The 188,692-nt window shown below is 39.5% G+C and carries 147 protein-coding genes and 5 tRNA genes (1 of these 152 cut by a window edge); 71 read left to right on the forward strand and 81 right to left on the reverse strand.

Features of this window, described 5'->3' with window-relative positions; translation table 11 throughout:
• Positions 1-99, reverse strand: partial view of a DNA-processing protein DprA gene (dprA, locus tag B3P16_RS15430; RefSeq protein ID WP_286767335.1) — the 5' portion only. The gene continues 1,020 nt to the left of window position 1, outside the view; 99 of the gene's 1,119 nt are visible here — the first part of the coding sequence; its start codon is at positions 97-99; its stop codon lies beyond the left edge, outside the window.
• A 261-nt stretch (positions 100-360) separates the two neighbouring features.
• Between dprA and B3P16_RS15435 the strand changes: the two genes are divergently transcribed.
• Both B3P16_RS15435 and B3P16_RS15440 read left to right on the forward strand, forming a co-directional pair.
• Positions 361-594, forward strand: a complete 234-nt coding sequence (locus tag B3P16_RS15435; RefSeq protein ID WP_070560687.1) for a hypothetical protein — start codon at positions 361-363, stop codon at positions 592-594.
• Between the two features lie 74 nt (positions 595-668).
• On the forward strand, positions 669-1,259 hold the full coding sequence (locus tag B3P16_RS15440) for a hypothetical protein (RefSeq protein ID WP_286770793.1): 591 nt from the start codon (positions 669-671) through the stop codon (positions 1,257-1,259).
• On the opposite strand, the gene rsmG is transcribed toward B3P16_RS15440, so the two are convergent.
• Entirely contained in the window at positions 1,260-1,895 is a 636-nt protein-coding gene (gene rsmG, locus B3P16_RS15445; RefSeq protein ID WP_070560683.1) for a 16S rRNA (guanine(527)-N(7))-methyltransferase RsmG, read from the reverse strand.
• A 22-nt stretch (positions 1,896-1,917) separates the two neighbouring features.
• Positions 1,918-3,060 carry a glycosyltransferase gene (locus tag B3P16_RS15450; RefSeq protein ID WP_286843472.1) on the reverse strand — a complete coding sequence of 381 codons (1,143 nt, stop codon included), beginning with the start codon at positions 3,058-3,060 and terminating at the stop codon, positions 1,918-1,920.
• 275 nt (positions 3,061-3,335) lie between these two features.
• On the opposite strand from B3P16_RS15450, the gene tgt reads away from it, so the two are divergent.
• From tgt to B3P16_RS15465, 3 genes are all read left to right on the forward strand, one after another.
• Positions 3,336-4,466 (forward strand): tRNA guanosine(34) transglycosylase Tgt, encoded by a 1,131-nt coding sequence (tgt, locus tag B3P16_RS15455; protein ID WP_070560679.1) that lies wholly within the window; start codon positions 3,336-3,338, stop codon positions 4,464-4,466.
• A 27-nt stretch (positions 4,467-4,493) separates the two neighbouring features.
• Entirely contained in the window at positions 4,494-5,570 is a 1,077-nt protein-coding gene (locus B3P16_RS15460; RefSeq protein ID WP_046674188.1) for an LptF/LptG family permease, read from the forward strand.
• 96 nt (positions 5,571-5,666) lie between these two features.
• Positions 5,667-6,578: a DMT family transporter gene (locus B3P16_RS15465; RefSeq protein ID WP_286843473.1), complete on the forward strand. Its 912-nt coding sequence runs from the start codon at positions 5,667-5,669 to the stop codon at positions 6,576-6,578.
• 139 nt (positions 6,579-6,717) lie between these two features.
• Here B3P16_RS15465 and B3P16_RS15470 read toward each other — a convergent pair whose 3' ends face one another.
• Positions 6,718-9,756, reverse strand: coding sequence for a VIT domain-containing protein (locus tag B3P16_RS15470; protein WP_286843474.1), 3,039 nt, complete (start codon positions 9,754-9,756; stop codon positions 6,718-6,720).
• 347 nt (positions 9,757-10,103) lie between these two features.
• Here B3P16_RS15470 and B3P16_RS15475 point away from each other — a divergent pair, with 347 nt between their 5' ends.
• A complete protein-coding gene (locus B3P16_RS15475; protein ID WP_286843475.1) occupies positions 10,104-11,393 on the forward strand; it encodes an esterase-like activity of phytase family protein in 1,290 nt (429 codons plus the stop codon).
• 148 nt (positions 11,394-11,541) lie between these two features.
• Here B3P16_RS15475 and B3P16_RS15480 read toward each other — a convergent pair whose 3' ends face one another.
• Positions 11,542-13,002, reverse strand: coding sequence for a glutamate synthase subunit beta (locus B3P16_RS15480; RefSeq protein ID WP_070560674.1), 1,461 nt, complete (start codon positions 13,000-13,002; stop codon positions 11,542-11,544).
• 17 nt (positions 13,003-13,019) lie between these two features.
• The gene (gltB, locus tag B3P16_RS15485) at positions 13,020-17,534 is read right to left on the reverse strand and encodes a glutamate synthase large subunit (protein WP_286843476.1); all 4,515 of its coding nucleotides are present in this window, start codon (positions 17,532-17,534) and stop codon (positions 13,020-13,022) included.
• 303 nt (positions 17,535-17,837) lie between these two features.
• Between gltB and B3P16_RS15490 the strand changes: the two genes are divergently transcribed.
• The 7 genes from B3P16_RS15490 to B3P16_RS15520 all read left to right on the forward strand — a co-directional run bounded on the left by B3P16_RS15490 (position 17,838) and on the right by B3P16_RS15520 (position 25,864).
• The gene (locus B3P16_RS15490; RefSeq protein WP_286767342.1) at positions 17,838-18,935 is read left to right on the forward strand and encodes a mandelate racemase/muconate lactonizing enzyme family protein; all 1,098 of its coding nucleotides are present in this window, start codon (positions 17,838-17,840) and stop codon (positions 18,933-18,935) included.
• Between the two features lie 250 nt (positions 18,936-19,185).
• On the forward strand, positions 19,186-19,557 hold the full coding sequence (locus tag B3P16_RS15495; RefSeq protein ID WP_070560671.1) for a BlaI/MecI/CopY family transcriptional regulator: 372 nt from the start codon (positions 19,186-19,188) through the stop codon (positions 19,555-19,557).
• Complete coding sequence (locus B3P16_RS15500; RefSeq protein WP_286843478.1) at positions 19,550-21,025, forward strand: N-acetylmuramoyl-L-alanine amidase; 1,476 nt, start codon at positions 19,550-19,552, stop codon at positions 21,023-21,025. The genes B3P16_RS15495 and B3P16_RS15500 overlap by 8 nt, the downstream gene beginning before the upstream one ends.
• 51 nt (positions 21,026-21,076) lie before the next feature.
• Entirely contained in the window at positions 21,077-23,269 is a 2,193-nt protein-coding gene (locus B3P16_RS15505; protein ID WP_286843479.1) for an outer membrane beta-barrel family protein, read from the forward strand.
• A 140-nt stretch (positions 23,270-23,409) separates the two neighbouring features.
• Positions 23,410-24,390 carry a deoxyhypusine synthase family protein gene (locus B3P16_RS15510; protein WP_046674101.1) on the forward strand — a complete coding sequence of 327 codons (981 nt, stop codon included), beginning with the start codon at positions 23,410-23,412 and terminating at the stop codon, positions 24,388-24,390.
• A 91-nt stretch (positions 24,391-24,481) separates the two neighbouring features.
• Positions 24,482-25,141, forward strand: coding sequence for a hypothetical protein (locus B3P16_RS15515; RefSeq protein ID WP_286843481.1), 660 nt, complete (start codon positions 24,482-24,484; stop codon positions 25,139-25,141).
• A gap of 147 nt (positions 25,142-25,288) precedes the next feature.
• Positions 25,289-25,864, forward strand: a complete 576-nt coding sequence (locus tag B3P16_RS15520) for a non-canonical purine NTP diphosphatase (protein WP_112374049.1) — start codon at positions 25,289-25,291, stop codon at positions 25,862-25,864.
• Between the two features lie 158 nt (positions 25,865-26,022).
• Here B3P16_RS15520 and B3P16_RS15525 read toward each other — a convergent pair whose 3' ends face one another.
• Positions 26,023-28,596, reverse strand: a complete 2,574-nt coding sequence (locus B3P16_RS15525) for an OstA-like protein (protein ID WP_286843483.1) — start codon at positions 28,594-28,596, stop codon at positions 26,023-26,025.
• Between the two features lie 54 nt (positions 28,597-28,650).
• Here B3P16_RS15525 and tilS point away from each other — a divergent pair, with 54 nt between their 5' ends.
• The 5 genes from tilS to B3P16_RS15550 all read left to right on the forward strand — a co-directional run bounded on the left by tilS (position 28,651) and on the right by B3P16_RS15550 (position 32,535).
• The gene (gene tilS, locus B3P16_RS15530) at positions 28,651-29,982 is read left to right on the forward strand and encodes a tRNA lysidine(34) synthetase TilS (RefSeq protein ID WP_112373792.1); all 1,332 of its coding nucleotides are present in this window, start codon (positions 28,651-28,653) and stop codon (positions 29,980-29,982) included.
• Between the two features lie 192 nt (positions 29,983-30,174).
• The gene (locus tag B3P16_RS15535) at positions 30,175-30,669 is read left to right on the forward strand and encodes a hypothetical protein (protein WP_070560665.1); all 495 of its coding nucleotides are present in this window, start codon (positions 30,175-30,177) and stop codon (positions 30,667-30,669) included.
• Positions 30,670-30,758: 89 nt separating this feature from the next.
• The gene (locus B3P16_RS15540) at positions 30,759-31,079 is read left to right on the forward strand and encodes a DUF4834 family protein (RefSeq protein WP_070560663.1); all 321 of its coding nucleotides are present in this window, start codon (positions 30,759-30,761) and stop codon (positions 31,077-31,079) included.
• Between the two features lie 33 nt (positions 31,080-31,112).
• Positions 31,113-32,216 carry a DNA replication/repair protein RecF gene (gene recF / locus B3P16_RS15545; protein ID WP_070560661.1) on the forward strand — a complete coding sequence of 368 codons (1,104 nt, stop codon included), beginning with the start codon at positions 31,113-31,115 and terminating at the stop codon, positions 32,214-32,216.
• Complete coding sequence (locus B3P16_RS15550; protein WP_070560660.1) at positions 32,209-32,535, forward strand: DUF721 domain-containing protein; 327 nt, start codon at positions 32,209-32,211, stop codon at positions 32,533-32,535. The genes recF and B3P16_RS15550 overlap by 8 nt, the downstream gene beginning before the upstream one ends.
• 678 nt (positions 32,536-33,213) lie before the next feature.
• Here the strand turns inward: B3P16_RS15550 and B3P16_RS15555 are convergent.
• From B3P16_RS15555 to sucC, 3 genes are all read right to left on the reverse strand, one after another.
• Positions 33,214-33,834 (reverse strand): L-threonylcarbamoyladenylate synthase, encoded by a 621-nt coding sequence (locus tag B3P16_RS15555; protein ID WP_070560659.1) that lies wholly within the window; start codon positions 33,832-33,834, stop codon positions 33,214-33,216.
• Between the two features lie 148 nt (positions 33,835-33,982).
• Positions 33,983-35,428 carry an asparagine--tRNA ligase gene (gene asnS, locus B3P16_RS15560; protein WP_070560657.1) on the reverse strand — a complete coding sequence of 482 codons (1,446 nt, stop codon included), beginning with the start codon at positions 35,426-35,428 and terminating at the stop codon, positions 33,983-33,985.
• Positions 35,429-35,752: 324 nt separating this feature from the next.
• A complete protein-coding gene (sucC, locus tag B3P16_RS15565; RefSeq protein ID WP_046674091.1) occupies positions 35,753-36,946 on the reverse strand; it encodes an ADP-forming succinate--CoA ligase subunit beta in 1,194 nt (397 codons plus the stop codon).
• 172 nt (positions 36,947-37,118) lie between these two features.
• Between sucC and B3P16_RS15570 the strand changes: the two genes are divergently transcribed.
• The 4 genes from B3P16_RS15570 (at position 37,119) to B3P16_RS15585 (ending at position 40,017) form a co-directional block, all read left to right on the forward strand.
• Positions 37,119-37,769, forward strand: a complete 651-nt coding sequence (locus tag B3P16_RS15570; protein ID WP_172462322.1) for an ABC transporter ATP-binding protein — start codon at positions 37,119-37,121, stop codon at positions 37,767-37,769.
• Between the two features lie 28 nt (positions 37,770-37,797).
• Entirely contained in the window at positions 37,798-38,277 is a 480-nt protein-coding gene (locus B3P16_RS15575) for a hypothetical protein (protein ID WP_070560653.1), read from the forward strand.
• Positions 38,278-38,354: 77 nt separating this feature from the next.
• A complete protein-coding gene (locus tag B3P16_RS15580) occupies positions 38,355-38,885 on the forward strand; it encodes a hypothetical protein (protein WP_070560652.1) in 531 nt (176 codons plus the stop codon).
• A 127-nt stretch (positions 38,886-39,012) separates the two neighbouring features.
• Positions 39,013-40,017, forward strand: coding sequence for a LacI family DNA-binding transcriptional regulator (locus tag B3P16_RS15585; protein WP_070560710.1), 1,005 nt, complete (start codon positions 39,013-39,015; stop codon positions 40,015-40,017).
• A gap of 81 nt (positions 40,018-40,098) precedes the next feature.
• On the opposite strand, the gene lpdA (B3P16_RS15590) is transcribed toward B3P16_RS15585, so the two are convergent.
• The gene (gene lpdA / locus B3P16_RS15590; protein WP_070560650.1) at positions 40,099-41,487 is read right to left on the reverse strand and encodes a dihydrolipoyl dehydrogenase; all 1,389 of its coding nucleotides are present in this window, start codon (positions 41,485-41,487) and stop codon (positions 40,099-40,101) included.
• Positions 41,488-41,732: 245 nt separating this feature from the next.
• On the opposite strand from lpdA (B3P16_RS15590), the gene B3P16_RS15595 reads away from it, so the two are divergent.
• Positions 41,733-42,032, forward strand: a complete 300-nt coding sequence (locus B3P16_RS15595; protein WP_046674086.1) for a DUF3817 domain-containing protein — start codon at positions 41,733-41,735, stop codon at positions 42,030-42,032.
• Between the two features lie 19 nt (positions 42,033-42,051).
• Positions 42,052-42,180 (forward strand): hypothetical protein, encoded by a 129-nt coding sequence (locus B3P16_RS15600; RefSeq protein ID WP_286752332.1) that lies wholly within the window; start codon positions 42,052-42,054, stop codon positions 42,178-42,180.
• Positions 42,181-42,200: 20 nt separating this feature from the next.
• On the opposite strand, the gene B3P16_RS15605 is transcribed toward B3P16_RS15600, so the two are convergent.
• The 7 genes from B3P16_RS15605 to B3P16_RS15635 form a co-directional block, all read right to left on the reverse strand.
• Positions 42,201-42,605, reverse strand: a complete 405-nt coding sequence (locus B3P16_RS15605; RefSeq protein ID WP_046674085.1) for an acyl-CoA thioesterase — start codon at positions 42,603-42,605, stop codon at positions 42,201-42,203.
• Between the two features lie 66 nt (positions 42,606-42,671).
• Entirely contained in the window at positions 42,672-44,078 is a 1,407-nt protein-coding gene (gene lpdA, locus B3P16_RS15610) for a dihydrolipoyl dehydrogenase (protein WP_286843485.1), read from the reverse strand.
• A gap of 215 nt (positions 44,079-44,293) precedes the next feature.
• Positions 44,294-44,827 (reverse strand): plastocyanin/azurin family copper-binding protein, encoded by a 534-nt coding sequence (locus B3P16_RS15615; protein ID WP_070562060.1) that lies wholly within the window; start codon positions 44,825-44,827, stop codon positions 44,294-44,296.
• Positions 44,828-45,003: 176 nt separating this feature from the next.
• Complete coding sequence (locus B3P16_RS15620; RefSeq protein WP_070562062.1) at positions 45,004-46,605, reverse strand: response regulator; 1,602 nt, start codon at positions 46,603-46,605, stop codon at positions 45,004-45,006.
• Positions 46,606-46,627: 22 nt separating this feature from the next.
• Positions 46,628-47,188 (reverse strand): chemotaxis protein CheB, encoded by a 561-nt coding sequence (locus B3P16_RS15625; RefSeq protein ID WP_070562064.1) that lies wholly within the window; start codon positions 47,186-47,188, stop codon positions 46,628-46,630.
• A gap of 6 nt (positions 47,189-47,194) precedes the next feature.
• Positions 47,195-48,034, reverse strand: a complete 840-nt coding sequence (locus B3P16_RS15630; protein ID WP_236560115.1) for a CheR family methyltransferase — start codon at positions 48,032-48,034, stop codon at positions 47,195-47,197.
• Entirely contained in the window at positions 48,022-51,447 is a 3,426-nt protein-coding gene (locus B3P16_RS15635; RefSeq protein WP_286843487.1) for a hybrid sensor histidine kinase/response regulator, read from the reverse strand. The genes B3P16_RS15630 and B3P16_RS15635 overlap by 13 nt, the downstream gene beginning before the upstream one ends.
• A gap of 933 nt (positions 51,448-52,380) precedes the next feature.
• Between B3P16_RS15635 and B3P16_RS15640 the strand changes: the two genes are divergently transcribed.
• Complete coding sequence (locus tag B3P16_RS15640) at positions 52,381-52,899, forward strand: KdsC family phosphatase (RefSeq protein ID WP_070562067.1); 519 nt, start codon at positions 52,381-52,383, stop codon at positions 52,897-52,899.
• Positions 52,900-52,901: 2 nt separating this feature from the next.
• Entirely contained in the window at positions 52,902-53,480 is a 579-nt protein-coding gene (locus tag B3P16_RS15645; RefSeq protein WP_286843489.1) for a Maf family protein, read from the forward strand.
• 55 nt (positions 53,481-53,535) lie between these two features.
• Here B3P16_RS15645 and B3P16_RS15650 read toward each other — a convergent pair whose 3' ends face one another.
• The 16 genes from B3P16_RS15650 to B3P16_RS15725 form a co-directional block, all read right to left on the reverse strand.
• Entirely contained in the window at positions 53,536-56,121 is a 2,586-nt protein-coding gene (locus B3P16_RS15650; protein ID WP_286843491.1) for a TonB-dependent receptor domain-containing protein, read from the reverse strand.
• Positions 56,122-56,388: 267 nt separating this feature from the next.
• Positions 56,389-56,988 (reverse strand): HYC_CC_PP family protein, encoded by a 600-nt coding sequence (locus B3P16_RS15655; protein ID WP_286767351.1) that lies wholly within the window; start codon positions 56,986-56,988, stop codon positions 56,389-56,391.
• A gap of 170 nt (positions 56,989-57,158) precedes the next feature.
• Positions 57,159-59,624: a phosphocholine-specific phospholipase C gene (locus B3P16_RS15660; protein WP_286843492.1), complete on the reverse strand. Its 2,466-nt coding sequence runs from the start codon at positions 59,622-59,624 to the stop codon at positions 57,159-57,161.
• A 184-nt stretch (positions 59,625-59,808) separates the two neighbouring features.
• Entirely contained in the window at positions 59,809-60,570 is a 762-nt protein-coding gene (gene trpA / locus B3P16_RS15665) for a tryptophan synthase subunit alpha (RefSeq protein WP_286843493.1), read from the reverse strand.
• 3 nt (positions 60,571-60,573) lie between these two features.
• Positions 60,574-61,758, reverse strand: coding sequence for a tryptophan synthase subunit beta (gene trpB, locus B3P16_RS15670; protein WP_070562076.1), 1,185 nt, complete (start codon positions 61,756-61,758; stop codon positions 60,574-60,576).
• The gene (locus B3P16_RS15675; RefSeq protein WP_112373782.1) at positions 61,755-62,381 is read right to left on the reverse strand and encodes a phosphoribosylanthranilate isomerase; all 627 of its coding nucleotides are present in this window, start codon (positions 62,379-62,381) and stop codon (positions 61,755-61,757) included. Before B3P16_RS15675 ends, trpB begins: the two co-directional genes overlap by 4 nt.
• 1 nt (position 62,382) lies before the next feature.
• Positions 62,383-63,372: an anthranilate phosphoribosyltransferase gene (gene trpD / locus B3P16_RS15680; protein WP_115047270.1), complete on the reverse strand. Its 990-nt coding sequence runs from the start codon at positions 63,370-63,372 to the stop codon at positions 62,383-62,385.
• A gap of 361 nt (positions 63,373-63,733) precedes the next feature.
• Positions 63,734-64,201, reverse strand: a complete 468-nt coding sequence (locus B3P16_RS15685) for a hypothetical protein (RefSeq protein WP_147282001.1) — start codon at positions 64,199-64,201, stop codon at positions 63,734-63,736.
• A 151-nt stretch (positions 64,202-64,352) separates the two neighbouring features.
• Positions 64,353-64,574, reverse strand: a complete 222-nt coding sequence (locus B3P16_RS15690) for a DUF2795 domain-containing protein (RefSeq protein ID WP_028072584.1) — start codon at positions 64,572-64,574, stop codon at positions 64,353-64,355.
• 122 nt (positions 64,575-64,696) lie between these two features.
• Positions 64,697-65,455 carry an ABC transporter ATP-binding protein gene (locus B3P16_RS15695; protein ID WP_112373780.1) on the reverse strand — a complete coding sequence of 253 codons (759 nt, stop codon included), beginning with the start codon at positions 65,453-65,455 and terminating at the stop codon, positions 64,697-64,699.
• The gene (locus B3P16_RS15700) at positions 65,437-66,228 is read right to left on the reverse strand and encodes a lysophospholipid acyltransferase family protein (RefSeq protein WP_286843495.1); all 792 of its coding nucleotides are present in this window, start codon (positions 66,226-66,228) and stop codon (positions 65,437-65,439) included. The genes B3P16_RS15695 and B3P16_RS15700 overlap by 19 nt, the downstream gene beginning before the upstream one ends.
• Before the next feature lie 66 nt (positions 66,229-66,294).
• Positions 66,295-67,209, reverse strand: coding sequence for a substrate-binding domain-containing protein (locus B3P16_RS15705; protein ID WP_070562273.1), 915 nt, complete (start codon positions 67,207-67,209; stop codon positions 66,295-66,297).
• A 4-nt stretch (positions 67,210-67,213) separates the two neighbouring features.
• Positions 67,214-67,684, reverse strand: a complete 471-nt coding sequence (locus tag B3P16_RS15710) for a DsrE family protein (RefSeq protein WP_070562276.1) — start codon at positions 67,682-67,684, stop codon at positions 67,214-67,216.
• 31 nt (positions 67,685-67,715) lie between these two features.
• Positions 67,716-68,696: a c-type cytochrome gene (locus B3P16_RS15715; RefSeq protein WP_070562279.1), complete on the reverse strand. Its 981-nt coding sequence runs from the start codon at positions 68,694-68,696 to the stop codon at positions 67,716-67,718.
• Between the two features lie 80 nt (positions 68,697-68,776).
• Positions 68,777-69,679: a LysR family transcriptional regulator gene (locus B3P16_RS15720; RefSeq protein ID WP_286843496.1), complete on the reverse strand. Its 903-nt coding sequence runs from the start codon at positions 69,677-69,679 to the stop codon at positions 68,777-68,779.
• A gap of 61 nt (positions 69,680-69,740) precedes the next feature.
• Complete coding sequence (locus B3P16_RS15725; RefSeq protein ID WP_286843498.1) at positions 69,741-71,111, reverse strand: dipeptidase; 1,371 nt, start codon at positions 71,109-71,111, stop codon at positions 69,741-69,743.
• Between the two features lie 107 nt (positions 71,112-71,218).
• Between B3P16_RS15725 and B3P16_RS15730 the strand changes: the two genes are divergently transcribed.
• The 7 genes from B3P16_RS15730 (at position 71,219) to B3P16_RS15760 (ending at position 79,921) form a co-directional block, all read left to right on the forward strand.
• Positions 71,219-71,533, forward strand: coding sequence for a hypothetical protein (locus B3P16_RS15730; RefSeq protein WP_139144912.1), 315 nt, complete (start codon positions 71,219-71,221; stop codon positions 71,531-71,533).
• Between the two features lie 7 nt (positions 71,534-71,540).
• Positions 71,541-72,092, forward strand: a complete 552-nt coding sequence (locus B3P16_RS15735; RefSeq protein ID WP_070562291.1) for an RNA polymerase sigma factor — start codon at positions 71,541-71,543, stop codon at positions 72,090-72,092.
• On the forward strand, positions 72,085-72,438 hold the full coding sequence (locus B3P16_RS15740; protein ID WP_115047277.1) for a hypothetical protein: 354 nt from the start codon (positions 72,085-72,087) through the stop codon (positions 72,436-72,438). The genes B3P16_RS15735 and B3P16_RS15740 overlap by 8 nt, the downstream gene beginning before the upstream one ends.
• Positions 72,439-72,626: 188 nt before the next feature.
• Positions 72,627-75,350 (forward strand): outer membrane beta-barrel protein, encoded by a 2,724-nt coding sequence (locus B3P16_RS15745; protein WP_201639732.1) that lies wholly within the window; start codon positions 72,627-72,629, stop codon positions 75,348-75,350.
• A gap of 18 nt (positions 75,351-75,368) precedes the next feature.
• A complete protein-coding gene (locus tag B3P16_RS15750) occupies positions 75,369-76,157 on the forward strand; it encodes a GLPGLI family protein (RefSeq protein ID WP_070562299.1) in 789 nt (262 codons plus the stop codon).
• A 253-nt stretch (positions 76,158-76,410) separates the two neighbouring features.
• On the forward strand, positions 76,411-79,128 hold the full coding sequence (locus B3P16_RS15755) for an outer membrane beta-barrel protein (RefSeq protein WP_201639731.1): 2,718 nt from the start codon (positions 76,411-76,413) through the stop codon (positions 79,126-79,128).
• Between the two features lies 1 nt (position 79,129).
• Positions 79,130-79,921, forward strand: a complete 792-nt coding sequence (locus tag B3P16_RS15760; RefSeq protein ID WP_286802805.1) for a GLPGLI family protein — start codon at positions 79,130-79,132, stop codon at positions 79,919-79,921.
• Positions 79,922-79,982: 61 nt separating this feature from the next.
• On the opposite strand, the gene B3P16_RS15765 is transcribed toward B3P16_RS15760, so the two are convergent.
• Both B3P16_RS15765 and B3P16_RS15770 read right to left on the reverse strand, forming a co-directional pair.
• Positions 79,983-80,162: a histone H1 gene (locus B3P16_RS15765; protein ID WP_070562307.1), complete on the reverse strand. Its 180-nt coding sequence runs from the start codon at positions 80,160-80,162 to the stop codon at positions 79,983-79,985.
• 118 nt (positions 80,163-80,280) lie between these two features.
• Positions 80,281-82,419 carry a S46 family peptidase gene (locus B3P16_RS15770; protein ID WP_286843501.1) on the reverse strand — a complete coding sequence of 713 codons (2,139 nt, stop codon included), beginning with the start codon at positions 82,417-82,419 and terminating at the stop codon, positions 80,281-80,283.
• Positions 82,420-82,595: 176 nt separating this feature from the next.
• Between B3P16_RS15770 and B3P16_RS15775 the strand changes: the two genes are divergently transcribed.
• The 3 genes from B3P16_RS15775 to B3P16_RS15785 all read left to right on the forward strand — a co-directional run bounded on the left by B3P16_RS15775 (position 82,596) and on the right by B3P16_RS15785 (position 85,109).
• Positions 82,596-83,966: a DEAD/DEAH box helicase gene (locus B3P16_RS15775; RefSeq protein ID WP_070562365.1), complete on the forward strand. Its 1,371-nt coding sequence runs from the start codon at positions 82,596-82,598 to the stop codon at positions 83,964-83,966.
• Positions 83,967-84,323: 357 nt separating this feature from the next.
• Positions 84,324-84,674, forward strand: coding sequence for a gliding motility protein GldC (gene gldC, locus B3P16_RS15780; RefSeq protein ID WP_046674054.1), 351 nt, complete (start codon positions 84,324-84,326; stop codon positions 84,672-84,674).
• A 27-nt stretch (positions 84,675-84,701) separates the two neighbouring features.
• Complete coding sequence (locus B3P16_RS15785; RefSeq protein ID WP_112373768.1) at positions 84,702-85,109, forward strand: EVE domain-containing protein; 408 nt, start codon at positions 84,702-84,704, stop codon at positions 85,107-85,109.
• Between the two features lie 110 nt (positions 85,110-85,219).
• Here B3P16_RS15785 and B3P16_RS15790 read toward each other — a convergent pair whose 3' ends face one another.
• The 7 genes from B3P16_RS15790 to B3P16_RS15820 all read right to left on the reverse strand — a co-directional run bounded on the left by B3P16_RS15790 (position 85,220) and on the right by B3P16_RS15820 (position 92,966).
• On the reverse strand, positions 85,220-85,747 hold the full coding sequence (locus B3P16_RS15790) for an acyl-CoA thioesterase (protein ID WP_046674180.1): 528 nt from the start codon (positions 85,745-85,747) through the stop codon (positions 85,220-85,222).
• A 14-nt stretch (positions 85,748-85,761) separates the two neighbouring features.
• On the reverse strand, positions 85,762-86,676 hold the full coding sequence (locus tag B3P16_RS15795) for an SDR family oxidoreductase (protein ID WP_286843503.1): 915 nt from the start codon (positions 86,674-86,676) through the stop codon (positions 85,762-85,764).
• 182 nt (positions 86,677-86,858) lie between these two features.
• Positions 86,859-87,803 (reverse strand): M20/M25/M40 family metallo-hydrolase, encoded by a 945-nt coding sequence (locus B3P16_RS15800; RefSeq protein WP_286770817.1) that lies wholly within the window; start codon positions 87,801-87,803, stop codon positions 86,859-86,861.
• A gap of 88 nt (positions 87,804-87,891) precedes the next feature.
• Positions 87,892-88,542 carry a lipoprotein signal peptidase gene (locus B3P16_RS15805; RefSeq protein WP_070562322.1) on the reverse strand — a complete coding sequence of 217 codons (651 nt, stop codon included), beginning with the start codon at positions 88,540-88,542 and terminating at the stop codon, positions 87,892-87,894.
• Between the two features lie 55 nt (positions 88,543-88,597).
• A complete protein-coding gene (locus B3P16_RS15810) occupies positions 88,598-88,984 on the reverse strand; it encodes a TraR/DksA family transcriptional regulator (protein WP_046674049.1) in 387 nt (128 codons plus the stop codon).
• A gap of 3 nt (positions 88,985-88,987) precedes the next feature.
• Positions 88,988-92,401 carry an isoleucine--tRNA ligase gene (gene ileS, locus B3P16_RS15815; RefSeq protein WP_286843505.1) on the reverse strand — a complete coding sequence of 1,138 codons (3,414 nt, stop codon included), beginning with the start codon at positions 92,399-92,401 and terminating at the stop codon, positions 88,988-88,990.
• Between the two features lie 214 nt (positions 92,402-92,615).
• A complete protein-coding gene (locus tag B3P16_RS15820; RefSeq protein WP_046674047.1) occupies positions 92,616-92,966 on the reverse strand; it encodes a HesB/IscA family protein in 351 nt (116 codons plus the stop codon).
• A 285-nt stretch (positions 92,967-93,251) separates the two neighbouring features.
• Between B3P16_RS15820 and glyA the strand changes: the two genes are divergently transcribed.
• From glyA to purE, 9 genes are all read left to right on the forward strand, one after another.
• Positions 93,252-94,523 (forward strand): serine hydroxymethyltransferase, encoded by a 1,272-nt coding sequence (gene glyA, locus B3P16_RS15825; protein WP_046674046.1) that lies wholly within the window; start codon positions 93,252-93,254, stop codon positions 94,521-94,523.
• A gap of 543 nt (positions 94,524-95,066) precedes the next feature.
• On the forward strand, positions 95,067-95,663 hold the full coding sequence (locus B3P16_RS15830; protein ID WP_046674045.1) for an RNA polymerase sigma factor: 597 nt from the start codon (positions 95,067-95,069) through the stop codon (positions 95,661-95,663).
• Between the two features lie 461 nt (positions 95,664-96,124).
• On the forward strand, positions 96,125-96,820 hold the full coding sequence (locus tag B3P16_RS15835; RefSeq protein WP_070562330.1) for a zinc metallopeptidase: 696 nt from the start codon (positions 96,125-96,127) through the stop codon (positions 96,818-96,820).
• A gap of 133 nt (positions 96,821-96,953) precedes the next feature.
• The gene (gene ffh / locus B3P16_RS15840; RefSeq protein ID WP_046674043.1) at positions 96,954-98,294 is read left to right on the forward strand and encodes a signal recognition particle protein; all 1,341 of its coding nucleotides are present in this window, start codon (positions 96,954-96,956) and stop codon (positions 98,292-98,294) included.
• Between the two features lie 67 nt (positions 98,295-98,361).
• Positions 98,362-98,535, forward strand: coding sequence for a hypothetical protein (locus B3P16_RS15845; RefSeq protein ID WP_286843506.1), 174 nt, complete (start codon positions 98,362-98,364; stop codon positions 98,533-98,535).
• Positions 98,536-98,628: 93 nt separating this feature from the next.
• Positions 98,629-99,219 (forward strand): NADH-quinone oxidoreductase subunit A, encoded by a 591-nt coding sequence (locus B3P16_RS15850; protein ID WP_286843508.1) that lies wholly within the window; start codon positions 98,629-98,631, stop codon positions 99,217-99,219.
• A gap of 2 nt (positions 99,220-99,221) precedes the next feature.
• Complete coding sequence (locus B3P16_RS15855; RefSeq protein ID WP_046674041.1) at positions 99,222-99,725, forward strand: NADH-quinone oxidoreductase subunit B; 504 nt, start codon at positions 99,222-99,224, stop codon at positions 99,723-99,725.
• Positions 99,726-99,756: 31 nt separating this feature from the next.
• Positions 99,757-100,899 (forward strand): 5-(carboxyamino)imidazole ribonucleotide synthase, encoded by a 1,143-nt coding sequence (locus B3P16_RS15860; RefSeq protein ID WP_046674040.1) that lies wholly within the window; start codon positions 99,757-99,759, stop codon positions 100,897-100,899.
• A gap of 8 nt (positions 100,900-100,907) precedes the next feature.
• A complete protein-coding gene (gene purE, locus B3P16_RS15865; protein WP_286843510.1) occupies positions 100,908-101,417 on the forward strand; it encodes a 5-(carboxyamino)imidazole ribonucleotide mutase in 510 nt (169 codons plus the stop codon).
• Between the two features lie 35 nt (positions 101,418-101,452).
• Here the strand turns inward: purE and B3P16_RS15870 are convergent, their stop codons facing one another.
• The 4 genes from B3P16_RS15870 to bshA form a co-directional block, all read right to left on the reverse strand.
• Complete coding sequence (locus tag B3P16_RS15870; protein ID WP_286843511.1) at positions 101,453-102,436, reverse strand: sugar phosphate isomerase/epimerase family protein; 984 nt, start codon at positions 102,434-102,436, stop codon at positions 101,453-101,455.
• 229 nt (positions 102,437-102,665) lie between these two features.
• Positions 102,666-103,229: a ribosome recycling factor gene (gene frr / locus B3P16_RS15875; protein ID WP_046672285.1), complete on the reverse strand. Its 564-nt coding sequence runs from the start codon at positions 103,227-103,229 to the stop codon at positions 102,666-102,668.
• Between the two features lie 28 nt (positions 103,230-103,257).
• Entirely contained in the window at positions 103,258-103,962 is a 705-nt protein-coding gene (gene pyrH, locus B3P16_RS15880; RefSeq protein WP_046672284.1) for a UMP kinase, read from the reverse strand.
• Between the two features lie 73 nt (positions 103,963-104,035).
• Complete coding sequence (gene bshA / locus B3P16_RS15885; RefSeq protein WP_046672291.1) at positions 104,036-105,178, reverse strand: N-acetyl-alpha-D-glucosaminyl L-malate synthase BshA; 1,143 nt, start codon at positions 105,176-105,178, stop codon at positions 104,036-104,038.
• A 362-nt stretch (positions 105,179-105,540) separates the two neighbouring features.
• On the opposite strand from bshA, the gene B3P16_RS15890 reads away from it, so the two are divergent.
• The 5 genes from B3P16_RS15890 (at position 105,541) to B3P16_RS15910 (ending at position 109,852) form a co-directional block, all read left to right on the forward strand.
• Positions 105,541-106,260 (forward strand): DUF1003 domain-containing protein, encoded by a 720-nt coding sequence (locus tag B3P16_RS15890; protein WP_070566208.1) that lies wholly within the window; start codon positions 105,541-105,543, stop codon positions 106,258-106,260.
• A complete protein-coding gene (gene arfB, locus B3P16_RS15895) occupies positions 106,257-106,661 on the forward strand; it encodes an alternative ribosome rescue aminoacyl-tRNA hydrolase ArfB (RefSeq protein ID WP_070566211.1) in 405 nt (134 codons plus the stop codon). The genes B3P16_RS15890 and arfB overlap by 4 nt, the downstream gene beginning before the upstream one ends.
• A gap of 150 nt (positions 106,662-106,811) precedes the next feature.
• Positions 106,812-107,180 (forward strand): BlaI/MecI/CopY family transcriptional regulator, encoded by a 369-nt coding sequence (locus B3P16_RS15900; protein WP_046672281.1) that lies wholly within the window; start codon positions 106,812-106,814, stop codon positions 107,178-107,180.
• A 31-nt stretch (positions 107,181-107,211) separates the two neighbouring features.
• Complete coding sequence (locus B3P16_RS15905) at positions 107,212-108,945, forward strand: energy transducer TonB (RefSeq protein ID WP_286802797.1); 1,734 nt, start codon at positions 107,212-107,214, stop codon at positions 108,943-108,945.
• Positions 108,946-108,961: 16 nt separating this feature from the next.
• A complete protein-coding gene (locus B3P16_RS15910; RefSeq protein WP_112373758.1) occupies positions 108,962-109,852 on the forward strand; it encodes a hypothetical protein in 891 nt (296 codons plus the stop codon).
• A 23-nt stretch (positions 109,853-109,875) separates the two neighbouring features.
• Here B3P16_RS15910 and B3P16_RS15915 read toward each other — a convergent pair whose 3' ends face one another.
• The 12 genes from B3P16_RS15915 to B3P16_RS15970 form a co-directional block, all read right to left on the reverse strand.
• Complete coding sequence (locus tag B3P16_RS15915) at positions 109,876-110,166, reverse strand: chaperone modulator CbpM (RefSeq protein ID WP_046672278.1); 291 nt, start codon at positions 110,164-110,166, stop codon at positions 109,876-109,878.
• A 4-nt stretch (positions 110,167-110,170) separates the two neighbouring features.
• The gene (locus B3P16_RS15920) at positions 110,171-111,103 is read right to left on the reverse strand and encodes a J domain-containing protein (protein ID WP_286843512.1); all 933 of its coding nucleotides are present in this window, start codon (positions 111,101-111,103) and stop codon (positions 110,171-110,173) included.
• Positions 111,104-111,257: 154 nt separating this feature from the next.
• The gene (locus B3P16_RS15925) at positions 111,258-112,832 is read right to left on the reverse strand and encodes a M28 family peptidase (RefSeq protein ID WP_286843513.1); all 1,575 of its coding nucleotides are present in this window, start codon (positions 112,830-112,832) and stop codon (positions 111,258-111,260) included.
• Between the two features lie 179 nt (positions 112,833-113,011).
• Positions 113,012-113,458, reverse strand: coding sequence for a ribose 5-phosphate isomerase B (rpiB, locus tag B3P16_RS15930; RefSeq protein WP_046672275.1), 447 nt, complete (start codon positions 113,456-113,458; stop codon positions 113,012-113,014).
• A 12-nt stretch (positions 113,459-113,470) separates the two neighbouring features.
• Positions 113,471-114,331 carry a twin-arginine translocase subunit TatC gene (gene tatC, locus B3P16_RS15935; protein ID WP_070566223.1) on the reverse strand — a complete coding sequence of 287 codons (861 nt, stop codon included), beginning with the start codon at positions 114,329-114,331 and terminating at the stop codon, positions 113,471-113,473.
• A 76-nt stretch (positions 114,332-114,407) separates the two neighbouring features.
• Positions 114,408-115,763, reverse strand: coding sequence for an acetyl-CoA carboxylase biotin carboxylase subunit (gene accC, locus B3P16_RS15940; protein WP_046672273.1), 1,356 nt, complete (start codon positions 115,761-115,763; stop codon positions 114,408-114,410).
• A gap of 73 nt (positions 115,764-115,836) precedes the next feature.
• Entirely contained in the window at positions 115,837-116,316 is a 480-nt protein-coding gene (accB, locus tag B3P16_RS15945) for an acetyl-CoA carboxylase biotin carboxyl carrier protein (RefSeq protein ID WP_112373755.1), read from the reverse strand.
• Between the two features lie 74 nt (positions 116,317-116,390).
• Positions 116,391-117,380: a beta-ketoacyl-ACP synthase III gene (locus B3P16_RS15950; protein WP_046672271.1), complete on the reverse strand. Its 990-nt coding sequence runs from the start codon at positions 117,378-117,380 to the stop codon at positions 116,391-116,393.
• 7 nt (positions 117,381-117,387) lie between these two features.
• Entirely contained in the window at positions 117,388-118,326 is a 939-nt protein-coding gene (plsX, locus tag B3P16_RS15955) for a phosphate acyltransferase PlsX (protein WP_046672270.1), read from the reverse strand.
• A 106-nt stretch (positions 118,327-118,432) separates the two neighbouring features.
• Entirely contained in the window at positions 118,433-118,624 is a 192-nt protein-coding gene (rpmF, locus tag B3P16_RS15960) for a 50S ribosomal protein L32 (protein ID WP_046672269.1), read from the reverse strand.
• A 14-nt stretch (positions 118,625-118,638) separates the two neighbouring features.
• Positions 118,639-119,175, reverse strand: a complete 537-nt coding sequence (locus B3P16_RS15965) for a YceD family protein (RefSeq protein ID WP_046672268.1) — start codon at positions 119,173-119,175, stop codon at positions 118,639-118,641.
• Positions 119,176-119,277: 102 nt separating this feature from the next.
• Entirely contained in the window at positions 119,278-119,928 is a 651-nt protein-coding gene (locus tag B3P16_RS15970) for an epoxyqueuosine reductase QueH (RefSeq protein ID WP_070566227.1), read from the reverse strand.
• Between the two features lie 178 nt (positions 119,929-120,106).
• Here B3P16_RS15970 and B3P16_RS15975 point away from each other — a divergent pair, with 178 nt between their 5' ends.
• On the forward strand, positions 120,107-121,267 hold the full coding sequence (locus tag B3P16_RS15975) for a hypothetical protein (protein WP_070566229.1): 1,161 nt from the start codon (positions 120,107-120,109) through the stop codon (positions 121,265-121,267).
• 8 nt (positions 121,268-121,275) lie between these two features.
• Here the strand turns inward: B3P16_RS15975 and B3P16_RS15980 are convergent, their stop codons facing one another.
• The 6 genes from B3P16_RS15980 to B3P16_RS16005 form a co-directional block, all read right to left on the reverse strand.
• Positions 121,276-122,127 carry a transglutaminase-like domain-containing protein gene (locus B3P16_RS15980; RefSeq protein ID WP_312194325.1) on the reverse strand — a complete coding sequence of 284 codons (852 nt, stop codon included), beginning with the start codon at positions 122,125-122,127 and terminating at the stop codon, positions 121,276-121,278.
• 97 nt (positions 122,128-122,224) lie between these two features.
• Entirely contained in the window at positions 122,225-122,884 is a 660-nt protein-coding gene (locus B3P16_RS15985; protein ID WP_159332739.1) for an ABC transporter ATP-binding protein, read from the reverse strand.
• Positions 122,885-122,987: 103 nt separating this feature from the next.
• A complete protein-coding gene (locus B3P16_RS15990; RefSeq protein ID WP_286843515.1) occupies positions 122,988-125,390 on the reverse strand; it encodes an ABC transporter permease in 2,403 nt (800 codons plus the stop codon).
• A gap of 255 nt (positions 125,391-125,645) precedes the next feature.
• The gene (locus tag B3P16_RS15995; protein WP_286843516.1) at positions 125,646-128,093 is read right to left on the reverse strand and encodes an ABC transporter permease; all 2,448 of its coding nucleotides are present in this window, start codon (positions 128,091-128,093) and stop codon (positions 125,646-125,648) included.
• Between the two features lie 27 nt (positions 128,094-128,120).
• Complete coding sequence (locus B3P16_RS16000; RefSeq protein ID WP_286843518.1) at positions 128,121-130,562, reverse strand: ABC transporter permease; 2,442 nt, start codon at positions 130,560-130,562, stop codon at positions 128,121-128,123.
• A gap of 204 nt (positions 130,563-130,766) precedes the next feature.
• A complete protein-coding gene (locus B3P16_RS16005; protein WP_286843520.1) occupies positions 130,767-130,991 on the reverse strand; it encodes a helix-turn-helix domain-containing protein in 225 nt (74 codons plus the stop codon).
• A gap of 127 nt (positions 130,992-131,118) precedes the next feature.
• On the opposite strand from B3P16_RS16005, the gene B3P16_RS16010 reads away from it, so the two are divergent.
• A complete protein-coding gene (locus B3P16_RS16010; protein ID WP_159332743.1) occupies positions 131,119-131,787 on the forward strand; it encodes a hypothetical protein in 669 nt (222 codons plus the stop codon).
• A 72-nt stretch (positions 131,788-131,859) separates the two neighbouring features.
• On the opposite strand, the gene B3P16_RS16015 is transcribed toward B3P16_RS16010, so the two are convergent.
• From B3P16_RS16015 to B3P16_RS16085, 15 genes are all read right to left on the reverse strand, one after another.
• Entirely contained in the window at positions 131,860-134,265 is a 2,406-nt protein-coding gene (locus B3P16_RS16015) for an ABC transporter permease (protein WP_286752360.1), read from the reverse strand.
• Positions 134,266-134,455: 190 nt separating this feature from the next.
• A complete protein-coding gene (locus B3P16_RS16020; protein WP_286843523.1) occupies positions 134,456-136,861 on the reverse strand; it encodes an ABC transporter permease in 2,406 nt (801 codons plus the stop codon).
• Positions 136,862-136,894: 33 nt separating this feature from the next.
• The gene (locus tag B3P16_RS16025) at positions 136,895-139,285 is read right to left on the reverse strand and encodes an ABC transporter permease (protein ID WP_286843525.1); all 2,391 of its coding nucleotides are present in this window, start codon (positions 139,283-139,285) and stop codon (positions 136,895-136,897) included.
• A gap of 51 nt (positions 139,286-139,336) precedes the next feature.
• Complete coding sequence (locus B3P16_RS16030; RefSeq protein ID WP_115047337.1) at positions 139,337-141,730, reverse strand: ABC transporter permease; 2,394 nt, start codon at positions 141,728-141,730, stop codon at positions 139,337-139,339.
• Between the two features lie 100 nt (positions 141,731-141,830).
• Positions 141,831-144,221, reverse strand: a complete 2,391-nt coding sequence (locus B3P16_RS16035; protein WP_286843527.1) for an ABC transporter permease — start codon at positions 144,219-144,221, stop codon at positions 141,831-141,833.
• 215 nt (positions 144,222-144,436) lie between these two features.
• The gene (locus B3P16_RS16040; RefSeq protein ID WP_286843529.1) at positions 144,437-146,800 is read right to left on the reverse strand and encodes an FtsX-like permease family protein; all 2,364 of its coding nucleotides are present in this window, start codon (positions 146,798-146,800) and stop codon (positions 144,437-144,439) included.
• 33 nt (positions 146,801-146,833) lie between these two features.
• Positions 146,834-149,215, reverse strand: a complete 2,382-nt coding sequence (locus B3P16_RS16045; RefSeq protein WP_286843530.1) for an ABC transporter permease — start codon at positions 149,213-149,215, stop codon at positions 146,834-146,836.
• 69 nt (positions 149,216-149,284) lie between these two features.
• Positions 149,285-151,693 (reverse strand): ABC transporter permease, encoded by a 2,409-nt coding sequence (locus tag B3P16_RS16050; RefSeq protein ID WP_286709818.1) that lies wholly within the window; start codon positions 151,691-151,693, stop codon positions 149,285-149,287.
• 45 nt (positions 151,694-151,738) lie between these two features.
• On the reverse strand, positions 151,739-154,210 hold the full coding sequence (locus B3P16_RS16055; RefSeq protein WP_115047347.1) for an ABC transporter permease: 2,472 nt from the start codon (positions 154,208-154,210) through the stop codon (positions 151,739-151,741).
• 34 nt (positions 154,211-154,244) lie between these two features.
• Positions 154,245-156,665: an ABC transporter permease gene (locus B3P16_RS16060; protein ID WP_286843531.1), complete on the reverse strand. Its 2,421-nt coding sequence runs from the start codon at positions 156,663-156,665 to the stop codon at positions 154,245-154,247.
• A gap of 60 nt (positions 156,666-156,725) precedes the next feature.
• Positions 156,726-159,101 (reverse strand): ABC transporter permease, encoded by a 2,376-nt coding sequence (locus B3P16_RS16065; protein ID WP_070566264.1) that lies wholly within the window; start codon positions 159,099-159,101, stop codon positions 156,726-156,728.
• 48 nt (positions 159,102-159,149) lie between these two features.
• The gene (locus B3P16_RS16070) at positions 159,150-161,555 is read right to left on the reverse strand and encodes an ABC transporter permease (RefSeq protein WP_083295955.1); all 2,406 of its coding nucleotides are present in this window, start codon (positions 161,553-161,555) and stop codon (positions 159,150-159,152) included.
• Between the two features lie 44 nt (positions 161,556-161,599).
• Entirely contained in the window at positions 161,600-162,277 is a 678-nt protein-coding gene (locus B3P16_RS16075) for an ABC transporter ATP-binding protein (protein ID WP_046672289.1), read from the reverse strand.
• A gap of 95 nt (positions 162,278-162,372) precedes the next feature.
• Positions 162,373-164,739 carry an ABC transporter permease gene (locus tag B3P16_RS16080; RefSeq protein WP_286843532.1) on the reverse strand — a complete coding sequence of 789 codons (2,367 nt, stop codon included), beginning with the start codon at positions 164,737-164,739 and terminating at the stop codon, positions 162,373-162,375.
• 63 nt (positions 164,740-164,802) lie between these two features.
• Positions 164,803-166,056 (reverse strand): efflux RND transporter periplasmic adaptor subunit, encoded by a 1,254-nt coding sequence (locus tag B3P16_RS16085; protein WP_112373733.1) that lies wholly within the window; start codon positions 166,054-166,056, stop codon positions 164,803-164,805.
• Positions 166,057-166,647: 591 nt separating this feature from the next.
• On the opposite strand from B3P16_RS16085, the gene B3P16_RS16090 reads away from it, so the two are divergent.
• The 4 genes from B3P16_RS16090 (at position 166,648) to B3P16_RS16105 (ending at position 171,376) form a co-directional block, all read left to right on the forward strand.
• Positions 166,648-168,030, forward strand: coding sequence for a TolC family protein (locus B3P16_RS16090; protein ID WP_112373732.1), 1,383 nt, complete (start codon positions 166,648-166,650; stop codon positions 168,028-168,030).
• A gap of 32 nt (positions 168,031-168,062) precedes the next feature.
• Positions 168,063-169,424 carry a sigma-54-dependent transcriptional regulator gene (locus tag B3P16_RS16095; RefSeq protein ID WP_286770541.1) on the forward strand — a complete coding sequence of 454 codons (1,362 nt, stop codon included), beginning with the start codon at positions 168,063-168,065 and terminating at the stop codon, positions 169,422-169,424.
• Between the two features lie 3 nt (positions 169,425-169,427).
• Positions 169,428-170,747, forward strand: coding sequence for a sensor histidine kinase (locus tag B3P16_RS16100; RefSeq protein ID WP_286752374.1), 1,320 nt, complete (start codon positions 169,428-169,430; stop codon positions 170,745-170,747).
• A gap of 110 nt (positions 170,748-170,857) precedes the next feature.
• Positions 170,858-171,376 (forward strand): hypothetical protein, encoded by a 519-nt coding sequence (locus B3P16_RS16105; RefSeq protein ID WP_286752375.1) that lies wholly within the window; start codon positions 170,858-170,860, stop codon positions 171,374-171,376.
• 178 nt (positions 171,377-171,554) lie between these two features.
• Here B3P16_RS16105 and B3P16_RS16110 read toward each other — a convergent pair whose 3' ends face one another.
• Positions 171,555-172,718, reverse strand: a complete 1,164-nt coding sequence (locus tag B3P16_RS16110; RefSeq protein ID WP_286767379.1) for a BamA/TamA family outer membrane protein — start codon at positions 172,716-172,718, stop codon at positions 171,555-171,557.
• Positions 172,719-173,044: 326 nt separating this feature from the next.
• Here B3P16_RS16110 and B3P16_RS16115 point away from each other — a divergent pair.
• The 15 genes from B3P16_RS16115 (at position 173,045) to rpoC (ending at position 188,202) form a co-directional block, all read left to right on the forward strand.
• Positions 173,045-173,117, forward strand: a tRNA-Thr gene (locus B3P16_RS16115).
• 26 nt (positions 173,118-173,143) lie between these two features.
• Positions 173,144-173,224: transfer RNA gene (locus B3P16_RS16120), tRNA-Tyr, on the forward strand.
• A gap of 50 nt (positions 173,225-173,274) precedes the next feature.
• Positions 173,275-173,347 (forward strand) — tRNA-Gly (locus B3P16_RS16125).
• A 95-nt stretch (positions 173,348-173,442) separates the two neighbouring features.
• Positions 173,443-173,514: transfer RNA gene (locus B3P16_RS16130), tRNA-Thr, on the forward strand.
• Positions 173,515-173,586: 72 nt separating this feature from the next.
• The gene (gene tuf / locus B3P16_RS16135; protein WP_075991174.1) at positions 173,587-174,771 is read left to right on the forward strand and encodes an elongation factor Tu; all 1,185 of its coding nucleotides are present in this window, start codon (positions 173,587-173,589) and stop codon (positions 174,769-174,771) included.
• A 163-nt stretch (positions 174,772-174,934) separates the two neighbouring features.
• Positions 174,935-175,005: transfer RNA gene (locus B3P16_RS16140), tRNA-Trp, on the forward strand.
• A 23-nt stretch (positions 175,006-175,028) separates the two neighbouring features.
• Positions 175,029-175,223: a preprotein translocase subunit SecE gene (secE, locus tag B3P16_RS16145; RefSeq protein WP_028072657.1), complete on the forward strand. Its 195-nt coding sequence runs from the start codon at positions 175,029-175,031 to the stop codon at positions 175,221-175,223.
• A 20-nt stretch (positions 175,224-175,243) separates the two neighbouring features.
• Positions 175,244-175,789 carry a transcription termination/antitermination protein NusG gene (gene nusG, locus B3P16_RS16150; RefSeq protein WP_046672242.1) on the forward strand — a complete coding sequence of 182 codons (546 nt, stop codon included), beginning with the start codon at positions 175,244-175,246 and terminating at the stop codon, positions 175,787-175,789.
• 70 nt (positions 175,790-175,859) lie between these two features.
• Positions 175,860-177,467, forward strand: a complete 1,608-nt coding sequence (locus B3P16_RS16155) for a S41 family peptidase (RefSeq protein ID WP_286843533.1) — start codon at positions 175,860-175,862, stop codon at positions 177,465-177,467.
• A gap of 266 nt (positions 177,468-177,733) precedes the next feature.
• The gene (gene rplK / locus B3P16_RS16160; RefSeq protein ID WP_028072660.1) at positions 177,734-178,177 is read left to right on the forward strand and encodes a 50S ribosomal protein L11; all 444 of its coding nucleotides are present in this window, start codon (positions 177,734-177,736) and stop codon (positions 178,175-178,177) included.
• Between the two features lie 22 nt (positions 178,178-178,199).
• Positions 178,200-178,898 carry a 50S ribosomal protein L1 gene (gene rplA, locus B3P16_RS16165; RefSeq protein WP_046672240.1) on the forward strand — a complete coding sequence of 233 codons (699 nt, stop codon included), beginning with the start codon at positions 178,200-178,202 and terminating at the stop codon, positions 178,896-178,898.
• A 2-nt stretch (positions 178,899-178,900) separates the two neighbouring features.
• Entirely contained in the window at positions 178,901-179,419 is a 519-nt protein-coding gene (rplJ, locus tag B3P16_RS16170) for a 50S ribosomal protein L10 (protein ID WP_046672239.1), read from the forward strand.
• Positions 179,420-179,497: 78 nt separating this feature from the next.
• Entirely contained in the window at positions 179,498-179,875 is a 378-nt protein-coding gene (rplL, locus tag B3P16_RS16175; RefSeq protein WP_002992785.1) for a 50S ribosomal protein L7/L12, read from the forward strand.
• Between the two features lie 168 nt (positions 179,876-180,043).
• Positions 180,044-183,853, forward strand: coding sequence for a DNA-directed RNA polymerase subunit beta (rpoB, locus tag B3P16_RS16180; RefSeq protein WP_046672286.1), 3,810 nt, complete (start codon positions 180,044-180,046; stop codon positions 183,851-183,853).
• Between the two features lie 71 nt (positions 183,854-183,924).
• Positions 183,925-188,202: a DNA-directed RNA polymerase subunit beta' gene (rpoC, locus tag B3P16_RS16185; RefSeq protein WP_112373726.1), complete on the forward strand. Its 4,278-nt coding sequence runs from the start codon at positions 183,925-183,927 to the stop codon at positions 188,200-188,202.
• The last annotated feature ends 490 nt before the right edge of the window (positions 188,203-188,692 follow it).

The raw sequence follows: 188,692 nt of genomic DNA on the forward strand, positions 1-188,692 counted from the left end.
TAAGTCTGCCAACTCGTGACCTTGGTCAATGATGTTGCGCGCTGTTCTAGGGCCAATGCCCTTGATTTTCGTCAAAGCTATGGGATAAATTAGTTTCATAATTGGGTTTATCTAAATATAGGAAAAATATAAGTAGCTGTCGTACTTTTTGTTAGAATCGCTTAGGCATATGGTGTTTTTAATGCAATAACGAAGTTCCTAATCGAAGGCAATCGCGTGCCTACTATAAAATCTCTGGATTGCTATGGCATGATTGCGCTTTTCCTAAGCTTATTTGAAATCTCAAGGAATGAAATATTGGTCGATTATGGAAAGAAGATGAGGAATTGGTACCTTTGAGCGATTAATGATATTTTAACTATGGAAATGAAAGAACCTTTTGATATTGAATTGGGGGATATAGTTTATTCTGTTTTCCCTGAGGAAGAAGATACGTATGTTATTTTTAAAGATGGTGTAGAATACGTAAAAATTATTAAAGACAATGATACAAACTGGCTGAAACTGAACCCAGAAACGGAGCTTCCTATGTTCGGTATGGATGAAGAGATCAATCTGATTGGCCTAGAAATTAAAAAAGAATTAGGTCTTTAGTTCTCTAAGTTAAAGATAGTTAAATACTTTTAATTTTATTTATAGTTGGTTATTTTAGTTTGTCAATTATAAATATGGTTCGTATTGGGTTTCTATCTTTATTATTTTTCTGTGTCTATTTCTCATTGAATAGGCAGGGGCTTTTTGCCTATCCAACGGAATTTTATCATCAGGATACCATTGCGAAAAAAGGCAGTCAAAAAGATACTTTACGTTTGGATACTGTTTCGATCAAGCGTAAATCAGCAGCGGATAAATGGGAAGAAAAAAAGGAGGAGTATAAGTCGATCTTTTTCTGGGGTGATACGAAAAATATGGTGACCTTGCCTCACCAGGGAGGAATTGCGGTCAATCTGAACAAGCTTTACAATAAATTCAGTCGAAAGGGACGAAATTCGCGGAAGCTTCAACGTCAGTTTGAAAAAGAATACCAACAGGATCTGATTCGCGAGGAATGGTATCCGCTGACTCAGGAATACAGTAAGTTGTCGGGAGATTCTCTGCGCAAATTTAGAATATACTATGAGCCTTCCTTAAAGTGGCTTCGTGAGAATGATCGGTATGAGAAGATTGCTTATATCCATCTGTGTTTAACGAACTACCTGGATTCTGTAGACATTATCCATAGGCGACTTCAATTTCCTATGGGTAATGCCAAACTTTAACTACATAGGTACGTATACCAGGTATTTTGTATCAAAGAAATCTTCTTTAAAGTAACCGGAAAGCGGGTGTAATTCTGCTTTGAGCTTAGATTCTTTGATCTCTTCGGTGAGATCTCCGCCTTTCAAGTAAAGAATTCCATTAGGAATACCGTTTTTATCTTTTTTTGCGAATTTATTCTGTATCCAAGGCGTAAATTCTCCAAGTCTTGTCACAGCTCGTGATATCACAAAATCGTACTTGTCGTCGAGTTGTTCTGCGCGGATATGATCTGCTTCAACATTTTGGAGACCCAGTCCAGCAGCAACTTCGCGTACGACCTTTATTTTTTTGCCGATAGAATCGACCAAATGGAATTTGACTTCAGGAAACATAATGGCCATTGGGATACCTGGAAAGCCCCCGCCGGTTCCCACGTCCAAAATTTGTGTTCCTGGCGTGAGCTCTTGAACAAATTTAGCGATACCTAGCGAGTGTAACACATGGTGCAGGTAGAGGCTATCTATGTCCTTACGTGAAATGACATTGATTTGGCTATTCCAAAATGTATAGAGGTCGGCAAGTTTTGCAAACTGTTCTTTTTGAATATCCGTTAATTTTGGAAAATACTTATAGATGATATCAACTGTTGGATTCAAAGCTTAATGTTTTAAAAGTGAATTATTTCCAGCTTATTTTTTTCTTTTTTCTGCTGAACATGCCATTGATGCAAATATAGAAATAGTAGATGAAGTCTACCAAAGGTAGCCACCAAATGAGTTCCTTTACTTCTAGTTTTTTATAGATGTTGGCAAATATTATCCATTGTGCAATCAGCCTTAGGAGGTAGGCTGTAACAGGAACATACCAGTACATTGGAAAGGCAATTGCTGTTGCGATAAGGGCGACATAAAAAAGGACGGCTGATACCAGCTGCGTGCCCAGCATGCGCTGATGTCGCTTTTTGTAAATGGTAGAGGCTCCTGAGTGTCTTGCTTTTTGCTTGTAATAGCTCCTCCAGGTCGCTTTGGGTTCCGAATAGACAATGGATTCGGCTGCCAGTGCAATGTTAACGTTGGTCGGATTTGCATTTTGGTTGACAAAAAGATCATCATCGCCAGACTTAATATGCATATGGGCTGCAAAACCTTTGTTACGAAAGAAAAGGTCTTTTTTGTAAGCCATATTGCGTCCTACTCCCATATAGGCATCTCCCTTTAGTGCATAGGCAAAGTAACTCATGGCCGTATGGCTGGTTTCAAATCGAATCAATAGATTTAGCAAGCTTTTTTGCTTAAAATAAGGAGAATAGCCAAGTACAATTTCTGTTTCTGGTCTGAAGGCTGCTGCAATTTCTTTGAGCCATTGATCGGATTGTGGTGCACAATCTGCGTCAGTAAACACCAGTATCTGGTGCTTTGACGCTTTGATACCCATACTAACGGCAAACTTTTTACCATGTTTCAAGCGAATATGCTCTTTGATATCCACAATCTTTAAATGGGGGTATTTTGCTTCGAACTCATGCAATATCCAGGGCGTATTGTCAGTCGAAAAGTCATTGACCACAATGACTTCAAAATTGGGATAGTCTTGATTCAGTACACTCGGGAGGAATTCCCGAATATTATCCTGTTCATTGTGTGCACAAATAATAACGGACAGCGGTGGGAATTCAGTTCCTTCTTGTACAGTTTCAATTTGATAACCACTCAATTTGCTATATACAAATAAGATGTAGTACAATTGTATCAAGAGGAAAAGACCCAATACTCCGAAAGCAATATATGGAAGATTGGCCAAAAATACGTGAAGGTCAAGCATAGCTCACAAAGATAAGTGCTTTCCGCAACTTTTTTATAGGGGAAAAATGATAATTTATTTTTGAAACATCCTGTTTGCAAATCTTTTTATAGTATTTTTGCAACGTATTCTAGGGATGAATCCGAGCTTGGGTGAAAATTAGAAAAGCTATAACGACTTTTTAAGTTACAACTGACTGAAAATGAGTTTTTAATTTTTTACACCAAATGCCGATATCGCCATGTCCATGGCAAATCATCCTTTAAAATAGAAATTGTCTCAGAGGAAAAATATTAATGAAATTTACGCTACAAGCACAAGATAAATTGTCAAAAGCACGTGCAGGTGTTGTCGAAACTGCACACGGTCCCATTCAAACACCTATTTTTATGCCTGTTGGTACGGCAGGTACAGTGAAAGCAATTCATCAACATGAATTGAAGAACGATATTGAAGCGCAGATTATTCTGGGTAATACGTACCACCTCTATTTACGTCCCGGATTGAATGTGTTGAATAAGGCGGGCGGGCTGCATAAATTTAATGGTTGGGATCGACCTATTTTAACGGATTCCGGTGGTTATCAGGTGTATTCGTTGACCGAAGTACGTAAAATCAAAGAAGAAGGGGTTACCTTTCGTTCCCATATTGATGGATCAAAACATCTATTTACACCAGAGAATGTCATGGATACACAACGTATTATCGGTGCGGATATCATTATGGCATTTGACGAGTGTACGCCTTATCCATGTGATTATGGGTATGCACGTCGTTCTTTGGATATGACCCATCGTTGGCTGAAACGCTGTGTGGATCGTTTTGATAGTACAGATCCGCTTTATGGATATGACCAGACTTTGTTTCCAATCGTTCAAGGATCTGTTTACAAAGATTTAAGGATAAAATCTGCGGAGACTATCGCTTCGTTTAACCGCGAAGGAAATGCGATTGGTGGATTGTCGGTAGGCGAACCGGCGGAAGAAATGTATGCGATGACCGAAGTTGTCTGTGATATCTTACCACATGACAAGCCACGTTATCTCATGGGGGTAGGTACACCGGTAAATATCCTTGAAAATATTGCTTTAGGGGTGGATATGTTCGATTGCGTTATGCCAACCCGTAATGCTAGAAATGGTATGCTTTTCACACAGAATGGTATTATCAATATCAAAAATGAAAAGTGGAAAGATGATTTTTCACCAATAGAAGCGGAGAGTGATCTGCAGGCAGATCAATTTTATTCGAAAGCTTATCTAAGACATTTGATTAAATCGCAGGAAATTCTTGGAGCACAAATTGCTTCTTTACATAATTTACATTTTTACCTTTGGTTGGTGAATCAGGCTAGGGAGCGAATCATTGATGGAACTTTCTACGATTGGAAAAACAAAATGGTGAAAATATTGGATCAACGTTTGTAAAACTAAATAGCTCAAGTTAAAAAAATGCTGTCGTTAATCGATCGTTACATCATCAAAAAGTATCTAAGTACTTTTTTATTCACTATGGCAATATTTACTGTTGTCATGGTGGTTTTTGACGTGTCCGAACGATTGGATGATTTTTTAAAATATCATGCTCCCCTCGATAAGATTATTTTTGAGTATTATGCAGGGTTTATTCCCTTTTACCTAAATTTTCTTTGTCCGCTGATCAACTTTATTGCGGTTATTTTCTTTACCTCAAAGATGGCAGACCAAACCGAAATTGTCCCGATTCTCAGTGCCGGATATAGCTTTAACCGTTTGCTTCGTCCCTACATGATCGCTGCAACCCTAATCTTTGCCATTTCTTTGGTATTTAACATCTTTATTATTCCGAAGACCAATAAGATGAAGGTTGATTTTGAAAATATCTATGTAAAGCCACCTAAGGATAACTCGAGGGTTTCTACCCATATGCAACTGGACAAAAACAGCTATGTTTATATAGACAACTTTGATAATTCTACCAAAACAGGCTACGGATTTGTACTTGAAATTTTCAAAGGGGATACCCTTAAGGAGAAAATGATGGCTGATCGTATTACGTGGGACTCGGTGGCGACAAAATGGAAGATCGAAGGGTATACCAATCGTATTATCAATGGACTACATGAACGCATGGACAAAGGAGCTGTTAAAGACACAACCTTGGATATGAAACCTTCTGATTTTGAAGTACGTGATAATATGTTTACCGCTATGGATACACGCGAATTAAATATTCGTATCCATAAGGAGGAGATCAGGGGAACCGGAGTCATGAACGATTTATTACTGGAGAAATACAAGCGTTACGTATATCCATTTTCAGCTTTTGTATTGACCTTGATGGGTGTGGCACTGTCCTCCAAGAAAGTGCGTGGGGGGATAGGATTGAGTCTTGGTATTGGTATCGCGCTAAGTTTTACGTATATCGTATTTATACAGTTTGCGACTATGTTTTCTTTGAAAGGGGGACTGCCACCGTTGATAGCCGTATTAATTCCGAATGTTACCTTCTTTTTGGTAGCACTATACCTGGCGATAAAAGCGCCAAAGTAATTTTTTGTTAGTTTTCAATAACTTCAGTGAGCCTGCCTTATAAAGGGAAATAATAGGTATTGCTCATCATTTCTATACAAATGTATTCTAGAGAATATGACTAAAATTCAATTAAATCGGAATATTCTAATTCTGCATTTAACAATACTTATTTGGGGATTTACCGGAATTTTGGGTAGCTTGATTTCCGTATCTGCCCTTCATTTAGTGTGGTATCGTGTTGCAATAGCGTCTATCGCGCTGTTGATCTATTTCTTGGTAACTAAACAATCGATTGTAGTTTCGCGGAAACAATTTCTCCAGTTTTTTATGGTGGGGGCCGTTGTTGGGCTGCATTGGGTATTATTTTTTTATTCAATTAAAGTATCCACCGTATCGGTGACATTGGTTACGCTGTCCGCTGTGACCTTATTTACAGCAATATTGGAGCCTATTGTGAATAAAAAGCGTATTGCGCTGTTGGATATTGTTGTTGGTTTGGTCATTATCATCGGTATTTATACGATCTTTTCTTTTGAAACACATTATCTTGTTGGTCTATTGGCAGGGCTTGGCTGTGCGTTTTGCGCGAGTATATTTTCTATCGCCAATGCGCGCATGGTTAAAAAATCGAGCCCGACCTTGATTACGTTCTATGAGATGATGGGGGCATGCTTCTGGATCAGCATATTGATGTTGTTTACAGGAGATTTCAATGCTGAAATGAAATTGGGACAGCAAGATTTAATTTATCTGCTGTTGTTAGGTGTGGTTTGTACGGCGGTGGCCTATGTTATGGGGGTTGCTGTCATGAAGGAATTATCTGCTTTTACTGTTGCGCTGACAACAAATCTGGAACCTGTTTATGGTATTCTGTTGGCGATGTTGATATTTGGACAAAAGGAGACCATGAGCGGTGGGTTTTATCTTGGCGCTTGTATCGTTTTGGGAGCAGTATTCACTTACCCTTATGTCAAAACGAAATTAGAGAATAGACAAAAAGATCTTGTTATTCGTAAATTGCATTAATTGAAATCGGGGCTATCCAATCTTTTTGGATAGCCCCGATTTCATGTGGTTATATACCTTTCCCCTAAAGCATCATTTCATAGATGCAATTTTTAAAGGGTTTGATTTGTCTTTTTGGACACCTTCTGTCTCTGCTCATCTACTGGAATGAAAATTCGCCAATCCCAATATTGCGCTCTTTATTGCGGTCAAGATAGATCGTAACGATTTTTCGTTCTTGCTTGCCACTGCTATAGTAGGTGTAAATTTCGGCCATTACCGCTGCAGGTCCTGCTAAAGTAAGGGAATCATCGTTATAGAAGTCAACTTCAATTTTGTATTTTCCTTTTAAAGCTTTTTTTAATAAAAATTGCTCAGGGCCATAACCACCAGTAAAGTCATTGCTGAGTCGGCCCCCAATGGCTGTGGCTGGATTACTATAGAAGCATTTTTCTTGATTTGGATCAGTTACCCAAAGGTCGATATCTGTGTTTCGTGAATTCCAATTGATGACAACACGCATGTCGACGGGTAGGTCAGCAATCAATTTTTTGTTCACGGCAACTTTGGAGCTTGCAGCTTTGTTTACTTTAATGAGATTATTGATTTCCATGACCAATGTTTCTTCAATACCATCATCGCGATCGGCTGCTTCTGGGGAGTAGCTCTGGGTCAAAATCCCATATAATTGTTCTAGCGCCTCCTTAAACATACCTTTGTCTTGTAAAACGAGGGCATAATCGCGGTGGCTTTGTGGATCCATGGGACGCCATTTTAATACCTTTGCAGTAATGAACAGTGCATTGTCGTAATCTCCCCATTCCCGTAACTTATAGGAAATGGTTTTGTAGAGATCTGCATTTTCAATTTGTAAGTCTGCAAGTGCGCTTAAGATGAGTAAGGCTTTGTTGTGATCTCCTCTTTTGAAAAAGAAGTTTGCGACATCGAAATAAAAAGTTGGCGTTCCCATATACTGATTCCGAAGTTGGAGATAGCTTTTGTAAGGATCTTTGGATTGATTAAGGTCCTGTAAATAGGCTTGGTCTTCTTTAATTTCAGGGATGCTTATTTTTCCATGTATGCTGTTGATGCTGCTTGTCGTTTGTATGCCAGCTAGGCGTTCTTCTAAGGATTGAACAACAGCGAAATCCTGAAGAACATCATCAGATGCCGCCATCGCCAATTCACTGGTAACAGCTTTGGCGGTATTTGAATTGCCTTCGGCGACCACTCTTTTTTCACTAGCGGCAGCTGATGACCTGAGTTCTTCGGCTCGTGCTGTCGCGGCAGGGCTAGCTGAAGGACGCGACGGTATAGGTGTAGCAGGAACAACTCCGGTAGCCGTCTCTTCGGCAACAGCAAGGTCAGGGATGGAAATCAATCTTTTACGCGTTGGGTATTTCTTTTTTTGCTGAAAATCGGTATTCCACCAGGACTGAAGCTGTTTGGTAATGTCTTGAGCCTGATCCAACAAGTCTGCTACACGTTCTTCCTTTTCTATATGTTCTTCTTTGATGAGCCGATTGAATTCGGAAAGCAATTCGGCGGGCGGAGTTATTGCATAACGTACGTAATCTTCTGTGGTTTCCAGTACAATCAGGCTGGTATTTCGGGTAACAATACCGAACTGTTTGCCAAGCGTTTCAATTTCTTCACGATTGTCTTCGTATTGAAGATCCAACGCTTCAATTTTCTTTTGTGCCCAGATCTGCTGTAGGTCAATTTCACCATGGTCAGGCTGTAGCGCTATACTAATCTCTTGCGGTGCTTGTTGCCCATCTCCTACAAGTACGGTGATCTGCTTTAATCCCGGGCGTTTCCCTACGCCTGCGAGAGAAAAATTGGCTTGTACTGGCGTGCCTTTTTGAGGATAAACTTCCTCAAAATCATTTTTTTCTTTTATCCCCAGGTAAATAAGGTCTATCGTATTTAGCTTGTGGTACGCTTCAGTTGTTGAGGTATTGGCTAAATTGATCATCTTTCCAAGATGTTTCTGGGAAATTTGTTTTAGGACACCGTAGTCCGATCCATTGGACGAAGTAATGCAATAAACTGGATTGTCAAGGTTGATTTTACTTTGACCAAATGTAGAAAGGCCATCGCTAAACAGCAGGTAATTGTTGGCCTGTATTACACCGGTTTTTATTTGACTATAGTCTGTGCCGCCATCGTAGTCAATTCCTTTGATGTAGTTTTTGAGATCATTCCAATTACCTTGTCGTACCTGAAACGTATGACCTTTTACAAAGCGGATATCCAATAAGCCGAGATCGACAGTCATATTGGGGTTTTCTTTAAAAAAGAGATCTAATAGGGCGAGTTCCTTTTCTATATCTCTATTTTTACTGCTGAGCGAGCGGTCCCATATAATTCCAATACTGTGCCCCCATTTTTTTTGAGTAGATTTTGTCGCGTTTGCCGTTACATTGGCAAGAAAGTAGAAGCTTTTATCCCCATTTTCCTGAAATAGGCCAGATGCTTCCTTGTTGCCTGTCGGCAGTTGAAGAACTAAATTTCGCTGGGATTTAAACTGTTGTTTATGTAAAGAAGCTGTGTAATTGCTGTTATACTGTGAGAAAGCCAAAGAACCGTCTGGTTTCTCGGTGAAATCTGGCTTATCGGTATTTTGAAAGACATGAATATCCAATGCGAAGTTTTCAATGGGGGAACTATAGTTTAAGGGTAGATGGTAGTACCGAGCCTGATCCGATGTTGTGGTCAGATTTTCTGAATAGCTAATCTGAACGGTACGCTTCCCATTCGCTGGTAAAGGGTAAATTCGAGTTCGGAAATTATTTCCTTCGACTTTTTCCAATAAACCCGGATCAATGCGGCGTGTTTCTATACTTTCAAATACTTCGGTTCCTTTATTCTTATCGACTGGAACTGCTTGTCGTAATTTGCCGTTGATATCTAAGGCGTAGCCGCTCACGGAGACACCTTCAGGCATAGGGAATGTCAGTTCGCCCTCGAGATCGCGGTCGGTCTTGTTATCAAAGACCATTGTCATCGTCGTTTTGGCTATATTTCCGAATATGACGACAGCTATTTTTAGGTCTGCCAATATCACCTTGTTTTGCTGGCCATCGCCATCTTTAATTTTTAAGCTTGGTATTTCGCGTGTAGTTCTGATCTGAGATTTCGTATCCACATTGGAAAATACCAAAATTATGCAAAGGGCAACTATGATCTTTTTCATCTTTCTATTTTTAGTAGGTGAGGGCAGAGAATATACTGTTAATTCGCTGCACAATTAGCTATTTATTCTTGTAGTGATGCCGGGAAATTCAAAATTCCATAATCGAGGATAATTAATTTTTATACCGTGTTTTTTACGGTTGATGCAGTTTATTTAAACTTATGTTAATCATTGGCTAATATTTGGCTTTTATGTTTGCAATACCGTTGGGTTGCCCACTGCGCATGGATTGTGTAGACAAAACCTGCTGTGTTATAGCCTAAGCAAGACGATAAGGATGAAATTTAACTAGTTGAACGTGTCCGGAATATGGATAACAGTAAGCATTATTTGAAAAATTTAGACAGATGAAAAAAATATACAGTGTATTGACGTTGGCCCTATTATGTGCTTCATGTAGTAAAGATGACGTATCGCAGATTACTGATCCGATTGAACTGACCTATCCCGAAAAGGCCATAGCAACAGATCCCAAAGTATTGATTGATGTTAATGGAGTAAAAGTGTATAATGGGGGTTATGGATCATCGATGGCTCAAGATCCTACTGATAAATCTATATTTTATCTTTTAACGGATAGGGGACCAAATATTGATGGGACGGAAAATGATAGTAAAGTATTTGCTTCGCCAACATTTACACCGCAGATCGGTAAATTCAGATTAAAAGACAATACGCTAACATTGGAATCTGTTATCGAATTGAAAAATAAAGATGGTGTGAAATTGAATGGTCTACCAAATCCAGAAGGGAAAGGTGGTTCTGGGGAAAAAGCATTGGGGGTTGATGGTAATGATCTAGGGAAAAGTGAGGATGGAATCGATTCAGAGGGACTAGCGAGAGCGGCGGATGGTTCTTGGTGGGTCAGTGACGAATACGGACCACATATCGTTCATTTTGACGCTTCGGGAAAGGAAATAGAGCGGATCAATCCGTGGTCTACGGGTAAAAAGTTGCCTTTGGTATTTGCCAAACGTCGTCCTAATCGTGGAATGGAAGGATTGACACTTACACCAGATGGTAAAACACTGGTCGGAATTATGCAATTTCCACTTTATAATCCATCTAAAGATGCGATTAAAAATTCATTGGCAATCCGTATTGTTACGCTGGATATTGCGAGCGGCGTCACGAAACAATATGTCTATATGATGGAGCGTACCGATTTGCAGGCAGTAAGTGAAATCGCTGCCGTGAGCAATTCAACATTTATTGTATTGGAACGTGACGGGGAATACGCGACAGAAAAAACTCGTTCTACTGTATTTAAGAAGATTTATAAAATAGATCTTTCTGGCGCAACAGATATCTCAGATGCGAATAATACGGCAACGGGGAAATTATTTGATGGTAAAACTGTGGAGGAACTCAAAGACGCGGCTACATTGACAAAATATAATATTAAACCAGTCAATAAGACATTGGTCGCCGATTTAATGACGGATATCAAGGAATTGTATCCGCATGATAAAGCTGAGGGCCTGGCTGTCATTAATCAATCTCTGATCGCGGTATGTAATGATGATGATTTTGGGGTAACGGGAAAAGGTTTTTATGCGACGAAAATATTACCTTATATAAAGACCGTGGACAAAAACAGTATTTATTTTGTTAAACTTAAGGATCCATTGAAATAGTGGCTAACTATTAATTATAAAAAGGTCCGTTGAATTCTCAACGGACCTTTTTATGTTTTGTGCTGTCCAAGCTTTTATCCTTGTTACGAAGTCTAAACGTAGCTTAGCATATCACTGGTATGATCTCTCTATTGAGAACTTCCTTCTTTTAAGCATTTATTGTTGCCAGGAAGTCCTTGCTTTCAAGCTCTGAATACCCCATTAAGTATTCGTCTACTTTTCGAGCACATTCGCGTCCTTCAGAGATGGCCCAAACAACAAGCGACTGGCCTTTACGGCAATCTCCAGCAGTGAAGATATTATCAATTGTCGTTTGGTAGTCTTTATCATTTGCAAGGATATTTCCTTTTTCATCGACACGTACACCCAATTGTTCTAGGAGCGTATGTTCAGTGTGTTGATAACCAATAGCCAATAAGACGAGGTCTGCTGGTATTTCACGGATCTCGGATTCTCCTAAGCGGGTTCTTTTTCCAAATTCATCAACTTCGTATTGAACCTCTTTGATTTTTATAGCTTTGATATGGCCATCTTCATCTTTAACAAATTCTTGCGTTTCTGTAGCCCAAAGTCTTTCACAGCCTTCTTCCTGAGAAGAGGAGGTTCCGAATGTGAGCTTGTCCATTGGCCAAGGATTGTTCTTTAGACGTTGTTTAGAAGGTGTAGGTTTGCGGGCAATCTGTGTGATACTTTTTGCACGATGACGATTGGATGTACCAATACAGTCTGATCCGGTATCACCATCACCGATGACAACAACATGCTTGTCTGTTGCCAGGATGCGGTCTTGTTCGATAGCAATTCCACTTACTTCTTTATTTTGCTGGGTCAGAAAGTCCATAGCAAAATGTATGCCTTTAGCTTCATGCCCTGGTAATTGCATGTGCCATGGAACGGTAGAGCCTGTTGCCAATATAACAGCATCATAAGCTTTTAATTCATAAAAGCTGATGTCTTTGCCAACTTCTGTATTCACCTTGAATTCTATTCCCGATTCTTTCAGGAGATTGACACGGCGATCGATCACCGATTTTTCTAATTTAAAATCCGGAATACCGTAGCGGAGTAATCCTCCAACCTGATCATCACGTTCGAAAACAACAACATCGTGTCCTGCTTTATTGAGCTGAGCAGCAGCCGCTAGTCCGGCTGGACCGGAGCCCACGACGGCGACGCGTTTGCCTGTTTTTAAATAACTTTTATGTGCTTTGACATAACCCTTTTTAAAAGCAATCTCGATAATATGTTTTTCGATCTCCTCGATAGTGATCGGAGTACTATGTATACCAAGTACACAGGCTGATTCGCATGGTGCCGGACATATTCTACCTGTAAATTCAGGGAAGTTATTGGTGGAGGACAAAATCTGATAGGCCTCTTCCCATTTTCCATCGTATACGGCATCGTTAAATTCAGGGATGACATTGCCCAGTGGACAGCCTGAATGACAAAATGGAATACCGCAGTCCATGCAGCGCGCGGCCTGCTTATTGAGCTCGTTCTCAGAATACCCTTTATTGAATTCTTTATAGTGCTGTACGCGACCTTCAACAGCTTCTTTTGTTGGAAGCACGCGCTCAAATTCTTTAAAACCTGTAATTTTTCCCATGATCTGTGCTTCCTATATTATGCTTCAACTAATTTTTGACGAATGACATTTTTGTATTCTCTCGGGAATACCTTAATGAATTTATTTTTTTCTCTTGACCAATTTTGTAGTATAAAATCTGCTCTACGGCTATTGGTGAGCAAGATATGACGTTTCAGTAAGGCGATAATTGCGGTTTCGTCTTCACTTTCCAATGGATCCAGATCGACCATTTCCTGATTACAGTTTTCGCGGAAATCTTCATTAATGTCGTAGATCCACGCAATACCACCGCTCATTCCGGCAGCAAAGTTACGACCTGTAGCACCCAAGATCAGCGCACGCCCCCCTGTCATGTACTCACAGCCATGGTCACCAACACCTTCAACTACAGCTGTTGCACCAGAGTTACGTACGGCGAAGCGTTCACCGGCCTGTCCGTTGACGAATAGATGCCCAGATGTTGCTCCAAATAGTGCAACGTTGCCAATAATGATATTATCTTCCGGTATTAGAGCACTTTCTGCAACTGGATAGATGGCTAACTGAGCTCCTGATAGTCCTTTTCCAACATAGTCATTGGCTTCACCTTGTAATTCAAATGAAAGACCTTTCGTTGAAAATGCACCAAAACTCTGTCCGGCAGAACCTTCAAATTTGAAATTGATGGTATTGTCTGGAAGACCTTCTGAACCATAAAGTTTTGAAATTTCATTGGACAGCATGGTTCCGATGGTACGGTCTGTGTTTTTTACTTTAAATGTGCCAAATACAGGCGTTTTGCTTTCTAAAGCCAACTTGGATTGTTTTAATAAGCCCCAATCCAAAATCATGGCCATACCGTGATCCTGCTCTTCGGTATTGTATAACGATTGTCCAGGCTCGTTGCGTTCCACATGTAGAATGTCTGTGAAATCAATTTTCTTAGCTTTCCAATGGTCTATATTTTCCCGTTTCTTTAAGAACTGAGCCCGCCCGACCATCTCGTTGATGGTGCGGAAGCCAAGATAAGCCATCGTTTCACGGACTTCCTCTGCTAGGAAGGTAAATAAGTTGACAATATCTTCTGGTTTTCCAGAGAATAATTTACGCAGTTCTGGATCTTGCGTTGCAACACCCACAGGGCATGTATTCAAGTGGCATTTACGCATCATGATACAGCCACCGGCAACCAATGCTGCTGTAGATACGCCCCATTCCTCAGCGCCCAATAGTGTGGCGATGATGATGTCACGACCTGTTTTTACCTGACCGTCCGCCTGCAACACAACGCGACTGCGCAATTTGTTTTTAACAAGTGTCTGATGCGCTTCTGCAAGCCCTAATTCCCAAGGCAATCCAGCGTGTTTGATTGAACTGATCGGGGATGCACCTGTACCACCATCAAAACCTGCGATAAGAATCACGTCGGCATGGGCCTTCGCCACTCCGGCAGCAATGGTACCAACACCCGCTTTAGAGACCAACTTTACGTTGATTCTTGCTTGACGGTTAGCATTCTTTAGGTCAAAGATCAGCTGCGCTAAATCTTCGATGGAGTAAATATCGTGATGGGGTGGTGGTGAAATTAGACCGACACCCGGTGTAGAGTGTCTGGTTTTTGCAATCCAGGCATCCACTTTGGGGCCGGGTAATTGACCTCCTTCTCCCGGTTTGGCACCTTGCGCCATTTTGATTTGTAGTTCGTCTGCTTGTGTCAGATAGTTGGAAGTAACACCAAAACGAGCCGAGGCAACCTGTTTTATTGCCGAGCGCATAGAATCTCCATTTGGAAGCGGTTGATAACGCAATTCATCTTCGCCGCCTTCACCGGTGTTCGATTTTGCGCCGATGCGGTTCATGGCGATGGCAAGGGTGCTATGCGCTTCGTGGGAAATTGATCCAAAAGACATCGCACCGGTTGCGAAACGTTTTAGAATTTCACTAGCAGGTTCTACTTGCTCCAATGGAATAGAATTGCGATGTTTTGCAAAGTCCAACAATCCGCGAAGGGTAAACATGTGTTCTTTTTGCTCATTGATTTTCTGCGCGTATTTTTTATAGGTCGCATAATCGCCAGTGCGACAGGCTTGTTGCAATAGGTGAATCGTGTCTGGATTCCAAAGGTGGCCTTCACCACGACGCTTCCATTGATAAATACCGCCTTCTGGCAATAGATTTTGTGGAGTACGGCTTTTTTCAAATCCGCGCCAATGTTTTGAAAGAGCTTCTTTAGCCAGATCATCCAAAGTCATACCGCCGATACGTGAGACAGCTCCGCAAAAGAATTTATCGACAACGGACTTGTCAATACCAAGTACCTCAAAGATCTGTGCACCGTGGTAGGATTGCAATGTGGAGATCCCCATTTTGGAGAAAATTTTCAACAAACCATTGTTAACGGCTTTGACGTAATTTTTGGATAGTTCAGGCCAAGTCAGTTCGGTATCCAAGGTGTTTTGTTCCTTCATGGTACGGATACTTGCCAAGGCCATATAAGGATTGATCGCAGTGGCACCGAATGCCAATAGGCAGGCAAAATGGTGTACTTCCCAAGCATCACCGGCTTCGACCACTAGGCCTACAGCACCACGATTACCTGTTTTGATCAAGTGGTGATGGACTGCCGAAACAGCAAGTAATGAAGGTATAGCTGCATGTTTGGAGTCAATCGCACGATCCGAAAGAATGAGTACTTCAAAACCATCACGTACAGCATCATCCGCATAGCGGCACAAGCGTTCCAGACCGGCTTCCAATGATCCAGGTTTACCATCTGAGCGGAAGTAAGACTGGATGGTTTTTGCTTGGAACAATCCTGTATCGATCGAACGCAATTTCTCCAGTTCTTTGGAGGTCAGGATCGGATGCGGTAAGGTTACACAGTGACAGAATTTCTTGTCTTCGATTAGGATATTGCCTGCGTTACCGATAAATGTTGCTAAACTCATGACCAAGCGTTCGCGAATCGGATCGATCGGTGGGTTGGTTACTTGGGCAAAAAATTGCTTAAAATAACTTGAAATATGCTGTGGTTGATCGGAAAGAATGGCTAGCGGAACATCGGACCCCATGGAGCCTGTTGGTTCGTATCCTGTCAATGCCATTGGGGTCAGGATGGTTTCTAGATCCTCGCGGGAGAAACCAAATGTCTTTTGATATTTGAAAACAGAATCTTTGGAAAGATAGGTGTAGGTTACACGAGGTTCTTCCAGTTCTTCTAGCTTAATTTTATAGTTGTCCAACCAATCACTATAAGGCTGTTGGTTGATCAATTGATCTTTTACTTCGTTATCGGTGAGGATACGGCCTTGTTCCATGTCGACAAGGAAAATCTTGCCTGCTTGTTGACGGCCTTTTTTGATGATGGTAGACTCCTCGATCGGAAGTGCCCCTGCTTCAGAAGCAACAACGACGCGGTCGTCTGAGGTTACGGCATAACGTAGCGGGCGTAAGCCGTTGCGGTCTAATGTAGCACCAATATGCTTGCCATCGGTGAAGCAGAGTGCTGCAGGACCATCCCAAGGCTCCATCAAGGTTGCGTGATATTCGTAGAAAGCACGTTTTAAAGGATCCATTTGCGTATTGCCATCCCAGGCCTCAGGGACCAACATCAACATCACATGGGTGAGACTACGTCCGCTATGTAAAAGAAGTTCGGCTACATTGTCAAGGCAGGCAGAATCTGACTGACCGCGGTCAACAATAGGAAGTAAGATTTCCATCTCTTCTTCCGTAAAATACGGCGATGATAAAGCGCGCATACCTGCGTAAAACCAATTCAGGTTACCTGTCAATGTATTGATCTCGCCATTGTGTGCCAGCATACGGAATGGCTGAGCGAGGGACCATGAAGGAAAAGTATTGGTGGAAAAGCGCGAGTGAACTAAGCCAAAAGCAGATACCACACGAGGATCGCGTAAATCAAGATAATAAGTTCCGACCTGGTATGTTGTTAATTGACCTTTGTAAATAATTGTTTTGCAAGAAAGCGATGCAAAGTAAAGGGGGAGAGGGTATTCTTGTTGTTGTTTAACTTTTTGAATGATCAGGCGACGTAGTACAAAAAGTTTGCGTTCAAATTCTTCAGTGTTTGAAACGCCGTCCGGTCTGCTAACAAAAAATTGGACTATTTCAGGTTCTGCACTGAGCGCTGTTGGTCCAATACCTTCACGATTGACTGGTACTGGACGGTAGCCAAGGAATTTCATACCCCTTTCTGCTGCCGCTTCCTCAATCAAATCCCGACATATTTTGTTCATGTCTTCTTCTTTTGGAAGAAAGACCATACCTGTGCCATAATAACCTGGCTCTTCCAATTGTATACCCAAGTTGATACATTCTTCCCATAAAAATTCATGGGGAAGCTGGATCATGATACCCGCTCCATCACCGCTTTCTGGGTCACAGCCACAAGCACCACGGTGCTCCATATTCTCCAACATGGTTAATGCATCTTTTACTTGTGCGTGTGATTTATTCCCTTTGATATGGGCGACAAAGCCTACCCCACAGGCGTCATGCTCAAAATTAGGGTCGTAGAGGCCCTCCGTTTTCGGTCTTTGTTGAATCATCTTTCCTTTTCAAATATTATACATTGCTAATATAGGAATAAAAAACGGAAATATTATAAATATTATAATGAAAATGTATTTAGTTTGATTTTATCATTTCTTTTGATATGTTTTATTGCCGATATTGTATTTGATATTCGCCGCAATCAATTCAGTTTGATGCATCGCTGAATAATGCAACATTTGGCAATATTTTTTGTGGGATATGGAAAAATCATCCCAAGATTGCAAGAATATATATAAATTAGGCAAAGTATTGCATATCCTTTATGCTGTATCGACATGGCTTAACTAAAGAGTGAGATGAAAATAACTGAAATTGAAATTTATCGACTAAGCATTCCTATGGAACCTTTTGTTATCGCAACAGGGACGATGGATTATGCGCAAAATACTTTTATACGTATATATACAGATGCTAATATATATGGTGTGGGCGAATGTTCTGCCTTTCCGATGATCGTAGGAGAAACACAAGATACTTGTTTAGTTCTGGCACGGGATTTTGCAAAGATTTGGAAGGGGCGCGATCCTTTGGCTATAGAAGAGCGTTTGGCAGAATTGGACCTATATATCGCCGGTAACAAGACGATCAAATCAGCTTTTGATATGGCCTTGCATGATCTGGCGGCCAAACATGCTGGTCTGCCACTTTATCAATTTCTAAAGGGAGCGAAGCGAGAGATTACGACAGATATCACCTTGGGAATTGCGTCTCCAGAAGAGATGGCGTTGAAAGCAAAACGTTTACAGAGCGAAGGTGCGGTCATGTTGAAAGTTAAGTTGGGAAAGGATCCAAAAACAGATATTGCGCGTATACGTGAAATACGTAAGGCTGTTGGATTCGAAATGCCTATTCGTGTTGATGCAAACCAAGGCTGGTCTTATGAGGAGGCATTAGAAGCATTACAGGGGTTGGAACCTTATAAGATACAATTTTGCGAGCAACCGATGCGTACATGGGACGACGAATATTTACCGCAATTGCGTGCAGAAACAATTGTTCCCGTGATGGCGGATGAATCCGTTTATTCTCACCATGACGCAGAGCGTCTCTGCAAAGCGGATGCTTGCGATTATATCAATATTAAATTTTCGAAATCAGGAGGCATACAGGAAGCCTTAAAAATTAATCATATTGCCGCGGAATACGGTATTACTTGTATGATCGGAGGGATGTTGGAATCTCGCTTGGCTTTAGCAGCTAAAGTACATTTCGCTTATGCTGCACCGAATGTCAAGTTTTTTGATCTGGACACCTGTATGGTTGGCCATCTGAAGGACCCTGTTATAGGTGGGATTCAATATGATGGATACAAAATACATATCTCAGACCAAATTGGAATCGGAGCAGATATGGAACAGACATTTTTAGATCAATGCGAGAAATGGATCATTTAAATTGAAAAAATATGAATAGTATGAACTGGGGAATAGGGACACAAGAGATTATTGTCCTGATTATTATCATTATCTTTTTGATAGCGGCCTATTTGTTTTTCTCTAAGTTGTTGAAAAAGTAGGTTTTAATTGCCTTTTTTTGATTGAATTCCTTCTGTGAACTTGTTTTTCAGTTTTGTAACTTATTTTTAAGTTGTAAAACTGAAAAATAAGTTATAGCTTTATATTAGTATAAACAACGCATCAAATTATGGAAGAATTAACAAAAAAAGAAGAGGAAGTCATGCAGGTGATCTGGAAACTCAACGAGGTCTTTGTCAAAGATATTATTGAGTATCTGGATCCAAGCAGTTCAATTCCTTATAATACAATCTCCTCGATTGTAAGAATATTGGAAAAGAAAGGGTATGTAGGTTATAAGGCCTTCGGAAAAACTTACCAATATTATCCTTTGATTTCAAAGATGCAATACCGGAAATTATCATTCTCGAGAGTGCTCGATCATTATTTTGATGATTCGGTAGAGAATTTACTCTCTTTTATGGTAAAAGAAAAGAAGCTTTCGGCGGAGGATATTCAGAAAATAGAACAACTCATCAAAAAACAAGAAGATCATGAATAGCTTACTTTATTATTTATTTGAAGTTAACTGCAGTCTGGTAATCGGGGCAGTTCTTTATTTTCTGGTATTCAGACAGCTTTCATTTTTTCAATGGAACCGTTATTTTATCCTGGGTTTATGTTTGTTGAGTCTGCTTCTGCCATTTGGAACTGTACGTTTGGGCGAATTATTTCTTCCGTCGGCAAGTCCGGCTCTCGCTTTTGGACAATCCAATACACTAACTCATTCCATCGGAACTGCGAGTGGTCTCGTGTCAGAAGTAGAAATGGCCGATTCTTTCTGGCACTCCTTTTCGATCGGATATGGCATTGCTTATGGTTATCTGCTTGTATCTTTTGTATTGTTGTGCCGCTTTGCGTTTCGCTATATCCGCTTATACCGTCGAATTGGACAGTTAAGTCAGTATAAATTTGACGGATTTACAATGGTTGCTCCTTTTGGACATTATGCGAATTGTTCAGTGCAGCATGTCATTGTTATGGAAGAGGATCAGCTCGATACGCCAGAAGGTAAATTGATTTTTGAGCATGAGCGTCAGCATATTGTTTTTAACCATTGCCGGGATAAATGGTTGATAGAAATTTTTCGTTGCCTTTATTGGCTAAATCCATTTGTTTATTGGTTGCGTAGACAGCTGTATTTGCTGCATGAATATCAGGTTGATGAGGTGTTGGCCAATCGATATGGTAACAGCGGCTATGCCCGTTTTCTACTGACTCAAACACAGCAGCCATGTCCCACTGGGTTGCAGAGTAGTTTATTTAAGAATAGACATGAGTTGGTGGAGCGGGTACAGGTTATGATGTCAAAACCTTCCTCCAAAAAGGCAAGATGGCAGTACGTATTGACCATTCCATTACTAGGTCTTTCACTGTTATTTTACTCTTTTATTAATCCACCGAAGAACACTTGGTTTTCTACTTCTTTAAAAGAAGGAAGTAATCGGTCTAAAACGATCATTCTTGACCCCGGACATGGAGGAAAAGACACGGGTGGTATTTCATCTTTCGGATTGGAAGAAAAATCATTGACCTGGGAAACCTGTTTGCTTTTGAAACAGGAGCTGGAGCGCAAGGGGCACAAAGTCGTATTGTCAAGAGCGGCTGATGAATATAAATTACTCAGAGACCGATCGAACGTTGAAGGGGATTTATTGTTATCAATCCATTTCGACAATGTAAAGGGCAAACAATCTCTTCCTATACGAATATTATATCAGTCGGGGGTTAGTCATACGATGCTAGAAGAGCTTAACCGCAAATTTGCGTTTAGTTTGGGCCAAATGTTGCAACAGAATGGACTGGCTGCGGGTACTCCAGCGATAAATACAAAGCTTGCAATTTTACGCGGTGCTAAAATACCGGCGCTTCTCCTTGAGCTGGAGAACATCAATGCCATTGATAAAAACGTAAAACCTGAATTTATCCATAAACTAGCACAGGCTATAGACCAAAGCTTTGAAGACTAAGCGTTAATTTTCGTAGATATCATGAAGTTTAGGATACTTATAGGGTTATCCATGGCATTGCCATGTCTGTTATCGGCGCAAATAGTCCCCAAAACTAAACAGCAATTAATCGACAGCACGATGCTGCGAAATACTGGATCCGATTCAAGGAGGATAGATACAGTGCTTGTTGAGGGATCAGGGCCTCTCGAACAGCAACTTTTGGATCGGGTCCGTATTCGAACGGACAGCAATCCCGTTTTATTGAATGGAAATACGTTGGCTGTTTTAAATGCCATTCCGAGTATCCAGGTAGACGAATTAGGCAATTTTTCTTTACAGGGAAAAACGGGCGTGTTGATTACCGTCAACGGCAAGCAGACCTATCTCAACGGAACCTCTTTGATCGCCTATTTAAAATCTATCCCGGCAAGCTCTTTAGAGAGCATTGATCTCATGACCATTCCACCAGCAAAATGGAGTGCGGAAGGGGCCGGTGGAGTAATTGATATTCGTATCAAAAAGGATGTCCTGAAAGGTCTAACAGGAAATGTTTTTTTAGGAGCATCAAAAGGAAGGCTTTGGAAATGTAATAATGGCGTGGGGCTGCAGTATGGAATGAAGAAATGGACCTTAAACTCCAGTTTTTCCGTTGCACGCTCTTCGAATTATTTTGATGTTGACCGTAGGCGTGAACTTGCGTATCGTGAAAATGTTCATTATGTGATCGGACAGCTGAATAAAGAGACGAATAGCACGCAGGAATTTAATGGGCGTTTGGGCATGAATTATCGGATCAACAAGTTGTCTTCGGTTGAAATGAACTGGAATTATCTTCATCATAATTATGAGGAGCTAGGCGTCTATCAAAATGATTTTTCAGCCGATGGAACATGGAAAAAATCTACTTCTTCAACCAGTAATCTGAGAAAGCCCCTGCATCGAAATAGTATAAATATTCACTATGATTTTGCTGGTGAAAATAAAGATAAAGCACTGCAGTTTGATTTTGATTATTTGCGATATAGTAGTATTAGGAAACAGGATTTGAAGACAACGACGAGCACTTTTTTTTCTGAACAGCAAGGGCAGCGGCAATTTTTGCGCTCGAATAACCCCTTCTCTGTTGATCTCTTTGGCTTCAGAGGTGACTTTCAACGTACGCTAGGCGGTTCATTCGCGATGGAGGCAGGCTTTCAGACGACTCAGTCTCAACGTCAATCGTATGGACATTATCAAAAAGGGGGGAAAGAGTATGCACTGGCTAACGATGATAGCCTAGAAAATACGGTTAAACAAACCGAATATCTGGAAGCGATTTATACTGATTTTCAGCTAAAACTTGCACAATGGGAAATTAAATTGGGCGTACGCGCTGAATACACACAGTTTCAGACGAAAATTGACTATATAGATCGAGATGTGAATGGAAGGAAACAAATGTTCAATCTGTTCCCAACTTTTTTTGGTATTTATCGAATCAATAAAAATAAAGACCAAGCAGTACAGCTAGCTTATGGACGAAGAATATCGCGGCCAAATTATCAAGATCTAAACCCCTCAATTTTCTTTTTCGATCCAAGCACAAGCTATCAGGGTAATGCGCAGCTTTCCGCTCAATTGTCAGATAATATGGATCTTAAATATGTTCATGGTCAACAATGGAATATTGGGCTTTCTTTGGTCAATCATCGAAATTACATCTCCATGGTCCATCAGCTTAGTGCCCAAAATTATACGCAAACCTATCAGAATATTGCCGGTGTTAAGAGTGCTGCCATCTCGATGAATATGGGAACGGCCGTTGTTAAAAATATGACAATCTATGGTTTTGGTCAGATTCAGTATATACATTATAAAAACATACCCACCGAGCTGAATGACCTTCTGATCAATCGGGGGCTTTGGTCCTTTCAGAGTAATTTAATGATGCAGTTAAATTTACCTTATCAGATGACGGTAAATTGGACAAACTCATACCGGACTAATGTGCTTTATGCACAAACGGTTATAAAACCTTTATATGAAATGCATCTGGCGGTCAATAAACAGTTTTCGAACTCGCTAAGTCTTGCGCTTACAGCACGGGATCTGTTCCATAGCCGAGTTTTGAAAAGAGAGATTTTAGGGCAGGGATTCAGCATATATTCTAAAACGGTGGTCGATTCAAGAATTATTGGAATAAATTTTAACTATACATTTGGCCTTTATAAAAAGCAAAACATCAAACAGACGTCGATTGAAGGAGAAGTGTCACGTTTATAAGCACAACTTAGGAATACCATTCCTTTTACATTTGTTAAAAAAATGTGGTCTATACGTGTTTTAAATCTCTATTGGGACGAAAATAGATTATATTCAGTACCTTTGCGGTACTTATTATTTTATAAAAGTTAGAAAATATCATGAGTACTCAAAAAGGACCTATTTCTCAATTTATTGAGCATAATTACCGTCACTTTAACGCAGCTGCATTAGTAGACGCTGCAAAAGGTTACGAGGAGCATCTGTTGGATGGTGGAAAAATGTTGATCTCTTTGGGAGGTGCAATGTCTACTGCCGAATTGGGTGTTTCTTTAGCAGAAATGATCCGTCAAGATAAAGTACACTTTATTTCTTGTACTGGTGCCAATTTGGAAGAGGACGTGATGAACCTTGTCGCACACTCACACTACAAAAGAATTCCGAATTATAGAGATTTGACAGCTGAGCAAGAAAGAGAGCTATTGGATAATCACTATAATCGTGTTACAGATACTTGTATTCCAGAAGAGGAAGCTTTTCGTCGTCTGCAAAAACATCTCGAGGATGTTTGGCATGCTGCTGAAGCTAAAGGTGAGCGTTACTTACCACATGAGTTTCTTTATCAGGTTGTTAACTCAGGTGTGTTGGAACAATATTATGAGATCGACCCAAAAGATTCTTGGATTGTTGCAGCAGCTGAGAAAAATTTACCGATCGTATGTCCGGGATGGGAAGATTCAACGACAGGTAATATCTTCGCTTCCAATGTGATAAAAGGTAAATTGAAAGCAAGTACAGTAAAATCGGGTATCGAATACATGATTTACTTGACAGAGTGGTACCGTAACAACTCCGCAGGTAAAGGTGTTGGATTTTTCCAAATCGCAGGCGGTATTTCTGGTGACTTCCCAATCTGTGTAGTTCCGATGATGTATCAGGATCTTGAATGGGAAGAAGTACCTTTCTGGGCTTATTTCTGTCAGATTTCGGATTCAACTACTTCGTATGGTTCTTACTCTGGTGCTGTTCCAAACGAGAAAATCACTTGGGGCAAATTAGATATTGATACACCTAAATTTATCGTAGAATCTGACGCGACGATCGTTGCGCCATTAATTTTCTCGTATATCTTAGGTCACTAATCTTTTTGACATACAGAAAGGAGCGATTCTTCGCTCCTTTTTCTTTTCTCTTTTTCTTCTTTATCTTTACGGTTTAATATTTCTTTTCCCGATGAGCAATCTTACAACAGATAATCCCGTTGCACTTCAGGCCTTAATGGATGAAACCATCTTTGGAAATGGTTTTAATTTTCAAGCCGATCTGTCTGTACATCCTTTACAGGAGGAGAACAGTACTCATGTGCAATATGCTGACCCCTCATCCTCGACAACGAAGGATACCTCGTATGTGGCAGTGGGGGTAGGTGCGGAGCAGGCCGCTATGGCTATTAAGTCCGGCAGGGTTGGCGATACTGTTGACAATCTGGAGGTATTGGGAGGTGAATTTATTTATCAAGGAAATAAGGATCAGGGCATACTATTTATATTGCGCTACGAGCAATATCCCTACTTTTCTCCCGCAGCATTGGACGCTTTTGAAAAAACAATTGGTGCCTTGAAATTGACTAAAGAGACCGTTGCGGTACTCAATTTGGCAAATCCCCATAATCCGAATGATTTTAAGCGCATTATGCAGTTTTTTCAACCGACTAAGATTATATTGTTGGGTGTGGAACCCGAGTCTTTGAAACTTCCATTTATTGAACATAATTCCTACATGAAAGGCCGTATTGCAACGGTTTTTAATACGTTCAGTTTTGAAGAGATGTTTGTCGATGTGAATAAAAAGAAGCTGTTCTGGAACGAATTTAAGACCTTTATTGTTTCCTGATTTTATCAGATACTTGTTCTGAATAAAAATTGGGGTTTAATGCTTATTTTTGGGGGCGTGAATTCATGGAAAGATAGTAACATACTAGAACGTGAGGAGCACTGTCAACAAAGAGAAAGAACAAACAAAAAGCTAAATTTGAAGAAGATGCTAGAACTTGTATTTGCAACCAATAATGCCCATAAATTGGAGGAAGTCCAAGCGATCGTGGGAAGTGCTTTTATCATTAAGAGTTTAAATGATATTGACTGTAGCGATGATATTCCAGAGACAGGAGAGACCTTTGAGGAAAATGCCAAGCAGAAAACAGATTATTTGGTTAATAAATATGGACTTTACTGTTTTGGAGATGACTCAGGTTTGGAAATTGATGCATTGAATGGCGAACCGGGAGTTTATTCAGCACGTTATTCGGGATCAAGGGATATGGAAAAGAATATTGATCTTGTCCTACAAAAATTAGGCGATAACACCAATCGTACAGCGAGATTCAAAACAGTTATTTCATTATATTTGAATGAGCAGCAGCACTTTTTTGAAGGAAGTATCGAGGGGAAAATTATTGAAGAACGTAGAGGTATTGATGGCTTTGGTTATGATCCCATTTTTATTCCGAATGGCTATGATAGGACGTTTGCCGAAATGACAGCGGCAGAAAAAAATAGCATTAGCCATCGAGCGATTGCTGTTGGTAAACTTGCTACATATTTAAAAACGAAATAGGTTAATAACTACCTCATTTGAGTTATAAATAGAAATTTTCATTTCTCTGAGCTAAGGAATGAGTGCGTCTGATACGATCAGGAGATAGCCTTAAATTAAAAAAGCAGCGCAAAACAATTTGTTTTGCGCTGCTTTTTTGTGCGACTCAGTATTGACGGTTATTTAGCTTTTACTTTTGTTTGAATACTATCTTGAGCAGGTATTATCGCCGATTTATTGGTTGTTGAGTCAGACTTCGCAGCTGCTTTGTCGGTTGCGGTCTTTACATTTGTTTTTGTAGCGCTAACTTTATCCGTTGTTTCAGATGGCTTAGCTGTTTTGGTTACAGCGTTTGTTTTATTGTTTGCAGCACCCACCTCTTTTTCTTCCTCGAGCGTTTCGGTAGCACCAGCTTTCTTAGCGGCACCTTTTTGAGGGGTCGTTGTTTTATCGCCTTTTTTAATAGACTTCATTGTCCCGGATTCTTCACCTTCTGGTGCAGTCGGAACCGTAAATGACGCTTTTGAAAGATCCCTTTTTCGATTTAATAAATCATCTTTTGATTTAGGTCGATCTTCGGGACGCCAGGTGAAATTCGGAAGAAATTCTTTGTCGGCCGTGACTTCAGCAATGGGATAGACTTTGCCATCCACTTTCCGGATAGATACATATTCCTTCAACTTATTATCTTCCATCAAGATCTTGAAACGACTGCTTCGATCATGTACAAGCTCAGTGGTTACATTGGTCTTTTCATCAATATTGTAAAAGATATTTTCTGCATTGCCATCAACAAACAAACGTTCCATACGGTTATTGGTGAAAAAGCTGGTAATCTTACGGCCCTTAATCTGATTGAACTTTAATGAGTCGCTTGTTGCGTTCACCATGAAAGCATTACCGACGAGTAAGGAATTGTCCAATTTCTGATTCTTTACCTGTAAAAATATGGTATCTCCGGAGATTTGTGAGTTTTCGGCCCACATCATTGGTTTTCCCATCAGCCTGAACATCGAATCTTGCATACCATAATACATAGAATCTGCTACAGCCTGCAAGTCTGATTTAAATAATCGTGCATTATAGTAGGCTTTTATAATCCGTGTTTTAGCAGTATCCTGTGCGAGAGAATCTCTTCTATTCTCTTGGGCATTTTTTAAAGCTGCTCCCATCAATTTATCGGATTCACCGCCTTTGGGGATGATCGCTTTTTTACGCAAAACACTATCAGCCTTGAGGTTTTTTTCAATTTCTATCTTGTTTTGATCGCCGACAATAACTGGTGTTTTCTTTGGTGCAATCGGTTTTTTATTTATAAGTGTATCTTGTACTTTTTTAATGCTCTTTTCAAGAACCGGTTTGTCACTGTCTTTTTTAGACAAACTGTCTATTCCCTTGTGAAGGTTAACTCTTGTGTTATCTGATGTACCAGTAGAATCAACTGTTGTTGAGCTGGAATCCTGGTCACCATAATCGACTTCATTGTCATCTTCAATAGCCCCACCTTCACGATTCAATTTAAAATCTTTTGCAATATAATCTCGGCGAAATATCATCTGTGAGAAGAGGGTGTCGGCTGTCATAAAAACAGAATCGACTTGTGAATCAGCCTTAAGGGTTTTACTATTATCGCTTTTGATATTTTTACCTGGATGTTCCTTTTCTTCTAGAACAACTTGCGATGTGGCTTTATTTGATTTGAGTTCATCTTTGTTTTGTTCTTTTTCAATCTTCTTCAATTCCTTGGCTTCATTTTTTCGCTCTTTCTCCGATTTTTGTTGGACAGGAGACAAAGAAGATACAGAATCTTTTTGTGTTGAATCTTTTTTGACCACCGAAATGATCAGGGGTTTGTCTGTCATTGTAATGGATTCGTTCCTCCCGTTGTACAAACCAAATCCACCATAGGCGTAAAATTTGTCTAAGGTATCAACAAAGACCACATTTTTTACGGCTTTACCGATTCCCGCTTGTCTATCGTAGAATAGGCTGTCTCCTTTAAGAAACTTTGTCCCTTCTGTGTAGAGGTTGTTTTTTGAGAAATAAGCCTGGCCCGTTGCCATATGGTATCGGCCTTTTTCAGTATACAGGTTTTCCCCTTTATTTCCCTTGATATTCGTGGGACCATAGAAATCAGTAATGCGTGTATTACCATTATATTTCATGGAGTCTGTGTAGACTTTTACATTGGTCGATCGAACCACAACTTTTTGATTGAAATAAGATTCCCCTGTATTTTCGAAATAAGTAGCTCGCTGGCTTGTAATTGTATCGCTTCCTGATAGAATACGCCCGCCGCTGTAATAATTGCCGATTTTACTTCGCATATTGTAGACAAGATGATCGGTCGTTAATACCGATCCACTAGTGCTGACCATTCGAACAGCGCCTGTAAGCGTAGCGAGCTGCATTGCTGCTTCATAATGTAATTTATTGGAAAATATCTGTGTACCGTCGGGTTGAGTAATGATTACGTTTCCAAAGGCTTCAAAAAATTGTCGGCCAATGTTGTCTTTATGTAAATAGCCACTATCTGATGATAGCGTTGAACCTACATGTTCATAGACTGGACGGTAAAACAAAATATTGCCGTCTTTCCCAGTAATAATATGGGATGACGAAAGAAGCTTTAGTTCATCCTGTTTCTGTGCTTGGACCGACAAGCCAGTTAAAATAAATACAATAAGTGTATAAATGTATTGTTTCACAAGGGCAAAAATATGGATTTTAATTGCTACTTCACTGGATTTCACAAATTTTAAGAGTTGAATTTATCATTCGGACAAAATATACCGTAACTTTGTTCTATGAATGTGCTGGAAAGACTAATGGGCTATATTGAAAAGGAGCATTTGTTGATGCCTCATGATAAAATATTGCTTACGGTGAGTGGGGGAAAGGACTCGATGTTAATGGCACATTTATTTGCAAAAGCAGGGTATACTATTGCGATTGCACATTGCAATTTTCAATTAAGGGGAACAGAATCTGATGAGGATGAAGCTTTAGTTCGGAAATTTGCAACGGAAAATAATGTTCCAATATACGTGAAGCACTTTGATACAAAAGCTTACGCAAAGGACCATCAGATTTCGATTCAAATGGCGGCCCGGGAACTTCGCTATACTTGGTTTGAGAAATTGCGACATGAACTGCAGTTCGATCGAATTGCAGTAGCCCAGCATCTGAACGATCATATCGAAACGGTACTCCTGAACCTTTCACGTGGAACGGGTCTCCAAGGACTCCAGGGTATTTTCCCTATCCGGGAACGCATCATTCGGCCACTACTTTTTCTGAAAGCAAGCGAGATTGAACATTTTGTTGATATGTATGGGATTGCTTATCGAGACGATCAATCCAACTTTTCAACAAAATATGCGCGTAATAAAATAAGAATTGATATCATCCCACATTTTAAAAAACTTCAGCCAGATTTTGAGATAGTCTTCGAGCAGAATATCAATCATTTTAAGGAATCTTATCAGCTGTTGCAGCAATTTGTGGAGCCTATCCGGAGAAAGCTGTTTTATCCTATAGATGAGGGCTGGGGAGTTCGGAAAGAAGACCTGGAACCCTATATGGATAATTTGCCTTTACTCTATGAGTTATTTTCGGCTTTTAATTTCTCAAAGGCGGTACTAAGTGATCTTCAACAGGCTTGGACGAGAGAGTCTGGGCGTATTTTTCAATCCGATGCCTACCATATGCTCTTGGATAGAAATGAGCTTTTTATTCGTGAAAAGGAATTTATTTCTCCCGACGAGGCTTTAATCACCTCCGAAACTTCAACTGTGGAGTGGAAACACTATTGTTTTCATGCCAATGTTTCTGCGGATCTAGCTATCGTCAAAGCGAGTGAGGTTGCAAAGCTGGATTATGATGTATTAGTTTTCCCGCTCACGATTCGATCATGGAAAGTCGGCGACAGCTTTTATCCTTTAGGTATGGAAGGGCGGAAGAAGTTGAGCGATTTTTTTATCAATAAGAAGATCAGCTTATTTGAAAAAGAAAATATTCCGATCGTAGTGAATGGAAATGGAGATATCCTATGGGTAGCCAATTATCGCATGGACAATCGTTATAAAATTACCGCCAATACAAAAAAAGTCCTTACTTTAGTTTGCAAAACTGATTAGCAGCAAAAATTGCTGATGTTAATCAGCGCCAAGGGTCTCTGTTTTGAGAATTAATGCCATATGGTTGATAGTCCAAACAATGGGCCCTGCAGGTGACAAAATCTATAGAAATAAAAACGAAGTTATTGAGAAGCTCTGCTATTAGAAAACAATGGTGTGAAGTCTCCAAATTAATAGCTAAATCTTAAGTAAATGAAAGAAGGTGTACTTTATTCGGAAAATCAATATTTAGGTCGTGACCGTGTTTGGATAAGCGTGCGTCTAGTGCTCGTACTTTTTTGTTTCACAGCATTTTATTTGAATTTAGACCATTTGATATCGAGTCAATTGTTCTTTATCGTAGGAGTAGGTATTATCATCACGTCCATTGTCATGATGTATATGGTATTATTCCGTACGGAAGTATTTCAAGACCATATACTGATTAGTGGACTATGGTCTACTCGTGTCGTCAAAATCGATCTTGCCTCTATTACAAAAATAGAAAAGGCGCCTTATAGCACATTCTTTTTCAATAATCCGGTTTATAACCTGCATACAAAAGGAAAGATTAAATTCTTTGCTGGTGGCAAAAATGCTGTTTTTTTAACAGATAAAGATGGTCTTACTTACGTATTGGGAACACAGCGCCAGGAAGAGCTCTATCGAATAATTATGGAAACAAAAGGGCGATTAGGAAAGTCTTAAAATTTGTTAATAAATTCTTATCTGACATTTTAAAGACAACAGTTTATCGAGTTATTGGTTAAATTTGAGAAAATAGCAACGAATTAACTATGGCATTTTTAAAATTTATACTTATTGCATTCGCTGTTTACTTTGTAGTAAGATTCTTATTTAGATTATTTTTACCATTTGCAATGCGTAAGGCAGCTGAAAAGTTGATGAAAAAAGCGCAGCAGCAGGGTGGAGCATACGGTAGCCAAGGATCAGGCGGTACATTTTATTATGAATTTAATGGTCAAGGACAACAGGAAAGTAAAAGGTCTCAGCCCGAAGGGAAGGTACATGTCGATTACATTCCACCGAAGGATGGCCCTGAACGTAAAGGGACTGAAACAGCTGGTGAGTTTGTGGATTTTGAGGAAATAAAATAATTTTTAGCAACCCAAATAGCGTATCTTTGTGCTATGTGGCTGAAGCAACTTTCTGTTCTGAATTTCAAGAATTACTCGGAATCATCTTTGGAATTTCTTCCCGAGGTAAATGCGTTTACAGGGAATAATGGTGTTGGTAAAACCAATCTTTTGGATGCGATTCACTATTTATCACTCTGTAAAAGTTATTTCAATCCAATTGATTCGCAGCATATCAAATCAGGTAATGACTGGTTTATGGTACAGGGTGAGTTTGATAAAGAATCAATTAGTGACTTCATTTCTTGTAGCCTTAAGAAAAATCAGAAAAAGCAGTTTAAAAAAAATAAAAAGGATTATCCCCGACTCGCTGACCATATCGGCTTATTTCCTTTGGTCATGATATCTCCCAATGATAGCATCATCGTAACAGATGGGAGTGAAGAGCGCAGAAAGTTTGTCGATAATGTGATTTCCCAGACAGATAATAAATATTTAGATACCCTAATTATTTATAATAAGTTTTTAGCCCAACGTAATAGTCTCCTTAAACAAGCGCGTCAAACCAGTGTATTGGATCTAGGCCTAATCGAAATTCTCAATTTTCAACTTGAAGAAGTAGGAAATATTATTTTCCAGAAAAGAAGGTCTTTTATGGAGGAATTTCAGCCAGAGTTTGATCGACACTATCAGTTCCTTACCGAGGATGCAGAGTCTGTTCACTTACACTATGAATCGCCTTTAATGGCTGATTCTTTTCTAAATATTTTGGAGAAGAATTTGGAACGTGACCGTATTCTGGAACGCACAACTCAGGGAATACATAAAGATGATCTGATCTTTACCATTCACGGCGGAATGCCCTTAAAAAAGTTTGGCTCCCAGGGCCAACAAAAATCTTTTCTAATTGCACTGAAGCTTGCGCAATATTCTTATCTACAACAGAAAAAAGGTTTTAAGCCTTTACTTCTTTTGGATGACATCTTTGATAAACTTGATGATCGCCGTACACATAAATTGATGCAGATGGTTTCAGAAGATGATTTTGGACAGATTTTCCTGACGGATACAGATTCCATGAGAATTCAGCGAATCTTTGACGAAATCAGCCGCCCTGTTCGTATCTTTGATATTGAAGGAGGACAAGTCAATGTATAAGAAGCAAACTAAAAAAAGCCTAGAATTCATTCGGTCAAGCGACGATATGACGATTAAAGAGGGGGTTGAGCGTCTTTTGGAGGCTTATAAGCTACGAAGGAAATTTGATGAAACTTCGATCGCATCTGTTTGGCCTCAATTAATTGGTAAGGCTATTGCTAATCGCACACAGCAGCTATATGTTCGTGATAAAAAACTGTTCGTACGGGTAGAGTCTGCTGTTATTAAGAATGAATTGGCGCTTATGCGAAGACAAATTCTAGGAAGAGTAAATGAATATGTAGGTCACGTCATTATTGAAGAAGTCGTGATTTTATAAAACCTCCTTTCATGTTAGAGCAACTCTTTTAATATTTTTTTCCTATATCTGAGGCTAGTGCCTTAAAACTTTTCTCAAACTTCGAGCGTATTGAATTAAAACGAGTATTCTCATTGACGCGACAGCAGAAGAGGAATGGAGCCCAACTATCAAACAGTTTGAAAAGCAACCGGTCGGAAATGCACAGGTTAGATTTGTCCAAGGTGAATTGTGTTGGATTGTTTTTTCCTGGAAAACTACTTATAGAAACAAAGCGCAGAATTGACCTTTTCAACATAGCGATAAAAAGACGGATAGCATATAGTTCTTAACTTTCCACAGGGATCTGTTAGTATAGCTTTTTTATAAACACGCTATTTAACAAATTTGTCGATGACCGCTAACTTATACACATTTTTATGTGTATAACCCCCTACTTATACACATTTTGGTGTTTTTTTGACTCCTGTTAATTTGTGTTATTAACAATTTCATGTTGATAAGTGGTTACTTGTGCACATTTTATGTTGATACGTATAGGTCATTAAGCTACTTATTAACATTCTATATGTTAATAAGTAGTTTGTTTTGTTAATAAGTATGTTAACGGGAGTAGTTTATGCACAAATTACCAACAATGACGCTGGGGAAAATTTTGCAAATAGGTCAGTATGTAGAATTTCTATTGAAAGTTGGTTTTTATAGGAATTGCTCCAAGTCACCTTTTCCTTCACGAATTACTTCAAAAGTTCCTTCTGTAAGATCAACCACGGTAGATGCGACATTATCGCCATAACCGCCATCTATAACAGCATCAACTAGATCTTCGTATTTTTCGTGAATTAATTCTGGATCGGTAGAATATTCAATAATTTCATCTTCATCGTGAATGGAGGCTGTCACAATAGGGTTGCCTAATTGTCTGACAATTTCACGAACAATATTATTGTCTGGAACACGGATACCCACGGTCTTCTTTTTGGAACTTAGGAGCTTAGGGACTTTAGTTGTTGCGTTAAAAATAAAAGTAAAGGGTCCTGGCAATGCTTTTTTCAATACACGGAATACGGAGGTATCGAAGGATTTTGTGTACTGCGAAATATCTGTTAAATCATAGCAGATAAATGATAGGTTCGCCTTTTCTGGTTTTAGCCCCCTAATTTCACATAAGCGTTCTATGGCTTTTTGTTGCGTGATATCACAGCCAATACCGTATACGGTATCGGTAGGGTAGATAATTACACCACCACGGCGAAGAATATCAACCGCCTGTTCTATTGCCCTGGGATTGGGGTTATCGTTATATATCTTAATGAGCATTTTTATTTTTGTTAAGCACCTGAATTAGGTCTAATCTCAGGCCCTATTGTAGGATGTCAATAGGGCAATGGTTATTATCTGCATTCAGATACACTATATATAAAAGAACAACAGCCAAAATATTTTGTTTTGGCTGTTGTTCTTTAGATTAAAATTCTGCGTTTTTCGGTGTGCGCGGAAATGGTATTACATCGCGGATATTTGTCATTCCGGTTGTGAATAATACCAAGCGCTCAAAGCCTACACCAAATCCTGAATGTGGGACTGAACCAAAGCGTCGTGTATCCAAGAACCACTCCATTTCTTCTGCAGGAATACCAACTTCAGCCATGCGATCGAGTAAGCGATCAAGATTTTCTTCACGTTGCGAACCACCGACCATTTCACCAATACCTGGAAAAAGAATGTCCATGGCACGGACTGTGTTTCTTCCTTGTGCATCCGGCTCATTTTGCTTCATATAAAAGGACTTGATTTCGCGTGGATAGTCTGTTAAGATAACAGGTTTTTTGAAGTGTTTTTCCACCAAATAACGTTCGTGTTCCGATTGTAAATCAGCTCCCCAGTCATCAATTAAATATTTGAATTGTTTCTTCTGGTTTGGTTTGCTACGCTTTAATATTTCAACGGCATCTGTATAGGTTACGCGTTCAAAATCGTTTGTTAAAACAAAGTTCAATTTCTCTACCAGGTTTAATTCTGACCGTTCCGCAGCTGGTTTCGATTTCTCTTCTTCCAATAAGCGATTTGTTAAGAACTCAATTTCTTCTGGACAAGTTTCCAAAGCGTATTTGATGACATATTTCAGCAAAGCTTCGGCCAGATCCATATTGTCTTCCAATTCATAGAAAGCCATTTCTGGTTCGATCATCCAAAATTCGGCTAAGTGACGTGTTGTATTTGAGTTTTCCGCTCTAAATGTAGGGCCGAACGTATAGATGTTTCCAAAGGCCATAGCGCCAAGCTCCCCTTCTAATTGGCCTGATACAGTAAGGTTCGTCGATTTCCCAAAGAAGTCTTCTTTGAAATCGATATCTCCATTTTCTTTACGTGGCGGGTTTTTTAAATCCAAGGTTGTAACCTGGAACATTTCTCCAGCACCTTCCGCATCCGAACCTGTGATGATTGGTGTATGCATGTAGACAAAGTCATTTTCCTGAAAAAACTTGTGTACTGCAAATGCTAAAGCATTACGCACTTTGAATACCGCATTGAATGTTCCGGTACGGAAACGCAAATGCGCAATTTCACGTAAAAATTCTAAGCTATGCTTTTTGGGCTGTAATGGATATTTTTCGGGATCAGAGTCGCCAATAATACTAACTTCTGTCGCTTTAACCTCAACTTTTTGCCCTTTACCCAGTGATTCTACCAATTGACCTTTTACGCGAACTGCTGCTCCAGTGGTGATCCGTTTTAAGATATCTTCAGGTGTATTTTCAAAATCGACTACTGCTTGAATATTATTGATTGACGAACCGTCATTGATTGCTATAAACTGATTGTTACGGAAAGTTCTTACCCAACCTTTAACAACGACCTCTTTGCCAAATTCTGTGGCATTCAATAGTTCCTTTATTCTTGTGTGTTCCATCTTAATTTTTGGAGATTGACTTGTAAAAGATGCTTTGTTAGAAAAGCAATACAAAAATAAGCTATTCTGTTGGTTTATTGGTTATAAATGTTGATTTAATTCACTTGAAGATGGTTCGTTAATGTGCAAAGGAAAAATATTTTTTGAAATAAAGATGGGTGAAAACGCAAAGCAGGGGAAACGACACATAGCTCACTTTGCTATGAAATATCGGATCGGTAGGAAGTGCTTTTTTTTTCGTTGTGGCGTACAGAAATAGCCGATAGAAACAAAAAAGCGCGGATTATAACTAATCCGCGCTTTTTGTTATGATGATTAAAGGAACTAACCTTTTAATACTTTTGTTACCAATTCAGCAGCTTCTTTCAATAAGATTGCGGAATAAACTTGTAAACCGGACTCATCAATTAATTTTTTAGCCTCTTCAGCATTCGTACCTTGAAGGCGAACGATGATTGGAACAGGGATGTTACCGATTTCGCTGTAAGCATCAATTACACCTTGAGCAACACGGTCACAACGAACAATACCACCGAAGATATTAATTAAGATCGCTTTTACGTTAGGGTCCTTTAAGATGATATTGAAACCAGCCTTTACAGTTTCAGCGTTAGCAGTACCACCTACGTCCAAGAAATTTGCAGGTTCACCACCAGCTAATTTGATGATGTCCATTGTAGCCATTGCTAAACCAGCACCATTTACCATACAACCTACGTTACCATCTAATTTAACGTAGTTAAGGTTTGATTCACCAGCTTCAACTTCCGTCGGATCTTCTTCAGTTACGTCACGCATAGCAGCGTAATCTGGGTGACGGTACAAAGCGTTCTCATCAAGATTTACCTTCGCATCAACTGCTAAGATCTTGTCGTCTGAAGTTTTTAATACCGGATTGATCTCAAACATAGAAGAGTCTGTAGAATCGTATGCTTTGTAAAGAGCAGCAACAAATTTTACCATTTCTTTGTGTGCAGCACCAGAAAGACCAAGATTGAAAGCAATTTTACGTGCTTGGAATCCTTGTAAGCCTACTTTTGGATCGATTTCTTCTTTGAAAATCAAGTGTGGTGTTTTTTCTGCAACTTCTTCGATATCCATACCACCTTCTGTAGAGTACATAACGATGTTACGTCCTTTAGCACGGTCTAATAATACAGACATGTAGAATTCTTTTGTTTCGCTCTCGCCTGGATAATAAACGTCTTGAGCTACCAAAACTTTGTTTACTTTTTTACCTTCAGGTCCAGTTTGAGGCGTTACTAATTGCATGCCAATGATGTCAGTTGCTCTTTGTTTGACTTCATCTAAGTTCTTAGCCAACTTGACACCACCACCTTTACCACGGCCACCAGCGTGAATTTGAGCTTTAACAACAACCCAATCAGAATTGTAGTCTTCTTTCATTTTTTTGGCCGCTTCCACAGCTTGCTCTGGAGTATCTGCTACGATACCTTCCTGTACGCGCACACCAAAGCTCTTTAGTATTTGCTTTCCTTGATATTCGTGAATGTTCATTTGCAAAAATATTTGGCGTAAAAATATAATTTTTTGGGGGATAAGACAAGGGATAAGTTGCTCTTTTATCTATTTTTTGACATTTAGACAAAATAAAATGGCTGGAATAGAGAAATAACAGCTTATTTATTCAAACTCGTGGTATCGTAAATTTATTTATCTTTGTCCTATGATGTTACATGCCAAAGGAATTCACAAAGCTTATGGATCATTACCAATTTTGAAAGGTGTTGATATCGCTGTTGAAAAAGGGGAAATCGTCAGTATTGTTGGTGCCTCAGGAGCTGGAAAAAGTACACTGTTGCATATTATTGGTACCTTGGATAAGCCTGATCAGGGGACAGTTTTCATCAATGGTGTTGATGTTCAAAAATTGAATGCTAAAAAGCTCAGTGCTTTCCGTAATGAACATATTGGTTTTGTTTTTCAATTTCACCATTTGCTGCCTGAATTTACGGCCTTGGAAAACGTATGTATTCCAGCTTTTATTCAGGGAAAAGGGAGATCCGAGGCGGAAGCTAAAGCAAGAGAATTGCTGGAATTATTGGGGGTTTCTCATCGTATTGACCACAAGCCCGCTGAAATGTCTGGCGGCGAACAACAACGCGTTTCTGTGGCGCGCGCTTTGATCAATGATCCTTCCATTATTTTGGCCGATGAACCTTCGGGTAATCTTGACTCAGAGAACGCGGCAGCTTTACATCAATTGTTTTTTGATCTTAGACATAAATTTCAACAGACATTTATTATCGTTACTCATAATGAGGAGCTTGCCCGAATTTCGGATCGAACGATTCATATGCGCGATGGGTTAGTCGTGTAACAGTAATCGGGATTATAATTATATTTTAATGAAGAAAATACTCATAACTTTCGGGACCAGACCTTTGGCGATGCGTATCGCTAAAAGACTTGGGACTGATTTCGAAATATTATATGCAAGTTCAGAAGATATTCCCGAATTGCTTTTAGCCTCAGGGAAATATGCTAAAATTCCAAAAGGTCTTCTTCCTACTTTTGCGCATGAGATACTCAAATTAAGTTTAGACCAAGAGGTTGATTATGTATTGCCTCTGGGTGGTTTTGAGCTGGAGCCATTGTCCACTGCCAAGGTATTATTTGAGGAATATCAGATCTCCGTTCTTGTCCCCGATAAACAACAGCTTGAAACTATTCCTGTTATGGAAAATCCACCTGCTGAATTGCCTTATAAACTCCTTTCGAAGGGGAACAATTTATTGGATTCGACGAGATTTGACAGGCCATTGGATGGATTGTTTGTCACTTCGGATTCAGGCGAGGACTTAGCGCTAATTTGTGTGTCCAAATAGAATCTTATTGTTGTGGCCAGTGTCATTAAGGTTTTAACGATGTCGACACAACCCTTAATTTTAAGCTTTTACTTATCATGATGTTTCCAGAAGATAAAAAGGTATATGTTTTTGAATTGGATGATGTTGTTTTTCCTAAAAAGGATTACTTACTTCAAGTATATTATCTTTTTGCTAGTTTTATAGAATTTACAGAGACTGTTCCTGCGCAAGCAGATTTGGTTCAATTTATGAAAAATCACCTTGAGCATCAAGGTGAGTATTTATTGTTCGAACATGCGCAGCAAACTTTTGGATTTGATCCAAAATATAAAGAGAATTTTGAGCGGCTTCATGTCAATGCAATTTTGCCGCTACGGTTACATTTGTTTGATCATATTAATACGCTGTTTAAGCAATTAAAAGCGGCAGATAAACATGTATGTATTTTGACGAAAGGAAATCCGCTAGAACAACTCAATAAAGTTAAATTTGTGGATTGGGGTGAATATGGGGATGATATAAAAGTTTATTTTAAAGATGAACTTGTTTTTAGGGAAATTGATCCATTGGAGTTCCTCGCCAAGGAGTTTACCGTTGAAACGGCTGCAATTCAATTTGTAGACTAAGTTTACAGTCAGTATCTTTGTTGAATCTACCAACAATAATTGCCATTAAAGTCGTTGTCGATATTGTTGAGAAAAAATTATGATTAGGGATATAAAAGCCCTATTTTTATATAAAGCCCTTGGATTTATGAATAAAGTGAACAAGCCTGCCACGATTAAAGAAATTGCCAAGAAGCTCAAAATCAGTCCTTCGACAGTTTCTAGAGCATTGAATGATCACCCAAGTATTGGACTGGTAACAACAATGCGGGTTAAAAAAATGGCCGAAGAATTGAATTATGAACCCAATCAGACGGCTATATTCTTCAAGCAGCGTAAAACTTTTACGATTGCTGTAATCTTACCGAGTTTGTCTGAACCGTTTTTTTCTTTCGCTATTAGTGAAATTGAAAATGTCGCATCAGAACACCGATATACAGTTCTGATGGGGCAATCCTTGGATGATCCTGATCGGGAAGAGCAAATTTTAAAAACATTTAAAAACCATCGTGTTGATGGGATTTTAATGTCTATAGGTAAAAAGACGACCAATTTGGAATTTATTGAGAAATTGGAATCGTCCGGTATCCCGATTGTTTTCTTTGACTGTGTGCCTAGTTTACCCAATATCAATAAAGTACAAAGTGATCTTTCTACGGGTATGAACGAAGCTGTGGACGCCTTCGTAGCCCGTGGACACAAAGTTATCGCGCTTGTAAATGGGCCGAAAACACTGCCCGCTAGTGAAGACAGAAAAGTAGCTTACCTATCGGCAATGAAAAGGAATGGGATGGATATTCTGGAGAAGAATATCATCGAAACGGATTTGAGTACGGAAGGAAACGAGAAAGCGATGGATCATATATTCGCGATGTCTGAGCGGCCTTCAGCCATTATATCTTTTAATGACTTTGTTACACTTGATTTGATGAAAGCAGCCAGACAAAAGGGGCTTGTCTTAAATCAAGATATTTTCTTTATTAGTTATGCCAACTATCCGTTATGGCAATATATGGAAAATCCGCCAATGGGACGCATAGAGCAATTTCCAGGCATGCAAGCGCGTAAAGCCGCTGAAATCTTATTTGAACGCATTGACAATACCGAAATTGTCGATCAACAGATCGTCTTTAAGTCACGATTGGTTATGTAATCGCTATTATCCATTCGGCAATAAAACTAAAAAGGGGAAAATCATTAGATTTTCCCCTTTTTAGTTCTATTTTTTTTAATACTACAAGTGGATCACTTCGCCGTAAGCATCAGCACAAGCTTCCATAATCGCTTCACTCATTGTTGGGTGAGGATGGATCGTTTTAATCATTTCATGACCTGTTGTTTCCAATTTGCGGGCAACAACAACTTCTGCAATCATCTCGGTCACATTGGCTCCGATAAGGTGTGCGCCTAGAAACTCACCATATTTAGCGTCAAAGATAACTTTAACAAAGCCATCTTTCGCACCAGCAGCTGAAGCTTTTCCTGAAGCTGAGAATGGGAATTTACCAACTTTAATTTCATAGCCGGCTTCTTTTGCCGCTTTTTCGGTATAACCTACAGAAGCAATTTCTGGGGAGCAATAGGTACAGCCTGGGATATTATTGTAGTCAATAGGTTCAACATGTAGCCCTTTGATTTTTTCAACACATGTGATCCCTTCTGCTGAGGCAACGTGAGCCAGGGCTTGGCCTTTAACGATGTCACCGATAGCATATACACCTTCGATGTTTGTTTTGTAGAAATCATCTACAACAACACGGCCGCGATCAGTTTTTACACCAACCTCTTCCAAGCCGATATTTTCGATATTTGGAGCGATGCCAACAGCCGATAATACAATCTCTGCTTCGATAACTTCAATACCTTTTTCTGTTTTGATTGAAACTTTGCTCAACTCACCTGTTGTGTCAACGGATTGAACTTCAGATTTCGTTAAGATGGTGATACCTTGTTTCTTTAAGCTTTTCTCTAATTGTTTTGAAATTTCTTCATCTTCAACAGGAACGATTCTATCCATAAACTCTACGATCGTTACCTTTGTTCCGATTGCATTATAGAAATAAGCGAATTCAACACCGATTGCACCGGAGCCAACAACAACTAAAGACTTTGGTTGCTTAGGAAGTGTCATTGCCTGACGGTAACCGATGATTTTTTTACCATCTTGCGGTAAATTAGGCAATTCACGTGAACGTGCACCAGTCGCTAGGATGGTATGTTTTGCCGAATATTCTTTAGTAGAACCGTCTGCTCCTTTTACATCGATTTTACCACCTTTTTTAATTTTTGCAGTTCCATTGATGACGTCGATTTTATTCTTTTTCATCAAGAACTGAATACCTTTACTCATTCCTTCAGCAACCCCGCGACTTCTTTTGACAATAGCGTCAAAATCAGCCTCACCACCTTGAACATTGATGCCGTAATCAGCGGCATGGTTTAAATATTCAAATACCTGAGCACTTTTCAATAATGCTTTTGTAGGGATACAGCCCCAGTTTAGACAGATTCCGCCTAATGATTCGCGTTCAATAATCGCTGTTTTGAACCCTAACTGAGCGGCTCTAATGGCAGCAACATACCCGCCTGGACCACTACCGATTACAATGATGTCGTAATTCATATAAATAAATATTCTGTAGTTGAGTGTTATAGCTTCAAATGACAAAATATGTGAAGCATATATTCATTCAAAAGTACGCATTTTTTCTGATGAATATGAACTATTTATTGTAAAATTGGCGGTTTCTGATAAAACACTGTCGCTGTTTCTAGCTGAATGTCACATCCTGGTCAAAGGGGGAAAAATAATAGTTAAAGCGTTTTTAGTGTCTTATTTTTGAAGTTCACAATACACAGTTTATCATTATGTTAAGAATATTCAGACAGATCGCCTTGTGGGAAGCTATCTCCACCATTTGCTTGTTTTTTATTGCTATGCCCTTGAAGTATTTTGCGGGAATCCCCGAAGCTGTCAAAATAGCCGGTTCCATTCATGGCTTCTTTGTTGTTATTTTTGTGGTTATGCTGATTATGTCAACAGTAGAATACAAGTGGCCTATATTAAAAGCGGTAAAATATTTCTTAGCATCCTTGATCCCTATTTTTGGCTTTTGGGTGGAATTGGACCTTAAAAAAGAAATCGAAGGAAAAAGACAGAAGTCATAGTGTTTGTATAAAAATTCAAATGCATGATTTTTATAAAGGTTCAGGAAGAGGTAAGAGAAGGAATTGGATTGCGAATAGACCAGAGGAATCGCCTGTATTCAATGGACGAATACTTGTGTCCCTCTCCTTTGCGGGAGATATCAATTAATAAGAACAGGAGAGAGATGTTTAATCCTCTCTACCTGTCTTCTCAATACCCATATACGCATAGGTAATGCTATCCCTTCCGTGGGGAGCAGGATTACCTTCTTCATCCAGGTTTACAAAGACCAATTTATCGATTGATAGAATTGTTTTTCTGGATATTTTATTGCGGACCTCGCAGCGCATCGTTAACGATGTTGTTCCAAAATTGATCGCTTCAATACCCAGTTCAAGTATATCGCCTTGTTTGGCTGAGCTTACAAAGTTAATTTCTGAAATAAATTTCGTAACCACTTTGGGGTTTCCTAATTGAACGATAGCATAAATGACCGCTTCTTCATCAATCCATCGCAGGAGTGTTCCGCCAAATAATGTTCCATTGGGATTTAGGTCTTCGGGTTTGACCCACTTTCTTGTATAAAAATTCATCGTGTTTAGGTAGTTAAGAGAAAGGGGAAAAGTTTCCTTTTCCCCTTACGTTTCGATATTTATCGCCTAAGCGTGTATTGCTCTATTTGCTGTAGCTGCTAGCGCCGCCTCTTTGATTGCTTCCGTGTAGGTTGGGTGTGCGTGGCAAATACGTGCGATATCTTCTGCAGATGCACGGTATTCCATAGCTACGGTTGCCTCACCAATCATATCTGCTGCACGAGGACCGATCATATGTACACCTAATACTTCGTCAGTTGTCGCGTCTGCCAGTACTTTTACAAAACCGTCGGTGTCACCCGATGCTTTTGCACGACCAGAAGCTTTGAAAGAGAATGATCCAGCTTTGTATTTTACACCAGCCTCTTTAAGTTGTTCTTCCGTCTTGCCAACAGAAGCAACTTCAGGCCAAGTATAAACAACTCCTGGAATCAAATTATAATCAATATGTGGTTTTTGACCTGCGATATATTCTGCAACATATACACCTTCGTCCTCAGCTTTGTGTGCCAACATTGCTCCAGTGATCACATCACCAATTGCAAATACACCTTGCACTGCTGTTTCCAGATGGGCATTAACGGGGATTTTCTTACCTCTTTCTTCTACTGTGATGCCGATATTTTCTAGTCCTAAACCTTCAGAATACGCGGTACGACCAACGGCTACGATACAGTAGTCGCCTTCTAAAGTTACTTCTTGTCCTTTTGGATCTTCAGCAGTTACTTTTACAACTTTACCTTTCGCGGAAGCTCCAGTCACTTTATGACCTAAATAGAACTCCATGCCCAATGATTTTTTCAAAACACGTTGTAGTTCTTTTCCTAAGCCACCATCCATTGTACCGATGATAGATTTTGCAAATTCAACAACAGATACTTTTGAACCCAAACGCGCATAAACAGAACCGAGTTCCAAACCGATAACACCACCACCAATGACAATAAGGTGTTTTGGTATTTCTTTTAGGTTAAGTGCTTCGGTTGAGGTAATGATTCTTTTTTTATCAACAGGTAAGGAAGGCAATGAAGTCGGTTTCGATCCCGTTGCGATAATTACATTTTTAGCAGTGATCTGCTCTGTAGAACCATCTGCTTTCGTTATTTTGATGGTGTTTTTGTCCACAAATGAACCGACACCCTGAAAACTGTCAATTTTATTCTTCTTAAATAAGAAGGTGATACCGGCAGTATTTTGGGCAATGACATCGTCTTTACGAGCAATCATCTTTGCCATGTCTACTTTCAGATCTTTCAAACTGATGCCAAATGCATCAAAATTGTGCGCAGCATTGTGGTAATGCTCCGAAGAATCTAAAAGCGCTTTTGAAGGAATACATCCAACGTTAAGACAAGTACCACCAAATGTGCTATATTTTTCAATAACAGCTGTTTTTAATCCTAATTGGGCACAACGGATAGCTCCTACATATCCGCCTGGACCACTTCCGATTACAATTACGTCGTATTGCATTGATTACGTTTTATTTTTTTGTAGCACAAATTTAATGATTATTAATGGGATAGGAAATCAAAACTTACGATTTGTGATCAAAGACCCTTACTTTACATTTTTTTGATAAAAGAATGGAAATTATGCACCTTGGGGAGGAACGGGGCGGTGCTTATAAAGGGGATAAATCTAAAAAAGGATATTCAAAATATGAATATCCTTTTTTTACTTATTTGTTATTCTGCAACAATTTTTCCTTGCATGACACCATAGTGACCAGGGAAGCTACAAATAAACGTATAAACTCCTTTTTCAAGTGTAAATGTGATTTTATCAGTTTCTCCAGGTCCCAATAATTTGGTGTGGGAAACAATTGAAGATAAAGCTGATTTTGGAATATATTCGTCTGCAGCAGCTGCAGCAGCCTCAGCACCAAAAGTTGGAAGATCAACACCTGGTTTTAGGATAACGACGTTATGTCCCATGGACTCTTTCGGCATAGTACCTGCATTTTTGAAAGATAATTCTACTGGCTCACCCGCTTTTACACGGAAAAGATCCTTATTATATTTCATTTGATCGTTACCTTCTAAAGATAAGCTGTTGGAAATAGCTACGTTTTCAATACCAGGCACTGTTTCTGTTGCTTGGCTTTCGGTTGAAGTTGTCGCTTCTGTACCAGTTGATTTTTCAGACTTGTCACTGTTTCCACCACAAGATGCAATTGATAAAGCAACTGCAACTGCTGGTATCATAAAAAGTTTTTTCATTTGAATGATTGTTTGTTTATCTTTTATTTATTGTAGGCATTTCCGCAGCCTTTAGCGGTTTAGTGATGAAGTTATGACGAACTTGATTCCTTTCTGGATGTGCGTTCTTGAGAAATAACATCAAAACATATTGTTTATGTTCTAAAATTAATGATTTCATTGATAAATTGAAACTATCATTTCAATTTTGACAATAAAGTATCAATTGTTTTATATAATTTGATAGGATCGAATGGCTTTCCGACAACTTCATTGGCTCCAGCATCGAGCGCTTCCTGTTGTTCGGCTTGAAGCACAGAGGCTGAAATGGAAATAATCGGCATGTTTGCGATTATCGGATTCGTGTTTCGACGTATTTCCTTGATCGCTTCAAAACCACTCATGAGTGGCATATGGGCGTCCATAAACACCAGATCAATTTTTTTCTTATTGATTTCTTCTAATGCAATGAGGCCATTGGTCGCCAAAGTGATCTCGCAATTCCAGCTCTTCAGGATATTTGCCAGCATAAAACTGTTTAATTCATTGTCTTCAGCAATGAGAATCATCGGAAAGTTGAACTTGGGTAATTCCGTATAGAGTACCTGCGTTTCTTTCTCTACCGGTTTGTCTTTGATTTTGTCAAAGGTACATTCAAAAGAAAATATACTTCCTTTACCGTATTCACTTGAAGCAAAAACCCGACCGTTGAGCAGCGCAGCAATACGTTTTACAATTGCAAGACCTAGTCCTGTACCGCCAAACTTTTTGGTGATACTATCCTCTCCCTGTTCAAACGCAATAAATATTTTCTCCAGGGCATCTTCTACAATGCCGATCCCTGTGTCTATCACCTGAAACCCTAAACAAATGCTATGGTTATCTTCTGCTAGGAGTTGAATCTTTAATACAACAGAACCTTCCGAGGTGAATTTAAAACTATTGGAGATAAAGTTGGTCAGTATTTGTTTTAATCGAAGTGGATCGGTTAGAAAATAACTTGTGATCCGATCGTCCACATCAATTGAAAAATCCAGGCCTTTGTAGACCGCTTTATCAATGAAGAGATTGTTTAGATCATCCGTAATATCATGTACAGAGGTAGATTCCATATTAAGTTTCATCATACCCGAGTCAACTTTAGATAGGTCGAGTATGTCGTTGATAATAGTCAACAGATTTTGAGAGGCAGAATCCAATTTATTGATCCAATTTTCTTGCTCTAGCGTGAGCTGCGAGTTTTTTAGCATCTGTGTAATGCCCATAATACCGTTAATCGGGGTACGGATCTCATGGCTCATATTGGCCAAAAAGGTTTCCTTGGATTTTCGAGCAAGATCGGCCTCTTCTTTAGCTTTGAGAATCGCCTGTTTTGATTCTTCTAAGGCTATGTTTTTCTCTTTAATTTCTTGCTGTATCAGTAATTGCTGGACAAAAGATTTTACTTTCGCGATGGTTGCTTCCGGGTTAAGCGGTTTATATAAATAATCCACAGCTCCACTATTTAGTCCCTGAATAAGGTATTTGTCTTCTTTTGAGATTGCTGTTACCATAATAGGGATAATATGGTTTGTTTTCGGATTCTTCTTTAGGAAGGAAACAAATTCAAAACCATTGATCTCGGGCATCTGTACGTCAACAAGTGCTAAATCAATATCCTCTTTCCAACAGATTTTTAAAGCTTCGTTGGGATCTGTGCTCGTCACTATATTTATATTTTCGATATCCTCCAGTAATGCTGTTAGACTGATAATATTTTCAATTTTATCATCGACAATCAATATATTTACCTTCTTCATTTTAGCAAATCTAAATACAATTTTAAGTCAACTGTTTGACGTAGTCCTTTATTTCTTGAATGCTCAAAATGCGTTCCTGCGCATCGAGTTGAATAGCTGCTTCGGGCATGATGGGAACTTCAGCAGTCACAGGGTCTTGTACAAATGTCTTCCCGCCGTATCGTTTTATCATTAATAATCCTTGTGCACCATCCTGATTCGCCCCAGAGAATAAAATAGCTGTACAATTTTCTTTATATATTTCGGCTACGGATTCAAAAGTCACATCAATTGATGGTCTGGAATATTGAACAGGTTCTGAGATATCCAAAGAAAAGCTATAGTCTGGTTCAACTAAAAGATGATAGCCCGCAGGGGCAAAATAGATCGTTCCATTTTCTATCGCTTCCTTATCATCTGCAGTTTTTATTTTTTGAACAAGTGCTTTAGATAGCGTGTCCTCAATACTAGAAGCATACTTAGGGTTTCTGTGTACGATGACAATAACGGGTATGCGAATTGGCCGTTCCAATGACTTTAAAATATTTAGAATCACACTAAACCCACCTGCAGACCCCGCTAATAAAAGAATTTTTCTTTCCATTACCTACTACCCAATTTTTTGGTAAATATTCTGTTTTTTGTTTACGATCTTAAATTTAGCAGCATCTTTATAGTTGATTAAAGATTCTTTTGCTCCCAAACATAAGAAGCCCAGATGGCAAAGTGAATGATAGAATAAATCCAGGACTTTATTTTGCAATTCAGTATCAAAATAGATCAATACATTACGGCAGGTAATCAGTTGAAATTCATTAAAAACGCCATCGGATACCAAACTATGTATGGAGAAAAGGACATTTTTTTTAAGACTATTATTAATGGTAGCGGCGTTGTACATCGCTGTATAATAATCTGACAATGAGTTTTTCGGTTCCGTCTTAATAAAATTTTCCGAGTATTCCTTAACTTTCGTAAGCGAATAAATACCGCGTTTTGCCTTTTCTAACACTTTGCCATTGATATCGGTGCCATAGATAAACGCCCGTTGGTAAAGATTTGCTTCTTCTAATAAGATGGCTAGCGAATAGACTTCTTCGCCAGTCGAACAACCTGCACTCCAGAGTTTGATATGTGGATAAGTTGCGAGATAGGGAAATACATCCGTTTTTACAGCTTTATAAAAATCGGGATCCCTAAACATTTCAGTCACATTGACTGTAATTTCCTGTAGGAAATAGGTGCTGAATCCGGGCTGATTGATCAAATTGGACTTTAGCTCCTGTAGATTGAGCTTGTTAAGTTCCATTATTCTAGTCACACGTCTTTTTAAAGAAGCTCTTGTATAGCCGGACACATCATATCCGTGGAGATTTTTGACTATATCAATAACTTCTTCTAACTCTTCAAAATTGATCATTGCTACTATTTTATCAGTTAACTCAGCCATACGCGCATTAGGGATATTAATTTGTCAACATCAACCGGTTTACTAATATAATCGTTTGCACCAACAGCAATTGTTTTTTCCCGATCACCTTTCATGGCTTTCGCTGTCACAGCAATAATTGGAAGGTTTGCAAATTTCTTGTTTGCCCTTATTTTTTCAATAGCTTCATAACCATCCATCACGGGCATCATGATATCCATTAAGACAAGGTCAATCTGTTCATTTCGTTCAAGAATATCTAATGCCTCCTGACCATTATTGGCAATTTCAATGTTCATATCATAGCTTTCAAACGCCGTGCTAAGAGCAAATATATTTCGCATATCGTCATCTGCTAGTAGTACTGTTTTGGAAGCTAAATTGTTTTCAGCAATGACAGAAGCTCCGGCGTGATTGAACATATTGTATTCGCTCTTATTGCTGCGGATTTTATTTAAGAATAAATTAACTTCATCGATCAGGCGATTATTTGATTTCGCTGACTTAAGGACCATCGCTTGGCTGTGATGCAAAATTTCGGAAGTCTGCTCTGTGGTGAGTTCCATTGCCGTATTGATGATAATAGGTAAATCCCTAAATTGATCGTTCGATTTGATTTCATTCAGGAGTTCAATGCCCGATTTGTCAGGAAGGTTTAGGTCCATAATGATGCAGTCAAACAATTTCTCTTGATCTAATAAATCGAGAGCCTGTCTCGCATTGAAGGCCTGAAATATCTGAATGTGCTGTTCTTCCAAAGATTGTTTGATAAAATCGCTTTGGATTTCCTGATCTTCCACAAGCAGAATTTTTTTCAGTGGATGACTAGTCGATGCTTTTATTTTTAAGAATGTTTCAGCCAAAGATTCTTCTGACACAGGTTTAGCCATAAACCCGATGGCCCCGGCAGAAATAGGTTCGTCATGTAAAAATGTTCCTGCCGACATCATGTGTACAGGAATCTCCTTGGTGCTGTCGATTTTTTTGAGGTTACGAAGAACTTCCCAGCCGTCCATTTTAGGCAACATAATATCTAGGATAATCGCGGCAGGGCGTAAATTCTGTGCTTTTTGTAGCCCATCCTGCCCATCATAGCTGATGTATACATCGTAGCCGTTTTGTTCGGCGTAGTCTTTTAGAATATCTGCAAAAATGAAATCGTCTTCAATAATCAGCAGTTTATTATGTTTTCCATCGTTGTCGATTGACTTTGTTTTTTCGACTATAGGATTTTCCTTCGGAATTTGTGTTGGCGGATTACTTTCTTTTTCGATAGATGGTACTTTCGGAACCTGAATTTCTTGTTCTAGCGGGATACTGAAGGTGAAGATACTACCTTCACCAACCTTACTGGATAAGATTATTTTCCCTTTTAATAAGCTAGCAATTTCGCGGCATATCGATAAGCCTAAACCTGTGCCACCATATTTACGGCTCGTTGAGCCATCTTCCTGTTTAAAAGCATCAAAGATAAGCTCTTGTTTTTCAGGGGCGATCCCGATCCCGTTATCTTTGACCGTAAAAAGAAGATTTTCTGCTTCAGCTATTATTCCTAAAGAAACTTCGCCTTTTTCACTTGTAAACTTGAACGCATTCGATAATAAATTCTTGAGGACTTGTTGTATACGATGTTCATCACCAATGAATTCCTGCGGTGCATTTACATTGACATCGAGTAAGAAGTGAATATCTTTCGACGCTGCGGTATCGCTGAAAAAATCTTTAATATAATTGACAAGGTCGTACGTGTTGATACGTTCTTTTTGGACTTCAACCTTCCCCGATTCAATTTTTGCCAGATCCAACAATTCGTTAATTAAATGTAGGAGATCTGAGCCGGCACTATGAATAACAGAAGCATACTTTATTTGGTCTTCACTGAGGTTTTTCTTTTTGTTATCCTGAAGTAATTTGGCAAGAATGAGAATACTATTGAGTGGTGTCCGCAATTCATGGCTCATATTGGCCATAAATTCAGATTTATATTTGCTCGACAGCTCTACTTCCTCTATTTTTTGAGCTATGGCCTGACGGGCTTTTTCCAGATCTTCATTTTGTGCAAAGAGCAATTTGGCCTTCTCGTCCAGCTCATTATTGGTTTGGATAAGCTCTTCCTGCTGTACTCTAAGCTCTTCCTCAGAAGCCTCCAACAAATGTGTCTTATGGATTAACTCCTCATTGGTTGTTCTCAATTCCTCCTGTTGAGTCTCTAATTCCTCTGTTTGTTGTTGAAGTTCCTCATAAAGATCAGCAAGCTTTCCATGCGTTTGGGCTACTTTTATGATAACGGCAATGTTATCTTTTGCTTTATCCAAGAAGTTAAATCGCAGTTGCTCGTCCTTCGCATTAATAATTGGGCAACAAATTTCCATGATACCGACACACTGGTTTTCATAAGAGAAGGGTACAATATAAATCTCAGTTTCTAAGCGGTCGGATAATGAGGTTTCTAAGATAAGATGCTTGTGGTCGACGTCCTTTATTTTAACGACTTCATGATTGTTTGCGACTTCGCCCAAAATACCATCGTTTTCCTTAAACGTTCGTTTGATAAACTGTGTGGAGGAAATGCCAATTTTGTGGCAAAGCTGATACTCCTGATAGTTATCATCGAAAATATAAATAGTCCCACCTAAAGCTTTTGTCGTGGAAGCAATAGCATGTAGGCTTATTTCGGCAATTTTCTTGTCTGTATAGTCACCGCGTAATTGTTCGTCGATGCCATTAATAGCATTCAAAATCCAGTTATCACTGTTGGTCTGGTCTTGCAATAGTTGGAGGCGGTTGTTGGATTCTTGCTGACTTTTCACTGTAGACCTCAGAAATCTAGAGATCGAGGAAATTTTGGCGAGAATATAGAAAAATCCACTTAAGCCAATGGCGATGAAAAGGTAAGTAATGTACTGGGCGAGTTGTAGTTCATTTCTAGATCTTTCTAAGAGTCTTGCCCTTTGATCCAATAAGTCTCTCGACATGAGATCGATCTGATTTAATATCGAGGCTTTTCGCTCGTGAATATTATGGGATATGGATTGTGTTTCCTTCGTGTTATCAATATCCTGCTCAAAGTCGTAAAATGCAACAATATCCTTTCGGATGTTTTCAGTGCTGTTTGGCTGAACATGATAGAAATCATCTTTTAGACTTAAAGATCGTAACAGTTCATCCATTTTTTTTAATTCCATTTTATAAGGAATAAATAGTGAAGCGTCTTTCTTATTCACGTAATCAAGTTTGATGTCATTTACCTCGTCTACACTTGATTTGATTTCATTAATGATATTGAATCTATTTTCGGCGACACGAACAATACTTCGCTCGTTATTTAAGTTATGATGCAGCGATATGAAAAAATATAGGGCTGAAAGGAAGATAAGCGAAAAAGAAATGATCACTCCAATGGTAATTTGCTTTCTATAATTTTTTCGATCCATGTGAGAATGAGTTTATCGTTTTACTTTTCTGTAGGTATTGTGTTTCGATGGTACCTGGGGAAAAAGATATATGTAAAATAACAAAAAAACTTGCTATTCCTAAAATAATCAAAAGTCAGCATAGAAACAAACCTGTACAGCCGTCAAGGATCCCACCAATCTATTTGCGCACAACATCGACTTTTTGTTGCATAAGCGTAACTTAGACCATTTTTTTGTCTTTTCATTCTTAGTCGCAGCAAATTGGGGGCAAGTAGTGATCAGGTTTGATATTCTAATAGTATTTGTTCAGTCCTCGTTCAGTGATTGTTCAGTGCTTGTTCAGTGCTTGTTCAGTGATTACTCAGTATGAACTGAATATTGAGTGACTGATCACTGTTTAATAATAGATGGAAAACTGTAGTAAGCTTTAAGGTGATATGAAGATCTGTCAGACCGATTGTTATTTCGATTGATAATAAGATATTATGGTAATCATCAAATAGTAGAATCTATGAAATAGAAGAAGAAAAAATACTTATAAAAACAAAACCCTGATGATGGGCACCAGGGTTCGTTACTAACCAATTATAAACCTAAATTATGAAAAGACTCTTTAAGGGCTTCTAAACTAAATTAGTTGCCGTGTTGTGCCGTGAAAACTAAAAATGATTGTTTTTTTAATCTTATGCAAGCTTCAAGTCAATAACTCTTCTGATTGCTTGCTGTTAGTGTTTCATAGCGAGATAACCTTTAATTATCTTCTACAAAGATACGGTAAATATACCGTAGCATCCAAATATTTTTAAGAATAAGTTGCTAATACAACTATGTTGTGACACACAAATGATATTTTGGCTTATCTGAATAATTATCTGACAGTGTTGTCAATTAGATCAGTATAGCTTCGCGAATTATTACTAGAAATGCCTTACTTTTACAAAAAATATATTTATGGTATTGACTGAATTTAAATCGATAAAAGCATTTGTATTGGATGTAGATGGTGTGCTGACTGATGGTACTGTGCAAGTTAATGAAGAAGGGCATCAGTTACGTACATTTCATATAAAAGATGGCTATGCCATGCAGTTGGCGATCAAGAAAGGTTATCCGATTTTTATTATCACAGGTGGAGGTTCGAAGGGCGTCGAGCAGCGGATGAAAGGTTTGGGGATCAAAGAAGTCTATTCAAAAGTTACGGACAAGCTTTCTAAAATGAAAGAACTTGCTTGTGATTACAAGCTTGAATTAAATCAATTGATGTACATCGGCGACGATATCCCTGATCTTAGCTGCATGAAGTCCGTTGGGATAGCTGTTTCTCCGGCAGATGCAGTAGAAGAGATCAAGAAAATTTCACATTATGTGTCTGGTTTTTGTGGCGGAAAGGGAGTTGTACGTGAATTGATCGAAAAGGTAATGAAAGTACAAGGCAACTGGTATGAGGATGAAACGGTAAAAAGCATATAGGGATGTTGAAAAATCTAAAAAATAGAACAATTATATTAGGGTCTCAGTCTCCACGAAGAAAGCAGCTGTTAGCAGGGCTTGGACTGACATTTGAAGTCGACGTACGGGAAACGGCAGAATATGTGGATCCGAATTTGTCTGCAGCTGAGGTCGTTCGTCAAATTGCTATTTGTAAAGCGGAAGCATTTGGGGATAAAAAAGATTGTTTGGTTATCTGTGCCGATACTATTGTGGTATCGGATAAGGGCGAAATCTTAGGTAAGCCCAAAGATGAACAGGAAGCCAGAGAAACGCTAACAAACTTGTCTGGTCAGAAACATGTGGTGCTGACTGCTGTAGCGATCTCACGGGAGGGTAAGATGAGCACTTTTGTCGAGACGACAACTGTTTATTTTTACGAACTAGAGCTGGATGAAATCGATCATTATGTTACTCAATTTTCGCCACTAGATAAAGCAGGTTCTTATGGAATACAGGAATGGATCGGCTTAATCGCCATAAAAAAGATAGAAGGGGAATACAATAATGTGGTCGGATTACCCACGGCAAAGCTTTATCAAGAATTGAAAAAGTTAATGTAAAAAAAGCGGCTTTTGCCGCTTTTTTATTACTCTTTGATTTTTTTTAGCTTACCTGTTATTTGATGAAATAACGAACGCCGGTGTAGAACATGCGTCCTGTTAAAGGACCCCAAAGCATTGACGTATCAAAATAGTTTCCAAAGGGTTGATCCGCGGCAAGGATTGGCATATTTTGGAAATAATTAGACAGATTTTCTCCGCCCACATACACGGTGAAGTTTTTCTCTTTCCCAAAAGTTTTGCTAATCTGCGCATTCATTGTCGCATAAGCCTTTGATGCTGTAGGCATTTGATATTCAACGGGGTTCTCTGCTGTTGATGGAATGCGTTTTTGTCCAACGACATTCAATGTATAATCTACACTCCAGCCAGAATGGTGATTATATGCCAGGTTGACAAAACCACGGTGTTTGGCCAATAGCGGTTTGGTCTTTCTGCCACTTTCAAAATCAGTTTGAACATCAAGTAAGCGATAGGCCAACCTCGTTTCAAAATGTGGTGCTGGCATCAAGCGAAACTCTGTTTGCAAACTATTGGAGAAAGATTTTCCATTCAAATTATAAAAATTGATCTCTCGGGGATTTTCGTAATCGACCACGACCTGATTAGAGAAGCTGTTATGGAAAAATTCAACTGATGCCGAAGCCTCACGTCCGAAGATCCGCATACTTTGGTCTATCGCTATTCCGCTATTCCAGGAGACTTCAGGTTGTAGGCCATAAGCCTTATCGTATATATTAGGCGATTGGATAACCAATTTTCTGCTACTAGCCAATACTGCCGTGTTCTCCGCAAATATATTTGCAGTACGTTGACCTCTTCCTGAGCTAGCTCGAACTGTTGTTCCCGAAAGCGGGGCATAACGTAAATGGATGCGTGGTGTTGTAAACCATCCATACAGGGAGTTGTAGTCTTGGCGAAGACCAATAATGGCATCAAATTTTTCTGATGGACTATAGGTATATTCTGCAAATGCTCCCGAAACCACTTCTTTCCTTTTGAAGTTTTGATCTTTTAAATACCACTCATTGTAATTGTCATAATTAATGGAGGCACCAACGCGATACTTGTGGGCGACTGTCCCGATAATATCTTGAAATAAGAGATTAGCATATCCATTTTGTTGCTCCGAATCGTAGTTATTGAGCCCAAAATAGCTTTTTTGATTGTAGTTTGATCCTGCAAGCTGGAGACCTATGCTGCGGTGCTTATTTTCGGGGAACACATAACCAATTTTAGCAAAACCTTCTACGCGTTCGATATCAAATCCCAAACCATAGCGATTTGTCGTACCCTTATCTGTCTTTTTGTTAAAATCAATCTGTCCGCCTGTACGGTCGTCATTGAGATATTTAACCCCAAATTGTACCATAAGCCCTTTTCCATTTTCATAAAACCAGCGGTTGACACCAGAGAATAGATTGCCAACGGGTATATCTCTAAATCCGTTGTGACTAAAGTTCATGGATTTATTGTACATGAAATTGTCATGCAGGAGCACTGCAGTGGACCAATGCTGACCAATTTTTTGTGAAAGATTTAAGTTGACATCTGTACGTCCCATGTTGTTCGCATAGGCATTAAAAAACAATCTTTCTGAATTTTGAGGTTTCTTCAATTCGACATTGATCTGTCCGGCCATGTTTTCGAAACCGTTGGCTACGGAACCGATACCTTTCGCAATTTGAATTGATTCAATCCATGTCCCTGCAATAGAATTTAAACCTAAAGGAGAAGCGAGCCCACGTGGCCCAGGTAAATTTTCAACGGTTAATTGGGTATAAATACCGCTAAGGCCTAGCATTTGAATCTGTTTACTGCCTGTTACTGCATCAGCACTGACGACATCGACGGAGGCGTTGGTTTCAAAGCTTTCGCTTAAATCACAGCAAGCGGCTTTGAATAACTCTTTTCCGGTAAGAACTTCTAGTCGTGCAGGTGTCATACGGTCAATATAATTTGAGCGTCGTGTTCCTTTAACCTCGACTTCCATCAACACATTACCCTTCGCTGTAATCATAATGACTTCATGAAGATCTTTGATGGTGATGGTGTCAGATTTCATCCCAACATAACTTACAACCAATTTGTTGAACCCTTCTTTGTGGTCCAATTTAAAAACACCATTTTCGTTTGTCCTTGTGTTTTTGGTTGGAAGGTTGGCCCAGTGTAAATTGGCGCCAATGATGGGTTTAAGATCCCCCTTTTCATTTTCTTCAACAACAACACCGGTAACGGTATGTGGATGATCATGGTTATCGGTTGTCACCGCTTTCTTTTCGGGTACTTTGCCATTTTCCAGTCGCGGATACATACAGCATTCATGGAGTTTAGCATAGGATTCATCAGTGGCCACCAGGTTGTCAACATCATGACCAACCTGAGCAATATTTTTCTTGATTGCCTCCAACTGAACTTTTTGGGGGTTATATTTGATTTGCAATAGGTTGTCTCCTGCATTCCAAATGGCCGTTTCTACGCCATGCATTTTTGCGGCCGTTTCAATACGTTTTTTACACATAGCGCAATTTCCAGCCACTGTAAGTGTGCGGGTACTGTCGGTCTGTGCCTGTACAAATGCCAGAAAAAATAAGGATAGGATGGTCGTTGTATATATTTTTTTGAAAATTTGATTCATCATTTTAATTAAGAGTATTCGCTTCAACTAGCATTTAATTTTTATCTTCATGATATCGCGCAACCACATGCAAGGGGTACGGATTTATTTTTTTCAGTTCTACAATTTTTTTTGCTGAATGATTTAAAATCCACTGTTTTTTGTTCCGTGATAAGCTACGAAAAGATGAATGTTGGGAATAACAGTCTGCTATTCTCGCGAGATATAAAAACTGTAGTGGACTTCGATCAATTCAAGAAAATGAACTGCGTTCAGTGAAAAGAGGTGATATTAAATTCTAAAATTTTGATTGAGAATAAAAACAGGAGAGCTCTGTCTATTGTAACTCGCAAAATCGGCATACTTTAGTTTAGAAAAATCGTCTTCCTCCCCAGCGAAATGATAATAATTAAGTATCCAATGAAGCGTAATTATTGCAGGAGAAAAATGGTTGAAATCAAGATTTTGTGTTACTCTGCTGAATTTATCGACCTTTTGTGCTTCGATCTTAACATCTTTACAGCTTCCTGTTTCATGACAGTGTTTCTGCTGTTTTTTTGCAGACTTGGCACACAGAGGGCAGGCCATATTATGGCTTTCCGATAACGATACACTTTGTGTTTCCCCTTGGCAAAAATGAAGATGCACTGAGGCACCACTTGCTGCGAGCAAATAGAAAAATAGGCCGATTAATAGTGCAATTTTCTTCATAGAAGCAAAAATAAAGAAAATATGTAATTTTTTTTTGTAATATTTTGGATAAATGTTATAACTTGTAGTAACAAATGAAAAACTAAAATTTACCAAAGTTATGAATTTATTATTTATCAATCCGGTCAGCTCGTATTTGCTAGCTATCTTTTTGATTGTTGGGGCAATTCTATTGTACAAGGGATTTTACCATCTGGCTCGTCGTATACAGGAATAGTACAGTATGTTCGGTGTTTTTTAGGAGCACTTTACAGGGAAACAGCCTATGTAGTTTAGTCCCTTAAATTTGACTACTCAAGGAAGATTTTATAAGAATGGGAACATTTTCTAGATGCTCCCATTCGTGTTGTTTATCGGCTTAATAAAGGGTCACTTTTTCCGGCATTTCCAATCTCTACACGACCTGCATATCGTTCTTCGAAGTTTAGAAAACCACTGCAAGTAAGGCGGAAGTCGTACCAAAAGTTTTGTTTAGCCAATTCAAAATGTATCGTGATGAATTGTCCACCTTTAAGTTGCAAACTTCTTTTTTCCTTTCCATAGCTGAGATCCTCAAAAATAAGTTGCTCGGTTGTTTTTCCATTGTTTGTACAGGAGAAAGACAAACGGCCAGTAAATGCTGCTTCATTTTTACTTTTTTCATACGTACAGCGGATCTTTACATGTGGATTATCCGCGTCGCCTTTAAATTCCCGATAAAATCCGTTTGGACCATGGATTTCGAGGTGGTACATTCTTTTGTCGAAGGCATCTAGCGGCCAATGGTCTGTTACATGATCTCCTGGAGCAACCGCATAATTTCTGGAGGTTCCAACTTCTCCTTTGTAGCTAGCAGCATGGTAAACTGTAAATGGTGCGCCTGCGGCCTGTTTGCCAAAAATTTTATCTGAAGCCTCAAATGTGACCAGGTAATCCCCTTTGGATTGGTATTCGCCATGCACATAAAGTTCATAAGGAAGGATACATGAATCCCGAAGCCCTTTTTCTTGTTTTGGGAAATAGGGTGAACTGCCGGGGTCTTGCTCTATTTGTTTGATCTCCATTGCGCTAAGCGCTTTGAACCCCATGGGAAGACCTTTGAACTTGGCTTGGTGAATCTCTTGGATAAAAGGTTCCCGCTCCAGCACAATAGGTTTGTTCATGGTTTCGCCATGATAGGGTCTAAATGCCGAAGTTAAGTCTCCACATACAGTACGCCGCCAAGTGCTGATGTTGGTTTCTTTTATATTTTTATTGATTTTGTGATTAATAAACTTCTCCAGGAATTGTAAACTGGAGGTATGGTCAAACACTTGTGAATTGACCCAACCGCCTCTGGTCCACGGAGAAGCAATAATCATCGGTACACGATAGCCAAGACCGATATTGCTTTCTCTTCCGCTTTCAGGATAATATTGCTCATCGCGGCGTACAAATTCCAATGCAGGGTTTATTCCCTCGGATACTTTTCCACTTTCTGTATCATCAGGGTTTGGTGCTGTAAAGGGTGCAAAGTGATCGAAATACCCATCATTCTCATCATAAGTAAGTATAAAAATTGTCTTTTTCCAAACTTCTGGATTTTGGGTGAGAATGTCCATAATTTCGCTGACATACCATGCGCCGAACCAAGGAGAATCGGGGTGGTCAGAAAAAAGCTGGGGCGGAGCTAACCAAGATACGGTTGGAAGTTTACCCTCCTCAACATCTTTTCGGAATTGATACAGGACATCTCCTTTAGGGATCTGTAACTCGCGCTGTTGCCCCCCTTCTTGATAATGCATTGTTTCCAATTCCATATAATCTTGCTGCGCACTGTTGTTAACAAAGGCACGGCGATGAATATCTTTTGTCCGCTCGTCGAGCTTTTCAAAGTTATCGGCTGTATATCGCTGTAATTCTTCTTGAATATGCTTGAGATTTTTCTTTAAATCTTCGAGTGCTTCGGCAGCTGGTGTTTCGCTAATTTTGCGCTCGAGATCTTCTTTTTTTAGAGTCAGGAGCTGACGATAGCGGGGATGATATTTGACTTGATATTGTGGGAAGTACTCCATCGGATTACAACCAAAATTGGCGAGCCAGCTGTTTGCCTCTCCACTATAACCAGCACTGCTTGAAGAAATTTCATTTTGATAGATTTTCCAGTCTACGCCTAATTCCGAAAGGCGTTCGGGAAAAGTGGTCCATGTTGCTTTCCCGCTAAACTCGGAGTCTCCATTCCAAACTAAGGCTTTTCCTGTCAGATTTTCCCGGATATTGGCCGTCCAGAAATAAAGCCGGTTTGGATTCGTGCCGGTGATGCTCGAACAAAAGTGTTGGTCACAGATTGTGAAAGAGTCTGCCAGAGAGTAGTAAAAAGGAATGTCTTCACGGGTATAATGTCCCATAGTCAACGGTAGATCGGCAAATTCTTTAAATCCAGAATGTTTTACATCCAACCATCTGTTCATTTTACCCTTATTCCTTGCGTCGGTTTGATCGGTCCAGTTGTGCGGAAGACAGCCCATCCAGGTAACTTTTGAATCTTTGATATCCAATCGGAAGGGGGCAAATGTTTCTCCGGATTTTTGCGTCTGAAACCATACTTTATTTCGATTGGGTTGACGGATAGCTCTTGGGTCATTGAAGCCTCTTACACCACGTAGTGTTCCAAAGGCATGATCAAATGAACGGTTTTCCTGCATTAATAAAACGACGTGCTCGGCATCATAAAAGGTGCTGCCCAATGCTGGATTAATAGCCATCGCCTTCGCAATAGCGGATGGAATAACATGGGAGAGAGAGGCTCCCCCGGCAAGCATAGCCGCTTTCTTTAAAAAATCTCTTCGTGTATCCATGGTTATATCAGTATAGATTTGACGGGCCGCCTATTGCTTGGTTAATTAAGGCAGCAAAGATATTCTCTTTGAAAAAATACATTTTCAAAAACCGTCTTAAAAATAAGAGTTCGATCCAAGAAAAAAGACTTTAGATCGAACTCTTATTAAAAAAATAATGCTTTGCTAATTTTTAGCCTGTAGGTTAAGCTTTGATAGACGAGATAAATGCTGGGATTTGGTCGAGATAATCCGGTTCCTTTAACCGTTTTACAAATGCAGTACCTATAATGGCACCCGCCGTATGCTTGCTTGCTTTTTGAAAGGTCGGTTTATCGGAGATACCGAAGCCAACGATCAATGGATTTTTTAATTGGAGATCATGTATCCGCTTAAAGTAAGCTGCTGTATGGTCTCCAACATCAAGTGTTTTACCCGTCGTTGCATTGGAAGAAAGTAAATAAATAAAGCTCCTAGAAAGGCTGTCTATTTTTCTGACGCGTTCTTCAGAAGTCTGCGGTGTTACGATGAATATATTGGCGATCCCATTTTTCTCGAACGTCTCTTTGTAAAGTTCTTCGTATTCATCCATTGGTAGGTCGGGTATAATGACACCATTAACGCCTACATTTTTACATGCTTCACAGAATCTTTCCACACCAAATTGAAGTACAGGATTAAAGTAGCCCATCAAAAATACGGGGATACTGACATGCTTACGCAGGTCATTCAACTGATTAAATAACTTTTCTACAGTCATACCATTTGCCAAGGCAATTTCAGAACTGTGCTGAATGACAGGTCCATCTGCCACTGGATCGGAATAAGGGAAACCGATTTCCAGAAAGTCCGCGCCGGCATCTTCCAATTTCTTTGCAATATGGATTGTGCTGTCCAATGTTGGATACCCAGCTGTAAAATATATCGATAAAAGGGGGGTACCTTCTTTTTTCTCAATTGTATTCATGCCTTAAAAATCAAAGTATTTCATATAATTATCTAGATCCTTGTCACCACGTCCAGAAAGACAGACAACGACAGTCTCATCGCCTTTAAAAGGTATTTTTTCCAGATAAGCCAGCGCATGAGAACTCTCAATAGCCGGTATGATACCTTCTAATCGCGTAAGCTCAAGACCTGCACGCATCGCTTCGTCGTCAGTTACGCTGACATAGTTACCTCTACCGGATTTGAATAACCAAGCGTGTTGGGGGCCAATACCGGGATAATCGAGTCCCGCCGATATGGAGTAAGGTTCGATGACCTGGCCATCCGCTGTTTGCATAAGTATAGATCGGCTTCCATGTAAAACTCCCTCTTTTCCTAATGCTGTTGTAGCAGCGGATTCGCCTGAATCAACACCGTGGCCAGCGGCCTCTACGGCATACAATTGAACCGATTCTTCATCGAGGTAATGATAGAACATACCTGCCGCATTGGAGCCTCCACCGACACAGGCCAATACAATATCTGGATTTTCTCTTCCTGTTTTTGTCAAGAGCTGTTTTTTCGTTTCGGCAGAAATAATAGACTGAAAGCGAGCAACCATATCGGGATAAGGATGTGGTCCCACAACAGACCCAATGATATAATGGGTGTCGACAGGATTGTTGATCCAATCTCGCAAAGCTTCATTGGTAGCATCCTTTAGCGTTTTGGACCCTGATGTTGCCGGAATAACTTCGGCACCCATCATTTTCATCCGTGCTACATTTGGAGCCTGACGTTGAATATCAACTTCTCCCATGTACACTGCACATTGTATACCTTTGAGTGCACAGACGGTCGCTGTGGCTACGCCATGCTGTCCTGCGCCTGTCTCCGCAATGATGCGCTTTTTGCCCAGGCGTTCCGCTAATAGAATTTGGCCAATGGTATTGTTGATTTTATGCGCTCCGGTATGGTTAAGATCCTCCCGTTTTAAGTAAATCGTAGTTCCATATTTTTCAGATAGACGCTTGGCATGATATAATGGAGAAGGACGTCCGACATAATCGCTGAGCAGTTGGTTAAATTCCTCCTGAAAGCTCTCTTCTTCGATAATTTTGAGATATTCTTCACGTAGCTCTTTCACATTTGGATAGAGCATCTCAGGGATATAGGCTCCTCCAAAGGGACCATAATATCCTTTTTCATTGACTTGATATATACTCATTTTTTAATTGTATTTATACTGTGGCTTAATAGCGCAATATCTTTTAAGCCGGGTTCTACTTCAAATTTTGAATTTAAATCCAGGGCATATAGTCGTGGATCATTTCTTTCTAGCGCTGTTTTGATATTTTCGGGATCTAAACCACCGCTGAGAAAATAGGGGGTAGTAAGTTTGTATTGGTCCAATAGGGACCAGTCAAATTGTACTCCTGTACCACCATAGGAACTACTTTTGGTATCAAATAAAAAGTAGTCCACAACTTTAGCGTAAGGATCAAGCTGTATCCAGTCAAAGTTTTGATCAACTCCGAAGGCTTTCAAGATGATAACCCCTGATTTTTCTTTCAATTCAAGACAGAATTCGACAGATTCATCGCCATGCAATTGAATTACATTTAGTTGGAATTCAGTTATTTTATCTAGAATTGCTGAGAGGCTAGCATTGACGAAAACGCCGACTTTGCTTAGGCCGTCAAGCTCCTTAATGTATGCGGAGGAGCTTTGACCAACATAACGTTTGGATTGATCATAAAATATAAATCCCATATAATCGATGCCCAAGGAAGCTACAGCGGTTATATTGTCGGGATATTTCATACCACAAACTTTTACTTTGACCGCCATTTTATTTTTTGATTAGTTTTTGGAAACTTCGTAAAGCTTTACCTCCCATCAATGAACCTTCTGCTTCATAAAAACAGTCGCCAAAAGATTTTTCGGGGTTAAAGGTCTTGATCGCAAATGCGGCATTGGTCAAAACAACATTGTTCTGCACATCTGTACCCTGATTGTTCAATATCGATAAGAATGTGTGGGCGGTATCCGCTATCGTTTCACCTCCTGTCAGCTCCTGGGCTGAGACTGGGGTGAAACCAAGCTCTTCCATGTTGTAGTAATTTTCCCCTTGGTTGTTGATTAACTTAAAATCACCGGTCATGGATATCTCGTCATAACCGTCCAAAGCATGAATAATGGAATATTGTTTGTTGGTGTTTTGGTATAAATAACCATACAGTCTTGCCAATTCTAAACTAAATACACCAACAGACTGAAATCTAGGATTGGAAGGATTTGTCAATGGCCCTAGCATGTTAAAGAAAGTCTTAACACCCAATGCACGACGTATCGGGGCAACAGTTTTCATTGCAGGGTGAAACAATGGTGCATGGAGAAAACAGATGTTGGCTTCATCAAGCTGGCGTTGTAGTTCAGCCTTATCGTTGCTGAATTGATAGCCTAAATATTCCATGACATTGGAAGAACCACAGCTCGAAGATACCCCGATATTACCGTGTTTTGCGACATGGTAACCAGCCCCAGCTGTGATAAAAGATGCTATTGTCGAGATATTAAAGGTATTTTTACCATCCCCACCTGTACCGCAAAGGTCAATTAAATCATAACCATCAAAATCCAGTTTGAGACATAAATCATACATCGCATCCCTAAACCCTCCAAGCTCTTCAACGCGAATGCTGCGCATACCATAAGCGGTCATAAATGCCGCAATTTGGTGGCTGTCATATTTGCCCATGGCAATGTTGGTTAGAATCTCGTAGGCCTCTTGCCGAGAAAATGTCTTGTATTCAAATAAATGCGCTAAAATTTCTTTCATGGTAATTTAAATAAAAAAAGGGCTTACCTTATTTAGGCAAGCCCATCATATCTTGACGTATTAATCAAATAATGCAATAGGAATTTGCCACAACGTTATTCGTTGTGCCACCACCAAGCTTTATTTGAGACAGTTGTTATCATTGTTGTTTTTATTAATACAAATATGGTTGATAGAATTATAAAATGCAAGTGTTTTTATTGAAAAATTTTTAAGAAAGCATCATTGGCTTAATATTGCTCACAAATATGCTGTAAAATAAAACCTGATAAGCGCGCATTTATGTAAGCCTGAGCGTGATATTTAAGGGTTATAAGAGCAAGGATCTGATAAAATGGGGGCGATGAAAACAAGATGAAAATTAATAGAATACAAAATGGGCCTTATTGTTACCTTTAGAGACTAATGTAAAAGAAGCTATTTTTCTATCACGAATAACGGCAGCAAATACAAAACGCTTGAGGTATTTGACAAAGTAGACTTGTTGTGGATCAATACCTTCGAGATCGATATCACTTGTTTCTTTTCTTCCCGCTTGAGCAAAGCTAAGATATTCCAGTTGGTTGATATTCTTGCTCTGTACATTTATCCTGATTTCATCGATGCTTGCCAATAAGTATTCTTGCAGGTCTTCGTTTAGTTTTTTTGATGTGATTAGATCTTGACTTAGTATAATATCAGTAGCTAGACTAGGATCATGTAAACGTTGGACAAACCTTTTTAAAACAACAATATATTCATTGGATGTTTGTTGTTCCTGAGCAAATGAGCTTTGGCTGACCATACAGCTAATCAATAGGAACAACAATAGCTTTAATTTTATCTTCATATCTGTAAGACTTAGCTTCATCTAAATGGATTAAAACTAGGGAATAAAAAAACTCGGGAGCTAATCGGTATACACCATACTGAGGTGTCTCCGAAAAGAGGGGGATGTTTTCAATAAAAAACGCCTTTATTAAAAAGGCGTTTTTTATTTTTTAGTATTCATCTTCATTGAAGAAGAAATCGTCTTTTGTTGGATAGTCGGGCCAAATTTCTTCGATATTTTCATATGGCTCACCATCGTCCTCAAGAGATTGTAAGTTTTCAATCACCTCAACAGGTGCACCCGAACGAATAGCGTAATCGATTAATTCATCTTTTGTTGCTGGCCATGGTGCATCTTCTAGATGCGAAGCTAATTCTAATGTCCAATACATATAAAAACAATTTAAGTTCTCTATTTTCGCAAAACTATGATTTAATTTAACTTAAGCAAGTAAATCACGTGTTATTTTTGTGGTTTTAATGTAAGTAGTTGATTTTTAACGTTATAATATTTTTAGATATTCTCAAAATCACTTCCCTTTTCGTTTAACGCATTAAGTCTTGGGGACACGGATTTAATATCAGGATTTGGATAATCATTTTCGATCAAGCCATCTCGCATGCGTACAATACGGTGTGCATGTAATGCGATATCCTCTTCATGAGTCACTAGGATAATGGTATTGCCCTTGGAGTGAATTTCTTCCAGTAGACCCATAATTTCAATAGACGTTTTGGTATCAAGGTTTCCTGTTGGCTCATCGGCAAGTATAATGGATGGATCGTTGATCAACGCTCTTGCAACAGCCACACGTTGTCGTTGTCCTCCTGAGAGCTCGTTCGGCCTATGATCCATACGATGTCCTAAGCCGACACTTTCCAATGCTGCAGTAGCTTTTTCCTCACGTTTAACTTTATTATAGCCCGCATAAATTAGGGGAAGTGCAACATTTTCAAGTGCTGTATTCTTTGGTAATAGGTTAAACGTTTGAAAGACAAAACCAATTTCTTTGTTTCTTACTTCGGCGAGTTCATCGTCAGTCATGTCACTCACATTAATCCCGTTGAGGATATATTCTCCCCGGCTAGGGGTATCCAAGCAACCGAGAATGTTCATTAACGTGGACTTGCCTGATCCTGAAGGCCCCATTAAGGCAACAAATTCTCCTTTATTGATGTTGAGTGTAACGGAGCTTAAGGCATGAATTGTTTCTGCACCAATTTGGTACTCTCTGGCAATATCCTTGATTTCGATTAAGATCTTTCCTGACATATTTTTTGGAGGTTCTCTAGGTTATGAAAATACGATTTATTCTTCATAATCCAATAGGAATGCATTTTGTCATATACAACTTTTTCTAGTTCCGATGCATTATCATCGTTAAAATCTTTAGTCTCTATCGGCTTGAATACATGTATTTTAACTATTCCCGGCCGAGATCCTCTTTTCGAGCCGTCATCGAAAAAGATATCCCAGGCATTTTCAATAATAATTGGTACTGTGGGAACGTCATTCTGAATAGCAATTCGAAAGGCTCCGGATTTAAATGCGTGAATCTGTGGGGGGAAACTATCGTCGATTTTTCCTTCTGGGAAGATAACCACACTTCTTCCGCTTCGGACGAGTTCATTGGCACGATGAAAAGCCTTGAAAGAAGATACTTTACTTCTTCTTGTGACCGGGATATCTATTGTTTTGAAAAAAATGCGTGTAACCGGGTTTTTAAGCAGGGAAGCTTTTCCAATAAATGAAAAAGGAGCTGGGCACAAGTAGGTAAGGGCTGTTATATCCAAGACCGAAGTATGATTGGGACACAATACCATGGAACGGTTCCAATCTATTTTTGATTCATAGCTCACCTTAAAAAATACACCAGCTAAGGCCGAACCACCAACTGATACCCAGCGTCGCATACGGGCAATCCGAGCATAATTTTTTTCGGGACGTCGTGCTAAAAAATAGATGTAAGGGAAAAACAGAAGAAAAACAAGTAGAACGCTGATAAAATACCAATACCGATGGAGTTTTTTGAGCAATAGGATCATACAAGTCAACTAATTTTGACCTAAAGTAAAAAAAGAAAATGGATAATTAATTATCCATTTTCTTTTTTAGTCTACTGTAAAACCATACTTCTTGTAAATACGCTTGGCTGTTGGCGAGTCCATGAATTTTAAAAAGTCATCTGCAGCCTGCGTATGCGGTGCGTTTTTCAATTTTGCAGCAACGTAAGTTGCGGTTGTATTTTGCGCATCAGGAATGGTAATCCCTTCGACAGGATGGCCAATTAGTTTTTGATAAACGACTTCAGAAGCCCAAACTGGAGCCGCATCAGCCTGTCCATACAATACACGCATGGGGCTTTCGCGATGGTGGATCTTAGTCAGATAAGTGCTGCCGTCGTTGACCTTATCTTCCATGATTTTTTTGACGAGTTGTTCGCCCCCGGCTTTTCTATAGGATGCTTTGATCTGCTCCCCAATTCCTTCCCATTGGGGATTAGGCATGCTGATACGAACTTTGTCATTCCCCAGATCATTCAATGTGCTGATATTAGCGGGATTTCCTTTTGGAACCATCAAACAGATATTGTTATAGCAATACACCTGCGTATGGCTAAAATAATCTGCCATTTCGTTGATCGCCCGTTTACTCGCCGTGTAAATATCGGGTTTATGCGTAATGCGTAGATTGCCTATCGTAATTGAACCGACTTTAATCTGCTTGGCTAAAATGCCTGGTGGCAGTGTTTCAACAAAAATACGTTCGTATTGTGGGTATTCTTGTTTGAATGATGCGAGTAGATCATCGACGACCATAAATTGATTGCCAGCGAAAAAAACGGTAAGCTGCGGATTCTCGATATCACCATATAAATCTGGAATATTGTCTATCCCAGGTACCGTAAAATTTAGCGCCGATTCTGGTGGAGTATTCCAGGGCGGATCAAAACGATGTTCTTGTGCCTTAATTTCCTGGACACCCAATAATGCTATTGTTAGACCAAGCAGTAGAAAATTTCTCATTATACTATGGTTTAACGATAACCCAACCTTCATTTGCGCGTAAGATTAATTCACCATTTCCGCTAGGAACATAACCTATAAAATCAAATAGCTCTTCTTTGGCAATATGTTTCTCTTCCAACGTATTCAGGCATTGCGCTACGATAACGCCTTTCTCGACGAGATCTTTCAAGGGTTTCTCGTATTGGCTGTTCTTTTTTAGGTAGGCTTCGGTACCGCCAGAAAATGCAACCAGTTCAATTTGTAAACGTCCTTTTAATCGCGGGTCCTTCAAGACATTGTTAATATTGCGAATTGCTTTTTCAATTGTTTTTGGATCATTGCTGTCCAGTTGATAGATAGCTTTATACGCTTTTTTCTTCGCAACGGCACCGCTGTATTGATGGTTATCGAGCAACAATTTATTGTCCTGTGCTTTCGCTTGAATAGTCATTATCGCTAATAAAATACAAGCGATTGTAAATTGTTTTTTCATATTTATTATTGATTTAAAGGGATATGTATGTTTAAAAATTAAAAGGTCCGAGTTTATGTTGTTCTATACTAATGTTATCGGCATAAGGTGGATAGGGGCTATCTTTGGGCTTTTTGCTTAGATTAGGATAGTCCAATTGCTTATCTGTTTTTTGAGGTCTATCGAAAGAATTGATATACGCCGCCACATCATAGGCTTCGTCGTCTTTCAACTGAGGTGCATCATAAGTTGCGCCTAAAGGCATATTCGCTTTGATAAAACGGGCCGCGGTAAGCAATCGTGCCATCCCCGCGCCATCATTGTAGCTGTCTTTACCCCATAAGGGTGGATATTGATATCCTTTGCCAGCTGTTTGAGGCAGCCCCTGCCCATCTCGTCCATGACAACTGGCACATTTGTTCTCAAAGACCACTTGACCATGTTTCAGGTCCGCCGCACGGTTGGGAATATCCATTTTTATAAATCCTTGGCCTGCCAACCGACCTTTATTAACTGTATTCACGCTGATGTTCTTGATATAGGTGACAATAGCCCTCATTTCCTTGCTGTTTTCGGGAATAGCTCGACCATTCATACTCCGCTCAAAACAACCATTGATGCGCTCTTCAAGTGATTCAATCTTATTTTCTCGTCCAATATAGGTTGGAAAGACATTGGTGAGCCCGACGTAAGGAGCAGCAAAAGCCTTTGTGCCGCCATTAAGATGGCAGCTGCTACAGGCCAGCTTGTTTCCAATCTTGACTTCACCATCATAAAAATAATCGTATGTGTTTTTAATTAGCTTTTCACCATAACTGGCCATTTCACCTTCGGGGCTATCTTTGAAGGAGATTTCCTTAAATTGGGAAACGTGTGTAATAAGGGAGTCGTTGTGTATATCAATAGCATCTGCTCGGTTTTTCCGATTCTCATGTTTGAGTGGAAACACACATAAAGTTGTACAAGTAATGACCAATGCGACGATGATCCAGCTGAGTGCCTTTAAGTAATTTGTAAGTTTTTTATAATCCATTCCGCTAATTCATTTGTACAAATCTATGCGGCTCCAACCTGGAATTAAAACGAAGTTTGTTTATGAGACATAACATTTGGTTATAACTTGAAGTTTTGCCGTAGACAGAATTGCAGAAACTGGTTGGGCGTACCGGCAAGTCCTCCATATAAATGGGTAAAATAGAAGTAACGTTCTATTGTCAATTGTGGAATATCGACAATGGTCAATAAATTATTTAACACTTCTTTTTGCACCGTATGAATTGACAAAAAAGCAAAGCTGTTGCGACGGGCAAGGTAGCCTTTGATACTCTCTGTTGAAGGTAAGATCATTTCTATCTGTACTTCGGATAGATTGATGCGGTTATCTTTTAGTGCGTTCTCAATAATTGTTCGTGTACCCGAGCCCTGCTCGCGTAGTACCAAAGGTAAGCGTGTGATATCGGATAATACTGGATTTTTTAATTGATCTAATAGTGGGTTTTGGCTATTTGTGACAAGAACCAGTTCATCCTTCATAAAAGGAATGTATTTCAGGGCCCGGTTGTCGGTAGACCCCTCCGTGATACCTAAATCCAATGTTTTATCAATAAGCTGTTCCTCAATACTGCGGCTATTGGATTGAAAAGACTGAATACGGTTGTTGGGGTATTGGGATAGAAAATCAGCAAGTAGAGCGGGTAAAACATATTGGGAGATGGTTGTGCTGGCTCCCAACACCAGATTTCCTTTTCGTCCTTCTTGCAATTCCTGTATTTCTTGGCCCGCCTGATTGTATAGATTGATAATCTGTTGGGCATATTTATAAAGAATTTGACCTGAATCGGTTAAATTAAGATTGTTACCCTTTCTTTCGAAGAGTGGTACGCCAAGTTTCTTTTCTAGTTCTTGGATGTTTTTGCTTACTGCTGGTTGCGAGATAAAAAGGGCAGCGGCCGTTTTGGTGAAGTTAAGGTGCTGAGCAGAAGTGTAAAATACAATTAAGCGGAAGTCAAAATCCATAAAACGATAAAGGGTTATTTCTAAAATTTAAAAATAACCCTTTATCTAATGAAAAACTAAATTATTTGCTTAGTTCCGCGTAATATTTATGAAATAAAGGTATTGTTGAAATTCCCATTAGGTAATTCTCAATACCATATTTTTCATTTGGCGAGTGCAGGTTGTCACTATCCAAACCGAAGCCTAGAAGTACTGTTTTTAAACCCAATACTTCCTCAAAAAGAGCAACGATTGGAATAGATCCGCCACCCCGAGTTGGGATCGGTTGAACACCAAATGTTTCATGTAGCGCTCTCTCTGCAGCTTTGTAAGCAATGCTGTCGGTCGGTGTCACGACAGGCTCACCACCATGATGGGGCTTTACTTCAACTTTCACATAATCTGGTGCAATAGATTCAAAATGTTTTTTGAAAAGCTCCGTAATACGGTGAGAGTTTTGGTTTGGTACAAGACGCATGGAGATTTTCGCATTCGCTTTTGATGGAAGTACTGTTTTGGCGCCTTCACCGATATAACCACCCCAGATACCATTTACCTCCAAGGTTGGTCGAATACCGGTGCGTTCTAATGTTGTGAAACCTTTTTCTCCCCAGATATCTTGGATACCCAGGTCTGTTTTGTATTCTTCAATGTCAAAAGGTGCTTCATTTAATGCTTTGCGTTCTTCGGCAGTCAATTCGACAACATCATCATAAAATCCAGGGATAGCGATATGATTGTTTTCGTCATGTAATGATGCAATCAGTTTTGCTAATATCGTCGCCGGATTGGCTACTGCTCCACCATATACGCCGGAGTGTAAATCTCTATTAGGCCCCGTAACTTCAACTTCAACATAAGAAAGGCCGCGTAAGCCAGTTTCTAAAGAAGGTTGCTCCATGCTGATCATCGAGGTATCAGAAATAACGATAACATCTGCTTTCAGTCTCTCTGTATTTTCTTTAACAAACGTGCCCAAATTGACTGAGCCTACTTCCTCTTCACCCTCAATCATAAATTTGATGTTACATGCTAAAGCATCATTTTTAATCATGTATTCGAAGGCTTTTACATGCATATAAAACTGACCTTTATCATCGGCAGAACCACGTGCATAAATTTTGCCATCACGGACCGTCGGTTCGAAAGGAGGGGTATCCCACAGCTCGTAAGGATCAGCAGGTTGTACATCGTAGTGACCATATGTCAACACTGTAGGAAGTGCCGGATCGATAATTTTTTCTCCATAAACGATTGGATTACCAGCGGTAGGACAGACTTCTACATTGTCGGCTCCGGCTTCACGCAATTTCTGAGCAACAAAGTCAGCAGTCTTTTCCACATCTCCTTTAAATTTAGGATCGGCACTTACTGATGGTAAACGCAATAAATCAAACAACTCATCTAAAAAACGTTGCTTGTTTGCTTCTACATATTCTTTAATGTTTTGCATATTGTTTGTGTTTGAAACAAATTTACACAAATCGAGACATTTAACTCAATTTGTTGTAACCTTTTCGGGAATAGCCGTGACTAATGTAAAAACTAATTCAAATAATTATGGAAAAGCAATCAGTAGCAGCCGTTTTGGGCGTCGGATTATTTACGTGTATTACCTTGTGTGTTTATTTTATTATGCGTTATCGAAGTGCCACAGTACACCTACCTAGCGAAAGTAGGAAAAAGGAGTCTTTGGATTGGCAAAAACCCGGAATTTTGGTCCTTGGTATCGGAGTAGGCCTGTTCATTGTCGGGATTTTGGATAACTATATCAATACAGACTTGCCAGATTCACTTGCCGTAGCAATTTTGATTATTTCTGCAGGAGTTGCGATGATAATTGCTAACCGATTGGATAAAAAACGCGATATTTAACCCGCCAATGGATGAAATCTATATTCGAAAAGTTCTGTCAGGTGATGTGGAGTCTTATCGTTATTTTATAAAAACGTATAAGGATATGGCATTTTCTGTCGCTCTTTCTATTGTGAAGGAAGAGCATTTGGCAGAAGATGCCGTTCAGGATGCATTTATAAAATGCTATCAATCGCTGTCTTCCTTTAAAGGGAAATCTAAATTTAGTACCTGGTTTTACCGGATTGTGGTGCATGTGGCTTTTAATGCCGTTCGACATAAGAAACTGGACCTGGTCAATTTTGATCTTTCCCACCATGACACATCGCATGAGGATTCTGTATTGGATGAAATAATCGCGCATGAAAGAAAAGAAATGATCAACGATGCACTCACTATCCTGCCCGCCCGGGAGTCTGTTGCATTACGTTTATTTTATTTAGAAGAACAGTCTATGGATGAAATTCAGGAAATTATGGGCTGGACATTGGCAAATACAAAAGTGATCTTACACCGGGCCCGTAAAAATATGCAGATCATCTTGAGTCAGTTAATTAAAAAAGCAGAGTATTATGGATAAGCAGCAGGAAAAATTCAGAAGGGTTATGCAAATGAGCAAAATAGAAATGCCATTCGACGATTTTGAACAACGGATCATGGGCAGCATCTTAGCGCTTGAGAAAGATAAAGAAAAAGCCCTGTCAAATAAAAAGTATGCGATTACATTTTTTCTCCTTGGGACTGTTTGCGGAATCCTGTTAAATAATTATCTGATGGCCAAAATTGAAGTTGCAGATATAACCCCGGATCTTAAAAATTATAGTGCGATAGCTTGTCAAATATCTTTTGCCCTATTGATATGCTTCTTTTGTCTGCAGTTGTGGCGGTTGATCAATATGCAACAGAAAAAACATTATCAAGTCTAGCAAAAAATCTTTTTTTGAGTAAAGGTATAGGACCTGAGTTTTTGTACAAAGGACTTCCTATTTCGTTCAAATAGTGGGGGCGTGGGCCAAAATTAGTTTTTTTAGAAATAAAATTAAATTTACTGTAACAAAACATTGGTTTTATCTACTAATGTTATATTGATATTAATTTACTATCCAACAATTTTATGAAAAGAGTTTTACAAATGCTCTTATTTTTCATTTTTGCTATTCCTGGTCTGGCTTTGGGTCAATCCAAGATTGCTGGAAAAATAAGTGATGTAAAGGACCAACTAAAGTTATCAGACGCAACAGTTATGCTATTGACTGCTAAAGATTCTATATTAACAGGCTTTACCCGGTCTGATGAAAATGGTCTATTTTCCTTAGCCAAGCCCGATACAGGATCTTATGTGCTTATTGTGAGTTACCCCAAGTATGGTGATTTTTATACGGAGATCCAATCCGGTGTGGATTATTCCAAATTGGCTATTGGTCTAACAAACACAGCTACATTATTACAAGAAGTCATCGTTACGGGCCGTATCCCAATCACCATTAAAGGTGATACCACTGAATATGACGCCGGCAGTTTTAAAGTTGAGAAGAATGCCAAAGTTGAAGACCTGTTGAAAGCTTTGCCCGGCATCACGGTTGATGCATCTGGAAAGATTACTGCACAAGGTAAAACAGTCAAAAAAGTATTGGTAGACGGCGAGGAATTTTTTGGCGATGATCCGACGCTGGTAACGCGCAACATCCGATCGGATATGGTGGATAAAGTTCAGGTTTACGAGAAAAAATCCGAGCAGGCAGAGCGAACAGGAGTGGATGATGGTCAGCGTGAGCAAACTATCAATGTAAAGCTAAAAGAAGGCTCTAAAAATGGCATGTTCGGAAAAGCGCTTCTTGGTGGTGGAACCGACGACTACTATATGGGGCAATTGATGTTGAACAAGTTTAAGGGTTCGCAAAAAATATCAGTTTATGGGCTTTTCGGTAATAATGGTACCACGAGCATGAACTGGCAGGATGCCCAAAAGTATGGTGGTGATTCAGGTGTATCCTATGGTGATGACGGATCGATGAGCTGGTCTAATTTTACGGATCCTTTTTCTGGACAAGGAGTTATTGGTGTACCTAAAGCCATAAATTCGGGCGTTAACTTCTCGGATAAATTTGATAAAGATAAACATACAGTCAACATTAACTATAAATACGGAAGATTGAGGAGTGATGGAAATGATGAGACGATTACAACAGGTTTGATCAATAACAAATCGGTGAAGAATATAGATTCCGAAAATGACCAGCATCGTGCGAATCTGAAATATGACCTGAAATTAGATTCGTTAAATCTCCTAACCATACGAGGTGGAGCATCAAGAAAGAATCTTTGGTCAGATAACAAACGTGAAGCTTATCAGTTTGGCCAAAACGCAGACACAACCATTGCCGAGAATACAAGGGAATTGGTGAAAAATAATATCAACGAGTTCAACTTGAGTACCTATTTTACCCATAAATTCAAGAAAAAGGGACGTTCTTTTACATTTGATGGTCAATGGAAAAGAAATGAAATGAAAGGTACTGGGCATTTAAATTCTGACCTGAGAAATTATAGCTTAAAAACAGATTCAACTACAGATCAAAGTAAGGTACGTAACAATACAAGTGATGTGCTAAGCGCTTCAATTTCCTATACCGAACCTTTGTCCAAAATTTGGAACCTTGTTGTGGGAACTGGAATTGAGCAAAGTAATAGTAGTTCCATCGTGGAGTCTTTCAATAAGGATGGAGAGGGAAATTACACGCAATTGGATCGTCGTTTCAGTAATAACTATGATTTTGATAGAAGCAGCAATAGGTACAAATTGGCTATAGTCCATACAACTGAAAAATTTAAGTTCACGGTGGCTAATAATTTCAATAATGACAAATTGAAACAGTTCAATAACTATACAAGCGAGGGGATTACAAGAAGTTACTTTACTTACAATCCAAATGTAAGTGCAGGCTATTCCTTTACAAAAACTAAGGGGTTATGGATGAATTATACCGGTAAAAATCAATTGCCTTCTTTGAGCCAGATCCAACCGATATTAGACAACTCAGACCAGATTAATCGCTATTTGGGAAATGAAAACCTAAAACCTTCTTTTAGAAATTCATTGAATCTGAATTATAATTCGTTCCGTGTGTTGACCGGGAATTACGTGTATGTCGGCGGTAATATTTCTACCGAAAAGAATCCGATTACGCAGAATATCGATACACTAAAAGGAATCAATACATATACTTGGAATAATGTTGATGGTAAGACAAATACTTCGCTGAACGTATGGTCTGGAGTTTATTTCAAGTTGAGCAAAAAACTTGGCTTGTCCAACTCGCCACAGTTTTATGTGAATATGAGTGACAACTATAACATGTTCAATCACCAATTGAATAAAGTAAATACGACGAACTTTAATTTTACGTATAATTTTAAAAGAGATACCAAGACAGGTTTAAATTTTGACCTGAACTTTAGTCCACAATATCGTTTGATGAAATCAAGTTTGGAACGCAATACCAATAGCAATGGTTTCGTATTCGCTTCCAACGGAAGTGTGGAGTATTTCTTCAACAAAACATTTAAGGTTTACACGAATTATACCTACTCCTATGAGGCAGCGACCAAAGCTTTTGATGAGAAGTTTGAGCAGTTTTTGTTGCATCCGGGTGTAAGCAAGAAATTCTTGAAAAATGAATCGTTGGTGTTGGATTTTATGATCAATGATGTTCTTAACCAAAACAAGGGCTTTAGTCGTTCGGCATCGACTTCTGTCTTTACGCAACGTCGATATGATACGATACGCAGATATTATATGCTTAAACTATCATGGGATTTTACAAAAATGTTTTTATAAAATATTAAGCGAAATACAATGTTAAAATATATCTTTTTTCTCTTCTTCTGTTGTTCAGCCTTTGGTCTTAAAGCACAGTATACGTTGTTTGGTCGATCGGGAACTATTTCCTACGATAAGACGATGTATATGAAGAATATCGTAAGTAAAAAATTCATCGCTAAAGCCGATGATAACTCAAAACAATTTTTTGAGCGTATAATACCGAGATTACCAGAAAGTGCCGTGTTAAAGAAGTCTATGAAATTTAATACCACGGAGACTTTGTTTGAGTCGGTAAAAGACGAGAGCCTGGATGCGGAGATTAAGCAGTATATTATGATGCTTGCGCTAGACTTTGATGCATCCACACTTTCAAATATGTCCAACCGATCTTTTTTGAGATACAATGATATTGTAGGTGAAAAAATTATTGTTCAGGATTCCATGAAGCGTATCAAATGGAAAATCACCGATGAATACCGTGAGATCGCTGGGTACAATTGCAGGAGAGCCAATGGTATTACACCGGATTCCATTTATGTCATTGGATATTACTGCAATGAAATTCCGATCAGTGGTGGCCCAGAGTCCATCAATGGTCTCCCCGGAATGATTTTAGGCTTGGTTGTACCTAGTCAGCACGTTTCCTATTTTGCAACAAAAGTTGAACTCAGCAACACCGTAGTGATGGACAAAAAGAAATTCGAGAATACCAAAGTCAAACGAATGACAAGAAAGGCCATGACAGATCAGATTACAAGTGTGCTGTCTCAACACATGAATAAAGAAACTGTTCAATTTATTATGGAACTTGGCAATTTATAAAGATCACAGCATGCTGTTTATACAATATGTTGCATATTTCTAACTGTTTAGATAAAAAAGCTCTTCAAAAGAAGAGCTTTTTTTATGGTTTTTAGTTTGTATTGCATTGTTAGTCAATTGTTTGTTTTATTTTTTAATACCTTTTTATTGCTTGTATTTTTTTTGGGATAAACTGAAATTAACTGAAACAAAATATTAGTTTTGTGCACGAATTTTATTATTTATATAATTATATACTATCCAAAACCATATTATGAAAAGAGTGGGGCAACTACTTTTACTTCTTTTATTCTGTTTCTGCGGAATAGTTCATGCTCAATCGCGAATTGAAGGAAAAATCAGTGATGTAAAGGATCAGCTTAAGCTGCATAATGCAACAATTATGTTGTTAACTGCCAAAGATTCTATTTTGACCAATTTTACCCGTTCAGATGAACAAGGTAAGTTCTCTCTTGAGCGACCAGATACGGGACAATATTTTATCATTGTAACCTATCCGAAGTATGGTGAATATTACGCGGAGATCTTGCCAGGGCAGCATTACAATAACCTATCTATTGGAATGACCAGCAGCGCAACCTTGCTGGAGGAAGTCATTGTAATGGGACGGGTGCCCATTAGTATCAAGGGGGACACAACGGAATATGATGCTGGAAGTTTTAAAGTGGAAAAGAACGCCAAAGTTGAAGATTTGTTGAAAGTCTTACCTGGGATTACCGTCGATGCCTCTGGAAAAATTACTGCCCAAGGAAAAACAGTGAAGAAAATGCTTGTTGACGGGGAAGAGTTCTTTGGTGACGATCCCATTTTAGTAAGCCGGAATATTCGTTCTGATATGGTTGATAAAATTCAGGTTTATGAAAAGAAGTCTGATAAGGCTGAGAAAACAGGAATTGATGACGGTGAACGTACACAGACAATCAACGTGAAACTAAAAGAGGAAGCTAGACGCGGAATATTCGGAAAAGTTGATGTCGGTGGAGGTAGCGATAAATTCTACGCTGGACAGGGCTTTTTGAACTATTTTAATCAATCGTTTAAAGCTTCGGCTTATTTGATTGCAAGCAATACCGGGAAGACCGGTCTCAGCTATGATGAAGTGAATAGTATGGGGGGAGATTACGATGGCGGTGATAATTTTAATGGCGAAGGTATTCCCAAATCCTTGAATACAGGATTTTTATATTCGGATAAAACCGCTAACAAAAAACATGCTTGGCGGATCGACTATAAGCATATCCGATCTGATGTTGATCTGGATCGCAGTGTGTTTACGCGCAATGCGGCACGCGACACGATATTGACTAGCAATAGCAGCACATTGGCGTCAAATGAGAACAGAAAGCATAATATTGGTTTGAAATATGAATTTAAGGTCGATTCCATGTCGGATTTAACGGTCTGGGCAGGTGCAAACAAAAGACATGATAATAGTTCTTCAGAGACACAATCAACTACTGTAAATCAATTTGATCAAAAGATCAACAATAACATGCGGAAGTTTACGAACGATTCTAAGTCAGAACAGTATAATGCCTCAGCACTCTATGTAAGACGTTTTAAAAAGAAAGGCCGTTCGTTATCATTCAACTATTTTACATCAGGTAATAAACAGGATGGTGAGCAAGATTTGTTTTCTAAACTCAAATTTTACAAAGAAGGGAATGCTGAAAGAGATTCGACTCTCGACCAGAAGAAATTTGTGAAAAACAGCTCTTTTTCCACGGGCGGTGAATTCGCTTATTCCGAACCGATTTCAAAAAAGATGATCCTTTCTTTTGAATATGGATTGAATCTCAACAGAAATAACAACGCAGTTAGATCTTTCGATAAAAATCAGCATACCGGTACTTTTGATAGGCTAGATAGTTTGTATAGCAATGATTTCTTATATAAAACGATAAAAAACACCTATAATTTCGCAATTAATTATAAACCCCTGGAAAAGCTAGTGATCAATGTCTCGAATAAGTTCGAAAACAGTAATCTGTCACAGTTAAACCGGATGGAAAATTCGAGACTCTCACGATCTTTTTTTGTCTATAATCCGGTGGCTAATGTTAATTATGAAATACAAAAAAATAAATCGATCAATCTGGAATATCAGGGTACCAATGGTTTGCCTTCTTTGAATCAGATCCAGCCACTCCGGTCGAATTTGGACCCTTTGAATGAATATCTAGGTAATGAAAATTTGAAACCCTCCTACACCAATAATTTGAATCTAAGCTTTAGAACGTATTCCGTGTTGGAAGATAAGTTTATAGGTATATTTTTGAGTGCATCACGTACCAACAATGCTTTGGTGCAAAATACAACGATTGATTCATTGGGCAAGACGACATTTGTCTGGGGAAATTTGAATCATAACAGCAATAATCAAATTAGCATCAGGCCAATGTATTACGGCAAATTATGGAAAAAAATTCAATTGAGACATGGTGGCGGTCCATCGGTATCTTTCAGCAACAATTATAACTATGTCAATACTGTTTTGGCGAATGCCAAAGTGCAGCGTTATGCGATCAATTATAGTCTACAGCGATCGACCACCAAAGGCTTGGACTTTGGTATTGAATTGTCTCCAGGATATCTTATACAAGACAATTCCATCGGTGCAATGGAAGATAGTAAGGGATTTACGTTTTCATCTGAAGGAAACCTAAAGTATTTTCTTCCGGCTAAATTTATTGTGCGGGCAGATTTTAGCTATACGTATCAGGCACCCACGGCGGTGTACAGTAAAAAATTTGAACGATTTGTGCTGAGCCCTGCATTGTCAAAAAAATTCCGAAAAGATGAAAAGCTCGAATTGACCTTTATGGTTAATGACCTCTTCAAACAGAATGTGGGTTTTGACAGAAGTCAAAATGGAACACTACTGACCGAACGCCGATACAATACAATCAGTAGATATTATATGGTTAAGCTCACTTGGGAAATAAATAAAATGCTCGTAAAATCGAAATAAAATGAAAGATATCAAAAATTTACTCGTCCTATTGCTGTTCTTTTTCTGGGGAGCTACAGCTGTTGGACAATATGCTTATTTTCCTACACAAGGAACAATTACGTATGACAAGACTGTGTTTCTTAAAAACCTCCTCAAACGCTATGCAACTTATGCAAAAGACGAGGATACACGAAACTCCATCAAAGAAATGATGGGGCAGATTCCCGAAAATCAGGTGTTGAAAAAGAAACTGACCTTCTCCAATGATGAGGTGCTCTATGAGCATATTGCTGAAGAGTATTTGGACGTTGTTAGTGGCTTGATGCGCTCTGGAATTTTTGAGTCGGGGATAAGTGGCTATCAGAATCTGAAAAGTAAAGCCTTTAATTCTGTCTTTGAGTTAGGTGGGGAAAGGGTTGTCGTGGCGGATTCGACATTGAAGATCAAGTGGAAAATTACGAATGAGTACCGTGAAATTGCAGGTTATCCCTGCCGCAGGGCCAATGGACTTGTATTGGATTCCATCTATGCCGTTGCTTTTTATACGGATCAAATCCCTGTTTCAGGAGGTCCTTCGGCCTTTAATGGATTACCGGGGATGATCCTTGGTTTGGCCGTTCCAGAACTACATTACAATATGTTTGCGACAAAGGTGGAATTGGGCGCTGTAAATCCTTCATCGGCAACATTGTTGAAAAAGAAAGATAAACCCTTGACCAGGCAGCAGGTTTATGATAAACTGAAGTCCTCTTTCGGTGATTACCTGGGTATTAAGATTTATAATTTGGTGATGGCCTGTACATTTCTGTAAAAGCCAACAAAAAAGGCCTTTCATTTGAAAGGCCCTTTTTATGTCTAACTTCGAAAAAAAACTATTTTCCGTCGTTTTTCTTAGCAGTAACTTCGTTACGAAGTTCTTGTGCTAAGGTTTTGATTTCTTGTAATCCTTTACGTACACGTGTACCAGCTGCAGAATTACCATTGTTGAAGAACTTGTCTGCATCAGCTTCGATAGAAGCTACTAACTCTTTTAATTTTACGTAGTTTTCCATTTTTTTATAATTATAATTTTAGTTTTTATGGTTTTTCCTAAACACTCCTTAAATATACAAAAACGAATCAAATAGAAAATAAATTTCGTTTTTTTTTATCGAAAAAGCTTAAAAAAAACTATTCAACAATCTTAAGTTCGTCAATAATGTTAGTTGCACCTGCAAATTTATCGATGATAAATAATACATAACGGATATCAACTGAAATTGTACGTTGTAGCTTATGGTCGAAGATCACATCGCCAGCCATTGCTTCAATGTTACCATCAAAAGCTAGGCCAATTAATTCACCGTTGCCATTTATCACTGGTGAACCTGAGTTTCCGCCTGTTATGTCATTGTCACTTAGGAAGTTTACTGGTAAATGTCCTTTTTTGTCTGCATAGCGGCCATAGTCCTTATTATTGTACAGATCCATCAAACGCTGTGGCAAATCAAACTCCTCGTCGCCCTTTTTGTATTTTGCAATAGTACCTTTTAACGTCGTGTAAAAGTTCTTGTCAGCATCGTTACGCGGGTCTTGTGGTAAGCCTTTGATCGAGCCGTAAGTTAAACGTAAAGTACTGTTCGCATCCGGATAGAATTTACCTTTTGGATTAGAAGCCAATACACCAGCAACATATTTGCGATAAGCACCATCAAATTTGTCGTCTTGTGCTTTCCAGCTAGGATCTACTTGACGGTATCTGTTAAGTAGGGCCGAAGAAAGTTTATACAATGGATCATTGGCTAAGATTTCAGCGTTAGGGGTAGCCAGATAATTGTTCAAACGTTCCGCTGAAGCGAAGATGCTGTTCTTCACAGATTCTTTGACATACCCCGTAAAATCGCCATTGTTTTTAGCCGCCAATTCTGCAATATATGGTGCAATATTTCCTGCTTTTTTAGCGTAAAGATTCAATTCGTCAATCAATACCTGCTCTTCAAGCGGCATATACATTTTTTCATAACCTGCATCGATGGCCGACTTTAAACGAGGAAGAATAGCATTTCTTCTTGCTTCATCTCCAGCAGCATAAACTTCTAAACCGGATCCGATTGTATACGGTAACGCTGCCATTGCGCTAGAACGCAGCATGCCCATTAAATAATTGTCATGTCTAGCTTTCTCGTTTGTCGAAGCATAAAATTCGTTGATTGTTTTGATGACATCACCGTACTCTGCTTTGTTAGCAGCTTTATTTGCCCATTTGTCAAATTTAGCTTCGTCTTTTGCTTTCGCTTCCGCCGTTTTATGTAATGTCAAAGCGTCAATCATTCCTTGACGGTTTTTCCAGTAATTCGCTACTTGAGAGTATTTCGAAGCGTAGTTCAATTTGACTGCCTGGTCTTGGTCCATGAATTTTTTCATGGCATCCATACCTGTTTTAGAAGCTTCTACCCAAGCTGGATAAGCGAATTTAACATTTTGGTTGATGCCACCAGAAGGCATCCAACGATTGGTGCGACCTGGATATCCTAAGATCATTGCAAAATCTCCTTCTTGAACACCTTTTAAGCTGACAGGTAGGAAATGTTTCGGTTTCAAAGGAACATTATCTTGTGTATACTCTGCGGGATTACCATTTTTATCAGCATATACGCGGAAAATCGAGAAATCTCCGGTATGACGGGGCCATTCCCAGTTATCGGTATCACCACCAAATTTACCGATGCTATTTGGAGGCGTGCCCACCAACCGAACGTCATTGTAATCTTGGTATACAAAATAATAGTACTCATTGCCTTGGTAGAACGATTTTACTTCAACCACATACTTGCCATTTTCGCTATTTTCCTTTTGGATTTTAGCAGTCTCAGCAGCGATGATCTTTTTACGTTCATCTTCAGACATGTTGTTGTTGACCAAACCTAAGATTCGTTTTGAAACATCATCCATACGCACAAAAAAGCGAACCGATAGAGACTTAGGTTTTAACTCTTCATTTTTGGATTTGGCCCAGAAACCATTTGTTAAATGATCATTTTCGGGTGTAGAAAGTTCCGCAATAGCACCATATCCACAGTGATGGTTGGTGAATACCAATCCTTGATCAGAAACGATCTCAGCGGTGCAGCCACCATTGAATTGTACGATTGCATCCTTTAAGCTAGAGTGGTTAATGCTGTAGATTTCTTCGGCACTTAAGCGAAGTCCTTTTTTCTGCATATCTGACTCATTCAGACGCTTTAGATACATTAAAAACCACATTCCCTCATCGGCAAATGCAGCAAAGCTTGTTGTGATGAACAACAAACACATCCATAATTTTTTCATATCAACCTGATAAAAAGTTTGTTTATACAGTACAAAAATGCTTTAATTCTCTTAAAAACCAAAATATTAGACTTTATAATATGCTTTTTGCCAATTTTTATGTCAATTGAAAGTAAATGTGTACCGTATTGGTTGTCAAGGAAAGTCAAATGGACTCTTTTCCTTATCTTTGCAAGATGCAGCAATCATTTGAAAATTTTAAATTCAATAAACAGATCTTAAATGCGATAGCGGAGGCGGGGTATCAACAACCGACAGAGATCCAGGAAAAGGCAATTACGCCAATATTGGCCGGTCAGGATGTGATGGGTATCGCTCAGACTGGAACTGGAAAAACGGCGGCGTTCGTTTTGCCCATGCTGATGAAGCTTAAGTATGCTCAGGGAAATGATGCGCGTGCGTTGATTTTGACACCAACGAGGGAATTGGCCATGCAAATCGAAGAAAATATTAAACTGTTTTCTACTTATCTTGATTTGCGTTCAGTGGTACTTTATGGTGGATTAGGGCCAAAAACTCAAATAGAAGCACTCGAAAAAGGAGTGGATATTATCGTTGCAACTCCGGGTCGATTTTTGGACCTGTACCTGGAAGGACATATTGGCGTTAAGTCACTTAAATTTTTGGTCTTAGATGAGGCCGATAAGATGATGGATATGGGCTTTATCAGTAAGATCCATCGCGTGCTTGAAATTGTGCCACGCAAACGGCAGAACTTACTGTTCTCAGCAACAATGAGTGAGCTTGTCCGCAAAATTGCAGGCGATTTCTTAGCATTTCCGACGGTTATTGAAGTGTCCGAACAAGCTACACCAGCGAAGACGGTAAGCCAGGCGCTCTATATCGTTCCCAACCAAAAGACAAAATTGAATTTACTTCAACATCTCCTAAAAGATGATGAAGCGTTTAGCCGATTGATTGTTTTCTGTAAAACAAAGCAGGTAGCAGATAATGTTTTCCACTTTTTGGAACGCAAATATGGTAAAGATGAGGTTCGTGTTATTCATGCCAATAAAGGCCAGAACACGCGCATCAATTCTATTAATGCATTTAAGGAAGGAAATATCCGGATTTTGGTCGCAACGGATGTGGCGGCGCGAGGACTTGATGTTTCTAATGTAAGCCATGTGATCAACTTTGAAGTACCTATTGTTATTGAAGATTACGTACATCGTATTGGACGTACCGGGCGAGCGTTCAATGAGGGGGACGCCATCACGTTCTGTAATGAGGCCGAGAAATATTATGTTCGCAAAATCGAAAAATTGATCAAGCAAAGTATCCCTGTGCACGCACTCCCAGAGGATGTCTTTATCGAGAAAACACCTTTTCATGAAAAACAGGATATTGCGCGCGAGATTGATAATCAAAAGCGAAAAGATGATCCTGATTTCCAAGGTGCTTTTCACGAGAAAAAATACGTTATCAAACAGAAAGAAGTGCGCGAGGCACAACGAGCTTCGGGATTTAAACCAAGAGCAAAAAGTAAAAGTAAATCTGCAGGTGGAAAATCGGGGGGAGCAAATCGTAATTTTAAAAAACGTTAATTTATTGTGCGCTTTACACCACTAAATATCGCTAGTGCATGCCTTGTTGCCTGGTTTGTTATGGAAAACCCCAATGATGAAAAGGCCTTATTTACATGGGGTGCATTTATCCTATTGTTGTTGATATTGACCGTCATTGATATTGTATTTAGGGTCTTTGTAAAGCCAAATAAAAAAATGTGGTTATTACAATTGGCATTTTTGATAGTCGTTTGTGTCACCAGTTTAATTGTTAAAGTTACCTTTGGGTAAAAGGTAAAATTTAAAAATAAAGACGAGTTAGGTTGTAAATCGATGACAAATATAGTCTCTGTTTCAAAAAACATAGCTCAATAAAAATAGCTCAATAATATTAAAATGAAAAAAGCTGAAATAAAATTACAGGTAGCGTTAGATGAAAACAACGTGCCTGAAAATATCATGTGGTCGTCTACAGATGGAAATAATGCGGAGGAATTACCTGCAAAAGCCATGTTTTTAGCCCTATGGGATTCACATTATAAAAATTCAATGCGTATCGATCTTTGGACTAAAGATATGCCTTACGATGAGATGAAACGTTTTTTCTACGAAACACTTCAAACATTGGGCGACTCCTTTATCCGTTCTTCAGGCGGTGATCCAATGGCAGAAAAGGTTATTGGCGACTTGCGTGATTACTGTGCGCATTTTGCAGATAAAATGGAAGTTTTAATGCCACAACAATAGTTTTAAACGCTTAACAGAAATTTGACCATGCAATACTTCTTAGTAAAATCTGAACCATTTAAATATAGCTGGGAACAATTTAATAAAGATGGCCGTACATTTTGGGATGGTGTTCGTAATTACCAAGCTAGGAATAATATCAAAGCTATGAAAGAAGGTGATTTGGTCCTGTTCTACCATAGCAATGAAGGAAAAGAAGTTGTCGGCGTGGCCAAAGTCGTCAAGGAATTTTATCAGGATCCGACAACAGATGACGAGCGTTGGGTCGTTGTGGATCTGGCACCTGTAGAGACGCTGAAGAAATCCGTTACGTTGGAAACCATTAAGGCTGATGCGCAGTTGCAGGATATCGCTTTGGTCAGACAGGGGCGTCTGTCTGTGATGCCTTTGAAGCCGGAGGAGTTTGATCGGATTTTAGCGCTCGGCAACGAGTAAACTACCGCAAATAAATAAACCCAGTGTATGGGGATATAACAAAAAAGGGAAAACAAGCTGTTTTCCCTTTTTTATTATTTGCACGGTATGTAAGCCATAAAAATTAGGTATTAATTCTTTTGGCTAAAAAGACTGACCAGCGCTTTTAATTTTTTTGCATTTTCAGGCTTTAATTTCCCCGCGAGAATAAGACGCAGCTCTCTTCGTTGTAATGCATCTTCGTAAGCTTTGTGTTCTATGTCTGTTTCAGGAATTAGTACCGGCACAGCTTTGGGGTTGTTATCCGCATCAACAGCAACAAAGGTATAATAAGCTTCGTTGGTTTTTACACGGGTGCCTTCCGGTAAATTAGATGCGAAAATTTCCATGCGTACTTCCAAAGAACTATTAAACGCACGTGTTACTTGAGCTTGTATCGTGACGACCTCACCCAGTTTAATGGAGCGCTTAAAAGATACATTATCAACAGATACTGTGACGACGACATTGCTACAGTGTTTTTGAGCAGCAATAGCCGAACAGATATCCATCCAATACAATAAACGGCCACCCATCAAATTTCCAAATGTATTGGTATCGTTGGGTAATACCAATTCGTTCATCTCTGTGTATGACTCTCGCGCAAATTTCTCTATCATATCATTATTTGTCATTATCGTCCAAACGTTTTGAATTGATGATCTATGATTGCCAAAGCATCCGTAAATGACGTCGGCACATAACCCAATTCAGCGTTAGATCTAGTCAGGTCAAAGCCTGTCTGCCGTGGCCTGTTTTCTGCCTGTCCAATGCTGGCAGCGCTGATCTCCGAAATCAATCCTTTGTCTAGTTGCCAGAAGTCTGCAATTTTGTAGACAGCCTCATTGATCGACATAAGCTCTGCTCCTGAAATATGAAATATTCCCTGTGCTTCTCGGTCAATAGCGAGTTGGCAAGCATAAGCTAAATCATCCACAAAGGTAGGCATTCTCCATTGGTCATTGACTACTTTTATAGGTTCATTTTGTGACAACTTACTTTTGGCCCATAATACGAGATTCGAACGATTGGGGTCAGCATTGATCCCATAGACTAATATTGTGCGAAGGATAGCATAATGACAGCCCGATTGTGCAAGCACTTGTTCGGAAGCATATTTACTTTTCCCATATTCACTTTGTGGATTGGGAAGATCTGTTTCATTATAAGGGGCATTTTTTTTGCCATCAAATACAAAGTCCGTAGATAAGTGGACCAATTGGGTCTGATGTGTAGTACAATAGGAGGCAATATAGGCCACAAGATCGACGTTAAGCGATTGACATGCGGCTTGATCTGCTTCACAAGCTTCCACACTTGTCATGGCTGCTGTATGTACAATTGCATCAAAAGTTTGTGCAGCTAAAAAATCTGTCAGTTTTTCCCGATCCGATAGGTCTACTTGATAGAAAGTATAATTCACTTGATTCGGGTTGCGATTTGGACCCTTCGAAATGGCAACAACATCATATTGGTCATTTTTTGCAAGTAAATCAACGACTTTTTGGCCGAGGAATCCATTGGATCCTGTCACTAGTATTTTTTTCATCAACAATAATTAAATGATATCCAAGCACCCGTTTATAAAGACTCGTTTGCAGGGACTTAAGTGCGCTGTTTAGTTTATTCGTGTATGTCTACAAACTCGTTGACTAATCTCTGTTATAGCATCTGAGCATATAAAAAGCTAGATTATCACTTGCTGTTAAAGACAAATCCGCTTTTTTTGTTTTAGTTGGTCCATATAAAGTCCATTTTACTGGATTGTTTCATGATATTTTCAACCACTGTTTTTTCTAGATCTAAAATGGATTTTAAAGCATTGTAATCAATTTTATCGGCATCATCGGTCGGCATATGGTAGTCTGGGTGTCCACCAGTATGGAAAAACAACACCGGTATATTCTTTTTGTAGAATGAAGTTTGGTCAGATCCGCCATTACCATCCTTACTAAGATTAAATTTTATAGGGGCCTGAACATCTTTGAATATAGCCGGCCATTGACTACTTGTTCCATAGCCGATTACAGCAAGGCCATTGCTGGGATTATAACGGCCAATCATATCCATATTCAGCATGGCTGTGATTTTCTCCAATGGGAGCGTAGGGTGTTCCGTAAAATATTTGGAACCTATTAATCCCAATTCTTCTGCCCCGAAAGCGATAAATAATAGGTTGTAAGGTTCTTTTTCCTTGTTGCTGCTAAAGTAACGTGCGAGCTCCAATAAACCAGCGGTACCAGAGGCATTATCGTCGGCTCCGTTATGGATTTTGCCTACTCCTAAAGAATCCTTTGAGCTTCCTTGACGACCTGTTCCCAGGTGATCGTAATGTGCGCCTATAACAACTGTTAAGTCGGCACCATTGTCAAGAAATCCAATGATATTATCTGCATTGCGAATGCTGTCTGCAACTTTTACTTTCCAGACTTTGGCTTTGAAGGATTGGCGGTAGCCTTTTTCACCTTTAGGCTCAAGTTTGTATTTTTTGAATTCCTTTTCAATATAATCTGCAGCTTTAAAGACTTCCTTACTGCCCGTTCCTCGTCCTTGCATTTTGTCGTCAGCGAGGTAATAAATATGTTTCTTTAAGTTGGAAACTTCGATCTGCTGCGCCTGTGCTATTTGGATTCCTAGTAGGCAGCAAAGTGTCAGAAGTAGACTAATGTTTTTCATGCGAATAGTAGAGTTTAGAAGTTGTATTGGGTTATATGTAAAAAAAATAAAAGCCTTGCGATTAACAAGGCTTTTAAGGAATATTTCGTTAATCTTCAACGATTTCGCTGTGTATGCTGGATTTTTCTTCTTTTTCGGTTTTGAAATACCGTTTTTGAAATAACAGGATTAAAACCACCCCAACAGAAATCGCCGAGTCTGCAATGTTGAATACAGGTCGGAAAAAGAGAAACTCTTCACCACCCCAAAAGGGCACCCAAGAAGGGAAGTTACCTTGAATCAATGGGAAATAAAGCATATCGACTACTTTCCCGTGTAGGAAGGAAGAATAACCACCACCTGCTGGAAACAAACTCGCTTTATCATACCAGGTGCTTTCACTAAAGATGACACCGTAAAAAGCAGAATCGATGATATTTCCAAGTGCACCGGCAAGAATTAAGGCAACATTTAAGATGAAACCCCGGTTGTACTTATTTTTGATCATGTAATGCAGGCCGTATCCAATACCCGCTACGGCTAAAATACGAAATACCGTCAAAAATAATTTTCCATAATCACCGCCAAATTCCATCCCATAGGCCATTCCATTGTTTTCAATAAAATGAATCTGGAAAAATTTGCCCAATACATGGTGGCTTTGTCCGATTGTCATGGATAACTTAACCCAGATCTTCGACAATTGGTCTATTAAAAGTATCGCGACAATAAGCGCGATCGGTTTCGTATAACCCTTCATTGTGTTATAAAAATGGTCTTTGCCTAAACAAAGACCATATATTTAATGCCTAAAATTAATATTGTTTGTTTTTCGCTTCGATGCTCAACGTTGTATGTGGAACAGCTTTCAAACGTTCTTTTTGAATCAGTTTCCCTGTTTCTCTACAGATACCATACGTTTTGTTCTCGATGCGCACTAACGCCGCTTCTAGGTTGTCGATAAATTTCTTTTGACGAGCAGCCAATTGATTTGTTTGCTCTTTTTCCAAAGTAGCTGAACCGTCTTCCAATGTCTTGTACGTTCCAGCAGTATCGTCGGTACCATTTGCATTACTGTTATTTAGCGTTGCGGTCAACGAGGAAAGCTCTTCTTTTGCTATTCTAAGCTTGTCCAAGATAATATCTTTGAATTCTTGTAATTCTGAATCGCTATAGCGTGTTTTCTCGTTGTTGTTTGCCATAATTTAATTTTTTTGGATTAATGCCTTAAGTTCTTTGCCATCGATCTCGATGGTCTCTCCTTCAGTTAGTGAATCTTCAAATACCAATGAATCGGCCAGAATTTCGGTGCAAATATACGATAAATTTTCGTTGGCAGCATTGACCACTTCTGAAGCAGCTGTTAACTTTACGTTAATTCTATCAGTTACTTCTAATCCTTTATCCTTCCTTAGATTTTGTAGGCGGTTGATCAATTCTCTTGACAAACCTTCTTTTTTCAATTCTTCGGTGATATGTACATCTAATGCTACGGTCAATTTACCTAGGTTCGCTACCTGCCATCCCTCGACGTCTTCTGCTATAATTTCTACATCGCTCAATAGAATCGTATATGGCGTGCCTGCTAGGGCCAATTCGCCTGTTGATTCCAATGAACTTATTTGATCTATAGTCAACGATTGGATAGACGAAGAAACTAACTTCATATCCTTACCAACTTTCGCGCCAAGAGCTTTAAAATTTGGTTTTATTTTTTTCTTAATGATACCGGTGGTGTCCGTAATAAACTCGATATCTTTGATATTCGTCTCCGAAAGTATCAGATCTTTTACTTTTTCTACCTTTTCCTGGAAGGCACTATCAAGTACCGGAACCAAAATTTTGTTTAATGGTTGACGTACGTTGATGGAGGTTTTCTTACGCAAGGAAAGTGTCAAAGACGAGATGTCCTGCGCTAACGCCATACGTTCTTCCAGATCTTTGTCGACTAGACTTTCATTGTAAACCGGGAAATTCGCCAAGTGAACAGATTCAACTTGTTCCTTATTCGTTGCTGCATTCAAATCCAGGAATAACCTGTCCGAGAAGAAAGGTGATATTGGCGACATCAATTTCGCAATCGTATCAAGACATGTATAAAGTGTCTGATAGGCCGAAATTTTGTCTTCTGTATAATCTCCTTTCCAGAAGCGACGACGGCAAAGACGGACATACCAGTTGCTGAGATGTTCATCAACAAAGTTTTGAATAGCACGCGCTGCTTTTGTAGGCTCGTAATCCGCCAAGTATTCGTCTACTTCCTTGGTCAACGAATTTAACAAGGAGATAATCCAACGATCAATTTCAGGACGTTTCTCCAACGCAATATCGGATTCTGCATAGGAGAACTTATCGATATTGGCATACAATGCAAAAAAAGCGTAGGTATTATATAAAGTACCAAAGAATTTACGACGGACTTCATCCAACCCTTCCATATTGAATTTAAGGTTGTCCCATGGAGCGGCATTGCTGATCATGTACCAGCGTGTTGCATCGGCACTGTATTGATCGATCGTCGAGAATGGATCCACACCGTTGCCCAGGCGTTTGGACATCTTATTTCCATTTTTATCCAATACCAGGCCATTGGAAACGACGTTTTTGAAGGAAACCGATTTGTACATCATCGTAGAAATCGCATGTAAGGTGAAAAACCAGCCCCGTGTTTGATCAACCCCTTCAGCAATAAAGTCTGCCGGGTATGCATGATCGAATCCAGCTTTAAAAGGAAATTGTTCCCCTTTGGCTAATTTTTCGTGATCCAGTCCCCATTGTGCATAGGGCATGGCACCCGAATCAAACCAAACGTCGATCAAGTCAGGTTCGCGGAATAACTTTTGTCCGGCATCGGAAACCAAGACGATATCGTCTACATAGGGACGGTGAAGGTCCAATTGTTCGGTATCGAATTTATCCAAGTAAGCTTTATTTTTCGCTTTTTCATCCTCAGACAGAATGTCGGAGGTCAAAGAAGCTTCCAATAAAGACTTTAATTCAGGTAAGGAACCGATACAAACCTCTTCATTTTCGTCTTCTGAGCGCCAGATAGGAAGTGGAGTTCCCCAATAACGTGAACGCGAAAGGTTCCAGTCTACCAGGTTTTCCAACCAGTTTCCAAAGCGTCCAGTACCGGTTGCTTCAGGTTTCCAGTTGATGGTTTTATTTAAGGCAACCAAATCTTCTTTCACTGCTGTGGTGCGGATAAACCAGCTGTCTAGCGGATAGTAAAGAACAGGTTTGTCTGTACGCCAACAATGTGGATAGGTGTGCTCATATTTTTTGACATCAAAAGCTTTGTTGTCCTCTTTTAGTTTGATAGAGATCAACACGTCTGTGGGTTTGAAATCTTCTTTTGAACGTTCCTCTGCACTGTAATATTCCTCTTTGACAAATCTTCTGGCAAAATCGGTGATTTCACTTACAAAACGTCCCGTACGGTCCACAGTAGGAACCTCTTTTCCGTTTTCATCTTTTACCAAGATGCCCGGTACGCCATGTTCTTTTGCGACACGAAAGTCATCCGCACCATACGTAGGGGCTGCATGGACGATACCCGTACCATCCTCGGTCGTAACAAAGTCGCCTGGAATAACGCGGAAAGCATTTTCTTGTAAATCCTCGCTGGTGATATAAGGCAACAATTGCTCATAACGCAAGCCAACAAGCTCTTCGCCCACAAATTCTGCTGCAAGCTCCCAAGGAATTACTTTGTCGCCCAATTTATAGTCTTGGAAGGATACATTTTCGCCTTCTGCTTTAAAATGTTTGCTGATCAGATCTTTCGCTAATACGACGGATACAGGCGCACCGGTATATTTATTGAACGTTCGGATCTTCACATAATTTATTTTCTTGCCTACAACCAGAGCTGTGTTGGATGGTAAAGTCCATGGTGTGGTGGTCCAGGCAATGAATGCAACATCCTCCGCATCGTCGTCAACTAATTTTTCTATAGCTGGATGAAGCTGACTTTTGATCAGTCTAAATTCTGCAACGATAGTGGTATCTTTCACATCTTTATAGGTGCCGGGCTGGTTAAGTTCATGTGAACTCAATCCCGTACCTGCTGCCGGAGAGTAAGGCTGTATCGTATAACCCTTGTACAAAAGACCTTTTTTGTAAAGTTCTTTCAATAAATACCATAAGGTTTCGATGTATTCATTCTTGTAAGTAATATAAGGATGTTCAAGGTCAACCCAATACCCCATTTTGGTGGTTAGGTCATTCCATACATCGGTATATTTCATTACCTCCTTGCGACAAGCGTCATTATATTGTTCTACGGTAATCTTTTTGCCGATATCCTCTTTTGTGATTCCAAGAGCTTTTTCGACAGCAAGTTCAATGGGCAGGCCATGGGTATCCCAGCCGCCTTTTCTTTTCACTTGGTAACCTTTCAAAGTCTTGTAACGACAGAAAATATCCTTAATCGTACGTGCCATCACGTGGTGAATCCCCGGCATGCCATTTGCAGAAGGCGGACCTTCAAAAAATGTATAGGTCTTGCTTTCAGGACGATTATTGATACTTTTTTCGAATATTTTTTCCTGTTCCCAACGGGTCAAAATCTCTTTACCTATCTCGGGTAAATTTAACTGCTTATATTCTTTGTACATCAGACTGTTGTATGCTTCTTTTATAAAGGTCGCTAATTTAGTGATTTATGATGGAAAATGAAAGAGGGCTTTGTTGTACTAATCTCATTAAATCGAGGTCGAACTTTTTGAAATCTCTCCTCGATCAACCGACAAAAAATGAGTGTGGTGTCTACTACGACAAAGGGACTACCTATGGCAGTCCCTTTCTTATTTCATTCGTACTGAAATTCAGTTATGCTGAAAAACTGCTTCCACATCCGCAGGTACTTGTTGCATTAGGGTTATTAAATGTGAAGCCCCTTGCATCGAGTCCTGATTTGAAGTCGATTTCCATTCCGGCAAGATATAGGCCATGTGCTTTGTTCATAAAGATGCGGATTCCTTGAATTTCGTATTCGTTATCGCCGTCCTTTTTCTGGTCAAAGCCCAAGATATAACTCATACCGGAGCAACCGCCGCCTTCAACACCGACACGTAAACCAAAATCATCAGAGATTTCTTGTTGATCCTTTAATTTATTTAGTTCCTTGATTGCCCCTTCTGTTAAAGAAACAGGAGCAACTGCTGTATGTTCTGTACTCATTGTAATAGTGTTTTAGCCAATCCAATACAAAAATACATTTTTTTAACGGCAAATTGCTTGACCTGGATTTTTTGACATTTTCGAAACATTCAATTCTTTGTCCGCTTATTTTGTCCGATAGTACCATAAAATGATCCCGACCTAATTAGGTAATTCGCATTAATAAGGCTGTTTTTCTAAGAACATTTAATAAAATATGGCTTTTTGTCGATATTCTTTATGGAATATGCTATCTTTGAGGCATTAAAATAAACTACAAAATTTACTTTACAACATTTAAAAACAATGGAAAGAGATCAAGCCATTTTTAATTTAATAGCTGATGAGCTTAAACGCCAAGAAGAAGGTATTGAATTAATTGCTTCAGAGAACTTTGTTTCAAAACAAGTGATGGAAGCTGCTGGTTCAGTGTTGACAAATAAATATGCAGAAGGCCTCCCAGGAAAACGTTACTATGGAGGTTGTGAAGTTGTGGATGAGATCGAAACCATCGCAATTGACCGTGCAAAACAATTATTTGGCGCAGAATGGGTAAATGTTCAGCCTCACTCTGGTGCTCAAGCAAATGCGGCTGTTTTTTTGGCGACAATCAAACCTGGCGACAAAATTTTAGGTCTTGATTTATCTCACGGTGGTCACTTGACACACGGTTCGCCAGCGAACTTATCGGGTAAGATCTATCAACCATTATTTTATGGTGTAAAAGAAGACACTGGTTTAATTGACTATGAGCAATTGGAAGAAACAGCGCTTCGTGAAAAACCAAAGATGATTATCTGTGGTGCTTCTGCTTATTCTCGTGATTGGGATTACGCACGCATCCGTAAAGTTGCAGACGAAATTGGTGCTATCGTGATGGCAGATATTTCTCACCCTGCAGGTTTAATCGCGCGTGGTTTATTGAATGATCCACTTCCACATTGCCATATTGTTACAACAACGACGCACAAAACGCTTCGTGGCCCTCGTGGTGGTATGATCATGGTCGGTAAAGATTTTGAAAATCCATGGGGTATCAAAACACCTAAAGGTGAAATCCGTACAATCACACAATTATTGGATTTAGCTGTATTCCCAGGTACACAAGGTGGTCCTTTAGAACATACAATCGCTGCTAAAGCAATCGCTTATGGTGAGGCTTTATCCGATGAGTATATGGAATATATCGTTCAGGTAAAGAAAAATGCAGCTGCATTGGCGCAATTCTTTGTAGAAAGAGATTATAAGATCATCTCTGGTGGTACAGACAATCACTTGATGTTGGTGGATCTACGCAATAAAGATATTTCTGGTAAAGAAGCCGAAGCTGTATTGGGTAAAGCGGGTATCACAACAAACAAAAATATGGTTCCTTTCGATACACGTTCTCCTTTTGTGACTTCAGGTGTACGTTTTGGTACTGCTGCAATCACTACACGTGGTATTAAAGAGAATGAAATTATTCAAATCGGTGAATTGATCGATGAGGCATTGAAAAATGCGTCTAATGATGCGCAACTGGATTTGATCCATGGTAAAGTAAAAGCAATGATGGCTGAGTTCCCATTGTATAAATAAGACTTTTTCCATAGGAATAGAAAAAGCGGAATTACCGATGCGGTGGTTCCGCTTTTTTTATTCCTCCTCTTTTTTCTACTGCCATTTTAGAAAGAATAGTTCCGTTATAGTCTCGTATCAACTTAACTTTTTAGACGATATTAACAACAATCTTATACGGACTTTAAACGGATTTTATAGGTATTCATCCGAATGAGGTCCCTATAAGGTCCCTATTAGCTCCCTATAAAGTCCGTATGAAGTAATAACTTTAAAACTTGTTATTTTGGAGCTGTTCGAGGTTGTTATTCCATCTTGTCTGAAGGGGTGTACTGTGGTCGAAGAACCTTTATTTTGGAATTATGAGGTAGATAACTTATTTTTAAATGTTAAAAAATCTTAAAATAAATTGTAATAATTTGATTACTCATTTATTTTACGGTAATTTGGTTTTAGATTAATTGATTGTTTTACAATAAGAAAGGATAGTTTATACGGCAAACATTTACATTTTAACACAGAACTGATAATTTATTTGCGAACTGCTAAAAAAGTAAGTGACGTATGAGACTTTTAAAAAGTAAAAGCGATCAAGAGTTGATCCAAATGTATGTCGGTGGCCAAGAGTCCGGTCTAGAGGCATTGTTGAATCGATATAAATCGAAAATATATACTTCCATATATATGAAAGTAAAAGATGAATATCTTGCTGAAGATATTTTCCAGGAGACTTTCATAAAAATCATCAACACCTTAAAATCCGGTAAATATAATGAAGAAGGTAAATTTTTACCTTGGGCTATACGTATAGCGCACAATATGATCGTTGACTTTTTTAGAAAAGCAAAACGTGCTCCGAATATTGTGAATGCCGACGGGTTTGATATTTTTGAGGTGCTCGAATTTAGTGATGAAAGCGCAGAGTCAAAAATGCTCAAACAGCAGGTTGATGTTGACCTTAAAAAAATGATCCAAAAGCTTCCGGACGATCAAAAAGAAGTGCTTATTATGCGTCACTTTTGTGATATGAGTTTTAAAGATATTGCGGAGATAACCGAAGTAAGTATCAATACTGCTTTAGGGAGGATGCGCTACGCATTGAGCAATTTACGTAAAATGATTGAAGGTACTGATCTTACCCTGCAAATGGGCTATTTATAATAAAGGGGGCATTTTTTAATGCCCCTTTTTATTTGCATTCCTAATTGGAGCCATAGGAAGTCTCGACGCTTTTGTAGTTTCTCGTCTTTTGTCTTAGTTTCTCATCTTTGTCTTAATAGTATAGCAAGGCTACAATCCGTTGAGCATCGTGTTTTCAAAAGCCATTTGCTTCAATAATAAGCTCCCTGATCGAACTTGAAATAAAACGCATCTCCAATACTCACCGATGAGACTACATCTTGGATTCTTGTTAAATAGCGCAGGTGTTTCACTGTACGAAGCTGAAAATGGAGTTATCTGCCCAAATGATCTGGCAATTATGTCATGTGGAGATCAGAAGAACCTGTTCTTTTTGTCAGGTCAAAGACTTTTTTTATCTTAGAAATTCATGCATATGCCTTTTTTCGACGATTGGAATAAGGTTTGATAGTCATATAATAAAATAAAACGATTGAATAGCTATGTACTTGATTTTATTTATTGGAATAATGGTGGTAAGCCTGATTGTCCAAACAAGATTCAAAAACAAATTTAAGAAATACGCCGAAATGCCTTTGAGCAATGGGATGTCTGGAGCTGAGATTGCGCAAAAAATGTTAAATGATAACGGTATATATGATGTAAAGGTAGTGTCTATTCCAGATCGCTTGGGAGATCACTATAATCCGTCAGATAAAACCGTAAATTTAAGTCCTGAAGTTTACAGTGGCCGCAGTGTTGCAGCTGCAGCAGTAGCGGCGCACGAATGTGGTCATGCTGTACAGCACGCCAAAGCCTATAAATGGTTGGGATTCCGTTCGGCAATGGTTCCGATGGTAAATGTGGCCTCTAAAATGACATCATGGGTATTGATGCTGGGTGTTATGCTATTTGCTTTTTCCAAAGGGGGTAACCCCTGGCTTTTAGCTGTTGGAGTGGGGGCTTTGGCTATTACGACCCTGTTTTCTTTTATCACCTTGCCCGTAGAGTTTGATGCGTCGAACCGCGCACTGGAATGGTTAAACCATGCTGGTGTAACCTATAATGGCGAAGAACATGACGGTGCGAAAGATGCTTTGAAATGGGCAGCGATGACTTATGTCGTAGCGGCGTTAAGTGCGTTGGTAACACTTTTGTATTATGCGTCTATTTTATTCGGTGGCCGTAGAAGTGATTAAATACGGATATTGTAACTTTATCCTACAAAAATGCGATTATTTTTCATAGTCGCATTTTTTATGGGGTGTTAATGAGGTTACTATAGACAATTTTTTTAACTTTGCTGTTTATATAGAATAAGATTCAGATTTTATGTTTTCAAATCTTCAAGATAAGTTAGATAGGGCCTTTAAAGTATTAAAAGGACAGGGTAGTATTACCGAGATCAACGTTGCAGAAACGATGAAAGAAATTCGCAAAGCGTTGTTGGATGCCGATGTGAATTATAAAACTGCCAAAACTTTTACCGACGATGTTAAACAAAAAGCTTTAGGCGAAAATGTACTGACAAGTATTTCCCCAGGCCAATTGTTGACGAAGATCATGAACGATGAGTTGACAGCTTTGATGGGCGGATCTGTTACGGAGCTTGAGACTGGAAAAAATCCAACAGTCATTCTAATTGCGGGTTTGAATGGTGCTGGTAAAACAACTTTCTCCGGTAAGTTGGCCTTGTACCTTAAAGATAAAAAGAATAAAAAACCATTGTTGGTGGCTGGTGACGTTTACCGCCCTGCAGCGATCGATCAATTGGAAGTGCTTGCCGAACAAGTGGGCGTACCAGTGTATGTGAATCGTGAATCTAACGATCCTATTGCGATTGCCAAAGCCGGTGTGGAAGAAGCAAAACGCAATGGAAATAATGTCGTAATCATCGATACAGCCGGTCGTTTGGCCATCGATGAGCCTTTAATGGTGGAGATTACAGCAGTTAAAGAGGCGACAAAGCCAGACGAAATCCTATTTGTTGTGGATTCAATGACTGGTCAGGATGCCGTGAATACAGCTAAGACGTTCAACGACCGTCTGGACTTTACAGGTGTAGTATTGACTAAGTTGGATGGTGATACACGCGGTGGTGCAGCTTTATCGATTAAATCTGTCGTTAATAAGCCTATCAAGTTTATTGGTACAGGTGAAAAGATGGATGCATTGGATGTATTCCACCCTGATCGTATGGCCTCTCGTATTTTGGGTATGGGTGACGTGGTATCCTTAGTGGAACGTGCACAGCAACAGTTTGACGAGAAGCAAGCCGCAGAGCTCCAAAAGAAAATCCGTAAGAATAAATTCGATTTCAACGATTTTAAATCCCAGATTCAACAAATCAAGAAAATGGGTAATATGAAAGACCTCATGGGAATGATCCCTGGCGTTGGGAAAGCAATGAAAGATATTGAAGTCGATGACAATGCTTTCAAACCCATTGAAGCGATTATCGATTCCATGACACCTTTTGAACGCGAAAACCCAGATGTCATTGATCAAAAACGTCGTTTACGTATTGCGAAGGGATCAGGTACTGATATTAATGAAGTGAATAAGTTATTGAAACAATTTGGTGATATGCGTAAAGTCATGAAGCAGATGTCTAATCCGGCGATGGCGGCTAAATTGATGCGTAATATGCCCAAAATGCCAGGAAAAATGTAATTTTTGGAGAATAGTTACATCATAAGAAGGGCATCGTTTTATACGATGCCCTCTTTTTTTTCTGAAAATGTCTGATCTTATTGGCCAGAAAGAACCTTCAGTCCGCTTTCATTGCTGTTGGTGTCTGCAAAGTCATGAAGGTTTTGAACATGGCATTGCTCTTTCGATTAAGTTTCGGTTGCTGCTAAGTGCTGCACCAGATGAATTGGGGACTGCTTGCAGACCGGATACGGGGCATTAGTGCCTTAAAATTCGAACTGTTTTTAAAGAAATAATTCGTAATTTCAAGTTCCTCACCCGAGTAAACGAAATATTTGTTAAATTTGTAATTATTATGGATGACCCCGCGCAATTATCGGAATACGGCAAAATCCTTATCATTCTGCTGATAGGGGCGCTGTTAGTCTGTGCGACCATTTTTCTAGCACGTTTAATCTCTCCGAAAAAGAATAATCCCATCAAATCTGGTACTTACGAATGTGGAGAGGATCCCATTGGTTCTTCTTGGGTTCAGTTTAATCCACGGTTCTATGTTATTGCCCTTGTATTTTTACTTTTTGATGTAGAGCTTATTTTTATTTTTCCATGGGCTACTGTATTTGGACAGTCCGAATATATTGCGGCAGATGGAAGATGGGGGTGGTTTACCATGATTGAAATGGCTATGTTCATTGGCATTTTAATTTTAGGATTGGTTTTTGTCTGGAAAAAGGGCGATTTGGAATGGGTTAAACCGAATGTGTCCTTACCTAAAGTTCCTGTGGCTATCCCGGATAGTGCCTATGCAAGCCTGAATAGTAGGACGTATCAGGTGCGTGATTATACACAGATCGTAGAGGATGCTGTCGCGCACAAAACGACGACAAATGAACAGGTGTCGACGCCGAAACCAGCCTTTAAACCTCGATTTAAAAAACCTGAGTAAGCATGAGTTTAGATAGTCAATTGCAGAATAATGGTGTTATTGTTGCCAAATTAGATGATTTGCTGAATTGGGCAAGGTTATCTTCGATGTGGCCCATGAGCTTTGGTATTGCTTGCTGTGCCATTGAAATGATGGGGGCAATGGCTTCAACGTATGATTTAGACCGGATGGGCGTATTCCCAAGGCCTTCTCCACGGCAATCCGACGTGATCATTATTGCTGGAACGGTTACTTTTAAGATGGCCGATCGTATCAAGAAACTATATGAACAGATGCCCGATCCTAAATATGTTATCTCGATGGGCTCTTGCTCCAACTGTGGCGGTCCATATTGGCAGCATGGTTATCATGTGGTCAAAGGGGTAGATCGAGTGATCCCTGTGGATGTTTATGTCCAGGGCTGTCCGCCACGTCCCGAGGCATTAATTGGTGCTTTTATTGAGTTGCAAAAAAAGATAGACAAAGAAAGCTTGTTGGGTGAGCAATTGTTCAGCGGAAAAGCTTAAAAGATAAATTTTATAAGATTTTAAATCAATTATGGCAAAAGATTTTTATGGTGAATTGCAATTGGGTATTCTTGGCGGTGGTCAACTGGGAAGAATGCTCATCCAGGAAGCCATTAATTACAATGTAAATGTTCATGTATTGGACCCGGATAAGAATGCTCCTTGTCGCAAGTTGTGCAATAAATTTGAATGTGGTTCATTGGGCGATTTTGAAACGGTCTATAATTTCGGTAAGGATTTGGACATGATCACGATCGAGATTGAGAAGGTGAATGTAGATGCTTTAGAGAAGCTGGAAGGAGAGGGCGTTATCGTGTACCCACAATCACGTATCATTCGTCTGATTCAAGATAAAGGTCTACAAAAGCAATTTTTTAAACAAAACGATATCCCCACTTCGGCCTTTCAATTGATATCCAATAAAGATAATTTAGTGAATGCCTCGCTAAATTTACCCTATATCCAAAAATTACGTAAGGACGGATATGATGGAAAAGGGGTAAAGAAGATTGTTAGCCAGCAGGATCTGCAAGATGCCTTCGAAGAACCCAGCTTAATTGAAGAATGGGTAGATTTTGAAAAAGAAATTGCGGTCATTGTTGCCCGGAATGATAAAGGTGAGGTGTCTACATTTCCAATGGTAGAGATGGAATTTAATCCTCAGGCTAACTTGGTGGAATTTTTGATTGCGCCGTCTTTGTATGGTGTAGAGATCCAACAACGCGCAGAGGCTATCGCAAAAAAGATTGCCGACGATTTGCAGATTGTGGGTATATTGGCTGTAGAGATGTTCCTAACGAAAAATGGCGATATTCTGGTCAACGAATTGGCTCCGCGCCCGCATAATAGTGGTCACCAGACCATAGAGGGTAATTATGTGTCGCAATTTGGACAGCATTTAAGGGCTATATTCAACCTACCGTTAGGGGATACCAGATGTAGAACGAATGCCGTTATGATTAACCTGTTAGGTGAACCTGGCTATGAAGGATTGGCCAAATACGAGGGGGTGGAAGAAGTGCTGGCAATGGAAGGTGTATATATTCATTTGTATGGAAAGAAATATACGAAGCCATTCCGCAAGATGGGCCATGTTTGTATTATCAATGATGACCGGGAGAAAGCGATCTCCAATGCAAGAAAAGTACAAGAAATATTAAAAGTTAAAGCTTAAACAATACTATGTCAGTCAATAATAAGGCCCAGGTAGGCATTATCATGGGAAGCAAATCGGACCTTCCTGTTATGCAGGATGCGATAGATGTGCTCAAAACCCTTGGGGTGGAATTTGAGGTAACGATCGTCTCAGCACATCGTACACCACAACGTATGTTTGATTATGCCAAAAATGCAGCATTTCGTGGTTTGAAAGTTATTATTGCTGGAGCGGGTGGTGCGGCGCATTTGCCTGGAATGGTCGCTTCTATTACACATTTACCTGTAATAGGCGTACCTGTAAAATCATCAAATTCCATTGATGGATGGGACTCAGTACTTTCTATCCTGCAGATGCCCAATGGTATTCCTGTAGCAACTGTCGCTTTAAATGCGGCGAAGAATGCAGGTATATTGGCTGCTCAGATTCTGGGTACATATGATGAAACAATCAGCAAGAATATCATCGAATTTAAAGAAGAGTTGGCGAGAAAAGTAATCGAGACTGCAGTAGAGGTGGAAGATACCGAATTCTAAGTTGACAATCTTACAAAATAAAAAAGGNNCCTTTTTTATTTTGTAAGATTTGCCTGAACATAATCGTAGCTTTTTTTGAGACTTTCCATCTTATTTGGCATATAGATGTTGTCTTGCTCAACAAAAGCATATTTAAGTCCGGCTTTGTTCTTTTCTTTGACGATTTCAGGAAAGTTGATGCTTCCGGTCCCCACTTCAGTATACTTGATGTCATTGAAGATTTGCTCAATCGGCAATTTTCCATCTTTGGGCCATTCAATGGGATTGGATTTTGTTTTATCCATATCTTTGACATGCCATAGTTTAAAACGGTTGGGGAATTTTTCAAACAAGGCTATCGGGTTTTTACCCGCTTTTTCTGCCCAGAAAAGGTCTAATTCAAAATCGACCAAATCAGGTTCAGTGAATGCTAACATCACCTCTTCACCGGTCGTATTATTGCCCAGATCCCTAAATTCCCAGAAATGGTTGTGGTAGGCAACTTTTAGACCCAATTTTTTAGCCTGTTCACCAGCTTTATTCAATTGCTCGGCCGCATAGAGATAATCATCTTTTTTCAATGCATTCAGATCAAACATCGGTGTTACAGGAGCAATTACATATTCTTGGCCAAGTTCTTTTGCCGCATCAAAATAAGCCGCAAGATCTTCTTTGTCGGTATGCGCTTTACTGAGGTATTTGGACATATCGTAATGGCCTGAATGTGTTTTTAGACCGTTATCATCCAATATTTTCTTCAACTCTTTGTAAGGCAATTTCCAGAACTGCTTGGCTGTGGCGTCTATCCCATAGAGCTCAACATGTTTATACCCAATTTTGGCAATTTGTTCCAAAGATCCTTTCGGATCTTTATCCATTAAATCGCGAATGGAATACAGCTGTACACCTATATTCTGTAATGGATTGTTGCTGATTGCACCGGCTTTATTTTGACAAGATATAAAGTTGGGCACCAGATAAGCTGCCGAAAGACCTATTCCAGCTTGCTTTAAAAATTGACGACGAGAATTGTTCATCATATAATTGATTACTTGTTAGTGTACAATGTACAATTATTTGTTCAGAAATCAATGGTACAACAGGGAATATTTTTGAAGTGTATGCTGAATCTTAACCCATAAAATTTTTGGATGGTCAATGTCTTGTAGGTTGGGAAGAGTTCTTTTTAGGGGAGGAGTGCGGAGTTCTTCATACCAATAAAAAAGGTCTGAATATTTTTCAGACCTTTTTTATATTCAAGTAGGAAACTTAAACAGTCATGATATCTTTTTCTTTCAGTTCAGCCAATTTATCAACTTTTACAATGAATGCATCCGTTAACTTTTGAACTTCTCCTTCAGCAGTTTTGATTTCATCTTCTGAAGCGCCATCATTTTTTAATTTTTTAATGGACTCGTTTATATCTTTACGGATATTACGAATACCAATACGGCCTCTTTCAGTTTCCTCTTTTACTTTCTTCACCAAATCACGTCTTCTTTCTTCTGTCAAAGGAGGAATATTCAGACGAATAACGATACCGTCATTCTGTGGGTTGATTCCTAGGTTAGCGTCAGTGATAGCTTTTTCAATTGCGTTGATGAGCGATTTTTCCCAAGGTTGGATAACAATAGTCCGTGCATCAGTTGTATTGATGTTGGCCACTTGTGAAAGTGGAGTGGCGCTACCATAATAGTCTACTGAAATTCCATCTAACATCGATGGAGAAGCTTTACCCGCACGAATTTTAGTTAATTCGGATTCGGTGTGAGCAACTGCTTTGGACATCTTGTCTTTACAATCGTCCAATTCAATTGAAATTAGTTCGTTCATATAAGATTACGTTTTTTACAGATTTAAATTATTTAACCACAGTTCCGACATGTTCACCATTAGCAAGTTTCAATAAGTTGCCTGGTTTGTTCATATCAAATACGATGATCGGTAATTTGTTTTCTTGACAAAGGGTAAAGGCTGTCATATCCATAACATTTAATCCTTTCTCATAAACCTCTGTGAATGATATTTCTTCAAATTTTGTTGCAGTAGGATCTTTTTCAGGATCTGCGGTGTAAATACCATCCACACGGGTTCCTTTCAATACGGCATCCGCATTGATTTCGATTGCACGCAAAGATGCAGCGGTATCCGTTGTGAAATAAGGGTTTCCTGTACCAGCTCCGAAAATAACAATACGGCCTTTTTCCAAATGGCGTACAGCTCTTCTGCGAATAAATGGTTCGCAGATTTGCTCCATTTTGATCGCAGTAAGCAAACGTGTCTTTTTCCCAACTTTCTCAAGCGCATCTTGAAGTGCCATGCTGTTGATGACTGTGGCAAGCATGCCCATATAGTCTGCTTGAACACGGTCCATGCCTGATTTTTCGGCGCTTAGACCACGATATATATTACCGCCACCGATAACAATTGCAATTTCTAAACCTTGATCGTGAAGTTCTTTGATATCATTAGCGTATTGTGATACACGGTTAATATCGATACCGTAGCTTTGGTCACCCATTAAGGATTCACCGCTAAGTTTTAATAAGATACGTTTGTATTTCATAATTGTTTTTTTGGAAATTTTCCAAAGGTCAAAGATAAAATATTTTTTTTATCCCTTAAGCCTAAAATAATATTTATTGTGCTTTTATTGTTTGATTAATGACTTCTCCGTAATACTGTTCATATAAAGGCATAATATTGGACAATTGGAATTTTTTCGCATGATTTAATGCCGCTTCCTTAAATTTTTCTAAGCGCTCTCCATCTTCCAAGATATAAATCGCATTCTTTGCCATATCTTCAACATCACCAACAGCACTGAGAAATCCAGTGACGCCGTTTTCATTCAGCTCAGGTAACCCTCCAGTATTGGAAGAGATAACTGGAACTTGACAAGCCATGGCTTCTAAGGCCGCAAGACCGAAACTTTCCGAACTTGAAGGCATCAGAAATAGATCTGATACAGACAATATTTCTTCCACTGCATCCTGTTTCCCCAAGAAACGGACGTCCTTGCATACATCAAGTTCTCTGGATAGCTCTTCTGCATTTCGACGCTCAGGGCCGTCACCTACCATCAATAATTTGGAAGGGATAACATCATGTACTTTCTTAAAAATACGGATGACATCTTCTGTATTTTTGACTTTTCTAAAGTTGGACGTATGGACCAATATACGCTCATTGCCGGGGGCAATGGCTTTTTTGAAATGTGACCGATCTTTATTGCTAAATCTGTCGAGGTCAATAAAGTTGGGAATCACTTTGATATCGCGCGTAATATCAAAATATTGAAGCGTCTGATCTTTCAGATTCTGTGATACAGCGGTTACGCCATCGGACTGATTGATGGAGAATGTTACGACCGGACTAAAACTCTTGTCTTTGCCAACCAATGTAATATCCGTCCCGTGTAAAGTCGTCACGACAGGAATATTAATGCCGTAGGTAGTGAGTAAGATCTGTTTGGCCATAAATGCCGCTGATGCATGTGGAATGGCATAGTGGACGTGGATCAAATCCAACTTTTCGAAGCGAACAACATCAACCAGTTTGCTGGCTAACGCAGATTCATAGGGTAGAAAATCAAAAAGAGGATACTGCGAAACAGCTACCTCATGATAGTATAGGTTTTCAGAAAAGAAATCCAGACGTGCAGGTTGTCGATAGGTTATAAAATGAATCTCATGTCCATTTGCGGCCAAGGCCTTTCCTAGTTCGGTTGCAACTACACCACTTCCACCAAAGGTGGGATAACAAACAATTCCTATTTTCATCTGCGTAATTATGTCTGAGCGCATATTTTAACGGCATCCCCGTTATAAACGCTGTTTATTTTTTGTTAAAAGGTTCCCGGGAACCTCGTGTTAGTACTTTGATTGTCGTTGTTCAAGACTCGCAATGTCCATTACATACAAACGCTATTCATTCATGTGGCACCGACGAAGTTCTTTAGCTTGACAATTGCCCTCTTATTTTACTTTATGATAACAAGGTAAATTGAAGATGCTTATTCCTGAATTTTGTGTTGCAAATTTCGTCTATTTATGCGTAAAATAACAAAAACCAATTGCCATAGTTTTGTGAATTTTTTGATTGGTTAAAAAGCACTATCTTTAAATAGATATTAAATCGGTATATGGATAACTTTATAAGTGATATTTCAGGACAGCAATTTCCTTCGGAACAACGTATTTTGGGGGCTTCAATCCGACAACCCATTTTTAAGCTGATAAAAAAGGAATATCCAGGTTTTAGTAAGGACAAGTATATCGCCGCAAGTGAGTTGACACGATTTAAAGAAACTTATATCGCCGAATTTCTGAAAGATGAGTCTGGACAGTTAAGTCAATTGGATCAGCAGGTCATCAACAGTTTTAAGGAAAATAAAGTGATCAGCGCAAGTTTGGATGGAGATAATATGGAGCCAGTCAGCGTAGGAGACCGGGTTGCCGATAAAGTGGCTGAGTTTGGCGGAAGCTGGACCTTTATTATTTCCTTTGTCTTATTTTTGATTGTCTGGATTGCGGCCAATATCTTTTGGTTAAATAATAAAGGCTTTGATCCTTATCCCTTTATTTTACTGAACCTGATTTTGTCCTGCGTAGCTGCTTTGCAAGCTCCAGTTATTATGATGAGTCAAAACAGACAGGAAGATAAGGATCGTGAACGTGCAAGAAATGACTATATGGTCAACTTAAAGGCTGAACTCGAAATCAGGGAATTGCATGAGAAAATAGATCATCTCATTATCCGCAAAGAACAAGAACTTGTCGAAGTACAACGGGATCAAGTGGAAAAATTGAGCTTTCTATTAAAAAAGATGGAAAAAATAGAAGAAGCATTTAAAAATAAATGAATTTAGAAGGAGTAATAGGAGAACTTACGTTTAAGTTTTCCAGATCGGGTGGAGCAGGTGGACAACATGTAAACAAGGTGTCATCGAAAGTATTGTTGCAGTGGGATGTTGCGCTATCCACAGCTGCTTCTGTTGAAGAAAAAGCAATGATTTTCAACGCGTTGGCAAACCGTATCAATAAAGAAGGAATACTGCAATTGGAGTGCGATATCGATCGGTCGCAGATCCGTAATAAAGAAATCGCAATCGATCGCTTTAAGCGTATAGTGGAAGGCGCACTTGTGCCAGCAAAACCCCGTAAAAAAACCAAAACTCCGTATTCGAGTGTGCTGAAAAGACTGGATCGAAAGAAACAACAGTCTCAATTGAAAGCTTCAAGGAAAAAGAATTTCGACGAATAAAGATGATAATATCACGTGTTGTTTTAAATTAATTGTTTAATTATCAGTATTTTGTATTTTAAACTAATTTATTAGTTGTAAAACTATGATTTTAGTTATAACTTGTGTATTGATTTATTATTCTGGTATTTATTTTATTCCTGAGGAGTTATGGAGGATTTTAAAGAGTTAACGAAAGCCGAGGAGCAGATTATGCAAGAGCTCTGGGAGATGGGCCGTGGCTTTGTCAAAGAAATTATTGATCGACTTCCGGAGCCGAAACCGGCCTATAACACGGTCTCGACCATCGTTCGTATTCTCGAAACAAAGGGCTTTGTAAGGCATGAATCTTTTGGTAAAAGTCATCAATATTTACCAAAGATTTCAAAAGAGGAATATAAGAAAGGTATCACAGGAAAGTTATTAACGAATTATTTTGACAATTCGCCCAAGCGTATGCTCTCTTATTTTTTGGAAGAGAATAGGCTGGACATCAAAGAACTTGATGACATCTTATCGATCATCGAACGTAATAAATAACAACCAATACCCTTTTATAAACTTTTTGATTATGATTTACTTATTGATTGTCAATATTTCATTGATTATCAGTTTTGTGCTCTACAAACTGATTTTTAGAAAACTTACTTTTTTTCAATGGAACCGGATCTATCTGATTGGAATGGTTGTATTTTCCTTATTAGCTCCTGTGGGTATTTTTATTGAATTACCCAAGACGGAAATGATTTCCAATCATATTCCACAGGTCGACTTAGGAACATATATGGATGTCGAAATCGGGAGCCCGATCGAAAAAAAACCTCTTTTTTTGTTGGATATTCTTGCCAAGATCTATTGGATAGGAGCGGGAATCGCCTTTTTTTTCTTGGCGATACGGATCAAGCAACTTGTTCGGGTATTGCGTTCTTCTCCTGAGTACCTGAGTTTTTCTTTTTTTAATCGGGTTGTGATTGGAAAATCGATTAAAAACAAGAAGAATATTGCATGGCATGAGCAGGTTCATGCTGAGCAGGGACATTCCTATGATTTACTGTTGATTGAGCTACTTAAAATTTTCAATTGGTTCAATCCTGTTGTGTATTTCTTTCAAAAGGAAATAAGGTTTCAACACGAATATATTGTAGATGAAATTTGCTCGACCGATAAAGTGGCTTATGCAGAAATGCTGGTTGCTCATGCATTACGTACAGATCAATTGGCTTTTTCACATGAGTTTTCCAATCATTCTTTTTTAAAGCAGCGCATCACGATGTTATTTAAAGATAAATCTGTACAAAGACAACGCTTGTTATATGTGATTGTGCTGCCCATGTTATTGGTGGTAGCGGGGTCTACGTTGGTCTTTAATACGAGTAGGGCCAAGGCTATGGTAGCGGATGTAGAAGAAAGCGTTAATGGCTTAACTGTGACTGATGAGCAGACATTGCCGAGCCAGTCTGAGGAGCTAAAAAATGGACAGGTAAATGAAGACAGTAAGGTCTACAAAGATCCTGAGATCATGGCTATTCCAGTTGGAGGAATGAAAAAGTATGTCATGGGATTGGGCAGTAGAATCCACGTGAGTGATGAAGCAATCAAAAATAATGTGATCGGGGTAATTGTCATCTCAGCCATCGTGGAGAAAAATGGTGAGTTGAGCCATATAAAGGCTAAGAATGATTTGGGCTATGGCCTGGCATCCGCTGTGGAAAATGCTGTAAAAGCAAGTGGGAAATGGAAACCTGCAATCGTCAATGGGAAAGTCGTTCGATCGCTGCTTTCCTTACCCGTTACCGTTGGCGGAAAAACGACGTACTATTGGGAGGAAACTGACACATTGGGCAGAAAGGTCCGGATGTCATCTCATTCATTCCCGGGCGCTGAATCTGGTGAAGAGACGGAAAAACAACTCAAGGAAGTAAAATCGATAAGGACGGAAGATGAGAGCGACCGCTGGAATCTTTCATTGGATTTTCAGTCCGATTTAGTAACTTTTGATAAAGTTGAGGTGCAACCAACACCTATTGGGGGAATGCGATCTTTTATGATCTGGGTAGGCGATAATTTTGTTTTTCCGGAAGCAGCAATTAAACGGGAGGTTAATGGCATTGTTGAAGTGGCTTTTATTGTCGAAAAGGATGGCAGTTTATCCCATGTTGATGTAAAAAAAGATCTTGGTTATGGAACCAAAGAGGCGGCATTGGAGCTCCTAAAAGGTGCGAAAAAATGGAAACCGGGATTAGTTAACGGTAAACCGGTACGCGTGGCTTACACATTGCCTATTCGTTTAAATTTAAAGAAGTAAAGATTAGATCATAAATATGCAGAGCAGATTCATTCAAATTTTCTATTTTATTGTGGTTTTGGCCATGCTTTCTTCCTGTAAGTCCTATAAAGTGGTTCCCAACGGTTTTGCTGTACAAGGTGATGAGTATTTTGTTAATATTAACAAAGAGCTTACCGTATTCCTCGGGGATGATATTATGGAGGATAAAAATTGGCAAGGTAAGACTAATCCGATTAATGCAAAGCAGGTTGACAATCGATTTCGTCGTGTATTACGCCATTTACGCTATTCAGATACCGCGTATCAGGTTTTGTTTTCTGGACATCTGGAAGGAAAATATCAGTATGACATGCTTGCTGTAGTCAACAACTCGCCAAATGTAAAAGGGAAAAAAAATCACCTACTTGATTTAAGTTCTTTTCAACGGGAGCAAAATAAGGAAGGACGATATTTTTATACGACTACAACTTTTAAGGGGCAAAAGCTGCTTCATTTTGTAATTCCGTTTAATGGGCGCCTTTGGCAAGAGAAAATGGTGTCGCTGATCTTTCTTTTCCCGGAGGATTTTACCGATATCGCGTGGGCGAAGGATGTAGTGATGTCTAATGTTGCTATGTATCGCGATCGTTATAAATTTACCCCGAGCCGCACAGAGATTTTATGTCCTGATGATGGTAGTAGCCGTTCGCATTTAGATTATAAAATTCCGGAAGAAAAGGTGAATAAAACAGGTTACATGTTAATGAAAGCTTATGGTGAAGTTGGCGGAGAACGAAAACTGGTTGTTTACCGCGTGATGAAGCCTGGTGATTTTTATGGTTCCTTTGTGACTTGTAAAGGGGATTATGAAATTCTATATACCACATTGCAGGACAAGATTGTTTGGCAGACCAAGGTGAATACAGAGCGGGATGTCGAATTCTAACGAAATAAATTGAAAGCCTTGGATCAATAATCCAGGGCTTTCAATTTATTCTTTAAATGTGAAATTTCATTTTGGAGCTGTTCAACTTTCTCCAATAGGTGACTGGCAACCTGAATTCCGGCAGGATTTACTTCAAGATCATAGTAGAGATTTGAAAAGCGTTCCAATTTTTGGAGCTCTTCTTCATCAATATATTGTTCTTCTTGTTGAATGACAATATGTATGAGTCCGTATTCCTCCATGGTTTGCAGGAATGTTGTTTCAACCTTTCTGGACTGGCAGAAGTCGATGACTTTAATGAGTGTCGTTTCCATAAGATTAGTGTTTTAAATCCTTCAACTGTTGGAACAAGGCCTTTTCTTCGGCAGATAGATTATTGGGCATTTGAATATTCAATGTGACATACAGATCGCCAAATTCACCTTCTTTGCGATACAAGGGGAATCCTTTTCCTTTAAGTCGCATTTTTGCACCATTTTGACTTTCGGCTTTAATCTTCAGTTTAACTTTGCCGCCGAATGTATCTAAGGTTGCTTCACCGCCTAAAATAGCTGTATAGAGGTCTATATCAAGTGTTGTGTATAAGTCATTCCCCTGACGTTTAAAACGGGCATCAGGTGTGATGTTGATGGTGATATAGAGATCTCCTTTTGGACCACCGTTGATGCCCTCTCCGCCATAACCTTTCAGTTTGATCTTCTGACCATCCTCCACGCCAGCATGAATCGTGATGCGGATACTTTTTCCATTGATATTGAAGGTCTGTTGATGTGTCGTGTAAGCTTCTGGTAAGGTTAAGCTGAGCTCCGCATTAAAGTCCTGGCCACGGAATGTACTTTGGCGGCCTCCTCCGCGTCTGCTACCAAACATCTGTTCGAAGAAATCAGAGAATTGCCCATCATCAAAGTTTCCAGTGTACTCATGGGAACCGCCACCACCAAATGGATTTCCTCCAGCGCCGAATGGATTTCCTCCGTTAGATTGTGACTGGCGGTATTGTTGTTGCGCTTTTTCATACTCCTCTCCATGTTGCCAATGTTCACCGTATTGGTCATATTTTTTGCGCTTTTCGGGATCGGATAATACTTCATTTGCCTCATTAATCTCCTGAAATCGTTGTTTGGCCTCATTGTCATTGGGGTTGACATCAGGGTGGTATTTACGGGCTAGTTTTCGATATGCTTTTTTGATGTCATCAGCAGAAGCTGTTTTATCAATGCCAAGCACTTTATAGTAATCTACAAAAGCCATAAATTATACTTGTTTTGTATTAAAGATAACAATAATTGTGAATAAAAGGTTTATGCTAAAGGTCATTTTAGTACATAAAAAAAGCAAGTAAACAATCATTTACTTGCTTTTTATATTGTACAAAATAATCATTGATAAAGCCGATAATTTGACCTTACTCTTTATTATTGTCAACCACCAGGCGATTTTCCCGATTGGCTATTTGCCATGCCGTGTAAAATGCGAGCTTTTCGCGTTTTACCATTAATGGAAAGTCGATCTTGTCATAGGTATCTGCAGGCGTGTGGTAGTCCGGATGCAGGCCCGAAAAATAAAAGACAGAAGGAATACCTTTCTTGGCAAAGTTATAATGATCGGATCTATAGTACAAACGCATAGGATCCTTTGGATTGTCATACATATAGTCAATCTCCAGTTTCGTATGTTTTTCATTCTCATTTTTATTGATCTCATATAACTCGGAGCTCAATTTATCTGAACCGATAGCGTGGATATAATCATGATTGCCTTTGAGATGCTTGTCGTCGACACGGCCGATCATATCGATATTGATGCAAGCAACGGTGTTTTTCAATGGAAATATCGGATTTTCTGTATAGAATTTGGAACCTAGTAAACCTTTTTCTTCTGCAGCATAGGTGATGAACAAAATGCTGCGACGTGGGCCATTTCCTGTTGATTTAGCTTTCGAAAAAGCGCGTGCCAACTCAAGGACGGCTGTTGTGCCCGAGGCATTGTCATCGGCCCCAAAGAAGATATTGCCTTTGGAATCCATTCCATCGTGGTCGTAGTGGCCTCCGATCACAACGATTTCGTCTTTTTTATCTGTTCCTTCCAGATAGCCAAGAATGTTTGGATCAGCTAAAGCAGCCGCATTGGTGCCAAACTCAGCTTTAAAATTTGTTGAAATAACAAAGGAATTAGGTTTTCCCGTACGATTAATCTTTGCAACAACAGTAGCAAGGTTAGTTCTCGCCAGGTTTAGTATATAATTTGCGGCATGGTCTGTAATGTTGACTACAGGGATCATTGGCGACTTTTCCGGCGCTGGTTGGTCCACCGCCAAATTGTAACGACCCTCAATAGCACGGTCTCCCGCATCCTCCAAAAGTTGGGACAGCTGACTATTGATCGCTAACACCATTTTGGGATTGTGTTTAAGGATCTCTTTGACTTTTTTATTTCGGGTTGTTGCCCAGTCCGAAGCAGTCTTCTTGCTGCTAATCCATGAATTTCCTTTCTCATCTGTTGGCTCATTCTCGTTGATCAACATAACGATCTTATTGTGGAGATCCAAGCCCGAGATATCCGAATACTTGGGATCATCTATGCCATAACCAATAAACACGATTTCATTGCTTTCGAAGAATTTGTTCTCGTTGTTGCCAATGACGAAAATGTCCTTACCATGCTGGAAGGGCCTGTCGTTAATACTAAATTGCTTTACTTTAAAGCTGTTGCGAATTAGTTGCAGGGGTTGGAAATAGGATCCATTGACAGGTGCACTAAGTCCATATTTTTTAAATTCATTGGCAATATATTCTGCTGCCAGACGTCCGCCTTTTTGGCCGGTTCCTCGGCCTTCAAAATCGACAGAAGCTAAAGTGCGCAGATGCTTCTGGGTAGATTCTACCGTGATTTCATCGGCATATTTACTGTTTATGTCCTGTGCATTTGCACAGCTCATCAGAGCGCATGCTATCCAAAGCAGGTTGTATATTTTCTTCATTGTTTATTTTTTACTAGTGTGACTTTCAGTACCTTATTTTGTAATTTAATTAACCAGATCAGCTGCGTATCATCTCCTTGATTGATATAACAGGTGTCGTTATCTGCACAATATATAAAAAAAAGCGGATGAAAAGTGTAATTTGCTTTTCATCCGCTTCTTAAAATATGTTAATTTACCTAACAGCTACAAGCTATTTTGTTTACGCGGTTAGCGTGACGCCCACCTTCGAATTCCGTGTTTATAAATGTGTTGACGATCTTTTTAGCGAGGTCAAGGTCGATAAAACGTGCAGGTATACATACGACGTTCGCATCATTATGCTGACGGGCTAAAGCCGAAATTTCCTCTAACCAACAGATAGCAGCACGGATATTTTGGTGTTTATTGGCTGTGATAGCAACACCATTTGCACTTCCACAAATTAAGACTCCGGCATCAGCTTCTTTGTTTTCTACCGCTGATGCAACTGGGTGTGCGAAATCCGGATAATCCACTGAATCTGGGGAATTTGTTCCAAAATCTGTTACCTCATAACCCAGTTCATTTAGAAAACTTACCAAAGCTGTTTTGTATTCAAAGCCGGCATGGTCACTTCCAATCGCAATTTTCTTTACGCTGCTCATTTTATTGTTATTTTATTTTTCTTGTGCTAATTTTTTTCTTTTGACATCGGCCGAAACCATGATACTTATCTCATATAATAAGAACATTGGTGCTGCAACGGTCAACATGGTGATGATATCTGCAGACGGTGTAATGATAGCTGCTATCACTAAAATAATTACAGTTGCATAACGACGGCTGGCCCGCATAAATTCAGGGGTCATAATGCCTATTTTCGAGAGAATAAATACCAGTATCGGGAGTAGGAAAACAATTCCACAGCCCAATGTTAACGTTGCTATCGTAGAAAGGTAGTTATCAATGGTAATCTGGTTCACGATCTCATCACTTAGGGATACGTTGGCTAGAAAGTTGATGGATAAGGGTACAACGATGTAGTATCCGAAGAGTGCTCCTAAAATAAACAATAAAGAAGAGTAAAAAACAAACCCGCGTGCAGACCGTCTTTCCACATCGGTCAGTGCTGGTTTTACAAATAACCAAATTTCAAAAAGGAGGTAGGGGAATCCCATCATCAAAGCCATCAATAAACAGGAGTTTATCTGAAGCATAAATTGACCTGCTAGTTCGGTATTGATGATATTAAAAGGAATTTTCTTGACACAGAAGTCTGCTAAATTGAAAGCATCTGCTGCCTTACACATCATGCGATAGGTCCAAAAATTTAAATTCTTTGGCCCCATGATGATATCGTTGAATACGAAATCGTAGAATGTAAAGGCAATACCTGCAAAGATACAGATCGCAATTGCTGAACGGACCAAATGCCATCTTAAAACCTCAAGGTGGTCAAAAAAAGACATTTCCGCTTCTATATTCTTCCCTTTATCTTTAATAGCTTGTATTAGATCTTTCGAATTAGGTGTACTCATAAAAATTGTTTGGAAACAAAAATACCATTCTTATTGTAAAGAATGGTATTTTTTATGTATGTAAAGATAATTTTATTTAATCTTCCGCAGGATATTCCGTTAGGTCGAAAGTTTCCATAAACTTTGTCGTGAAATTGCCGGCTCTAAAGTTAGGGTCGCGCATCAATCTCAAATGCAAAGGAATGGTTGTTTTGATCCCTTCAATGACGAATTCACTCAATGCACGTTCCATAGTACAAATTGCTTCCTCACGTGTTTGCGCAACGGTGATCAATTTAGCAATCATAGAATCATAGTTTGGCGGAATTGAGTAACCAGAATAAACGTGTGTATCTACACGTACACCATGTCCACCTGGTGAGTGGAAGTTGGTGATTTTACCTGGTGAAGGACGGAAATTGTTAAAAGGATCCTCCGCATTGATACGACATTCGATCGCATGCATTCCTGGTTCGTAGTTTTTTCCGGAGATCGGAATTCCTGCGGCCACCTTAATTTGTTCTTTGATCAGATCAAAGTTGATGACTTCTTCCGTTACCGGGTGTTCTACTTGGATACGTGTGTTCATTTCCATAAAGTAGAAGTTGCGGTGTTTGTCAACCAAGAATTCGATTGTACCAGCACCTTCATAGTTTACAGCTTTAGCACCTTTAACAGCAGCCTCTCCCATTTCAGCTCTCAATTCGGGAGTCATAAAAGGTGATGGCGATTCTTCAATCAATTTTTGATGACGACGTTGGATCGAACAGTCACGTTCAGATAGATGACATACTGTACCGAATTGGTCACCCACAATTTGGAATTCGATATGACGCGGTTCCTCTACATATTTTTCAAGGTAGATACCGTCGTTACCGAACGCAGCCGCAGATTCGACACGCGCAGAATCCCAAGCTGGTTCAAACTCTTCGTCTTTCCAAATGATGCGCATACCACGGCCACCACCACCGGCTGTAGCCTTGATGATAACTGGGTAGCCGATTTCATTGGCTAAGGTAATACCTTCTTTTACGTTTGAGATCAAACCATCGGATCCTGGAACAGTAGGAACACCAGCTTTTTTCATGGTATCTTTTGCACGGGATTTATCACCCATTTTCTCGATCTGCTCTGCAGTTGCACCAATAAATTTGATACCGTACTCTGCACAGATAGCTGAGAAACGAGCATTTTCCGACAAGAAACCATATCCTGGGTGAATCGCATCTGCATTTGTTAATTCAGCTGCAGAAATAATATTCGGAATGTTTAAGTAAGAGTCTCTACTCGGTGGAGGACCAATACAAACTGCTTCATCCGCAAATCTTACGTGTAAACTATCGCGATCGGCAGTCGAATATACTGCAACACTTTTAATACCCATTTCACGACAGGTACGGATAATGCGCAGGGCAATCTCGCCTCTATTTGCAATTAATATTTTTTTGAACATTGTCTTGAATTATGAAGTTTGCAAAAAATGTAGCCCTTTGGAGGCTACATGTATTCATTTACGTAATTGTAAATTACTTAGGCTCAACTAAGAATAATGGTTGGTCGAACTCAACAGGTTGAGCATCTTCTACCAAAATCTTAACGATTTTACCTGAAACTTCAGATTCAATTTCGTTGAATAATTTCATTGCTTCAATGATGCATAGTACAGAACCGGTATTGATATCATCACCAACATTGACGAAAGATGGTTTACCAGGTCCAGCCGAACGGTAAAATGTACCGATCATTGGTGATTTGATTGTGATCAAGTTTGCTTCAGCGCTTGCGGCTGGTGCTGCAGGGCTAGCTATTGGAGCTGGTGCCGCTGCTTGTGCAACTTGAGGAGCAGCAATTGGAGCAACAGCAGGAACAGTAGCTGTTACGTACGTAGGCTCTTGATTTGTTTTTATTGTAATTTTAAAATCTTGCTCTTCAATTGAGACTTCATTCACACCTGATTTTGAAACGAATTTAATCAAGTCCTGAATTTGTTTGATATCCATACCCATAGTATTCTAGGTTTTGTTTGTTTCTAAAAAATTCTAACTGTCAAAAGTAATAAATTATACCATAAAATGGACAACTAATACGCCCATTTTAAATAGATGGATCCCCAAGTGAAACCTCCACCGAAAGCAGCAAGGATAAGATTATCTCCTTTCTTCAATTGAGATTCCCATTCCCACAAGCATAAAGGAATAGTACCACTGGTGGTATTTCCATATTTTTGAATGTTCACCATCACTTTTTCTTCCGGAAGCCCCACACGTTCTGCCGTTGCATCAATAATACGTTTGTTGGCCTGATGAGGCACCAACCAAGCAATATCTTCTGACTTTAAGTTATTTTTGACCATAACCTCATGTGCTACATCAGCCATATTGGTTACTGCAAATTTAAACACCGTACGACCTTCTTGGTAAGCGTAATGTAATCCTGCATCTACAGTTGCATGCGACGCCGGATTCAGCGAACCCCCACCTTTGATATTCAAAAACTGTCCTCCGGAACCATCGGTTTTTAAAATAGCATCTTGTATACCCATGCCTTCTTCATTTGGCTCCAATAATACACAGCCACAACCATCACCAAATAGGATACAGGTATTGCGGTCTTGGTAATTGATGACCGAAGACATTTTATCGGCACCGATAACAAGGACTTTTTTATGAGTGCCAGCAGTGATAAATTGTGTTCCTGTATTCAGACCGAACAAGAAACCTGAACAAGCCGCCTGAAGATCAAATCCCCATGCATTTGTAGCTCCGATTTTATCGGCCAGAATATTTGCAGTCGCAGGGAACAGCATATCTGGTGTGCTTGTACAAAAGATAATAAGGTCAATATCTGTAGCAGCTATACCTCTTTTTTTCAATAAACCTTGCACTGCAGGTACAGCAAGATCTGAAGTAGCAAGACCTTCACCTTTTAAGATGCGACGCTCTTTGATTCCCGTTCTGGAAACAATCCATTCGTCGTTGGTGTCGACCATTGTTTCCAATTCTTTGTTAGTAAGGATATAATCCGGAACGTAACCATTTACAGCCGTGATTGCGGCGTGAATCTTTGACATAAATACTCTAATTGAAAATAGATCTGATGCTGTCAATGAACTTAGACTCGATCATATCTCTTGAAAATAAAACCATATTTTTAATGGCCTCAGGTGTCGAAATACCATGGCCAATAATGACAGGAGCATTAACTCCCAAGATCGGGCTACCGCCGTACTGCTCGTAGTTGAATCGGTCGAAGAAATCATCTTTAAAACCTTTTTTCAACGTCACTACATAAAATGATTCTGCGAGTTTCAAGACGACGTTGCCTGTAAATCCATCACAGACGTAAACGTCGGCATGGTCACTGAACAGGTCACGGCCTTCTGCATTTCCGATAAAGTTAATCTTGTCGTTGGCTTTAAGTAGGGGGTAGGTAGAGGTTGTTAGGATGTTTCCTTTTTCTTCTTCTTCTCCGATATTCAATAATCCCACTTTGGGGTTGGATACATTAAACACATGTTCGGCAAAGACACTTCCCAAGATTGCAAATTGGTTCAACATCTCTGGTTTACAGTCTGCATTAGCGCCGACGTCCAATAAGATTCCGAAGCCTGATTTTAATTTGGGAACAATGGATGCTATTGCAGGGCGTAATACGCCTGGGATAGCTTTAACGCTAAACATTGAGCCCACAAGCATGGCGCCAGTATTACCAGCAGAAGCGAATGAGTCAATTTCTTTGTTTTTTAAATATTCAAATCCCTTCGCAATACTTGAGTTGGGTTTTTGAGTTATTGCTTTGGTTGGATGTTCACCCATTGCAATGACTTCTGGAGCCTCCACATATTCAAAGTCAGATGAATTTCCTCCGGCTTGATTGATTAATTGTTTAGTCTCTTCAGTTTTACCAAAAAGGACTATTTTTTGGTCTCCAGTAAGCTGTTTTTGTGCTTCAATAGCACCTGTTATCGTTGCTTTAGGAGCATAATCTCCTCCTAAAATATCTAAACCAATCTTCATCCGTTATTATTTAGTAAATCAATAATACGCAAAAAACATCCCAAAGTAAAGCAAATTTCTAAAATAGTGCTTGTCTGGGATGTTTTGGTGTTATGAAAGGTTTACCTTAGACAACAGCTGTATTTTCAATGATCAATTTACCGTTGTAGTACAAGTTTCCGTCTACAGTATATGCACGGTGAGGTAAATGAACTGCGCCAGTTTCTTTACATACTGTCAAGCTTGGAGCTTCAGCTTTATAATGTGTTCTTCTTTTGTCTCTTCTTGATTTAGAAGTTTTACGTTTTGGATGTGCCATCTCGTATTCTTGTTTTAGTTATTTTTAATATTTCTCAATGCTTCCCAACGTGGGTCGATAATTTCTTCTTCTTTTTGTTCCTCTGAATCAGGCTCGCTTGTAAATAACGCGAGCATCTCAGGATCACATTGTATACCTTGTCCCTGCTCTTCACATTTTACGATATAGGGAACAGCTAAATTAATGTATTCGTATAATAACTCAGCTATATCCAACTCATGGTCGCTTTTGGATAAGATCAACACCTCTTCGGTATTATCTGTCCAATCTTCATCCGTGAATTTGACTAATATTCGTTCTTGAATTGAAATCGGTGACATAAACTCTTTTAAGCAGGTATCACAAGTCAATTGAATTTCGCCTTGGATATCAAAATGCAAAATCAAAAGATTTTCTTGTTTTTGCAATTCAACTTCTGCTTTCAGATTGCCATCTTTTACAATCGAATGTTCGTAGCAGTCAAAGAACTTTTTATTAATGTCAAACTCAAAATTGTGCTTTCCAGCGTTGAGCCCCGAAAAGGGAATTCTGTATTGTTTTAGATGTTTCACAATCTTGCATTTGAGCCTGCAAAGGTATGTATAAAATCATTAGGATAGAAATATTTTTTCAAATATTCCGAAGCAAAGCTTCATATACACCAGTAACAGGACTTATTCATAATAATTTTTGCCTAACTCTATCTTTTCGCGCCCATTTGCCATACGCCATTTGTTGGTATCGCGTAGCGAATAAGCACAGCCGCAATATTCCTGCATATAGAATTTCTCCTTTTTGGAGACTTCAAGCATACGGGCAGAACCACCTTTCTTACGCCAGTTGAAAGTCCAATACTCCATCCCTTCATGGCGGGAGGCAGCACGTAAACCACAATCATTGATCTGCTCCATGTTTTTCCAACGGGAGATACCCAGCGAACTTGAAATCACATCAAAGCCATTGGCAGCCGCATACTCAGCCGTTTTTTCAAAACGCATATCAAAACACATCGTGCAACGGATGCCTCTTTCAGGCTCTTGCTCCATCCCTTTGGCCAAATCAAACCAATGATCAACATCGTAGTCCGCATCAATAAAAGGGATATTATGTTTTTCCGCAAATCGGATGTTCTCGTCTTTGCGTAAATCATATTCTTTGCGGGGATGAATATTGGGATTGTAAAAATAGATTGTAAAATCGATATCCGAAGCAATGAGTGCTTCCATCACTTCTCCAGAACACGGAGCACAGCAGGAGTGTAAAAGTAATTTTTTGCCCTCTCCCGGTAATGTCAACGTCTCCCTTACAAATTCCTTATTTTCCATAATCGTATGTGCTAACAAAAACAAAGGCAATTTTAATCAAAAAGTAGCGGATTGACAAATATTTCCGTTTTACTTATACGGGTTTGCCCCTAAAAGAATCATATAAATTCATTGATATTCTGCATATATTAGTAGATTTGTATGTTTAACGCAATACGCTATTTTTAATAAAAAATATATGAAATTTTCGTTTCAATCCTGTATTATCCTATTCGTTGCCAGTGTAATAGGTTTTACTTCTTGCAAGAAACTGGATGATGAGCCTGTACGAACGGGGGCTACTTTGATCTCTAGATTATATGTTTCTTTCTCGGATTACGACCAGAACAATTCTGCGCTTAAAAACATGATGATTATCGATCCGGCTGATACGACCAATTTAGATAATATCTATCAATATCTTTCTCCGGCAAAAGGGGGCGGACCAATTCTTTTTGATGCTGCTGCCCGGGCTATCTTTCAGGCGAGTGTTACGGCACAGGATACCTTTCTTCAGGTGATTCCATTTGCCAATGAGATCTATGGAATTCCCGGTAATGCAGGTGCTATTGGATACCGCGGTTTTACGAATGTTAGGGGATTGGCCTATTATACGTATGCCCAACAAAATGGTACATCTGGATCTGTAACAACACCATTTCTTTTGGCGGTTACAAATCGCGGAGTAGGTAATTCCATGTTATATGCGATAAGTACACCAAGTGGAAAAGTGGGATCAAAAGGTGGAGCACCAATCATTGACAAACAGATTAACCTTGGGAACCTGGTTCCGAGTTCACTGACTTTATTGAATAGCAATACAAGTGATAGTAATGAGAAATTGGTGCTGATTGGTTTTAATAATGAAGGAACAGAAAATAGAAGTGGTTTTGCTGTATATTCTCAACTCAAACAAGAACTCATCGACCGTCCTCGCGATACCATTGTAGCTTCCACTAGATTTACGCCAGTGATGAAAGTATATATCAATGGTAAAACGGGATTAGGCTCGGTGTCCTATGCACCCAAAAAGGGTTTGTTGGCGGTAACTTCCGGTAGTGAAGTGCTATTTTTCAAAGATCCAAAAACCTTATTTAGTGGAGGCACGGACAAAACTGTGGCGCCTGATTACGTCATCGGTGGGGCTAATACAGGTTTAGTAAAACCTTGGGGGATAGCCATTGATGATCGTACAGAACAAGGGAAATTCTTTTATGTTTCTGATCTAACGAATCGTACAATTTCGCGTTTTCCATTGCTAGGTGAAGGCAATATAAAACCCGATATTGCAGCGAAAACCTATGGCTCTTTGACGCCGAATTATATCTTTTTAGATGCTCGTGAAGCTAATATTTTCTAACGTGCAGTTTAAGCAAGCAACTGGAAAAGCGCTTTGATTTCCTGTTGCTTGTTTGAACTTTCATGTTCCTCGTAGGCAGACATCAAGTTTCGCAAAGCTCGTTTAAGGATGGTCACATTATCGCAGGGATAGGTGAATTCTCTATCCGGATTGAGGTTCAGTTGCTTCAAAAATGAATTTACATCGCTTTTTTGCATAACCTGCCCACGATTAAAGGCATTGATGTAAAACAGCACATTTTCATTCCCTTCTTCATCCGAATCCATATACGCCAATACAAAATGCTTTGGTAAATTAATACCGTAGATCGGAATGTCCAATTTTTGTGCAATGATACTGTAAATGCAGGATAGGGTTAAGGGATTCCCCTGTTTGGTATCGAGTACTTGACCAATATAGGAATTCTGTGGATGATGATAATCCTTTGTATTTCCTGTTAGGCCGAAGGAGCCAAAAAGAACATGATTCATCAGGTTCACTTTTTCCAGCGGGCTCATGTCGTAATGCAAACCGCGCCATACCTCAGTTTTGAGGTCTTCTATCGCTAAAACAATCTTATGATCCTCATAAGAAGGATATTGATAATTATTGAGGATAATTAATCCTTCCAGTAGATTGAATGAGTTACTCAGGTTCCAAATCTGTAATTCGTTTTTGGTCTGATCAAATTGAATTTCATGGATAATATTCTCTAATCGACCCTGTATGTGAGGATCGAAGCTGGACTCCCAAAATTTTTCCAAATAGGGTACAATCTCAGGACCTTGGCTTTTTAACTGGTGCTCCACTTCCTGAATAATCTGTTGGTCGGTGTCGTCCAACAGGGATATTAGCGATTTCAACTCTCTCTCATTCATCATAACGAAGTTAAAGAATTGATTCGAGATATGAGCTAAAAAAATCCCTACCGTCATTGATGTACTGCGTAGGGATTATCCAGGTTAAATTGGCATACAATTATTTGAGCTGACCATCCAGCATATTGACAACTCTTTTACCGTATTCGGCATTTTTTTCAGAATGGGTTACTTGTATGATTGTAACGCCATCATCGTTGAGCTGTTTGAATAAATCCATGATTTCTTCGCCTTGTTTGGAATTTAAGTTACCCGTAGGCTCATCGGCCAGTAATAACTTCGGTGATCCCGCCAATGCACGCGCTATACCGACAATCTGTTGCTGACCACCGGATAACTGGGCCGGGAAGAGATCCTTCTTCCCGACAATGCCAAAGCGATCAAGCATATCGGCAACAATAGCTTTTCTTTCTTTGCTTGAAATGTCTTTATAGATCAAGGGTGTTTCGATATTTTCATACACGGTCAATTCATCCAGGAGATGATAAGCTTGAAATACATAGCCTATGTGAGATTGGTATAGTTGGTTTCTTTTCTTTGCTTTCATATCCAATACATTCTCGCCCATAAAGATATATTCACCCTCATCAGGTTCATCAAGCATACCGATAATATTTAATAAAGTTGATTTTCCAGACCCTGATGGTCCCATGATGGAGATAAAATCACCTTCAGCAATATCGAGACTTACATCTTTAAGGACGAATGAGCGTGTACCACCTACGTTATACCACTTGAATAAATTTTTTAATTGTATCATTTTTTAGTATTGAGATCTTAGATATTCTTGTTTTATATTTTTATTAGTCATCATAATTACTGTTCGACTGGGGAATAGGGCCCTTTACCGCTCAAATTATCTTTTATTCATCGCGCAGGCTATCTATTGGATTTGTTTTTGCGACTTTTATAGATTGGAAGCTGATGGAAACCAATATGAGGATAAATATGCAAAATATTGGGATCAAAAACGACCACCAGGACAGCTGAATATGATAGGCGAAATTGGTAAGCCATTTATTCATGAGTAGATAGGCTATTGGAAGGGCTATGCCGATCCCGACTAAAAAGAGCTTGAAAAATGGTTTGTTCAATTGAATAAAGAGCAATTGTACCGAGGCCCCCAGTACTTTACGGATGCTCATTTCCTTTTTTCGTAATGCCGCCTGATACGCCGCCATACTAAATAGCCCTAAGGCCGCGATGATAACCGAAAGGCTGGTGAAACTATTAAAAGCAGTCTGCAATTCTTGCTGTTTTTTGTGCTGCAAAGCATATTGCTCATCCATAAAGGAATAATCAAGAGGCAGATCTTTTGCGGATGGATTTTTCTCCCATTCTGCTTTGACTGTATTGATGGCCTGATCAACCATTCCCGGTTTTGTTTTGACCATGAGTGTTGTCTGAAAACGCATAGTACCACATTCGTTTTTAAATGAATATAGGCTCGGCTGAACTACATTTTCAAAACCATAAGCTTTACTGTCTTTGACTAGGCCAACAATTTCAAAGGTGACATCACAGCCTTTGATTTTAGCACCTATCGGGTTTTCGAGTCCTAAATTTTTGGCTGCAGATTCGTTGATGACCGCATAGTTGGCCAAGGAATCGTGAAGCAGTTGATCTATTGAAACAGTGGTGTTTCCTTGTATACTGGAGATATTTAGCGTCTTGAAATATCCAGGATCAATACCGACATGTGCAAATGAAACGTTTTTTTGAGCATAGGAAAAATCCATTTTGGGAGGTTGTTCGCCTTCCCCTGGAATATTTGTCGCTGATGCAACTGAGGCAATACTTGGATCATTCTCTAACCGACGTTTTAGTTGTTGATAGGAACCATCGATTTTATTGTCGTAATACATACCGACACCTTTGAAATTAACAACCTGTGCAGGTTCAAATCCTTTATCCGCCTGCTGCATATAATTTAGCTGTGCCCTAATAACCAGCATGCCCGATATAAATAAAATGGCCATACTGATCTGAAAAGTTAGTAGTGCGTTTCGAAATGTGCCCTTTTTGAGAATGGAAGTCAGTCCACCTTTAAGGAGATTAACGGATTTGAAGCCAGAGAGTACGATAGCTGGGTATATTGCCGATAGAACTGTTGTCAATAGTACGGCAATAGCAAGTTGGACGATTGTTTCTGAACGCAGAATATAGCCCTTAAGATCATCATTGAACCATTTTTGGAGGATATTTCCTGTGAGGGCCAAAGCAACGAAACTTAGAATTGCAGCACTGAAAGTCAGAATAAATACTTCTAGTACCAATTGCCTGACGATAGCCCAACGTGAGCTTCCCAATATTTTTTTGAGCGCGAGTTCCTTAATGCGTTGATCCGCTTGTGCCATAATCATATTGGCAAAATTGGCAGAGGCGAGTAAGAGGATCAAAACGGAGAGAATACCAATAATCCACGTGATGATATAAGCCGTGTTACTTCCTGTTTTTGGCCGAAGGTGAAGGTTGGACAGTGGGTCTAGGTAGATCCTCCCTTTGGCATAACTGGAGGAGCTGATTTTATCTTTCGGTGCAATCTCTTTCTGGTAAAGCGCGTTGATGCGATTGGTCAACTTCGTGATATCCGTACCGGGACGTACTTGAATATAAGTTTGATACAAAAAAGGATTATTATTGGCGAAAAGGTCCTGCGGTTCACGGATAAACAGGAGATCGTAATCAATCATGGATAGACCTTGCTCTTTGATTGTACCGTAGATTGTTTCCTGCACACCTAGAGCAAGGCTTATAGCTGGAATCGACTGGGGGCTGTCAAAATTTAAGTCTTCTTTTTTGAATAGTTGTTCGGCAATATGGCTTTTGACCATGGTCGCATCCTTTTGATCCTTGTTTTTGTAGAGCGGTCCGGTCGCATTTTCGATTTGAAAGATTCGTGCGGCTGAGGAGTCAATCAGTGCAGCATTTTTAATAAGTACCGTCTTCTCTCCGAAAAGCGGATAACTTCCATAATTGTAAACTATTTTTCGACCTGCATAGACGATATCAGGTAAATTCTGTTTTAGCAATGGAGCCAGAGAAGGTGAAGTTTCGTCCGTAAATGCACCTTCTGCTTCAAGGCCAATTTGGTAGATATCCTTGTAATGTGGATTCCATTTATCGTAACTGGTCTCTCGATTGATGTATTGATAGGAAAGGATAAAACCGGTAAAACCCAAGGTCAATCCAATGATGTTTAGAAGAGTAAATCCTTTGTTTTTTAAGAGTTTACGCCAAGCTAGTTTGAAATCATTTTTTGTCATCTTACGCTGGATAGGTATGCTTAAACCAAGTAGAACTATTTCACTCAATTAAAATTACAATCCCCTTGCCAGTGTCGTAATAGTTTTATTATAAATAACTTATCGTGTTTTTGTTTTGTTTTTGAATGTTCGATTTCGAACAGTTTACGTCCAGAATCGAACATTCATTCCCCTAAGCTATTGGTTCAATGACCACCACGCAACAGGCAGGCAATTACCAAGGCAACAAACACCAATTTTTAAGATCTTCTGACTTTATTCATCCCTTAAACTATCGACCGGATTGGCACGGACGACTTTCCAAGTTTGATAACTAATCGTCCCAAAAGCAACTAAGATTGCACTTATTCCTGCCAGAACAAAGTAGAACCAATTGATTTCTATGCGATAATTGAAATCCGCCAGCCATTGATTCATTGCCCACCATGCAACAGGTGTAGCAATGACTAAGGCTACAAAGACCAATTTTATGAAATCTCCGGAGAGTAATTTGAGTAATCGGATGGAACTGGCACCGAGAACCTTACGGACACCAATTTCTTTTGTACGTTGCTGGGTCACATATGTTGCTAGTCCAAAAAGTCCCAGGGCGGCAACAAAAATGGCTACAAAGGCAAAGCAGCTGAAGATATTTTTAGTCCGTTGGACATCCTGATAGAGGTCAGCGAAGCCGGCATCAAGGAAATTATAGTCGATTTTTTGATTCGGCGAAAACTTATTCCAAACGGTATTAATGTCGGCTAATGTTTTGGACATGTCCGTCGATTTGGTCTTGATAGAAAGCATGGAAGGACTATTGGCAAGGGTCATGCAAACGGGGTAGTAGCCCTCATCTTTCATTGATTCAAAGATAAAATTATCGACGACACCGATAATGGTCCATGTCCTGCCGTTAGTAATTTGTGTACCAATGGGATTTCCTTTGATGCCTAAATCAGCAAGCATTCTTTTGTTAACAATAGCACCTGTACTATCCGATGCGATATGTGGATCGAAGTTTCGGCCGGCTATTAGCTTCAGACCAAAAGTGGAAAGGTAGCTTTCGTCGATATTCCAGAATTGCCCGCCTTCACCTAATTCAAGATCTTCCTTGCCTTTGGCCCAAAAAAGATTTCCATTTCTTTTTGCACCATCCAATTGAACCGGTAAATAGTCGCCAATAGAGACATCACGAACTGTTGGAATGGCTTTTAATTCATTTTTTAATTCTTTCGCCTGGGAGGCAATTCCCGTTACACCACGAAGTACAATGACCTGATCCTTATCAAAGCCAATGTCTTTATTAAGCATAAAACTGATTTGCTGATTTGCAATGAGTGCGCTGATGATCAATATAATAGATGTTGCAAACTGGAAAATAACCAGTCCATTGCGCAATAATGAAGATTTAGGATTCGTAACCGATTTGCTTTTTAATGCGTTGATCGGCTGAAATCCTGATAAATAGAACGCTGGGTATAAGCCAGCGAGGATACCGATGAACAACATGCTCAAAATCAGCGAAGGCACAAAATACCACACTGTCCACGGTATAAACAGCGCTTTGTTGGCTAGATTGTTAAATAGTGGTAATAACAGGAAGGCTAATAATAACCCTATAAGAAGTGAAATAAGACTGTAACATATCGCTTCGGTCATAAATTGGATAATCAGTGTCTTTCGATTGGATCCAATGGTTTTGCGAATTCCGATTTCTTTTGCCCGCGTTGCTGCATTCGCTGTGGATAGGTTGATGAAGTTAATACAAGCGATCAATAAAATAAAAAATGCGATGCCAGCAAATATCCAGACCATCTTAATATCACCTTGATATTGCGTAGCCATGCCATATTCCGACACATTCTTAGAACGCAGGTGCATATCGAGGGCGTTTTGAAGTAAGACGGTTGACTGCATCATTTCGGGCGATATTTTCATTCCATTTTTTTTATTAATCAGAATATAATGGTCCTGAATATAGTTTTTTGAAATGCTACCCTGTGCGTTGGCAATATCTGCATTCTCCTTCAGTTTTACATAGGTAATGTAATTTGTTGCGCCCCAATTGTTTTGTTCACCCGGGTAAAATGGTTCGCCTGCAAGGGATATAAAATAATCATAACCATAGAGGCTGGAATTGTTCGGAACATCATCGATGACAGCCGTTATGTTATATAAAATACTTTTATTATTGTTGAGATAGATCGTCTGCCCTACAGCATTTCCTTTGAAATATTTCTCAGCCCTACTTTTGGTAATGACTATCGCATTGGGTTTGTCCAGCGCATGTGATAGCTGTCCTTGTACGACCGGAAGTGGAAATATTTCCAAAATGGACTGATCGACATAAACAAATCCTTTATCAAGGTAATTCTCTGCGCGGCCATTTACCGTAAATAGATTGCTTCCGGCACCAAATAAGGTATTGGGTAAAATGCGGCCGGCTAATTCTACACTTGGGATTTCCTCTTGCAAGGTTTTAGCTGCTGGGGCAGGAAAGGCAAAGGTTTGCCTCACTTTATCACCATCGGGTGCCGAAACGATAAGACGGAAAACACGGTCCATGTCGGGATACATTTTGTCATAACTGGTTTCATGGCGAATGTACAGTATAATAAGAATGCAAATGGCAATACTAAAAGCGAACCCGCCGATCTTGATGATCGAGTAAAGTTTGTTGTTGGCCATATTTCGCCAAGCGATCTTTAAATTATTTCCTATCATAATAAAGTTCTTTTACAGTTTTTGTATTTATTCATCACGCAGGCTATCCACCGGATTGGCGCGAATGGCTTTCCAAGTCTGATAGCTGATTGTGCCTAAAGCAATTAAAATGGCACTCATACCTGCAAGAATGAAGTATAGCCAATTTATTTCGATTCGATAGTTAAAATCAGTAAGCCATTGGTTCATTGCCCACCACGCAACAGGTGTGGCAATGACCAAGGCTACAAACACCAATTTTATAAAATCTCCAGACAATAATCGGAGTAATCTGATCGCACTGGCTCCAAGTACCTTACGTACGCCAATTTCTTTGGTTCGTTGTTGTGTCACATAAGTTGCAAGGCCGAAAAGCCCGAGTGCAGCGACAAAAATGGCAACAAGAGCGAAACAAGTAAATATATTCTTGGTCCGTTCCACATCTTGATAAAGGGCCTCGAAACCTTCGTCCAAAAAGCTGTAGTTAATTTGTTGATTTGGTGCAAATTTGTCCCATACTGCTGTGATATCAGCGATTGTCTCTTTGAGATTTTGCGATTTTACCTTAATAGAGAGTAGGGAAGGATTGCCTTGTAATGTCATACAAAGTCCTGCATACCCCTTCTCCTTCAACGACTCAAAAATAAAATCATCTACTACGCCAATGATCGTCCAGGTATTGCCATTGGTGATTTTTGCACCAATGGGATTCTTTAATTGAAGTTCGTCGGCCAACTTTTGATTGATAATAGCCGAACTGCTATCGGTGGCTCTCGTGGGATCAAAATTTCGTCCTTTATTTAAATGAAGACCGAATGTGCTCAGATAATCCTGATCGATTTCCCAAAATTGGCCCTGTGTAGCCATATCGAGATCTCTTCTACCATCAATCCAGAACGGATTGCCATTTCGTTTGGCACCATCGATGGGTACAGGGAGAAAATCACTCAGGGAAACTGAAGCAACATCTGGGAGGCTTTTTAGCTCATTTTTTAAACTTGGAAGCTGTTTCGATAATGTTCCAATTCCGCGAAGCACAACAACTTGGTCCTTGTCAAATCCCAGATCTTTGTCTAATATGTAGTTTATCTGTTTATTGGTCACCAATGCGCCAACGATAAGGATTATTGAGGTTGCGAATTGAAAGACAACCAAACTATTCCTAAAAAGCGAAGATTTGGCACCAATGACGTTGTTTTTCAGTGCAGTGATTGGTTTAAATTTGGATAGGTACAATGCTGGGTAGATTCCGGCAAGGACGCCGATCACCAATATAGCCGCCAAAAGAGAAGGAAAGAAGTATGCCGCTATCCAGGGAATGGTCAAGGATTTGTTGGCTAGTTGGTTGAATACGGGTAGTAGTAGCCAGCTTAGAAAGAGCCCGATAATCAGTGACAGTACACTATAACAGATTGCTTCAACAAGAAATTGTCCAATAAGCAGCTTCCTGGAGGAGCCAATAGTCTTACGGATACCAATTTCTTTTGCTCTTGTTGCTGCATTTGCTGTCGATAAGTTGATGAAGTTAATACAGGCAATGAACAAAATAAATAAGGCTATAGTTGCGAAGGTCCAAACCATGCGAATATCCCCTCTGTTCAATGTACTCACTTTATCGTCGCTTACATCCGCAGATTTTAGATGCATATCGAGGGCATTCTGTAGGGTTATTTTTGCCTGCTTGAAAAGCGGATTAAGTTTACGTCCAGATTTTAGATATTCAGGGAGATAATGTATTTCTAAGTAATTCTTTGAAATTTCTTTTTCTGCCCGTGCAACATTTACGTTGGGTTTTAATTTGACATAGACGGTATAATTGTTATTGAGCCAAGCAGTCTGTTCACCTTGATAAAAAGGCTCTCCAGCGAGCGACATAAAAAAACTATAACCGGCAAGGGTCGAATTGTTGGGCATATCTTCAATTACCCCAGTGATGGTATAGGCTTTCGACTTATTGTTGTTGAGATAGATCGTTTGTCCAATTGGATTATTTTTAAAATATTTTTCGGCTTTGCTTCTGGTGATTACCAATGTGTTGGGCTTGTCAAGTGCGTGGGACAGCTGGCCTGAAACCATGGGCATAGGAAACATGTCGAGAATGGACTGATCGACATAGACAAATCCATCATCATAATGGCTATCAGGGCTGTTATTTAATGACAATTGGTTACTGCCCGCACCGAATAAAGGGTTTGGTAGAATGCGTCCCGTTTGCTCAACGGACGGGATTTCTGCTTTCAGGGTCGGCGCCACAGGGGCAGAAAGTGAAACCCAGCGCTCGATTTTATGCTCAATAGGTAACTGAATGACCAAACGGTAAACTCTATCCATCGCCGGATAAAACTTATTATAGCTCGTCTCATGTTTTATATATAAAACAATAAGAATACAGATGGCAATACTAAAGGCAAAGCCGCCAATCTTGATGAATGAATATCGCTTGTTTTTTGCCATATTCCGCCAAGCTATTTTGAGATTATTTCCTATCATAGCAGAATTTTTTAACGCCTGAATGATTGGTATTTATAATCAAAACAGGCGTTTAAGCTGAAATCAATTGCGTTGCCATTTTGCTAATGTGTTGATAATTAGTTTCTTGTTTTAAAATTGAAAAGTTCGTCTGTACGATATCGAACAGTTTGGCGTTCAGTATCGCACAGACGAGCTAAGCACTGGCGAAAAATGGAGAATTGCTTACTCTTCAATCTCTTTCAACTGGAGATGATCACATAATTCGAACATCATTTTAGCTGGATCTGTATCAATAGCCAATGCAATCAGGTACATTTCATCCAAACGTAATTTGGCCGTTTCGGTTATCGTTAACTCATTGATTCTTGCCTTACTTAAACCCGTTTTTCGCGCAATTCGCGATTTATTAACGGATTTCTTCTCTAAAAATTCACCTAGTTTTGTCATAGTTATGATTTAGTATTCTCTTTTTTTTGTATAGATAAATATACAAAATGTTATTTTTATTTATACAAATGTTTTAAATTTTTAAATTATTTCTATTTCTTTGTATGGAATAACTATATGAGCTATAATGAGAAATAATTTTAAAGTGTTCAAACGGGTGTATAAGCATCGTTGTCAACCGTTGGAAATGCAGTTCTTTTATCGGATGATATTACAGCGTATTTCAAATGGTCTCTCACCCGAAGAAGTATCTTTTTTAATGGGAAAAGCACTGGATTTTATAAGCAAAGTTGAGTCTTTCAAAATTAAAACGATTCTTGCTATTGATTACTATATTTTTTGTCGTGTGTTAGAAGTGGGGAGTATACATGCCATGTTGCCTTTAGGGATGAATTTATCCAAGCAAAAGTATGCTTATGAGTTGCACGTTAATACATTGGCTGAGGAGGTTATTTACCATTTATATAGATTATCCATTGAAGAAGGGGTACAGGAGATCGAATTTAAGATAATGGACATCCGCCATAATTTTGATCCAAATGAACCTTCTACGTTGAATGAGCTTCGGAAGGTCAAGAGAATCATCGAAGCGCAGGTTGGCACGGGATATTTTAATAAAAATAGGAGTCCTTATGAGATACATAAATTGGTTTGTATGATACTCGATACATATGTAAAACCTAAAAACTTGATGAAGATACTTGAAGATTTGCTCAATCGGTCTGATGAGCTTAAACTTATTCGGAAAGAATCAAAATATGGATTTGTTTATCTATCGAAAAGCTATGAAGGTTAAAGGAATAAGGAGTTACCCATCCAGTAGCTGTTCGCAACGAACACCAACTGGATGGGTACAACGCTCATTTTTCTATTCATCTCTTAATTTTTCAACGGGATTAAACCGAGTTGATCGAAATACAATAATGCCAACCAATAAACTCAGCAATCCAATCAATGTACCCAATGGTAACAAGTAAGTAAATGCATTGATTTCTACGCGGATGATGTAATTTTGTAGCCAGTATTGCATCAATAGATAACTCAGTGGAACTGTCGTAAACGCAGCAAATAGGAAGATTCCGTAGTACTCTTTTGAAAAGAGCAACATCAAATGTGCTAGTGAAGCCCCTAGTACTTTACGAATGCCGACTTCTTTATTGCGCAGATGGATGGAAAGCGATATTAATCCGGTAAGTCCCAATACAACAATCAGCAGCGAAACAAACGTAGCAATCTGGGAAGCGCGATGCAGCTGCAGCTCATTTTCATATAGATTTTTGATGCGTTCATCCATAAATTTATATTCGAATGGTGCATCAGGTAGCAACGTTTTCCATTTTTTTTCGAGCTGTTGTACTGCATTGGAAAGAGGTCCCTGCTTCAATCGAATGCTAAGGTATCGATATTGAAGACTCTCATGTACATCCATCCAGATAATAGGCGGAGATGCCTGATGCAGTGAGTTGGCTACAAAATCTTCAGCAACGCCCACAATAGTGATTTTGTAATTAGGATCATTTATTGCTATTTGCTGACCAATTGCTTGCTCGGCATTTTTAAAGCCAAAATCATCCATAGCCTTCTTGTTGATGACAACTGGTCTATTATCCGCATTCGTTGCATAATGTTTAGGAAGAAAAGTTCCTGCAATTAGCGGTATCTCGTAGGTTTCCAAAAAGTGACTATCACTTGTAATCCGTTGTACCTGGATTTCTCTGTCGTCTGTCGTCCCGAATGCAGGCTGCATATTGGACCCCAGCAATCCAGGAGTTTCATAAGATAAGCTTACTGATTTTACTTCTGGCTGTTGGCTGAGTTCCTGTTGTAAAGTCTCCATTTTGCGAACACCATTTTCGGACCAATCCCTAGGTACCTGAACGGTTAATAAGTAATCTTTGTTGTACCCTAGATTGCTATGGAGAAATAGATCCACCTGTTTGGAAATAATCAATGTGCAGACAAGCAGGAGCAAGGCTACTCCAAATTGAAAAAACAAAAGAATTTTTCGCACCAGTTGTTTGCCCCCCAGCGTCGAAAACTGGCTTTTGACTGCCGGAAGTATCGCGACATTGGAAAGTTTAATGGCTGGATAGAGCCCCGCTAGTAGACCAATGAACAACGTCATTATAATCAGTAAACCAAAAAAGTAAATAGGCAATTCCACCAACGAGGGTAGCTTACGCATCAAGACATGTTCGAAGATTGGACTCGTGATGATGTAAATTGGAAGACTGATCAATGCTGCTATGGCCACAATCAGGATATATTCGGTCATCAGTTGTCTAATAAGTTGCATGCGAGATGATCCCATCATCTTGCGAACACCGATTTCCTTTAATCGCGTAATGTGCTGAGCGATACTAAAATTGATGAAATTGATGATGGCCATGATCAAGATGAAAATGGCAGTCCAAACCAACGTCTGTATCATTTTGCGGACGGCCCCTTGGTTGTCATCCAAATAATAGGTTTTCAATGGTTTTAAATTAGGGCTGTATTGATTGGAAAACTCTTTATCGGTATTCTTTCTTACCAGCGTTTCGATGGCGGCATCTACGCGCTCCACACTTACACCTGGTTTCAATTCGATATAACCGGCAATATAAGGGTTATCCCAATTGTCTATCGATCGGCCAAAGAATTGCTCGTTGATGATCGGTAAAAATATGTCTGCATGCATATTCTTTGTGAGATCCATAATGGCGTTTTGGACATCAGATTTAATGATTGCTGTAATTTCAAAATCATGTTTTTCACCCTTGAAATTTTTTATTTGTAGCGATTTGCCAAGTACATCCTCATTTCCGAAATATTTTATGGCTGCTTTGTCACTGATGACTACTGAAAAGGGATTATTCAAAGCGGTATTGGCATTGCCTGCTAAAATCTGGAATCCGAACATCGTCAATAGACTGGGATCTCCAAGAGACATGCCTTCTTCATGGATTGTTGCTCCGTTCGCTACGATACCGGTCAACCCATCAATCCGATAATAATTGGAGACCAGGTTGGGATACTCCTCATGTAAAGCTTTGGGGAGTGCCCCTAATGTAGTTAAGTCAATACCAAATCCTTCTTTCTTATACTTGCTTTGCAACAAAAATTGCCGATCAATATTTTTGATATTGCTATTCACTTGATGTACATCCCATACATAAGCACCTACAAGTAATAGAAAAGTAATACCGCAGGTCAATCCAATTAGATTGATCAGATTTTGTACTTTTTTCTTTCCGATATTTCGCCAAGCAATCTTGAAGTTTGTAAAGTTCATTGTCTTAAAATATGAATTTATTTTGGTCGTGGAGCTGCTGATAGCTTGTGCTCTACTTAAAAAATTAAAAATACAAATGTTTGGCCAAGTAATTATCCTGTTGATCATTAACGGATTGCATTCCTGATTCTTTTACTCGCTGTTCGATATCGGACAGTGCTTTGTCCATAGCTGAACAGACGAGTCTATTTTATTCATCACGTAGACTGTCGACAGGTTTTGTTAGGGCTGCGCGTATCGCTTGTGAACTTACTGTAATTAAAGCAATAAAAACGGCTAGCGCGCCTGCTAGTACAAACATCCACCATTGCATCTCAATACGGTATGCAAAATTTTCTAACCATTTGTGCATCATCCACCAAGCTAGGGGAGAAGAAATGACAATGGCAATGAGAACGAGTTTGACGAATTCAGTGGAAAGCATGCGTGTGATGTCGGGAACTGTAGCTCCAACAACTTTCCGGATCCCTATTTCCTTTTTGCGTTGATTGGCGGTAAAAATAGCCAAGCCAAATAAACCGAGGCAAGCCACAAAAATAGTCAGCCCCGCAAAGATACTCAGTAACTTACCCGTTTTCACTTCTGCTTGATAGGTTTGTGCGTATCGCTCATCCAGAAAGGAATAGCTGAATGGAATGTCTGCCGGAAAGGAACGATAGAGAGACGCTAATTTTTGAATGAGCTTCTCCATATCGGTTGTTTGTGTTTTAAGAATCAAACTCCCGGCTTGATCGCTAAGAACCATCACAAGCGGAGAGATCTGCTCATGCAAAGAACGAAAGTGGAAATCCTTAACGACACCAATAACACGATAGCTTTTGTTGTCTTTATTGGTTAATATTTTACCAAGGCTATGATTGTTCCAACCCAGATCTTTTGCTGCGGTTTCATTGATGATAACAGAAAGGCTATCATTACCAAATGTTTTTGCGAAATTCCGTCCTTCTTTAAGTTGCATACCCATAACAGGAATATATTCTTCATCAACATCGTAACGAATTGTTTTGACCCATTGATCAGTATTGCCATCTGGATAAATGAAAAAATTGTTGTTGTTGCTTTCTCCAGCAGGAAGATAGGACGAATGAGAGACATGCTTGATCCTGCTGTCTTGCATCAATAAATTATAATATGTCTTTTCGTTTTTTCCCAAAGGCCAGCTCGGTATAATAAGGACATTATCCTTGTTATATCCAAGTTTAATATGACGCATATAATCCAGCTGCTGAACAACAACCACGGTTCCAAAGATAAGCCCGACAGAAATGATGAATTGAAATACAACAAGTCCGCTACGTAAATTAAAGCCTTTAGTCGAGCGGCTTATTTTCCCTTTTAATACCCGTAGCGGATTAAATGAGGATAGATATAACGCGGGATAGCTACTGGAAAATAGACCGACAATTAGACCAAAACCTAGTAAGATGGGGATGATTTTAGATATTTCAAGTTTTTGAATTTCAATCTCTTTTCCGGAAATCTGATTAAATAGGGGGAGGGCAAGTAAAACAATTCCCAGAGCTATTCCTAAGGAAATATAAGTCAGGAGGACACCCTCTAGCATAAATTGTCGCATCAGGTTTTGCTTGTCAGCACCCAGTACTTTTCGTACGCCAACTTCCTTACATCGCTTAAAACCACTGGCTGTAGATAAATTCATAAAATTAATGGTGGCTATCAATAGCATAAAAAGTGCAATAGCGCTGAAGATGTAAACGTACCGTATATCCCCAGGGACACTGAGGTCATAGTTGAAATTCGAATGTAGATGGATATCTGTGAGCGGTTGTAGGTAAAGACCGATCTTATTTCCCGTTTTTTTGAATTCTTGGTAACTCATGCCAAAACCGGCCATAAATTGTGTGGCAACATGTTTGTCGAATAGGGTGGCTAAGTTTTTTTCGAGCTTTTCACGTGATGCATTTTTTGAAAGAAGCGCATACGTATAGTATTCGGAGGTCATCCATGAATCTGAACGTGAATCTTCCAGTGCATCCAAAGAGGTAAATACATCAAAATGAAAATGGGAGTTTTGAGGAACATCTTTAATTACGCCAGTGATTTTGAGAATATTTGTATTGTCTTTGATGATGAGGTCTCGACCGACAACATCGTTTGTGCCGAAGTATTTTAAGGCGGTGGATTCGGATATCACTGCAGAATTAGGGGAAGAAATAGCTGTAGACAAATTCCCTTTAATAAAAGGGAGTGTGAAAATTTTGAAGAAAGAAGCATCCACGAAAGCCATTTTTTCTTCGTGGAAAACTTTATTATTGACGACAAATAGAGGCGATCCACCTATTCTTAGTCGTGCAGTTTCTTCAACTTCGGGCAGCTCTGACTTCATCGTCGAAGCTACAGGTGGCATTACATGTGCCTCATTGATCGTTCCGCCCTTAACCGTTCCTCTGAAAACAACACGTACAATACGGTCTGCATGCTCGTTGTAACGATCAAAACTAAATTCATCGGTCACATATAAGCTGATCAGAAGGCAGGTTGCAATGCCCATGGCCAACCCAACGATGTTGATAAACGAGGTAGAGAAATTGCGGGTTAAATTTCTCCATGCTATTTTTAAATTATTCTTGATCATATTGAGGCCCCCTCTATTACTATAAATGAATATTTACTCGTTTCGTAAGCTATCTACTGGAGTGTTTAGTGCGGCACGTATTGTTTGGAAATTGACAGTAATGATGCTGATCAAAAAGATGGCAAGCGCGGCAAGGATAAAGAACCACCATTGCACGCCCACATTGTACGCATAATCTTCAAGCCATTTTTTTGAAAAATACCCCGCTATTGGACTGGCAATAAAAATAGCCAAGGTGGATAAGATGAGATAATCTTTTGAAAAGAGACGTGATATGTCAAGCACTGTAGCGCCTAGTACTTTGCGTATGCCAATTTCTTTAGTACGCTGTTCGAGATTTTGCATAATCAATCCTGTAATTCCTAAGGCGGAGATCAACAATGTCAATGCACTGAATAGGATAAATAATTGCACTTGCTTGTTCTCTTTTTCATATTGTTTTGCAATCAACTCATCTATCCAATGGAAGGAAACGTGTTTATCAGGATAGGTATTTTGTATAATTTGAGATACCGATCGAAAGATTTGTTGTTCTTGTCCTTTCCCTACTTTTATCAGAATATTGCCGCTTCCGTTAAAATCTTTTGCCAAAATTACTGTTGGTACTATTTTGCTACGAAAAGACTCACTATGGAAATCTTTAATGATTCCGACGGGGATAATTTGAAGGTCTTTATACAGGATACCGAGTTTGTTTATCCCAAGCTTTTTTGCCGTACTTTCGGTCACAAGGGCATTATTGATACCTTCATCTTCTCCCAGATCCATTTCAACATGCGTATAATCTTCAGGAGTTAATAATCGACCTTTAACCAGCTGGATTCCCAAAGTCTTGGGCAAATCGACATCGCCACCGATGAAACTGACTTGGATATTTTTCCCTGGATCGTCCTTGTCAACGATTGTCTTGGCAAGGTAGCCTGACCCGATTGTCGGCGTCCAGGCAGCGACGCTGACCGATTCAACCCCAGTAAGTTGACCAATTCGATCTTTTATATTTGTATTTTGTGTACCCTTATTGAAATAGTCGATGTTTAGCACATTTTTGACTTCCATTCCCAAGGGTGCTGCTTGCATATAACTGAGTTGGGACTTGATTGTTATAAGGCCAATGATGACGATAATGGCAATGCTAAACTGTGTAGTGATAAGCATTTTTTTGATAAAGACTTCCGCATGGGGAATTTTTGATAGCTTATTTTTTAAGGCATCTGAACTCTTAATACCAGAGATCAGCCATGCAGGATAAAAACCAATTAGCAGGCCGAGGGCGATTGATGTCGTCATATAGGCCAATAGCAACGGGAGCTGTATGGATTTAATATAAGCGAGATCATAGCCTATAAAGTGTTCCAGTTGGGACAATCCAAGTCTAAAAAGTACCAAACTACATAACGCAGAAATAAAAAACAGTAGGATTGTTTCTAACAGCATTCGTCTGATCATCTGGGCTCGGCTGGCCCCCAATACTTTATGTATATGAAGTGCTCTTAATTTTTTAACTGTTCTTACAGCGTAAATATTAATAAAATTGATACAGGAAATAATAAAGACCAAAACGGCAACACCCACAAATATGTTTGTTGTTTTTTGGTTGCCGCTGATATCTGCACTGCCTAATGGCTCCATATATATATCCTGAATAGGCTGCAGGCGAAATGAAGTCACATGTTTTGTGTTAGGACTGAGGTATCCTTTATACCAATGATTTAGTTTCTGCTCGAGATCTATTCTTGGTGTCCCGGGTTTTAGTTGTACAAATTGTTCGGTGTAGTAGCCTGAGCCATCTTTGCTTAATTCCATCGATATTTTGGGGACTAAAGCAATGGCGGAAGCTCTGAGCGTTGAATTATAAGGAAGAATATCCATAACACCCGTGATGATATAATCGGATGGCTTATCGGTATAGGGGTCGGCACTTTGGATGACTTTGCCGATGACATTTTCGTTCTTAAAGTACTTTTCTTTGAATTCTTTGCCGATGAGCAAGTTTGTTGTTCCTTGGACCAGCTGTTTGGGATTGCCTTCGAGAACCTTGATGGTCAACATATCCAAGATATTTATTTCCGACTCCAAAACCTGTATGCCTATGGGCTGTGCTGAGCTTGCATGCGGTTTTAAATAATATTTTCTGGATTCTATCCGAGCCTCATTTTGAATCTCCGGAAATACTTGTTTGAGTTCCGTACTTAAATTAACGAATGTCCTGGACATTTGGCGTTCAAGGCCAGCCGTTGAATCTATCGTGACAATCCGAAAGAGATGATCCGCATTTTTCCAGCTTTTGTCGTACGAATTTTCCTCAATGACAAGAGCGAATACAAGAAGACACAAGGAGAACCCAATACTTAGACCCAAGATATTGATCCAGGTATATTGTCGGTTGACAATGATGCTGCGAAGAGCAAGTTTGAATGAATTCATAGTCTTCTATCTGGTTTTAAGCTATCGAAAAAAATGTTGTTTGACTTTAAGCTACTCATCACGTAAGCTATCGACAGGATTACCCAGTGCAGCCTTAATTGCTTGATAGCTTATCGTGGCCATACTGATCAGAATAGCCAATAGTCCAGCAATGACAAAGTAATACCACTGTATCTCAATTCGATAGCTGTAATCTTGTAACCATTTATCCATGGCCCACCAAGCGATAGGTGTGGCGATAAAAATTGCGACCACAACAAGCTTAATAAAATCGATTGAAAGTAAAGAAGTTACTTGGGTGACACTTGCTCCAAGAACTTTGCGGACAGCAATTTCTTTCATGCGCGTTTCGGCCATATAGGCGATTAATGCCAATAAACCAAGACAGGATATAAAGATCGTCAATCCTGCAAAGATCATGGCTAGCGTACCTATAGCTTTTGTCTCTTTAAATTTTTCTTCGTAGGTCTTGTCAATGAATTGATATTCAAAAGGATAGTCTGGGTTGAACTTTTTAAAGATGGACTCAATCGTTTTTAAGTTGTCTCCGATGTCATTGTTTGGATTTAAACGATAATGGATCGTTGTAAACCAGGCTTGCGGTCCTAATATCACCATGGGTTTATTGTCTCCAAATGGCGATCCCATAATGAAATCTTTGACCACCCCAACTACGGTCCATTTTGTTCCATCACCATCCACAATGCTATTGACCGGGTTTTTGAGGTGCAAACTTTTTACCGCGGATTCATTTAAAATCAAAGCAGTACTGTCTGTCGCAAACTTGTAAATATCGATATCCCGCCCCTGTATAAGAGTTAGGCCTAGATTTTTTACGGCATCTGCATCGGTACTAAAACGGTTATAGGAAATGCGTTTGTCCTGTTCCGTTGGTGTCCCAGACGTAAATCCCCAGCCATTGCTATAGAAATCGGTTACTGGCGACATATTTTTTGATACAGAAACAACTGCGTTGCTGGCTAGTAATTCGTCGCGTAAAATTTTATAATTCTTTTCTAAGTCACCTTTGATACTGCTATAAAGCAACCCATTTTCATTATAACCACGGTCGCGCTGTTTAGTGTACTGGATTTGTTTGGCGACAATGACCGTTGCGATAATCAATATAATCGCGAGACTGAATTGAATGACCACTAAGATGGAGCGAATACTAAGACCCCTCGTTTTAGAAACGAATTTCCCCTTCAACGTTTTGATAGGTTGAAAGGAAGAAAGGAAAAAGGCGGGATAGGTGCCGGCTAATATACCTGTAAATAAAGCAAAGCCAATTAAAAATAGCCAGGTCGGTAAGTTTAATAACGATAGGCTAAGCTGTTTTCCGACAAGCTCGTTAAAGAATGGCAGGACAATAAAAACAAGTATCGTCGCGAGTACCATGCCGATTAGGCTGATCAATATGCTTTCAACGAGGAACTGCGCCATTAGGCTTGTCTTATTTGCGCCAATTACTTTGCGGACACCGACTTCTTTCGCACGGCGTTCGGAACGTGCCGTACTCAAATTCATAAAATTGATGCTTGCCACCAATAAAATAAATACACCAATCCAAGCAAATAGCTTGACGATATCGATACGTCCGGACGTATAATTTCCTCCTTTTCCGCTATTGTAAAGAAACGAATCGGGATAGGGAAAAGCAAAGATCTCACCCGTATTTCTAGCCGATTGGTAACCGGCAGCCTTATTACTTGCATTGATATGATCTCTCAGATAGGTTCTGATTTTGCTGTTAAACGCGGTAAGTGAGACACCTTTTTTTAGGAGCACATAGGTGGTTAATGAATTATTGCTCCAGTTATCATCCACGTAACCAATTATTTTTGCATATTCAAATGGTAGGAGAATATCAAATTTGAAACTTGAATTACTCGGAAGGTCTTTAAGTACCGCCTGTACGGAAACCTGATTAACAGAGTCTATCCGAACTGATTTTCCAATAGGATCTTCGCTGCCAAATAAAGCCTTGGCATAGCTTTCTGTGAGAACAAGGCCTTTAGGGTTATCAAATCTAATATTCTGTTCTCCTTTCACAAAAGGCAAAGAAAACATCTTGAAAAAACCAGGATCGATGAAAACAGTATTTGCGATCAGTTTTTTATCCTTGAATGTCGTTAGAAATTGGCCGCTCTCATTATATCTGGTAAAAGTTTCTATATCTGGAAAATCGGCGGACAAGGAGGGACCTAATATTTTAGGAGTGAAGGCCCAAGCTGATTTATCGCCCTGAAATTCGTCTCGATTACTCAATACATGCAGGCGATCACCCTTTTCATGAAAGCGGTCCATGGTTAACATGTTTTGCAACCAAAGTGCTATAAGTAATGCTCCGGCCATGCCGATCGCCAATCCGATGATGTTAATCAAAGAGAAGGATTTGTTTTTCATCAGGTTGCGCCATGCTATTTTGATATAATTTTTAAGCATATTTGTCGTATTGGTTATTGCTAAATAGAAAAAACTTGAATTTTAAAGGTCCAGCTTGTTATTTATCAGGTGTCTTTATTTTTAATAGCTACTAAAACAATTACTCATCTCTTAAACTATCAACCGGGTTTAGAATCGCAGCTTTTATGGTTTGAAAACTAATGGTGATAAATGATACCAATAATGCGCTTATCGCCGCCACAATAAATACCCACCAGTCTAGCGTGATGTGGTAAGCAAAATTCTCTACCCAGCGGTGCATGGCATACCAGCCTAAGGGTACACTGATCAATACAGCACACAGGACGAGGGCCATAAAGTCAACACTCAATATGTTGACAATCTTGATCGTTGAAGCACCTAATACTTTACGGATACCGATCTCTTTAAAGCGTTGTTGTACAGCATAAGCTGATAGGGCAAAAAGGCCCATACAAGCGATAGCAATTGTAATGATGGAAAATAACTGCATTACCCGTGTTGTTTGCTGATCTTTGAGACATAATTTGTTATAGTCGTCATTGAGAAAATGATATTCAAAGCTGTTTTTTGAATCAATATCTTTGATGACAGCTCTTATCTGCGCAAGAGCATCTTTTATCGGCGACGTCGGATTGAGTCGAATGAAAATATTACCGAAATAATCATATTCAGGAAAAAGCACAATTGGTTTGACTTCGTTATGTAATGACGCAAAGTTAAAACTCGCAACGACTTGTTTGATGCTGCCCTTACGCCCATTCAAGTTGATTTTCTTTCCAATAGCCTGTTCAGGAGTAAAACCCATGGCGGATGCAGCAAGTGTATTCACTATAAAACCATATTCTGGTGAAATAGTGTCTTTTGCGCGCAAAATGTCCGCGTCTGACAACGGTGCACCGGCAACAGATGGAATATGGAAAACGGATACGAAATCTTTTTCAATCGGAATTGCAGTGACATTCATATCAAAATCATTGGGTTGGCCTTCTACTTCACTGATGCTGTAGCCACCTTGGATATTGACGGGGTTGTCATACGAAGCGGTAACCCCCTGGACACTGTTGAGCTGCATTAACTTTTCTTTTAATAGCTGCCTTTCTTTATCTTGCCATCCTCGGCCATCGATGACAAGCATATCAGAGCGATCTAACCCGGTATTCTTAGACTGGATAAAATCCATCTGTCTACTCGCAAATAAGGTACAGATAATAAAAAATATAGAGATACTGAATTGAAAAGTAACGAGCACCTTGCTTAAAGATAGGCCACGTAGTTTTTCAGTTAATTTTCGCTTGAAAATAGAAATAGGCTTTGAACTGGCAATTGAATAGGCTGGCCAGCCACCTGACAAAAGCGTCAGCAAGGCTATGAAAACAAGTAAAATTGTATAAAACCGAGGGTCTGTCCATATGGTTAATTTCATTTCGGCCCCCATAAATGAACTGAACACGGGCAACAAGAGTACCGTAGTCAGAAGGCTAAATACAACAGCTAGAAAAACCATCAGGCTACATTCAAAAAAGAACTGGAAGAATATCGTTTTCTTTGCTGCACCCAAAACTTTCTTGACACCGATTTCTTTCTTGCGTTCAAGCGCATGTGCTAAGACCAAATTTGTAAAATTGATGCAGGTTAAAATAATAAGTGCAGCACCTAATGCCAATAAAATATAGATATAAGTGATGTTTCCCGTACCTGCTGCTTTGGAGTGAAGATGGATATCGGTCAGCTTTTCCAGGACGAATCGAAATTGATAGCCTTGTTTTGTTGCTTCGGCGAATTTTGATTTTGTCATTTGGTCCAATTTCTGTTGGATCGAACCGACCTGATCTTTGTTTTTTAGGAGCGCTATGGTTATATCATTTGCAGATGACCAAGCCATTTCTTTGTAGCGTTCTAATCCTTTGTTGGAAAGGAGCGCAGAGAAGTTCAACTGTGTATTTGTGGGCAAGTCTGCGATGATACCTGTGATTTTCCAGTTGACTTTGTCAATGGATAGTGTCTGACCGATGGCCGACTGATTGGGGAAATATTTCGCTGCGAGTTTTTTTGTTAAGACAATCTGATTTGGTTCTACTAAGGCTGATCGTGAATCACCTTCGAGAAAGGTATAGCCTAAAGTTTTAAAAACATTCTGGTCAGCATACAGTAGGCCTTTTTCAGTTATTAGTGCCTCTTTGGATTCTATTTTGCCGCCTTTGGAATAGCCGTATAATCTGGTTGCCTGTTCTACATCCGGAAATTCAGCCTGCAACGTAGGAGCTAAGCCTGTCGGTGTTACGGCAGAATTTACTTCTTCCGTGCTATTGGGTGCTTTATAGGTGAGGCTAATATAAGTCAGGCGGTCCGCATTGGGAAGGAAACGCTCATAACTGGATTCATGATAGATGTACGCTGCCAACAATAGGAAACATGTTATTCCGATGCTGAGGCCAAACATATTTAAAAGAGAAAATCCTTTGTTTTTTCTGATATTCCGCCAAGCAATTTTAAAATAGTTCTTTAACATGGTTATGAGCATTTATACTGTTAATTAGGCTATATTCTTGTCACTTAGCTCGCTTTAGTAGAAGGCTCCGTTATTCGAAAAATAGCAAAGCCAAGTAGTTCAATTCGTTTGCCATAAATATAATGTATTGATTTTTAGGTTTTTGTTGTGTTTTTATAGCGGTTTTAAATGTTCGGAAACGGACAGTATAGTGTCCGTCCCCGAACAAATTGGTATTATTCGCTTCTTAAGGTTTTTACAGGATTTGCTAATGTTGCTTTAATCGCTTGGTAACTAACGGTTAATAAGGTGATGATTAGGGCGGTTAAGCCTGTGATAGCAAAGACCGTCCATGTAATTGATATGCGGTAGACATAATCTTCGAGCCATGATTCCATTAGCAGATAGGCTAAAGGGGCTGCGAGTAAAAAGCCAATTCCTGTGAGCCAAATGTATTCTGTGGAAAGTAGTCGCCACAAGCCAAGTTCTGATGCGCCCAATACTTTACGAATGCCAATTTCTTTTTCTCGTTGCTCCGTAAGAAAGGAAACCAGCGCGTAGAGACCAAGACATGAAATGAGTATGGCCAACCCTGTAAATAAACTGGTTAAGCTCTTGATCATTTCCATCTGTTGAAACTCTTTGGCATATTCCTGATCCGTAAAGGTATAATCAAAAATAAGATCAGGATCTATGCGGTTGAATGCTGTGGCAATAGCTTTTAGGTTTTGTTTGACATCTTGATTTTCATCCAGTTGAAGCGTGATTTTATTCTTTGGTAAAAATTTTAGAAAATAAGCCGTCGGTGTAATGGATTTGAACGGCGATTCGGACAGCGTGTTCTGGATAATACCCACGATATGGTAATTAATACCGGCACGTGAAAGTTGTTTGCTGTTTAGGTCGGTAACTCCCATAAATTTGGCCGCAGCTTCGTTCAGAATAACAGCTGTTGAATCTGTTTTGAAATCTTTTGAAAAATTGCGTCCTTTTATAAAGTTCCATTGTACAGTATTAGCAAAGTTTTCATCCACGGTGAAGATCCCCATGATCGCACCGTCCCTGGTATCATTGCCCTGCCAATTAAAGCCACCACCCGTTAAGGATAGGTGGTTGACAAAGTTGGAAGAAAGGGAAGCATCTTTAACTAAACGCTGACCGATCAACTCTTTTCTAAGGACATCAAAGTTTTTGACGATAGTTGAATTGGATGAAGTAATGTTTATCAAATTTGAACCTTTATAACCTATTGGGCGGTCCTTGGTATAATGCAGTTGTTGAATCACCAGATAAGTGGATATCATCAGGAAAATAGAAATCGCAAATTGCACGATGACCATTGCCTTTCTACTTCTTGATCCGCCTTTTCGGTTGATGATCTTACCTTTAAGTGCAAGAATAGGATTAAAGGCCGATAGAAATAATGCCGGATACATACCCGCTAAAAGCCCTATAACGCCTATTCCTAATAAAGAATAGCCATAAAAACGAATATCCGCAAAAGGTATATGCAATGAAGTGTGTGTAATCGTTTTGACCCAAGGCAACAGCAATGTAGCGAATAGAACAGCGATCAAAAATGCGCAGGCTACCGCTAGGATTGACTCAACAAGAAAGCCTGCAATAAGCTGCCGGCGGTTGACACCAACCGATTTTAAAACCCCGATTTCTTTTCCTCTTTTCAGGCTTCTCGCCGTACTCAAGTTAATAAAATTAATACTGGCCAATAAAATAATGAATACGCTTATCCAAACAAACATCCATACATATTGAATCTGCCCGCCGACGTTCTTTCCATTTTTAAATGAATCGTATAAATGCCATTTGGACATCGGATGTAACAGGATTTCAGGTTTTATATCCGTCAGTTTTTTGTTGATGATATTTGTTAGTTTATTTTCCAAAGCGGGAACAAAGGCAGCATTTTCGATCTTAGCGAAAGTGCTGAAATAACAGCTGGACCAGCTTTCTTCAATACCTTGGTCTTTAGCAAGATAATCGACAAACGGCAATACATAATCTAAGCCATAAAAAGTGTTGTTTTCAGGAATATCTTTATAAACGCCCTGAACAGTATATTGTTCTTTACCATTCAATTGGAGCGTTTTCCCGATAACACTTGTCTGATTGAACAGTCGTTTTGCTAAGGATTCGGAAATTATGATGGTCGATGGATTGCCCGGTGTGGTACTATTTCCTTCTAAAGATTCGAGGGAAAATAATTCGGCGAATTTTCCCATGGCATAGAATCCCGGTGCATTAAGCTTTTTATCACCTACTTTAAGATTGTTGCTTTCCATATTGGTGACCAAAGTGGCATCTGCCATCTCATTTTTGAAATCAGACGCGATTGTTTTGACCAAGGGAATAGGGGTGGAGCGATCAGTAGATTTCTCATCATTGAAGGTTCCAGTCATCATGACCTGATAAATATGTTGATAATTGCTGTAATGCTTATCAAAAGAAAATTGTTTCAGTACCCATAATGTACTTATCAGGGCAACAGTAAACCCCAGTGCTAACCCCAAAATATTTATTGTTGTGTTTAAGGGACTGCGCTTCAAATTTCTCAGCGCTGTTTTTAGGAATAATCGAATCATTTTATGCTGTTGTTTTTGGTTCTCAAATATAAACTATTCATCGTGCAAACTTTTCACAGGATTGGCGTATGCCGCTTTAATGGATTGGAAACTCACCGTAAATAATGCAATAGCAATGGTTATCCCCGCCGCATATAGAAATATGGCGAATGGGAGCGTCGTTCTAAAGGCAAAACCATCGAGCCAATTTATACTGAAATATACAGCAATTGGTATTGCGATGACATTGGCCAAAATGACTAAGAGTAGAAATTCCTTGTTTAATAATTGTATAATGCTAAATACCGTTGCGCCAAGGACCTTTCTGATACCAATTTCTTTGGTCCTAACTTGTGCAGTATAGGTACATAGTCCTAAGAGTCCTAAGCAGGAGATGACGATGGCGATCAGGGCAAAAAAATTGAATAAAGAGCCTTGTTTCTGCTCATTCGTATATTGCTTTTGATAGCTTTCGTCCAGGAAGCTGTAGTTCATAGGCATATCATCATAATAACTTTTCCAGATGTGTTGCAAGGAGTTTAATGCGGATTTTGTACCAGAAGTTGTTGTTTTGATGTATAGCTGCCAGCAATCTTTTGGGCTATATTGAAAGACCATCGGCTCGATCTTTTGTCTAGCGCTCGCATAATTAAAATCTTTTACAACCCCAATAATAGTTCCCGGAACTGTTCGAATGCGTAAACGTGTGCCAATAGGATCTTTTAACCCCATTTCCCGTACTGCCGTTTCATTAAGAATGAAATGTGTTGAATCTGCTATGGAGCCTGTGAAATTACGACCTTGTGTTAGTTTTATCTTAAAAAAGTTGAGTGCAGATTGATCAGAATAGGTCATATTGAACCAGAGATTGGATTTGCTGGGCTTTCCTTCCCAATCGTTGTCTCCAGTTGAAGCTCCACCATAAACCATATCCCGGCCAAGACGGATAACATCATCAATATCCTTATTTTTTAGAAGTTCGGTTTTGACAGCATCAAAATGTTTGGACATTTTTGGTGCCATAGCAACGGAAATAATATGATCCTTTTCGTAGCCTAAATTTTGATGTTTTATAAAATCCAATTGGCGACCGATAACAATTGTTAAAGTGATAAGGATGATGGAAACAGTGAACTGCAGGACAACCAGTATTTTTCGTGCACTGGAATTTTTTATGGTAAACCGGCCTTTAAGTACTTTAATCGGATCAAATCTCGATAAAAGCAGGGCAGGATATACACTTGTAAGTACAAGTGTTCCTAAAAGCATGAGCAGTACGCTTATCCATAACGTAGGATTAAAGAGCTGTAGGGAAATCTGCTTTCCCGAGAAATTATTAAACAAAGGGAGGCCAATAAATACTAGCGCAAGTGCCAATGTTGATGCAATGACAAATAGTATGGTTGTTTCCAATATAAATTGGAAAAAAAGTTCCTTTTTACCAGCGCCGATAACTTTACGTATCCCCACTTCTTTTGCGCGCGACAACGACCGTGCAGTAGAAAGATTGATATAGTTAATACTTGCGATAACAAGAATCATAATCGCTACGCCTATAAAAACTCGAACATTGTCAATTCCTGCATCACTACCATCCATTTGGTAGAGATGCACCTTTGCGAGTGCTTGTGTAACGTAGGGGACAGGGGCATCCTCAGGTTTATTCCTTTCGTGTATCGCCTGTAGCTTTTTTGAAACTGTGGCAAGATTTGCATCAGGCCTCAGTTGGAGATAAGTTTCGAATGAAAAATTGGACCAATCTTCATCCATGGAAGATAAAAAGGTCTTATTATCATAGGTCGTTTCGTTTTTAATGTAAGCCTGTTCGTTAAATCTCGAAATGGGGAGCAGAACCTGAAATTGAAAAGTAGAGTTTTCTGGATAATCAGCAATGACACCTGATACAACACAAAGGTCCTCGATACCCAATGTCACAGTTTTTCCAATTGGATTTTCATCACCGAAGTACCGACGTGCCGTACGTTGCGTAAGTACAATGGAATTGTTGTCGGGGAAGGGTTGTTTTGAATTGCCCTGTAGTAGTGGAAAATCGAAAACCGTAAAATAACTGGGGTCTACAAATGCAAAGTTCTTTTCATTAAATCTCTTCTCTTTATATTTAAGTGCAGCATCTCCAATTTTGAAAATACGGACTGCATCCTGGACTTCAGGAATTTCCTTTTTTGCGAAACTTCCTACGGGAGCAATGATGGATCCAAAGATTCGTTTTGATATCCCAGTTCCTCCTTCTATTCCAATTTTGTAGATGGAATGCTGATTTTTATGGAACCGGTCAAAGGACAACTCGTCTTGTATCCACAGCAATAAGAATATCCCCACAACCATTCCTGCTGTTAATCCTAAAATATTAATGGCGCTGTAGAATTTATTAGAAAAAATACTTCGCCACGCGGTTTTGATGAAGTTCTTTATCATTGTTATGGGGTTTTAAGTTCTTAATATATGTTATGCACAGGAGTACGCTTATTGCTTTTACCCGCTGATTTATTCATCCCTTAGACTATTGATCGGATTTGCTTTTGCTGCAAAGACACTTTTGGTTGATAATACAAGACTTGCAAATGCAATCAAGCCCAGTGCAGACAGTCCAAAAATCCAGGGACTTATCGTGGTTCGATAAACAAATTCATTGAGCCAGCTCTGCATAAAATAATAAGCAATTGGAAAGGCTACTAGACAGGCTATTGCAACCAATGATAGCAAATTCCGAAGCAGTAGAAAGGTTATCTGGAAAACAGATGCCCCCAATACTTTACGGATTCCAATTTCCTTTGTGCGTTGATTTGCCGTAAATATGGCTAATCCAAATAAACCTAGGCCAGCAATCAGGATTGAAAGCCCTACTGCCCATGATAGAAGCTTAGAAAGCTGTTTTTCTTGGGTGTAGAAATTTTGGACGACATCATCCAAAAATTTCAGATCCAGTTCGTCGTCTGGAAAGACCGATTTATAATTAGCCGTTATTTTATCAATGGTATTTTTCCAGTTTTCGGGATGCGATTGGTCCAATGCAATATGGAGTACGTATCCTTCCTTACTGCCTGTATACAAGACTGGTTTAACCGCCTGTCGGGCAGAGGCTAGATCAAAATCCTCCATTACACCAACGATGATATTCTGCCCATTTTCGAAAGTTTTACCAATGGCATCCTGGGGATCTTTGATATGCAGTAGCTCAAGTCCTTTTCTATTGATCAGCATTTCACTGGTTGAATCCAGTAAACGTATATTCCTTCCTGCCAGAAGTGGAATTTGATAGACTTCCAAATAATTTTCATCACCTGAGCGGCTATCGAATGTTAGCGATTCCTTTGTTGGCGACTGATCATAAGTGATTCCTGTGGTCATCCAGCCGTTCATCGCGGGTGCAATGTTCCCAAAACTAATCGCTTTGATATCCGGCAATTTTTTGAGCTCATTTTTAAGCACGAGACCTTTCGTAGAATTTTGGAAAGCTCCAGGAATATTGATGTTGACGATCGCGTCTTTCTGAAAACCCATGTCTCGATGGGAGACGTAATTGATCTGCCGCACGACAACGAGTACACAAATCAGAAAAGCCTGAGCTAAGACAAATTGGAAAATAGTCAGTGCTTTGCGGACCCATACGCTTCGGGAAAGATTGGTGTTTTTTCCAAGCTGGTTTTTGAGTGCCAATACAGGAGCGTATCCTGTCAATACCCAAGCTGGATAAAACCCCGCAAGAATGGTGACCACGATAAGCTGTCCGAATAAGAATAAAAGAATAACGGTTTTGTCTAAACGGTCTAAACTTAAGTTTTTGGGAATAAATCCTTCAAAAACATGTAAGAACAAAGGAAGCAATAAAACCGCGAGTATTGTCGCCGATAAGGTAATCAGAAATGTCTCTAGTAAGAATTGTTTAATTAATGTTGCCTTAGAGCTACCCAATGTCTTGCGAATACCCACTTCTTTAGCTCTTTCGATGGATTGTGCTGTGGATAAATTGATAAAATTTACCGCCCCTAGGGCTAACAGGAAGAATGCCAGTAAAATGAGGTTGCGAAGTGCTTCTGGATGAGTCGCTTCATAATTAAATCGCGTGTCGAAATGAACATCAGATAAGGCTTGTAATTCAAGTTTATCGTTGATTTTTTCACCTTCTTTGTATTTGTATTTTTTAAGGAGATTAGCAATATTCCGTTCCAGAAGACGCGGATTGCTGTGTGCTTTTGTCTTGATGAGTACCTGATGTGAATCAGAGATGCTGTTCCAAGCTTCCCAACTATACATCTTCTTTAGGTTGTTGTCTTGGACGATGGTCGCATCAGCGATGAAACTATCAAAATTAAAATCCGAATTATGTTGTGGATTTTCGATTACACCAGCGACCTGAAGTGGGATACTATCTGCATAGATGATGGTTTTGCCAATTACATTTGCAGGCAGTTCTTTTCCATAAAACTTTTCTAGTGTTTTCTGTGTAAGGATAATATTTCCGGATGAATTCAAAGCCTTAGGACTTCCAGCCAACCATTTCGAAGGGAAAATATCGAAGTATTGACTGTTGGTAAAAGCCATCTTTTGCTCTTTTGGAAAAGTTTGGAATTTATCCGTCGCGGTTGAAACTTTTAGTTTGGGAATATGGCTTCGATAAATGGGGGCTACTGCTTCTAAGTTCGGTAATTCCGATTCCATGGTACGAACCAATGGTACGTAAACACCGGCATTTTTAAATTCACCATTATTGACAACACGATAGACCTGTTCTTGATTTGGAACGTGTTTATCAAAACTGTAGTCGTATTGGATCATTAAGAAAATAACCAGCGTCGCCGTAATGCCAATCGCGAGACTGGTGATATTGATAAACGTGATCAACTTATGTTTTTTTAAAAAACGATAGGCTGTTTTAAGTGAATTTCCAATCATTGTTATTTCGTTTTTTGTTAACCCCAATTTGATATTCTAGTGTTGCTATTCGTCCCGTAAGCTATTTACGGGATTTTGGATAGCTGCCTTGATCGATTGAAAACTAATGGTCAGTACCGCCGCAGATAGTGCTAGCCCAGCGCCTAATAGAAAAGGTGTTGCCGTAAGATCGATGCGGTAGTAAAAATCTTCCAGCCACTTGCTACAGGTCCACCAGGTCAAGGGTGCGGCAATAAGAATGCTGATTAAAATAAGCTGTACAAAGTTTTTAGCCAATAAATGAAAGATACTTGGAATACTTGCACCCAAAACTTTACGGATACCGATCTCTTTGCTGCGTTGGAAAGCCGCAAGGGTAATCAGCCCAAAGAGGCCCAAACAACCGATCAAAACAGCAACAATTGTACTCACGTTAATTAATTTGGCCAGATTTTGCTCTTTTTGATAGAGTGACGCAATCGTTTCATCGTAGAACTTTATTTCTATGGGGAGTTCCGGAAAAAACTGCGTATATACTTTGTTGATCGCTTCAATACTGGTTTTCCATTCTTTGCTGTTTCCCGATAGTTTTATATTGAAGGTATAGGCACCACGGCTAAAACTGCGCAAAGCCAAAGGTGTGATCTCTTTATAGAATTCCTGGGCATGAAAATCTTTAATAACGCCAACGATCGGGAAGGTACTGTCTTCTTGACCAATTGACTTCCCAATAGCATCTTGAGGCGAATTGAAACCGAACGCCTTGACAGCAGATTCATTAATAATATAAGCATTGACAGTATCGGATTGTGGTAGATTGGTGCCCGCAATTAACTTCATGTCATAGACAGCGATATAATTCGCATCCGCATTTTTAAAGAAAATATCGGATGAAATTTTCTCTTTTAACGTAGGGTCTTGTCGATGAAACCAAGATGATGAATAATTATTTGATAAGGGCTTGCTGCCGATTGACGCTGCCGAAACACCTTTTATTTTTTGGATCTCATGTAGGAGTGTTTGTTTCTTACTTTGATCCAGTTTTTCCTCATAAAATTTGTTGATGAGCTTGGAAGGTAGATCGAAGGTAACAACAGCATCTTTGTCGAATCCCATATCTTTGTTGAGGGTATAGGAGAGTTGTTGGCCGATAATGAGTGCTGAAACCGTAAAAAATTGAGCAATAAAGAATTGGAATACAATCAATGTTTTCCGAAGGTTGATTTGTGTTTTTCCGATTTGAAACTGCTTGCCGGCACGAAATAAGTTGACAGGCTGTACCTTTTTAATTAACCAAGAAGGATATGCCGAGGAAATTAAAGTCGTTACGGTCAGTAAAATTGCGATAAACAGCATGGATGTCGTCGAACTTGTAAAATCCTTTACTTTCTCCGGAATCATTTCCTGAAAATAGAAAAAGGCCAGTTTCGTCAGAAAGACCGAACAAACAAGTGCAATAGCAATGGTTAAAAGCGATTCAAAAATAATTTGGCTAACCAATTTTCCCTGACTACTTCCCAATGTTTTACGGACACCAATATCTTTACTCCGCGCTGGTATTTGTGCCGTACTAAGATTGATATAGTTGATACAGGCCAAAAGCATCAGAAAAGCAGCTACGGCAATTAACCCATAAATAACGGTTTTGCTTGTTCTTTCGGCGTACCATTCTTTTATGTGTACTGCAAAATGGGAATCTTTTAGTGGCATGACTACGACCTTACGGTTGTAGTCAAACTTCGGTTTTTTTTCCTGGCTGAATTCCTGCCATTTTTTTTGTCCGATCTTATTGATAGCTGCCTGGATTGGAAGGTCTTTTACACCATCTTTTAATCGGATATAAAGTCTGTCAGTACCATTGGTATTCGTCCAGACATTCAGTGGGTAGACTTCTTCTTTAAGCAAGACGAATTCTGTGCCATTGAACTCCGTGTTGAAGCCAAGGTCATCAACAATGCCAGTTACTGTTTTGGGTATACTGTCGTTATAAAAGATGGTTTTGCCGATTAAGCCCTGGACAGCCTGGTTTGGGAAATAAATGGCTGCCCTTTTTTTTGTCAATACGATGTCGTTGGCAGTTGAAAATGCTTTCTCTGGTGAACCTGCTAACCATTTGTAGCCAACGAGCTTGAAGTAGTCGCTGGTAGTCTCCGTCACATTGCCTTCAGCCTCATCAAAGTCCTCGACAAGTTTTTGATTTTTTTGTCCCTTGTTGATTGTGACAGATTCCATTTGATAATTTCTGAATGCTGGAGCGACCAGTTCCACGCCCGGAATTTCTTTTCGGATGGCCTGATAAAACGGCTTGGCCAATCCCCCATTGTAATTATCCTTGCCATCATTTTTAAACTGAGAAATGATCCTATAGGTTCGTTCAAGCTGAGGAACTCCAGCTTCAAAACTATACTCATAATTGACAATCTTAAATATGACCCAACATGACGTAATACCGATGGCTAGTCCAATAATATTTAATAGGGAGAATAGTTTATTCTTCCAAAGTTGTCGAATTGCCGATTTTAATAGGAGGTTGTTCATAGCTGGAATATCGTGATGGGATTAAATTATATTGTTATTCGTCTCTTAAACTATCTACAGGATTTGCCTTGGCAGCCTTGAGTGTTTGAAAACTCACCGTTACTAATGCGATAGTGATTGTAGCAAAACCAGCAAAGACAAACATCCACCATTGTGGTTCAATATGGTATGCAAAGTTGTCAAGCCATTTTTTCATCGCCATCCAAGATAGCGGTGTCGCGATGAGGAGCGCTACAGCCAATAACTTGATGAAGTCGGAAGAGAGCAGGAGGATTAAATTATAGATGGATGCACCGAGAACTTTCCGTACACCGATTTCTTTGGTACGCTGTTGGGCTGTATACGTAACAAGTCCCAATAAACCTAAACAGGCAATAAAAAGTGCCAGTCCGGAGAAGGCTGTAAAAAGTCTTCTAAAATTAAAATCCGCTTCATATTGTCGATTGAAATTGTCGTCGAGAAAGCTATATAAAAATGGACGGTTTGGTACAAGTTCATTCCACAGCTTGCCGATTCTGGCAACGGTCTCAGGCTGGTTTACATGTTGGATATTCAAGGTTAAATACCGGCTGCTGCTTGGTTCAAGTCGCAAAGCTAAAGGCTCAATCTTACGGTGTAAAGAAAGGTAATTGAAATCTTTCACTACACCGATAACCGTTCCTTCTCTTCCCCATTGACGAAATTGTTTGCCAATAATATCTTGTGGATTTGAATAGCCCCATTGTTTTGCAGCAGATTCATTGATAACAAGTGAATGGGCCGTATCCGCTGGGAAATCTCTGGAATAGGCACGTCCTGCGGCCATTTGCAGACCAATATTAGGAATAAAGTCAACATCGACTTCATATAAGAAAGGAGCGAATTGACTCATCGTTCCGTTTGCTGACATGATTTCTGTTCCTGCATTTGGAAAAAATGTTCCCGGTACCGTACGTGATGCAGTGACAGACAAAACATCTTTATCTTTTGCTAGTGTAGATTTTATCGCTTCCAGGTTATTGTTTACCTTATCATCGAAATTATAATCTATCACAAGCCGTTGATCTTTTTGAAATCCAAGATCTCGGTGCTGTAATTGATCTAGTTGAGAAAAGACGACGACTGTACCTGCAATGAGCGCAATAGAAAGGCAAAATTGGAAAACAACTAATACGCGACGTAATAATGTACCACCTTTGCTGTTGCTATAACTTCCTTTAAGTACTGCAATCGGTTTGAAATTTGCTAGAATCAACGCGGGATAGCTGGCGGCAAGAAGTCCCGTAAAAATGGTAGTGAATAGGAATATTGCCCAGGTCGTCCCATTTTTCAGGGATGAATAATTGAGGTGTTTGCCCGAGAATGCTTCCAAAAAGGGGAGAAAGGCCATAACGAGCAGTATAGCCAAAATACTACTGACGAATACAAGAACCAATGATTCAGACATAAACTGAAAGATCAGATTGCTTTTGCTTGCTCCTATGGTTTTTCGTACGCCTACTTCCTTTGCTCTTTCCATTGACCTTGATGTAGCCAGATTCATAAAGTTCACACAGGCGATCAGTAAGATGAATCCGCCAATAATGCTGAATATGTATAAATTCTGATAGCTTCCATTGGTACCGGGTTGACGATCTGCAGACGAGTGCATGTAAGCTTGCAGAAGTGGCTCGATATGGAAATTGTATTTTGCATTTGGGTTTTCATTTGTTGGGAGATGCCGCTTGAGAAACTCCGGTATTTTCTGGTCGAACTTTACAGGATCAAAGTCTTTTGAAGCGAGAAAGTATGTGTAGAAGTCTACATAATCCCAGCCTTCTTTATTAAATACGTCTGGCCGTGCTTTTCGGAATGTACTCATCGAGAGCAATGCATCGAACGTAAAGTGTGAATTAGCAGGTACATCGGCCATTACTGCCGTTACAGTATATAGACCTGCGTCAGCACGGCCCGCAGCTAAACCTCCCTCCAGCGTCTTGCCAATGGGATTTTGATCTCCGAAATATTTCTTTGCGGTACTTTCTGTTAATACAACAGAATAGGCGTTTTTTAAAGCTGTATGAGGATCGCCGGCCAAAACCTTCCAACTGAAGACATCAAATGCAGTGGAGTCCATGAAAAATACATTTTCCTCCTGGAATCTTTTATCGCCCTGTTTGAGCAGGATAGATGTTTGACCCGAGAATTGAACAACTTTCTCGATTTCTGGAAAGTCTGCTTTGATAGCTTCACCAATAGGTCCATTGCCCCAGATTTGCTGCTGCTCTGTGCTGCTAACATCTTTATAGTCGTGTACGATGCGGTAAATCCGCTCTTTGTTTACGTGATATTTATCGTAGGAAAGTTCGTTCTGAACATAAATTGCGATCAATAGGCAACAGGCCAAACCTATTGCAAGGCCAATGATATTGATGGTCGAGTATCCTCTGTTTTTCTGGATATTGCGCCAGGCTATTTTTATATAATTCTTGATCATAGCTTTATTTCTTAAGTGCCAGTGTATACATGCCAATCATCCACTTTCTTATATTCGTTTTTATTCGTCCCTTAAACTATCTACGGGATTGGATAAAGCTGCCCGAACAGCCTGGTAGCTGACGGTAACAATGGCGATCAGCAAGGCCAAAATACCACCGAAGACAAATGTTTGCAGCTCTAGATCTGTTTTATATGCAAAATTGCTTAACCATTGTTTCATCAGGTAAACCGCTATGGGACAGGCTATCAGAATGGAAATGGAAACGAGTAGCACGAAATTTTTTCCCAATAGCCGGACGACACCAAAGGTGCTAGCTCCAAGAACTTTACGGATGCCGATTTCTTTTATACGCATTTGCGCTTCGTGAGTTGCCAATGCAAACAGACCTAAAGCAGATATAAAAATGGCAATACCTGCAAAAACATTGAACAACAAACCTGTACGCTGTTCGGATTTGTATAGACTATCAAATTGTTGATCAATGAAAGTATATTTGAAAGGAGCGTCTGATGGATAGCGGTTATAAACCTTCTCTAAGGCTTTGATAGCCTCAGCGGCTTTTGTGGTACTTGTTTTTACATAAAGCGTGCCCGATCCCCAGCGCGTCCAGAAGACCATTGGACCTATTTTATCTTTGATGGATTTGAAGTGAAAATCTTTCACCACACCGATAATTTGTCCAGGGAAATCGTGGAAACTCATATTGGATCCCACATATGGCGGCTTTAACCCCATTTGTTTTGCTAAGGTCTCGTTGATAATATATCCGGAAGAATCCGCTGGCAGGCCTGTGAAATTTTTCCCCTCAACGAACTGTATATTCATTAACGGAATAAAATCCTTGTCAATTTTGGCTTGCGCTACGATTAGCTTGTTGTCTTTGGATTTGCCAGGCCAATCTATATCGCCCGTGGCATTTCCGAAATCCGTCATGTTGTAAACACTTGAAAGAGAGACTCCTTGTATTGCGTCGTTATTTTTGAGTTCGGTCTGTATGGCGTCCATATGTTTGTAGGCCTCCTCAGGAAGACCAAGTGTAATGACATGATCTCGGTCGTATCCGAGGTTGATCTTTTGGATAAAATCCAGTTGATTGCGGATAACCAAGGTGCATACAATCAGTGTTACAGAAAGTGTAAATTGAAAAACCACCAATATTTTACGCATGGTCGTTGAGGAAACTCCTTTAACTGATTTTCCTTTTAACGAATGAATGGGATTGAATGAGGAAAGTTGTATCGCAGGATATATACTGGATAAGCCTAGTGTGCCGATAATCGCAACACCTATATATAACCATATTGTACTGTTTTGGAAGGAGTAGCTGATTGATTTTTGTGCAATTTGATTGTATCCAGTATGAAGTACAAGGATAAGAATGAAAGCTATTACGAGCGAGCAAAAGAATACAACAACCGTTTCGGTGATAAACTGTAAGAATAGATGGAGACGATTAGCACCGATTATCTTTCGGATGCCAACATCTTTGGCCCGGTCCAATGCCCGTGCAGTACTCAAATTGACATAATTTACTGCACCAATAACCAATAATAAGATTGCAATGATCCCAAAAATTTGCACCATGCGAAGTGTCGATTTATTGCCGTCCGGGGCGATTAAGTGCATGGTTTTTAAAGGATCTAAAACAAAGATGGTTGAATTTTCACCATCGCGGGCTTTGGTATAATTCTCCGAGATAAATTTTCCAATGAGGGTAGGAGAAGCCGTTGGTTTTACTTTGACGTAGGTAGCGAAGCTGTAATTGCCTAAGTCTTCATCGATTGTTTTCCATTTTCCATTACCGCCCCAATTTGTAAACCGTTGTGCATGATAACCTAATGGAATGATCACATTGAATTGCATCGAGGAATTTTGTGGAACATCTTTTAAGATACCGGCTACGGTGAACAGATCTGCACCATAACGGAAGGTCTTTCCAATGGCCTGCTGGCTGCTAAAGAGTTTTTCTGCTGTTGATGCTGTGACCAGTGCCTGTTTATAATTTTCCTGAAAACCTACAAGCGAGCCCTCTTGTAAGGGAAAATGAAACATATTAAAAAAACTGCCATCAACATAATAGATACTCATATCCGTTACAGGGCGTTTCAGCTTATCGTTGACCAAGGTAACATTATAATCCTGTGAAACGCGCGTTGCAAATTCTACGTCGGGTGCATTTTTGGCATAGTTGCCTATAGGGCCGGGAGTTATGCCCCAAATTGCGCCGTTATGTTCTGGATCCAAATGGGAATTTACGGTATATATTGCCTCATAGTTTGGGTGAAATTTATCAAAGCTCTGTTCATCCTGTACCCAAAAAATAATTAATATCGCTGCAGTAAGACTGACCGACAGACCTAATATATTGATAGCGGTATAGAATTTTCTTTTCCTTAATTCTCTAATTGCGGTTATTAAATAATTCTTTATCATAGGGACAGGTGTTAGTTGTATTGTTCATTAATGAGCTTCTTTATCATCTTATTCATCTCTTAAACTATGTACTGGATTTGCACGTGCCGCTTTTATGGATTGGTAGCTCATCGTAAAAAATGCAATAAGTAAGGTTGCGGCAGCCGGAATAATAAACATCCACCAGGATAGCTCTATTTTATACGCAAAATCATCCAACCATTTGTGCATCGCCCACCAAGCAATTGGGGTAGCAATCAAAATAGAAATGAGTATAAGTTTGATATAATCTTTTGATAATAATCCAATAATCCCCAATACCGTGCTTCCCAATACTTTTCGAATACCAATTTCTTTGGTACGTTGTACCGTGGTGATGGTAACCAGACCGATCAATCCCAGGCAGCTGATGAGAATTGTCGTCGATGTAAATAGATTGATAATCTTCGAGAATTTTAGATCACTGCTATAGAGTTCTTTGATTTGCTGATCATAGAAATCATATTTGAATGGGGCTTTTGGATAATATTTTTTCCATTCTTTCTCAATCTGTTTTAAAGTTTCCGTCCAGGTAGTTGAATTACTATTGAGTTTGACGCTTAGTCTGTTTAATTCCCATTTTTTAATAGAGCTCAGCATGACAACAGGTTGAATGGCTGCATGGAGATTTTTTGTGTGAAAATTGTCGGTTACACCCACAATCTGCCGCTGTTTGTCTGTGTACGTGACAAAGCTACCTACAGCATTTTCAGCAGATTTAAAGCCTAACTTTTGAACGGTGGCTAAGTTTAACACGATGCCAGTGCTCGTATCGGCCAACTGCAGCGGGCGGCCAGCAAGCATTTTAAAATTATAGAGCTTAAAGTTATCTTGGTCGACAAATTTCATTTGTACATCAGCTTGTACCTGTCCCGTATCACTTTTCGCAAACAAGGCATTTCCCCAATGATCGTTACTCATGGGCAGATGCCCCAAGGAAGCCTGCTCTACACCTGTGATGTGCTTAATCGCTTGCTTAAAAACAAAAGGATCAACATTACTGTCCTGGTAGCTTTTACTCGGGAAACGTAGGGTAATAATCGCATCCTTATCGAAGCCGGAGTTATTCTGTAGCGCATGTTTCAACTGTAGACCAATGATGCAAGTTGAAATAACAAATAGCTGAGCAATCAAAAATTGAAATATAATGAGCATTTTCCGAAAAGAAAGATTGCCAAATTTGAGACTTTGCGCATTTGAGATTTTAATGACTTCAACAATCTTGACTTTGTTTGTTAGTAAAATCGGGTAACCCGAGGAAATTAAGGTAATCGTGATTGTAAGTGTTGCTAAAAATAGCGATACTCCCCACGGATCGGGATACAACTTGAGCTGATCGGGGATATAGGAGGCTAAAACTGTTTGAATGAGAATAAGTAAAGGCCATGATAAAAGTACCGAAAAAGCCGTAATGCAAAATGTTTCCAACAAAAAGGACTTTGTAATTCTTTTCTGGCTTTCTCCTAATGTCTTTCTGATACCAATCTCTTTAGCGCGTTGTGGGATTTGGGCGGTAGCGAGATTGATGTAATTGACACAGGCGAGTAGAAGCAAAAATATACCTATGCCGATTAGGCCATACATTATTTTCTTATTAACATTATTTTGCGCGTAAGAAGTAAAATGTAAGTCTTTTAAAGGTACTGTGTTTACATGCATTTTAAACCCAAACTTGTCAAATTCGGCATGCGTCATCTCATAGGCCTTTTTATCGGCTGTCTTTATGAGGTTAGGAAGGGAAGCCGATGATTTTACCTTAATAAAGAGCTGCCAATTTGAATTTGAATTGTTCCAGTTTGTGCTATTCCATTCCTTTTCTGGAATCTGGATAAATTCTTTACCCAAAAAGCTGCTTGGATGGGCTAGATCTTTTACAATGCCGGTGACATTGTATAATGTACTATCATAGGACAAAGTCTGTCCTATGATTTGGTCTATTGACCTGTTTGGGAAATACAATTTAGCCCGCGATTCTGTCAGGATGACTTCATGGCTATTTTTTAGTATATTCCTTTGGTCGCCAGCTAACCAAACATAAGGTGTCATTTTGAAATAGTCTCCCGTGGTACCGATGATATCGGGTTGATCTTCAAACTCTATTTTCTGCGTGTCGCCAATATTACTGACACGTTCGAAGTATTGTTTAAAGATGGGTACAGTCAGTTCAACACTAACAAAGTTTTCCTTAATATATGCCGGTAATGGTGCGGGAACACCATCGAAATGATCTAATTTATCCTTTTCTTCATAGGAGGTATGGACCTTGTAAATCTGCTCACTTTTCGGATGATGCTGATCAAAACTAAATTCATAATTGACGATACGGAAAATAAGCCAACAGGCACTTATTCCGATGGCAAGCCCAAATACATTTAAAAATGTGAAAAGACGGTTACGCCATAGTTGTCTGAAAATTAATTTAATCGTGCTCATCATTTACAGGTTATTAGGATAAATATCTTGGTTATATATGTGTGTCTTTATACCGAAGTTGTTTCCATAATCACTTGCCCGTCTAGCATGCGGATTACACGGTCAGAAAACTTTGCATCGTGTTCACTATGTGTTACCATGACGATGGTTGTGCCGGCTTCGTTCAATTCAGTCAGGAGTTGCATGACTTCGTTACCATTATTGGAATCGAGGTTACCTGTAGGCTCATCGGCAAGAATCAATTTTGGATTATTCACGACAGCGCGAGCAACGGCCACACGTTGTTGCTGACCTCCGGAGAGCTGTTGTGGAAAGTGATTTCGGCGGTGCATGATCTGGACTTTTTCCAAAACTTCTTCTACACGCTTTTTGCGTTCTGCAGCTGGAACATTGGTATAAACCAGTGGAAGTTCCACGTTTTCAAATACTGTTAGTTCATCGATTAGATTGAAGCTCTGGAATACAAAACCAATGTTATGTTTGCGGAGATCTGAGCGACCACGTTCTTTGAATTTGGCAACTTCAATCTCGTTGAACAGATAGCTTCCTTCATCCAAATCATCCAGCAATCCGATAATATTGAGTAAAGTCGATTTTCCACAGCCCGAAGGACCCATTACAGCAACAAACTCGCCCTCTTTGACATGAATGTTTAGGTTGTTTAATGCGACGGTTTCAACTTCTTCAGTGCGGTAATACTTTTGAAGGTTTGTGATCTTGATCATATTTTTTGTGCTCATGGTTTTTATGTTTTGGATCCTTGGCGATATTGCCTTGGACAGTTATTATTTCTGTTATTAAATTCTGTTTATTTAATTGTTTATTGATCTCTTAAAGTCTTCGTCGGATTGGCTATCGCTGCTTTAAATGCCTGTGAACTGATCGTCAGTAGGGCAATTACAATTGCTGCTACAGCACTGATGACAAAGATGGTCCAGGAAATCTCTACATGATGTGCATAGTTGGTTAACCATTTGCTCATAATCATCCATGCAATAGGAAAGGCAATGATACAGGAGATCGCTATAAGCGTAACAAATTCACGGTTGAGCATTTGGATAAGTCCCGAAACAGAGGCCCCCAGGACTTTACGAATACTGATTTCTTTTGCGCGTTGCTCTGTTGCAAAGGCGGCTAAACCAAACAGGCCTAGGCAGGATATAATGATAGACATCAGTGCAAATACACTGGATAGTTGCTGTACAAAAAGCTCAGCTTTAAACTTATTATTGAAACTATCATCTAAAAATTTATAGTCAAAGGGGAAGCCCGGGTTATTTTTGACGATGACCTTCTCGATTTGTTGAATGGCATCTGGTAAATCTACTCCAGCCTTTGTCTTGATGGTCATGATGCCATTATCTCTATTCATCGGTAGAAATAGCATCGGCTCAGGATCGGCATACACATTGTTATAAACGAAGTTCTTGACGACACCGGCGATGGTGAACTTTTCCTCACCGTAACTGATGATACTACCGGCCACAAGGCCATCTTTTTTGATCAGTTTTGCAAATGCTTCGTTGATGATAACCGAGGTGCTATCACCTACAAAATTTTGATGGAAGTTTCTACCGTCAGAAAGCTTTAGATCCAAAGCTGGAATAAGACCTTCATCAGAACGTAACATGCCAATCAAAATACTAGCATTTGGATCTTTTCCATCCCAGCTAAAACCGGACGTATTGGAGTTGATATTGAGTATACTCATATCACTGACACCGACCTCTTGCACAACTCCTGTTGCCAATAATTGATTTTTAATCAGTGGGAGATGTTTGGCCATATCGCCTTGTAGCGCTGTTGTCAACACCTGACTCTTATCAAATCCGAGATCCCTGTTCTTGTTGTGCTGAATCTGTTGGTAGATAATAATGGTACAGATAATCAAAACGACGGATGCCGTATATTGTAAAATCACCAATCCTTTGCGTACAAGACTTCCGCTTCCAGCTTTTTGCTTCGCACCTTTAATTGTCGTTAGTGGTTTGAATGCGGATAGGAAAAATGCGGGATAGCTACCTGCAAATAGGCCACAGGCAAGGGTAATTACCAACAGAAAAAGGAGGTGTAAAGGTGCCGATAAATTAACCTTCAGCTCTTGGCCTATCATTGCATTGAAAGGACCGATTAAGATGTAAATCAGCAACAAGGCTACCAAGGAAGAGATGGTTGCCAATACGAGCGATTCCCCTAGGAATTGCGTCACTAAAGATTTGCGGCTTGCGCCAACAACTTTACGCATACCCACTTCTTTTGCTCTTTTTTCTGACCTTGCTGTTGCGAGATTCATAAAATTGATGCAGGCAATTAATAGAACAACCCAAGCAATAAAGGTAAATAGACGTATATTTTTAATACCGCCTTCTATTTCATTTCCGCTATTGTCAAATTGGTTGTACGTAATCCAACGTTCCATTGGATAGAGGTAATTTTGTGAGAACGTGACCTCACCATTGGTTTTGCGTTTGACAAAATCCATCATCTGTTTGTTGATCTGGTCAACATTGGCATTATCTTCGACCTGAACCAATGTTTGTACGCCATTGTTTCCCCAGTTTTCCAACCAATCCTGACCAGCTTCAAACTTTTTGAAAGGAATCAGCCATTGAAAATCATAGCTGCTATTTTTGGGTAGGTCCTTGATTACCCCTGCAACAATAAATGGCTCAGTATTGTTTGTTTTGACGGTTTTTCCCAATGCCGGGCGGTTACCAAATAATTTATGGGCAGCTGTTTCTGATAACACGATATTGTTGACCTGATCGAAGGCGGTATTTCGATCACCCTCCAAGAAATCCAAGGAAAGCACATCTGCAATGGAGCCATCGGCATATACCCCTGTCTGAAATATATTATTGTCTCCTACAGAAAATAACATGGGCGAATTCCAGCTCATGCGAACGGCATGCTTAATACCGGGTATTTCTTTTGCTACGCTTTGGGCAAATGGTCCAGGTGTCGATTCGAATACATAAGTAGCGCCATCGTAAGTCTGTTTTGATTTGACAACATAGATATTCTTTTTGTTGGCGAAATTATCGTTGTAGCCCAACTGGCTTTCAACCCATAAAAAAATCAACGATGCCGCAGCGATACCGACCGCCAATCCAAAAATATTAAGAAAGCTGTACCCCTTGGTTTTCCAAAGGTTGCGAAGTGCGGTTTTAATAAAGTTTTTAATCATAATTAAGTCGTATGATAAAAGCGGTTATCGAGAGATATGATGTGCTCGATAACCGCTAGGATGTTACTTTTTAATATTTAGCTCTTGCACCTTATCGTAGGTCTCATAGCTCGATACGATAACCTTATCGCCCGGTTGTAGACCTTTGATAACCTCATAATATTCCGGATTTTGTCTTCCTAATTGGATATCGACACGATATGCTGTACTTCCATTTTTATCCAATTTGAAGATCCAGTTACCACCGGTCTGTTGATAAAAACCGCCTTTTGCCAGCAATAACGCTTTGGTTTCATCGCTTAATGCCAAACGTATTTGTAAAGTCTGTCCACGGCGGATCCCTTTGGGAACATCATTGATAAACTCCATGTCAACCTGGAATCGGCCATTGGTGACTTGTGTATAGACTTTCTTGATACGGAGTTTGTAGGTTTTTTCACCGATAGAAAACTCCCCTTGTAGATCTGGGAAAATACGGTTGATATAATGTTCATCGATGTCAGCACGCACTTTGAATCCTGTTAAGACGTCGATTTGTCCCAATCGTTCCCCGGCGTTTTTATTTTGCCCGATCTCTGCATCGAAGGCGGTCAATTGCCCGTCAACAGGTGCCCTAACAATCAAGTCGCCAATTTTCCTTTTCATCAGTTCCAATGCACTCTGCGTGCGTTGGTAAGTTTGTTTGTCCTGATTGGTTTTTTGTGCATTGGAGATTTCGTCCTGTTTCAGGATCTGTTTGGTCAAGTTGACCCGTTCTTTTTGATAGTTGTATTCGTTCTTTGATTTTTCGAACTCTTGTGTACCAATGGCTTTTTCGTTAAGTAATTTTCTGTTTAGATTATAGATCCGCTCCGCTTCCCGATAGGCCTGTTCTACATCAGCCATTTGGTTGCGGTTGTTAATTGATGCTTGTTGTGCATTGGTCTGCGCAATTTGTGACTGTGTCAATAGATTGAGCACTTGCGTTTCTTGTTGTACCAGGGTAAGCTCCTGATCGGTATTGGAAAGACGCATGATTGCATCCCCTTTTTTTAAGATAGCTCCGTCTTCTACAAATTTTTCTTCGACGCGTCCGCCAACAGAAGCATCGAGGTATATACTACTAATAGGAAGCACGGTGCCATTTATCGGGATAAATTCTTGAAAGTTTCCATTTTTTATTTCGACAATAGAGATGCGGTCAGCTTCAACATTCAGTTTGCTTTTGCCGGAGGTAAAATAGAAACTGGCACTGATTAAGCCAACTAAGCCAGCAACCCCCACAATAGTCATGATACGTTTGCTATTCCACTTCTTCTTTTCTAAAGGTCTGTCCATAATTTAATATCAATTTTGTATGTAACTATGAAAGCTGTGCCAATAATTTAATTTACTGATTTATAGTTGTTTATTTTGTTTTGTTTGGCGCTCGGTGTTCGATAGCGGACACTTCTTGTACGAAGACGTACAACTGGAAGTTTTTCGCTGTTTATTGTGGCAACTGAAGTGCTTTGAGCAAATATAACCACAGGTTGTGGTAAGGTACGTTAGTTCTATTGGAGTACACATTGATTTATGTATAGTTTATTAAGTTGCAACGGAGAAGAATCTTCAATTTAAATATATCAATTCTCTTAATTTACACGGAACTAATACGGACTTTATAGGGACTTTATTCGGACCTCATTCGGATGAAAGCGAATAAAAACCGAATAAACTCCGATGTATATCCATTGAATAAACGAATAAATACTGAACTTGATTTCCATCATGTTCCTACTTATACTCTTGTGGATTTTTATTGTCCAACTACGCACACCGACTGTTCATTAATGAACATTTTTGAAAATATGTTTTTTGTATCTGTTTGATAGTTAGTGTTTTTGTTGTTTGGCATGGCGATGGTCAGCAAGAAAATAAAAACTGGATATGAAGAGAGTTTATATATATAGTACATTATGCTTTTTATTGAGTTATGCTAAGGCAGGGGCGCAACAGACGGAGCAGCAACTAACGGAAAGAGTGTCGGGGACAGCAACAATTGCAGCGGTCGACGATAAACAAATTGCCAAGCGAAGCTTAGCTGAGTGTATCCAGTTGGCCATAAAGGCCAATCCAACCTTATTGCAGAATGAACTCGATGTGAAGCGTGCCGAGGTGAATTTGGCACAGGCTAAAGCGAATAGACTTCCCGATGTCGATGCGAGCCTACAACATAGCCTGACCTCAGGTAGATCGCAGGATAACTCGACCCTTCAATATATTTCATCCAACAACTCAACAGGGAATTTTTCTTTGGGAGCCAGCCTGCCGTTATTTAGAGGGTTTCGTCTATTTAACGAAATTCGGATGCGTGCTGATGCAAAGACAGCTGGTAAATTGACTTTTGATACGCAGATTAATAACCTAAAACTAGATGTTATTACCGCTTATATTCAAAGTTTGACTGCCCAGGATATATTGCGGCAATCCGAAATGCAGACTGAAGTAACCCGAGAGCAGGTCAGACGTGCGGAGAGCATGCATAAGGAAGGCGCAATTAACCCTGGGGATTATTTTGATTTGAAAGGACAACTGGCAAATGATGTCAACACGATTGAAAATAATCGTCAGTTACTATACAGTAGCCGGGTGAAACTGGCGGCCTTATTGAATATGGCGGAAAATCAATTAGGGGAATTGGACAATATCGGAATAAATGAGACAGGACAGCGTTTGGATGAGAAGCAGTTATATGATATGGCTGTCGACCAATTGCCTGATATTAAAGCTTTGGATTATCGGATAAAAGTGGCGGAGCGGGATATTAAGATTGCGAAATCATACTATTACCCGTCTTTGAGTCTGAGCGCTGGCTTAGGATCAAATTATTCAAAATTGGGGATTCAAGGAACGTATTGGTCCCAAATGCGTAATAACGTGGGAAAATCTATTTCTCTAAATCTCTCAATTCCCATTTTTAATCATTTGCAAGTATATAACAACGTCCGCCTGGCAAAATTAGATCTACAAGCTGCTAAATTTCAGAAAGAGATCCAACAAAATGTTTTACGGTCGGCGACGTCCAATGCGGTTTTTAATTTGCAGAACGCAAGTAACATGATTACACAATTACGTAGTCAAAATGAAAACTACGCGGAGTCTTTTCGCATAGCCAAAGTCGTTTTCGAATTGGGAAACAGTAATTCAGTGATTTTTTTGACCGCAAAAACGAAATTCGACAACAGTCAGATTCAATTGGTCGTCAAGCAGTATGAATGGCTGCTGCAAAAATATATCAATGATTATTACGCAGGCTCATTGAATTTATAATTATCTTAGTATCTTCAATGAAGTCAGTAAGTATGAAAAAAGCATCTATTTTAGTCGTTGATGATGACCAGGATTTATTAACTGCGGCAAGAATCTTGCTTAAACCTAAAGTTAGTCATATTCAAGTTGAACCCAATCCGGAGAACTTAATCGCACATCTGGAGAAGACACCTTATGATCTGGTACTTTTAGATATGAATTTTAAAAGTACAATTAATACTGGTAATGAGGGATTATATTGGTTGTCCCGGGTTAAAGAAAAGTTTCCACAGGTACATGTCATTATGATTACCGCTTATGGAGCTGTAGATCTCGCTGTAAAATCGCTGAAACAGGGGGCGTCAGATTTTGTCGTGAAACCCTGGGAAAATGAGCATTTATTGGCGACGATCGAAAGCACGCTTGCTGAATCAAAAAACAAAGAAAAGAAAAGTAAAAGTTCCCTGCTCAGTAGTGCGAACAGTCCTGATTTGATTGGTAACTCTGTTGTTATGGACGAACTGCAATATAAATTGGAGAAAATAGCGCCGACAGATGCCAATATTTTAATATTAGGTGAAAATGGGACAGGGAAAGACCTCATTGCTCAAGCCATTCAGCGAAGATCCTTGCGTTCAGATCGGACTTATGTCAAGGTCGATGTCGGGGCGCTGACAGAAACATTGTTTGAAAGTGAGCTTTTCGGTTATAAAAAGGGGGCATTTACGGATGCACGTGAAGACCGTCAAGGGCGATTTGAAGCGGCAAATGGAGGGACATTGTTCCTCGACGAAATTGGAAATATCTCTTTGCAGCAACAAGCTAAATTGTTGACCGTACTCCAGAATAGACAGGTGACACCGTTGGGTTCCTATCAACCGATCCCGGTGGATATTCGCTTAATCTCAGCAACCAATGTGCCGTTGAAACAGCTTGCAGATGAAAGCCGTTTTCGAAAAGACTTAATTTATCGGATCAATACCGTGGAAATTCAGGTACCACCATTGCGTGAACGGGGAGAGGATATCAAGCTATTGGCTGATCATTTTCTCGATATCTATTCGAAAAAATACAATAAACGGATTGAAGGCTTTGAACCGGATGCGGTTAAAAAAATGTGCGCATATCATTTTCCGGGCAACGTCCGGGAACTTCAATACAGCATCGAGCGTGCTGTTATTATGGCAGATCAGCTTAGTATCGCCGGAAATGACCTTTTCTTCTCACCGATCGAACAGCAAGTAGATAACCACGTTGTTGAAACTAGCGCTAGCAGTCAAAATTTGGAAGAATTGGAACGTAAAGCAATCAAATCTGCGATTGAGCGTTACAACGGAAATATCAGTAAGGCAGCAAAGGAATTGGGACTGACAAGAGCTGCGCTTTATAGACGTTTGGAGAAATATGATATTTAGTCGATGAGGCACGGAAAAATCTTAAATGCGATCAAGATTATATTACTGTTGATAGCTGCTCTTGTGAGTGCTTATTTTCTACTAAAACGTGAATACGTACAGGCGGCTTTGATCTTCTGTGTGATGCTTTACCTGGGTTTTAACCTATATGCACAATATAATTTTTTGGCCAAGCAGTTGATTGAATTTTCCGAAGCGGTCAAATACCGTGATTTTACCAGACGTTTTTTGGTGAAAAACACAAAATCAGTAGAAGGAAAGCTTTTCCTTGCCTTTAATCAGATCAACGAAACATATAAGGAGATCAGTATTAAGCAGGAAATTCAGCATCAATACCTGGACCGTGTGATCAATATGCTGAATTCGGCGATTATCTTTTATGAGATGGATAGCGGTAAGGTCATGTGGGTGAATGATGCTTTCAAGCAGCTATTTCATTTGCCACATCTTGGAAACATCACGGGACTGAAGAAAAAAAACAATGATCTTTATGAAAAAACCATGTTACTTGAAAACGGACAGCAGCAGATGGAGTCCGTTCAGTCAAGTAAAGGGAAGATTAAATTATTGATTCAAAGCTCAAGCTTTGAGACACAGGATGCTTTGTTTCGCATTGTTGTATACCAAAATATCAATGAAGCAATTGATGAAACTGAGACAAAGGCATGGCACAAATTATTGCGCGTACTGACGCATGAAATTATGAATTCCATTGCTCCGATCAGCTCACTGGCTGAAACCTTAAACGGTCGTTTGGACCATTTCAAAGGAACTGAAGATATTGATGATCTAAAAACAGGCATTTCCACCATCAAACGTCGTAGCGAAGGACTTTTGCATTTTGCGAAGAGTTATCGCATGATCAATAAAGTCGATCAGCCTCAGCTAGCACCGATTCAAATTTCACAGCTGTTTGAACATATCTATCAACTGCTTGAACCAACCTTGATCCAGAAAAATATTGATGTCGATATTATCCTAAAAAATACAAGGCTTATTTTATCTGCCGACGTCAATTTGATCGAACAGGTTATTATTAACTTAATGTTGAATGCGATAGATGCGGTTAAAAATAGGGAAGAAGCCTATATTAGTTTATCTGCTCTTGAAGTGGACGGCAAGGTGCAGATTAGGATTGAAGATAACGGGGCAGGAATTCCTGCCGATCTTCAGGAGCAGATCTTTACACCATTTTTTACAACAAAGAAGACGGGTACAGGAGTCGGCTTGACCCTAAGTAAACAGATCATGCTTTTGCACAAGGGTACTATTTTCCTCAATAGTACGGAAGGAAAAGGGAGTGTTTTTGTTCTCCAGTTTTAAAGATATTATGTAGCCTAGCTAATTTAACCGTATGTATTCAGTGGAATTAAACCTGATGTTCCATGTGAAAAATCATAAAATTTAGCGATGTTTGCAGCGAAATGAACTACATGCTTAAGTATTGGCGGCATTATTTTGTATCCCATAGTCGCCATGGGACCCATTCTCCTTTTGTTTATAAATTGGTAGACGAAGTGATCTATCAAAAGACATCCAAGGAGAGCGTTTCGGAATTACCGCAAACTATTCAAAACGGAAGCAAGGTAGAGCAGAAAAAGTATGCATTAATCGATCGGTTATTAAACACATTCGCTTACGACAATTTTAGTTATTGGGCCGATCGTCCGATCGAAAGTTATCAGAGTCTTCTGCAGGACCAATGCGGAAGCTATGCGTACCGACATATTTATTATATCGACCTGGACGATCTTGACCTGAATTTTTTGGGAAATGTTGGCGATCGAGATCTATTGATTATAAACGAACCCCATGTGTCAGCGAAAAGGGAAGCCTACTGGAACAAGCTGAAACAGGATAATCGTGTTGTGGTTACCATAGATCTATACCGAATTGGGTTGGTTTACTTTAGAAAAGAACAACGAAAAGAGCATTTTCTGATACGATTTTAGGCTACTGTTTCGACCATTTTTTGGCTGTCGATAGGCAGTCATGGGCCACGTTCCCTAAGGCATTAAATATTTTATCTGAAGTTTAAGGATACAGGAGAGGAGAGCGAAGAGGAACAGGTAGCTGTCATTCGGCAAGAATAAACAAGAGCATCCATATATTTATGGATGCTTTTGTTTATTAAAAAGCTTCACTTAGGGACAGATAGAAACCCGATTGTCGTTTTTCTCCAGGTCTTTGTTCGCCAAAGGAATAATCAAAGCGTATGCTGCTATTGTGTTCGAGACTAAAGAAATATCTTAAGCCACCGCCATAACTTGCGACATATCGGCTGCTATTTTCCTTGGAAAAGGTTGATCCTAGCCCTGAAAAACCAACAATACCAAAGCGTGGATGAAAGCGATAACGCAGTTCAGCTTGGGAGGCAAGGTAATTCTTGTCCCGGTAACGTCCGAGGTAATATCCGCGCATCATCATGTCTCCACCGAGCTCACGGTAGTTGTAAAATGGGACGGTTTTTCCAAATGTGGAACGAAAGATTCCTTGCAGGGCCAGTGTGACTTGGTTGTGCAGGGGAATAAAGCCACGCAGATCCACGTCGAGGTTTGCCCCCGTAAAATCAGTACTTGTCCATAACTTTGGAGCATAGGCCAGTCGCAATTTAGCATAATACCCCCTTGTTGTATAAGAAACGTTATCCCTATTGTCAAACAATTGCGAAATACCTACAAGTAGCTGTTGCCCGCCATGCTTTCCAATAAGATCGGAATGATTGAAAATACGATCGGCACTATCGCTACGAATGGTGAAGTTGTCGTATTGAATGTTGATGCCCGAATAGAGGTTGTTGCTGATTTTTTTCTCAGCTTCGAGTTTGACGCGAAATAATTTTTGATCAATGCGTTCTTCATCTGCCTTCCAGGTGTCCATACCGACGCCATAATAGTTAAAGGGCCAATTACGGTAACGCATTTCACTAATCAGATGGTAGTCGTTGTTTTTAGTCCAAAGATCTGTCTGCAGTTTGAAATTGGACTGACTATTGGATGTAAAGGTTCCCATGACCATGACCGTGGAGGTGCGGATTTTGGGATCAGATTTGTCCAGATAAAAATTATAAGCGCTCGCCAGGCCGTATTCAACGCCCGTTTCCTGCGCATAACCAACGGCCGGTAAAACCATAAAACTACCGGAACGTGTAGAATCTCTTTCAGCGGAAAGAAATTTTTTACTCAATTTTTGAATAATATTTTGAGCTTTCAATTCGGCCGATCCCATTAAAAGTACCGTAAATAGTACGGAGTATCGGGTAAGTTTTGAAAGTGATTGCGGTAAAATTTGCATGCCCAAAGATAGTATATTAGCCAAATAACCAAAACAGGTAAATATGCAATCAAAAATTATTGTGCTGCATATCAGTATAATTGCCAAAAACTGTCTTTTTTTTTTGACAAATATTTTTGTAAAGTGAGTTTTGTGTCTATCTTTGCATCAGCAAACAAGGGAACAACGGTTCAAAACAACGAAAGTTTGCTTAGTTCTTTAAATGAAAAAAAATAAAAAATAAACTTGCAGAAATCAAAAGTAAATTCGATATTTGCACTCGCTGAAAAGGTAGAAATACTTGGTCAGACGTTGATAGAATGTAAGTTTAAATAAAGATATTAGAAGCCTCTTTAGCTCAGCTGGTAGAGCAACTGACTTGTAATCAGTAGGTCATTGGTTCGATTCCGATAAGAGGCTCTAAATGTAACGAAAGTTACAGGTCTGGAGGGGTTCCAGAGCGGTCAAATGGGACGGACTGTAAATCCGTTGCTTCGGCTTCGAAGGTTCGAATCCTTCTCCCTCCACACTTTATTTTAATTAGGGTGTTAGATTTACTCTAGTTTCTAATTATTAAGCGGAAGTAGCTCAGTTGGTAGAGCGATAGCCTTCCAAGCTATAGGTCGCGAGTTCGAACCTCGTCTTCCGCTCAAATTTTTCAAGTATTAAATTTAGTCTCTATCTTCTTTGATAATAATGTATCTAAAGGTGGGGGCATTAATACGTAAATAAGGTTTTTTAGTAAGCCGAAGTAGCTCAGGGGTAGAGCACTTCCTTGGTAAGGAAGAGGTCGTGGGTTCAAATCCCATCTTTGGCTCGTACTTGTGTAAAAGTTAAGCAAGAGTATATAACAAATAGAAATAATTTATAATTACTAATTCGCATAAACATGGCAAAAGAGAAATTTGACCGTAGTAAACCACACTTAAACATTGGTACTATCGGTCACGTTGACCACGGTAAAACTACAACTACAGCTGCTATCACTAAAGTATTGGCTGATAAAGGTTTGTCAGAAGCTCGTTCATTTGATTCAATTGACTCTGCTCCTGAAGAAAAAGAGCGTGGTATCACAATCAATACTGCACACGTAGAATATTCTACAGCTAACCGTCACTATGCACACGTTGACTGTCCAGGTCACGCTGACTACGTTAAGAACATGGTAACTGGTGCTGCTCAAATGGACGGTGCTATCATCGTAGTTGCTGCGACTGATGGTCCTATGCCTCAAACTCGTGAGCACATCTTGTTGGCTCGCCAAGTAGGTGTTCCTGCGTTAGTAGTATTCATGAACAAAACTGACTTAGTTGATGACCCTGAGTTGTTAGACTTAGTTGAAATGGAAGTTCGTGAGTTATTATCATTCTACGAATTCCCTGGTGATGATATCCCTGTAATCAAAGGTTCTGCTTTAGGTGCATTGAACGGTGAGCCTGAGTGGGTTGAGAAAATCATGGAATTAATGGATGCTGTAGATAACTACATTCCAATTCCTCCACGTTTGACTGATTTACCTTTCTTGATGCCAGTAGAAGACGTATTCTCGATCACAGGTCGTGGTACAGTTGCTACAGGTCGTATCGAAAGAGGTGTAATCAACTCTGGTGATCCAGTTGAGATCTTAGGTATGGGTGCTGAGAACTTGAAATCTACAGTAACAGGTGTTGAGATGTTCCGTAAAATCTTAGATTACGGTGAGGCTGGTGATAACGTAGGTTTATTGTTACGTGGTATTGAGAAAACTGATATCAAACGTGGTATGGTTATCTGTAAACCAGGTTCAGTAACTCCTCACGATCATTTCAAAGCTGAGGTTTACGTATTGTCAAAAGCTGAAGGTGGTCGTCACACTCCATTCTTCAACAAATACCGTCCTCAATTCTATTTCCGTACAACTGACGTAACTGGAGAGATCTCTTTACCAGAAGGTACTGAAATGGTTATGCCAGGTGATAACGTTACAATCAGCGTGAAATTAATTTCTGCTATTGCAATGGAAAAAGGTCTACGTTTCGCTATCCGTGAGGGTGGTCGTACAGTAGGTGCTGGTCAGGTAACTGAAATTATCTAGTCTTTAATAAAGATTTAGAATCACATAGAATAAGCTAATCGACTGAGGTTGATTAGCTTATTTTTTCGATAAGCGATTTATCGGATTAAAATAAAAAAAAGTAAAAAAAGATTTGCAGAAAGTGGTTTAAAACACTATATTTGCATCACAAAATAAGAAATACACGGGCATAGTTTAAAGGTAGAACGAAGGTCTCCAAAACCTTTGGTCTGGGTTCGAGTCCTGGTGCCCGTGCTTATAAAAACAGATAAACTAAAATGGCAAAAGTACTTGATTTTTTTAAAGACTCTTATGTAGAGATCACTGAGAAAGTGACTTGGCCTACATGGTCTCAGTTACAAAGTTCAGCTGTTATTGTGCTTGTTGCGTCTCTTCTTATTGCATTGGTTGTCTTTGTAATGGATAAAGCTTCAAGTGTAGGGTTAGAATTCTTGTACGGTATTGCTTCTTAATTTTTCAATCGTATTTATTTATGGCAGATCAAGGTTTAAAGTGGTACGTAGTTCGTGCTGTAAGTGGTAAAGAAAAGAAAGTAAAGCAATATATTGATGCCGAAGTTAGCCGTTTAGGTATTGAGCACTTGATTCCTCAGGTGTTGATTCCAATGGAAAAATACTACTTGATGCGCGATGGAAAGAAAGTTGCTAAAGAACGTAACTACTACCCTGGTTATGTTTTATTGGAAGCAGCTCTTGACGGTGAGTTGGAGCACATCATCAAAAATATCAATAGCGTCATTGGTTTCTTGGGAGATAAAGCTGGTAATGCTGTCCCTTTACGCCAAGCAGAAGTGAATCGTATCTTAGGTAAAGTGGATGAAATGGCAGAACAAGGTGAAACCATTAACGTTCCTTACTATGTGGGTGAAACAGTGAAAGTAAACGATGGTCCTTTCAACGGATTTACTGGAGAGATCGAAGAAGTCCACGAAGATAAAAAGAAATTAATCGTCATGGTGAAAGTCTTCGGTCGTAAGACTCCACTTGAACTGAACTACATGCAAGTAGAAAAAGAGTAAGATTAGTAATTAACGATAGAGAAAAGCTTTTCATGAAAATTGGAAGGCTTTTTTTTGTATCTTACCATAAATGAAAAGGCTAGGTATTTATCTATTCGCATTGTTTTATGTGCTGACATTGCTGAGCTGTGCAAATGTCGAGAAGTATAATCGATTTATCGAGACTCCCCTGGCAGTGGAAGCTATGCAGCAAGATATCAACTATGTTGAGCGTAACTTATGGAAAATGCATCCGGACCTTTTTTTGTATATAGGGGAAGATCAATTAAAGACTAAGTTTGATAGCCTCCGTTCTACGATCCGCCAACCCTTACTGCCCAACCAGTTTCAGCTGGCATTAGCAGCTGTTCTGTCTCAAGTTCGGCAGGGACATATGACCTTAAGCCCACTTATTTCCAAATTTGACCTGAAAGGTAAGGATAAAGTACGTTACCAAAAAAGTAAGGGCCCCTTCTCACAATTGGGATTTCATTGGCAAGAAAATACATTGTATCTTTCAAAAAATGGAACGGCAGATTCAACGCTGATTGTCGGTTCAAAAATTCTAGCTATTGAAGGGATACAGCCACAAAATTTGTACACAAAATATCGCCCAAGCTTTACCTCGGATGGGTATAATACAACATTTATAGATCAGGCTTTTGAACGTTTATTACCGCGGTATTACCAATTGGAATTGGGGTATCGAGATTCTATTGCTGTGGTGTTTTCTTGTGCTGATAGTACGTATGAGCGGTTTGTTGTCAGAAGATTTGAAGCACCTGAACAGAAGGGAAAGGTCGGGACAAACCATGCGGCTACGGAAAAACCGAATAAAAAGCCTTCGGAAAAGAAGGATAAGCAAATCGAAAAGAAGTCCGATACGAAAAAGCAGCGCAAGATATTCGGCTATAATACCAATCTAAAAAGAATGAGCAAACAGCTCTCTTTCCCTGTCAAAGGCGATAGCAGTATTGCTTTATTGAAGGTGGTCGATTTTTCCTATGGGCGTCCAAAAGAAGCCTATAGAAGGATTTTTGATCGACTGGAGCTTAATTCGGTTCAATACCTGATCTTGGATCTTCGTGGCAATCTGGGCGGACGTTTGTCCGATGTTCGTGAACTATATAGCTATCTGGTAGAAGCGGATAAATTCCAGTTTGTTCAGCCGGCAGTGATCACCTCAAAGTTCAACTTGCCGTTTTATCAGGTAAAAGGATTGCCAGGCTGGTCTTATCCCGTTTTATCACCATTTATTATACCAAGTGCTGTAGTATCTTGGGCAAAGACGTTTTCCAAAGATGGGATAAATTATACCCATCTTACGGGAAGCAAAATTGAAAAATCAAAGGCGAATCGCTATCGCGGTGATTTATTTGTATTGATCGATGGCGGGACTTTTTCTGCAGCGAGTTTGATTGCTACAAATCTGAAAGTTGGGAAACGTGCTGTTTTCTTTGGTGAAGAGACTGGCGGGGCTGCTAGTGGTACTGTTGCGGGAGTTCTTCCTGTACTGAAACTGCCAAACTCCCATTTAAGGTGGCGCTTTGGCTTAATGGACGTGAAGCCTTATTATCATGTAAGCGAAGCTGGACGGGGTGTTATGCCGGATGTTTCCATTGTACGAAATGTTGATGATGTATTCAAAGGGAAAGATCCGGTATTGGATAAGGTGTTGAAGATTATTAAAAGGCAGTAGAGCTGATGTGACTTCGTTAAAACCGATTTTTTTAGCCTTAATTTTTAGAAAAGTGCTAAGATTATTTTTTGTAATAGGATGTCGGATCTAGGTAGGGATAAAAAAAACATAAATTCCTGAAAAATTAAAAGTTAGATACTTGCAGGATTCAAATCTTCTTATTAACTTTGCACCTCGGTTGGGGTGTTACGTCCTGGCCGATGAATGTTACGTTATTTGCTTCCAACTTACTAACAGACATTTAACAAAATTAAATTCAAAACAAAATGGCAAAAGAAGTCAGTGCGTTAGTAAAATTACAAGTTAAGGGCGGAGCTGCGAATCCTTCACCTCCAGTAGGACCTGCATTAGGTGCTAAAGGTGTGAATATCATGGATTTCTGTAAGCAGTTTAACGCTCGTACGCAAGACAAACCAGGTCAAGTATTACCTGTTGTCATTACAGTTTACGCTGATAAATCATTCGATTTTATCATCAAGACTCCACCGGTAGCAGTTCAGTTGAAAGACGCTGCTAAATTAAAAAGTGGATCTGGCGAGCCTAACCGTAAAAAAGTTGCGGCTATCACTTGGGAACAAGTTGAGACAATCGCTAAAGATAAAATGCCTGATTTAAATGCATTTACTGTAGAGGCTGCTATGAGAATGGTGGCTGGTACAGCACGTAGTATGGGTATTACTGTATCAGGTAATGCTCCTTGGAACAATTAATTAAGAAATCAATTTAAGAAAAGTGGCTAGATTAACAAAAAATCAAAAAGCGGCACTATCCAAAATTGAAGCTGGTAAAGCATACTCTTTGAAAGAAGCTTCGGCTTTAGTTAAAGAAATCTCATTGACCAAATTTGATGCTTCTGTGGATATCGACGTTCGTTTGGGCGTAGATCCTCGTAAAGCAAATCAAATGGTTCGTGGTATTGCAACATTACCTCACGGTACTGGTAAAACTGTTCGTGTATTAGTTTTATGTACTCCTGATAAGGAAGAAGAAGCTAAAGCGGCAGGTGCAGACTACGTAGGTTTAGATGATTACATCAGCAAAATTGAAGGTGGTTGGACTGACGTTGATATCATTATTACTATGCCTAGTGTTATGGCTAAAGTTGGTAAATTGGGTCGTATTTTAGGTCCAAGAAACTTGATGCCTAACCCTAAAACTGGTACAGTTACAACAGAAGTTGGTAAAGCTGTAACAGATGTAAAAGGTGGTAAGATCGATTTCAAAGTTGACAAAACCGGTATCATCCATACTTCTATTGGTAAAGCGTCGTTCGATGCAGATAAGATATATGATAACGCACTAGAGGTATTACAAACTCTAGCTCGTTTGAAACCATCTGCAGCTAAAGGAACTTACTTTAAAAGTATTCACATTTCCTCAACTATGAGTCCTGGTATTCATATTGAGACTAAATCAGTAGCAGGTATTTAATCATGAGAAAAGAAGAAAAACAAGAAATTGTTCTAGCTTTGGCCGAACAGATTAAATCTTACGGTAACTTCTACATTACCGATACTGCTGAGTTGTCAGTTGAAAAAGTGAATAACATTCGTCGTAAATGTTTTGAACAAGGCATCGAAATTAAAGCTGTAAAAAACACTTTAATCAAGAAAGCATTAATCGAAGCTGGTGTTGATGAAGAAGAAATCTTTGGAACGCTTAAAGGAGCGTCTACAATGATGTTTTCAGAAGTCGCTAACGCACCTGCGAAATTAATCAAAGAATTGCGTAAATCAGGTGAAAAACCGTTGTTAAAAGCGGCTTTCATTGAAGCAACTGCATTCGTTGGAGATAATCAATTAACTGCATTAGTTAATCTTAAATCTAAAAACGAGCTTATTGCGGATGTTATCGCAGCCTTGGAATCTCCTGCGAAAAATGTTATTTCAGCTCTTCAATCAGGAGGAAATACTGTTGCAGGTTTAGTAAAAGCTTTAGAAGAAAGAGGTTAACGAATCCTCTAGAACAGAAACATTCGTTACAATTTAATTAACAATTTTTATAAAGTACATTCAAAAATTCAAAATAAAATGGCAGATTTAAAACAACTTGCTGAACAGTTAGTTAACTTAACAGTAAAAGAAGTTAAAGAATTAGCTGATATCTTAAAAGACGAGTATGGCATCGAGCCTGCTGCTGCTGCTGTTGCTGTAGCTGCTGCTCCAGCTGAAGGTGGTGCTGCTGCTGCAGAAGAGAAAACTTCATTTGACGTTATCTTGAAAGAAGCTGGTGGTCAAAAATTAGCTGTAGTTAAATTGGTTAAAGATTTAGCTGGATTAGGCTTGAAAGAAGCTAAAGATTTAGTTGACGGAGCACCTAAAGAATTAAAAGCTGGTGTATCTAAAGACGAAGCAGAAGCTTTGAAAAAACAATTAGAAGAAGCTGGTGCTGTTGTTGAGATTAAATAATCTCAACTAATTAGCCCGAAAAGGTTTAGACTCTGACGATTTTTCGTCAGAGTCTATTCCTATTTATATCAATACGCCACTATGCTGTGTATATGCTGGGCACAGTGGACACGTGGTTTACAGCATAAATGTAAGCGCAGTTTTTTTAAAACTAAAATTCATATTCCCTTGGCAAACAATAATATTCAACAAGAAAGAATAAACTTTGCAACAAGTAAGAAAGTATTGGAATATCCAGATTTCTTAGATGTGCAATTGGAATCTTTCAAGGAGTTTTTTCAATTAGAAACTACTTCTGACAACCGCCATCAGGAAGGGCTGTTCAAGGTATTCTCGGAAAACTTCCCTATTTCTGATTCAAGAAACATTTTTGTGCTAGAGTTTTTGGATTATTTCATTGATCCACCACGTTATGATATCCAAGAGTGTATCGAGCGCGGCTTGACTTATAGCGTTCCTTTAAAGGCTAAGTTAAAGTTATCTTGTAATGATGAAGAACACGAAGATTTCGAAACTATTGTTCAGGATGTATATTTAGGGACTATCCCTTATATGACTCCTAAAGGTACTTTCGTGGTAAATGGTGCAGAGCGTGTCATCGTATCGCAATTACACCGTTCACCAGGCGTTTTCTTTGGTCAAAGTAGACACACAAATGGTACTAAACTTTATTCTGCAAGGGTAATTCCTTTCAAAGGATCTTGGATCGAGTTTGCAACTGACGTAAACAACGTCATGTATGCGTATATCGACCGTAAAAAGAAATTCCCAGTGACTACCTTATTGCGTGCTATCGGTTACGATTCGGATAAAGATATCTTGGAATTGTTCGATTTAGCGGATGAAGTAAAAGTTAGTAAATCTGGTCTTAAAAAATATGTTGGTCGTCGTCTTGCGGCTAGGGTATTGAAAAAATGGGTAGAAGATTTCGTGGATGAGGATACAGGTGAAGTAGTATCTATCGACCGTAACGAAATTATCCTTGAGCGTGAAACTGTTCTAGAAGAAGATCACATTGATTTGATCATCGAAGCTGGCGTTAAGTCGATTATCTTAGCGAAAGATGATGAGTCAAACAATGCAGACTATTCTATTATATATAACACTTTACAAAAAGATACGTCCAACTCAGAAAAAGAAGCGGTAGAGCATATCTATCGTCAATTGCGTAACGCTGAACCACCAGATGAGGAAACTGCTCGTGGTATCATCGATCGTTTATTCTTCTCTGACAAACGTTATGATTTGGGTGATGTAGGTCGTTACCGTATCAATCGTAAATTGAAGTTGGGAACTCCGGATGATACGAAAGTATTAACCCGTGAGGATATCATCGCAATTGTGAAGTATTTGATCAATTTGATCAACTCTAAAGCCGAAGTAGATGATATTGACCACTTGTCAAACCGTCGTGTACGTACTGTAGGTGAACAATTATATGCTCAATTTGGTGTAGGTCTATCGCGTATGGCCCGTACAATCCGTGAGCGTATGAATATCCGTGATAATGAGGTGTTTACGCCAACTGATTTGATTAATGCACGTACACTTTCGTCTGTAATCAATTCGTTCTTCGGTACGAACCAGTTGTCGCAGTTCATGGACCAAACTAACCCTCTTGCTGAAATTACACACAAGCGTCGTTTGTCAGCTTTAGGTCCAGGTGGTCTTTCTCGTGAGCGTGCAGGTTTCGAAGTTCGTGACGTTCACTACACACACTACGGTCGTCTTTGTACAATTGAAACTCCTGAGGGTCCAAACATCGGTTTGATCTCCTCATTGGCTGTACATGCGAAAATTAACCACTTAGGATTTATCGAGACTCCTTACCGTAAGGTAAAAGATGGGGTTGTTGTGGTTGATGAGCCGGTCGTATATTTATCTGCCGAGGATGAAGATGGTAAAACAATCGCACAAGCGAATGCTTTGTATGATGACAAAGGTAATTTCGAAGATGCGAAAGTGAAAGCCAGATATGAGGGTGACTTCCCAATTATCGAGCCTAATATGCTTGATTATATGGACGTTGCTCCAAACCAAATTACATCTATTGCGGCTTCATTGATTCCTTTCTTGGAGCACGATGATGCCAACCGTGCATTGATGGGATCGAACATGCAACGTCAGGCCGTGCCTGTATTGCGTCCGCAAGCTCCTATCGTAGGTACTGGTCTTGAAGGTCGTGTTGCGAAAGATTCACGTACATTGATCAATGCGGAAGGTCATGGTGTAGTAGAGTATGTAGATGCTGATGAAATCAAGATCCGTTACGACAGAAACGACGATGATCGTCTTGTATCATTTGATGATGATGTCAAAACGTATAAATTGATCAAATTCAAGAAAACCAACCAAAATACATGTATGAACTTGAAGCCTATCGTTAAGAAAGGTCAACGAGTTGAACCAGGACAGGTGTTATGTGAAGGTTATGCGACTGAAAATGGTGAATTGGCATTAGGTCGTAACTTGAAAGTAGCGTTCATGCCTTGGCAAGGATATAACTTTGAGGATGCGATCGTAATTTCTGAGCGTGTAGCGAAAGAAGACTGGTTTACTTCTCTTCACATTGAAGAATTCGAACTTGAAGTTCGTGATACGAAACGTGGTGAAGAAGAGTTAACAGCTGATATTCCTAACGTATCTGAAGAAGCGACAAAAGATTTGGACGAAAACGGTATTATCCGTATCGGAGCTGAAGTTGGTGGCGGTGATATCTTAATTGGTAAAATCACACCTAAAGGTGAATCTGATCCTTCTCCAGAAGAGAAATTGTTACGTGCAATCTTCGGTGACAAAGCTGGTGACGTGAAAGATGCTTCATTGAAAACTCCGCCTTCATTAAAAGGTGTTGTTATCGATACGAAGTTATTCTCGCGTGCGAAGAAAATGTCTAAAGAGGTTGAACGTAAAACTTTAGAGAAACTAGAGGTTGCTCACGATAGAGCAGTTAAATCATTGAAAGACCGCTTGGTTGAAAAATTATTCACTGTAGTGAATGGTAAAACTAGCCAAGGGGTATACAATGTCTATAAAGAGTTGTTGGTTGCTAAGGGAGCTAAGTTTACACAAAAAATTCTAGCTGAATTAGATTACAACAACATCAACCCAATGGGATGGACAACTGACGAAGATAAAAACGAGTTGATCAAAATGGCCCTTCATAATTACAACATTAAAATTAATGAAGAGTTAGGTTCGTTCAAACGTGATAAATTCGCAGTATCTGTCGGTGATGAACTTCCATCAGGAATTGTGCAGATGGCTAAGGTTTACGTTGCTAAAAAACGTAAGTTGAAAGTAGGGGATAAGATGGCCGGTCGTCACGGTAACAAAGGTATCGTTGCACGTATTGTACGTGATGAGGATATGCCATTCTTAGAAGATGGTACACCAGTTGATATCGTGTTGAACCCACTCGGGGTACCTTCACGGATGAACTTGGGACAGATCTACGAAACCGTATTGGGCTGGGCTGGTCAAAAATTAGGTGTGAAATTTGCTACACCTATCTTTGATGGTGCTGAAATGGATCAGGTACAGGATTGGGTTGCGAAAGCTGGTTTACCGAAATCAGGACGTACATATTTGTACAACGGATTGACGGGTGACCGTTTCGATCAACCAACGACAGTGGGTGTAATCTACATGTTGAAATTAGGTCACATGGTTGATGATAAAATGCACGCACGTTCAATCGGTCCGTACTCATTGATCACACAACAACCTCTAGGTGGTAAAGCGCAATTCGGTGGTCAACGTTTCGGTGAGATGGAGGTTTGGGCATTGGAAGCATTCGGTGCATCTAACATCCTTCAAGAAATCTTGACTGTGAAATCGGATGACGTGGTTGGTCGTGCCAAAACTTACGAGGCTATCGTAAAAGGTAACAACCTTCCGACACCATCGGTACCAGAATCGTTCAACGTATTGGTACACGAGCTACGTGGATTGGGTCTAGATATCACATTGGATTAATTAAGCAATTAGGGCTTTGAAGGGCTCAGTCCTTCAAAGCTTCTTTATAAAGCTTTAACTTTTGAATAAGTATGTCTTACAAAAAAGATAATAAAATTAAAAGCAACTTCACTTCGATTACGATCAGCTTGGCTTCTCCAGAAACTATTTTGGAACGCTCAAGTGGTGAAGTTACAAAACCGGAAACGATTAACTATCGTACCTACAAACCGGAACGTGACGGTTTATTCTGTGAGCGTATTTTTGGTCCTGTAAAGGATTACGAATGTCACTGTGGTAAATACAAACGTATCCGTTATAAAGGTATTGTGTGTGACCGTTGTGGTGTTGAAGTAACAGAGAAAAAGGTACGTCGTGAGCGTATGGGACATATCAACTTGGTAGTTCCTGTTGCGCACATTTGGTATTTCCGTTCTCTTCCTAATAAAATTGGTTATTTATTGGGACTTCCTACCAAGAAATTGGATATGATCATTTACTACGAACGTTATGTGGTTATCCAAGCTGGTATTAAGGAAGAAGATGGTATCAACTTTATGGACTTCTTGACTGAAGAAGAATATTTAGATATTTTAGATACCCTACCAAAAGAAAATCAATATTTAGACGATAACGATCCTCAAAAATTCGTTGCTAAGATGGGTGCTGAGGCATTGGAAGATTTGTTGAAACGTATTGATTTGGATCAATTGTCATACGATTTACGTCACCAAGCTGCTAACGAAACTTCGCAACAACGTAAAAATGAAGCGTTAAAACGCCTTCATGTGGTTGAAGCTTTCCGTAGTTCACGTGAAAATATCGAGAATCGTCCAGAATGGATGATTGTGAAAATCGTTCCAATCATTCCACCTGAATTGCGTCCTTTAGTGCCTTTGGATGGTGGTCGTTTTGCGACTTCGGATTTGAATGACTTATACCGTCGTGTGATTATCCGTAACAACCGTCTAAAACGTTTGATCGAAATCAAAGCTCCTGAAGTAATCTTACGTAACGAAAAACGTATGCTTCAAGAAGCGGTAGACTCTTTGTTTGACAACTCACGTAAAGTGAACGCTGTTAAGACAGAAGGTAACCGTGCATTGAAGTCTTTATCTGATATTTTGAAAGGTAAACAAGGTCGTTTCCGTCAAAACTTGTTAGGTAAGCGTGTGGATTATTCGGCTCGTTCGGTAATTGTTGTAGGTCCTCACTTGAAATTACACGAGTGTGGTCTTCCTAAAGATATGGCTGCTGAACTTTACAAACCGTTTATCATCCGTAAGATGATCGAGCGTGGTATTGTAAAAACAGTAAAATCAGCTAAGAAAATTGTGGATCGTAAAGATCCTGTGGTATGGGATATCCTTGAAAATGTATTGAAAGGTCACCCTGTATTACTAAACCGTGCACCTACGCTTCACCGTTTGGGTATTCAGGCTTTCCAACCTACATTGGTAGAGGGTAAAGCTATTCAATTACACCCATTAGTGTGTACAGCGTTCAACGCGGATTTTGACGGTGACCAGATGGCAGTCCACTTACCTCTTGGTAATGCTGCAGTTTTGGAAGCCCAAATCTTGATGTTAGGCGCGCACAATATCTTAAACCCTGCGAATGGTTCTCCAATCACAGTACCATCTCAAGACATGGTATTGGGTCTTTACTATATTACTAAAGGCCGTAGAACTGCTGGCGATCACACCGTAAGAGGTCAAGATATGACTTTCTATTCGGCTGAAGAGGTTATCATCGCTTTAAATGAGAAGCAAATTGACCTTCATGCCTGGATTAAAGTAAAAACAAAAGTTAGACAAAAAGATGGTAGCATCGTTGATACCTTGTTAGAAACAACAGTAGGTCGCGTGATCTTCAACCAAGTTGTTCCTGATGAAATGGGTTTTGTCAATGAATTGCTTACTAAAAAATCGTTGCGTAATATCATCGGTGAAATTGTGAAGACTACGGGTATGGCCCGTGCAGCACAGTTCTTGGATGATATGAAAGAATTGGGATATCAAACAGCCTTCAAAGGTGGTCTTTCTTTCAACTTGGAAGATTTGAACATTCCTGCTGCGAAAGCTGAATTGATTCAACAAGCAACTAACGAGGTTGAAGAAGTAATGAACAACTATAACATGGGTTTCATTACAAACAACGAACGTTACAACCAAATCATCGATATCTGGACGCGTATCAACAACAGATTGACGGCGCACGTTATGGATATTCTTTCGAATGATAATCAAGGTTTCAACTCAGTTTACATGATGTTGGATTCTGGAGCCCGTGGTTCGAAAGAGCAGATCCGTCAGTTATGTGGTATGCGTGGTTTGATGGCGAAACCCCAAAAATCAGGTACTTCTGGTGGTGAGATTATCGAAAACCCGATCTTGTCAAACTTTAAAGAAGGTTTGTCCGTATTGGAATACTTTATCTCTACCCACGGTGCGCGTAAAGGTCTTGCCGATACAGCATTGAAAACAGCGGATGCGGGGTACTTGACCCGTCGTTTACATGACGTAGCGCAAGATATGATCGTTGTGGAACAAGATTGTGGTGGTTTACGTGGTATTTATACAACAGCATTGAAAGATAATGACGATGTTGTTGAGCCATTGTTCGATCGTATTTTGGGTCGTACACCATTGCATGATGTTCTTCATCCGGATACTGACGAATTGATCGTTTCCGCAAATGAAGATATCACTGAGGAAATTGCTGAAACTATCGAAAAAGCAGGTATCGAAGGAATTGAGATTCGTACGGTATTAACTTGTGAGTCTAAGCGTGGTGTTTGTGCTTGTTGTTACGGACGCAACTTGGCGTCAGGTAAGCGTGTTCAGTTAGGTGAAGCTGTGGGTGTTATCGCCGCTCAATCAATTGGTGAACCAGGTACACAGTTAACACTTCGTACATTCCACGTGGGTGGTACGGCATCGAACATTGCTGCTGATTCAAGTATCATTTCTAAATACGATGGTAAAATCGAATTTGAAAACGTACGTACTGTTTCGCAAACAAATGATAATGGTACACATCAGGTAGTCTTAGGACGTTCTGGTGAGGTTAAGATTATTGATGCACATAATAAAATTGTATTCCAACAAAATATCCCTTATGGTTCACAGTTGTTCGTTGAAGATGGCGGTACAGTAGCTAAAGGGGATAAATTGGTGGAATGGGATCCATATAATGCAGTAATTATTTCTGAATTTGCCGGTAAAGTTGAATTTGATGCAATCATCGAAGGGGTTACCTTCCGTGAGGAGTCAGATGAGCAAACTGGTCACAAAGAGAAGGTAATTATTGAAACACGTGATAAAACGAAAAACCCATCCATCAAGATTCTTGATAAATCGGGCGAGGTTATTCGTACCTACAATATCCCAGTAGGCGCTCACGTTGCAGTTGCTAATGGTGTAACAGTAAAAGAAGGTGGTATCCTTGTTAAAATCCCTCGTTCTACGGGTAAAACGCGAGATATCACAGGTGGTCTACCGCGTGTAACGGAGTTATTCGAAGCACGTAACCCTTCTAACCCTGCTGTTGTAACAGAAATCGACGGTGTGGTAACATTGGGTGGTGTGAAACGTGGTAACCGTGAGATGTCTATCGAGTCTCGTGATGGTCAAATCAAGAAATACTTGGTACCTCTTTCTAAGCATATCCTTGTTCAGGATAATGACTTTGTGAAAGCTGGTATGCCATTATCAGATGGTTCGATCTCTCCTGCGGATATCTTGTCGATCAAAGGTCCATCAGCAGTGCAACATTACATTGTGAATGGTATCCAAGAGGTATACCGTCTGCAAGGTGTGAAGATCAACGATAAACACTTCGAGACGATCGTTCACCAAATGATGCAAAAAGTTAACATCGAAGATCCAGGAGATACGCGTTTCTTAGAAAAAGAAGCGGTTAACAAATGGGATTTCATGGAAGAAAATGATTCCTTGTTTGACAAGAAAGTTGTCGTTGATGCAGGAGACTCCAATAACTTACGTCCGGGACAAATTGTTTCTTTACGTAAGTTGAGAGAAGAGAATTCTAGTCTGAAACGTCGTGACTTAAAACTTGTTGAAGTTCGTGAAGCAATTCCGGCAACTTCAAGTCCATTGTTGCAAGGTATTACCAGAGCTTCATTGGGTACGAAATCGTTCATTTCTGCTGCCTCTTTCCAAGAGACCACAAAAGTGTTGAACGAAGCTGCTATCGCAGGTAAACGTGATAACTTATTAGGTTTGAAAGAAAACGTAATCGTTGGTCACTTGATCCCTTCTGGTACAGGTATCCGTCAATACAGCAATTTAATTGTGGGCTCTCGCGAGGAGTACGATCAATTGTTGGCTTCGAAAGAAGAAGATTAATCGTTACTCGATTATTTTATATAGGAAGGTCCAGACATTCGTCTGGACCTTTTTTGTTTCTATAGCGACCTTATTTGATATTGAAGAAGGTCGTAAAAATATATTTAGCTTGCTCTTTTAGCGGTGAAATTGCTTGTTAAGGAAAGGGGCGAACTGAAATTTATAGCAAGCAGCTTGGCCGTTTAATTGGTTGATTTTACCTGATAGGACGGCTTAACGCATAGCTATCATAAATTAATCGTTCAATGTTACAGTTAGTTAACCTAAATATTAAAAAATAATAAACAAAAGGCTTGGAAGTTTGTTAGTAAACTCCCTATCTTTGCACCACTCCGCAAGGGAGGGACGGTTACTTCGCAGGAAGAAACCATGAAAAAAAAGAAGGGTTTAAGTAAGACGGGCAGGATTTAAAATCCCGCTGATTTTATTTTAAACGCGGAAATCGGAAAAAGAGAAAAGAAAAAAACTTCAGAAAGTTTTTGGAAGTTCA

The sequence above is a fragment of the Sphingobacterium sp. UBA7631 genome, assembly GCF_002483935.1.
GTDB lineage: Bacteria > Bacteroidota > Bacteroidia > Sphingobacteriales > Sphingobacteriaceae > Sphingobacterium > Sphingobacterium multivorum.

Coding starts and splice junctions, on each gene's coding strand:
- rplJ (WP_046672239.1), top strand. CDS start 178,901: ATGAGAAAAGAAGAAAAACAAGAAATTGTTCTAGCTTTGGCCGAACAG.
- rplL (WP_002992785.1), top strand. CDS start 179,498: ATGGCAGATTTAAAACAACTTGCTGAACAGTTAGTTAACTTAACAGTA.
- arfB (WP_070566211.1), top strand. CDS start 106,257: ATGAATTTAGAAGGAGTAATAGGAGAACTTACGTTTAAGTTTTCCAGA.
- B3P16_RS16045 (WP_286843530.1), bottom strand. CDS start 149,215: ATGATAAAGAACTTCATCAAAACCGCGTGGCGAAGTATTTTTTCTAAT.
- B3P16_RS15745 (WP_201639732.1), top strand. CDS start 72,627: ATGAAAAGAGTTTTACAAATGCTCTTATTTTTCATTTTTGCTATTCCT.
- B3P16_RS15805 (WP_070562322.1), bottom strand. CDS start 88,542: ATGAAGGGTTATACGAAACCGATCGCGCTTATTGTCGCGATACTTTTA.
- pyrH (WP_046672284.1), bottom strand. CDS start 103,962: ATGAAATACAAACGTATCTTATTAAAACTTAGCGGTGAATCCTTAATG.
- B3P16_RS15540 (WP_070560663.1), top strand. CDS start 30,759: ATGGCATTTTTAAAATTTATACTTATTGCATTCGCTGTTTACTTTGTA.
- B3P16_RS15720 (WP_286843496.1), bottom strand. CDS start 69,679: ATGGATTTTGACTTCCGCTTAATTGTATTTTACACTTCTGCTCAGCAC.
- B3P16_RS15625 (WP_070562064.1), bottom strand. CDS start 47,188: ATGGAAAGAAAAATTCTTTTATTAGCGGGGTCTGCAGGTGGGTTTAGT.
- B3P16_RS15975 (WP_070566229.1), top strand. CDS start 120,107: ATGAAATTTTCGTTTCAATCCTGTATTATCCTATTCGTTGCCAGTGTA.
- B3P16_RS16025 (WP_286843525.1), bottom strand. CDS start 139,285: ATGAATTCATTCAAACTTGCTCTTCGCAGCATCATTGTCAACCGACAA.
- B3P16_RS15710 (WP_070562276.1), bottom strand. CDS start 67,684: ATGAAAAAACAATTTACAATCGCTTGTATTTTATTAGCGATAATGACT.
- gltB (WP_286843476.1), bottom strand. CDS start 17,534: ATGATTCAACAAAGACCGAAAACGGAGGGCCTCTACGACCCTAATTTT.
- B3P16_RS15500 (WP_286843478.1), top strand. CDS start 19,550: ATGAATAGCTTACTTTATTATTTATTTGAAGTTAACTGCAGTCTGGTA.
- B3P16_RS15920 (WP_286843512.1), bottom strand. CDS start 111,103: ATGGCTTTTGTAGATTACTATAAAGTGCTTGGCATTGATAAAACAGCT.
- B3P16_RS15580 (WP_070560652.1), top strand. CDS start 38,355: ATGATGTTTCCAGAAGATAAAAAGGTATATGTTTTTGAATTGGATGAT.
- tatC (WP_070566223.1), bottom strand. CDS start 114,331: ATGAGTACACCTAATTCGAAAGATCTAATACAAGCTATTAAAGATAAA.
- B3P16_RS15700 (WP_286843495.1), bottom strand. CDS start 66,228: ATGATCCTATTGCTCAAAAAACTCCATCGGTATTGGTATTTTATCAGC.
- B3P16_RS15450 (WP_286843472.1), bottom strand. CDS start 3,060: ATGCTTGACCTTCACGTATTTTTGGCCAATCTTCCATATATTGCTTTC.
- B3P16_RS15890 (WP_070566208.1), top strand. CDS start 105,541: ATGGATAACTTTATAAGTGATATTTCAGGACAGCAATTTCCTTCGGAA.
- rpmF (WP_046672269.1), bottom strand. CDS start 118,624: ATGGCACATCCAAAACGTAAAACTTCTAAATCAAGAAGAGACAAAAGA.
- B3P16_RS16060 (WP_286843531.1), bottom strand. CDS start 156,665: ATGATCAAGAATTATATAAAAATAGCCTGGCGCAATATCCAGAAAAAC.
- secE (WP_028072657.1), top strand. CDS start 175,029: ATGGCAAAAGTACTTGATTTTTTTAAAGACTCTTATGTAGAGATCACT.
- B3P16_RS15995 (WP_286843516.1), bottom strand. CDS start 128,093: ATGATAGGAAATAATTTAAAGATCGCTTGGCGAAATATGGCCAACAAC.
- tilS (WP_112373792.1), top strand. CDS start 28,651: ATGAATGTGCTGGAAAGACTAATGGGCTATATTGAAAAGGAGCATTTG.
- B3P16_RS16090 (WP_112373732.1), top strand. CDS start 166,648: ATGAAGAGAGTTTATATATATAGTACATTATGCTTTTTATTGAGTTAT.
- B3P16_RS15725 (WP_286843498.1), bottom strand. CDS start 71,111: ATGCAAAACATTAAAGAATATGTAGAAGCAAACAAGCAACGTTTTTTA.
- B3P16_RS15465 (WP_286843473.1), top strand. CDS start 5,667: ATGACTAAAATTCAATTAAATCGGAATATTCTAATTCTGCATTTAACA.
- B3P16_RS15595 (WP_046674086.1), top strand. CDS start 41,733: ATGTTAAGAATATTCAGACAGATCGCCTTGTGGGAAGCTATCTCCACC.
- B3P16_RS15435 (WP_070560687.1), top strand. CDS start 361: ATGGAAATGAAAGAACCTTTTGATATTGAATTGGGGGATATAGTTTAT.
- B3P16_RS16080 (WP_286843532.1), bottom strand. CDS start 164,739: ATGATTAAAAACTTTATTAAAACCGCACTTCGCAACCTTTGGAAAACC.
- B3P16_RS16035 (WP_286843527.1), bottom strand. CDS start 144,221: ATGTTAAAGAACTATTTTAAAATTGCTTGGCGGAATATCAGAAAAAAC.
- B3P16_RS15605 (WP_046674085.1), bottom strand. CDS start 42,605: ATGAATTTTTATACAAGAAAGTGGGTCAAACCCGAAGACCTAAATCCC.
- B3P16_RS15575 (WP_070560653.1), top strand. CDS start 37,798: ATGAAGAAAATACTCATAACTTTCGGGACCAGACCTTTGGCGATGCGT.
- B3P16_RS15685 (WP_147282001.1), bottom strand. CDS start 64,201: ATGAAGATAAAATTAAAGCTATTGTTGTTCCTATTGATTAGCTGTATG.
- B3P16_RS15660 (WP_286843492.1), bottom strand. CDS start 59,624: ATGGATACACGAAGAGATTTTTTAAAGAAAGCGGCTATGCTTGCCGGG.
- B3P16_RS15845 (WP_286843506.1), top strand. CDS start 98,362: ATGTCTGATCTTATTGGCCAGAAAGAACCTTCAGTCCGCTTTCATTGC.
- B3P16_RS15570 (WP_172462322.1), top strand. CDS start 37,119: ATGTTACATGCCAAAGGAATTCACAAAGCTTATGGATCATTACCAATT.
- recF (WP_070560661.1), top strand. CDS start 31,113: ATGTGGCTGAAGCAACTTTCTGTTCTGAATTTCAAGAATTACTCGGAA.
- lpdA (WP_070560650.1), bottom strand. CDS start 41,487: ATGAATTACGACATCATTGTAATCGGTAGTGGTCCAGGCGGGTATGTT.
- asnS (WP_070560657.1), bottom strand. CDS start 35,428: ATGGAACACACAAGAATAAAGGAACTATTGAATGCCACAGAATTTGGC.
- accC (WP_046672273.1), bottom strand. CDS start 115,763: ATGTTCAAAAAAATATTAATTGCAAATAGAGGCGAGATTGCCCTGCGC.
- purE (WP_286843510.1), top strand. CDS start 100,908: ATGTCAGTCAATAATAAGGCCCAGGTAGGCATTATCATGGGAAGCAAA.
- B3P16_RS16110 (WP_286767379.1), bottom strand. CDS start 172,718: ATGCAAATTTTACCGCAATCACTTTCAAAACTTACCCGATACTCCGTA.
- B3P16_RS15480 (WP_070560674.1), bottom strand. CDS start 13,002: ATGGGAAAAATTACAGGTTTTAAAGAATTTGAGCGCGTGCTTCCAACA.
- B3P16_RS15675 (WP_112373782.1), bottom strand. CDS start 62,381: ATGGCGGTCAAAGTAAAAGTTTGTGGTATGAAATATCCCGACAATATA.
- B3P16_RS16000 (WP_286843518.1), bottom strand. CDS start 130,562: ATGATAGGAAATAATCTCAAAATAGCTTGGCGGAATATGGCAAAAAAC.
- B3P16_RS15985 (WP_159332739.1), bottom strand. CDS start 122,884: ATGATACAATTAAAAAATTTATTCAAGTGGTATAACGTAGGTGGTACA.
- sucC (WP_046674091.1), bottom strand. CDS start 36,946: ATGAACATTCACGAATATCAAGGAAAGCAAATACTAAAGAGCTTTGGT.
- B3P16_RS16155 (WP_286843533.1), top strand. CDS start 175,860: ATGAAAAGGCTAGGTATTTATCTATTCGCATTGTTTTATGTGCTGACA.
- B3P16_RS15555 (WP_070560659.1), bottom strand. CDS start 33,834: ATGCTCATTAAGATATATAACGATAACCCCAATCCCAGGGCAATAGAA.
- B3P16_RS15750 (WP_070562299.1), top strand. CDS start 75,369: ATGTTAAAATATATCTTTTTTCTCTTCTTCTGTTGTTCAGCCTTTGGT.
- B3P16_RS15755 (WP_201639731.1), top strand. CDS start 76,411: ATGAAAAGAGTGGGGCAACTACTTTTACTTCTTTTATTCTGTTTCTGC.
- trpB (WP_070562076.1), bottom strand. CDS start 61,758: ATGAGTATATATCAAGTCAATGAAAAAGGATATTATGGTCCCTTTGGA.
- B3P16_RS15620 (WP_070562062.1), bottom strand. CDS start 46,605: ATGAAGAAGGTAAATATATTGATTGTCGATGATAAAATTGAAAATATT.
- B3P16_RS15830 (WP_046674045.1), top strand. CDS start 95,067: ATGAGACTTTTAAAAAGTAAAAGCGATCAAGAGTTGATCCAAATGTAT.
- B3P16_RS15990 (WP_286843515.1), bottom strand. CDS start 125,390: ATGACAAAAAATGATTTCAAACTAGCTTGGCGTAAACTCTTAAAAAAC.
- B3P16_RS15520 (WP_112374049.1), top strand. CDS start 25,289: ATGCTAGAACTTGTATTTGCAACCAATAATGCCCATAAATTGGAGGAA.
- B3P16_RS16050 (WP_286709818.1), bottom strand. CDS start 151,693: ATGATTGGAAATTCACTTAAAACAGCCTATCGTTTTTTAAAAAAACAT.
- B3P16_RS15795 (WP_286843503.1), bottom strand. CDS start 86,676: ATGAAAAAAATACTAGTGACAGGATCCAATGGATTCCTCGGCCAAAAA.
- bshA (WP_046672291.1), bottom strand. CDS start 105,178: ATGAAAATAGGAATTGTTTGTTATCCCACCTTTGGTGGAAGTGGTGTA.
- B3P16_RS16005 (WP_286843520.1), bottom strand. CDS start 130,991: ATGACAAAACTAGGTGAATTTTTAGAGAAGAAATCCGTTAATAAATCG.
- B3P16_RS15650 (WP_286843491.1), bottom strand. CDS start 56,121: ATGATGAATCAAATTTTCAAAAAAATATATACAACGACCATCCTATCC.
- B3P16_RS15820 (WP_046674047.1), bottom strand. CDS start 92,966: ATGAGTACAGAACATACAGCAGTTGCTCCTGTTTCTTTAACAGAAGGG.
- ileS (WP_286843505.1), bottom strand. CDS start 92,401: ATGTACAAAGAATATAAGCAGTTAAATTTACCCGAGATAGGTAAAGAG.
- B3P16_RS15905 (WP_286802797.1), top strand. CDS start 107,212: ATGATTTACTTATTGATTGTCAATATTTCATTGATTATCAGTTTTGTG.
- B3P16_RS15740 (WP_115047277.1), top strand. CDS start 72,085: ATGGATAAGCAGCAGGAAAAATTCAGAAGGGTTATGCAAATGAGCAAA.
- accB (WP_112373755.1), bottom strand. CDS start 116,316: ATGGGTATGGATATCAAACAAATTCAGGACTTGATTAAATTCGTTTCA.
- B3P16_RS15765 (WP_070562307.1), bottom strand. CDS start 80,162: ATGGAAAACTACGTAAAATTAAAAGAGTTAGTAGCTTCTATCGAAGCT.
- B3P16_RS15870 (WP_286843511.1), bottom strand. CDS start 102,436: ATGATGAACAATTCTCGTCGTCAATTTTTAAAGCAAGCTGGAATAGGT.
- B3P16_RS15835 (WP_070562330.1), top strand. CDS start 96,125: ATGTACTTGATTTTATTTATTGGAATAATGGTGGTAAGCCTGATTGTC.
- B3P16_RS15850 (WP_286843508.1), top strand. CDS start 98,629: ATGGATGACCCCGCGCAATTATCGGAATACGGCAAAATCCTTATCATT.
- B3P16_RS15980 (WP_312194325.1), bottom strand. CDS start 122,127: ATGATGAATGAGAGAGAGTTGAAATCGCTAATATCCCTGTTGGACGAC.
- gldC (WP_046674054.1), top strand. CDS start 84,324: ATGAAAAAAGCTGAAATAAAATTACAGGTAGCGTTAGATGAAAACAAC.
- B3P16_RS15630 (WP_236560115.1), bottom strand. CDS start 48,034: ATGGCTGAGTTAACTGATAAAATAGTAGCAATGATCAATTTTGAAGAG.
- B3P16_RS15470 (WP_286843474.1), bottom strand. CDS start 9,756: ATGAAAAAGATCATAGTTGCCCTTTGCATAATTTTGGTATTTTCCAAT.
- B3P16_RS15925 (WP_286843513.1), bottom strand. CDS start 112,832: ATGAAGAAAATATACAACCTGCTTTGGATAGCATGCGCTCTGATGAGC.
- B3P16_RS15785 (WP_112373768.1), top strand. CDS start 84,702: ATGCAATACTTCTTAGTAAAATCTGAACCATTTAAATATAGCTGGGAA.
- trpD (WP_115047270.1), bottom strand. CDS start 63,372: ATGAAAGAAATTTTAGCGCATTTATTTGAATACAAGACATTTTCTCGG.
- B3P16_RS16075 (WP_046672289.1), bottom strand. CDS start 162,277: ATGATCAAGATCACAAACCTTCAAAAGTATTACCGCACTGAAGAAGTT.
- B3P16_RS16015 (WP_286752360.1), bottom strand. CDS start 134,265: ATGAACTTTACAAACTTCAAGATTGCTTGGCGAAATATCGGAAAGAAA.
- B3P16_RS15475 (WP_286843475.1), top strand. CDS start 10,104: ATGAAAAAAATATACAGTGTATTGACGTTGGCCCTATTATGTGCTTCA.
- glyA (WP_046674046.1), top strand. CDS start 93,252: ATGGAAAGAGATCAAGCCATTTTTAATTTAATAGCTGATGAGCTTAAA.
- B3P16_RS15770 (WP_286843501.1), bottom strand. CDS start 82,419: ATGAAAAAATTATGGATGTGTTTGTTGTTCATCACAACAAGCTTTGCT.
- B3P16_RS15735 (WP_070562291.1), top strand. CDS start 71,541: ATGGATGAAATCTATATTCGAAAAGTTCTGTCAGGTGATGTGGAGTCT.
- B3P16_RS15640 (WP_070562067.1), top strand. CDS start 52,381: ATGGTATTGACTGAATTTAAATCGATAAAAGCATTTGTATTGGATGTA.
- B3P16_RS15860 (WP_046674040.1), top strand. CDS start 99,757: ATGGCAAAAGATTTTTATGGTGAATTGCAATTGGGTATTCTTGGCGGT.
- B3P16_RS16040 (WP_286843529.1), bottom strand. CDS start 146,800: ATGATTCGATTATTCCTAAAAACAGCGCTGAGAAATTTGAAGCGCAGT.
- B3P16_RS16030 (WP_115047337.1), bottom strand. CDS start 141,730: ATGCTTAAAAATTATATCAAAATAGCATGGCGCAACCTGATGAAAAAC.
- B3P16_RS15600 (WP_286752332.1), top strand. CDS start 42,052: ATGCATGATTTTTATAAAGGTTCAGGAAGAGGTAAGAGAAGGAATTGG.
- B3P16_RS16065 (WP_070566264.1), bottom strand. CDS start 159,101: ATGATAAAGAATTATTTAATAACCGCAATTAGAGAATTAAGGAAAAGA.
- rpiB (WP_046672275.1), bottom strand. CDS start 113,458: ATGAGCAGCGTAAAGAAAATTGCGATTGGAAGTGACCATGCCGGCTTT.
- tgt (WP_070560679.1), top strand. CDS start 3,336: ATGAAATTTACGCTACAAGCACAAGATAAATTGTCAAAAGCACGTGCA.
- B3P16_RS16085 (WP_112373733.1), bottom strand. CDS start 166,056: ATGGACAGACCTTTAGAAAAGAAGAAGTGGAATAGCAAACGTATCATG.
- B3P16_RS15645 (WP_286843489.1), top strand. CDS start 52,902: ATGTTGAAAAATCTAAAAAATAGAACAATTATATTAGGGTCTCAGTCT.
- B3P16_RS16100 (WP_286752374.1), top strand. CDS start 169,428: ATGAGGCACGGAAAAATCTTAAATGCGATCAAGATTATATTACTGTTG.
- B3P16_RS16010 (WP_159332743.1), top strand. CDS start 131,119: ATGAGAAATAATTTTAAAGTGTTCAAACGGGTGTATAAGCATCGTTGT.
- B3P16_RS15855 (WP_046674041.1), top strand. CDS start 99,222: ATGAGTTTAGATAGTCAATTGCAGAATAATGGTGTTATTGTTGCCAAA.
- B3P16_RS15585 (WP_070560710.1), top strand. CDS start 39,013: ATGAATAAAGTGAACAAGCCTGCCACGATTAAAGAAATTGCCAAGAAG.
- B3P16_RS15515 (WP_286843481.1), top strand. CDS start 24,482: ATGAGCAATCTTACAACAGATAATCCCGTTGCACTTCAGGCCTTAATG.
- lpdA (WP_286843485.1), bottom strand. CDS start 44,078: ATGCAATACGACGTAATTGTAATCGGAAGTGGTCCAGGCGGATATGTA.
- B3P16_RS16020 (WP_286843523.1), bottom strand. CDS start 136,861: ATGATCAAGAATAATTTAAAAATAGCATGGAGAAATTTAACCCGCAAT.
- ffh (WP_046674043.1), top strand. CDS start 96,954: ATGTTTTCAAATCTTCAAGATAAGTTAGATAGGGCCTTTAAAGTATTA.
- B3P16_RS15695 (WP_112373780.1), bottom strand. CDS start 65,455: ATGTCAGGAAAGATCTTAATCGAAATCAAGGATATTGCCAGAGAGTAC.
- B3P16_RS16095 (WP_286770541.1), top strand. CDS start 168,063: ATGAAAAAAGCATCTATTTTAGTCGTTGATGATGACCAGGATTTATTA.
- B3P16_RS15505 (WP_286843479.1), top strand. CDS start 21,077: ATGGCATTGCCATGTCTGTTATCGGCGCAAATAGTCCCCAAAACTAAA.
- tuf (WP_075991174.1), top strand. CDS start 173,587: ATGGCAAAAGAGAAATTTGACCGTAGTAAACCACACTTAAACATTGGT.
- B3P16_RS15800 (WP_286770817.1), bottom strand. CDS start 87,803: ATGAAAAACATTAGTCTACTTCTGACACTTTGCTGCCTACTAGGAATC.
- B3P16_RS15490 (WP_286767342.1), top strand. CDS start 17,838: ATGAAAATAACTGAAATTGAAATTTATCGACTAAGCATTCCTATGGAA.
- B3P16_RS15510 (WP_046674101.1), top strand. CDS start 23,410: ATGAGTACTCAAAAAGGACCTATTTCTCAATTTATTGAGCATAATTAC.
- B3P16_RS15690 (WP_028072584.1), bottom strand. CDS start 64,574: ATGTATTGGACATTAGAATTAGCTTCGCATCTAGAAGATGCACCATGG.
- trpA (WP_286843493.1), bottom strand. CDS start 60,570: ATGAATACAATTGAGAAAAAAGAAGGTACCCCCCTTTTATCGATATAT.
- B3P16_RS15900 (WP_046672281.1), top strand. CDS start 106,812: ATGGAGGATTTTAAAGAGTTAACGAAAGCCGAGGAGCAGATTATGCAA.
- frr (WP_046672285.1), bottom strand. CDS start 103,229: ATGAACGAACTAATTTCAATTGAATTGGACGATTGTAAAGACAAGATG.
- B3P16_RS15910 (WP_112373758.1), top strand. CDS start 108,962: ATGCAGAGCAGATTCATTCAAATTTTCTATTTTATTGTGGTTTTGGCC.
- B3P16_RS15730 (WP_139144912.1), top strand. CDS start 71,219: ATGGAAAAGCAATCAGTAGCAGCCGTTTTGGGCGTCGGATTATTTACG.
- B3P16_RS16105 (WP_286752375.1), top strand. CDS start 170,858: ATGCTTAAGTATTGGCGGCATTATTTTGTATCCCATAGTCGCCATGGG.
- B3P16_RS15810 (WP_046674049.1), bottom strand. CDS start 88,984: ATGGCAAACAACAACGAGAAAACACGCTATAGCGATTCAGAATTACAA.
- rpoC (WP_112373726.1), top strand. CDS start 183,925: ATGTCTTACAAAAAAGATAATAAAATTAAAAGCAACTTCACTTCGATT.
- B3P16_RS15790 (WP_046674180.1), bottom strand. CDS start 85,747: ATGATAGAGAAATTTGCGCGAGAGTCATACACAGAGATGAACGAATTG.
- B3P16_RS15495 (WP_070560671.1), top strand. CDS start 19,186: ATGGAAGAATTAACAAAAAAAGAAGAGGAAGTCATGCAGGTGATCTGG.
- nusG (WP_046672242.1), top strand. CDS start 175,244: ATGGCAGATCAAGGTTTAAAGTGGTACGTAGTTCGTGCTGTAAGTGGT.
- B3P16_RS15950 (WP_046672271.1), bottom strand. CDS start 117,380: ATGTCAAAGATTCACGCCGCAATCACGGCTGTAAATGGTTACGTTCCG.
- B3P16_RS15550 (WP_070560660.1), top strand. CDS start 32,209: ATGTATAAGAAGCAAACTAAAAAAAGCCTAGAATTCATTCGGTCAAGC.
- B3P16_RS15535 (WP_070560665.1), top strand. CDS start 30,175: ATGAAAGAAGGTGTACTTTATTCGGAAAATCAATATTTAGGTCGTGAC.
- B3P16_RS15760 (WP_286802805.1), top strand. CDS start 79,130: ATGAAAGATATCAAAAATTTACTCGTCCTATTGCTGTTCTTTTTCTGG.
- B3P16_RS15705 (WP_070562273.1), bottom strand. CDS start 67,209: ATGAGAAATTTTCTACTGCTTGGTCTAACAATAGCATTATTGGGTGTC.
- B3P16_RS16070 (WP_083295955.1), bottom strand. CDS start 161,555: ATGATGAGCACGATTAAATTAATTTTCAGACAACTATGGCGTAACCGT.
- plsX (WP_046672270.1), bottom strand. CDS start 118,326: ATGAAGATTGGTTTAGATATTTTAGGAGGAGATTATGCTCCTAAAGCA.
- B3P16_RS15615 (WP_070562060.1), bottom strand. CDS start 44,827: ATGAAAAAACTTTTTATGATACCAGCAGTTGCAGTTGCTTTATCAATT.
- B3P16_RS15915 (WP_046672278.1), bottom strand. CDS start 110,166: ATGGAAACGACACTCATTAAAGTCATCGACTTCTGCCAGTCCAGAAAG.
- B3P16_RS15715 (WP_070562279.1), bottom strand. CDS start 68,696: ATGGATTATAAAAAACTTACAAATTACTTAAAGGCACTCAGCTGGATC.
- B3P16_RS15775 (WP_070562365.1), top strand. CDS start 82,596: ATGCAGCAATCATTTGAAAATTTTAAATTCAATAAACAGATCTTAAAT.
- rplK (WP_028072660.1), top strand. CDS start 177,734: ATGGCAAAAGAAGTCAGTGCGTTAGTAAAATTACAAGTTAAGGGCGGA.
- B3P16_RS15970 (WP_070566227.1), bottom strand. CDS start 119,928: ATGGAAAATAAGGAATTTGTAAGGGAGACGTTGACATTACCGGGAGAG.
- B3P16_RS15635 (WP_286843487.1), bottom strand. CDS start 51,447: ATGGATCGAAAAAATTATAGAAAGCAAATTACCATTGGAGTGATCATT.
- B3P16_RS16055 (WP_115047347.1), bottom strand. CDS start 154,210: ATGAACAACCTCCTATTAAAATCGGCAATTCGACAACTTTGGAAGAAT.
- B3P16_RS15440 (WP_286770793.1), top strand. CDS start 669: ATGGTTCGTATTGGGTTTCTATCTTTATTATTTTTCTGTGTCTATTTC.